This window comes from Cohnella rhizoplanae (genome assembly GCF_948329515.1).
Taxonomy (GTDB): Bacteria; Bacillota; Bacilli; order Paenibacillales; family Paenibacillaceae; genus Cohnella; species Cohnella rhizoplanae.
The window spans coordinates 123,740-354,425 of sequence record NZ_CAOJCN010000002.1 but is presented as its reverse complement, the minus strand read 5'-3'; the positions used below and the strand labels follow the sequence as shown (position 1 = coordinate 354,425).

Annotated in this window: 185 protein-coding genes, 1 pseudogene and 1 riboswitch (1 of these 187 only partly in view); of the genes and pseudogenes, 39 read left to right on the top strand and 147 right to left on the bottom strand. The window is 61.7% G+C overall.

The features are described 5' to 3' along the window. A protein-coding gene (locus PQG80_RS05775) for a WIAG-tail domain (protein WP_271750268.1) crosses the window boundary here: on the bottom strand, positions 1-3,659 show its 5' portion. It extends 1,912 nt beyond the left edge of the window; the window shows 3,659 of its 5,571 coding nt (coding positions 1-3,659); its start codon is at positions 3,657-3,659; its stop codon lies off the left edge, out of view. Between the two features lie 219 nt (positions 3,660-3,878). Here PQG80_RS05775 and PQG80_RS05770 point away from each other — a divergent pair, with 219 nt between their 5' ends. After that, positions 3,879-5,228, top strand: a complete 1,350-nt coding sequence (locus PQG80_RS05770; protein ID WP_271750267.1) for an Nramp family divalent metal transporter — start codon at positions 3,879-3,881, stop codon at positions 5,226-5,228. Positions 5,229-5,268: 40 nt separating this feature from the next. On the opposite strand, the gene PQG80_RS05765 is transcribed toward PQG80_RS05770, so the two are convergent. Further along, positions 5,269-6,429, bottom strand: coding sequence for a glycosyltransferase family 4 protein (locus tag PQG80_RS05765; protein ID WP_271750266.1), 1,161 nt, complete (start codon positions 6,427-6,429; stop codon positions 5,269-5,271). 241 nt (positions 6,430-6,670) lie between these two features. Here PQG80_RS05765 and asd point away from each other — a divergent pair, with 241 nt between their 5' ends. After that, positions 6,671-7,483, top strand: coding sequence for an archaetidylserine decarboxylase (gene asd / locus PQG80_RS05760; protein WP_271750265.1), 813 nt, complete (start codon positions 6,671-6,673; stop codon positions 7,481-7,483). Between the two features lie 74 nt (positions 7,484-7,557). On the opposite strand, the gene PQG80_RS05755 is transcribed toward asd, so the two are convergent. The 12 genes and pseudogenes from PQG80_RS05755 to PQG80_RS05705 form a co-directional block, all read right to left on the bottom strand. Then, a complete protein-coding gene (locus PQG80_RS05755) occupies positions 7,558-8,889 on the bottom strand; it encodes an extracellular solute-binding protein (RefSeq protein WP_271750264.1) in 1,332 nt (443 codons plus the stop codon). Beyond that, positions 8,886-10,544 carry a helix-turn-helix domain-containing protein gene (locus tag PQG80_RS05750; protein ID WP_271750263.1) on the bottom strand — a complete coding sequence of 553 codons (1,659 nt, stop codon included), beginning with the start codon at positions 10,542-10,544 and terminating at the stop codon, positions 8,886-8,888. The genes PQG80_RS05755 and PQG80_RS05750 overlap by 4 nt, the downstream gene beginning before the upstream one ends. Further along, positions 10,534-12,360: a cache domain-containing sensor histidine kinase gene (locus PQG80_RS05745; RefSeq protein WP_271750262.1), complete on the bottom strand. Its 1,827-nt coding sequence runs from the start codon at positions 12,358-12,360 to the stop codon at positions 10,534-10,536. Before PQG80_RS05745 ends, PQG80_RS05750 begins: the two co-directional genes overlap by 11 nt. 111 nt (positions 12,361-12,471) lie before the next feature. Beyond that, on the bottom strand, positions 12,472-13,299 hold the full coding sequence (locus PQG80_RS05740; protein WP_271750261.1) for a carbohydrate ABC transporter permease: 828 nt from the start codon (positions 13,297-13,299) through the stop codon (positions 12,472-12,474). Positions 13,300-13,311: 12 nt separating this feature from the next. Further along, complete coding sequence (locus PQG80_RS05735) at positions 13,312-14,208, bottom strand: carbohydrate ABC transporter permease (protein ID WP_271750260.1); 897 nt, start codon at positions 14,206-14,208, stop codon at positions 13,312-13,314. Between the two features lie 77 nt (positions 14,209-14,285). Further along, entirely contained in the window at positions 14,286-15,665 is a 1,380-nt protein-coding gene (locus PQG80_RS05730; RefSeq protein WP_271750259.1) for an extracellular solute-binding protein, read from the bottom strand. 443 nt (positions 15,666-16,108) lie between these two features. After that, a complete protein-coding gene (locus PQG80_RS05725) occupies positions 16,109-16,783 on the bottom strand; it encodes a hypothetical protein (protein WP_271750258.1) in 675 nt (224 codons plus the stop codon). Between the two features lie 87 nt (positions 16,784-16,870). Beyond that, a pseudogene (locus tag PQG80_RS28885) lies at positions 16,871-17,041 on the bottom strand (transposase); the annotation flags it as partial. A 324-nt stretch (positions 17,042-17,365) separates the two neighbouring features. After that, positions 17,366-20,122: a glycoside hydrolase family 15 protein gene (locus tag PQG80_RS05720; protein ID WP_271750257.1), complete on the bottom strand. Its 2,757-nt coding sequence runs from the start codon at positions 20,120-20,122 to the stop codon at positions 17,366-17,368. Between the two features lie 36 nt (positions 20,123-20,158). Further along, positions 20,159-23,107: a glycoside hydrolase family 66 protein gene (locus tag PQG80_RS05715; protein WP_271750256.1), complete on the bottom strand. Its 2,949-nt coding sequence runs from the start codon at positions 23,105-23,107 to the stop codon at positions 20,159-20,161. A 353-nt stretch (positions 23,108-23,460) separates the two neighbouring features. Then, positions 23,461-24,246 carry a helix-turn-helix domain-containing protein gene (locus PQG80_RS05710; RefSeq protein WP_271750255.1) on the bottom strand — a complete coding sequence of 262 codons (786 nt, stop codon included), beginning with the start codon at positions 24,244-24,246 and terminating at the stop codon, positions 23,461-23,463. Further along, complete coding sequence (locus PQG80_RS05705; protein ID WP_271750254.1) at positions 24,239-25,882, bottom strand: aminotransferase-like domain-containing protein; 1,644 nt, start codon at positions 25,880-25,882, stop codon at positions 24,239-24,241. Before PQG80_RS05705 ends, PQG80_RS05710 begins: the two co-directional genes overlap by 8 nt. A 130-nt stretch (positions 25,883-26,012) precedes the next feature. Between PQG80_RS05705 and PQG80_RS05700 the strand changes: the two genes are divergently transcribed. Beyond that, positions 26,013-26,624 (top strand): pyridoxamine 5'-phosphate oxidase family protein, encoded by a 612-nt coding sequence (locus tag PQG80_RS05700; RefSeq protein WP_271750253.1) that lies wholly within the window; start codon positions 26,013-26,015, stop codon positions 26,622-26,624. Positions 26,625-26,711: 87 nt separating this feature from the next. Here PQG80_RS05700 and PQG80_RS05695 read toward each other — a convergent pair whose 3' ends face one another. Further along, entirely contained in the window at positions 26,712-27,530 is an 819-nt protein-coding gene (locus PQG80_RS05695) for a macrolide 2'-phosphotransferase (RefSeq protein WP_271750252.1), read from the bottom strand. A gap of 495 nt (positions 27,531-28,025) precedes the next feature. Between PQG80_RS05695 and PQG80_RS05690 the strand changes: the two genes are divergently transcribed. Then, positions 28,026-29,339, top strand: coding sequence for an aminotransferase class I/II-fold pyridoxal phosphate-dependent enzyme (locus tag PQG80_RS05690; RefSeq protein WP_271750251.1), 1,314 nt, complete (start codon positions 28,026-28,028; stop codon positions 29,337-29,339). Between the two features lie 74 nt (positions 29,340-29,413). On the opposite strand, the gene PQG80_RS05685 is transcribed toward PQG80_RS05690, so the two are convergent. From PQG80_RS05685 to PQG80_RS05660, 6 genes are all read right to left on the bottom strand, one after another. Further along, entirely contained in the window at positions 29,414-30,964 is a 1,551-nt protein-coding gene (locus tag PQG80_RS05685) for a sensor domain-containing diguanylate cyclase (protein ID WP_271750250.1), read from the bottom strand. A gap of 139 nt (positions 30,965-31,103) precedes the next feature. Next, positions 31,104-32,372: an ABC transporter permease gene (locus PQG80_RS05680; RefSeq protein WP_271750249.1), complete on the bottom strand. Its 1,269-nt coding sequence runs from the start codon at positions 32,370-32,372 to the stop codon at positions 31,104-31,106. Beyond that, positions 32,365-33,150 carry an ABC transporter ATP-binding protein gene (locus tag PQG80_RS05675; RefSeq protein WP_271750248.1) on the bottom strand — a complete coding sequence of 262 codons (786 nt, stop codon included), beginning with the start codon at positions 33,148-33,150 and terminating at the stop codon, positions 32,365-32,367. Before PQG80_RS05675 ends, PQG80_RS05680 begins: the two co-directional genes overlap by 8 nt. Before the next feature lie 175 nt (positions 33,151-33,325). Further along, positions 33,326-35,236, bottom strand: a complete 1,911-nt coding sequence (locus PQG80_RS05670; protein WP_271750247.1) for a DEAD/DEAH box helicase — start codon at positions 35,234-35,236, stop codon at positions 33,326-33,328. Between the two features lie 40 nt (positions 35,237-35,276). Continuing rightward, complete coding sequence (locus PQG80_RS05665) at positions 35,277-36,062, bottom strand: SDR family NAD(P)-dependent oxidoreductase (RefSeq protein ID WP_432432719.1); 786 nt, start codon at positions 36,060-36,062, stop codon at positions 35,277-35,279. Positions 36,063-36,244: 182 nt separating this feature from the next. Then, on the bottom strand, positions 36,245-36,703 hold the full coding sequence (locus tag PQG80_RS05660; RefSeq protein ID WP_271750246.1) for a chemotaxis protein CheX: 459 nt from the start codon (positions 36,701-36,703) through the stop codon (positions 36,245-36,247). Between the two features lie 246 nt (positions 36,704-36,949). Between PQG80_RS05660 and PQG80_RS05655 the strand changes: the two genes are divergently transcribed. Continuing rightward, complete coding sequence (locus tag PQG80_RS05655) at positions 36,950-37,891, top strand: zinc dependent phospholipase C family protein (protein ID WP_271750245.1); 942 nt, start codon at positions 36,950-36,952, stop codon at positions 37,889-37,891. 15 nt (positions 37,892-37,906) lie between these two features. On the opposite strand, the gene PQG80_RS05650 is transcribed toward PQG80_RS05655, so the two are convergent. The 3 genes from PQG80_RS05650 to PQG80_RS05640 form a co-directional block, all read right to left on the bottom strand. Beyond that, on the bottom strand, positions 37,907-39,172 hold the full coding sequence (locus PQG80_RS05650) for an MFS transporter (RefSeq protein ID WP_271750244.1): 1,266 nt from the start codon (positions 39,170-39,172) through the stop codon (positions 37,907-37,909). A gap of 161 nt (positions 39,173-39,333) precedes the next feature. Next, entirely contained in the window at positions 39,334-39,936 is a 603-nt protein-coding gene (locus PQG80_RS05645) for a PadR family transcriptional regulator (RefSeq protein ID WP_271750243.1), read from the bottom strand. Between the two features lie 10 nt (positions 39,937-39,946). Further along, a complete protein-coding gene (locus tag PQG80_RS05640) occupies positions 39,947-41,509 on the bottom strand; it encodes an MDR family MFS transporter (protein WP_271750242.1) in 1,563 nt (520 codons plus the stop codon). 198 nt (positions 41,510-41,707) lie between these two features. Here PQG80_RS05640 and PQG80_RS05635 point away from each other — a divergent pair, with 198 nt between their 5' ends. The 4 genes from PQG80_RS05635 (at position 41,708) to PQG80_RS05620 (ending at position 45,064) form a co-directional block, all read left to right on the top strand. After that, positions 41,708-42,610: a LysR family transcriptional regulator gene (locus PQG80_RS05635; protein WP_271750241.1), complete on the top strand. Its 903-nt coding sequence runs from the start codon at positions 41,708-41,710 to the stop codon at positions 42,608-42,610. A 42-nt stretch (positions 42,611-42,652) separates the two neighbouring features. Beyond that, positions 42,653-43,468, top strand: a complete 816-nt coding sequence (locus tag PQG80_RS05630) for a histidinol-phosphatase (protein ID WP_271750239.1) — start codon at positions 42,653-42,655, stop codon at positions 43,466-43,468. Positions 43,469-43,666: 198 nt separating this feature from the next. Beyond that, a complete protein-coding gene (locus PQG80_RS05625; RefSeq protein WP_271750238.1) occupies positions 43,667-44,644 on the top strand; it encodes an EamA family transporter in 978 nt (325 codons plus the stop codon). A 111-nt stretch (positions 44,645-44,755) separates the two neighbouring features. Further along, the gene (locus PQG80_RS05620) at positions 44,756-45,064 is read left to right on the top strand and encodes a winged helix-turn-helix transcriptional regulator (RefSeq protein ID WP_271750237.1); all 309 of its coding nucleotides are present in this window, start codon (positions 44,756-44,758) and stop codon (positions 45,062-45,064) included. A gap of 73 nt (positions 45,065-45,137) precedes the next feature. Here PQG80_RS05620 and PQG80_RS05615 read toward each other — a convergent pair whose 3' ends face one another. After that, positions 45,138-45,941 carry a sensor domain-containing protein gene (locus tag PQG80_RS05615; protein WP_271750236.1) on the bottom strand — a complete coding sequence of 268 codons (804 nt, stop codon included), beginning with the start codon at positions 45,939-45,941 and terminating at the stop codon, positions 45,138-45,140. A 217-nt stretch (positions 45,942-46,158) separates the two neighbouring features. Between PQG80_RS05615 and PQG80_RS05610 the strand changes: the two genes are divergently transcribed. Next, positions 46,159-47,154 (top strand): M15 family metallopeptidase, encoded by a 996-nt coding sequence (locus tag PQG80_RS05610; protein WP_271750234.1) that lies wholly within the window; start codon positions 46,159-46,161, stop codon positions 47,152-47,154. Positions 47,155-47,566: 412 nt separating this feature from the next. On the opposite strand, the gene odhB is transcribed toward PQG80_RS05610, so the two are convergent. The 5 genes from odhB to PQG80_RS05585 form a co-directional block, all read right to left on the bottom strand. Next, a complete protein-coding gene (gene odhB / locus PQG80_RS05605; RefSeq protein WP_271750233.1) occupies positions 47,567-48,844 on the bottom strand; it encodes a 2-oxoglutarate dehydrogenase complex dihydrolipoyllysine-residue succinyltransferase in 1,278 nt (425 codons plus the stop codon). Positions 48,845-48,850: 6 nt separating this feature from the next. Next, entirely contained in the window at positions 48,851-51,724 is a 2,874-nt protein-coding gene (locus tag PQG80_RS05600; protein ID WP_271750232.1) for a 2-oxoglutarate dehydrogenase E1 component, read from the bottom strand. A 334-nt stretch (positions 51,725-52,058) separates the two neighbouring features. Beyond that, positions 52,059-52,832 (bottom strand): succinate dehydrogenase iron-sulfur subunit, encoded by a 774-nt coding sequence (sdhB, locus tag PQG80_RS05595; RefSeq protein ID WP_271750231.1) that lies wholly within the window; start codon positions 52,830-52,832, stop codon positions 52,059-52,061. 3 nt (positions 52,833-52,835) lie between these two features. Beyond that, the gene (gene sdhA, locus PQG80_RS05590; protein WP_271750230.1) at positions 52,836-54,593 is read right to left on the bottom strand and encodes a succinate dehydrogenase flavoprotein subunit; all 1,758 of its coding nucleotides are present in this window, start codon (positions 54,591-54,593) and stop codon (positions 52,836-52,838) included. 18 nt (positions 54,594-54,611) lie between these two features. After that, a complete protein-coding gene (locus PQG80_RS05585; RefSeq protein ID WP_271750229.1) occupies positions 54,612-55,277 on the bottom strand; it encodes a succinate dehydrogenase cytochrome b558 subunit in 666 nt (221 codons plus the stop codon). A gap of 144 nt (positions 55,278-55,421) precedes the next feature. On the opposite strand from PQG80_RS05585, the gene PQG80_RS05580 reads away from it, so the two are divergent. Together PQG80_RS05580 and PQG80_RS05575 are read left to right on the top strand one after the other, a co-directional pair. Next, entirely contained in the window at positions 55,422-56,330 is a 909-nt protein-coding gene (locus tag PQG80_RS05580) for a LysR family transcriptional regulator (protein ID WP_271750228.1), read from the top strand. A 177-nt stretch (positions 56,331-56,507) separates the two neighbouring features. Continuing rightward, a complete protein-coding gene (locus PQG80_RS05575) occupies positions 56,508-57,146 on the top strand; it encodes a 3D domain-containing protein (RefSeq protein WP_271750227.1) in 639 nt (212 codons plus the stop codon). 108 nt (positions 57,147-57,254) lie between these two features. Here PQG80_RS05575 and PQG80_RS05570 read toward each other — a convergent pair whose 3' ends face one another. The 4 genes from PQG80_RS05570 to PQG80_RS05555 all read right to left on the bottom strand — a co-directional run bounded on the left by PQG80_RS05570 (position 57,255) and on the right by PQG80_RS05555 (position 61,587). Continuing rightward, positions 57,255-58,097: a polysaccharide deacetylase family protein gene (locus PQG80_RS05570; protein WP_271750226.1), complete on the bottom strand. Its 843-nt coding sequence runs from the start codon at positions 58,095-58,097 to the stop codon at positions 57,255-57,257. Positions 58,098-58,193: 96 nt separating this feature from the next. After that, complete coding sequence (locus PQG80_RS05565) at positions 58,194-58,856, bottom strand: potassium channel family protein (RefSeq protein WP_271750225.1); 663 nt, start codon at positions 58,854-58,856, stop codon at positions 58,194-58,196. An 18-nt stretch (positions 58,857-58,874) separates the two neighbouring features. After that, positions 58,875-60,218 (bottom strand): TrkH family potassium uptake protein, encoded by a 1,344-nt coding sequence (locus PQG80_RS05560; RefSeq protein ID WP_271750224.1) that lies wholly within the window; start codon positions 60,216-60,218, stop codon positions 58,875-58,877. A gap of 25 nt (positions 60,219-60,243) precedes the next feature. Further along, complete coding sequence (locus tag PQG80_RS05555) at positions 60,244-61,587, bottom strand: TrkH family potassium uptake protein (RefSeq protein WP_271750223.1); 1,344 nt, start codon at positions 61,585-61,587, stop codon at positions 60,244-60,246. 83 nt (positions 61,588-61,670) lie between these two features. Further along, a riboswitch (cyclic di-AMP (ydaO/yuaA leader) is annotated at positions 61,671-61,815 on the bottom strand. A gap of 273 nt (positions 61,816-62,088) precedes the next feature. Here PQG80_RS05555 and PQG80_RS05550 point away from each other — a divergent pair. Beyond that, positions 62,089-63,765 (top strand): CPBP family glutamic-type intramembrane protease, encoded by a 1,677-nt coding sequence (locus tag PQG80_RS05550; protein ID WP_271750222.1) that lies wholly within the window; start codon positions 62,089-62,091, stop codon positions 63,763-63,765. A gap of 14 nt (positions 63,766-63,779) precedes the next feature. On the opposite strand, the gene PQG80_RS05545 is transcribed toward PQG80_RS05550, so the two are convergent. From PQG80_RS05545 to uvrC, 4 genes are all read right to left on the bottom strand, one after another. Beyond that, positions 63,780-64,370, bottom strand: a complete 591-nt coding sequence (locus PQG80_RS05545) for a hypothetical protein (RefSeq protein WP_271750221.1) — start codon at positions 64,368-64,370, stop codon at positions 63,780-63,782. Positions 64,371-64,429: 59 nt separating this feature from the next. After that, a complete protein-coding gene (locus PQG80_RS05540) occupies positions 64,430-64,597 on the bottom strand; it encodes a hypothetical protein (protein WP_271750220.1) in 168 nt (55 codons plus the stop codon). Between the two features lie 150 nt (positions 64,598-64,747). Beyond that, positions 64,748-65,758 carry an ABC transporter substrate-binding protein gene (locus PQG80_RS05535; RefSeq protein ID WP_271750219.1) on the bottom strand — a complete coding sequence of 337 codons (1,011 nt, stop codon included), beginning with the start codon at positions 65,756-65,758 and terminating at the stop codon, positions 64,748-64,750. Positions 65,759-65,936: 178 nt separating this feature from the next. Further along, on the bottom strand, positions 65,937-67,994 hold the full coding sequence (gene uvrC / locus PQG80_RS05530; RefSeq protein WP_271750218.1) for an excinuclease ABC subunit UvrC: 2,058 nt from the start codon (positions 67,992-67,994) through the stop codon (positions 65,937-65,939). A gap of 167 nt (positions 67,995-68,161) precedes the next feature. On the opposite strand from uvrC, the gene PQG80_RS05525 reads away from it, so the two are divergent. Further along, positions 68,162-68,311 carry a YqzM family protein gene (locus PQG80_RS05525; RefSeq protein ID WP_090110524.1) on the top strand — a complete coding sequence of 50 codons (150 nt, stop codon included), beginning with the start codon at positions 68,162-68,164 and terminating at the stop codon, positions 68,309-68,311. A 179-nt stretch (positions 68,312-68,490) separates the two neighbouring features. Here the strand turns inward: PQG80_RS05525 and PQG80_RS05520 are convergent, their stop codons facing one another. The 20 genes from PQG80_RS05520 to PQG80_RS05425 all read right to left on the bottom strand — a co-directional run bounded on the left by PQG80_RS05520 (position 68,491) and on the right by PQG80_RS05425 (position 93,812). After that, positions 68,491-70,791, bottom strand: coding sequence for a glycoside hydrolase family 66 protein (locus PQG80_RS05520; protein WP_271750217.1), 2,301 nt, complete (start codon positions 70,789-70,791; stop codon positions 68,491-68,493). Positions 70,792-71,126: 335 nt separating this feature from the next. Further along, positions 71,127-72,392: an extracellular solute-binding protein gene (locus PQG80_RS05515; protein ID WP_271750216.1), complete on the bottom strand. Its 1,266-nt coding sequence runs from the start codon at positions 72,390-72,392 to the stop codon at positions 71,127-71,129. Next, complete coding sequence (locus PQG80_RS05510) at positions 72,385-73,923, bottom strand: response regulator (protein ID WP_271750215.1); 1,539 nt, start codon at positions 73,921-73,923, stop codon at positions 72,385-72,387. The genes PQG80_RS05515 and PQG80_RS05510 overlap by 8 nt, the downstream gene beginning before the upstream one ends. Then, positions 73,898-75,742 (bottom strand): cache domain-containing sensor histidine kinase, encoded by a 1,845-nt coding sequence (locus PQG80_RS05505; RefSeq protein ID WP_271750214.1) that lies wholly within the window; start codon positions 75,740-75,742, stop codon positions 73,898-73,900. Before PQG80_RS05505 ends, PQG80_RS05510 begins: the two co-directional genes overlap by 26 nt. Before the next feature lie 216 nt (positions 75,743-75,958). Further along, a complete protein-coding gene (locus PQG80_RS05500) occupies positions 75,959-76,798 on the bottom strand; it encodes a carbohydrate ABC transporter permease (RefSeq protein WP_271750213.1) in 840 nt (279 codons plus the stop codon). A 3-nt stretch (positions 76,799-76,801) separates the two neighbouring features. Next, complete coding sequence (locus tag PQG80_RS05495) at positions 76,802-77,737, bottom strand: carbohydrate ABC transporter permease (protein ID WP_271750212.1); 936 nt, start codon at positions 77,735-77,737, stop codon at positions 76,802-76,804. Between the two features lie 91 nt (positions 77,738-77,828). Then, a complete protein-coding gene (locus tag PQG80_RS05490; protein WP_271750210.1) occupies positions 77,829-79,199 on the bottom strand; it encodes an extracellular solute-binding protein in 1,371 nt (456 codons plus the stop codon). 530 nt (positions 79,200-79,729) lie between these two features. Beyond that, positions 79,730-79,933, bottom strand: a complete 204-nt coding sequence (locus tag PQG80_RS05485) for a YezD family protein (protein WP_271750209.1) — start codon at positions 79,931-79,933, stop codon at positions 79,730-79,732. A gap of 127 nt (positions 79,934-80,060) precedes the next feature. Further along, entirely contained in the window at positions 80,061-80,945 is an 885-nt protein-coding gene (gene cysW / locus PQG80_RS05480) for a sulfate ABC transporter permease subunit CysW (protein WP_271750208.1), read from the bottom strand. Positions 80,946-80,957: 12 nt separating this feature from the next. Continuing rightward, positions 80,958-81,794, bottom strand: a complete 837-nt coding sequence (gene cysT, locus PQG80_RS05475) for a sulfate ABC transporter permease subunit CysT (RefSeq protein WP_271750207.1) — start codon at positions 81,792-81,794, stop codon at positions 80,958-80,960. A gap of 36 nt (positions 81,795-81,830) precedes the next feature. Then, positions 81,831-82,967 (bottom strand): sulfate ABC transporter substrate-binding protein, encoded by a 1,137-nt coding sequence (locus PQG80_RS05470; RefSeq protein WP_271750206.1) that lies wholly within the window; start codon positions 82,965-82,967, stop codon positions 81,831-81,833. A gap of 292 nt (positions 82,968-83,259) precedes the next feature. Then, a complete protein-coding gene (locus tag PQG80_RS05465; RefSeq protein WP_271750205.1) occupies positions 83,260-84,207 on the bottom strand; it encodes an ATP-binding protein in 948 nt (315 codons plus the stop codon). 446 nt (positions 84,208-84,653) lie between these two features. Beyond that, positions 84,654-86,177 carry a DnaD domain protein gene (locus PQG80_RS05460; RefSeq protein ID WP_271750204.1) on the bottom strand — a complete coding sequence of 508 codons (1,524 nt, stop codon included), beginning with the start codon at positions 86,175-86,177 and terminating at the stop codon, positions 84,654-84,656. A gap of 151 nt (positions 86,178-86,328) precedes the next feature. Next, positions 86,329-86,952: a type IV pilus inner membrane component PilO gene (locus PQG80_RS05455; protein WP_271750203.1), complete on the bottom strand. Its 624-nt coding sequence runs from the start codon at positions 86,950-86,952 to the stop codon at positions 86,329-86,331. Next, positions 86,924-88,438, bottom strand: a complete 1,515-nt coding sequence (pilM, locus tag PQG80_RS05450; RefSeq protein ID WP_271750202.1) for a type IV pilus biogenesis protein PilM — start codon at positions 88,436-88,438, stop codon at positions 86,924-86,926. Before pilM ends, PQG80_RS05455 begins: the two co-directional genes overlap by 29 nt. Positions 88,439-88,455: 17 nt before the next feature. Continuing rightward, the gene (locus tag PQG80_RS05445; protein WP_271750201.1) at positions 88,456-89,214 is read right to left on the bottom strand and encodes a prepilin peptidase; all 759 of its coding nucleotides are present in this window, start codon (positions 89,212-89,214) and stop codon (positions 88,456-88,458) included. Positions 89,215-89,287: 73 nt separating this feature from the next. Beyond that, on the bottom strand, positions 89,288-89,764 hold the full coding sequence (locus PQG80_RS05440; RefSeq protein WP_271750200.1) for a prepilin-type N-terminal cleavage/methylation domain-containing protein: 477 nt from the start codon (positions 89,762-89,764) through the stop codon (positions 89,288-89,290). Between the two features lie 100 nt (positions 89,765-89,864). Beyond that, complete coding sequence (locus PQG80_RS05435) at positions 89,865-91,073, bottom strand: type II secretion system F family protein (protein WP_271750199.1); 1,209 nt, start codon at positions 91,071-91,073, stop codon at positions 89,865-89,867. Beyond that, positions 91,073-92,128 carry a type IV pilus twitching motility protein PilT gene (locus tag PQG80_RS05430; protein WP_271750198.1) on the bottom strand — a complete coding sequence of 352 codons (1,056 nt, stop codon included), beginning with the start codon at positions 92,126-92,128 and terminating at the stop codon, positions 91,073-91,075. The genes PQG80_RS05435 and PQG80_RS05430 overlap by 1 nt, the downstream gene beginning before the upstream one ends. Positions 92,129-92,144: 16 nt before the next feature. Continuing rightward, positions 92,145-93,812 (bottom strand): GspE/PulE family protein, encoded by a 1,668-nt coding sequence (locus tag PQG80_RS05425; protein ID WP_271750197.1) that lies wholly within the window; start codon positions 93,810-93,812, stop codon positions 92,145-92,147. Between the two features lie 327 nt (positions 93,813-94,139). On the opposite strand from PQG80_RS05425, the gene PQG80_RS05420 reads away from it, so the two are divergent. Then, positions 94,140-99,518, top strand: a complete 5,379-nt coding sequence (locus tag PQG80_RS05420) for an Ig-like domain-containing protein (protein WP_271750196.1) — start codon at positions 94,140-94,142, stop codon at positions 99,516-99,518. A 68-nt stretch (positions 99,519-99,586) separates the two neighbouring features. Here the strand turns inward: PQG80_RS05420 and PQG80_RS05415 are convergent, their stop codons facing one another. From PQG80_RS05415 to PQG80_RS05405, 3 genes are read right to left on the bottom strand one after another with little or no spacing between them, the layout of a single operon-like run. After that, positions 99,587-101,419, bottom strand: a complete 1,833-nt coding sequence (locus PQG80_RS05415; protein WP_271750195.1) for a hypothetical protein — start codon at positions 101,417-101,419, stop codon at positions 99,587-99,589. Positions 101,420-101,435: 16 nt separating this feature from the next. Continuing rightward, positions 101,436-101,945 (bottom strand): prepilin-type N-terminal cleavage/methylation domain-containing protein, encoded by a 510-nt coding sequence (locus PQG80_RS05410; protein ID WP_271750194.1) that lies wholly within the window; start codon positions 101,943-101,945, stop codon positions 101,436-101,438. Then, a complete protein-coding gene (locus PQG80_RS05405) occupies positions 101,929-102,489 on the bottom strand; it encodes a type IV pilus modification PilV family protein (protein WP_271750193.1) in 561 nt (186 codons plus the stop codon). The genes PQG80_RS05410 and PQG80_RS05405 overlap by 17 nt, the downstream gene beginning before the upstream one ends. 217 nt (positions 102,490-102,706) lie before the next feature. On the opposite strand from PQG80_RS05405, the gene PQG80_RS05400 reads away from it, so the two are divergent. Next, positions 102,707-103,198 (top strand): GAF domain-containing protein, encoded by a 492-nt coding sequence (locus PQG80_RS05400; protein ID WP_271750192.1) that lies wholly within the window; start codon positions 102,707-102,709, stop codon positions 103,196-103,198. 77 nt (positions 103,199-103,275) lie between these two features. Then, a complete protein-coding gene (locus PQG80_RS05395) occupies positions 103,276-105,366 on the top strand; it encodes a class I SAM-dependent methyltransferase (protein ID WP_271750191.1) in 2,091 nt (696 codons plus the stop codon). A gap of 58 nt (positions 105,367-105,424) precedes the next feature. Here PQG80_RS05395 and PQG80_RS05390 read toward each other — a convergent pair whose 3' ends face one another. Both PQG80_RS05390 and PQG80_RS05385 read right to left on the bottom strand, forming a co-directional pair. After that, positions 105,425-105,838 carry a GtrA family protein gene (locus tag PQG80_RS05390; RefSeq protein ID WP_271750190.1) on the bottom strand — a complete coding sequence of 138 codons (414 nt, stop codon included), beginning with the start codon at positions 105,836-105,838 and terminating at the stop codon, positions 105,425-105,427. A gap of 50 nt (positions 105,839-105,888) precedes the next feature. Then, positions 105,889-106,173 (bottom strand): YuiB family protein, encoded by a 285-nt coding sequence (locus tag PQG80_RS05385; RefSeq protein ID WP_217597602.1) that lies wholly within the window; start codon positions 106,171-106,173, stop codon positions 105,889-105,891. Between the two features lie 167 nt (positions 106,174-106,340). Between PQG80_RS05385 and hemQ the strand changes: the two genes are divergently transcribed. Further along, a complete protein-coding gene (gene hemQ / locus PQG80_RS05380) occupies positions 106,341-107,087 on the top strand; it encodes a hydrogen peroxide-dependent heme synthase (protein WP_271750189.1) in 747 nt (248 codons plus the stop codon). A gap of 153 nt (positions 107,088-107,240) precedes the next feature. Here the strand turns inward: hemQ and PQG80_RS05375 are convergent, their stop codons facing one another. From PQG80_RS05375 to PQG80_RS05280, 20 genes are all read right to left on the bottom strand, one after another. Next, positions 107,241-107,837 (bottom strand): YjgB family protein, encoded by a 597-nt coding sequence (locus PQG80_RS05375; protein WP_271750188.1) that lies wholly within the window; start codon positions 107,835-107,837, stop codon positions 107,241-107,243. 321 nt (positions 107,838-108,158) lie between these two features. After that, complete coding sequence (locus PQG80_RS05370; protein ID WP_271750187.1) at positions 108,159-109,487, bottom strand: HAD family hydrolase; 1,329 nt, start codon at positions 109,485-109,487, stop codon at positions 108,159-108,161. Beyond that, positions 109,484-110,293 (bottom strand): 5-deoxy-glucuronate isomerase, encoded by an 810-nt coding sequence (gene iolB, locus PQG80_RS05365; RefSeq protein ID WP_271750186.1) that lies wholly within the window; start codon positions 110,291-110,293, stop codon positions 109,484-109,486. The genes PQG80_RS05370 and iolB overlap by 4 nt, the downstream gene beginning before the upstream one ends. A 5-nt stretch (positions 110,294-110,298) precedes the next feature. Next, complete coding sequence (gene iolG / locus PQG80_RS05360; protein ID WP_271750185.1) at positions 110,299-111,324, bottom strand: inositol 2-dehydrogenase; 1,026 nt, start codon at positions 111,322-111,324, stop codon at positions 110,299-110,301. Between the two features lie 30 nt (positions 111,325-111,354). Further along, positions 111,355-112,800, bottom strand: a complete 1,446-nt coding sequence (locus tag PQG80_RS05355; RefSeq protein WP_271750184.1) for a CoA-acylating methylmalonate-semialdehyde dehydrogenase — start codon at positions 112,798-112,800, stop codon at positions 111,355-111,357. Positions 112,801-112,837: 37 nt separating this feature from the next. After that, entirely contained in the window at positions 112,838-113,878 is a 1,041-nt protein-coding gene (gene iolC, locus PQG80_RS05350) for a 5-dehydro-2-deoxygluconokinase (protein ID WP_432432722.1), read from the bottom strand. 11 nt (positions 113,879-113,889) lie between these two features. Further along, entirely contained in the window at positions 113,890-114,789 is a 900-nt protein-coding gene (iolE, locus tag PQG80_RS05345) for a myo-inosose-2 dehydratase (protein WP_432432721.1), read from the bottom strand. A 34-nt stretch (positions 114,790-114,823) separates the two neighbouring features. Further along, on the bottom strand, positions 114,824-116,689 hold the full coding sequence (gene iolD / locus PQG80_RS05340) for a 3D-(3,5/4)-trihydroxycyclohexane-1,2-dione acylhydrolase (decyclizing) (RefSeq protein WP_271750182.1): 1,866 nt from the start codon (positions 116,687-116,689) through the stop codon (positions 114,824-114,826). 194 nt (positions 116,690-116,883) lie between these two features. After that, positions 116,884-119,004: a DUF5054 domain-containing protein gene (locus PQG80_RS05335; RefSeq protein WP_271750181.1), complete on the bottom strand. Its 2,121-nt coding sequence runs from the start codon at positions 119,002-119,004 to the stop codon at positions 116,884-116,886. 179 nt (positions 119,005-119,183) lie between these two features. Next, entirely contained in the window at positions 119,184-120,200 is a 1,017-nt protein-coding gene (locus PQG80_RS05330) for a LacI family DNA-binding transcriptional regulator (protein WP_271750180.1), read from the bottom strand. A gap of 170 nt (positions 120,201-120,370) precedes the next feature. Further along, on the bottom strand, positions 120,371-122,107 hold the full coding sequence (locus tag PQG80_RS05325) for a right-handed parallel beta-helix repeat-containing protein (protein ID WP_271750495.1): 1,737 nt from the start codon (positions 122,105-122,107) through the stop codon (positions 120,371-120,373). A gap of 118 nt (positions 122,108-122,225) precedes the next feature. Beyond that, positions 122,226-123,893: a type 2 periplasmic-binding domain-containing protein gene (locus PQG80_RS05320; RefSeq protein ID WP_271750179.1), complete on the bottom strand. Its 1,668-nt coding sequence runs from the start codon at positions 123,891-123,893 to the stop codon at positions 122,226-122,228. A 48-nt stretch (positions 123,894-123,941) separates the two neighbouring features. Continuing rightward, positions 123,942-124,874 carry a carbohydrate ABC transporter permease gene (locus PQG80_RS05315; protein WP_271750178.1) on the bottom strand — a complete coding sequence of 311 codons (933 nt, stop codon included), beginning with the start codon at positions 124,872-124,874 and terminating at the stop codon, positions 123,942-123,944. Continuing rightward, positions 124,875-125,783 (bottom strand): ABC transporter permease, encoded by a 909-nt coding sequence (locus PQG80_RS05310; protein ID WP_271750177.1) that lies wholly within the window; start codon positions 125,781-125,783, stop codon positions 124,875-124,877. Between the two features lie 181 nt (positions 125,784-125,964). Beyond that, a complete protein-coding gene (locus PQG80_RS05305; protein WP_271750176.1) occupies positions 125,965-127,392 on the bottom strand; it encodes a response regulator transcription factor in 1,428 nt (475 codons plus the stop codon). Then, positions 127,385-129,175, bottom strand: coding sequence for a sensor histidine kinase (locus PQG80_RS05300; protein WP_271750175.1), 1,791 nt, complete (start codon positions 129,173-129,175; stop codon positions 127,385-127,387). Before PQG80_RS05300 ends, PQG80_RS05305 begins: the two co-directional genes overlap by 8 nt. 145 nt (positions 129,176-129,320) lie before the next feature. Further along, positions 129,321-129,602, bottom strand: a complete 282-nt coding sequence (locus tag PQG80_RS05295) for a hypothetical protein (RefSeq protein ID WP_271750174.1) — start codon at positions 129,600-129,602, stop codon at positions 129,321-129,323. Continuing rightward, positions 129,602-130,795 (bottom strand): NAD(P)/FAD-dependent oxidoreductase, encoded by a 1,194-nt coding sequence (locus PQG80_RS05290; protein WP_271750173.1) that lies wholly within the window; start codon positions 130,793-130,795, stop codon positions 129,602-129,604. The genes PQG80_RS05295 and PQG80_RS05290 overlap by 1 nt, the downstream gene beginning before the upstream one ends. 389 nt (positions 130,796-131,184) lie before the next feature. Beyond that, entirely contained in the window at positions 131,185-131,331 is a 147-nt protein-coding gene (gene sda / locus PQG80_RS05285) for a sporulation histidine kinase inhibitor Sda (protein ID WP_334219807.1), read from the bottom strand. Positions 131,332-131,626: 295 nt separating this feature from the next. Further along, complete coding sequence (locus PQG80_RS05280; protein WP_271750172.1) at positions 131,627-132,298, bottom strand: YheC/YheD family protein; 672 nt, start codon at positions 132,296-132,298, stop codon at positions 131,627-131,629. A gap of 322 nt (positions 132,299-132,620) precedes the next feature. Between PQG80_RS05280 and PQG80_RS05275 the strand changes: the two genes are divergently transcribed. Beyond that, positions 132,621-135,914 carry a DEAD/DEAH box helicase gene (locus PQG80_RS05275; RefSeq protein WP_271750171.1) on the top strand — a complete coding sequence of 1,098 codons (3,294 nt, stop codon included), beginning with the start codon at positions 132,621-132,623 and terminating at the stop codon, positions 135,912-135,914. Between the two features lie 122 nt (positions 135,915-136,036). On the opposite strand, the gene PQG80_RS05270 is transcribed toward PQG80_RS05275, so the two are convergent. Further along, the gene (locus tag PQG80_RS05270) at positions 136,037-136,399 is read right to left on the bottom strand and encodes a HesB/IscA family protein (RefSeq protein WP_271750170.1); all 363 of its coding nucleotides are present in this window, start codon (positions 136,397-136,399) and stop codon (positions 136,037-136,039) included. Between the two features lie 152 nt (positions 136,400-136,551). Here PQG80_RS05270 and PQG80_RS05265 point away from each other — a divergent pair, with 152 nt between their 5' ends. Beyond that, entirely contained in the window at positions 136,552-137,151 is a 600-nt protein-coding gene (locus tag PQG80_RS05265; RefSeq protein WP_271750169.1) for a pentapeptide repeat-containing protein, read from the top strand. Positions 137,152-137,403: 252 nt separating this feature from the next. Here PQG80_RS05265 and PQG80_RS05260 read toward each other — a convergent pair whose 3' ends face one another. Further along, a complete protein-coding gene (locus PQG80_RS05260; protein ID WP_271750168.1) occupies positions 137,404-137,871 on the bottom strand; it encodes a hypothetical protein in 468 nt (155 codons plus the stop codon). 271 nt (positions 137,872-138,142) lie between these two features. Between PQG80_RS05260 and mqnE the strand changes: the two genes are divergently transcribed. Together mqnE and PQG80_RS05250 are read left to right on the top strand one after the other, a co-directional pair. Next, a complete protein-coding gene (gene mqnE, locus PQG80_RS05255) occupies positions 138,143-139,246 on the top strand; it encodes an aminofutalosine synthase MqnE (RefSeq protein WP_271750167.1) in 1,104 nt (367 codons plus the stop codon). 15 nt (positions 139,247-139,261) lie between these two features. Continuing rightward, on the top strand, positions 139,262-140,323 hold the full coding sequence (locus tag PQG80_RS05250; RefSeq protein ID WP_271750166.1) for an NAD(P)/FAD-dependent oxidoreductase: 1,062 nt from the start codon (positions 139,262-139,264) through the stop codon (positions 140,321-140,323). A gap of 34 nt (positions 140,324-140,357) precedes the next feature. Here the strand turns inward: PQG80_RS05250 and PQG80_RS05245 are convergent, their stop codons facing one another. Continuing rightward, positions 140,358-140,624, bottom strand: a complete 267-nt coding sequence (locus PQG80_RS05245; RefSeq protein WP_271750165.1) for a YuzB family protein — start codon at positions 140,622-140,624, stop codon at positions 140,358-140,360. A gap of 82 nt (positions 140,625-140,706) precedes the next feature. On the opposite strand from PQG80_RS05245, the gene PQG80_RS05240 reads away from it, so the two are divergent. After that, positions 140,707-140,955, top strand: a complete 249-nt coding sequence (locus PQG80_RS05240; RefSeq protein WP_090111072.1) for a NifU family protein — start codon at positions 140,707-140,709, stop codon at positions 140,953-140,955. Positions 140,956-141,024: 69 nt separating this feature from the next. On the opposite strand, the gene PQG80_RS05235 is transcribed toward PQG80_RS05240, so the two are convergent. Then, a complete protein-coding gene (locus PQG80_RS05235; RefSeq protein WP_271750493.1) occupies positions 141,025-141,807 on the bottom strand; it encodes an SDR family oxidoreductase in 783 nt (260 codons plus the stop codon). 27 nt (positions 141,808-141,834) lie between these two features. Next, complete coding sequence (locus tag PQG80_RS05230; RefSeq protein WP_271750164.1) at positions 141,835-142,557, bottom strand: Cthe_2314 family HEPN domain-containing protein; 723 nt, start codon at positions 142,555-142,557, stop codon at positions 141,835-141,837. A gap of 243 nt (positions 142,558-142,800) precedes the next feature. Here PQG80_RS05230 and PQG80_RS05225 point away from each other — a divergent pair, with 243 nt between their 5' ends. Beyond that, positions 142,801-144,357: an ABC-F family ATP-binding cassette domain-containing protein gene (locus tag PQG80_RS05225; RefSeq protein WP_271750163.1), complete on the top strand. Its 1,557-nt coding sequence runs from the start codon at positions 142,801-142,803 to the stop codon at positions 144,355-144,357. Positions 144,358-144,775: 418 nt separating this feature from the next. After that, positions 144,776-146,227, top strand: a complete 1,452-nt coding sequence (gene cls / locus PQG80_RS05220) for a cardiolipin synthase (RefSeq protein ID WP_271750162.1) — start codon at positions 144,776-144,778, stop codon at positions 146,225-146,227. Positions 146,228-146,349: 122 nt separating this feature from the next. On the opposite strand, the gene PQG80_RS05215 is transcribed toward cls, so the two are convergent. From PQG80_RS05215 to PQG80_RS05190, 6 genes are all read right to left on the bottom strand, one after another. Next, positions 146,350-147,180: an acyltransferase domain-containing protein gene (locus tag PQG80_RS05215; protein ID WP_271750161.1), complete on the bottom strand. Its 831-nt coding sequence runs from the start codon at positions 147,178-147,180 to the stop codon at positions 146,350-146,352. Positions 147,181-147,308: 128 nt separating this feature from the next. After that, a complete protein-coding gene (locus PQG80_RS05210; RefSeq protein ID WP_271750160.1) occupies positions 147,309-149,942 on the bottom strand; it encodes a glycosyl hydrolase family 98 C-terminal domain-containing protein in 2,634 nt (877 codons plus the stop codon). 24 nt (positions 149,943-149,966) lie between these two features. Further along, entirely contained in the window at positions 149,967-152,462 is a 2,496-nt protein-coding gene (locus PQG80_RS05205; RefSeq protein ID WP_271750159.1) for a glycosyl hydrolase family 98 C-terminal domain-containing protein, read from the bottom strand. 225 nt (positions 152,463-152,687) lie between these two features. Beyond that, positions 152,688-153,482 (bottom strand): carbohydrate ABC transporter permease, encoded by a 795-nt coding sequence (locus tag PQG80_RS05200; RefSeq protein ID WP_271750158.1) that lies wholly within the window; start codon positions 153,480-153,482, stop codon positions 152,688-152,690. A 26-nt stretch (positions 153,483-153,508) separates the two neighbouring features. Then, on the bottom strand, positions 153,509-154,390 hold the full coding sequence (locus PQG80_RS05195; RefSeq protein WP_271750157.1) for a carbohydrate ABC transporter permease: 882 nt from the start codon (positions 154,388-154,390) through the stop codon (positions 153,509-153,511). Between the two features lie 99 nt (positions 154,391-154,489). Beyond that, on the bottom strand, positions 154,490-155,854 hold the full coding sequence (locus PQG80_RS05190) for an ABC transporter substrate-binding protein (RefSeq protein ID WP_271750156.1): 1,365 nt from the start codon (positions 155,852-155,854) through the stop codon (positions 154,490-154,492). 168 nt (positions 155,855-156,022) lie between these two features. Here PQG80_RS05190 and PQG80_RS05185 point away from each other — a divergent pair, with 168 nt between their 5' ends. Next, positions 156,023-157,864, top strand: a complete 1,842-nt coding sequence (locus PQG80_RS05185) for a sensor histidine kinase (protein WP_271750155.1) — start codon at positions 156,023-156,025, stop codon at positions 157,862-157,864. Then, the gene (locus PQG80_RS05180) at positions 157,861-159,450 is read left to right on the top strand and encodes a response regulator transcription factor (RefSeq protein ID WP_271750154.1); all 1,590 of its coding nucleotides are present in this window, start codon (positions 157,861-157,863) and stop codon (positions 159,448-159,450) included. The genes PQG80_RS05185 and PQG80_RS05180 overlap by 4 nt, the downstream gene beginning before the upstream one ends. A gap of 59 nt (positions 159,451-159,509) precedes the next feature. Here PQG80_RS05180 and PQG80_RS05175 read toward each other — a convergent pair whose 3' ends face one another. The 4 genes from PQG80_RS05175 to PQG80_RS05160 all read right to left on the bottom strand — a co-directional run bounded on the left by PQG80_RS05175 (position 159,510) and on the right by PQG80_RS05160 (position 164,549). Then, positions 159,510-161,285 carry a UbiD family decarboxylase gene (locus tag PQG80_RS05175; RefSeq protein ID WP_271750153.1) on the bottom strand — a complete coding sequence of 592 codons (1,776 nt, stop codon included), beginning with the start codon at positions 161,283-161,285 and terminating at the stop codon, positions 159,510-159,512. Between the two features lie 18 nt (positions 161,286-161,303). Beyond that, entirely contained in the window at positions 161,304-162,332 is a 1,029-nt protein-coding gene (locus PQG80_RS05170; RefSeq protein WP_271750152.1) for a COX15/CtaA family protein, read from the bottom strand. Between the two features lie 216 nt (positions 162,333-162,548). Next, on the bottom strand, positions 162,549-162,899 hold the full coding sequence (locus PQG80_RS05165) for a thioredoxin family protein (RefSeq protein WP_271750151.1): 351 nt from the start codon (positions 162,897-162,899) through the stop codon (positions 162,549-162,551). Between the two features lie 114 nt (positions 162,900-163,013). Continuing rightward, entirely contained in the window at positions 163,014-164,549 is a 1,536-nt protein-coding gene (locus PQG80_RS05160) for a stalk domain-containing protein (protein WP_271750150.1), read from the bottom strand. A gap of 401 nt (positions 164,550-164,950) precedes the next feature. Between PQG80_RS05160 and PQG80_RS05155 the strand changes: the two genes are divergently transcribed. Then, positions 164,951-166,063, top strand: a complete 1,113-nt coding sequence (locus PQG80_RS05155) for a DUF2515 family protein (RefSeq protein ID WP_271750149.1) — start codon at positions 164,951-164,953, stop codon at positions 166,061-166,063. Positions 166,064-166,272: 209 nt separating this feature from the next. On the opposite strand, the gene PQG80_RS05150 is transcribed toward PQG80_RS05155, so the two are convergent. The 13 genes from PQG80_RS05150 to PQG80_RS05090 all read right to left on the bottom strand — a co-directional run bounded on the left by PQG80_RS05150 (position 166,273) and on the right by PQG80_RS05090 (position 181,087). Then, positions 166,273-166,686, bottom strand: coding sequence for a VOC family protein (locus PQG80_RS05150; protein ID WP_271750148.1), 414 nt, complete (start codon positions 166,684-166,686; stop codon positions 166,273-166,275). Continuing rightward, entirely contained in the window at positions 166,683-167,513 is an 831-nt protein-coding gene (locus tag PQG80_RS05145; RefSeq protein ID WP_271750147.1) for a GNAT family N-acetyltransferase, read from the bottom strand. The genes PQG80_RS05150 and PQG80_RS05145 overlap by 4 nt, the downstream gene beginning before the upstream one ends. A gap of 154 nt (positions 167,514-167,667) precedes the next feature. Then, positions 167,668-169,335, bottom strand: coding sequence for a putative polysaccharide biosynthesis protein (locus tag PQG80_RS05140; protein WP_271750146.1), 1,668 nt, complete (start codon positions 169,333-169,335; stop codon positions 167,668-167,670). 21 nt (positions 169,336-169,356) lie between these two features. Next, positions 169,357-169,836 carry a DUF456 domain-containing protein gene (locus PQG80_RS05135; RefSeq protein ID WP_271750145.1) on the bottom strand — a complete coding sequence of 160 codons (480 nt, stop codon included), beginning with the start codon at positions 169,834-169,836 and terminating at the stop codon, positions 169,357-169,359. Positions 169,837-169,843: 7 nt separating this feature from the next. Further along, positions 169,844-170,587 carry a Cof-type HAD-IIB family hydrolase gene (locus PQG80_RS05130; RefSeq protein WP_271750144.1) on the bottom strand — a complete coding sequence of 248 codons (744 nt, stop codon included), beginning with the start codon at positions 170,585-170,587 and terminating at the stop codon, positions 169,844-169,846. A gap of 156 nt (positions 170,588-170,743) precedes the next feature. Further along, positions 170,744-172,792 (bottom strand): peptidoglycan D,D-transpeptidase FtsI family protein, encoded by a 2,049-nt coding sequence (locus PQG80_RS05125; protein WP_271750143.1) that lies wholly within the window; start codon positions 172,790-172,792, stop codon positions 170,744-170,746. Positions 172,793-172,903: 111 nt separating this feature from the next. Beyond that, a complete protein-coding gene (locus tag PQG80_RS05120; RefSeq protein WP_271750142.1) occupies positions 172,904-174,016 on the bottom strand; it encodes a TolB-like translocation protein in 1,113 nt (370 codons plus the stop codon). 100 nt (positions 174,017-174,116) lie between these two features. Beyond that, positions 174,117-175,583, bottom strand: coding sequence for a sensor histidine kinase (locus tag PQG80_RS05115; RefSeq protein WP_271750141.1), 1,467 nt, complete (start codon positions 175,581-175,583; stop codon positions 174,117-174,119). After that, the gene (locus tag PQG80_RS05110) at positions 175,567-176,271 is read right to left on the bottom strand and encodes a response regulator transcription factor (RefSeq protein ID WP_271750140.1); all 705 of its coding nucleotides are present in this window, start codon (positions 176,269-176,271) and stop codon (positions 175,567-175,569) included. The genes PQG80_RS05115 and PQG80_RS05110 overlap by 17 nt, the downstream gene beginning before the upstream one ends. A 229-nt stretch (positions 176,272-176,500) precedes the next feature. Next, positions 176,501-178,522: a peptidoglycan D,D-transpeptidase FtsI family protein gene (locus PQG80_RS05105; RefSeq protein WP_271750139.1), complete on the bottom strand. Its 2,022-nt coding sequence runs from the start codon at positions 178,520-178,522 to the stop codon at positions 176,501-176,503. 556 nt (positions 178,523-179,078) lie between these two features. Beyond that, on the bottom strand, positions 179,079-180,200 hold the full coding sequence (locus PQG80_RS05100; protein WP_271750138.1) for a transglutaminase domain-containing protein: 1,122 nt from the start codon (positions 180,198-180,200) through the stop codon (positions 179,079-179,081). Next, positions 180,197-180,643: a hypothetical protein gene (locus PQG80_RS05095; protein WP_271750137.1), complete on the bottom strand. Its 447-nt coding sequence runs from the start codon at positions 180,641-180,643 to the stop codon at positions 180,197-180,199. Before PQG80_RS05095 ends, PQG80_RS05100 begins: the two co-directional genes overlap by 4 nt. A 42-nt stretch (positions 180,644-180,685) precedes the next feature. Next, on the bottom strand, positions 180,686-181,087 hold the full coding sequence (locus PQG80_RS05090) for a hypothetical protein (protein ID WP_271750136.1): 402 nt from the start codon (positions 181,085-181,087) through the stop codon (positions 180,686-180,688). A 113-nt stretch (positions 181,088-181,200) separates the two neighbouring features. On the opposite strand from PQG80_RS05090, the gene PQG80_RS05085 reads away from it, so the two are divergent. Then, the gene (locus PQG80_RS05085) at positions 181,201-182,430 is read left to right on the top strand and encodes an MFS transporter (RefSeq protein WP_271750135.1); all 1,230 of its coding nucleotides are present in this window, start codon (positions 181,201-181,203) and stop codon (positions 182,428-182,430) included. A gap of 428 nt (positions 182,431-182,858) precedes the next feature. Here PQG80_RS05085 and PQG80_RS05080 read toward each other — a convergent pair whose 3' ends face one another. Both PQG80_RS05080 and PQG80_RS05075 read right to left on the bottom strand, forming a co-directional pair. Next, positions 182,859-184,676 carry an ABC transporter ATP-binding protein gene (locus PQG80_RS05080; RefSeq protein WP_271750134.1) on the bottom strand — a complete coding sequence of 606 codons (1,818 nt, stop codon included), beginning with the start codon at positions 184,674-184,676 and terminating at the stop codon, positions 182,859-182,861. Continuing rightward, positions 184,654-186,417, bottom strand: a complete 1,764-nt coding sequence (locus PQG80_RS05075; protein ID WP_271750133.1) for an ABC transporter ATP-binding protein — start codon at positions 186,415-186,417, stop codon at positions 184,654-184,656. The genes PQG80_RS05080 and PQG80_RS05075 overlap by 23 nt, the downstream gene beginning before the upstream one ends. A 192-nt stretch (positions 186,418-186,609) precedes the next feature. Between PQG80_RS05075 and PQG80_RS05070 the strand changes: the two genes are divergently transcribed. Beyond that, positions 186,610-186,969 (top strand): DNA primase, encoded by a 360-nt coding sequence (locus tag PQG80_RS05070; RefSeq protein ID WP_271750131.1) that lies wholly within the window; start codon positions 186,610-186,612, stop codon positions 186,967-186,969. Between the two features lie 106 nt (positions 186,970-187,075). On the opposite strand, the gene PQG80_RS05065 is transcribed toward PQG80_RS05070, so the two are convergent. Both PQG80_RS05065 and cyoE read right to left on the bottom strand, forming a co-directional pair. Next, positions 187,076-187,771, bottom strand: coding sequence for an SCO family protein (locus tag PQG80_RS05065; RefSeq protein WP_271750129.1), 696 nt, complete (start codon positions 187,769-187,771; stop codon positions 187,076-187,078). Between the two features lie 5 nt (positions 187,772-187,776). Next, positions 187,777-188,634, bottom strand: coding sequence for a heme o synthase (gene cyoE, locus PQG80_RS05060; RefSeq protein WP_271750127.1), 858 nt, complete (start codon positions 188,632-188,634; stop codon positions 187,777-187,779). A gap of 475 nt (positions 188,635-189,109) precedes the next feature. Between cyoE and gerQ the strand changes: the two genes are divergently transcribed. Next, positions 189,110-189,499 carry a spore coat protein GerQ gene (gene gerQ, locus PQG80_RS05055; RefSeq protein ID WP_271750492.1) on the top strand — a complete coding sequence of 130 codons (390 nt, stop codon included), beginning with the start codon at positions 189,110-189,112 and terminating at the stop codon, positions 189,497-189,499. Here gerQ and PQG80_RS05050 read toward each other — a convergent pair. Further along, on the bottom strand, positions 189,496-189,795 hold the full coding sequence (locus PQG80_RS05050) for a hypothetical protein (protein WP_271750126.1): 300 nt from the start codon (positions 189,793-189,795) through the stop codon (positions 189,496-189,498). The two genes, gerQ and PQG80_RS05050, sit on opposite strands and share 4 nt — an antisense overlap. Positions 189,796-189,886: 91 nt before the next feature. Between PQG80_RS05050 and PQG80_RS05045 the strand changes: the two genes are divergently transcribed. Further along, the gene (locus PQG80_RS05045; protein WP_271750125.1) at positions 189,887-190,870 is read left to right on the top strand and encodes a metal-dependent hydrolase; all 984 of its coding nucleotides are present in this window, start codon (positions 189,887-189,889) and stop codon (positions 190,868-190,870) included. Positions 190,871-191,064: 194 nt separating this feature from the next. Here PQG80_RS05045 and PQG80_RS05040 read toward each other — a convergent pair whose 3' ends face one another. Next, positions 191,065-191,289 carry an alpha/beta-type small acid-soluble spore protein gene (locus PQG80_RS05040; RefSeq protein WP_271750124.1) on the bottom strand — a complete coding sequence of 75 codons (225 nt, stop codon included), beginning with the start codon at positions 191,287-191,289 and terminating at the stop codon, positions 191,065-191,067. A gap of 102 nt (positions 191,290-191,391) precedes the next feature. Between PQG80_RS05040 and PQG80_RS05035 the strand changes: the two genes are divergently transcribed. Beyond that, positions 191,392-191,577 carry a hypothetical protein gene (locus PQG80_RS05035; RefSeq protein ID WP_271750122.1) on the top strand — a complete coding sequence of 62 codons (186 nt, stop codon included), beginning with the start codon at positions 191,392-191,394 and terminating at the stop codon, positions 191,575-191,577. 56 nt (positions 191,578-191,633) lie between these two features. Here PQG80_RS05035 and trpS read toward each other — a convergent pair whose 3' ends face one another. After that, positions 191,634-192,641 (bottom strand): tryptophan--tRNA ligase, encoded by a 1,008-nt coding sequence (trpS, locus tag PQG80_RS05030; RefSeq protein WP_271750121.1) that lies wholly within the window; start codon positions 192,639-192,641, stop codon positions 191,634-191,636. A 602-nt stretch (positions 192,642-193,243) separates the two neighbouring features. Here trpS and PQG80_RS05025 point away from each other — a divergent pair. Continuing rightward, entirely contained in the window at positions 193,244-194,341 is a 1,098-nt protein-coding gene (locus PQG80_RS05025; RefSeq protein WP_271750120.1) for a permease, read from the top strand. Positions 194,342-194,419: 78 nt separating this feature from the next. On the opposite strand, the gene PQG80_RS05020 is transcribed toward PQG80_RS05025, so the two are convergent. Beyond that, the gene (locus tag PQG80_RS05020) at positions 194,420-194,794 is read right to left on the bottom strand and encodes an O-methyltransferase (RefSeq protein ID WP_271750117.1); all 375 of its coding nucleotides are present in this window, start codon (positions 194,792-194,794) and stop codon (positions 194,420-194,422) included. Positions 194,795-195,408: 614 nt separating this feature from the next. Then, positions 195,409-197,196: a M3 family oligoendopeptidase gene (locus PQG80_RS05015; protein ID WP_271750115.1), complete on the bottom strand. Its 1,788-nt coding sequence runs from the start codon at positions 197,194-197,196 to the stop codon at positions 195,409-195,411. 133 nt (positions 197,197-197,329) lie between these two features. Between PQG80_RS05015 and PQG80_RS05010 the strand changes: the two genes are divergently transcribed. Then, positions 197,330-197,566: a hypothetical protein gene (locus PQG80_RS05010; RefSeq protein WP_271750113.1), complete on the top strand. Its 237-nt coding sequence runs from the start codon at positions 197,330-197,332 to the stop codon at positions 197,564-197,566. An 8-nt stretch (positions 197,567-197,574) separates the two neighbouring features. Here PQG80_RS05010 and PQG80_RS05005 read toward each other — a convergent pair whose 3' ends face one another. The 3 genes from PQG80_RS05005 to PQG80_RS04995 all read right to left on the bottom strand — a co-directional run bounded on the left by PQG80_RS05005 (position 197,575) and on the right by PQG80_RS04995 (position 200,660). Next, the gene (locus PQG80_RS05005) at positions 197,575-198,276 is read right to left on the bottom strand and encodes a DUF2225 domain-containing protein (protein WP_271750112.1); all 702 of its coding nucleotides are present in this window, start codon (positions 198,274-198,276) and stop codon (positions 197,575-197,577) included. Positions 198,277-198,328: 52 nt separating this feature from the next. Further along, entirely contained in the window at positions 198,329-198,706 is a 378-nt protein-coding gene (locus PQG80_RS05000) for a globin domain-containing protein (protein ID WP_271750111.1), read from the bottom strand. A gap of 418 nt (positions 198,707-199,124) precedes the next feature. After that, a complete protein-coding gene (locus PQG80_RS04995; protein ID WP_271750110.1) occupies positions 199,125-200,660 on the bottom strand; it encodes an aminoacyl-histidine dipeptidase in 1,536 nt (511 codons plus the stop codon). 232 nt (positions 200,661-200,892) lie between these two features. Between PQG80_RS04995 and PQG80_RS04990 the strand changes: the two genes are divergently transcribed. Both PQG80_RS04990 and PQG80_RS04985 read left to right on the top strand, forming a co-directional pair. Further along, a complete protein-coding gene (locus PQG80_RS04990; protein ID WP_271750109.1) occupies positions 200,893-202,065 on the top strand; it encodes a nucleoside recognition domain-containing protein in 1,173 nt (390 codons plus the stop codon). Between the two features lie 87 nt (positions 202,066-202,152). Next, entirely contained in the window at positions 202,153-203,013 is an 861-nt protein-coding gene (locus tag PQG80_RS04985) for an NAD kinase (RefSeq protein WP_271750107.1), read from the top strand. A 550-nt stretch (positions 203,014-203,563) separates the two neighbouring features. On the opposite strand, the gene PQG80_RS04980 is transcribed toward PQG80_RS04985, so the two are convergent. After that, positions 203,564-204,724, bottom strand: a complete 1,161-nt coding sequence (locus tag PQG80_RS04980) for a YutD family protein (RefSeq protein ID WP_271750105.1) — start codon at positions 204,722-204,724, stop codon at positions 203,564-203,566. 71 nt (positions 204,725-204,795) lie between these two features. After that, positions 204,796-205,731: a lipoyl synthase gene (gene lipA, locus PQG80_RS04975; protein WP_271750103.1), complete on the bottom strand. Its 936-nt coding sequence runs from the start codon at positions 205,729-205,731 to the stop codon at positions 204,796-204,798. Positions 205,732-205,839: 108 nt separating this feature from the next. Here lipA and PQG80_RS04970 point away from each other — a divergent pair, with 108 nt between their 5' ends. Beyond that, positions 205,840-206,886: a M23 family metallopeptidase gene (locus PQG80_RS04970; protein ID WP_271750102.1), complete on the top strand. Its 1,047-nt coding sequence runs from the start codon at positions 205,840-205,842 to the stop codon at positions 206,884-206,886. A gap of 63 nt (positions 206,887-206,949) precedes the next feature. On the opposite strand, the gene rbsK is transcribed toward PQG80_RS04970, so the two are convergent. The 20 genes from rbsK to PQG80_RS04870 form a co-directional block, all read right to left on the bottom strand. Then, entirely contained in the window at positions 206,950-207,891 is a 942-nt protein-coding gene (gene rbsK, locus PQG80_RS04965) for a ribokinase (RefSeq protein WP_334219806.1), read from the bottom strand. Positions 207,892-208,061: 170 nt separating this feature from the next. Further along, positions 208,062-208,337 (bottom strand): Fe-S cluster assembly protein HesB, encoded by a 276-nt coding sequence (locus PQG80_RS04960; protein WP_271750099.1) that lies wholly within the window; start codon positions 208,335-208,337, stop codon positions 208,062-208,064. Between the two features lie 136 nt (positions 208,338-208,473). Next, the gene (gene yunB / locus PQG80_RS04955) at positions 208,474-209,409 is read right to left on the bottom strand and encodes a sporulation protein YunB (RefSeq protein WP_271750097.1); all 936 of its coding nucleotides are present in this window, start codon (positions 209,407-209,409) and stop codon (positions 208,474-208,476) included. Positions 209,410-209,485: 76 nt separating this feature from the next. Continuing rightward, complete coding sequence (locus tag PQG80_RS04950) at positions 209,486-210,886, bottom strand: ADP-ribosylglycohydrolase family protein (protein WP_271750095.1); 1,401 nt, start codon at positions 210,884-210,886, stop codon at positions 209,486-209,488. A gap of 90 nt (positions 210,887-210,976) precedes the next feature. Next, complete coding sequence (locus tag PQG80_RS04945; protein ID WP_271750093.1) at positions 210,977-211,834, bottom strand: AraC family transcriptional regulator; 858 nt, start codon at positions 211,832-211,834, stop codon at positions 210,977-210,979. A 146-nt stretch (positions 211,835-211,980) separates the two neighbouring features. Continuing rightward, the gene (locus tag PQG80_RS04940) at positions 211,981-212,511 is read right to left on the bottom strand and encodes a YceI family protein (RefSeq protein WP_271750091.1); all 531 of its coding nucleotides are present in this window, start codon (positions 212,509-212,511) and stop codon (positions 211,981-211,983) included. Between the two features lie 250 nt (positions 212,512-212,761). After that, the gene (locus PQG80_RS04935; RefSeq protein WP_271750089.1) at positions 212,762-213,319 is read right to left on the bottom strand and encodes a hypothetical protein; all 558 of its coding nucleotides are present in this window, start codon (positions 213,317-213,319) and stop codon (positions 212,762-212,764) included. A gap of 78 nt (positions 213,320-213,397) precedes the next feature. Next, positions 213,398-214,324 carry an AEC family transporter gene (locus tag PQG80_RS04930; RefSeq protein ID WP_271750088.1) on the bottom strand — a complete coding sequence of 309 codons (927 nt, stop codon included), beginning with the start codon at positions 214,322-214,324 and terminating at the stop codon, positions 213,398-213,400. Then, complete coding sequence (locus tag PQG80_RS04925; RefSeq protein WP_271750086.1) at positions 214,321-215,532, bottom strand: MFS transporter; 1,212 nt, start codon at positions 215,530-215,532, stop codon at positions 214,321-214,323. Before PQG80_RS04925 ends, PQG80_RS04930 begins: the two co-directional genes overlap by 4 nt. A gap of 92 nt (positions 215,533-215,624) precedes the next feature. After that, positions 215,625-216,584 (bottom strand): alpha/beta fold hydrolase, encoded by a 960-nt coding sequence (locus PQG80_RS04920; RefSeq protein ID WP_271750084.1) that lies wholly within the window; start codon positions 216,582-216,584, stop codon positions 215,625-215,627. A 137-nt stretch (positions 216,585-216,721) separates the two neighbouring features. Next, a complete protein-coding gene (locus PQG80_RS04915) occupies positions 216,722-217,381 on the bottom strand; it encodes an MgtC/SapB family protein (RefSeq protein ID WP_271750490.1) in 660 nt (219 codons plus the stop codon). A gap of 156 nt (positions 217,382-217,537) precedes the next feature. Next, positions 217,538-219,172 (bottom strand): chaperonin GroEL, encoded by a 1,635-nt coding sequence (gene groL / locus PQG80_RS04910; protein WP_090110741.1) that lies wholly within the window; start codon positions 219,170-219,172, stop codon positions 217,538-217,540. Between the two features lie 84 nt (positions 219,173-219,256). Further along, on the bottom strand, positions 219,257-219,541 hold the full coding sequence (groES, locus tag PQG80_RS04905) for a co-chaperone GroES (RefSeq protein WP_090110743.1): 285 nt from the start codon (positions 219,539-219,541) through the stop codon (positions 219,257-219,259). Between the two features lie 237 nt (positions 219,542-219,778). After that, the gene (locus PQG80_RS04900; protein ID WP_271750081.1) at positions 219,779-221,056 is read right to left on the bottom strand and encodes a methyl-accepting chemotaxis protein; all 1,278 of its coding nucleotides are present in this window, start codon (positions 221,054-221,056) and stop codon (positions 219,779-219,781) included. Between the two features lie 389 nt (positions 221,057-221,445). Next, on the bottom strand, positions 221,446-222,237 hold the full coding sequence (gene tatC / locus PQG80_RS04895; RefSeq protein WP_271750079.1) for a twin-arginine translocase subunit TatC: 792 nt from the start codon (positions 222,235-222,237) through the stop codon (positions 221,446-221,448). 163 nt (positions 222,238-222,400) lie between these two features. Beyond that, on the bottom strand, positions 222,401-222,628 hold the full coding sequence (tatA, locus tag PQG80_RS04890; protein WP_090110747.1) for a twin-arginine translocase TatA/TatE family subunit: 228 nt from the start codon (positions 222,626-222,628) through the stop codon (positions 222,401-222,403). 109 nt (positions 222,629-222,737) lie between these two features. Continuing rightward, positions 222,738-223,766: a molybdopterin-binding protein gene (locus PQG80_RS04885; protein ID WP_271750078.1), complete on the bottom strand. Its 1,029-nt coding sequence runs from the start codon at positions 223,764-223,766 to the stop codon at positions 222,738-222,740. Next, on the bottom strand, positions 223,766-224,260 hold the full coding sequence (locus PQG80_RS04880) for a MogA/MoaB family molybdenum cofactor biosynthesis protein (protein WP_090111088.1): 495 nt from the start codon (positions 224,258-224,260) through the stop codon (positions 223,766-223,768). Before PQG80_RS04880 ends, PQG80_RS04885 begins: the two co-directional genes overlap by 1 nt. A gap of 59 nt (positions 224,261-224,319) precedes the next feature. Beyond that, the gene (moaC, locus tag PQG80_RS04875; protein WP_271750077.1) at positions 224,320-224,808 is read right to left on the bottom strand and encodes a cyclic pyranopterin monophosphate synthase MoaC; all 489 of its coding nucleotides are present in this window, start codon (positions 224,806-224,808) and stop codon (positions 224,320-224,322) included. Next, positions 224,808-225,443, bottom strand: a complete 636-nt coding sequence (locus PQG80_RS04870) for a 5-formyltetrahydrofolate cyclo-ligase (RefSeq protein ID WP_271750076.1) — start codon at positions 225,441-225,443, stop codon at positions 224,808-224,810. The genes moaC and PQG80_RS04870 overlap by 1 nt, the downstream gene beginning before the upstream one ends. 214 nt (positions 225,444-225,657) lie before the next feature. Here PQG80_RS04870 and PQG80_RS04865 point away from each other — a divergent pair, with 214 nt between their 5' ends. After that, the gene (locus PQG80_RS04865) at positions 225,658-227,595 is read left to right on the top strand and encodes an ABC-F family ATP-binding cassette domain-containing protein (RefSeq protein WP_271750074.1); all 1,938 of its coding nucleotides are present in this window, start codon (positions 225,658-225,660) and stop codon (positions 227,593-227,595) included. Positions 227,596-227,611: 16 nt separating this feature from the next. On the opposite strand, the gene PQG80_RS04860 is transcribed toward PQG80_RS04865, so the two are convergent. Both PQG80_RS04860 and PQG80_RS04855 read right to left on the bottom strand, forming a co-directional pair. Continuing rightward, positions 227,612-228,418 (bottom strand): class I SAM-dependent methyltransferase, encoded by an 807-nt coding sequence (locus PQG80_RS04860; RefSeq protein ID WP_334219808.1) that lies wholly within the window; start codon positions 228,416-228,418, stop codon positions 227,612-227,614. 363 nt (positions 228,419-228,781) lie between these two features. Next, the gene (locus PQG80_RS04855) at positions 228,782-230,413 is read right to left on the bottom strand and encodes a 2-isopropylmalate synthase (RefSeq protein WP_271750070.1); all 1,632 of its coding nucleotides are present in this window, start codon (positions 230,411-230,413) and stop codon (positions 228,782-228,784) included. Between the last annotated feature and the right edge of the window lie 273 nt (positions 230,414-230,686).

Sequence of the window (230,686 nt, the reverse complement as noted above, 5' to 3'; positions counted from 1 at the left end):
CCGCCTTCGGCCAGCGCCTTCGTATCCACGCTGCCCGCCGCCAGCTTGCTCGCGGTGATGCCGCCCTCGGCCAGCGCCTTCGCATCCACGCTGCCTGCCGCCAGCTTGCTCGCGGTGACGCCGCCTTCAGCCAGCGCCTTCGCATCCACGCTGCCCGCCGCCAGCTTGCTCGCGGTGACGCTGCCTTCGGCCAGGACTTTGGCGTCTACGCTGTTCGCAGCCAGCTTGCCGAGCGTGACGCTGCCCCTGGCCAAAGCCGCCGAGCCGACGCTGCCCGCCGCCAACTTGACGGACGTCACGCTGCCTTCTGCCAGCGCTGCCGCGTCCACGCTCTCCGCGGCCAGCTTGCCTAGCGTGACGCTGCCCGCCGCGAGCGATGCGGAGCCGACGCTGCCCGCCGCCAGCTTGGCGGCCGTCACGCTGCCTTCGGCCAGCGCCGCTGCGTCCACGCTGTCCGCCGCGAGCTTGCCGAACGTGACGCTGCCCTTAGCCAGCGCAGCGGAACCTACGCTGCCCGCCGCCAGCTTGGCGGAGGTGACGCTGCCTTGCGCCAGCGCGGTCGCCTCCACGCTGCCGGCTGCAAGCTTCGGGCCGGTCACGCTCCCGTCCGTCAGAGCCGCCGTCTCCACGCTGCCCGCCGCCAGCTTGCCGAGCGTGACCGCGCCGTCCTTTAACTGCTCCGCTCCGACGGAGTCGGCCAGCAGTCTTCCCTGGCCGATCGGCGCGCCCGCAGCCGACAGTGCGGCCAGCAGATTCGGGTCGAGCTGCCCGGGACCGACGATGCCCGCCGCCAGATGCTCGCGGCCGACCGCGCCGTTCACGATATTAGAGGAGGAGACGCTGTCGTCCGCCAGCTTGTCGCCGGTTACCGAGCCTTCCGCCAGCTTCTCCGCGGTTACGATGCCGTCGGAGAGCTTCTCCGAGGTGACCGCCCCGACCGCCAGCTTCTCCGCCGTTACGGCATTGGAGCGAAGATGGTACGCGGTGACCGCAGCTTCCTCGATCCGCTCCGCGTCGATCCGGCTCTCCGCCAGCGCGGCGATCTTGAGCATGTCGGACGACAGGTGGCGCAGGGATACGGCGCCTCTGCCGAGATGGATCCCCTTCACGGCCTCCGGCTGCAGCTGGGCTTCGCCGACGCTCATCGCGTCCAGCTGCGCCCCGCCGACCGAATTCTGGGCCAGCGCTTCGCGCGTGACGCTGCCCGGGGCCAACTTATCGGAAGAGACCGATCCCGCGGCGATAGCCCCCGCGCTCACGCTGCCCGCCGTCAGATGACGGCCCTCCACCGCGCCCGGCGCCAGCTTCACGCCCGTCACGCTCGATTCGGCCAGCTTCTCCGTCGTCACCGAGCCCGCGACGAGCATCTCCGTCCCCACGCTGTCCTGCGTGAGATGATAGCCGGAGACGGCGCCCTCGGACAGCGCGGTCCCGGTGACTGCGCCATAGCGCAGCTGCTCGGCTCCGACCGAGTCCCTCGCCAGCTTGGCATTCCCCACGCTGCCTTCCGCCAGCTGCTCCGCGCCGACTGCGCCGGTCTGGATCGCTTCGGCCCGCACGCTGCCCGCGCTTAGATGCGCCTCGCCGATCGCGCCCTCCGCGAGCTCGCTTGGACCGATCGCTCCTTTGGCGATGGCCGTGCGTACGACGGCGCCAGGCGCGAGCTTCGCCGTCGTGACGCTGCCGTCCGCCAGCTTCGCGGCGGCCACCGACAGATCCGCGAGCTTCTCGCCCGTGACCGACTCCGGCGCCAGCTTAAGCGAAGTCACGGCATGGTCGTTCAGGTGCTGCGCCGAGATCGAATGTATGGCGAGCTGCTGCTCGCCGACCGCGCCGTGCGCCAGCTGGTCGCCGGTGACCGCATTGGCCCGGATGGACGCCGTGTCCACCGCTCCCGGCGCGAGCTGGTCGGCTCCGACGCTGCCCTTGGCAAGATGCTGAGCCCCGACGGCGCCGGGAGCGATATGCCGGCCATATACGGCCTCGTCCGCGAGCTTGCCGGCGCCGACGGCGCCATCCGCGATATGCGGGGCTTCGACGGCGCCCGCGGCCAATTGGTCCGACAGCACGGAGGCCGCTGCCAGATGCGCCGGACCGATGGCGCCTTCGGCGATCTTGTCGCCGGTCACGGCGCCGTCGGCCAGTTGGTCCGTTCCTACCGCGCCGCTCGCCAGACGGTCGGCGCCGACCGCGCCGGCGGCGATATGCCTGCCTTGCAGCGCGCCGCTCGCGACATGTTCGGACAGGATGAGACCCGCCTGCAGATGCTCGGAGCCGATCGCGCCCGCCGCGATTTTAGACCCGTTCACGGCGCTGTCGCGAATCTTGGCGGCGATCACGGCGCCGTCGGCCAGCTTCGCGGTGTCCACGCTCTCGTGCGACAGGTTTTCCGTCTGGACGGCGCCCCGCTTGATCTTGTCGGACGTGATCGACTGCTCCTGCAGCAGCTCCGACGTGATGACCGACAGCGACAGATGCTTCGCCTCGATCGAGCGTTCGGCCAGCTTGTCGCCGCTGATGATCCGGTCCGCCAATTTCTCCGACGTGATGCTGCCGTCCTTCAGCTTGTCGCCCGTTACGGACTTGTCGCGCAGCTTTTGGCCGGAGACGGCGTTTTTCGCCAGATGCTCGCCCGTGATCGTCTCCTGCGCGATCTTCTGCCCGCTGACCGAGCGGTCCGCGAGTTTGATCTGAGAGACGGCATAGTCGGCCAGCTGCGCCGTCGTCACCGCTTCGCTGTCGATATGCACGGAGCGAACGGCGCGCGGCGCGAGCTTGCTCTCGGCGACAGACGCGTCCGCGAGGTCGTCCGTATAGACGAGCGGCTTGGGCTTGCCGGGTACCCGCTGTTCGAGCAGCTTGCCGTAGCGGACCTCGCGGTCTTCGGTCGCGGATTGGGCGACATAGCCGGTGACGAAGGCATTCTGCTGCGCGGTTCCGGCCTCCGGATAACCGTCGCCGGACGCGGCAGAGTTCGTCGGCGCCGCAGGTCCCTCGGATACCGCGGGCCGAGAAGCTTCAATCGGTGCCTGCGGCGCCTGGGGCGGCACGAACGGCGGCGGCGTTGCCGAAGCGCTCGAAGAAGACGATGCGCCAGATGCTGCCCGCGTCGCGGACGGCGCTGGCGGAGCGCCCTCGGGGGCGAGCTCGGTTACCGATACGAATTCCTCCGGATGAAACGCCTGCCGGCTCTCATCCGACGTCGCGTAGAAGCCGTCCTGATCGGACGGGATCAGAGCGGACGGCATGGGAGCGGATGTCTTCGCGCCTTCGACTCTGGGCCGGAGTTTATTGTTGCGCCTTGCCCCCCCGTCGGCATCCCGCTTCAGATAAGGCTGAAAAGCCTCCTTTTTCGGGGCTGGGGCGGCGGATGGTGTGTGGGGAACGGCGACGGATGCCGGTGCCGGAACCGTAGTCGAGGCGGAATCATGGCCGCTTCCCGCCGATGCCGCAGGATCGGCTTGAGACGGCGGCGCCGCCGGACCCTCGGCCTTCGCGTTCTCTTGCAAAACCGCGGGGGCGCTATGCAGTCCGAGCTTATCTTGTTCGCCCGAACGGAGCTCTTCCACCCATGTCAATTCCTGCTGGTTGGGGTTATCTACAAAGTAAAGCGGCTTTCTCGTCTGCCGCTTTTTCTTCCCGGATTTGGACGTCTTCATGTGAGGCTCCTTCCCGAATGTGATCTGCCTCATACTATGCAGGCATCCGGGCGGTTGTCACGACGGCTTGCGCCGGCGCAAAAATCCGGTTTACTTTTTCGGGGATGGGGCGTATATTAGAACCTGACAGATGTTTTGCCCAAGGGCAACTTTATGTCCCATATGCCAAATTTATTACCTTATGCAGATTTATTATTTTATCATCAAGAGGTGATTATCATGAAAGACGAAGCAGCCTTGAACGCCCCGCCATCCGGCGGCTGGCGCCGCGAGGAGGGCATGGCGTCCCTCCCCGAAGTCCACCGGAGTCTTAAGATCCCGCACAAGGGCTCCATCATCCGCAAGTTCCTCGCCTTCGCCGGACCCGGCTACCTCGTCGCGGTCGGCTACATGGATCCGGGAAACTGGGCGACGGACCTCGCCGGCGGCTCCCAGTTCGGCTACGCGCTCCTCTCGGTCATCTTGCTGTCCAACCTAATGGCGATGGTGCTGCAGGCGCTCTCCGGCAAGCTCGGCATCGTCACCGGCAAGGATCTGGCGCAGGCATGCCGCGATCACTACAGCAAACCAGTAGGGGTCGGCCTGTGGGCGCTATGCGAGCTCGCGATCGCGGCATGCGACTTGGCCGAGGTCATCGGCGCGGCGATCGCGCTGAACCTGCTTTTCGGGATTCCGCTTCTTTACGGCGTTATTTTAACCGCATTCGACGTCCTTATCATTTTGTTTCTTCAGAATAAGGGCTTCCGGTACATCGAGGCCTTCGTCATCGCGCTGATCGTGCTTATCGGCGTTTGCTTCGGCATCGAGATGTTCCTGTCCCATCCTTCGGTGAGCGGCATCGCCAAGGGCTTCATCCCGAGCCCCGAGATCATATCCAATCCGACCATGCTCTACATCGGGATCGGCATTCTCGGCGCCACGGTCATGCCGCACAATCTATACCTGCATTCTTCGATCGTCCAGACCCGCGATTACGACCGGACGCCTTCGGGCAAGCGGCAGGCGATCAAGTATGCGACATGGGATTCGTCGATCGCCCTGTTCTTCGCCTTATTCATCAATGCGGCGATCCTGATCATCGCGGCTGCCGCATTCCATACGTCCGGACATTCGGGGGTAGCGGACATCGACGAAGCTTATCACCTGCTCGCGCCGCTGCTCGGTACGGCGGCCGCATCCGTCCTGTTCGGGGTCGCCTTGCTCGCTTCGGGCCAGAACTCCACACTGACCGGCACGCTGGCCGGACAGATCGTCATGGAGGGCTTCCTGAACATCCGGATGAAGCCCTGGCTCCGGCGCCTCATCACGCGCCTCATCGCGATCGTGCCCGCGGTCATCGTGACGGCGCTGTACGGGGAAAAGGGCACGATGGACCTGCTCATCCTGAGCCAAGTCATTCTATCCCTGCAGCTGTCGTTCGCGGTCGTGCCGCTCGTCAAGTTCACGTCGGACCGCGCCAAGATGGGCGAGTTCGCCAACCGCCCTTGGCTCAAGTGGCTCGCTTGGACGATCGCGGCCGTGATCATGGTGCTCAACGCTTACCTGTTGTTCCGCACGTTTTTCGGCTGACGCTTATGAAAAAAGAGCCCCCCGGGGCTCTTTTTTTATCCTAATCCCGCCTAAAGTTCCCTTCCGCCCCTGCCTCCAAGTCCAGCCGCAGCTCGGCCAGCCAGCGCTCCGCCGTATGTCGCCAGGTGAACATGCCCAGCACGCGCTCCCGGCCGTGCATACCCATCCGCTGTCTGAGGTCTTCGTCCTCCAGCAGCAGCGAGATTCGCTCCGGCAATTCCGTCGCCATCCGCCGCGGATCGACCAGATAGCCCGTGGCGCCGTCCTCCACGATCTCGGTTATCCCGCCGACGCGGCAGGCCACGACGGGCAGACCGGAGGCCATGGCTTCCACGTTGACGAGGCCGAACGCTTCGCGGCGCACCGACGGCACGACGGCCACGTCGGCCATGCCGAACCAGGCCGGCATTTGCGTGTGCGGGACGTAAGGCTCGAAGTGCACGTGCCGCCGCCAGGGCCTCGCCATGCGCCGCAGCTTCCGCGAGTAGGCCGACGTCCGGCTCGAACCGTAGAAGGGGGCGCCCACGACGACCACCAGCACGTCCGGATGGCGGCGTACCAGCTGCGGCAGGGCGGCGAGCAGGTGATGGACGCCTTTTAGAGGGATCAGCCGCCCTGCGAACAGCACGATCCGACGGCGCTGCCATCCGCGTTCGCGGCGCATAGCCTCCCGCGCGCCCGTGCCGCCGAACCAGGACGGATCGACGCCCGGATAGACGACGCCGAGCTTTGGCGCGGACCGCGGATCCCTTTTCTCCACGTCGTTCTTCAGGAAAAAGCTGTTCACGAGAACGCGGTCTGCGGCCCCGAGGCAGGCGCGCAGCTCCTTGGGCGAGATCGCCGGGCGGGAAATAAACGTATTCGAGTGCAGATGCAGCCAGACGCGCGCCTCGGGGAATCTTTGCTTGAGCAGCGGGACGAGGCGCGGACGGTTCTCCACCTCGATCAGCTGCGGACGGTAGATTCGCAGTCCCGCGACGACGCCCGCGAGATAAGACCGCTTGCGGGAAGCCCGGACGCGCTCGCACCGCGCGCCGTGCAGCATGCCCCGCCGGGGCAATCCCCGCGCGGTCCGCCCGTAGATGCGCACCTCGAGACTGCCCGCCAGCAACGGCACGAAGTTCTCTACGACGCGCTCCACGGAGCCTCCCCGCGGCGCGGGAACCGGGTAGGCGCCGGGCGTTACGAATGCGGCTCTCATGGGATCACGCCCCTCGTCCATTATTACCGACAGCATACGTGCGGCGGCTATCACTGGACACGGCTAGTACCCGCGGCTGCGGGAATGTAGCCGGTTCGGACAGGCGCCCTTGCCGTCCGACGCTGCCGCGACAGGCGTCAAGTTGAAGTTTGGGCAGCGATATGTCACACTAAGGGACGACTGCGCTCTTACGGAGCGAGGCGATACCATGTAATTTACGAGGCAAAGGAGTGGCCGCACGATGAACCGTTGGCTGCTGCGCGCCATGACGGAGCTGTCTTCGCGCAAATTTATATCCCGCATGACGGGGAGCTTCGCCAAGTCGCCGCTGAGCCGGCGCCTGATTCCCCGATTCGCGGCGCTATACCGGATTCCGATCGAAGAGGCGGAGAAGCCGCTGGCCGAATACGGCTCGTTGAACGAATTTTTTACCCGACGCCTCCTCCCGGGCAGCCGTGCCATCGATCCGGCGCCGGACGCGCTGGTGAGCCCCGTCGACGCGCGCATCGCCGCCTGCGGGCCGATCGAGAACGGGCTGCTCTTGCAGGTCAAGGGACAGGACTATTCGCTGGACGAGCTGCTCAACCGGTCGCCTCGCGCGGGACAGTACCGCGGAGGCTATTACTGGGTGCTGTACCTGAGTCCGACCGACTATCACCGGATCCACGCCCCCTGCGGCGGAGAGATCGTCGAGACCGAGCATATCCCCGGCCGGGTCTATCCCGTGAACGAGCGGGGACTCACCTTGATGCGGCGGGTTCTCTCGCGCAACGAGCGGCTGATCACTTATGTGCGCCACGGCAGCGGAGAGATCGCGGTCGTGAAGGTCGGCGCCCTCAACGTCAGCAGCATCAAGTACGCGGAGCCGCTCCCTCGCATGCTGGAGCGCGGCCAGGAGCTCGCGTACTTCGAGTTCGGGTCCACCGTTGTGCTGCTGACGGAGGACGACACGCTCCTGCCGCTGCCCGGCTTTCAGGCGGGCGACAGCGTCCGCGTCGGACAGCTGCTCGGCACGCTGGTTGCCGACCGGCCCGGGCTTCTGAAGGAAGACTGAACCCAACCCATACTTTGAAAAACAGGCTCCCCGCCATGCCGGGGAGCCTTGTTGGCATCTACGTCTTACGGGTATCAAGGACCGGCGAGTATCGCATCGATCTTCGCCGCGCTCTCCCGGAGCGCTCCGGCCGCGTCCTGCTCGCCGACGAGCACCCGGGTAACCATGCGGGAGAAGACGTCGTCCACCTCGTCCCACTCGGGGACGGGCGGGCGAGGCTCCGCGCGCGCGAGCTGGTCCAGGTAGACGCGGTACACGGGCTTCAGTTTGTTCCGGTCGAAGTCGCGGATCGATGGGATGAGCCCGGTCTCGGCCATCATCTCCTGGACGGGCTCCGACACCATGAATTTCATGAACGTCCACGCCGCGTCCGGATGCCGCGAGCCCTTGAAGAGCACCAGATTTTCGCCGCCGATGATCGAGGTGCCCTCTCTCGCGTCCGAAGGGAACAACGCTGTCGTCATGTCTGCGAGCCGCGCAGCGTTGGACCCGTTAACGTTCGACGTGAAAAACCAGTGCGCCTCGTCGATCATCATAATCTTGCCGTCGAACAGCCCGTCCCAACCTCCCGGTTCGCCGCCGACGACCGAAGGGCTGATCAATCCTTCGTCGTACCAGCCTTTCAGCTTTTCCATGGCCTTCACGCTGCGTTCGCCGTCCAGATAACCGCTGGCGCGTTCGTTGTCCGGACCGAGCAGCTCTCCGCCCAGCGTCCGGAAGTACGGTAGCATTCCCCATGTACTGGAGCAGCATACGCTCACGCCGTATAGTCCCTCGTCCTTCGCCTTGAGCCTGCGCGACGCGGCGATCAGCTGATCGAACGTCTCCGGCGGAGCGTCCAGTCCGGCTTCGGCGAGGAGACGCTTGTCGTAGATGGGTACCATCGTCGTCGCGTCCAGCGGGATGCCGTAATAACGCCCCTCGTAAAGGTTGGTCTGAATGAGCGCGCCAGTGAAGCGGTGCTCGTAATCGGCGAAGTCGGGCATGACCGACAGATCGGTCAGCGCGCCGCTCCGCGCGAACTGGGGCACCCAGATGATGTCCATGCGCATGACGTCCGGCTGCTTGTCGTCGGCGACCGCCGCGACGATATTGTCATTGAGCTGCGACGTATAATTTTGACGTACCGCACGGACGGCGATATCCGGATGCTGCTTCTCGAACATCGGCAGCACGCGCGCCTCGAACACCTTGGTCTCTACGTCGCTGTACGTGTGCCAGTAAGTCAACTCAATCGCCGCGCCGGACGCGGACCTCCCTTGCGTATCGGCGGGATCCGGCGCCAGCGAATAAGAAGCGCAAGCGGCCGTCAGGCATGCGGCGAGCGCCGGCGCGAGTAGAGAAGCGAGCCGACGAAGCCGTAGGCGAAGATATGGGGAGCGGAGATGCGGAGGGCGGAACGTCATGCGCCTTCGCCCCCTTGCTGCGCGCGGCTGCGGTACTCGGCGGGCGTGCAGCCCGCTTCGCGCTTGAACATTTTAAGAAAGTGCTTGGCGCTGTTGAACCCGCACTGCGTCCCGATATCGTGCACCTTCAGCGTCGTCCCCTCCAGCAGATGGCGGGCGTAGTTCACCCGCAGCCGGATGACGTAATCGATAAAGTTAAGCCCTGTACGGCGCTTGAATTGTTCGCTAAAGTAGTTGCGGCTCATATGGACGCTGTCCGCCACCTCCCGCAGCGTGATCTCCGAGCGGAAATGCTCCCTGATATACGTCACGGCCGTCTGGATCGCTCGGGCGCTCCCTGAGTCCTCCATCGGCGGAGCGAGCGGAAGCGCGTCCTGCAGCTCGCGTCCCTGGCGGAATCTCTCCTGCACCTCGGCGATGACCTCGGCGAGCGAACCTGCGCGCAATAGGCGTTCGTAATCGCCCATGAACTGCTCGAGCCGCTCCTCCGCGCGAAGATGGGGACTCGCGGACTGCAGACGCAGCAGGACGTCGCACGCCGCTTTGCGGATCTCGGCCGGCGGCAGCTTCCGGGTCAGCCACAGGTCGAATAGCTGCTGGAGCGTACGCTCGCAGGCGGCATCGTCCGCGTCCGCGAGCCGGCGCGAGAGCGTCTCCCGCAGCGCGGCCGTCCGGTCTCTCGCCTCCCCGGCGGCGGCATCCGCGCCGGGCTTGCCCGTTAGGGTTCCTTCGTAGCAGTGTCCCGCGCCTTGGAAGAACGCGTCTTCAAGCGCGTTCCGCGCCCACCCGTACGCGTCCCTCACCCGGTCCAGCCGGTGAAACGGCGGTCCGGTGCCCGCGGTGAACACGGCTCGGCTGCCCGTAGCGCCGGCCTTCCCTGCGCCGGATCCGTCGCCCTCCGCGTCCCTGACGTCAACCATGCCGCACAACGCGGCAAACGCCTCTCTCACCCGGCGGACAACGGAGACGCCGTCTCCCGGGCGCTCTGCGAGCAGGAGGCTGAGCTCGCGTTCCCCGCTGGCGCACACGATCCCATCCGGCAAGAGCGCTGTCAGCAGCTCGGCCTGGCGCTCGATGCCGGACGCGGCGAGCGAGCCTTCCTCTGCGCGCCAGACGGAGAGCCGGTACGGTCCCGGCAGCTCGCGCTCCAGCGCGGCCAGATCCGCCGGCTGTCCGGCCAGGCAGCGGTGGAGCTCCGTCTCGAAGCCGTGCCGCGTCCTCGACCGCTCCTCCCGGTCGAAGGAAGCGGACCGCTCCGCGAGCGCCCTCTCCTCGTCCAGCTTGGCGCGGCATACGCCGAGCAGGCGCGTCACGTCCTCCGGCTCCATCGTCGGCTTGAGGAGGTAGTCGACGACGGCCTCCAGCCGGACCGCTTCCCTGGCGTATTCGAAGTCGCTGTAGCTGCTGATCAGGATCGCCTTGAGATGAGGCCTGCGCTGCCTGGAGAGCCGGATCAGCTCCAGTCCGTCCATCCGCGGCATCTTGATATCGGTGATCAGCACGTCGATCTCGCGTTCGCCGACGAGCGCCAACGCGGCCTCGCCGTTGCCCGCTTCGCCGGCCAGTTCTATGCCCGCTCCGCTCCAGTCTACGGTCGAGGCCAGACCGTACCGGATGATCGGCTCGTCGTCCACGATCAAGGCTCTATAACGCATCGTCCTTCATCTCCTCCCGCGGCGCCAATATCAACTCGACGACGGTCCCCCGGCCGGCCTCGCTCCGGATCGACAGACCGCTGATCCCGCCATAATACAGCCCGATCGTCTCGCGCACATGCTGAAGCCCGATGCCGAGCATGCCCGGCCTGCCGGGATCGCGATCCGCGCGGGGCAGCGACTCCAGGAGCTCGGCCGGCATCCCGGCGCCGTCGTCTGCGATCGCGATCGCGACGGAAGGCGGCAGATCGCGCCTGCGTACGGTCAGCCGCACCGTGCCCCGGCCATCGCGCGGCGCCAGCCCGTGGAAGATCGCGTTCTCCACGATCGGCTGCAGCAGCAGGCGCGGAATGCGGAAGTCAAGCGCCTCCTCGTCCGCATCGACCTCGAGCGCGATCCCTTCTCCATACCGAAGACGCTGTATGACCATATATTTGCGCAGCAGCGCCAGCTCTTCTCCGATCGTCGTGAAGACGCTCGACTTGCCCATGCTCGATTCCATGAGCTCGACGAGGGCCGCGATGCCCGCATAGGCGCCTTCGCCATTGCCCAGCTTGATCATCCAGCGGATCGAGGACAGCGTGTTGTACAAAAAGTGCGGGTTGATCTGGTGCCTCAGCGCGCGAATCTCCGCTTCTCTTTTTTTCGCGCCGGCCTCGTCCACCTCCGCGATCAGACTCTCGATCTGCTGCGCCATCTGGTTGAACCGCAGGCTCAGCCGTCCGATCTCGTCCCGCGAGGCGATGCGCGAGCGCGCCTTGAAGTTGCTGGCCTCGAGCGACTTCATCTGGCGCGTCAGCTCCTGGAGCGGCCGCGTGATCCGCATCGAGAACAGGAGGCCGACCAGCAGCGCGAGCAGCAGGAACAGCGCGGTATACATCGTGATCTTGCGCTGCAGCGATACGATGTCCCCGACGATCTCGCGGACGGGCACCTGGCCGACCAGCTTCCAGCCGTTCGCCATGGGGACGGATACGACATAGAAGCTCTCTCCGCCCACCTTCGCCTGATATTCCAGGGCTTCGTCTCGCTGCGCGGCGATCGTCCGCGCGAGCGCGCCGTCCGCGAGCAGGCGCCCCCACTCCGCGGCTTCCGGTCCGATCATGACCCGGCCATCCGCGTCCACTACGCGCCAGGCGCCGGTCTTGCCGAGCTGGATGCGCTGCGCGGCGTCCTGGAGCAGCTGGCCGTCCAGATTAACGAGGATGACGCCTGCGATCTCTTTGGTCTTGAGGTCGCGGAACGCATCGACCAGCGTCAGCACCAGGTCCGTGTCGTCTCCGCCGCCGCTGAACGGGTCGTACCCGAGCGGCAGCCAGAATTCATTGGCCGTTCCTCCGACGGCTGTGCTGTACCAGTCGTGACCGGATAGCGTATACCGCTTCACCTTGGAGGGATTGAACATGCCGCTGCCCCAGCTCTCCCCGTTTTCCCGCAGAATATAGATGCCCCGGACGAAGGAGCTTGAATAGATCGTGTTGTTGAGCGTCTGCCCGATCGAATCCTTGATCTCGAACCGGTCGTCGACGGACAGGCTGCCCTCCTTTTCGCGGTTCAGCGCCTCCTGCAGCCGGTTGTTGCGAAAGATCTGCTGGCCCATGTCCGTTCCGACGGTGAGCATGAGGGACAGGTAGTCGGCGGTCTGCTGCGCCCCCTGCTTTGTGGAAGCCCTTACATGATTGCCGATGATGGAGACCGAGGAGCCGTAATACATCGTGCTGATCAGGGTGGCGGACAGCAGAATCAGGCTAAGCACCATCGCGACCAGCTTCGTCGATACCCGCTCGAACAGCAATCCCCTCAGCCATTTGATCATAGACGCTCCCCGTCCCGGCACGCGAGGCCTAGTTCCTAGTTATCGTTATTATAGCACGGGCGTTCCGCAGCGCGGCAGGAGCTTTCGCCGATCGTCGAAGCTTCGCCTAAGCTAATTTTTAATGCTCCCGTCCGACAGGTTGGCCTGTACGAATTGCTTCTGGAAGACGAGGAATACGATGATCGTCGGTATCAGCGCGATGATCGACGCGGCGAAGAACAGGCCGTAGAACGAGACGTATTGCCCGCGGAAAAGCTGCAGCGCGACCGGCAGCGTCCGGTGCGCCTCCGACTTCATGACCGTGAGCGCCACGACGAATTCGTCCCACGTGCCCTGGAACGAAAAAATCGCGAGCGTGCCGAGCGCCGGCAGCGACAACGGGATATAGATCGAACGGAAGATCGTGAACCGGCCGCCGCCGTCGATGACGATGGACTCCTCCAGCTCGCGCGGAATGCGCTCGAAAAATCCCCGCAGGAAAAACGTGCTGCCGACGAGTCCCGAACCGACGTACAGCAGAATCAAGCCGGGAAAGCGGTCCACCAGATGGAGCGCCTTCAAGATCGTGAACTGCGGAATAATATTGATGATCGCCGGCACGAACAGCGTGAAGACGAACAATCGGAACAGCAGCTCCTTGCCGGGAAACGGAAACCGGGCGAAGGCATAAGCCATGCAGGACGATAAGGCCAATGAAAACAGCATCGTGGCGCCCGTCACGAGCAGACTGTTCATGAAATAAAGCTGGAAGTGGTTTTTGCCCCAAGCCTGCGCGAAGTTGTCCAGCGACTTCGTGTCCGTCATCAGCTTGTGGGGACTCGGCAGGCTGTAATTGTCTGTCGTCAGCGACGTCAAGATCATATAAACGAACGGGCCGACGACGACGGCGATCCCGGCGACGAGCAGCAGGTGGATCAGCGTCGTTTTGAGGTTTTTCATCGCGGCATCCCCCTAATATTCGATCCGATCGCGGCCGATCGAACGCTGCTGCGTGTAGGTCAGCGCGAATATAAACACCCCGAGGCATACGCTTATCGCGGAGGCATAGCCGAAGTCGAAGTACTGGAATGCCTGCTTGTACAGGTACGTATTAAGCAGCTGCGTCGTGTCCATCGGTCCCCCCTGCGTAATCGCGTACACCTGTATAAAGGCCTGGATCGCGCCGTTGATCAGGTTAATCAAGACATAAGCGGTCAATGGCCGGACGAGCGGCAGCGTGATTTGCAGGAACGTCGTTGCCGGCTTCGCCCCGTCGATCTCGGCGGCCTCGTAGAGCGATTGCGGAATGGACTGGAGCGCCGCCAGATAGAGCACCATGACCCAGCCGACGCCTTTCCAGATGCTGACGAGCCAGATTACGAGATTAGCTGACCAGGTATTCTGCAGCCAGCCGATCGGCTCGCCGATCAGATGCAGCATATCGACGAGCAAGTAGTTAATAAAGCCCTCATGACCGTCCGCGAACAAAAATCGAAATAGATACGATACGACGATCCATGAGCTGATGACCGGGATATAGTATACGAGGCGCCATACGACCTTCAGGCGCACCGTTTTGACCTGGATCAGCAGCGCCAGCATGACGCCGACGATCCACTGGCCGGGCACCGTCACGAGCGCGAGCAGGATCGAGTTGCGAAGAGCCGTGCCGATCATCGGATCGCCGAATACGCGCCCGAAGTTGCCGAAGCCCGCGGCCTCGCTTGTGTCGGGCTTGATGACGTTGTAGTGGAAGAAGCTAATATACATCCCTTTTACCATCGGATACAGCACGAAGGCGATCGTCAGCGCGAAGCCTACCGCGAGGTAGGGCGATACTTGGGCGTACTGATTCAGCGCTCTGCGCATGGCATGACTTCCTTTCCCTGATCTAAACGGAAACCGGCTCCGCGCGTTGCCGCAGAGCCGGTTGACCTGGCAGCCGCTTATTCGCCGAGCAGCTTGTCGACTTGCGCAGCGGCCTTGTCGAGCGCTTCCTTGGCCCCGGCCTTGCCGCGGAATACCGATTCAAAGGCCGTGCCGATCGCGTCGTTGATCTTGTTGGCGTTCGCGCTCGGCGTACGGGCGTAAGCATTTTCGAGCTGGTCGATATAGGATTTGAGGTACCACACGTCTTCCAGCTCGGGCGACTGCGCGGCTTCCTTGTTGGTCGGGATCTGCCCGGTCTGCTTGGCGAGCAGCAGCTGGATTTCCGTCGACGTCATAAACTGCACGAACTTCCAGGCTGCCTCGGGCTGCTTGGCGCCGTTGAAGATGACGAGGTCCTCGCCGCCGATGACCGAATGGCTCATGCCGTCCGGGCCGGCCGGGATAAGCGCCGGGATCATCTTGTCTTTGGTGTCCGCGTCGCCGATCAGCGAATAGAACCAGGGTCCGTCCGTAATCATCATGTAGGACGCCGCCTTCCCCTTGTCGCCGCGGAGGCCCTCCCACGTTCCCGGCTGACCGCCGAGGATCGGAGGCGCGAGCAATCCCTCCTTGTACCAGCCGTAGATCGTATCGAGCGCCTTCACGCTGGCGTCTCCGTTCAGATAGCCCGTCGCCTTCGTATAGGCGTCGTCCGTGTACTTGCCGCCGAGCGTCCAGAACCAGGCGGAGAAATCCCACACGTTCGTGCCGCCGATCGTAATCCCCGAATATTTGCCCTGCGTCTTGAGATTGCGCGCCAACGCCACGAGCTCGTCGATCGTCTTCGGCGGCTCCGATGCGCCGGCCTTGGTCAGCAGCTCCTTGTTATAGATCGCGACGCGGGTATTCGTATCGAGCGGCACGCCGTAATACTTTCCTTGATACAGATTGGTGTCCACCGTTCCCTTAAACGAGTTGTCCAGAATGTCCTGCGCATCCGGATAGCCCGATATCTCCTGCAGCGCTCCCTGCTTCGCCATGTTGGACACCCATGTATTGTCCATGCGCATCACGTCGGGCGGCGTCCCCCCGGCCGCCGCGGTGAGCACCTGCTGATCCAGGTTCTCCGTCGGCATGCGCGTCGCGTGAATCTTGATGCTCGGATTGGCCTCCTCGAACTTCGGGACCACCTGCTCCAGCAGCACCTTCTCCTCGCCTTCCCCGTAGGCGTGCCAGAACTCCACCGTTACTTGCGGCTGGTCGCTTGGCGCCTCCGAAGGGGATGCCGATGCAGAAGCCGTCGCTTCGGCGCTTGCGCTGGGCGAAACCGAAGCGCTGTCGGCCGGGCTCGGCGAAGCCTCATTGTTTCCATTGCCGTTGGAACCGCACGCCGTCAGCATTGCCGCAGCCAGTGCCGCAAGCGTGATTCCTTTCGTTGCCCGATTGACGAACCCCACTGTGTTTCCCCCTTGAACGCGTTGTGTTTACGCTTTCAATTATGGGTGTTCTTCGCCGTCTCCGACATTTCTCGTAATTCCGATTTGGTGCCTTTTGTTCCGCATTTTATCCCGATTAGGCCTGCTCACTTATGCAGCGGTATCTCATTTTCCGCATGGCCCGGAAAAAAGAACACCGTCGCGCTCGCATGACTCGCAAATACCTACTTAAGCAAGACTTCGCTGCGGGAGGGGCGCCGCGCCGCCACGCAAACTGCTTTTTCACACATTACAACGCTATCCCCTTCGCTCAGGTTAAGGGTTAAATACGAGGCTAACGTAGGATGCCTGCCGAAATCTTAGGAGGCAATGATGAAATAAAAGGGAGAAAACAAGTGAGGGAGTGCATTGTAGGGTTAACGTTGCAGACTCGAAACCTACCTCAATGCTTCACGAGCACCGTTTTATGAAACATGCACGAAACGTGTTTTAAGATTAGCCAGACCGGTCCAGCGAACGGATCGTACGTTACGCCGCTTTCTCACGAGCTCGGGCTGTGTAATCGTACGCGTACGGCCGCATTGCTGCAGCAGTGTATTAAACCCATCCGCGCCCACATTCACGCGGAAGCAATATTCATCCAAATAGGCTTGGAGATGCTTCGGCCCGATGCCGCCGAACGTACGCGCCAGCCAGCGGATAGCCCCTCTCCATGCCGCTCCGAGCTGCGTCACGCCATCTCCGTCCGCGATTTTTACAATCTCGATTTGCCGATTCCCGGTGCGATCCTCCACCACATGCCGCCATAAGAATCCGCCAAATGACGCTATGCCGAACGCGCGACGATTGAACTCGGCCGGGGATAGTCTCTTGATCTTGAGTTCTGCAATCTGTCCGTTATCGGAATTAATAGACGCGCCGGCGACGGCCGGCTGATCCCGGTATTCCAGCGGATCCGAGGGCCGGTTCATCGACGGTCTCGCATAGAAATCCCCGTAGAGCTGCAGATCGCCCTGCAGCGGCCTGGCCTCGTCGCGAACCTGAATCGCATAGCGAAGTTTATGATTAATAAGCCAAGCCGTCTTGTAGGTAACCTCAATAAGTTCCGCCAGCAACATGGACGAGATGCCCGTTTGCATCAGGAAAAGCGCCTGGAACCATTTGACGAGCGGCGTCCGCGTACCTTCTAGAATCGTGCCGGCCGTAAGCGAGGTCTGATGGGCGCACGTACTGCACTCGAACAATCGGCGGCTGCGCGAAGTTAAGCGATAGAAGGATACTCCCTCACAACGCGGACAACGAAATCCGCGAGGCCACTTGGCCCGGAATAACGCAAGCTCGCAATCTTCTTCGATAATAGCGGGTGCCTGTTCGCATAACCGATTCCAAGCGTTCATATCGCATCATAACCTCCGAAAAATAAGAACTAATGTTCTTATTGTACCTTTTTGTTCCAATTAATGCAATCTCGCTTTTCCGGTAGTCGCGTTCATTTAAACCGCAAATACGCCATTACAGAGTTTGACGGAACATGAAGTTCTTGTACCTGTTTGAGAGGGATACCGTATAAACGCGTCCATACATACTGCCTTCCTGTGCGAAGGGGATATCGTTGAAATGTGAAAAACAGTGGTGTACCCCCTGCAGGTAAGGGGAACGGCGAAAAAAACTGCCCCTTGGCAGAAAGAAATCTGCACAAGGGACAGTGAAACAGCCAGTGCTTATTCTACATGGCCGTAGAACCAGGCCTCGCCGGTGGTCATGGCTCGATCGTGCAGAGCCTGCGCGTCGTCATCGGACCAAGCCAGCGTCGAGGGATTTTGCCGCATGAGCACGACGCTCAGGTTGGAGTAGTCTCCCGTCGCGACGGCGCCCGTGCCGGACAGCTCGGACAGCGGGATCACCATCTCGATATCTCCGCTCGCGGTGCTCCACTGCGGCGCGATCACGCCGGTGATGAAGTGGTCGAACGTCCACGCGCCGCCCGACACCTTGAAGGCCGCGTAGTTGTTGCTGTCGCTCCAGCGTCCGACCATGTATTGCGCCGCGTGATCCAGCGCGCCGCCGTAGATGCCGCTGGTCAGCGAGGCGGCCGAGCCGTGCTTGTAGTCCTCGGCGTATACCGCCACGCCGAACCGCGGCGCGGTGTTGAACGCCGAGAGCGTGCCGCTCGCGTTTTTGACGCGGATATACAAGTTGCTTGCGTCGTTGGAGATGTATACGCGCTTGATGTCGGTATCTCCGGATCCGGAGACGCTTGCGTTGTTGTCCAGATAATACGGGACGTTCCCGTATTGGGAGAGGTCGCTGGCCACGGTGCCAGTCACCGTAATCGTTTTGTAGGCGCCTACGTTCGACTGCGGCGGTACGACCCGCAGATCGGCTTGGCCGCCAAAGGCGAGCGCCGTCACGACGAACCAGGCAGCCGTCACCGGCTCGACCATCGTGCTCGGCAGCGGCTTGAGCGTGACGCGGGATACTGATTCCCCCGGCGCCATGTAGCCCGCGCCCATGCGCGATACCATCCACTTGAGCTCTGCCAGCGCCGTCGTCGAATCCCCTCTATACAAGGAGTAGAGAGCGTGATAAGCGGTCATCTGCGGCCATGAGGGCTCATCGCTCAGCGCTTCGTTGCCGGCCGGACTGTAAGGCGACGTGTAATAGAAGTTGTCGCTGTCGTACCTCGCGATTCCGTAGGTATCGTGCTGCAGATGACTGAGCACGGTGGACACGTGGCTGGCCGCGCGCGAGGAATTCGCGTCCACCGTGCCGAAGACGAGCGCCGCCATCGAGGACGCGTCCACCAGCGTATTGGCGCCGCCCGACGTCGTCACGGCCCTGTTAAAGCTGGTGCCGTTCCACATTCCCTTCGGGCTCCAGCTGTCCGATTTGTTGACGTTGCTCCGGATCTTGCTGGCCACGCCATTGTAATCGTCGGCGAGCGCAGGCAGGCTCTTCGCCCTCGCCATGTACTGGGCGGCATCCAATCCCGTGGCGTACAGCGACTGGGTGAACGTATTGTACTCGACCGTTTCCTCCCAGATGCTCGCGTCCGCCGGACCGAAGCCGTACGGATCGGAACCGATCGCGCCGTATACGAAGTCTGCCGACTTGCGGTAGCTGGTCCAAATGTTGTTCAGGAAGGTCGAACTGCCCGTAATCTTGTAGTGCAGATAAGCGCCGATCAGATAAATCCCGATCGAATCGTGCTCGGGCTCCACGAAGCTCACGTAGCTGCTGTCCCATAGATTAAAGGTCGTCTTGAAGCTGCCGTCGCTCTGCTGCCGGTCCCTGAGCCAGTACCAGTACTTTTCGGCTTCAGCCGTGAATCCCGCCTGATCCAGAATCATCGCGGTGACGGCGCTGTCCCTCGCCCATACCTTGTAACCGTACGCGATCGGATTCGTCGCGGCCGGCATCGCGCCGGATACGGGGTTAATCGCGTTCTTGATGACGACGAGCGAACGCTTGTAGGCCTGGTTGATGCCGTCGTCGGCAAAGCTGACCGACTTGCCGCCGCCGAGCCAACTCGCGTAAGCGCTCTGCGTCTGCGTGAACCAATAGGCGGCGGTCTGCGCCCGCGCCGTGTCGACGGCGCTTTGCGCCTGGGTCAGCGTGCTGCGCACGGTCGCCACGAAGGAGAGCGTCACGGAGCCGTGAGCGGGGATCGTGAACGACTTGTTGAACGCGACGCTGATATCGTTGGCCGTAACGCTGGCATTGTTCTTAAGCGTGCCGTTGTTGTCGAACGTATACCAAGGCGCGACCGTGCTGCTGCTCACGTTGGATACGGTATCGTCTCCCGCTTGGTAGCCGGTCATCGTCTGGAAGGCGCCGAGCGCGACGTAATACTGCCCCGAGTTGCTCATGTTCACGAACAGCGCGTTGCGCGTGCTGTCGTAGGAGGCGGTGTTGGTCGCGGGCGTCCCGCCCAGCGTCTTGTTGTTCACGTGAATTTGCTCGAGCAGGTTGTAGTCGACGGAGGAGGCGGCCGGGTTGGTGAACGTATAGGTCGCGACGGTGAAGCTGCCGCTCGGGACCATCGCATAATCCTTGGTCACCGTGACCGGCATGTTGTTCCCGCCGTAATCCAGGTACTTCGTCCGCAGGATGCCGCCGTCGTCGTAATAAGCTTCCGAGTTGAAGTTGTGGATCTGATCGTACTTGACGGCATGCGTCTCGTCGCGGAAAAAGCCGGAATAGTCCTTGATCTGATTGGTGTTGAAGTCGCTGGAGATGCGCATCTCCCCGATCCGCGGACCATACGTTCCCGTATCGTTCTGCGAGAGCTTGCTCGCCATCCAGATGTTCATCGCATCCGACCAGTTGGACATGTACAGGCTCGTCGCCGACTGCGTCGTAGGCGCGGTCGGCGTATCCGCGAACGCAGGTGCCGCCGCCGAGGGCAGCAGCGAACCGAGCAACGCCATCGCCAGCGCCGCGACGCCGCTCTTTCGCCAACGTCTCGTATTTCCCATGATTCAAGCCTCCCTTAGAATTGGATAGCGCCAAGCTTAACTCACGCTAATGGAAAAGTCGGTGCCTTCCCAACGGTCGGTGCCCGTCTCCATGACGCCGTTGGCATTGTCGTCCCATAGATAGGTGAAGTTGACCGTCGTGCCCGTCGAGAACGGTCCGATCGAGTTCTCGTAGCGGCGGCCGGCGTCGGCGGACCCGTTGCTCCACATCGGCGTATCCGTCACGCCGGTCCAGCCGTTCGTCCCCCAATGCAGCCAGCCGAACTGGCCTGTCCGCACCGTGATCCGATATCCCGCCGGCACCGAGGTAATTTGCCTGTCGAACTGCCAGACGTACGTCTTGTCCACGTTCAGGCGGTCGAGATTGATTGCCCCCGGACTCGAAGCGCTCTCCCACGCGACGACGGTGTGAATGCCCGGCTTCAGATGCGCGGTTAGCTCGCCGTCCGCCCAAGTATCCCAGTTCGCGGTCGGCGGAAATTGAACGGTTCCCGCATAAGCGCCGTCGACGTATACGTCGCGCGCCGCAGCCGAACCGCCGTTGGCGTACCGCAGCCGCAGGGAATAATCGTCGTCGGTCGCCGCCTTGACGATAAAGGAAACGCCCTTGCCGCTGCCTCCGCTAAATCCGTCGACGAAGCCGCTGCCCGAGTACCCGGTATGGTTGGTATTCGTCGTGACGCCCGTCTTGATGGCGGTCTCGGCCTCGTACTGGTTGCCCGCCGGCGCCGTAAACGTCCGTTTGACGTAAATCATGTCCCAGTACTGCAAGCTCGGAACGGTGAAGGAGATATAGCTGCCGCTCGCATCGGACCCGGTCGTGAACGACAACTCCGAGGTCATGCCGCCGCCCGTATCCGGCGAAGCGACGTATACGTGGCTGACGGATTCGTCCGGCGAAACGTAAAGCTTGGTCGCCAGATTCGTCAACGTACCCGGAATCGCCGCGCTGTTGCGCCATTGGTTATCGTTGCCCTTGAGGTTAAGTAAGTGGACGATGTCATAGCTGTCGGTTCGCTTGTTGATCGTCCAGATCGTATTGGCCGCGCCGTCTCCGCTCAACGTCTGGCCCGCGACCGAGACGAACTGGTTGCCGGCGTCGTTATTCACGACATCCGGATCGAACAGCAGATTCTCGTACGCGGTAATGAAGGAATAATGGTTGCGCATCGCGTTCTTGAGCGGCTCGCGCATGCTCTTGCTGCGGTTCGGATAATATTCGTGCGGGAGCATCTGGTTGTCGTCTCCGAGCTCGATATGCGTAGCTCCGCTCGCGGCCATCATCGCGTCCGCCAGCCGGACCGACGCCTCCTCGAACGTGCCCAGCGTGAGGCTGTCCAGGTTGATCGCGCCCGTATTCCCCGCGTCGTAGGCGACCTTGACCGTATGGGAGCCCGCCGACAGGTCGACCTGCAGCCAGGCGTCGCTGGCCCAAGTATTCCAGCTCCCCTGATTGTAGAATCCGATGTCCTTGACGAGCGCGCCGTCGACGTAAATATTGCGCGTCGCCATGCTGCCCGAGCTGTTGGCGTAAGCGAACACGAGGGAGTAATGACCTTGCTCGGGCGCGGTCACCGTGAACGTGACGCTGTCTCCTGTGGATGCGAACTGGTCGACGAAGCCGGATCCCGAGTAGCCGGGATGGTCGGTATTCGTGGCTACGCCGGTACGCGAGGCGGACTCGGCTTCGTAGCGCGGGCCGAGATTCTCGCCGTAGTCCATGTACGCGGCGAGTACGACCGCCTTGCCTCCGCTGTTGGCGCGCAGCGAATCGACGTAGTTTTTAAGCTGGCCGTAGCTGTTCGCGTTGTACCAGATCTCGCTGTAATTGAAGTCCGTATTGGCGTTTTTGCTGACCGCGTCCGCCGCCCATCCGCCGACGGCGCCGTCGACGATGTTGAAGGCGAGTTTGTTCTTGGATGCATTATTGGAAGTGAGCGCTGTCTTGGCCGCGTTCAGAAACGGGCTGAACCGCGTGGACAGGTCGATGGAGGTGCCTGCGTAATTGTACACGTTGTTGCGCTGGCCCATCTGATCGACGTGAATGCCGTCAAAGCCGGCCGTATTGACCGCGTCCTTGTACTGGTTCTGAATGTAAGTCTGCCAGCCGGCGTTGGCCGGATCGAACATCCATAGATAAGTCGAACCGTTGCCGAAGTCCACGTTCATCTGGCTCGCATGGGCCGCATCCGAATAGATGCCCCAAGCGGGATCGATACCGTAGCCGCTGTAGCCCTCGCGCGCGGCGTAAACCATGGCGTACGCCATCGCGGCCATGTTCTGGCCATGCACGGCGGAGATCTGATTCTGAATCGTGGACCAGGAGATCGTCCGGTTGAACAGATCCTGCCAGGACGAATCGACCGTGCCGCCGGTCCGCTTGAACAGCGTATCGTGCCGCCACATCCAGTCGTAGAACTGCAGGGCGTTCAGGTGATAGTCCTCCGCCAGCCGATTCACCTTGGCCGCGCTCTGCGCGGAGGTCTCGCCGGACGGGAACTCGGACAGGTATCCGTAACGCGGATAGCGCGTAAAATCCGAGGAGACGTCGATCGCCGTCGTGCCGGTCCCGAAAGCGCCGCAATCCACCTTGACGAAGTAGCCCTTATAATCGGTCGAAGGCGCGGTCCAGTTGAACGTAATCGTCGACGTCGCGCCGGCCGCTACCGTCACGGTCTGGCTCGCCGTGTATGCGGTCGACTCGAGATGGTAGACGGCCAGCGAGGCGGAGCCTGTCCAGCTAGAGGTGCCATGGTTGGTCAGCTGCGCCTTGATCTGGACGGTCGCCCCGGGGTTGTATCGGGCACGGTCGGTAAAGACGCGGTCGACGTTGCCCGTAACCTCGGCATGCGCCACGCCTGCGGGCGCGAACGGCGCGAGCCGCATGAGCGCCGCGCGCGGCGCGCTAGGTACGCTCGGCGAGGCGCAGGCGAGGGCGAACAAAAGAAAGACGAGAGGGGTTGCCAGCATTCTGGCGCGTATCAAGGATACCAACTCCTTCAATGGAATGTCGATCGGACTTGCGACTGCTTGTCTCTTGACGAAGCAAAGCGGCTTGCCCTGTGACGACGCGTGCTCGGATCACCTCCGGGGAAGGAGCGGGTGGCGCGCGGTTCCGGCGACCTTGACGTTGGCATGCTGGGCCTCCCGCGCTTGCATTTCCAGTATAAGGGATCGACAGGTTGCGGCAGAGTCCCCGATATTCCTTTTTGGTATCGTCTTTTCCGGTCTTTTAAAGCGCTTTCTTTATAGGCTAGACCTCGACAATTTCCGCCCATGACCTTGGTAGGAGCGCCGCACAGCGGGCGCATGCCCGGGCCGCTGAGAAAAAAAGAGCCCTACCGGATTTCCGATGGGCTCTTGCCTGTGTATTGCTTGAACTGGCGGCTGAAAAAGAAAATATCCCGGTACCCCAGCGCGTCCGCCACCTCGGTGACATTCATCCCCGCGTGCAGCAGCAGATGCTGCGCCCGCTCGATCCGGGTCTTGATCATATAGGTCTGCACTGAGGAGCCAATCAGCTCCTTGAATTTGACCGAGAAATACCTGGGCGACAAGCCTGCACGCGCAGCCAGGTCGTCGACGCGATGGGTCTCGCCCGGATGCTGCCGAATGTAGTTGGCCACCTCGTGGAGGCTCTCGGTAAGCTGGTTGCTCGCCTTGCGCGGCGCGGGCTCTTCCAGATCGTGGCGCAGCAGGTGAATGATCAGCTGCTTCAGCACAAGCCTCGCTTCCTCCTCGGCCGCGAACGTCTTCACGAGAAACAGCCTGACGTACCTTGCCAGCAGATGCTCGAACTCGAACGTATCCTCCAGAATCCGGTAGGGCTTCGGGATAAGCGTCACGGGAACGTTCACGTCGAAGTGGATATAGGTAAGCACGAGCGGCTTCTGAGGATTATGCGTGGCGCTCGTACGGTCGCCCGGCCTGAAAAGGAAGCAGCTGCCCTTTTCCACGGGAAAGGGCTTGCCGTTCAAGACCACCTCGCCTTCCCCGCTCCATACGTAAAACAAATCGTAATTCGCCAGCGGCTGCTCGCGCTGCTGCCATCTCCAGCCCGGCTCGCATACGATCTTGGCCAGATAAAGCTTAAGCTCGTATGCTTCGGGCGATGCGTCAAGCATGTCCCGTCCCTCCTCTCGCTCCTCCGGTATCTCCGGTCAATCCCAGCTTAGCGGCGGTCTCCCGCATCAGGCGCATCCCCCTCACGATGTCCGACTCGTCCAGATGCGCGAAGCCGAACAGCGCGGTCCGCTCGTCCGGCCTGGGCGCCGCCGCGTAGACCGAACCGTCGCCCCAGCCCGCGCCAGCCCTCCGGCATGCCTCCGCGTACCGGTCGTACTGGTCGGGCGTGCCCGTCCAGGTCGCGAACAGCAGCAGTCCCGCATCCGCGGGGTGCACGTCGAACAGCGGAGCAAGCCGGGACAGTTCCTCGCGAAGCAGCCCTTGCAGCCGGTTAAAAATGCGACGGGTGCGGCGCAGATGCCGGTCGTACTCGCCCTGATTCATCCAGTCCGCCAGCGCCCGCTGCTCCGTCAGCCCCGTCGGGTACGGATCGTAGAGCCGCTTGGCCAGCAAGAACGGCGCACGCAGTGCCGGGGGCAGCACCGCGTATCCGATCCGGACCTCCTGGCGCATCGTCCGGGAGAACGAACCGACGTAGACGACCCGCTCCTGGCGGTCCAGCGCCTTGAGCGGCTCGATCGGCCGCCCCGCCCACCTGAACTCGCTGTCGTAGTCGTCCTCGACGATCCAAGCCCCGCGCCGCTGCGCCCATTCGAGCAGGGCCATCCGGCGCTCGTAGGTGAGCACCCCGCCGGTCGGGAACTGCCGCGTCGGCGTCACGAACAGCACCTCCGCGCGCCAATCCTCCGGCACGATGCCGTGCCGGTCCACCGGCGCCGGGATCAGCGCCGCGCCGCTCGCATGGATCGCGCGCTGCGTGCCGCTGTAGCAGGGATCCTCGGCGACCGCCGCTCTGCCCGGCTCGAGCAGCAGCTGCGCGAGCAGCGCGATCGCTTGCATCGAGCCGCCGGTCACGACGATGTCCTCCGCTTCGCAAGGGATGCCGCGCTCGCGCCGCAGCCGCCCGGCGATCGCGCGCCGCAGCTCCGCGCCGCCGGCCGCCGCTTCCCGGCCCGCAGCTTCGGCAGGCCCGCGGCGGCGCCATTCGGCGGACACCGCGGCCTTCCAGGACATCCAAGGGAACCAGCGCTCGCCCATGCCGCGCGGCGTAAATGAGATCGCTCCGGCATGGCCCTCGCCTTCGGCACCGGCTACGGCACCGACTTCGGCTTCGGTCATTTCGCCCGCGCCATCTCCGCCCGCGCCATCTCCATCCGCGCCGGCCACCCCAGCGCCATTCGCGGCCTCGTTCGCCTGCGTGCCGCGCCGAAGCCGCCTGCCCCAGGCCGACAGCTCCGGCTCGAACGCCTGCGCCCCGCCTGGCGGCTCCGCCCCCGCCTGCGCCTGGTTCGTCGCGCCAGGCAAGAGAACGTCCGCTCGCGTCTCTTCCCCCGCCACGTAAGTGCCCTTTCCGACCGCCGAGCGCACGTAACCTTCGGCGGCGAGCATATCGTACGCGACGCTGACGCTTCCGCGCGACAGCCCGTACAGCGAAGCCAGCGTCCGCGTAGAGGGCAGCTTCGCGCCGGGCGGGAGCTTGCCGTCCACGATGCTGTCGCGGATCGCCTGGTACAACGCCAAATGCTTGACGCCGCACGCCGACAGCCGCGCGTCGTAAGGGACCTGCAAGCTCATGACCATATCCTTTCGTTTCCGTGATGTCTCAATGACTGAATGGACCAATATTTTTAATGTAAATTGGATCTTTTGACTTGTCAATGTTGCTCTTAAAATGAAGCTTACACATAGATGGGAGGCGTAGGGCATGCGCAGAAAAGAATTCGAGATCGAAGACCGCGAGATGTGCGAGGCGTTCCTGAACGAACGGGACGACGGCGTGCTGACGTTCCGGGGCGTCGACGGCTGGCCCAAGGCCGTGCCGCTCAATTATGCGTACGCGTCGGGGGCGGTATACTTTCACGGCAGCAAAAAAGGCGAAAAGATGAGCGGCATCGCGGAAGACGACCGGGCGGAATTCGTCGTGTACGAAGCTCACGCGTTTATTCCTTCCTACTATAGCGATCCGTTGATGGCCTGCCCGGCGACCCTGTACTTCCGCTCGGTCCGGATGAGAGGCCGCGTGAACCAGGTCGACGATCCCGCCGAGAAGGCGGTCGCCCTCTCCGCCTTGATGGCCAAGCTTCAGCCCGAGGGCGGGCATCTGCCGATCGACGCTGGCCACCCGAAGTACGCGTCACAGCTCAAAGGCGTAGCCGTGCTCCGGCTGGACATCGAGGACATGGCGGGCAAGTTCAAGTTCGGTCAGAACCTGTCGGACAAAAAGCGGAGCGAGGTCATCGCGGGACTCGAGTCGCGAGGGCGGCCAGGCGATCCCGGCACTGTAGAGTATATGAAGTCGCACGCCCCGCAAAAGTAAAAAACCGTCAGGCGTTAATAGCCTGACGGTCCTTCGCTCTCCAGTTATCACGCAGGTTTCGCAGACGGCCGCGAGGCGGCCAAGACTCTAGTCCGTATGCCAATGGGCCAGCATGCCCCTGGCCATCTCCATATCGGCCTCTTTGCCCGTCGTAAGCGCGAACTTCGCCACCAGCGCGGGATAAGCGGCCCATTGCTCGGCGATATGACGTTCCATGCGCGGCCATACCCTGCCGCCCGCGCGTTCATATCTGCCGAGCAGCTCCCGCAATCCTTCCGCGCCGAACAGCGCATAGTAGATGACGAAGTCCTTGCCTGGGTCCGCTACCTCCGCTTCCGTCCAGTCGATCAGCCCCGTGACGCGCTGGGTTCCGTCTACCAAGATGTGAGGAGGATGCAGGTCCCCATGGATCATCGACGAATGAGAGGGCCAGTACGTATCGTCGGCGAGCCATGCGTTCCATCTCCGCTTTAGATCATCCGCAATCTCGAAGCTGCCGGCGATCTCGGCTATATTGGAGGCGAACGCTTCGCGGGCCTGCCCTGGCGACTTGACCCGGATGCCTGCATGCGACGCCTCCTCTTGGTCCGTATTGTGCAGCGCGGCCAGGGCGCCCGCGAGCGAATCAAAAAATACGGCCGTCAACGACTGCTGCGCGAACTGCCATGCATAGCCGCCGACCGCGGGATCGACGACCGCGACCGGCTCGCCGCCCAGCAGCGGATACGCGATCAGCTCGCGAGTACAGACCCGCCAATCGGGCACCTCCGCGGGAATCCGTCCTCCTATAAACGACAGGACTTTGCGCTCGTTCTCGGCGCGTTCCCATACATCGGCGCGTCTCGGCTTGCGAAGCACCCAGCGCTCGCCGCGAGCGTCCTCCGCGAAGGCGACCAGAAAGTCCATTCCCGACTCATTTCATCATTGAGATACGACTCCTTTTATGAAAAATAAAAAACACAGACGGTGACGTCTGTGCAGTCGCAATCGGGATCAAGGATTCCGCTCATAGGCAAAGCCGAATAGGGACAGGTAGACAGACAATCACCGGAATTATGGAGAAAGTCGCCGTATCGATCCGGCGGATATGCGCGTATAGACAGAACGATCCCGATTACTCTGCACGAAAACAGAGATAGAAAGCGTTAAAGAGCCGATTAACGGCATTGCTTTCTCAATCGGACGCTGTCCAACACACGCAACCCTCCATTCGGTGGAATACGAGGAGCATATCACGGCATCCATAATATAGCAATCGGTCGCCGCAGATCCTATTACGTATCGTCCTGTCGGATGCCGTTTGGAGTGACGCGTATGGTACGATCGTGTATAATAGCAACTGATGCCCTGCCTGAGAAATTTTCTCACCAGGGAACTCGATCATGTGGAAGGATGACGGCAATGAACCCCCTCGCGCAGCAGCTCAACGACACCATCGCCAAGGAACAGCCCCGATTCGCGGAGATGCTCTCCGGACTCGGCAAGGCCATTTATTTTCCCAAGATAGGCATCCTGAGCCAGTCCGCCGAAGCGAAGCAAAAAGCGAAAACGTACAACGCGACGATCGGAATCGCGACGGAGAACGGGCAGCCGATGCACCTGAAAATGATCCAAGACAAATTGTCCGCCTATAATCCCAAGGACATTTACGAATATGCGCCACCGGCCGGCAAGCCTGAACTTCGGTCCGCATGGCGCGACAAGATGCTGAAGGAGAACCCTTCGCTTCAAGGCAAGACGTTCAGCATGCCGGTCGTTACCAACGCGCTGACGCACGGCCTCAGCATCGTGGCGGACCTGTTCGCCGATGCCGGCGACGCGGTCATCATCCCGGATAAGAATTGGGAGAACTACGAGCTGACCTTCGGCGTTCGCCGCGGAGCCGAGATCGTGGAGTATCCGCTGTATGCCGCGGACGGGCGATTCAACGCCCAAGGGCTGCGCGAGGCGCTGCTCTCCCGCAAGCCGCAAGGCAAAGCCATCGTGCTCCTCAACTTCCCGAACAACCCGACGGGCTACACGCCGAGCCGCGAAGAAGGCGCCGAGATCGTATCCGCGATCAAGGACGCCGCCGAAGCCGGCATCAATGTCGTCGCCGTGACCGACGACGCGTACTTCGCCCTTTTCTTTGAAAATTCGCTGCACGAATCGCTGTTCGGGGCGCTGTGCGGCCTGCACGAGCGCGTGCTGCCGATCAAGATCGACGGCGCCACCAAGGAAGAATACGTATGGGGCTTCCGCGTCGGCTTCATCACCTACGGCGGCGAGTCCGAGAAGGCGCTCGCGGCGCTCGAGCAGAAGACGCTTGGCATCATCCGCGCGACGATCTCGAGCGGTCCGCACCCTTCGCAGACGTTCGTGCTGGACGCGCTGAAGTCCCCTGAATTCGAAGCCCAGAAGGCCGAGAAGTACGCGATCATGAAGGGCCGCGCCAACAAGGTCAAGAGCCTGCTGGACAGCGGCAAGTATAGCGGCGTCTGGTCCTACTACCCGTTCAACTCCGGCTACTTCATGTGCCTGCGTCTCGAAGGCATTCAAGCCGAAGCCGTGCGCCAACGCCTGCTCGACAAGTACGAGGTCGGCACGATCGCGCTAGGCGAGCACGATCTGCGGGTCGCCTTCTCCTGCATCGAGGAGCCGTATCTGGAGGATCTGTTCGACCGGATCTACGCCGCGGTATCCGAACTGAAGGCCGAAGTCGCCGAACAAGTCTAGCCGTTACAACGAAAAAGGCCTTGCCTCCGTTCATGATCGCAAGATCAAGACGGCGGCAAGGCCTTTTTCGATGGTCAGGCGCCCGCTCCGGCCAAGCTCCGCGCGTACACGCTGTATCGGTTGCGCCCGAGCTCCTTGGATTGGTACATCGCCACGTCCGCCGCATGCAGGAGAGCGGTCGTATCGTACCCGTGATCCGGCCAATAGGCGATGCCGATGCTGACCGTGACGGGCGAATCCGGCGAGATCGCGCCCCGGTAACCCGTCAGTCCTGCCAGCAGCGACGCCGCCGTCGCCTCCGGGTCCCACGCGCGCTCTCCCCCCGGCAGCAGAATCGCGAATTCGTCTCCGCCCAATCGGAAGAGCAGCCCGCTCGGCGGCGTGCACTCCCGCAACTTCGCGGCGATCTCTCGCAGCAGCGCGTCTCCGGCCTGATGGCCGTGCCGGTCGTTCACGGCTTTGAACCGGTCCAGATCCAGCAGGAGAAGCGCGCCCTCCGCACCGTTATGTAGCATCGAGGAGATCGACTCCTGGAAATAGAGGCGATTGCCGACGCCCGTCAGGGCATCGTGATACGCCAGATACATGATCTCCTCTTCCGCTTTTTTGCGCCCCGTCTCGTCCTGCAGCACGACGTAATACATCCGTTCTCCCTCGGCCGTCACTTCGTTCAGGTGCACGATCATCCGACGCGACTCGCCCTTCATGTCGACCATGCTCACCTCCAGCAGCGCCGACCCGCTCCCGCCCAGCGGCAGTCGTTCTCCCCGGTCGAGGAACGAGGAGACCGGCTTGCCGATCAGCTCGTCCGGCGGCAGCCCCAGCAGCAGCTTGACGACCGGATTCGCTTCGCGGATCGAACCTTGCGCATCCAGCAGCAGGACGCCGAACGGCGACAGCTCGAACAGCACCCTGTACTTTTCCATGATCGACGGCATGAGACCGTAGTGGAGAATCGCCCTGCGGATGAAAAAGGCAAACATCAGGAGGGCGTACAGAGCGAGCAGCTGCGTGGCGCCCGAATAAGGCTCGTCAGGTCGAATCCATAAAGCCGCGAAGGTCGTGGCCGCGCCTCCGAAGATGCCGAGCCCTGCCTGCACATGCTGCGAGCGTTGCACGGACGCTTCGCCGCGGACGGTCCTCCAGCTGATCGTCCAGATAGCCGCCGCGTACAGCCAGGTCGCAGCCGACAATGCCAGAGATCCCCACAGCATGCCGCTCCCTTCTCTCACGGCGCCCGCCCCGTCCGCGTACGTTCCGTAAACGCCGGGCTGCGACACGACCAGCACGACGAGGACGAGGGGTACCGCCAGCGCGATGTCCAGATAGACGGCGTAGGGGCTGCCCGCCCGGCCGCACAGCTGACGCACGAAGAGCATCATCAGGAAACCGAGGATAAAAGAAGGAACGATCACGAGGCCATTGATGAGCTTCGCCGCATCCGCTTCGGGAAAGACCGAAGCAAGGAAAGAGGTGCCGAACTGAAACGCCATAAACGCGAACATGATCGCAGCCAGACGGTTCAGCCGGTGCCGCGGATTGCGCAGGAACACCTCGGCCGATAGCCAGCCGAGCATCGCACAAGGGATGATGTGCAGGGCGAGGTTCATCAAAAAACCGCCCATGAATCATTCCTCCCACTTGCTTCGTTTTTATATAGCCTGTTCTATCTATCCACATCCAGAAAGGCGGTCTAAAGGATTGGTCTAAAAGTACTATTCGCTCTTCGATGCCTATTTCCTGCTTATCCCAGTAAGCGAATCCTCATAGTTCGTCTTCTTCGTCCTTGGCAGCTACGCGTCTGGGCAGCAGCCAGCCCGTCCAGACGAGCGCGACCGCGAGCGCGATCAGCCACCAGAAGGGCGAAGACGCGAGATAAGGCATCCCCGCATCCAGCCAGAGCAGCGCCGCCGCCGCGAGCCCGGCCATCCGAACCACGGCCGCAGCCGCGCCGCGTCTCCCGTCGGAGGACAGGGGGACGACGGAGGCGTGCTCTGCGAACCGGATGCGTCCGAGCTCGGTAAGCTGTAGGCCGCCGACCGCGAGCGCGACGATGTAAACCATCATGTCGACGGCCAGCGTGCGGGCGAAAAGGGCGACGACGGCCATTAATGCGCTCCAGCGCCAGAAGGCGCCGAACGCCTCGCCGCGCAGGAACGTTTTCGCATATAGGAAGTGCCATGCGTAACGCGGACTGCGCGGCACCCGATCGGCGATCCAGGCAATCCACGCGCGCAAGGCGGCGGGAGGCTCCTCGGTCGGGATGTCCACGAACCAGCCGAGAAAGGAAAGCCAGCGCCTGCGCGCGGCGCCCTCCTCCGCGATCAGCCGGTCCCACGGCAGCCTGTGGCGGGGCGTGAGCCTCGCGGACAGCGAGACGGCGACGGCCGCGAGCAGCATGAAGCCCGCGGCCGGCAGCAGAGGCTGGGTCAGCAGCGCCGCCGCGGCCAGCAACGTCGCCGTCCAGCGGGCGAAGCGCAGGGCGAGACGTGCGGTCGCGGCCGCGGCGCGGCGTTCCTGCCAAGCAGCATATGTATTCCAGACGGCGAGCAGCGAAAAGGCGGCGGCCAGCGCCGCCCACACGCCGGGCTGGGCTGGCGCCGCATCGGCCGTGACCGGCGCCTTGGCATAGAGCGGCGCGAAGACGGCGAACACGGCCAGCGTCCGGAGCGCGCCGTATCCACCCGATCTGCGCAGGGCGGGCCCGAGGCTCTCGGACATCATGCGCGTCTCCGCAGGCAGCAGAAACACGGTGTCGGCCGGCTGCAGATAACTGCGGAGCGGCGTGTAGACGGCTGCGAAGAAAAGGAGCGCGACGCCAACGACGTCCGCGGGCCATGCGGGCGGCATGTCCGACAGCAGCCCGGCGTAACCCGCGAGCAGCGTGATGCCGATCGCAGCCAGCAGCAGCGCGAAGCCGCTCTGCGCCACGTAGCGCAGATAAGGGAACAGCTCGCGACGAAACGCCGCAGACCGTTCGCGCCGCCAGTCCCCGAGGCCCCGGGGTTCTCGGGCGCGTTCCGGATTAGACACGGGGGGCGCCTCCTTCCGTCGCGGCGCCGGCCGCGTCCGCGGCCAGGATCAGCTTCTCGAACGCATCGTCGAGCGTATGGTCGGCGCCGTCCGCGTCCGCCGCTCGTTTCACCCCGCCGGGGGTTCCGCTCGCCAGGATGCGTCCTTGATGGAGGACGACGATCCGGTCCGCATTGCGTTCGAGCGCGGGCAAGATATGCGAGCTGAGCAGAATCGCCGAGCCCGCCGCTCTAGCTTCGTTCAACGCCAGCACCAATGCCCGCGTCGCGAGCGGATCGAGTCCGAGGAACGGCTCGTCGATAATGAGCAAGGGCGGCGAGACGAGCAGCGCGTTCATCAGCATGACCTTCTGCCGCATGCCCTTGGACAGCGTGCCCGGCAGCGCCCCCATGGCATGCCCCATGCGGAACGTCTCGGCGAGCGCCTCCGTCCTGCGGGCCGCCTCGCGGGCGTCCAGTCCGTAAGCCGTCTCCGTCCAGCGCAGATGCTCCGCCACCGTTAGGTTCGGGAATAAGGACGGCTGCTCCGGCACGTAAGCGCAGGAGGATCTGTAGCGATCGCGGTCATCCTCCAGCCTGCGTCCGGCGACCCGCACCTCGCCGGACTGCGGAAGCATCAGGCCAAGGACGTGCTTGATCGCCGTGCTCTTGCCGGCGCCGTTGAGGCCGATGAGTCCCATCATCTCGCCCGGCTGTATGTCGAAGCTGACCTCGTGCAGGACGGGTTTGCGGGAGCTGTAGCCCCCTGTCAGCTTGTCTAACGTTAACGCGGTTGCCATCCGATCGCAACCTCCTCGAATCACGGGTATCTCCTCATTATAACGAAGCCGTGGAGCGCTTGCATCTTCCCCGGTACATGGCGGCCGTACGTCACCGAAGCCCGCAAGCTGCGACCGAAAAGAAGACGATGCGGCTGAGTCTGCCGCATCGTCCTGGCGCCCTGGGGCGAGGCTTCTATTCGGGTTGCGCGTCGTTGTTCGCCCGCTTGTCCTTCAGCCAGCGGGGCGCTCCTTTGTTTTTGCGGTCGCGCTCGCGGTTTTCCTTGGCCTTGGGAGCCGTGCGAGCCGGCTGCGGCTTCTTGTCGACGCCTCTGCCCGCAACGTTCGCGACGCCCGCTGCGGTCTGATCGCGCTTGGCGCCGACCGCCTTTCTGCCCGCGGCTTGCGAGTCCGCCTGCTCGGCGGCCGGCCGCGCGTCCACGCGCTTGGCGCCGGCATCGCGCGGTCCTGCAGCCGCCGCCCTGCCCGCAGAGCCCTGCGGCGTAGCGGAGCGCGCGCCGCCGGCTGCGGAACCCGGCTGCGGCCTCGCGCCCGCCTTCGCGCCGGCTGCTTGCGCAGGCCGGCTACCGCTCAGCATGCGCCGCGGCCCCTTCGCGCCGCCTGCGCCGGCGGCGCTGCCGCCCTGCGCCCCGGAGCGTTCGCCGCCTGCCGGCTCGCGCTTCGCTTCGCCCTGCGTGCCGCCGAGGCGTCCGTGCGCGAGCTGGCGCTCGCGAATCTCGATGCGCAGCTGCTTGCCCAGCTTGTCCATGATGAACAGCTCCTTGGGCGTCACGATCGTGATCGACGTCCCGCTCCGCCCCATCCGCCCGGTGCGTCCCGCGCGGTGAACGTAATGGTCGGCGTCTAGCGCCGGCTCGAACTGCAGCACGAGAGCGAGATCCTGCACGTCCAGTCCGCGCGCGGCTACGTCCGACGCGATCAACAGCTTCGTTTTCCCCTCGCGGAATTTGCGCAGCACCTCGCCCCGCTCGCGTCCCGGCGTATCGCCGTACAGCGCGTCTACCGCGAAGCCTTCGAACCGCAACTTGGCGAGCAGCTCGCCGATCCGCTCGATATCGTTCACGAACAGAAGCGTCGACGCAGGCTTCATCGTGCGTACGATGCGCCGCACCAGGTCGATCTTGTCCCGCGGATCGCTGACCAGGTACAGATGCTCGATCGTCGGAGGCAGCCCGGGCTCCTGCTCCTGCCGGACCGTGGTCTCCCATGGGTCGCGGAGCCACTTGGCCTCCGCGGCGCGCATCGTATCCGAGCGCGTCGCCGATACGAATACCGTCTGCCGGTCCTTGGCGGCGTTCTTGAGCACGAACTCGACGTCGTGCTTACCGCCGAGCGAAAAGACGCGATCGGTCTCGTCCACGACGACATGCCGTACGCCGTGCAGCGGCAGCTTGCGGAGCGAAACGACCTCGCGGACCCGGCCCGGCGTGCCGACGACGATGGCGGGCTTGCCCTTCATGCGGTCGAGTTGGCGCGACAACGCGGCGCCTCCGATTAATGCCACCGTCTTGACGCCCAGCGGCTCGCCGTACTTCTCCGAGACGCGGACGATCTGCATCGCCAGCTCCTGCGTCGGCGCGATAACGATGGCTTGCGTCTCGCGCTTCGCCGGATCGACCAGCTGGAGAAGCGGCAGCAGATAAGCCAGCGTCTTGCCGGAGCCCGTCGGAGACCGCAGCACCCCGTCCCGGCCCGCCAGCAGCTCGGGAATGACGCCGGACTGCACCGAGGTCGGCTCCTGCATTCCGGCTTCAGCGAGCGCGGCAGTCAACTCGGCGCAAAGTCCGAGCGCGGCAAACGTCCGTCTATCGACGTCATCGGCTTCCGTCTCTGCCGCTTCATTGCCAGCACCCGCACCGCCTGTCGCTGCATGGGCTGCCACTTCATTGCCAGCACCCGCATCGGCTGCCGCTGCTGCGCCAGCCGCCGTAGCACTCTCATTCGTCTCCACACTGTCAGTTGTCTCCACACTGCCAGCCGTCTCCGCGCTGTCAGCCGCCGTCACGCCTTCGGCAGCCGCCTCCGTCCGCACCTCGGCCGGCGCACCGTCCCGTTCTTCGCGTCGTTCTATCTGTTCTTCCGACATCGTTCAGTCTCCTTTGCGGCGGCGCCCTCCGGCGCGGCCGTCATTTCTTGTTGAGCAGGCGGGCGGTTGCGCCGGCCGTCCATACCGGGAACAGCTGGATCAGCTTGGCGCCGGCCGCGGACACCCATGGCAGATCGCGCTCGGCCCGGCCCGTCTCCAGCAGACGCACCAACGCCCCGGCCACCTTGTCCGGCTTCATCATAAAGCGCCTGATATTGCGCTTATACGTCCCTTCCGGATCCGCCAGGTCAAAAAAAGGCGTGTCGATCGGCCCCGGATTGAGCGCCGAAATCCGGATTCCGCTGCCGCGCAGCTCCTGCCGCAGCGAATTGGTGAAGCCCAGCACGGCGTGCTTCGAGGCGGCATACGCCGTGGCCTTGGCCGTCCCGATCTTGCCCGCGATCGAGGCGATGTTAACGATATGCCCGGCCCCCGCCTGCTTCATAACCGGATACACGGCCTTGCAGAAGCGCACGGTACCCATATAATTCACATCCATCATCGCTTCGAATCGCGCCAGGTCCGTCTCCTCGAAGGACAGGAATTCCCCGTATCCCGCGTTGTTCACGAGCGCGTCGATGCGTCCGTACCGGTCGAGCGTGCGGGCCACGGCCTCGCGCACCGAAGTCTCGCTCCGCACGTCGCAGCCGATAACCGCATGCTCGCTCCGGATCGTGCCCGATACTTCGGCCAGCTTGTCCGCCGACCGCGCGGCCAGCACGGGCACCGCGCCGCGCTCCGCCAGCATGCGCGCCGCCAGCGCGCCGATCCCGCTCGAGGCGCCGGTCAGGAGCACGATCCGGCCCTGCAGGTCTATGGATGCCATCCGCATTCTCCTTCTACGCCGTCCGGTGGATGCGACGGCCAACGTCGATTATTCATATGAGTCGTCGGGATCAACCCGCAGTCCGCTCGCAAACGTTAAAAAAAGCCCCAGCGGGGCTTCCTTATTGTAGCATACGGAACGGTCCGGCGACATCTCGGCGCCGCCGAACCGGCAGGCATCGATCAGGCGATCAGAACCTGGATCTCCATCTCGCCGATGCCGTCCATGATGAGAGGCACCGCCAGCGCCTTGCGGCTCTGTCCATGGCTGTCGATCATCGAGTGCAGGACGCGCGGAGGCGTAATGTCCACGTGCACGCCCTGGTTGAACAGAATCGTCGATGCGTTGCCGCTGATCATGTTCCCCAGCTCGGAGATCGCGCTCTTGCCCATCTCGTCGATCTCGGTGATGACGAATCCGCCCATCATCGCGGATATGATCTTGAGCGCGACGGATTCGCTCAGGCCGAATACGATGTCTCCGCTCATATGGCCGGTGAGCCCGATCTGAATCCATACGTGATTGTCCACGAAGTGAATATCCTTGACCGCCAACTGGCCGGTGCTGGGCCGAATCTGAACCATTTGCTCGATCACCATGCGTGCCGATTCCAGGAATGGGTTGATATATTCTGCCTTCATTCGCGAGCGATGCCTCCTTGCGAGCCGTTTCTGTACCGCCTGAATCCGTTGCCTGCGCGTCGTTTCGACAAAAATCCGCTTCTCTTGCCTTGTTGCCATCATTATACTTAAATAAGTAGTACAAGTATACTTATTTTCGTTGATTCACGGTACTTTCGAACGATATTAGGTCTTAGGACCCGGTCGAAAATCCGATGAAGAACGACATCTGAAGTCGCATTTCCGCATCATACCGGAGGTTGCATCATGCCTAATATTTGGTCGCACATTCAATTCGGCAGAGAGATCGCGATCGCGCTCGGACTCTCTTACCTGGAACGCCGCGAACTGCGCGTCGCGTTTCAACTGGGCTGTCAAGGCCCCGATTTTTTGTTTTACGATCACTTTCTGCCCTGGCAGCGCTCGCATACGGCGGCCAACCGGCTCGGCAGCCTCCTGCATAACGTCTCCTGCGGACCGTTCATGATCGACCTGTTCGAAGAAACGCGCGATAGACCCTGCGACGCCCAGGCCGAGGCATACGCCGCGGGCTTCCTGCTGCACCACGTGCTGGACCGGCATGCGCATCCTTACGTGTTCAGCCTGTCCGGCTTCGGCAAGTGGAAGCACCAAGCCTTCGAGACCGCCATGGATTCGATCGTCATGTGGCGCCGCGCAGGCATTCATACGGGAAAAACGCCCGTGTCGGGGGAGATCGACACGGGCGGCCGACTCCCCGGAGGAATGGCGGACGTCGTCTATAAGCTGGCCTGTCGGCATTATCCCGGCCTGGCTGGAGAGCTCACTGCGGACAGGCTCGATGCCTCCGTGCGCCAGTTCGTCGCCGCGCAGCGCCTCTTTTTCGATCCGATCGGCTGGAAGAGCAAGTTGACGCTGGGGCTGCTCGCTCCCTTCTCGCCGCCGCGCGCGATCCCGCAATGGGACGTCCTGAACGCCAGGCGCAGCGGCTGGATCGACCCCGTCGACCGGACGCGCGTTCGGCAGGAGAGCGTATACGATCTATGGGATGCCGCCTTCGAAGACGCCAAGCGCACGCTGAGCGCCGGTCTCGGCTGGCTCGGCGTCCGGGACGACCGGGAGGCGGAGCGGGCGAAGGCGAGCTTCGAGGCGCTCGTCGGCAACGTTTCCTACGAGACCGGCCTTCCCTGCGGCAGCGCCTGGATCACCTATGCGGAGCCTGTCATTTGAGCCCTGTCCACAGCGCTACTCAGCAGCCTCGCGCCACCCTTTTTCCAGGTTGACCAGCTTGAGCAGCGCGATCCCGATGACGAAGAAAAGCGCGATCGCGAGCAGCGCCGCGCGGCTCGAGCCGGTGAGGACGCCGACGACGCCGAAAACGAGCGGGCCGCCGAACGAGAAAAAGCGGCTCGTGAAGCTAAGGAAGCCGTTGAACTCGGCGGTGCGCCCCGGCGGGATCAGGCGGCTGTAGATCGCCCGCGAGGTGGATTGCGCGCCGCCCTGGACGAGGCCGACGAGCAGCGCGAGCGCGAAGAAGTGATACTCGTTGGTCATGAGGAAACCCAGCAGCACGATGACCACGTACACCGACAGTGCGCCGTACAACATCTTTTTGCCGCCGATCCGGTCCGCCAGCCTGCCGAACAGCCACGTCGCGGGGAAGCCGACGAACTGCGTCAGCAGAAGCGCGCCGATGAGCGCGTTCTGGTCTAGGCCGATATCCGTGCCGTAGCTCGTCGCCATGACGATGATCGTATTGATGCCGTCGAAAAAAAACCAGTAAGCGACCATGAACTTGAACAGCTCGGGGTAACGCTTCACGCTGCGGAAGGTCTGCCCGAGTCTTGCCAATCCCTCGCGCACGCTGTCCGCGGCCGATGCGCCGGGCAAGCCTTTCGCTTCGCGCACATGCCTGAACAGCGGCAGCGAGAAGAGCACCCACCAGACGCCCACCATGGCGAAGGAAACTTGCGATGCCCCCGCCGAATCCTTGAAGCCGAACGCTTCCCAACCGATGATGAGCGCGAGATTCACCGTCAGCAGCACGCCGCCGCCGAGATAGCCCATCGCGAAGCCTCTCGCGCTGACCCGCTCCCGCATCGGGGGCGATGCTACGTCGTTGAGCAGCGCGTCGTAAAAGGTGCCGCCCATGCCGAACCCGATCATGCCGACGATGACGAGCAGCGAGGCCGCGGGCCAATCGCCTTCGCCGATGAACGCCATGCCGATGCAGGCCGCTGCGCCCAGCAGCGAGAAGAAGCGAAGGAATTTCTTTTTGCCGCCCGAGCGGTCGGCGATCGCGCCGAGCAGCGGCGACAGCACCGCGATGACCAGCGCCGCCGCCGTCTGCGTGAACCCCCAATAAGAGGTCGCCCTGCCGTCCTCGAGGCCCGCCGCGGCCACGCTCGCATAATAGATCGGCATGACCGCCGCCATGATCGTCGTCGCGAACGAGGAGTTCGCCCAGTCGTACATCATCCACGCTCGGATCGCTTTTTGATCGTCCTGCACCGCATCGCCCCCTTACCGGAATTTAGCCTTCTCATCAATTCGACACGGGCGGGGCGCATTTCCTTCGTGCCTTCAAAATTCCCGCCGCGCACCTGCTCCCTACCGGCAAACGAAAAACCCGCCTGAGCGCTCATGGCGCCGAGGCGGGCTTGCATTGAACCTCAATCGGGATGGGGTGGGAATGGCGGACGCGCGACGCGACTCCACTCGCCTGCATCGTCGCGTACTTCATCGTACGCGCCGTTCGCGGCTTCGGCGACGATTAACGACAGCCATTCGCGCTCCGCGCGACCGAACTCCAGCATGCCGCCGATCATCCGCAGCGCGCTGGACGGGATTCGTCTGGCCTTTTCGGCCATCACCCGCTCGAGCGAGGCGATCCGCTCCTCGCAGGCCGCGAGCTGGCGGCCCGCGATCTCCGCCACGCGCGTCTGGTCCGCGTATCGCAAGAAGGGCATCGCCAGCATCATCGGGTGCTGCGGGTAGGCGGGCTGTTCGAGCTGTTCGTACATCAGCCTCTCGAATTCCTGCCGGCCGGACGCGGTGATGCGGTAGATCGTCTTGTCCGGACGGTGTTCGCCCGGCACGGGAACCGTGTGCACCGCCTCGATCCAGCCGCGTTCGCGCAGCTGATCGACCGCATAGTACAGAGAACCGTCGCGCAGTCTAAACGCATAGTTCCAGTTGCGATTCACCATCGTCTGGCGAATCTCGTACGGATGCCGGTCCTTTTCCAGCAGGATGCCGAGGATGAGCAGCTTCATGGACATCGCGTCACCCGCGCTCCGGCGCGCCCTCCGGCTTGGCCGCATTCTCCGCGCCTGGCTTGCCGGCGTTGGACGGCGCCATTCGCGCCTTGCCCATCAGGAGGGCGAACACGAACGCCAGCGCCGGCAGCAGCGCCACCCATTGGAAGGTCGTGATGATCGAATCGCCGAGCTCGTTCAGGAGCTTCTGCAGCACTTCCTGCGGAATCTTCATGACGGCTTGTACCGCAGGATCCAGCAGCGCCTGCCCGCTCTTGATCTGAGCCGCCAGCTCGGGGCTCGCCCCCGGCATCGACAGCACGTCGGACTGGAAGGCGTGCTTCTGGATGGCGCCGAATACGGTGATGCCGAGCGCCGAGCCGATCGTGCGGAAGAACGTGATCAGCGAGGAAGCGGAGCCTTTGTACTGCGGCGGCACGGAACCAAGCGTCGAGATGTTGAGCAGGGAGAACGAAACGCCGATCCCAAGGCCTACGACGATCATGTACAGAGTGATGATGCCGCGTCCCGTCGACAGGTCCATCGCGAAGCCCAGCAGCGCCGCGCCGATCGTGAGCACGATCGACGATACGATCATCGTCGTGCGGAAGCGGAACTTGCCGGCGACCAGTCCGCCGATCTGGCTGCTGATGACGACCGCGATCATCATCGGCGTCAGCACCAGGCTCGTCTGCGTCGCGGTCTTGTGGAAGACGCCCTGGATGAACAGCGGGATATAGGTGGCGCAGGCGATCATGACGCCCCCGTACAGGAAGCTGATCATCATGCTGCTCGTGAACAGCGACTTCTTGAACAGGCCGAGCGCGATGATCGGATCCTTGGCCATGCGCTCCGCGATCAGGAACAGGATGAGCAGCAGTCCGGAAGCGACGAACAGGCCGATCGTCTTGAACGAGTCCCACGCCCAGCCTTCCGAGCCGCCGAGCTCCAGCGCGAACATGAGGAACAGGACGCCCCCGGTCAGCAGAATCGCGCCGAGCCAGTCGATGCTCTGCTTCCGCCGGGCGGCCGACTCATAATACGCGCGGGAGATGAAGTAAAACGAGAGGATGCCGATCGGCACATTGATGTAAAAAATCCAGCGCCAGCTGATATTGTCCGTGATGACGGCCCCGAGTATCGGTCCGAACACGCTGGACATGCCGAATACGGCGCCGAACAGACCCATCATCTTGCCCCGCTTCTCCTGCGGGAACAGATCGAAGATGATGGTGAACACGATCGGCATGAGCGCGCCGCCGCCGATGCCTTGAATCGCGCGGTAGATGATCAGCTGATCCATGTTCTGCGCGGTGCCGCACAGGATGGAGCCTAGCAGGAACAATACGACCCCGAGCAGGAAGTACCGCTTGCGCCCGAACATGTCCGACAGCTTGCCGAAGATGGGCGTCGCGACGACCATGGCGATCATATAGGCGGAATAGACCCAGATAAACTTGTCCAGCCCCCCTAACTGCTGGATGATCGTCTTCATCGCGGTGGATACGATCGTCTGGTCGAGCGCGGCCATGAACAAACCGAGCATGAGCCCCGCGATCGCGAGTTTTACGTTGCTTTTTTTCGCATCCATGGAAGGATAGATCCCTCTTTCTTCATTCGACTAATTGGAGTTCAAATCGATTATACTCAAATTTGAGTAAGTTGCAACAACCATTCGCCGAACTCTTTGCTTACCCATAGGATTCCTTCTATAATAATTGGAGTAAGAAAAACTCTTTATTCGCGCACTCCTGTCGATAAAATATTCAAATAGGATGGAGTGACAGGATTGAATATTAACCAGTTGGAGACGTTGCTGACCATCTCGAAGACGCTCAGCTTCCGCAAAGCCGGCGAAGCGCTGAATTTGACGCAGCCCGCCGTGTCCGCCCAGATTAAAAGTCTGGAGGACGAATTCAAGACGATCCTGGTCGACCGGAATCATCCGGTAACGCTCACCGACCGCGGGCAGGTGTTCCTGGAACACGCCAAGCGGATGCTATCCATCGTCGAGGAGCTCAAGCAGAAGCTGTCCGATCTGGATCAGAATCCGCAGGGACATATCGTGCTAGGCACGACCAGCTCCATCGCGATTCAGATTCTCCCCCGGGTGCTGTCTTATTTCCAGAACCAATACCCGCTCATCAAGACGACGATCCATACGATGCCCTCCTCCCAGGTGCTCACCAGCGTGGAAAACGGCTTCGTAGACATCGGCATCGGCTACCTGGCCGATCGGAGCGCGCATGTCGAGACTTCGGTGCTCTACTACGATACGTTCGAGCTGGTCGTCGCGCCGGGCCATCCGCTCGCGTCCCGCAACCGCGTCACCGTGGGCATGCTGCGAGACGTTCCCCTGATCCAGCTGTCGCCGGACACGCTGGGCCGCCGGTTCGTCGACCGGATCTTCAGGGAGCATCATATCGAGCCGAATCCCGTGATGGTCCTGAGCAGCAGCGAAGAGGTCAAACGAATGGTGGAGCTCAATCTCGGCGCGGCCATCGTGTCCAAGCTGTCGATCGCGAGCGAGCTGCGGCGGGGCACCCTGAAGATGATCGCGGTCGCGGAGCTGGAGGTCAGCCATCCCGTCGGCGTCATCACCAAGTCCGGCCGCTACGTCAGCCACGCGATGAAGCAATTTCTGAACGACTTGAAGGGAATGCCGGAGGATCAATTCACCGGCAGCGAATAAGGATAAATATAGAGGTAAGTCGATCTTGAGGAGGCGGTTCCCTTGGAAAAATTCGATTTGCATACGCATCACGAGCGCTGCGGCCATGCTTCCGGCGTCATCGAGGACTATATCGAAGCGGCGATCTCGGCGGGCATGACGGCGATCGGCATCTCCGACCATTCTCCTTACTTCGCCCGGGAAGAAGACCGGTATCAGCCGGGCATCGCGATGGCGAAGAGCGAGTTCCCGAATTACGTAGCCGAGGTGCTGCGCCTCAAGGATAAATACAAGGACCGGATCGAGGTGCTGCTCGGGGTCGAGTCCGACTACTTCCCCGAGAGCGTCGAGATCTACCGGGCGGCCTATGCGCCCTATCCGTTCGATTATCTGATCGGCTCGGTCCATCAGACCCGCGGCATCAGCATCTTCAACCGCAACCGGTGGCGCCAGCTCGAAAAGTCCGAGCATACCGCCGAGAAGAAGCTGTATTACAAGCTGATCACCGAATCGGCTAACGCCGGCATGTTCCAGGTGCTCGGCCATATCGATGCCATGAAGGCCTATTATCCGGGCTTCTCCGACATACGCGGCGCCGAAGACGACGTCGACCAAGCGCTGAGGGCGGTCGCGGCGCACGACATTGCCCTCGAGATTAATACGAGCGGCAGCACCAAGGACGTCGGCGGCTGGTATCCGTCGGACGCCATCCTCGAGCGGGCGCTGCACTTCGGCGCCGACGTGACGTTCGGCTCGGACGCCCATATCCCCGAGCGGGTCGGCGACGACTGGGAGCAAGTGCGCCGGCGCCTCAAGGAGATCGGATTTGAAAGATGGGTATATTTCCGCCAGAAACGTAAAGTGGTCGTGCCGCTGTAACCGCGGCTTGCGCATAAAAAAAAGAGGCCCGCCACCGCTGGCAGGCCTTCAAGGATATGAAAAAGGGGGTCTTGGTCGTTATTGTAACCGACGTCTGAGACACGCCTGTAACAACTATATTGCAATTGTGTTACAAAGAATAATTCCGTCTCATTCCTCGTTCTTCGTTCTTGACGCTAACGGAAGGAGTACCTCCTTTTGCACTGGTTCCCTCTCGCCGTATTCAGCGCGCTCGCCTTCGGTCTGGCCGGCTTCTTCATGAAGACGAGCCAGATGCGCGGCGGCGCGCTGTCTTCGCTCCTGCTCGGCTTGTACGCCGCGGGCACCGCCGGCTTCTGGCTCCAGGCGCTCATGACGGGCGCTTGGCAGCCGTTCGACGGGCGCTTGTGGCTCGCGGGCGCCGTCATCGGCCTTGGCTCCGCATGGGGCAACCTGCTGTTCATGCGCGCGCTGGCCCATGGACCGGCCAGCCTCGTCTCGCCGCTCGCGAACGCCAATATCCTCATCGTGATGGGGGCCGGGATCGCATGGTTCGGCGAGCCGCTGCGTACGACGGCGCTCGTCGGCGCGGCCTGGCTGCTGGCCGGCATCGCGCTGCTGTCGCTGCGGGGCGGATCGACGCCGGGCGCCACAGGCAGAGCGCCGTCGACCGCCGGTAACCCCGAGATGGCCGGACGGCGCTGGTACCCGCTCGCTTTGGCGGCGATGGGCCTGTTCGTCCTGCGTAACGGCGGGTTGAAGGTGACGGACGGACTTGGGCTGGACAGCGCCTCCGTGCTGTGGGCGGGCTATCTGTTGTCGCTGCTGTGGTTCGCGGCGGACGCATGGATCAAGCGCAGCGGCGCCCGGTCCGGCGCGGGCCGGGACAACGCACCCGGTTCGGACATGGGGATCGGTCCGGACAACGCTGCCGGCGGCCGATCCCTTTCTCATTCCGCCTCCATCCGCACCGGGTTTAGGTGGGGGTTGGCGGCCGGCGTGTTTTCTTACGGCGGCTTGCAGCTGTACTCCGATGCGCTCGCCCGCGGGCCTTCGCATCTAGTCGCGCCCATTTTTGCCGCCAATAGCCTCGTGGTCGTCGTCCTCTCGCTCGTCCTCTACCGCGAACGCCTATCGATTCCCCAATGGGCGGCCCTGTTCTGCTTGCTGGCAGGCTTGATATTAATCCGTATCTGAACGTCGCGAATACACAAACTAACTTATATATAGTAATAAACATTTTTATTGTACCTTCTATTCATTTAGAGACCAATATGATAAAATGGAGGAATGAAAGGGGTGAGCCGCATGGACTACTCCAAAATGTGCCCTAAATACGAGCATGCCGCCGAACTGCTCGGCAAAAAGTGGACGGGTCTCATCGTGCGCGTGCTGATGGGCGGTCCGAAGCGCTTTAAGGATATGAAGGAACAGATACCGGATATGAGCGACAAGATGCTCACCGATCGCATGAAGGAACTGGAGTCGAGCGGGCTCGTGAAGCGTACCGTCTATCCCGAGATGCCGGTGCGCATCGAATACGAACTGACGGACAAGGGCCGGGATCTGGAGGAAGTCATCCTCTCCATCCAGACCTGGGGAGAAAAATGGATGTAGGGCCGTATACGCAAAAAAGAGCAGTCCCGGTGCCGAGATCGTCGGCCAGGGCTGCTCTTTTTTGTTGGCTTGATCAATGCGCCTGCGGGGCTTGCGTATGGCGTGCATCCTCGTCGTACCGGCTGATCGCCGCTTCGGCGCGGGCGAGCCAATCGCCGGCAGCGGCCGGGACGGGTGCTTCAGCCGGATGCGCCGGCGCGATCGGAGCCGCCGGAGCCGTGTCTTCGGGACGTCCGGCGAAAAACTCGAGCCAGGCGGCATAAGCGCGGCCGCATGCCCGAAGCAGCGCCGGAACGAACAGCATCAATACGACCCCGATGCCGGAGACGACGAGCGAGCGCTCAAATGGCGACAGCGGCGGGAGCAGCATGTTCATCGTGGCGTCGTCGTACAGGACGTAGCCGTACAGGTAGTCGCTGACCTTGAATGCCGCAGGGGCCAGCATGACGGCGAAGACGGATAGCGGCACCACGAGCGAGACGACGAACAGCGCGATGCGCAGCGGGAATCCGAGCAGCTGATGCGCGGCCGCGCGATAGCCCTGCGGGTTGCCGAGCGCCCGGAACCATCCTCTCCAGGATGTGCGGGCCGCGCTCGCAGGTTCGCCGCCTGGCGCTTGCTGCAGCGCGGCTCCTGCGGCTTCGGGGATCGGAGCGCCCGCTCTCCAGGCGCTCCAGCGCTGATTTTCCCGCTGCATGCGCAAGGCGCTCCAGGTTAAGGTCGCGGCCAAGATCGGTATGCCGATGCCGACGATCGCCAGGCTCAAGCCGAGCACGACGCCAGTCAGCGTCAATACAAACATAACCACGCCTAGCGGCAGCAGACCGAGCTGCAGCTTCCAGGCACGGATGGCGCTCATGCGCGAATGGGATCTCATAGGGAATAGCCTCGCTTTCAGAACGTTTGCTTTAATTGTAGCAATCGGCCAGGCGACTCGTGAGCGTCTGCGGAAGGGGATGCTTCCCCGACCTTGGACCAGGCCTGTCCCAGTCTCTATATCAGCTGGTATAATCTATGTCCGAATTATGCGGAGTTTGTCGAAACAAATCTAACTCTATGATCGTCTAATCAATAGAATCGGGAGGGATTATGAAATGAAAATAGGCAGATGGCTGATCGCGGGAGCGGTCGTCGCGGTCGTCCTATGGAAAGCGGACGATATCATAGGAACGGATAAACAGCAGAGCGCGGCACCGCCGGCGGCCACAGAGACCGCTGTCGCACCGCCCGCCGAGAGTGCGGTCAGCTCCGATGCCGGCAACGACGCCGGCGAGAGCGCCTCGCCCACGCCTACAGATAGCGCGGAAACGGAAGCGCCCACAGGGGATGCCGAAGCATCGGATACGCCCTCAGCAACGCCCTCGACAACGCCTGAGGCGCCGGCCTCGACACCGGACGCTTCCGACGAAGCCGATAATAGTAACGGGTCCGAGAGCCTGGATGCGCTGCTGCAGCTGAACGCTCCGGACAAAACGGTCAAGGTCGGCAAAAACGGCATCGCCACCGTGACGAATTCAGACAGCATGCTCGTTCTGGTCAACAAAAAGCGCGAGCTCTCTTCCACCTACGCGCCCGACGATCTTGTGAAGCCGAATGTCGCGTTTTCGTTCTCGGGGGATTCGCCCAAGCAGAAGATGAGGAAGACGGCTGCCAAAGCGCTCGAGCAGCTGTTCGCGGGCGCCAAGGAAGACGGCATCACGCTGAAGGCCGTCTCCGGCTACCGCTCCTACGCGACGCAGAAGTCGATCTTCACGCGCAACGCCGACCTCAAGGGCGAAGAAGTCGCCAACCGCACCAGCGCGCGCCCCGGCCAGAGCGAGCATCAGACGGGCCTCGCGATGGACGTCTCCAGCGCCAGCGCGAACTACGAGCTCGAGCCCAAGTTCGGCGACACCAAAGAAGGCAAGTGGCTCGCCGCGCACTGCGCGGAGTATGGCTTCATTATCCGTTTTCTCGAAGGCCAAGAGGACGTTACGGGTTACTCTTACGAGCCGTGGCATGTTCGCTACGTCGGCAAGGAAGCGGCCAAGCAGGTCATGAAGGAAGGCGTCACGCTGGAAGCCTATCTCGAAGCGGCGACCAAAGCCTGAACAGAAGGAACGCTCGCACACGCGGGCGTTCTTTTTTATCGAGTTGTCCCTTAACCGCTATATATTACATACTCTCATTTACACGATATCCCCTTCGCACAGGGACGAACGAATATATCCAGCGAGTTACTTACCCTCCCCTTTATTATTCCATCCCGTTATTTCGGTATCCCCTTTAAACAGGAAAAGGATTAGCCTTGGTTTTATGCGGGGCTATTGAATGTGTTGATCCGTCCTAATTGCGCAATATCATTCTGTCCCTGATCGCCCGCTCCTGATTAAAGGGAATACCGTTAAAATGTCCAAAAAGCAGTATACCAGGGGTTTACTTCCCTTTATTTTCCAATAACGGCAATCCGCACATGAAAAAACCCCGCTTATCGTAAGCGGGGCTAAAAACTTTATTCACTTATCAGCCTTGCAGCAGCAGCGTCTCCGGATCCTCGAGCATTTCTTTCACCGCGACCAGGAAGCGGACGGCTTCGGCGCCGTCGACGATGCGGTGGTCGTAGGAAAGAGCGATGTACATCATCGGGCGGATCGCGATCTCGGTGTTGTTGTTGATCGCGACCGGACGGTGCTGGATCTTGTGCATGCCCAGGATGCCGACTTGCGGCGCGTTCAGGATCGGCGTGGACAGCAGCGAACCGAATACGCCGCCGTTGGTAATCGTGAACGTGCCCCCTTGCAGGTCGGACAGCGCGAGCGAGTTGTTGCGCGCCTTGACGGCCAGATCCGCGATGGAACGCTCGATCTCGGCGAAGCCCAGGCGATCGGCGTCGCGCACGACCGGCACGACAAGGCCTTCCTTCGCCGATACCGCGATGCCGATATCATAGAATTGCTTGGAGATGATATCGTCGCCGTCGATCTCCGCGTTCAGCAGCGGGTACTGCTTCAGCGCGCCAACGACTGCCTTCGTGAAGAAGGACATGAAGCCCAGGTTGACTTCGTTCTTTTCCTTGAACGCGTCCTTGCGGCGCTTGCGGACGTCGAGGATGGCGGTCATGTCGACTTCGTTGAACGTCGTAAGCATCGCGGCCGTGTGCTGCGCTTCGACCAGACGCGTCGCGATCGTCTGACGACGGCGGGACATCTTCTTGCGCTCGTAAGGCTTGGCCGACTGGAAAGCCGGAGCCGACGGCGCCTTGGAAGCCGAGGCGGCCGGAGCGGCAGGCGCTGGGGCGGAAGGCTGTGAGCCCGCTGCCCGCACGTCTTCGGGGTAGATGCGGCCGAGCGGATCGCGCGCCGGCGTCTGGCTCAGATCGATGCCTTGCTCGCGGGCGAGCTTGCGGGCAGCCGGCGTAGCGGACGGCTGACCGGCAGCGGCGGAAGCAGCGGCCGGCGCAGGAGCAGGCGCCGCCGGGGCGGGAGCCGAAGCTGCGGAAGCGGGAGCAGGTGCCGCGATCGGCGCTTGAACATGCGGAGCAGGTGCCGGTGCCGCAGCACCGCCCTCGCCTTCCGCGATGCGGCCGATGACCTGGCCGATCTGTACGGTGTCGCCTTCGTTAAACAAAAGCTCGGTGACGACGCCCGCTTGTTCCGCGCTGATCTCCAGGTTCACTTTGTCGGTCTCGAGTTCGAGCAGCAGATCGCCCGTGCTTACTTTATCGCCTGCTTTGACCGCCCATCGCGAGATGGTGCCTTCGGTAATCGATTCGCCCATTGCCGGTACTAATATATCTGCCACTGCGGCTTACCTCCCCAGATTGTGAGTCAACGTCGGACTCTGCTTCAAAGATTGCGTCAAGATATAGCTCTGCTCATCCGCATGCACGTCCGCGAACCCGGTAGCGGGGCTCGAACGGTCCGGACGGCCGATATACTTGACTTCCGCCCCTGCGGGCGCGGTCTCGCGGATACGCGATTCCATGAAGTTCCAGGCGCCCATGTTGCGCGGTTCTTCTTGGGTCCATACGACTTCCTTGAGCTTCGGGAAGCGGGCGAACACCTGCTTGATCTCCTCGGCCGGGAACGGATAGAGCTGCTCTACGCGGACGATGTGCAGCCAGTCCTTGCCGCCTTCTTTGTCCTTGGACAGCGCGTCCTCAAGATCGATCGCGACCTTGCCGGAGCAGAGCACGATGCGCTCTACGCGGTCCGGCTTGGCGCCGAGACCCGCTTGCTCGACGATCGTCTTGAAGCCGCCCTCGCCGAGCTCCGCGGCCGGCGAAGCGGCGCGCGGGTTGCGAAGCAGGCTCTTCGGCGTCATGATCACGAGCGGCTTGGCTTCGTCCGTGCCGGTGATCGACGCTTGGCGGCGCAGCAGATGGAAATACTGCGCGGCGCTGGACAGGTTCGCTACCGTCCAGTTGTCCTCCGCGGACAACTGCAGGAAGCGCTCGAGGCGGGCGCTGGAGTGCTCCGGACCCTGTCCCTCGTAGCTGTGCGGCAGCAGCATGACCAGACTCGAACGCTCCGACCACTTGGCGCGGCCCGACGAGATGAACTGGTCGATCAGTACCTGTGCCACGTTGGCGAAGTCGCCGAATTGCGCTTCCCAGATAACCATCGTCTCGGGCGAGTAAACGTTGTAGCCGTATTCGAAGCCGAGAACGGCGGATTCGGACAGCGGGCTGTTGTGCAGCGCGAAGGAAGCCTTCGCTTGCGGCAGCGCGTGCATCGGGCAGTACGTATCGCCGGTCTCGACGTCGTGCAGCACCAGGTTGCGCTGCGCGAACGTCGCGGTCTCCGCGTCCTGTCCGGTCATCCGGATGGCGCGGCCGTCGGCGAGGATCGAGGCGAACGCCAGCGTCTCCGCATGGCTCCAGTCGATTCTTTCGCCGTCATTCAAGGCGCCTGCGCGACGCTCCAAGATTTTCTGCAGCTTCGGATACAGCTTGAAGCCTTCGGGCCACTTGAGCAGCTCGGCGTTCAGCTCGCGGAGCTCGGCCAACGCAACGCGCCTAGGGGCGACGATGGCCGTCGCTTGCTGATCGACCGCTTGAGACTGAGGACCCTCGTGATGATCCTCGAGCGTCTTCATCTCCTCATACGCGTCCTTGAATACGGCGAGCACGGCGCTCTTGGCTTCTTCGAACTGCGCATCGGTCAGCTTGCCTTCCTTGACGAGACGGTCCGCATACACGCGGCTGACGCCGGGATGCGCCTTGACCTTCTTGTAGACGGTCGGCTGCGTCGGCTCGGGGTCGAGCGTCTCGTTGTGTCCGTGGCGGCGGAAGCCGATCAGGTCGATCAGGAAGTCCTTCTTGAACTTCTGGCGGTATTCGACCGCCATGCGCGCCACCGCGATCACGGCTTCGGGGTCGTCGGCATTGACGTGAACGATCGGAATCTCGAAGCCCTTGGCCGGATCGCTCGAATATTGGGTCGAACGAGAGTCGACGCTGTCGGTCGTAAAGCCGATCTTGTTGTTCACGATGACGTGAATCGTGCCGCCGATGCCATAGGCGCGCAGCGAGCTCAGATTCATCGTCTCGGTGACGATGCCTTCGCCAGGGAACGCTGCATCGCCGTGCATGACGATCGATGCGGCGACCTCGACCTTTTGCTTCGGATAACCGCGCTCGGTGCGATCGTCCTGCGCGGCGCGGGCGAAGCCCTGCACGACCGGATTCACGTACTCGAGGTGGCTCGGGTTGTTCGCGAGCACGACGCGCGTCTCGCCGCCCCGGGCGTTCTTCATGACATGACGGGCGCCAAGGTGATACTTCACGTCGCCGGTACCGCCGGGTTCGAACGTGAAGGTCCCTTCCGTCGGGGTTTTCTTGCCGCTCGATGCGGAGTGCTGGAACTCTGCGAAAATCTTCGTCAGCGGCTTTTGCAAAATATGCGCGAGCACGTTCAGACGGCCGCGGTGCGCCATGCCGATCGCGATGTCGCTGACGCCTTCGCCCGCGAGATCCTGCACCATGCGGTCGACCAAGGCGATCAGCGCGTCGTTGCCCTCGACGGAGAAGCGCTTGACGCCGATGAACGTCTTCTGCAGAAAGTCTTCGAACAGCTCGGCTTCAAGCAAGCGCTTCAGCAGGTCGGCGCGCTCCGCGGAGCTCAGCTGCTGCGAAGGCACCCGCTGCTCGGCATAGTCGTTGAGCCATCTGCGCTCGTCCTCGTCCGCGACATGGCTGAATTCATAGGCGATCGTCCCGCCGTATACTTCCTTCAGCCTGGAGATCGCCTCGGCGCCGTTGGTTATGCCCGCGGGCGCGCCTTCCCATACGAGATCCGCCGGCAGCGTAGCGAGCTCCGCGAAGGTCAGTCCGTAAGTCTCGGGCTCCAATATCTTGGTCGAAACGACCGGGCCGATGCCCAGCGGATCGATGTTGGCAGCCAGATGCCCATAGGTCCTGACGTTCCACACGAGCTTGCCGGCTAAGACCGCGTTGCGAAGCTGGCGCACGTCCACGGCGACAGCCGCACCCGGCGCCGAAGCGGCTGGGCTCCGGACCGAGCGCGGCGGCTCGCCCCACGCTTTGAATTGTTCGCGGTATTCTTGCGCTACCGATTCCGGATCGCGAAGATACAGTTCATATTGCTCTTCGATGTAGCCAAGGTTCGGGCCGTAGTACTTCGCCCATGGGTTCTGATGGTCTTGCTCGCCATTCGCCATTTGTGTGATCCCTCGGTCTTCTATAAAAGTTAATTATTGAGCTTAGCGGTATTGCTTATCCTCCATGATTATAAAGCATTTGTTTGCGACATTAAAATAATGATTTCCTATCGTTATGATCTCAAATTGAGAACGTTCGTCAAATATGAGCATAACAAAATCAGTATGCCGTACCGACAGGAGAAATATCCCTGTACCCGTACGATAATAGGCGGATGCCTAATCGCCTTGTCCAAAAATTCGTGGCGCTTCCTAAAGCAGAGCAAGCTCAAAAAAAAACCGGAAGCGGCCGACGTTAATCGGCGCATCTTCCGGGTAACCGTGCGAGCTTGGATCAGAAGCTCAGCCAGCGCTTGAACATATGCTTGGTCGTATCGCGATTCATCGCCGCGATCGACGTCGTGAGCGGGATGCCCTTCGGGCAGGAGCGCACGCAGTTCTGCGAGTTGCCGCAGCCCTCGATGCCCTCTTCGCCGTCCATGAGCGCCTCGAGGCGTTCGTGCGCGTTCATCTCGCCCGTCGGATGGGCGTTGAACAGGCGAACCTGTGAGATCGGCGCCGGGCCGATGAAGCTCGAGCGGTCGTTGACGTTGGGGCAAGCCTCGAGGCATACGCCGCACGTCATGCACTTGGACAGCTCGTATGCCCATTGGCGCTTGGTCTCGGCCATGCGCGGGCCCGGTCCGAGATCGTACGTGCCGTCGATCGGGATCCAGGCTTTGACCTTCTTCAGGGCGTTGAACATGCGCTCGCGGTTGATGACCAGGTCACGCACGACCGGGAACGTGGACATCGGCTCGACGCGGACCGGCTGCTCGAGCTTGTCGATCAGCGCGGAGCAAGCCTGGCGAGGCTTGCCGTTGATGATCATCGAGCAGGCGCCGCAGACTTCCTCGAGACAGTTGGACTCCCAGACGACCGGCGTCGTCTTGGCGCCGTCGGCCTTGACGGGATTCCGCTGAATCTCCATCAGCGCGCTGATGACGTTCATGTTCGGACGGTAAGGAATCTCGAATTCCTCTGTATAGGGAGCGGCGTCCGGCTTCTCCTGACGCTTGATAATGAACTTGACGGTGCGCTTGGCGGTAGCGGTAGCAGTCTCTGCCATCGGTTAACCCTCCTTTTTCTTGTTCGAGGAGTAGTCGCGAATCCGCGGCTTGATCAGGGACGTGTCGACGTCCTCGTACGAGATCTGAGGACCCTCCGCCGTCCAGGTTGCCTTGGTCGTCTTCAGGAACTCCTCGTCGTTGCGGTCCGGGAACTCCGGCTTGTAGTGCGCGCCGCGGCTCTCGTTGCGCAGCAGGGCGCCTACCGTCATCGCCTCGGCCAGCTCCAGCATGTTCCACAGCTGGCGCGTGAAGGCGACGCCGGCATTGTTCCAGCGGGCCGTATCGTTGATATTGACCTTGGTATAACGCTGCTTGAGCTCCTTGATCTTGGAGACCGTCTGCTCGAGACGGTCGTTGAAGCGGACGACGGTCATGTTGTTCGTCATCCACTCGCCCAGTTCCTTGTGCAGGACATAAGCGTTCTCGTTGCCGTCCATCTTGAGGATGGACTCGTACTTGTCCGCTTGCTTCGAGCGCTCGCGCTCGAATACGGACTCGGCCACGTCGTCCGCGGACTTCTTGAGGCCCTTGATATACTCTACGGCCTTCGGTCCGGTGACCATGCCGCCGAAGATCGCGGACAGCAGCGAGTTGGCGCCGAGACGGTTCGCGCCGTGGTACTGGTAATCGCATTCGCCGCAGGCGAAAAGCCCCGGCACGTTCGTCATCTGGTTATAGTCGACCCACAGTCCGCCCATCGAATAGTGGACTGCCGGGAAAATCTTCATCGGGATCTTGCGCGGATCGTCGCCCGTGAACTTCTCGTAGATCTCGATGATGCCGCCGAGCTTAACGTCCAGCTCCTTGGGATCCTTGTGCGAGAGGTCGAGGAATACCTTGTTCTCGCCGTCGATGCCGAGCTTCTGGTCGACGCAGACGGAGAAAATCTCCCGGGTCGCGATATCGCGGGGCACGAGGTTGCCGTACGCCGGATATTTTTCCTCCAGGAAGTACCAAGGCTTGCCGTCCTTGTACGTCCAGATGCGCCCGCCTTCGCCGCGCGCGGACTCGCTCATGAGGCGGTTCTTGTCGTCGCCCGGGATGGCCGTCGGATGGATCTGGATGAACTCGCCGTTGGCATAGTGCACGCCCTGCTGATACACAGCGCTAGCGGCCGTGCCCGTATTGATGACCGAGTTGGTCGTCTTGCCGAAAATAATGCCCGGTCCGCCGGTCGCCAGAATGACCGCGTCGCCGCGGAACGTGACCGTATCCATGGAGCGCAGATCCTGCGCCGCGATGCCGCGGCAGACGCCGTCGTCGTCGACCACGACGGACGTGAATTCCCAGTGCTCGTACTTCTGAACGAGACCCGCTACTTCCCATCGGCGAACCTGCTCGTCCAGCGCGTACAGCAGCTGCTGGCCGGTCGTCGCGCCCGCGAACGCCGTGCGGTGGTACTGCGTGCCGCCGAACCGGCGGAAGTCGAGCAGACCCTCCGGCGTGCGGCTGAACATGACGCCCATCCGGTCCATCAGGTGAATGATGCCCGGCGCGGCTTCGCACATGGCTTTGACCGGCGGTTGGTTCGCCAGGAAGTCGCCGCCGTATACCGTATCGTCAAAGTGCTCCCAGGGGGAGTCGCCTTCGCCCTTCGTATTAACCGCTCCGTTGATGCCGCCTTGGGCGCATACGGAGTGGGACCGCTTGACCGGCACGAGCGAGAACAGATCGACCCGCATGCCGGCTTCCGCCGCCTTGACCGTCGCCATCAGACCCGCGAGTCCGCCGCCGACGACAATGATTTTCTGATTAGCCATTGCTGATTCTCCCTCCGATCAACCTAACAAACCGACGACGGCCGTCTGTGCCGCCGCGAACTCGTCGCTGCGGAACGCGAACAGCGACAGCAGGAACAGCGCAGCCACGATCGCGAAGATGCCCATGCAGATCCTAGAGGATACCCGCTGCGCGCGCGGACCAACCGTAATTCCCCAAGCCACGAGAAAAGCCCACAGGCCGTTGGCGAAGTGGAAGACGGCGGCGAGGACCGCGATAAAGTAAATCGCGAAGTAGACGGGCTGGGTCACGATATCGTGCATATGCTGACCGATCTCTTCGTTGGTCGTGTTGCCGAGCGCGACCTGAACGCGCGTCTGCCAGATATGCCAGGCGACGAACACGAACGTGATGACGCCGGTGATCCGCTGCAGCGCGAACGCCCAGTTGCGACCGTAGCTGTACCGGCCCGTGTTGTAATTCGAAGTAAAGGCCAAGTACAGTCCGTAGACGCCGTGGAACAGAATCGGCAGCCAGATAACGAACAGCTCCAGGAAAAAGATGAGCGGCAGGTCATGCAAGCCCTTGACGCTGTCTACGAAGCCCTCCTTGCCGTGCTCGAACGCGGAGTAGTTCGTCAGGGCATGTTCAATAATGAACAGGCCGAGCGGAATCACACCCAAGAGCGAATGAATCTTGCGCGCGTAAAACGAGTTTCCTTTCATATCGGTGAGCGTTCTCCTTTCGATCCGTGCGTTGTCACGAATTCTTCACGGTTTATAGCGTACTCCATTTTCGCTTATAATGGAACTGCTTATTTATTATTAAAACTTATGACGAATCGGCATAAGGGCGGAGGTTTCATCCACATGCTGGAAGATATGAGAGTTTTCGCAACTGTCGTCGAGCAAAGCAGCTTGAATCGGGCGGCAGAAAGACTAAACGTGACGCAGCCCGCGCTCTCCCGCAGAATCGCCCGCCTCGAGCGCGAGCTAGGGGTCGATCTGTTCCGCCGCATCGGCAAGCGCCTCGAGCTGACCCCTGCGGGCCAGTTCACCTACGAGTTCGCGCTCGAGCTGCGCAGGTTCCACGGCGACTACCTCCAGCGGCTCAACGCCTTCAAGACGGCGGAAGCGCCGGTGGCCACGATCGGCGCGAGCCTCACGACGCTGCAGACGACGCTGCCCGAGCTGATCACCGCCATGACGGAGAAGCATCCGAACCTCGAGATCAAGGCGGTCACCGGGAAAACGCACGAGATCGCGACGCTGGTCAAGGAACGCAAGGTCGACTTCGGTCTCGTGGCCTCCTCGGTCGAAGACGATCCGGCGATCACGAGCACGCCGCTGTTCGACGACACGGTCGTGCTGGTGCTGCCGCGCTCGCACTTCATCGTCGAACGCACGCAGCTGTCGATGAGCGATCTGAACGGGCTGCCGATGATCTTGTTCGCGCCGGGCACTTGGTACCGCAATCTGACCGACGAGCTGTTCCGGCAATACAGCGTGAAGCCCGACGTGCGAATGGAGATCGACTCGTTCGAGGCGATCGTGCGCCTGCTCGGCGCGAGCCGCGCGGGCACGATGCTGCCGAAGTCCTACCTGCGCCCGCAGATGCTGAGCGACAACGACCTGTACATCGTGCGCATCCGCGAGCTGGAGGAGTTCAAGCGCACGACTTCGCTCATCTATGGCGATCTCGCTTGGCTCGCGCCGTCTACGCGCTATTTAATCGAAGAGACGATCGCTTTGTTCGGAAGAGGCAGCCGGCAGAGCTGATTCCATTTTTCATTTTTCTCATGATCGGCTGCGATTGCCCGCCGCTCCGCCGATCTCGTATGAGAGAGCCGCTCAGATATCCTGAAGTACCCAGCGGAGGCGCCCATTACCACTTAACCCGATTCGAGGGATCGTGCTACGCTAATCGCACGATATCGAACCGGAGGGTGAATACATATGCGTTATCGCTTGGGAATACGGGCCGCCGCCCTGGCGCTGGGCGCTGCGCTGGCGTTGCCCGCGGCAGCTTCTTTTGCCGCCACGTCCTATACCGCCACGGACAAGGACACGTTCTGGACGCTGTCCAAAAAGTTCGGCGTACCGCTGCAGAAACTGATCAGCTTCAATCCGAACGTAGATGCGAAAAACATTTACGCAGGCCTCAAACTCTCGATCCCGGCGCCTGCGGCGGCTAATGCGGCCGCCAAGTCCGCGCAACCCGCCGCGGCCTCCCCGTCCGCCAAGCTCGTCAAGACGACCTCGGGCGATAAGCTGCCCTACGCCACGGCCATTCAAATGAAGGCCACCGCATACTCCGCGTCGCTCGAAGAAAATGCCTGGGGACCCGTCGACTACTTCGGCAATCCGCTTAAGCTGGGCACGATAGCCGTCGATCCGAAGGTGATACCGCTCGGCACCAAGGTGTACATTACGGGCTACAGCTTCGACGGACTGCCCGCGGGCGGCATGTACGCCGTCGCTACCGATGCCGGGAGCGCCATCAAGGGCAACCGGATCGACATCTTCGTCCCCGGAACCCGGGACAAGGTCAGCAAGTTCGGCTATCAATACGTTAACCTGTACGTGCTGAAATAGTCCGGATGCGCCCGAGACCGCAATCGCCTTCCCGAGAAGGAGATTGCGGTCTTTTTTCGCATGGCGGCCGGCGCAAGCCGAATGCCAGATTCCGCGATCCTCCGCCCGTTAACCCGGCTTCCGCTTGCGCTCTGGGATATGCAGCAGCTCGGGCACCGTCACCAGCTCGTAGCCTTTGGCGCGCAGCTGGTCGATCAACCGCGGCAGGGCATTCACCGTCCCGTACAGGTTCTGCCCGGCGCCCCCGCCCGCGTGCATCAATATGATCGAGCCCGGGCGCAGACCCTTGACGGCGTTGCGGAGCACGACGCCCGCCGGAATCTGGCGCCAGTCCTGGGAATCGACGTCCCAATTGACGACGATGTACCCCCGGGATCTGGCCCATTCGAGCTGAGCCGGCCGGATGTCGCCGTAGGGCGGGCGGATCATGGCGGGCTCGAAGCCAGCCGTCGCCCGGATCGTCTCCCCGGTGCGCTCGATCTCCCGCTCGACCTGCCCCAGGCTCAGCTTGGGCAGCTCGGGATGCGAATAGGTGTGATTGCCGACGGCATGGCCCTCGCTCACGATCCTTCTCATCAAAGCGGGGTGCTTGGCCGCGCGGCTCCCGACGACAAAGAAGGTGGCGCGGACCCGCTTGCGCTTCAGTACGTTCAGCACGAGCGGCGTATATCGCGGGTCCGGCACGTCGTCGAAGGTGAGCGCCACGCGCCTGCCGCCCGAAGCTACGGCGCGCAGTACGAACACGCCCCTGTAACGGCGCTGCAGGTCCGCCCAGCTCACGGGCGCCGCCGATGCCATATGCCCTCTCGCCGCTGACGCGGTCATCGCCGCGCGCTGTTCCCGAGCCGCGCTCGCTCCGTCCGCCCTCCCCGGCACGAGAGCCGTCCCGGCGAGCATCAGGCCTGCCGCGATCGCGGTCAGCCACCGCTTCCAACCGTGTCGATGCTGCATGATCTCCATTCACTCCTGTCGCTATGCGGCGCTGCCGTTAGCGTGAGCGAAGGAGGTCCATATCATACCTTTCCCGCCTTTTTCGGCCGAACGAATTTACTGGCCTAGCGCTTCCTGGAACGCTTCGATCTGCTCGTTCGTGCCGATCACGACCATAACGTCTCCCTCGGACAGCGTGTCCGTGGCCGTCGGCGCCACGATCATCCCCTTGCGGTTGTTCAGCGCCACGATGCTGCAGCCGTACCTCCCGCGGGGATTGGTCTCCTCGATCGACTTGCCGGCCAGGCAAGCCGGCACGCCAAGTTCCGCGATCGTATACTTATCCGACAGCTCGATGTAGTCGAGCAAGTTGGGCGACACGAGCTGATGCGCCACCCGGATGCCCATATCCCGCTCCGGATAGATGATACGGTCTACGTCCATCCGCTCGAGCACGCGCCCGTGCAGCTCGGAGACCGCCTTGGCGACGACCTTCTTGACGCCCAGCTCCTTGAGGAGGATCGCCGCGAGGATGCTCGCCTGAACGTCGTCCCCGATCGCGACGACGCCGCAGTCGAAGTTGCGCGCGCCGATCGAACGCAGCGTATCCTCGTCCGTCGCGTCCGCGATGACCGTATGGGTCAGGATGCGGCTCATCTCCTGCACCTTCTCCTCGTCCCGGTCGACGCCCAGCACCTCGTAGCCGAGCTCGATCAGTTCCTTGCCGATGCTGGCTCCGAACCTTCCCAGGCCGATGATCACGAATTGATTCATTTTCATAGTGGCACATCGCTTTCGTTATCCAATGATGATCTTGCCTTCCGCTTCTCTGTAAAGCACCTTGTCCCGCTTCGGCACGAGCGCGTATCCGAGGGTGAGCGGCCCGAGCCGCCCCGCGAACATCATCAGCATGATGACGATCTTGCCGAACAGGGTCAAGTCCGTCGTGAGCCCCATCGTCAATCCGACCGTGCCGAAGGCGGACACCACCTCGAAGAGGATCATGAGGAAATGGTGGTCCTCCGTCGTCGACAGGATCATCGTCGCCGCGAGCACCAGCGCGAGCGCGAGCAAGGTCAGCGTCAACGCCTTGTAGACGCGCTCCTGCGCGAGCCTGTACCTGAACATGACGACGTCCTCCCGTCCACGGATGATCGCCCATACCGCGCCCAGCAGCGCAGCGAACGTCGTCGTCTTGATGCCGCCCCCGGTCGAGCCCGGCGATGCGCCGATGAACATCAGAAGGATGATGAAAAACTGCGTCGCCTGGCGCAAGGCCGTCAAGTCCAAGGTGTTGACGCCGGCTGTGCGCGGACTGACCGACTGCATGAACGCGGACAAGATCTTAGTACCCGTATCGAGCGGCCCCATCGTGCCGGGATTCGAATACTCGAACGCGAATACGACGATCGCGCCGAACAGGATCAGCGACCCCGACATCGACAGCACGACCTTGGAGTGCAACGATAGTCTGCGTCCGCTGCGCCAGTCGGTCAAGTCGGACAGCACCACGAACCCGAGACCGCCCGTAACGATGAGCGCCATCGCGACTAGATTAACCCAGGGATCGTCCACGTAGCCGGTCAAGCTCCGGAAGCTTCCCATCAGGTCGAACCCCGCATTGTTGAAAAACGAGACCGAGTGAAAGATCCCGTAGTATATCGCTCTCTCCGGGCTCATATCTCTAAGAAAGCGAATCGAAAAGAGAAGGGCTCCCGCCGCCTCGACCGACAGCGCATACAGGACGACGCGGCGGACGAGCCTGACGATCCCCTCGATGCTGCTCTGGTTGAGCGCCTCCTGCAGGATCAACCGTTCCTTGAGCGAGATGCGCCGCTTCAGGAAGATCGCGAACAGGGTGGCCATCGACATGAAACCCAGTCCGCCGATCTGGATCATCGCCAGGATGACGATCTCCCCGAACATGGAGTAGTGGTCGCCCGTGTCGACGACGACCAGCCCGGTGACGCAGGTGGCGGAGGTCGCCGTGAAGAGCGCGTCGATATAACGGGTCTGCTCGCCGTCGCTCGCCGCGAACGGCAGATGCAGCAGGAAGGAGCCGAGCGCGATGATGAAGGCGAAGCCGAGCGCCAGCGTCCGCGGGGGAGAGGCGACCAGCCATGCGAATATTTTTTTGCGCAAATCCCTCTCCTCCTTCGCTCTCGTGCTACCCGATAATGACGCGGCCCTCGGCATGGCGGTACAAAGTGCGTCCTGACTTGGAGCCCAGCGCGTACGTCATGGTCAGCGGCCCGAGTCGCCCGATGAACATGAGGACGATGATGAGGATCTGACCGAAGGCCGACAGGTCGTCGGTCAGCCCGGCCGATAAACCCACCGTCGCGTAGGCGGACATGACTTCGAAGAGAATGACCAGGAACGCCTGCTTCTCGGTAATCGAGAGGATCATGACGGACGCGATGACGATGGCCAGCGACAGCATCGTCACGGTGATCGCGCGGTTCACCTTGGCCCGCTCGATGCGCAGGCCGAGCAGCACGACGTCGGTACGGCCGCGGAGCATGGCCCATACGGCGGCCGCGAGCACCGCGAACGCGGTCGTCTTGATGCCGCCGCCGGTAGAGCCCGGCGAAGCGCCGACGAACATGAGCAGCACCATCGCGAACTGCGTGGCGTCCCGCAGAGACCCGATGTCGACGGTGCTGACGCCTGCGGAGCGGGTCGATACGGATTGGAGCGCGGCGGCGAGCAGCTTTTCCCCGAAGGAAAGAGGACCTAGCGTCGTCTCGTTCGTGTACTCGAAGATCAGGATCGTGACCGTGCCCAGCACGATGAGAAAGGCCGACACCCACAGCACGACCTTGGAGTGATAGGACAGCTTGCGGCGCGTCCGAAGCTCGACCAGATCGGACAGTACGACGAAGCCGACGCCGCCGAGCACGATGAGCGCGATCGCGAGCACGTTCATATAGGGGTCTCCGACGTAGCCTGCCATGCTCCGGAAGTTGCCGAACAGGTCGAAGCCCCCGTTGTTAAAGAAAGAAACGCTGTGGAATACGCCATAATAAAGCGCCTGCCGGAAATGCATCTCGTGCATGAACCGGAAGGTAAAGAGCAGCGCGCCGACCGCCTCGATGCAGAGCGCATAGATCAGGACGCGCTTGACCAGCCGCACGATCCCTTCGAGACTGCCCTGGTTCATCGCTTCCTGCAGCACGAGACGGTCCTTGAGCGAGAGACGGCGTCCGGCGAAAAAGGCGAACAGCGTACCCATCGTCATGAAGCCGAGTCCGCCCAGCTGCACGAGCGCCAGGATGACCCAGCGGCCGAAGACGGAGAAGTATCCGATCGTATCGAGCCGCATCAGGCCCGTCACGCAGGTCGCGGAGCTGGAAACGAAAAACGCCTCGAGCCACGGCGTCGGTTCCCCGGACACGGTGGAGATCGGCAGCCGCAGCAGCAGCGCTCCGATCGAGATGATGACGGCGAAGCCGATCGTCAGCACGCGTGGCGGGGAAGCGTATAACCATCCGATGATGTTTCTGAACACAGCACGTTTCACCTCGCGTCGGCAAAAAACGGTCAAAATGCGCGCAAAAAAAGACACTGGAGCTCCAGTGCCTTGGCGCACGGCGATCCTGTCTGACAGCCTACGAGGTTAGCTGACGGGTTCGGGCCAGAACAGGCAGCCCTATCCGGCGCTTCGCGCGCGGAATTCACCCCGGAATGCTTAAGTGGTTCCCCCGTTTTCTTTGCGGAAATTCGGCTGGGTAGTATGATGGAGATGCAAGGTCCCGTTTTCCATAAAAAACATTACACCGCATTATAGTCTGTCCTATAGGTACGCACAACAGCAGAAATGCGAAATATCGCCTTGTATGAGGATATACGGACGTTATTAGACCATGTAACAGCTTTTTTACGGGGTTTCTAACTCTTTCTCTTGTTTTGGCTCCAATTCCGATCGATACTAAGCGGAAGGACCAGATATAACGGTTAAATCGACGATGTATACGCTTTTTCAGATTAATACGGAATCGGAGTGGATAATTTGAGATCATCCAAATGGACGGTCGCCGCGGGAATCGGCCTTCTTATTTTCCTTTTCATGCAAGTATTGCCTGCGATCGCGCCGGCTATAAGAGGCGATGCCGCCTCGATCAGCCGCGGAGAGGCGAAGCGCATTGCGTTCGCGTACGCCGCGGACCATTGGGGGACGGATCCGGGAAAAGGGTCGGACGCGTCGATCACGCATGTTGGGGACGACCGGATGGCCGCTTACATGACCAAGCACAAGCTGTCCGACGAATACGACCGCGACTGGGACGCGCGCTATCCGACGGACGTCTACGCGGTGGATCTGCATGCGGCCGACGGGAGCGTGGACCGCGTATCCGTCCACATGGAGACGGGCGAGGTCGTCGGCTGGGCGCGCGTCGGCGCTGCCTCGGGCGGCGTCGACAAGGCTGCCGCCCGCGATGTCGAGGCGTTGACCGCCGAAGCGCTCTCCTGGCTCAAGACGCAGCTCGGCTTCGACGCAGGAGCCTGGGAGCCGGTCGGAAGCTTGACGGAGGGCGGCTCCGTCATCCTGCAGAGCCGCAAGTCCGGGCTGTCGGACGCGCATCTGCAGCTGCTCGTGAAGCCCGGCAAAGTGTTGCTGTACCGGTACGCGCTGCCCGCCGCGTTCACCGACGAGATCGCGCATCAGCGCAAGATCGCCGACAAGCTGTCCATGACGGGCTTCCTGCTGCCCCAGATCGTCATGTTCGTGCTCGCCGTCATCTACGCCGCCGCGTGCAGAGGGTGGACTTCGTTTAAGCGAGGGTTGTTCCTCAGCGCCGCCTTTTTCCTCATGTACGCAGGGTTCATGTTCAACCTGCGTCCCGGACTGCGCGCCTCGTCCGCGGACATGAACGCGATCGCTTCCGATAGCGGCGCGACCGCCATGCTCATCGTAAACGTCGTTATTCTCTTCATCCAGGCGCTCCTCACCTACTTCGCGGCGGTCGGCGGCGACGGCTTGTGGCGCGCGATGGGCCGCTCCCTGTGGCCGCGCTGGCAGGATGCCGATTACGGAAGTCAGGTCAAGACGGCCATGAAGCAGGGATATATGCTCGCCGTCATCCTGCTCGGCGCGCAGACCGTCATTTTGACCGGGCTCGGGCTGCTGCTCGGGAGTTATTACGGCTCCGACCCCAGCCAGTCCGTCTACAATATGTATTATCCGTGGCTGCTGCCCTTGCTGGCTTGGTGCGCCGGCATTTCCGAGGAGATCCAGACCCGGTTTTTCGGCATCGGCCTCGTGCGCAAGTGGCTCGACGCGCTGCGGAGGTCCAAGCCGGCGGGCGGAACGGGCGGCTCGAATGCAGCCTCCGGCACCGGGGGCTCCCGGCTGGTTACGGTGATCGCGGTGCTGCCCGCGACGGCCGTATGGGCCTTCGGCCATGTCGGCTATGCCGTATACCCGTGGCAGACCCGCTTCATCGAGCTCATGATCGTAGGCGCCTTGTTCGCCTGGTTCATGCTTCGCTTCGGCCTCTTGGCCGTCATCTTCGCCCACGTCGTACTCGATTCGGCCCTCATGGCCGTCCAACTGCTGTCCGACGGGCTGTCCTCCGACAATATCGCGGGTATCGTCAGCGTGTTCCTGCCTGCGGCCATCGCGATGCTGATCGCCTGGCTGCACGGACGCCGGCGCCGGGGCGGCAGCCTAGGCACGACGGCGTAGGTGCGACAGGGCCTCTAAGGTTGTATGCTCAGTCTGGTCTTGACGATCTTGCGTCTCTCCAGGCGAATATGCAAAATAAAATCCGCAAGCAGCAAAGGCGCTGCCGCAGCGAAAAATAGACCCCATTTTTTGAGCGCCGATACGAGGACGCGGATAAAGTCGCTCATCACCGCGAACCTTACCTGCCCCTGCAGGTCCGCCTCATTGCTGATCAGCGTAATGCCGTACGCCTCTTTTTGCTCAACCGAAAAACGATAGATCGGCTCGCCTTTCATGCGCTTGGCGATATAGACATCGGACGTGTCTTCGGCCAAATCCAAAGACGACCGTCCGTCGTCTACCATGACGGTCACCAGATCGAGCATCCCGCCGTTCTGGTGATTTGACATGAGCGCGAGCGGTCCGCTTTTGTTTGTAGCCTCGTTATATTCATAAAAAATTTTATATTCGCCCGGCTGCAGATGAACGATGGTTTTGGCGTTGAGAGCGACATAATCGCGGTCGTGAAAATTCGTGAAGAAGGCGTAAGCGCTCGTCAAAAAACCGGCGAAGAGAATGCAGCCGGCGAGAATCAGCGGGGCGAATTGGCGAGAAAAAGCGAACATGCGAGTACTCCTCAGTCAACGTTTTGTACCTTCTAACGAACTTGCAAATCCCCGGCCGGCTAACGCTGCATTCGCAGCCTGGTCTCCGCGAGCTTCCGCTTCTCGATCCGCGAATATACGATGAACCCTGCGACCAGAAACGGTACGGCGGCCGCGAACGAGAATCCCAGCTTCCTCAGCGAAGATAGAAGGCCCGGCGTAAAGTCGCCCATGAGCGTAAATCGCACGTTGCCTCTATAGTTGGTAGTATAAACCATTTAGCTTTGGCGTGGAGCGTTTTACCATTACATACCGAATTCTAAACATAAAAGGCAGCCGCAAGGAGGTGTGAACTCTCCCATGCGTCTGCCTTTCGCATTCATATATCCGGGTACCGATCAACCCGCGGAGCCGTTCAAGCGCTGCAGCTCGTCCAGCAGCATCGTTCTCGTGATCGGATCGTCGAAGTTCCATTGGCTGTCCATCGCATGCACCTGCCCGTTTTTGACGGCAGGCAGCGACTTCCACAGGCTGCTGGTGAACAGCGCCTCCGCTTGCGCCTTCGTCTCCTCTTCTTCGTCTTTCAAAATGTATAGTTCATCGCCGATATAGTCCGACATGACCTCGACCGAGATCTCGGCGAATCGCTCGTCGCTGTCGATCAGCGTTTGGACTTTGGCCGGCGGCGCATAACCGAGCGCATCGTACAAGGAGACGGACAGCCCTTGGTGACCCATGACGTACATGAGCTTGCCCATCATCAGCAGCACGGTGGCCGACCGTCCTTGCTTGCCGGACTGAGCGAGCAGATCCTTCGTCCGCTTCACTTTCTCATCGTAGGCCGTCAGATACGCATCGGCTTCCGCTTCCTTGCCGAGCACGCCGGCAATCTCGCGCATCCGGTCGAAGCCGCCGTTTTCGCCGATCGCCACGGTCGGCGCGATTTTCTCGAGCGGAGGCAGACGCTGCTCGTCCCAGTCGTTATAGATGATCAGATCCGGATTCTGCGCCGTTACTTTCTCCAGATTAGCGGGATAGCCGACGTCCGCGATGTCTTGAAGCTGATTGCCGTAGGCCACCTGGGTGCCAATGACGCTCAAGCTGGCGCCGACGGGGCGTACGCCGAGGGCCAGCAGGTCTCCAGGATCGCTGCCCACATAGACGATCCGCTTCGGCTCGGCGGGAATCTCGACCTTGCGGCCTTTGGCGTCCGTCACTGTGCGGGCGGCGGCGCCGGAGGAGGCAGGAGAGCCCGCCGGCGATGCGGACGGCGTGGCAGCCTCCCCGGCAGGAAGCGAAGAAGCGGACCCGCTTGACGATGGGTTCACAGTGGCATTATTGCTGCATGCGCCGGTAAAGACAATGAGGAGCAGCAGCCCAAAGTACAGAAACTTTCTATAAGCGTGCAATTCGTTGACCTCCGATATGTAACGATAATGATAATCGTTATCAATATAATATGATGCACCGTTTACGTCAACGCTTTTTTTCACGAGTCTCGCGCCGCACCTTCAGGCCTGCGCGCAAAAAAAGGGATGAAGCAGAAAAATGCCTCTGCGTTCATCCCATGGATCCTTTATGACTGCATTAAATGATAGGAGCGGGGGGCTCGACGGTTTCTCCGCCCTCCTCCTCGTTCAGCGCCGCCAGGATGCGCGCCGCTAGCGCATCGCCGATGGATACGGCCTTGAAGTCGGCGACGGATGCCTCGCGGATCGCCTTGAGGGAGCCGAAATGCTTGAGCAGCTGCTTGCGCCGCTTCTCGCCGATCCCCGGAATGGCGTCGAGCCTGGAGGCGATCATCGACTTGCCCCGCTTCTCGCGGTGGAAGGTGATCGCGAAGCGGTGCACCTCGTCCTGAATACGCTGCAGGAGGTAGAACTCCTGGCTGTCGCGCGGCAGCGGCACGACCTCGGCCGGATCGCCGACCAGCAGCTGAGCGGTGCGGTGCTTGGCGTCCTTGGCCAGACCGCACACCGGCACGAACAGACCCAACTCGTTCTGGAGCACGTCGATCGCCGCGCCGATCTGGCCGCGGCCGCCGTCAATGACGATCAAGTCGGGCAGCGTTAGCCCTTCCTTGAGCACGCGCTCGTAGCGTCTGCGCACGACCTCGCGCATCGTCTCGTAGTCGTCCGGCCCCGTAACGGTGCGCACGTTGTACTTGCGGTATTCCTTGCGGTCGGGCTTGCCGTCGGTGAAGACGACCATCGCGGAGACCGGCGACGCGCCCTGCATATTGGAGTTGTCGAAGGCCTCGATGCGGTGCGCAGACTGAATCCCCAGCCACTCCGCCAGTCCCTCGGACGCCTTGACGCTGCGCTCCTGATCGCGTTCGATCATGCGGAACTTCTCTTCGAGCGCCACCTTGGCATTGTCGGCGGCCATCGCGACGAGGTGGCGCTTGGAGCCGCGCTTGGGCACGGATACCTTGATCCGCAGCCAGCCGCGCAGCGACTCGCCCAATTCGCCGCCCGACTCGTCGTCGGCCGCTGCGCCGGCTGAAGCGGCTGCCCCCGCGCCGGCTGCTGGCTCCCCGGCTTCCGACTCGTCGGCCGCTGCCGCGACCCGCTCGATGAGCGCGTCGTTCAGCTTGCCGCCGGAGCCGACGCCGCCCGCGGTCATGGCGGCAGCCGCGGACGGGATCTCCTCGGCTTCCGTGGCCTCGTCCGGCGCGACGGGCAGGAGCACCTCGCGCGGCAGCGCCGGGTTTTCCGAGTAATACTGGGCAACATAGGTCATGAAGTCCTCGTAGGCTTCTCCATAGTAAGGGAACACCGATACGTGGCGCTGGATCATTTTGCCCTGCCGCATGTAGAGAATTTGCACGCACATCCAGCCTTTGTCCACGGCATAGCCGAAGACGTCGCGGTCCTTGGCGTCGGTCATCGTGATCTTCTGCTTTTCCATGAGCGATTCGATCGCCTGGATCTGGTCGCGGTATTCTCGCGCGCGCTCGAATTCGAGATTGCCGGCCGCCGCCTCCATCTTGCGCTGCAGCTCCCGCTTGATGTCGCCGTGACCGCCGTTCAGGAACCGAGACACCTCCGAGATCATGCGGTCGTACTCGGACGGCTCGACCGGATGCTCGCACGGCGCGACGCACTGTCCGAGATGATAGTACAGGCAGACTTTGTCCGGCAGCGTATTGCACTTGCGGAGCGGGTACAGCCGGTCGAGCAGCTTCTTGGTCTCCTGTGCGGCGAAGGCGTTGGGGTAGGGTCCGAAGTAACGTCCCTTGTCCTTGAGCACCCTGCGCACGACTTCGAGCTTCGGATGCTTCTCGCTCGTGATCTTGATATACGGGAAGGACTTGTCGTCCTTGAGCAGTACGTTGTACCGGGGCATGTGCTCCTTGATCAGGTTGCACTCGAGAATGAGCGCCTCCATGTTGCTACCGGTCACGATATATTCGAAATCGCGGATCTCGCTCACGAGCCGCTGCGTCTTGGCGTTGTGGCTGCCGATGAAGTAGGAGCGGACCCGGTTTTTCAACACCTTGGCCTTGCCGACGTAAATGATGACGCCCTCCGCGTTTTTCATCAAATAACAGCCCGGCTGGTCAGGCAGCAGCGCGAGCTTGTTGCGTATATGTCCGTCCGCCTGCTCGCGGCTCGGCAGGGGCGGGTTGGATTGGACGTCCATGTTGACTATAGCCTCCCGAAATAGATGAGTTCGGATGGACCGGATCGCCCGATGCGATCATGTGATCCCGTATTTTCTATTGTACCACAGAAGAAAAGAGTTGCTTTACAAGCGTTTGCGAAGTTGGGTATACTAACGGTAATGACTTGTTTCAGGAGGATTTCCCCATGGACAATTATGTACAAGATCCGCGCCAGCACGTGAACGAAGAGCCACGCGACGACCTGCAGGATCTCGTATTCGGCTTCGGCGGCATGTTCGGCTTCATGTTCCTCGTGTTCCTGATCGCCGTGATCATCAAGCAAGTAATTTCCTGAACGCCATTCCCAGATCGCGAGCAAAGCACCCGTTCCTAGTGGAACCGGGTGTTTTTTAATGTTTTACGATATGCCGAAACGAAAAAAGAAACACCGCAAGCATGGCTGCATCGCCACGCTTGAAGTGTTTCTTCGTTCGATCCCGTTCCTGCCGCGAACAATCGTCTTGGCCCGCCGCCCTAATTTTTGACGAGCGTGACGTCGTCGATCTGCATGGAGGTCGATCCGGGAGAGTTCACGTAAAATCCGATATCGAGCTGCCCGTTGCTGACCGTCACGGTCGACGTATAATATCGCCACGTCCCGTCTACGACCATATTCGTATATACGTCCCCGCTTCCGTTGTTCGTCGCTTCCATCCTGCACAACGTCGGCGCGCCTCCGTAGGCGGTCGCCTTAACCCAGGCCCCGAGCGTGTAGGAGCCGTTCGCAAGGCCCGTCTTTATCTGATGGACGCTCTGCTGATAGGCGGCCGTATGCCAGAAATACAGCTTGAAGCCGCCGCTGTGCGCATCGTTCGCGTCTACGCCGTACCTCGCCGTCTGACCGCTCGGATGCCATTCCGTCCAGCCGCCGATATTGCCCGTTTCGAAGCCCGGATTCGTTAGCGGGACGTCCTGATTGCTGCTGCTCTTCTTGATATATACCATGTCCCAGTATTGCAGGGTCGGGATGGTGAACTGCACATAAGCGCCGCCCGTGTCGGAGCCCGTCGTGAAGTTCAGCTGAAACGTCTTCCCGTTCTCGTAATCGGGAGAAGCGAAGTTGACGCTGTTCACCGCGCCGGAGCCGTAGTAGTACTTGACGCTTACGTTCGATTGCGCGGTCGGCGCCGGCTTGTTGGCGTCCGAATCGCGAATGTCGGTATTGGCGATCCCGAGCTGGTTGACCATCTGAATGACGTCGTAGCCGTTGCCCGCCTTGGTGAACGTCCATACCTTGTTGGCGTCGGACGTCGTGCTCGAAGCCAGACCGTTCAGCGAGACGGCATTCGTGGTGTTGGTCAATCCGTCGCGCAGCAGGTTCTCATAAGCTACGGCAAAGTCGTAATAGTTCAGGAGCCGCTTCTTCAGGTCGTCGGTCATGATCAGATGGTGGTTCGGGAAATATTCGTGGTCGAGCATCTTCAGGTCGTCGCCAAGCTCCAGATGCTGGGCGCCCATGGCGAAAAATCCGGCGTCGGCGAGCAGAATGCCCGGTGTGTTGAAGTAGCCGGGATTCGCGTCGGTAAAGTTGCTCTGGTAGTTGTAATTCATATACAGCGGGAAAACGGATGCCTTGCCGCCGCTGTCGCCGGTCTGGAAGTCGAGCACGGTCTTGACGTTCGAGAAGGTCCGCGCGCCCCACAGCTCCGTGTACATCAGATCGACATTGCTCTGGGCCGTCGGTATTCTGCCGTATTCATCGACGTTGTTGAACACGATCGTCTTGCCGAGCGCGGCCTTGGCCGCGTTCAAGAACGGCTTGAAGGTGTTTTGGAACGAGACCGCGTTGCCCGCATAGTCGTACTTCGTTCCCGGATTGCCGAGCTGGTCCACGTGCCAGCCGTCGAAGGCGAAGGCGTCGAACACCTGCTGCTCCTTGCCGATGATATAATTCTGCCAGCCCGTGTCCGCCGGGTTAAAGGTCCACAGGCGGGACGTCGCCCAACCGGCAGGCAGAGGTACCGAAGCCTGCGTACCGTGGGCATTGTCGTTGAACAACCCCCACTGATTGCTGACGCCCGAACCGTCCTCGCCATAACCGTCTACGGCGCCGTTGATCAGGTTGTAATTCATGGCCGACATATTGCTGTTGTGGGAAGCATTGATATAGTCGACCACCGTCTGCTTGTAAATGGTGCGATTGGCGATATCCGGCCAGGAAGCGTCCGGATTCGTGGTGCTGCCTTTGACCGGAAGGTGATGCTTCCACTGCCAGTCGTAGAACTGGAGCGCATTGATATGATAATCCTTGAGCATGTCTACGGTCGCATTGGAAGTGCCTGTGGTCTGGCTGGGAAAGATCGACAGAAAGCCGTAGCGCGGGAATTTGGTCCAGTTGGAGGACACGTCCACTGCGGTATTGAGGTTGTCGAGAATCGTTCCCGCCGAATCCTTCGCCCATGCTTCGACGGCATAGCCCTGGAAGTCGGTGGACGGCGGCGTCCAGGTGTACGTAAGCGAGGTGGAGCCGCCCGAAGCGAGCGAGAACGTCTTCACCTGGGACGTGCCGGGAAGCTCGTTTTCCAGGTGCTTGAAGTACAAGGTTACCGTGCCGTTGTTGACGGCGGCCCCCGTCGAATTGGCCAGCTTGACGGTGATGGTAACCGCGTTGCCTGGGTTGTACCTCGCCTTGTCCGTGCTCACCTTGGCAATAAGGCTGCCTGCCGTGTAGGCGTGAGCCCGCTCCGGATGGATGCTGCCGATGGATAGCGTCGCGAGGACCAGCGCCAGAACCAACCATGCCGTCAGCGACCTTCGTGCCGTCTTTGCCTTCATGAACATCAAAACCTCCTTCGGTATGTGAACTGCGATAAAACGCTTTCATGGGCCAGTCTATCACTTCCTCTGCGAAAATGCGGTGGACTGGATTCTTCTCTAGCGTGTACTATATTACGGTCTGTCGCGTACGCTTGCGGCCAACGAAAAAGCGAGCCCGTGGGCCCGCCTTTTGGCTCTATTTAGAGTCTCTTTGCCTCGGTTGGCCGCGCGTTCTCGCGATGTAGTTCTATATAGAGTCTCTCTGCCTCGGCTGGCCATTCGATCGCACAAGTAGCTCTTTATAAGTCTTTTCGCTACGAGTCACCCTGACTTTCCGCCAATCCGCTTGTTTTTCACTTAGCTTGGATGGCCGCGTCGATCGCCGCAGCCGCCTGGTTCAGCCCTTCGGTAACGGTCAGCTTTTTCATTACGATCTTCATCATGTAATTGGCGAACAGTTCTTCGATTTCATTATCGGCGGGGATCGGCGGACGGAGCATGGCGTTTTTGACCCCCTGCATCGTGGCCGCCACATACGGATTGCCGTTAAAGGCCGCAGTCGTCCCCGCCTCGATATTCGTCGGCAGCTGACCGGCCTTGAACATCATCTGCTGCGCCTCCTTGCCCGTCATCCATTTCGTAAACGTCCAGGCCGCCTTCAGATGCTGCGTATCCTTGAGGATCACAAGGTTTTCGCCGCCGATGACCGACCGGCCCGGGAACGGCGTCACTACCGTATCGTTGTCCAGATCGTACGTGTTCTCCTTGGACGTGGAGAGCACGGAGTAGAACCACGGCCCGTCGTCGACCATCAGCATGCTGCCCTGCAGCACCGCATCCCACCGGTCTCCGCGGCCCAGTATCAGGTTGCGTGCGAACACGCCCTCATCCGTCAGCGCGACGATCCGCGTCATCGCCGCGATGCTCGCCGGACTGTTTAAATAGCCGCTTGCCCGCGTATAGGCCGAATCCGTCAATTGACCGCCCATCCCGTAAAAGTAGGGCAGCAGCGACCAGAGCGACAGGCCGTCGAGCCCGAGCGGAAGTCCGCTCCTGCGGGCGGCCCGCACCAGTTCGTCCACCGTCTGTGGCGGATCGATGCCGAGCCGCTGCAGCTGCCGGCGGTTGTAGATCGCCACGCGCGTATTGACGTCGAGCGGGAGGCCGTAATACCGGTCTCCGAATTTGTTCGTGTCCATCGTGACGGACTGCAACCGGCTTGCGGCCGCTGCGAAGTCCGGCAGGTCGCCGACCGGATACAGCACGCCAAGGCTCGACATCTCGGGCACCCAGGTGATGTCCATCCGCACCAGATCGGGCGTTTTCCCCGACGACGCCCGGGCGATGATCGTCGACTTCAGCTCCAAGCTGTAAGGCTGGCGGACCGGCGTCACTTGAATGCCGGGGTATGCCTTTTCGAATGCGGGGATCGCTTCGTTTTCGAAAATTCGGGTCTCCTCGTCGCTGTACGTATGCCAGATGACGATCTCCTCCCGGACCGGAGGCGCCGCCTCGTCCGGCAGCGGTCCGTCGATGAACTGCGTGGCGCCGCAGCCTGCCAGGAGCGACAGGAGCAGTACGAGCTGCACGAAAGCCAGAGAGGCCCGTCGCCTAGTCATGCGACTCCCTCCCCAAGACGGCCGTTCCGCCGTCCCGGTAGTCCGCGGGCGTGCTGCCCGTCATCTTTTTGAACAGCTTGCTAAAGTACTTCACATCGTTGAAGCCCGTCAGCTCGGCGACTTCGTAGACTTTGGCCGACCGGTTGCGAAGCAGCTCCTTCGCCTTCGCGATGCGCAGCTGGATGATATAGTCAATGAAGTTGAGCTCGGTCTGCTTTTTGAACAGCACGCTGAAATAGTTGCGGCTGATGTGAACGTGATCGGCCACCATCTGCAGCGTTAACTCCTGCGTGTAATGCTCGCGGATATAAGCCATCGCCTTGTGGACGACGTTCTGGCTTACGCTTGCCCGCTCCGCCTGCGGCAGCTGCTCGCCGTCCCGCATCCCGTTCTCGAGCAGCTCGCCCAGCTCCGGGAGCGTTTCCGCCTTCATGATCTGCTGATAGTACGCGAGCATCAGGGCCGGCTCGAGCCGGCGGACAAACAAGCGGGAGAACAGATCGCTGGCCTCCTGCTTCACCCGCATCATGTCGTATTTCATCCGCTCCCACTTGCGCAGCCAATCGGATACGCGCTGTCCCGCCTCGTCCGGCGGTAAGGCGGCAAGCGCCTGCCTGCCGTCCTCCGCTCCTGCCTCCGTCTCTGTCCCATCCCCGGCATGAATGCCGGCAGCGCCCTCGAAAAACCGGCGGGCGTACACCTGACGGGTCCGTTCGCAGCTCGCGGACCAGTGCCCCGGCTCTTCCCGCTCGAAATAACCGACCGACAGCGTCACGGCGCCCTCGCGTTCCAGATCGCCCTTTAATGCCGCGACGCGCCCCGCGCCCCCATGCCGGCGGTCGAGCAGCAGGAGCAGCTCCCCTTCGCCGGACACGAAGCCGATCCCGTCCGGGCAGCGCCGGTAGAAAACCTCCTTCAGATCGTCCATCAACAGGCCGACGTGCAGCTGGCCGAATTGCTGCAGCAGGTCGTCCAGCCGATCGATCGCAGCGCGAACGAGCAGATAGCCCGCAGCGAAGCGCGCGGCGAATTCGCGCTCCAGCTCCTCCTGCTCCTGGGCGAGCAGACGTCTCATGTCCTGCTCCAGCTGCCGCCGGCTCAGCAGATCCTCGCCCTTCCGGTACAGATCGAGCTTGAGCGCGGTCTCGGTCTCCTCGCGGATGGCCTCGACGCACCCGCCGATGACCCGGTTGAGCTCCTCGGGCTCCATCGTCGCCTTCAGAATATAATCCTTGGCGCCGAGCACGATCCCTTGGCGGACATAATCGAAATCATTGTAGCTGCTGATCAGAATGACCTTGGTCGACGGGTGCAGCGCCCTTGCCTGCCGGGTCAGCTCCAGCCCGTCCATCAGCGGCATTTTGATATCCGTAATCAAAATGTCCGCCGGCGCTTCCCGAAGCGCGTTCAGCGCTTCCGCCCCGTTCGCGTATTCGCCGGCGAAGCGAAGCGAGAGCCGCTCCCACTCGATCGACGCCTTGATCCCGAGTCGAATGATCGGCTCGTCATCGACGATCATCACGTTCAACATCCGCTGCCGCCTCCCCTTCCGCCTGCTGTTCCGTATCCTGCTGTTGTGGTTTGTTGAGGGTGACGGCTATGACGGTCCCCTGACCCTCGACGCTCTGAATGACCATTCTCGAGCCCGGCGGATAATACAGCTCGATGCACTCTCGCACATGCCGCAGACCGATACCCGTCTCGGTGCCGTTGTTGTCCGGCGCGGCGGGCATCGTCACTTGGGCGAGCTGCGCAGGGGACATGCCGCAGCCGTCGTCCGTAATCCGGATCGCGATGCACGCGCCTGCATCCTCCGCTTCGATGCGGATCGTGCCGCCGCGATTCTTGGATACAAAGCCGTGGAATACGGCGTTCTCGACGAGCGGCTGGATCAGCATGCGCGGGATCTCAAAGTCCGCGACGCCCGGTTCGATCCGAAGCTCCAGCTTGAACGCAAGACTGTAGCGCAGCTCGAGAATCGCGAGGAATTTCGTGATGATCCCGATTTCCTCTTCAAGCTTGACCATATGGCCTTTCTTGCCCATATTAGCCTCGAGCAGGCTGGTAAACGCCGACAGTCCCTCGTAAGCGCGATCGTTGTCGCCCAGCTTGATGAGCCACTTGATCGTGCTGAGCGTGTTGAACATGAAATGCGGATGGATCCGGTGCATGACCGCGCGCATCTCGGCCCGCTGCTTTTTCTGCTGCTCCTCGCGGACCTGGCTCATTAGCCGGTCGAGCCTGCCGAGCATCCGGTTGAACTGGTTGCTCATCTGCCCGATCTCGTCGCTCGACCGGATCGCCGTTCTGGCCGATAAATCGCCTTCGCCGACGCGCTTCATATGCGCCGTCAGCCGGCCGATCGGGTTCGTAATGCGCCGGGCGAAAAACAAGCCGATGACCATCGCCAACAGGCCGAAGCCGCAGCTCCAGACGAAGACGGACCGCTGCAGCGATTCCAGCTGCCCGGTCACCTCCTTCAGCGGAACGACGCCGACGATCCGCCAGCCGTTGGACAATGGCTGCTTGACGCCGTAGTAACGGGTGCCGGCCTGCGCGTATTCGAATTCCTGATCCGGCTGCGCCAGCGCCTCGCCGAGCGCGCCGATCTCCACGGGGTTGCCGATCGCTTCCCGGTTGCTATCGATCATCACCCGCCCCTGCTGGTCCGTGACGAAGAAGCGGCCCGTCTTGCCGAGCCGGATCTGGCTGATCTTGTCGAGCACGGCCTCGCCGTCGATATTGATGACGACGTAGCCGATGTTGCGCATCGTCCCGAAGTCCTTGAGCACGCGAGCGGCCGGGATAACGAGCGCCGTATTGTCGCCTGCGCCGCTGAACTTGTCGTTCTGCAAGGTCGTCCAAGCCAGCCTGCCGTCCAGCCGCTCCGCTTCCCGGATCCAGCCGAAGCTTCGGATGTCATAGCGGTCGACCTTGGCCTGATTAAAAATGCCGCTCCCCCAGCTCGTCCCCTCCGCCTCCAAAATGTAGATGATCTTGACGAAGGAACTGGCATAGATGATCGTATTTAAATAATTATTGATGTACGTTTTGTTATCCACCTTGACGTTGTCCGGCGTCTTGGGCGTCTCCTGCATCACTTTTTCCTGAATGGCCACCTGGCTGTACACCAGGTCCGACGTATCGCTGCCGACATTGAGGATGTTCGAGAGCGAATCGGCCGCCTGCTGCGCGACCTGGATCGAGGATTGCCTGACGTTCTCTTTAACGATGGCGGAGGACGTCCGGTAAAAAAAGACACCGAGGAAGAACGTCGGCAGGATGATGACGGCAAGCAGCACCGCGACCAGCCGCGTTGCGATGCGATTCGCGATTTTGAAACGGAACAAGACGCCGTCACCTGCTTTCTGAAGCCCTTTCATTCCTCATTGTAAACCTTTCCACGCGGCGAATGAAGGTTGAATAAATTCCGAAATCGGAAAATAGTTCACCATCGCGTGCGCGTCTCGGCGCAGAGATCCAGCGGCATGCAATAAAAAACCTCCCGCCCGGCAGCATCCGGTCGGAAGGCTTCTCTCGCGTTCGGTCCGTCGCGCGGGCTTGACTCAGCCCTTGACTGCGCCTGCCGCGATTCCTTTGATGATGAAGCGCTGGAACGTCAGGAACAAAGCGATGATCGGCAGCATGGAAATAATCGACGCGGCGAAGACGAGTCCGTACTCCGTCGTATGCGTGCCCTGCAGCATCCGGATGGCGACCGGCAGCGTCCACTTTTCCGGATCGCTCATGAAGGTCAGCGCGCCGAGGAACTCGCCCCAGTTGCCGTTGAACAGCATGATGACCGACGTGGCGACGGCCGGCAGGGAGATATGGATCGCCACCCGGCTGAAGAAGGTCCAGCGGTTGCCGCCGTCGATGACGACCGCCTCCTCCAGCTCCTTCGGGATGTCGTCGAAGAACCCTTTGTACAGGAACATGTGGAAAGGAATGGCTCCCGCGATGTAGAGCAGCGTCAATCCGCTATAGGTGTTCAACAGATGAAGGTTTTTCAGCAGCAAATACTGCGGGATGATAAACGTGATGCCCGGAATCATCATCGTGCCGATGAACATGCCGAATATCATCTTGCGGCCCGGAAAGCGGTAGCGCGACAAGGCGAACGCCAGCATGCAGGCGACCAGCGTGCCTCCAACAGTAGCCGCGATCGAGATCAGAAAGCTGTTTTTAAAATAATGGCCGAAGTTGCCGCTCGTCCAGGCTTCCTTGTAATTGGCGAATGTCAGGTCGGACGGCAGAAGCTGCGGCGGATAGGACATGGCGAACTGGAACGGCTTGAGCGAGACGACGATCATGTTCCAGAACGGCAGGATGGTAATGACGGCAAAACCGATCAGAACGAAGTAACGAAGGGCTTTCATGATGAAATTCCGTTTTCGAAGACCCATGGCTTAACCCTCCGTTCCGCTGTTTTTGGGGAGCACCTTGAACTGAATGACGCTGATCATGATGATGACGGCCGCCATAATGTAGGAGAGCGCAGCCGAATAGCCGAAGTTGAGCTCGCTGAACGCCTTGTTGTAAATCATGCTGAGCGGCACGTCGTAATCGGACGGCGCGGCGCCGGTGAACAGCAGGAATACTTGATCGAATACGTTGAAAGCGCCGATCGATAGCAGCACGATAACGAACACGGTCGTATTGCGCAGTCCCGGGATCGTAATGTACCGGAATTGCTGCCACTTGCTGGCCCCGTCGAGGCCGGACGCCTCGTACAGATCGGTCGGAATGGACTGGAGCCCCGCCAGAAAAATGAGCATGGCCCAGCCGATGCCCTTCCAGCCCCCCATCGCGAACACGGAGACGAGCGTGCGGGTCGGACTGCCCAGCCAGTCGATGCCTTCGCTGATGAGATGCGTCTTGAGCAGCAGGTAATTGATGAGACCGTAATCCTTGTTGAACATGTACAAGTAGATCTGAATAACGACGATCCAGGTGACGAGCACCGGGATGTAGAACAGCGCCCTGAAAAAGCCGCGGCCCCGGATCGGACGGTCCAGCACGATGGCCAGCAGCAGGCCGAACACGACCTGGATCGGGATCGAGACGACGAAGTTGAGCAGCGCGTTCTTGAACGCGATGCCCACGTTCGGATCGGCGAGGACCGTACGGTAGTTGCGCAGGCCGACGAACGGGCTGGCGCCGATCAGCTGCCAGTCTGAGAAGCTCCTGATGAACGAATAGATGATCGGGTAGACCGAGAAGGTCAGGAACAGGACGATCGCCGGCAGGGCGAACAGGTAGATGCCGTAATGCCGGCGGAGCCAGCCTCTCCTTTTGGGTTTCCCGACGGCGGCATTGGACTCCAAACCTAGCGAATTTTGCAAGCGACGACCCCTCCTTTGCGAAATGAAGACACATCACCCCGCGCACCATGAACAGCGCTTGGGATGATGTGCACGTGGTCAGCGGGCTCTGTTAAGGCTGCGCGAGGACGGCGTCGGACTGCTTCGCCGCTTCGTCAAGCGCTTCCTGTGTCGTCGACTTGCCCAGCATCACCTTGGACACGGCGTCGGAGAAGAACTTGTCGATCTGCGAGTAAGCCGGCGTGGACGGACGGCCCTGCGCCGTTTTCAGCTGCTCCAGGAAAGGCGCGAAGTATGTGATCGCCTTGATATCCGGGTTGTCCGCCAGGCTTGCGACGACCGGCATCTGACCGACCTTCGCCATGGCCACCTGCGCTTCGTCGGAGAGCATGAACTTCTCGAATTCATAGGCAGCCGCCTGATGATCGGCATCGGACGTATTAAACATAACGAAGTTTTCGCCGCCGACTACGCCGATCGAGCCGCCTTCGCCGGCCGGATACGGGGCCGCTTCGAACTTGAAGTTCGGATACTGTTTCTTCAGCACGTCGAAGGCCCAGGGACCGTCGTCGATCATCGCATACTTGCCCTTGGCGAGACCGTCGGTACCGCCCAGATCGCCGTTGTGGAAGCCGGTTACCTTGCCTTCCTTGCCGAGCTGCGCCAGCTTCTCGATCGCGGCGACGGTTTTCTCGCCGTTCATGTAGCCGGTCGCCTTCGTCAGGTCTTCGTTCAGAATCTGGCCGCCGTTGCTCCACACCCATGGACCGAGCCACCACAGGTCGACGCCGAACTGGTAGCCGAACGTCGCGCTGCTGCCTTTGCCGCCGGACAGCTTGCCGAGCGCATCCACGAACTCGTCCATCGTTTTCGGCGGCGCCTCGATGCCCGCCTTGCTCAGCATATCCGGGTTATACAGCAGAACCTTCGTATTCGTATCGAGCGGAATGCCGTACGTCTTGCCTTTGTAAACGTTCGTGGACAGCGGGCCCGGGAAAACCTTGCTCTTCAGCTCGTCAAAGCCGTCCAGTCCGTCCTGCTCGACGAGCGTGCCGAGCTTGGCCAGCTGCGGCGTCATGACGATGTCGATCCGGGCCGCGTCCGGCAGCTGCGCGCCGGCGGCGGATACGAGCAGCTTCTGATTGAAGCTTTCCGTCGGCATCGGCACGTTTTTGACCTTGATGTTTGGATGCGCTTTCTCGAACGCCGGAATGACAACTTCCTGCAGCTGCTTCGTCTCGGTCGACGTCTGATTGTACGTATTCCAGAAGGTGATCTCGATCTTCTTGCCGCTGGCCGCAGGCGCTGCGCTCGAAGCCGCGCTGGAGGCCGTGCTCGATGCGCTGGCGGGAGCGTCGCCCGAAGCGGAGCCGGAAGCCGCGTTGTTCGCGTTCCCGTTGTTGTTGCCGCCGCAGCCGGTCAGTCCGATTGCGCTTGCAAGAACGAGCGTGGTCGCCGTCGTATACACTTTGGTTTTTTTCATGTCTTTTAAGATCCCCTCTCGGTTGACGGATGATGGAGAGACGGGGCTTGCGCCGGCGCCGCCGCCGGATCGCAATCGCATCGCCTCTGTGCTTCACCATTATCTCTGTCGACAGGCGGATCAGTAACCGCTTACATTACGATGTACGCCGTACATTATTCAGAAGTCGCCGCCTTGCTTCCATGCCGTCGAGGGGGAAAATCTACAGAAATCCGGCTTCGTTGCTGAACTTAATGCCCCCTGTCCTTCGGCCCGGTCGGCGAAAGGCGCACGGGGCACGGCGGCACCGCGTCCCGCTTCGCGCTTGCGAACCGTCCGAATAAACGAGTACCCACGGCTGCCGCTAATCGGCGCAGCCGTGGGTAACAAACGACAAGCGGGACGAAAGCAGAGGTTTGCTCTGCAATCGTCCCGCTTGCTTGATCGGTGTGCCAGCGCCTCTCCGGAGGCACCTGGGTGCAATCGATACAGCCTCGGCTCGCCATTCGGGGCTTCGCTCGCCTGCCCCGAACCTCGCCGCCGTCACGCCGCTACTTCGCGGCCGTTCCGCCCTGCGGCACATCGCGCGCGCCGCGGCGCTCCGTTACTTCGTCGAAGCGGCGTCGCTCGGTGCGCTCGATCTGCACGATGCGTCCGTCGTGCACCACAATTTGCACGTTGCCGTATTGCAGCCCTTCCACGGCTTCCGTAATGCGCTGAATCCAGCTTTCATTCAACTCCAACGCTTTTGCCATATGGACGCCTCCTCTTCGTGTTTACGCAATAGATGACTGGAAAATCCTTTATACGATAGGCTGCCTTCGCATCCTACCTTGTCGTTCCGACGCCATTCGCCTCTCCGCAGCCGCCAACCGACCCGGCTCAGTGCGTGCGGCTGGTCGCCATCTTGTGCTCGATGATTCCTTTGACGACCAGCGTAATGATGGCCAGCAGCATGAGCAGCGACGCGACGGCGAAGGACGCGGTGTATTGGTACTCGTTGTACAGGATCTCGATATGCAGCGGCAGCGTGTTCGTCTCGCCGCGGATATGGCCGGAGACGACCGATACGGCGCCGAATTCGCCCATGGCCCGCGCATTGCACAGAATGACGCCGTACAGCAAGCCCCACTTGATATTCGGCAAGGTGACCTTGAAGAACACCCGCCAGCCCTTGGCGCCCAGGCTGACCGCAGCTTCCTCGTCCTGCACGCCCTGCGTCTCCATGAGCGGGATCAACTCGCGCGCGACGAACGGGAAGGTGACGAACATCGTCGCCAGGATGATGCCGGGCGTCGCGAACACGACCTTGTAATCGTGCTCCATCATCCAAGGACCGATGAGCCCCTGCGCGCCGAAGAGCAGGATGTACACCATGCCCGAGATGACCGGCGATACGGCGAACGGCAGGTCGATCAGCGTGATGAGGAGGTTTTTGCCGCGAAACGTGAACTTCGTGATCGCCCAAGCCGCCGCCGCTCCGAACAGCGTGTTGAGCGGCACGGCGACGAGCGCGACGGTGAGCGTCAGTCTCAGCGCCGAGATGGCGTCTGGGTCGGAGATCGCATCGGCGTAAGTCTCCCAGCCTTTGCGGAACGCCTGAACGATGACCGTGAGCATGGGCAGCACGACGACGAGTCCGACGAAGATGAGCGCAATCGAGATCAGCAGAATGCGGACGCCGCGCGATTCGTTCAGATGCTTGGGACGGACGTCCGCAGGCTGCGGCTTAGGAGATACGGCAGCAATCGGTACGGTTCCTGACATCGCGATCCCCCCTTAACTCGTACGCAAACGGCGGTTGGTCCACCGTTGCAGCGTATTGATGAGCAGCAGGAGCGCGAACGAGATGATCAGCAGCACCAGCGCGATCGCCGTCGCCTGGCTGTATTCGAACTGTTCGAGCTTCGTGATGATGAGCAGCGGCGTAATCTCGGTTTTCATCGGCATGTTGCCGGAGATGAAGACGACCGAGCCGTACTCGCCGATCCCTCGGGAGAAGGCCAGCGCGAAGCCGGTGATGAGCGGCGGGATCAGATCGGGCAGCAGCACCTTGCGGAACGTCCGCCAGCGGTGCGCGCCAAGGAGAGCGGCCGCCTCCTCCATGTCGTTCTCCAGCTCGTGGAGCACCGGCTGTACCGTCCGCACGACGAACGGCAGGCCGATGAAGACGAGCGCCACCGTGATGCCGAGCGGCGTATACGCGACCTTGATGCCGAGCGGATCCAGCAGCGAACCGATCCAGCCGTTGGGCGCGTAGATCGACGTGAGCGCGATGCCCGCTACCGCGGTCGGCAGCGCGAAGGGCATATCGATGAGGCCGTCGACGATTTTTTTACCCGGGAAACGATAGCGTACCAGCACCCAGGCCACGAGCAGGCCGAACACGACATTGACCAGCGCGGCGAACAGCGCGGTGAGCAAGCTGACCCTGTACGAGGCAAGCACCCGCTCGCTCGTCACGGTATGCCAGAACTGCGGCAGCGTGAGACCGGACGTCTTCACGACCAAGGCGGCCAGCGGGATCAACACGATCAAGCTCAAGTACAGAATGGAATAGCCTAACGTAATCCGGAATCCAGGCAATACGCGTCTTTCTTTAACCTGGGAAGCCATTGCGATCGTCCTTCCTCGTTGTCGGGTTAGGAGATGTTATCCTTTGGTATATACCTCGTCGAACGTGCCTCCGTCCGCGAAGTGTTTTTTCTGCGCCTCGGTCCAGCCGCCGAAGTCCTTGTCGATCGTGAGCAGGTTAAGCGTCGGGAATTGATCCTTGTACTTGTCGGCAACTTCCTGGAGACGCGGGCGATAGAAGTTTTGCGCGGCGATCTCCTGGCCTTCCGGCGTGTAGAGGTATTTCAGATAAGCTTCGGCAACTTCGCGGGTACCGCGCTTGTCGGCGTTCTTGTCGACGACGGCGACGGGCGGCTCGGCCAGAATGCTGAGCGAAGGCGTCACGATCTCGAATTCATCGCCGTATTCTTTCTTGGCCAGGTAAGCTTCGTTCTCCCAGGCGAGCAGGACATCGCCGATCTTGCGCTCGACGAACGTCGTCGTGGAGCCGCGGGCGCCGGTATCGAGCACGGGCACGTTGGCGAACAGCTTCTTCAGGAAATCCTTGGTCTTAGCTTCGTCGTTGCCGTCCTGCTGCTGCGCGTAGCCCCAGGCCGCGAGATAATTCCAGCGAGCGCCGCCGGACGTCTTGGGATTCGGCGTGATGACCTGGATGCCGTCCTTGACCAGATCGCCCCAGTCCTTGATGCCCTTCGGATTGCCCTTGCGCACGAGGAAGACGATCGTCGACGTATAAGGCGAGCTGTTCGATTCGAACGACTGCTGCCAGTCTTTCTTGATCAGGCCGCTCTCCGTGAGCGAATCGATGTCGTAAGCCAGCGCGAGCGTCACGACGTCGGCTTCGAGACCGTCCAATACCTTGCGCGCCTGCGCGCCGGAGCCGCCGTGCGACTGGTTGATCTTGACCGTCTGGCCGGTTTCTTTCTTCCAATAATCCACGAAGCTCTTGTTGAACGCTTCGTACAGCTCGCGCGTCGGGTCGTAGGATACGTTGAGAAGTTCGATGGACTTGGGCTCGGCGGCCGTCGTGCCGGATGGCTCGGAAGAAGCCGAACCCGCGGGCGAGGCGGACGAAGACGCAGATGCGGATGCGGATGCGCTGCTAGAGCTAGAGGCGTTCTTGCCGTTGTTGTTCGAACCGCACGCGGACAGTACCGCGACGAACAAGGCAATTACGGTGAACAGTACGATTCTTTTGGACGATTTCAATTTCATTTTTCTCCATCCCCCTCCGGATGACCGGTAATAATTCATATAATTCCTACCAAATCAATTGGTTTTTCAAATCATAGCAGTCGGGTGGGTTTAGTGTCAATAAGTTATATTTAAATCGCTTATAAGATTTATTGATAGATGAGCGACAAAACAAAAAATAATCGAACGACGAATGGAAAAGTTTTGATTGACATCGCTGGACGGAATTTATCCGCACAAAAAACCTCGCGGCATGGCCGCGAGGCTCCCTTCGTCAACTTCTTATGGATGGAACGCGTACGATACCAAACCTCTAACCGCGTTGATTGCGGCCCCGCACGTGCACGATGTCCACGAACGGACGGATGCGGTCCATCAGGCGCTGTCCCTTGTGCAGCTCTTCGCCTTCCTTGTGCGTGAAGCTAAAGTGGCGCTCGAGCGACTCCAGGTCGTGATTGGAGGTGTAAAAGGTCGGCTTGCGGTTCATGCGGTGGTTGAGGATGGCTCCGATCACGTGATCGCGGACCCATGGGCTCAGGTTCTCGGCGCCGATATCGTCGAAGACGAGCAGGTCGGTTTCCTTCATGAGCGACATCGTTTCCTTGAGCTTCTGCGGCTCCATCATGAGGGCCTTGGCATCCTCCACGAAGTCGGGCATATAGACGATGACGCCCGTCTTGCCTTCCTTGGCCAGCTTGTGCAGCAGGTACGCGGCCATGTACGTCTTGCCGGTGCCGAAGCTGCCCATCAGGTACAAGCCTTTCTTTTGCAGGCCGTCGGTCCGCGTCCGGTTCACGTAAGCCAGCAGCTGCAGCACCGCGTCCTCGCGCTCGCCGTCCAGGTCCAGCATCTGCTCGGCCTCGTAGCTGTCGGCGTCGATATCCACGTTGCTGGAGAGACTCGTGATCCGGCGCCGGACCTGCTCTTGATGCTCATGGGCCAACCATCTCGCGCATGGCGTCTTGTGGTCGAATACCTGCCACTTGCCGTTCTGCTCCGCGCAGGTGATCGACGTGTAATGCCCCTGCATGTCGTTGGGACAACGCTCGAGCCCCGGACAGTTCTTGCAGGTCCGGTCCTCCTTGGAATATTGGTACAGTTTGTTCAAGTTGATGCGGAGGGTTCGTTCCTCCACGCCGGGGTAACGGTGACGCAGCTGCATCACCAGCGGATCCGCGAGCACCCGATGCGTCAGACTGTCCAGGTCGCCGATTCTCGGCGCGGCCTTCCAGCTTCGCAGCGCTTCTCCTAGCGATTCCATCGCGCTTTCCCCTTTCTATGGCAAGTTAATTCTATGTGAGTGTACAAATAACGGCAGCCGCTCGTTCGGGCAAATAAGACGTTGGCGCATCGGTATAATGCCGGGCAGGCGCTTGTTCGGGCAAATAAGACGTTGGCGCATCGCTATAATGTCGGGCAAGCGCTCGTTCGGGCAAATAAGACGATGGCGCATCGTTATTTTGCCGGGCAGGCGCTCGTTCGGGCAAATAAGACGATGGCGCATCGTTATTTTGCCGGGCAGGCGCTCGTTCGGGCAAATAAGACGATGGCGCATTGCTATTTTGCCGGGCAGGCGCTCGTTCGGGCAAATAAGACGTTGGCGCATCGTTATTTTGCCGATTGGGCGATCATTCCGGCACATAAGACGATGGCGCATCGTTATTTTGTCGTGTTGGCGCTCGTTCGGGCCGAGGCCGGCCCGCCGGATCAGCTCTTGTCCAGCTGCCGGGCGAGGTCGCGGAGCTTCTGCCGTTCCTCGGCGGACAGCGCCTTGGCCGGCCCTTTGTCCTCGACGACCGGCATGGACGGCTTGCGCGCGCCCGAGGCCCCCGCGCGGCTGCGGCCTGACCCGGACTTGCCTTTGCCGGCCTGGGCCGGATCGAGCTCGCCCCTGCGCCTGCGCTCGAGCGTCTCGTTCAGCTTCTCCTGCTCGCGCACGTACCGGACGGCTTTGTCATAAGAATCGATGCCCTTGGCAAGCATATTCGCAGCGACCGAATCGATGAAGCTCGCCGTCAGGCGCTGCGCGTGATTCGTGCCCAGTACATAATGAATCAGCACGTTGATGACCGCCTCGGGCAGCTTGTAGTTCATATCGATGCGCTCGAAGATACGCGCGAATACATCGGGCACGGAGCCCGGGAAAAACCGCTCCAGAAACCGCGTGTACGGCTCCACCATGAGCAGGCGGCCGTACTCGTCCTGGGCGATCTGCTGGCTGAGCCGATCGGGCACGTCGAACGGCGGCACGGCGCGCAGCGCCTCGTCCATCGCAGCCGCGGCTGCCTCTTCGTCCGGTCCGCCGGCTGCCGGCGGTTCCCCGATCCGGGACAGATAGCGCTCGCGCTCTTCGCCGCGCTTGCGCCCTTGCCGGTAGATTAGATTCGCCCGCGACTGCAGCTCGTCCCAGTGCAGCGTCCCGTCCGGCAGGAAGACGCCGTCCTCATCCAGCAGGCGGCTGACCTCCGGCAGCTCGAGATCGAACTTGTAAGCCAAGAAGTTGATCTGCGCCATCGACTCCGGCGCGCGGTTCAGCCGCTCGACGAACGTCCGGTTGGACGAGCCGCGCGGAAAACGCAGCAGCAGCTCGCTATGGCGCACCCGATCCGGCTGGGAACTGCCGACTGCCTCGCGCGCGGGCGCCGTCTGCGACAGCGACTGCTCGAGCTCCGGATCGACCTGCGACGAGTTGATGCGGAACAGCTCGTAAAACGGCACCGTGATCTCCTCGCGGTTGAGAAACCGCGCGAGTCCGCCGGGCCGTCGCGGCGCCAGCGATTCGCGAAGCTCCATGAGCGCCGGCTTGCCGATGCGATCCCGCAGCAGCAGCGACAGATGGAGATTGGCGAAGAACTCGCCGGGCGCCAGCGGCCGCTGCAGCATGTATTCGTAGAGCGTCTCGTCCGCGGCGGGATCGTGCTGCCTGAACGACTGCATGAGACCGACGGCCTCCAGCTTCGAGGCGCTCTCGACGAGCGACTGCCGTCCAGCCGCGTTGGGCTCCAAGCCGAGCCCGAGGAACAGCCTGCGCTGCGCCTCTGGCTGCGAGTAACCCGTCTCGTCGTCGCCGAGATGATGATAGAGCAACAGATATAATCCGATTGAGAGCGCGCCCACCATCGGTTGATAGAGTTCGGCCAGCACCCTCCGCTCGAGACTGCATAGCGAGAAGTTTCGCCAGGCGGTATAGCGGTGGTGCTCCGTAAATTCAAGTTTGTTCGACACGCGCATACCGTATTCGACAACCTTTTTTCATAGAGTGTCTCTCTATTGTAGCATATCCTTCGGTTCCGCTGTGGATGGAAATCGGCTCCGGGCAAACGAAAAAGGACGAAGCGAAGCATCGCTCCGCCACGTCCCGGAATGACGGCGCAGGCGCCGGCTATTCTTTGTAAGGCAGCAATTCCTCGTCTACCAGATCGCGATACGAAGGATCGAAGTAGGCGGTAAAATTCACGTTCAGCGTCATCGACTTGCCCATATCGGCTTGCGCCGGCTTCGCGATCGCGAAGTTGTCTACCGACACGAGGCGAGGGAGCTTCTGCAGGGCGCCGATCCACTGGAGCAGACGATCGTACGTGCCTTCGATGGCGACGGCGGTCTTGAGCTCGCCGACCGACGCGTACGGCGACTGCTCCCCGCCTAACATACCTTGGAGCTGGTTCGTGTCCGACTGGCTGAAGGTCGCGTTCAGCAGCGCCACGCCGGTCGCCTGGCTGACGCTTTTCAGATCGAGCAGCATCTGCTCGGTATTGTCGGACAGCGGGAGCGCCTGCTGGACGGAGGCGTCCGAGTACTGCGAGTCGGCGCGGTCTCCCTCGGCCGCCTTGTCGGCCAGCAGCTCCGCCTGACTGCGGAGACGGGCAATATCGTCGTTCTGGTCCGACAGCCGGCTGTTCAGCGGCATCTGCGCGTACACCACGAACAGCAGCAGGAGCAGGAACAACAGGACGACGCCGATCAGGCCCAGCGTGCGTTTATTGAGCTGCGTCTGCAGTCCCGTCATTGCCTTCTCCTCCTTCCGGCTTCTTCAGTTCGAGCGCGTAGATGGCCGTCTTCGACCCGCCTGCGGCAGGCCCGTCGGCGGCAGGACTCTGAGCGACCGACTGCAGCTGGGCCGACGCCGCGAACGACATGCGCTTGAGATCGAACAGGTAGCGGGACGCGCCGTCGTAATCCGCCGTCTGCATGGTCAGGCCGAGCTGGCCCAGGCTGCTGTAGCTCACGCTCTGAAGCCTGCTGCCGCGGGGCAGCTTGCTTTCCAGCTCCGCGAGGATCGCGACCGCGTCCCGGCGGTTGTCGCTGATCTTCTCGATGACCTCGAGCGGGTTGGCCTGTCCGGATTGCTGGCTGTTCTGCGCGGCGAGTCCGCTCTGCAGCAGCGAGATCTGGTCGTTCAGCTGCGCGATCGTCGTCTCGCCGGACCGCAGTTCGGATTTGTGGTCGAAATAAAAATAGAAGACGGCCCCGACTGCCAGCACCCACACGGCCAGCGAAGCGGCGATGAGCACCGGGTACAAGCGCGCTTCGCGGTCGATGCGGGGCATGAGGTTGATCCGATGCTTGTCCTGGTGCCATAGCGCGAGACCGACCGCGACGCGATTGTCGTCCGCGCTGTAGGTATACTGCGTCGCGTAGGTATCGAAGGAGAACGCCCGGACGCTCACTTCCGGCTGCGATTGCTGCAGCCCCGCGAGCAGCTGGTTCCGGCCTTGGTCCGAACCGACGATCAGCGCCTCGGTGATTCGGGCGTTGCCTTCATGGATGCTGAACTGATAGAAGTTAAGCATCCGCGCGATCTCGGCCGTCACCTCGGACAGCTGGCTCTCGCTCAGTGCGCCGTCTGGCGCTTCGCCTTGTCCGTAGAGCGCGATCGTCTTTTGGAATACGGGATGTCCGCCATGGAACATATAGATCTCGAGCGCGCTCGCGTCCAGGTTGACGAGCATCGTCTCCTCGAACTTCTCGTCCTGCAGCTCCCGGATCGCTCGCGCCAGCGCCGTCGCCGCGAGCTCGATGCCGGAGACTCGCAGCCCCGCTTCCTGCACGACATCCGTATAAGCCTGAATCAACTGTCTGGACGCCGCGAATACCAGCACCTGCGTACTCTCCTCGTCCGCGCCGAGCTTGATATAATCGTGCACCGGATCCTCGAACGGCAGGTGGAGCGTCGTCTCGACCTCGAGCGACACCAGTCCGGCCAGATCGCGGTCGCTCGTGCTCTGGATACGCAGACGGCGGACGATCACGTGCGAGGTGGGAAAAGCGAGCGTCACGGATTGCCCGTTGAGCTTCTCCGTCTTCACCCACTCCGACAGAAGGCTGCGCGCTTCCGTATAATCCGCGATCCGGTCCTCTTCGAACAGACCGGGCGGCAGGGGCAGCACCTTGACGCTCTCGATTTCCCAGCTTTTCTTTTTTCTAAGCTTAACGAGTCTTGCCCCGGACGGATCCAGGGTCAGGCCGACAGTCTTGGCGCCTGATCCGAACATTGCTAGTCACGCCCCGTTCAGGTGAATAAAGATAAATAAAAGTCGATGAGAACCGCGCCGTATCCGTAAGCGAAGCATGCGCCCAGCGCCAGAAACGGTCCGAACGGCACCGGCTGCTTGCGCTTCACGACGCCCGCCGCCAGCAGCGCGCCGCCGACGAGCGTACCGGCCAGACAGGCCGCTACGAGCGCCACGACCGTGCACGGCAGCCCGACGACGAAGCCGAGCAGCGCGAACAGCTTCACGTCCCCGAGCCCCATCCCGCCTCGCGAGACGATGACGATCAGCAGCAGGATACCGCCGCCCGCTGCCGCCCCCAGCAGATGGCTCCACCAGGCGATACCGTCCGGGAGCAGGAGACACGCGGCCGCGAGCAGCGGCGCGAAGAAAAGCAGCACCTTGTTCGGGATGAGCATCGTCGCCAGATCCGATACGGTCACGATCACGCAGAGGCTGACGAGTAGCAGTCCGACGAGCGTGGCAGGGCTCCACCCGAAGGTGGCGAACGCCCAGACGAACAGCAGTCCCGTCGCGGCCTCGCCGAGCGGATAGAGCGGCGATACGGGCGCCTCGCAGTGGCGGCAGCGCCCGCGCGACAGGAGCCAGCTCGCGATCGGGACGAGATCGCGGCCCTTGAGCCGCGTTCCGCATCGCGGGCATCGCGACGGCGGCGATACGATCGATTCGCCCGCCGGCACGCGCAGCGCCACGACGTTATAGAACGAGCCCAGCACCGCGCCGAGCGCGAACAGGTAGATGTATATAAGAATCGTCATGTTGGCGATAGTCGCTTTCGAAGTTAGTTAGAGAAAAGGAACCGGTGGGGCCGGTTCCTGAAGATCAAGAGTATTATTGTGTCGAAGTCACAGATGAAACTTCAGTAGAATCATAGGATTTTACAACAGCTTTATCACTTGTCTTATCTACGAGTTCAACCTTCTCTAAAGCCCCAGTAGTAGAAAATTGAATAATTGTCTTATCTGTATCTAGAGCTTTTTTAGTGCTAGGCAATACAATAGGATTATCCAAGTAGCCTTTGGATTGAATTTCCGAAAGCTTTATAGCCCCCCCTGTGCCATCTGCACCTTTTTTGGGGTTTGTACCATTTAGTTCAGAAGTAATGTATAACTTCCCGGCATCATAAATTTGCCTTGCAGTAGCTACATCCGAATCCTTCTTCGACTTGTCAATAATATTCCCGATCAAAGGAATCGCGATCGCCGCAATAACCGCCAGAATAACGATTACCGCCAAAAGCTCGATCAGCGTAAACCCCTTTTGATCTTCCTTTGCCTTGCCGAGACGCTTCATGACCGCTGTTCTCATTCCAATCCCTCCGATTTCCACTCATTTTTTCAAATCTATATGTGCTAGCGCCCGATGACGCAGGGACAACCTTTTTTTACCTTCTTGCTCACGCCTTCAATCAGCCCATCTCCCCGTACAGCGTGAACATCGGCAGCATGATCGCCGCCACGATGGTCCCGACGAGCGCCGCGAGGAAGACGATGAGCAGCGGTTCGAGCAGCGACTTGAGCCGGTCGACGGTATTCTCGACGTCCATCTCGTAGAAGTCGGCGATCTTCTCCAGCATCTGATCGAGCGCGCCGGTCTCTTCGCCGATGGCGATCATCTGCGTGACCATCGGGGGAAATACCCACGATTGCTTGAGCGGCTCGGACAACGGATTGCCCTGGCGTAGCGAATCCGCGGACTTGCGGATGTAGCCGCCGATGACCTTGTTGTTCACGAGCTCTTCGACGATCTGCAGCGATTGGAGCACGGGCACCGAGCTCGCGTACAGCGAGGACAGCGTACGGGTCAACTGCGCGATCGCGCCCTTCTGGGCAAGCTTGCCGAAGATCGGCACCTTCAGCTTGCCGTAGTCGATCCAGTATCGTCCCTTGTCCGATCGCCTGGCGACCTGATAGCCTGCGACGACCGCGACCGCGCCGAGCAGCCACAGGTACCACTGGTGCTCGATCGACTTGCTGAGCGCGAGCACCATGAGCGTGATGCCCGGCAGCTGGGCGTCCATCGACTCGAACATGGAGACGAACTGCGGCACGACCGCCTTCAGTAGATACACGACGGCCCCGATCGCCAATACGCCGACGACAAGCGGATAGGTCATGGCCGACTTGATCTTTTCCCGGGTCACATGCTGTTTCTCCAGGAACTTCGCGAGCCGCTCCAGCGTGCCTTCGATATCGCCGGTCTCTTCGCCTGCGCGAATCATGCTGAGGAAGATCGCCGGGAAGATCTTCTTGTGCTCGCCGGCCGATTGCGAGAACGACACCCCGCGCAGCAGTCCAGTATGCACGTCCACCAAAGCTTTCTTGAGCGGCTTGCTCTCCGTCTGCTCGGCCAGGATTGCGGTCGCATCGACGATGCTGACGCCGGCGCGCATGAGCGTGGCGAACTGCCGGCAATAAATGATGAAGTGCTGGTGCTTGACCGGATTGCCGATGTAGATGTCCGCATTAAGAAAAGTCGTCTTCTGCTCGTTCAGCGACAGGACGACGAGGTTGCGCTTGCGCAGCTCGTCCATCGCGGCCGACTTGCTGGAGGCCGATAGCTTGCCCTTGATCTGACGTCCGGTCTGGCTGCGGACCTGATAGAGAAAATCCGCCATCAGACGCCACCAGCCTCGGCGAGATAAGCCCTCGCGTAAGCCGGCTCCACGGCGCCTGCCTGGAGCAGCTCCTTGATCGAATGCTCCAGCGTATGCATGCCGAGCTGCCTGCCGGTCTGCATGACGCTCTTAATCTGATGGATCTTCTCCGTGCGGATCAGGTTGGCCACCGCCGGCGTATTGACGAGAATCTCGGTCGCGCAGGCCCGGCCCCGGTTCTGCGTCCGCGGCAGCAGGCGCTGCGAGATGACGGCCACGAGCACCGCCGCGAGCTGGGCGCGGATCTGCCCTTGCTGGTGGCCCGGGAAGGCGTCGATAATCCGGTCGATCGTCTGCGGCGCATCGGTCGTATGCAGCGTCGCGAATACGAGGTGACCGGTCTCGGCGGCCGTTACCGCAGCCGAGATCGTCTCCAGGTCGCGCATCTCGCCCACCAGGATGACGTCCGGATCCTGCCGGAGCGCGGCGCGAAGGCCATTGGCGAAGCTCTTGGTGTCGCTGCCGACCTCGCGCTGGTCGATGATGGACGAGCCGTGGCCGTGCAGGTACTCGATCGGATCCTCCAGCGTGACAATGTGCTTTTTCTCATGCGTGTTGATATGCTTGATCATCGCCGCCAGCGTCGAGGACTTGCCGGAGCCGGTCGGACCGGTGACCAGGATCAGTCCCTGCGGCTTGGCCGCCAGCGCGCTCAGAATGTGCGGCAGCTGCAGCTGCTCCAGCGTCGGGATCAGCGCGGGGATCGTCCGCACCGCAATGCTGACCTTGCCCCGCTGTCGGTAGGCGTTCACCCGGAAGCGGGACAATCCCTCGAGTTCATAGGAAAAATCCAGCTCGCCCGCGCGCTCGAACCGCTCCGCCTGCTCTCCGTCGATGAGCGACATGGCCATGCGCGAAGCATCGGCAGCCGTCACCTTGTCCTCGCCGACGGGCTGCAGCTTGCCGTTCACCCGCAGGATCGGGGGCGAATCGACCGAGATATGCAGGTCGGACGCGCCGGCCTCGTGCGCCGCGCGCAGCAGCTCCACCATCCTGCTTTTCGGATCAACTGTCATCGTTCATTCCCTCCCGCTAGTAGGCGACGGTCTCGCGTATCACTTCCTGGAGCGTCGTGATGCCGCCCAGCACCTTGGCGAATCCGTCGTCCATCAGGCCGATCATGCCCTGCTCCGCCGCCGCGGCCCGCAGCTCCTCGACGGTCGCGTTCTCCGTGACCATCCGACGCAGCCCGTCGTTCATGATCAGCACTTCGTGAATCGCGACGCGCCCGCGATAGCCCGTTTTGTTGCAGTTGCCGCAGCCCTTGCCTACATAGAGCTTGTCCGCCGACAGGCCGCGTCCCTTGAGCAGCATCGCTTCTTGCTCGGTGGGCTCTTGCGCGCTCTTGCACTCCGGGCAGATGCGCCGCACGAGGCGCTGCGCAACGACCCCGATGAGCGACGAAGCGACGAGATAGGGCTCCACGCCCATGTCGCGCAGGCGGGTCACCGTGCTGATCGCGTCATTCGTGTGCAGCGTGGACAACACGAGGTGTCCCGTGAGCGAAGCCCGGATGGCGATCTCCGCCGTCTCCGTGTCCCGGATCTCCCCCACCATGACGATGTTCGGATCTTGGCGCAGGATGGACCGGAGTCCGGCTGCGAACGTCAGGCCGATCGTCGGGTTGACGTGAACCTGGTTGATCCCCTCGAGCTGATACTCGACCGGGTCCTCGACCGTGATGATGTTCGCCGACTCCTGGTTCAGATGATTTAGCGCTGAATAGAGCGTCGTCGTTTTGCCGCTGCCGGTCGGCCCGGTGATCAGCAGGATCCCGTAGGGACGTTCGATCATTTCCCGGAAAATATGCAGATTATGCTTGCCGAAGCCGAGCAGGTCGATCGCCTTGACGCCCGTGCTGAGATCCAGCAGCCGGAGCACGATCTTCTCCCCGTGGATCGTCGGAAGCGAGGAGACCCGGATGTCGATCGTACGATTGTCGAATGCCATCTTCATGCGGCCGTCCTGCGGCAGGCGCCGCTCGGCGATGTTCAGCTTGGCCATGATCTTGAGGCGCGCGGTGATGAAGCCCTGCATCTGCTTGGGAATCATCCGCTCCGTCCGCAGCACGCCGTCCAGGCGGTAGCGGATCGACACGCCCGCCTCGCCGGGATCGACGTGGATATCCGACACTCGCAGCTGCATCGCCTGTTGAATCATCTGATTCACCAGCCGCACGACAGGTGAATCTTCATTAGTGATCTCTGTCTCGCGGATCTCTTCTTGCGTCGTCGGGAGCTCGCCCAGGATCTGGCTCATCGAGTCCTGCAGGCCGTAATGGCGGGCAATCGCGCGGTTCAGCTCGTCCCGGCTCGTGATGGCGGGCTCGATGCGGAAGCCCGTGCTCATGCGCAGCTCCTCGATCGCGAAGTAATCCAGCGGATCCGCCATCGCGACGAGCAGCTTGCCGCCTTCCTTATGGATCGGGATCGCTTGATAGCGCCTCGCCAGCGCCTCGGGGATGATCTGCGTGATGGACGGTTCGATCTGGTACTTGAAGAGGCTGACGTGGGGAATGCCGAGCTGGAACTCCAGCACTTCGATCAGCTGCTGCTCGTTGATGTAGCCCTGCGTAATGAGCAGGTCGCCGAGCTTCTGCTTCGTCTTGCGCTGCTCCTGCAGCGCTTCCTGAAGCTGCGCCTCGGAGATGATCCGACTCTCGACGAGCAAATCTCCCAATCGCTTTTTGACGATCGCCAATCCGGTCCCCTCTTCCGCTAGTAATATAGTCCTACATTTTCTATGCAAAAGGTTGTGGAATTTCCAGTTATAGAAATGATACCATCCGACAATTTTCCAAGTTTTTTCTCAGAAGGATTATATATCGCCGCACAAACAAAAGACAAGGTGCTTTTTGTGGCATTATTCGCCATTTTTTATCGAACGAATTGTTCAGTATTTTTTCAGAAAGATATGGTAAAATCGATTCGGAAAGATCTAGGTCTCTTAACCTAATTACGTCTTCATTCTACTAAATATGTCTTTTATCTCTTATAGGTCATTTATATACTGCTAGGGGGAAAATAAATGTCGCGGATTCGGAGAGCGCTCAGCCTGTTACTTGCGTTAACGCTGGCCATCGGATTGGTACCCGCCAACGGCGTGGATACGCAGCAAGCCAGCGCCTCGTCGTACAAGCTGGTCACGCTGAAGGGAACGACGAACGGATCGAACGTCACGCTGAACAGCAACAATAATAAGCTCATGGTCGGCAACGGAACCCCGGCCGTATTCGTCATGACGGACTGGGGCGACGGTTCCGTGTCTTTCCGCGCCCAGAGCAACGGCATGCTCGTCAGCGCGAGCGGGACGTCGGACCTGACGGCAAGCGCGACGGCGGTCCGGATCACCGAGACGTTCAATAAGACGGACGCCGGCAACGGCACGGTCGCGCTAATGTCCCTGGCGAGCGGCAAGTACTGGAGCGCAACCGGCAACAACACGATTCAGGCTAGCAGCGACAGCTACAATACGGTCTCCCAGAAGCTGATCATTACCGACGTGACGCCTCAGTCCGGCCCCAATCCGGAGATTCGCGTGCTCGAGATCACGGACGACGGCACCTCCGAGCTGCTCCCGCTGCTAGGCGCGAACGCCAACCCGATCGTCAAGATCGACTCGGTGCGCATGAAGCAGTTCGTCGCGCAGCGGGACGAGCTCGACGGCCGTTACGACGCGATCTACATCGGCAAAGGCGCCTATAACGCCACGCTCGTCTCGACCTCGGGACAGAACCACGATACGAAAAGCATCATGAACGACATCACGAACTTAAAAATGAACGAGATCAAAGACTACTATATCGACCGCGGACTGCCGGTCGTCGTCTACAGCCAGGCGACCGGCGCGAACGCAGGCATCGGCGCGCTCTATCAGAACAAGGCGGGCATCCTCAAGGACGCGTTGGACGACTATGCCGTCTCCCTCACTTCGTCCGCTTATCCATTCGTCCCCGCCTCCAGGAAGAGCAACGTCATCTTCGTCGGTCCCTCGGACATGACGACGAACGCTTTTCTGACGAAGACGAACCTCATCTCCCGTGCCGCCGAGCGCCCCCGTCTCGTGCTGACCGGCAAGCCGATCGACTATACGGACAATCAGGACAAGATTTATGTCGCCGGCGATACGCTCACGTATACGTTTAACGTCGCGAATATCCCCAATATCTCGCAGCGCAGCCTGGTCGCCAACTTGTATATCGGCATCGACAGCGTACTCAAGTTCGACTCCAACAACCTGATCGCCTCGCAGTCGGTGACGGCCGTGAACGGCAATACGCTGACTTTCCGCCTCCCCAAGGGCTATTCGGGCGTGCACTATTGGAAGCTTGAGATTGTCGACCAAGGGACGCATATGAAGGACATACAGAGCGGCGTGCTCCGGTTCCGGGACGAGCTGACCAAGATCAACGTGCTGCAGGTCCTGCCTTCGAGCGGCGATGCCAGCAGCCTGCTCAAGGAAAGCAACATGAAGCAGTCCTACCTGACGACGCCAGACTACGCGATCACGATCAAGACGATGCCGATCTCCACCTTCAACGATACCGGCTATCTGAGCCTGAACGGCCATTATGACATGCTCATTTTCGGATTCGTCGACTCCTACAACAGCAACGCGCCGATCAGCCAGACGGCGGCCAATGCAGTCAACGCGTTCATCGCCACCGGCCAGAGCGTCATGTTCACGCACGACACCGTCTTCCAGGGCAGTTCGAACTGGATCAGCTACTTCCAGACGTCGACGGGCCAGCTCAGCCCGATGACGAACATGGGACTTAATGCGCCTCAGACGTCTACGACGACCAAAAAGGTTAACGAAGGCCTGCTGACGCGCTTTCCGTTCAACATCAGCAGCGTCATCACCAAGGTCAACACGACGCACGACCAGTACTTCGGTCTCAAGCTGGAGGATCCCAAGCTGATCCCTTGGTACAACATCACCGGGGGCACGCGCGACGACGACGACAGCTGGAATCACTATTACACCTATTCGTACGGCAACGTTACCTATTCGGGGACGGGCCATACGAATACCAGCTTCCCCGATTGGGAGCAGCGGCTGTTCGTCAATACGATGTATCGGGCGTTCATCGGGTCCAACCACGCGCCGACGCTGACCGTCGACTCGCCTACGAACACGGCCGCGACGGGGAAGATCATACCGTCCTACAACAAGGTGCTGCTTAGCTACACGCCGCAGGATTACGACGTCATCGACCGCAGGCTGTCTACGTCGGTTACTTTTAAATATCGCAGACTCCCTGCCGATGCGTGGACCGAGAGAGAGGTCAAGGCCTATACGGAAAAGGAAACGGGCGTCATCATCACCGAGTCTTACGACAATCCGCTGCCCGAAGGCGGCGATCTGATCGTCACGATATCAGCCAAGGACAAGAGCGGCGCTACGGTCCGGCAGGAAATCACGACAAAAGTCGTGAAGGTCACCGCGAACGTCGACTTGAACCGCACGCTCTCCGCCCATGTCGTGAACAACCAGATCGAGAAAAACGTGCCATATACGATGACTTACAAAATTACGCCGAAAAGCATCCCCTATCAGAACGGGATCGATCCTGCCGACCTGGTCATCAAAAACTTTAAACTGGACGAAAAGCTGCCCGCGAATCTCGAGCTCCTGCCCGGCGACGTATCGTCGCTCGTCCAGCAGCCGACGATTACCGGCACGCTCGCAGCGGGCTACCGGCTGAAAGGCGGACTGCCGGATATCCCTTACAGGCGCTCGGGCAATCAATTCGTGGCCGACCCGGTGAGCTTCGAGGTCAAGGTCACGCCCAGAGCGAACGGCAACTATATCGTTCAGGATTCGAACCTGACCTTCACGGACTTCTACGTCAACGGGTCCACCGTCACCAAGGACATCGAGCGCGCCTTGCAGTTCCAGCCTTATGCGATCCAAGCGGTGACGAAAATGACGAGCTTGAGCCTGAAGGACGCAACCATCGCCAAAGGAGACACCTCCATCCTCACCCCGGTCATCGGGCCGGAAGATACGACGAACAAGACGCTCGAATGGACGTCCGACCGTCCGGACCTGGTTACGGTCAATGGTCAAGGCATCATCGAAGGCAAAGCAGAAGGCGTCGCCCGCGTCATGGCGAAGGCGACCGACGGCAGCGGACTCGTCGCCGTAGCCAACGTGACGGTCGTCGTGCCGGGGATCAATATCGTCGGACCGGCGACCGTCAACGTGGACGATACGATCAATCTCGAAGCCAAGCTCGTGCTCGCCAACGAGGAGCTGACGAGCTTGAACTGGACGATCGCTTCTTCGCGGAACGACGCGGCGGACCTCGGCAACGGAACGAATGAACTGAAAAAGACGCTGACAGGCGTGAACCGGGGGTCGGTGGAGATCAAGGTCGTCGCCGTAACCTCCAAGTCCAAAACGTACGAAAAAGTGGTGACCGTCACCGTGCTGCAGCCGATCGAGCTTAAGCTGCCGGAGACGATCCATATCGGCGTCGGCGAGGAGTACAAACAGAATCTCTGGTCGCAATACCTCACCGTATCGCCCGCCGAAAAGAGAAACGATCTTCAAGCCTATACGGTGTGGACCAGCGATAATCCGGAGATCTTACAATTTTCCGAAGGCGGCTCGATCGCCATCGGCCAGCGTACCGGCACGACGACGATCAGGGCCAAGTACCGGAAAAATCCGAAGTCGGATTATGTGGAGGCTGCCGCGCGCGTGACGGTCGTCAGTCTGCCCGGTCAAGACCATATTACCGTTGAGAAAGGTAAGACGGGCGTGGATCTCCGTGCTCTAATCCATCCCGAACCGGCCGCGCTCGGCAGCGAGATTCTGGGTAAGCTGGCGTGGAGGGACGATACCGCGTCTAATTACGCTTCGGTAGGCTCCACAGGCACGCTGTCGGCGCCGAACGCCGGTATCGAGAACGTAACGGCGACCTATCGCTATCAGCCCGGCGATCCCGTGGCTGCCGTCAAGACGATCATGGTCAAGGTGGTCGACCTTGGAGCGCCGGCGAGCTTCACGATCGGCGCAGGGATGACGTTCAACCCTGCCGACCTGCTGTCGATCCAGCCAAGCGCGCTCATCGCGGAAATTCAGAGCGGGCTTGCCTGGACGGACGATCCGGCCTCGGACACGCTGACCTACAATTCGCAAACGAAGGAATACACGGCCAATCGCGGAGGCACCGAGACGCTGACCGTTACTTATCGCCCGACCGACGGGCAGCCGATCACACGGACGATCGAGGTCCGCGTCGAGCAGATTAGCCTCTCGGGCGCTACGGTCACGCTGGCGCCCGGCGATACGTTCGACCTCTACGGCAAACTCGCCATACAGCCCGACGCCGCGAAGCCACTGATCGAGCCCGCGCTCGTCTGGTCGGAGACCGACGGCAACGGCACGGTCAGCCTGACGGGAGACGGCGGCGTGATCCGGGCGGATGCGCCGGGCATCGAGGCTGTCACGGTGCGTTATCGTAACGCGCTGAACCAGGAGTTCACAGCCACGATGACCGTGCAGGTCGTGAAGCTGGCGTTCACCGCCAGCCCCAAGATGGGCGTGGACTCGACCAAGGATATGCTCGCGCTGCTGGATATCCAGCCCGCGGAGCTTCGTCAATCGGTGATCGACCGGTTGATCTGGAAGGACGAGAGCGGCAATCCTAGCCTGGACCTGAGCGCGAGCGGCTTGGCGACGGGGCGGAACCCGAATCCGGGACCGGAGAAGGTGACCGTATCCGTGCCGGCCGACGGCACGCTTCCGATCGAAGCCGTCACCATCGTTACGGTATTGAAGGTCTACCTCGGCGAGGATATGAATCTCACCCTGCCCAAGTACAACGCGGAAGTACCTGACAAGGGGATCCAGGATCTCGCGACCTATCTGAACGATCAGCCGGCGTGGGTCAAGGAAGGACTGCAGTGGTCGATCGCGGACAACGGTTCGACGCTAACCCCAGCGGGACAAGTGACAGCTACCAAGCCGGGCGTGGCCCATGTCCAGGTGAGCTACAGCGATCCGGATACCGGCGTCAAGTCCGAGCCCCGTATTTTTACGGTCGATATCATCGATCTCAATATCGTCCGTACGATTACGCTGGATACGGACACGAACGGCTACAGTATTTTCTCGGGCGATAAGGGACAGTTATCGATCTTGCCGGCGATCCTGATCCCCAAAGTCAAATCAGGGCTATCCTGGACCGACGCTCCCGGAGACGCGGTGACGCTCTCCGGATCGATCGGCAAGACGGCAGGCGACGGTACGCTGTCCACCGGATCCGCCGCCGGGAGCGAGAAGCTCACGATCACCTACACGCCCACGGACGGCAGCGAGCCCATCTCGACGCAGGTCGAGATCCGCGTGGTGAATCCTACGCCGCCCGCCTCTAGTTTCGACGACCGTTATTAATCAAAGGTAGAGTAAAAGCGCCCGATCCATTGACGGATCGGGCGCTTTTACTGCATATAGACGTCGGGTCAGTCGGCAAAGCGCTTGGGCCCGACCGTCAGATTAATCTGCTGTACGCGCGGCAGGCCGATCTTCTGATCGACGTACACGTCGCTGTTGTACTCGACGATGAACCGCGAGAAGCCGCGATCCGCATCCTCGTTGGCATTCATCACCGGATCGAAGCTGAGCGAGTTGCCGGACGCGCTCGTATTGCCGAGCACCGCGTTAATCGTGATATCGTCCTTGGCGAACAGTCCGCCTTTGATCCAGAACGCCGATCCGACGCCGTACAACGTGGCTTTCTTATCCGTATAGAGAAACGCTTCGAGCACGCCGGGATCCTGCGCGCTAGCGACGCCAGGGTATGCGTTGGATATCGTATTGAACGGATCCACCCGGTTGATAAGGAGATCGCCTTCGGAGATCAGTACGAGCTCCTTGCCATTCAATCCGGAGATCGTGGCATCCTCGATCGTGGCGCTGCCAAGCGCGATCACGGTCGCGTCCATCCGCACGTTCCCCTTGATCCGCAGGTCGCCGGTGACGAGGATATTGCCCCGCACGTCGATCGGACTGCCCGTGCGCGACGCGTCGATCGTCAGGTCTCCTTCCACGATGAACCAGTTCGTCTTGCGGAGCTCGCCGATCATATCGAGGTCGTTTTTGGCGTCCTCGGTATACGCCAAGGAGGCATAAGGCGCGCCGTCGATCATTAGGGAAGCTCGGCTTCCATTCTCCATCCGGTAGATGACCGAATTGGCCAACGTTCCATTCAAGGAAGAGATGATCTTGTTTTTCTGGTCGTTGTATGCGGCCTTCTCGTCCGGCGTCGCGTCCGCGGCAGGCGCGGTCGGTTCGTCCAACGCCAGAAACGAAGCGGAGCTTATCGTGCGCGCCTGCTCGACGATCGCCTCAGGCGTCATGCCACCCGAGACCGATAGCAGCGACCGGCTGATCCCGGCTGCCTCGGCTACCTTGTCGTAGAAGGACTCCTTGACGTTCACGGTGACGAATTTGTTCTGATCCTTTAATTTAATGTCGTCGGCCGTTATGCCGAAGTACTTTTCAACCTTGTCGCCGCCGCCTGGCTTGTCCGGATCCACATCGTCATATCGGCCTTGGCAGGGCCGCTGCTCGCACGCCTGAATGCTCGCCCCGTTGCCTAGCGTGCCAGGCTGAACATAGACCGAGCCGCCTATGCGTGGAAATACCGTGGGTTCATTCAGATCCGGCACGGTTGCAGCCAGATGGTAACGGTAATCCGCTTCGTTTTTCACCCACAGCTTTTTGCCGGCATACAGGTTCCCTCTAATATAAGAGGCCCCGTTCAGGTAAACGTTGCCCTCAGAGCCCATGGCGTACTTGAGAAAATCGGGATACGAATCGAGGACGATATCCTGCGCCAGCATCCGCTTGACGCCGTCCACGACCGCTTCGGCTTCGATCGTAATGGTATATTCCTTGGAGCTGATATTGAACTGGTTTTTAACCTTGCCTTCCTTATCCACGCTGATGGAGTGAATGCTGCCGATCGCGGATTGGCCGACGTCGCCGCTCGTCGTCTTGCCCTTCAGCTCGGTCAGCTTGCCCTCGATCTCGTCTAGCTTACCTCTAAGCTCATCGATGGAGATGTCCTGGTTGCGCTCGTCCTCCAGATAGTCCAACACTTCGGACGCCGCCTCGTTCAGCGCCATTTCCGCCAGGTGCAGGCCTTGGACGTCCTTCTCCCGTGTCTCCGAGCGCTGTGCGCCGCCCAGCATGGCGCCCATAATCGCGAAGCCGAGCATCGTGAACAGCAGGATCATGAAGACGACGAGGAGCAGCGCGGAGCCCCTTTCCTCTTGCAAGCGAATTCGCATGATATCCCCCTTTCTCCTAGAATCCGAACCGGCTCTGCAGCTTCAGGCGCTGATCGCGCCCGTCGTACGTCTGGCTCAGCTCGAGATTGATCTCGATCAGACCGGCCGTGCAGGCGCTGGCCTCGTCGCTTGCCGTGCAGGTCACGGCGATCGAAGAGGAATCCAGCACGTCGGAGCGGATCTCTAGCTTGTCCCCGCTAATATACATGGCGCGATCCTTAAGCTCGATGTAATCCTCGTTGCCCCCGATCTCTGCGGCCTTTTTGCTGAGTTTCAGACCGTCAATCGACTGAGACACGCTCTCCGGCGCAAAGTCGTACAGCTCCGTAATGACGGACGACATGAGCAGGTCGCCTTCGTCGCGCAGCGAGTTCTCGATCGTGATGCGATGGTACGTGCCGAGTCCGAAGTGGATGATCCCATAGATGGCGAGCATGACGATGGAGAATACGGAGACCGTCGCGATCAGCTCGACGAGCGTGAGTCCCCGTTCCTCGTGGAGGAGGCGCTTAGCGTATTTTCTCATCGGTGATGTAGCCCTCCACTTCCGCCGAGCCGCGCGCGTCGTCCGGCCCTCTCGAGATGTCCCAAGCGCTGACCTTGATCGGCAATAAATAATCGGCTAAATTCGCTTTGTCCTTGTTCGTCTCCCAGAAATCGTCCTGGAATTCGACCGCTATGCGATATTGCCGGCCGTTCACCGTCGGGTTCAGCGCTTCCCACATGTTCGGCGTCTTGTTGAACAGCTCGGCCTTGGCGCCGTCGGCGCCGCAGGTCACGATGTTCAGCTTCTCGCATCCTTCGGGCGACAGCGTCGGCTGACTCGCAAAGTAGGTTTTGTAGGTCTGGTAGTTCACCTTTTCCATAAAAAACAATCCGTAGCGCGCCAGATTCACCGCCACGGTCTTGTTCTGATTTCCCTTCGCATAGGTCATCGCCTGTATGAAAAACGCCGTCATCGCCAAGGAGACGACCGACAGGATCACGATCGCCGCCAATACCTCGAGCAGCGAGAAGCCGTCTTCCCCGCCTCTCCAGCCGCGCCGCGGCTTCCGGAGCCAAGTTCTCAAAATATACTACCTACTTCCTATATAAATAGCTACTTTCTACCTAATTTACTCTCTTATTTTAACATATGGCGTCTCTCAATTATATGAGAGAAAGGGACGATTCGCGAAAGAAAAACAGGATTCGACGCTCATCCTTCCACCTCCGCCCTCTCATCTCGGCCATTGGTTAACGCCGCCGCGATCCGATATAATCGGATTCAGAAAGGATGATCCGAAGATGACCTTCAACCCGCAAGCGTACGCCGGCACGAGAGCGGAAAACGAAAACCTGCTGCTGACGCAGCTGAAGCACTTAATCGAAGACGAGCCCTACCGCATCGCCAATCTGGCCAACGCGTCCGCGCTGCTCGGCGGCTACCTGGCGGACATCAACTGGGTCGGCTTCTACCTGATAGACGCGGAGAGCGGCGGGCTCGTGCTCGGCCCGTTCCAGGGCCAACCTGCCTGCGTACGCATCCCGCTGGGCAAGGGCGTATGCGGCACGTCCGCCGAGCGGCGCGAGACGCTGCGCGTGCCGGACGTGCATGCGTTCCCCGGGCATATCGCCTGCGACGCGGCGTCTCGATCGGAGATCGTCGTACCGCTCTACGATGGCGCAGGCGCGCTGATCGGCGTGCTCGACATCGACAGTCCGCTGCCGGACCGATTCTCCGAGGACGATCAGGACTTCCTCGAGCGCTTCAACGAAATGCTGGCGCGCTATCTCTAAGCGACTGCGCATATCGCCTATGCCCATATAGTACCTACCGGACTCAAACGCCGAATCACGATGCAGGAGGGATATCCATGCTGAAGTCACTAGAGGCCATCGAACGCTACCGCCATACCCCCTCCGCCGAGGAGGCGCTGTCCGCAGCGCCTCCGTGGCTGAAGCTGCTGGCCTCCGCGGAGGCGCCCGTCGTCAATCTCGAACGGTTCGCGTCGCTCCGCGAGATGGCATTGTCCAATCCGGTGCTCGACTACGTGGAGCGGAGCCTGCGGCTGCTGGACGCGCTGCCGGTCTCCTACTGGATCAAGGAGCTGGCCGAGGAGACGCTGGTCTGGTGCGAGACGGCCAAGGGCGGCACCTACCGCGAGCGGCTCGGCTGGCAGGCGCAGGGCATCAACTTCCGCGTGCACAATATCGGCTCCGCCCAGCTGTACGAGCGATACCGGACAGCCGGCGGGCCGGCGAGCGAGCGCTCGCAGCTCGTCCGCGCGCTCGTGGAGACGCACGGCCTCGTCGGGCAGGAGCTCCGCGGCGAAGTCCCGCCCCAGGATCACGATCCGCTGGCGCGCGCGCTGGAGCGGTCGCTCGACTCCATAGAGGAGCGGGAGCGCCTGCTGACCGCGCTGAACTACTGCATCATCGCGGCGGTATCCCCGGCGCTCTGGGCGGAGGTCGAGCCCCTGGTCGCGCCGGTCGTCCGCAGGATCGCCGCGGGCAACCCGGCGGGCGACGCGCCGCTCCCGCTCCGCGAGCGCCTGCGCCGGCTGCGGACCCAGTCGATCCGCCGGGGCGAGGACTTCGCGGGCGGACTCGACGCCCTCGATGCGCGTCACGGTCTGCTGGCGGCGCTGCGGCCGCTCGCGCCCAAGACGTTCTGGTACGTCGAGTCCGCGCTGGAGGACTTCTCGCTGGAGCAATTCCTCAAGGTATTCGCGATCGTCGCCCGCGACGCCTCGCTGCCGGACGTCAAGCACGTCAGCTTCGAGAACGTCATGAACGCGATGTACTACGACTACAAGGGCAGCAAAAAAATCAACGTCTACAAGAAGCGAATCATCGAAAAGTATCTGGGCGAGCTGGACTGGGACCGCATCCTGGCGGGCGACGTCCGGCACGACAATCCGCATCTCCGCCACCGCCTCGTCCGCAAGGAAGGTCTGCCGGACACGCTGTTTTTCGAGTTCGAGTTCTCGGCGGCCGCGGACAAGCTGATCGATTTTTGCGTCGAGGCCGAGAAGTCGTCGCTCTACGAGAAGGCGGTGCTCCTGCTGTTCGACCTGTTCGGGCTGCGGCGCGACGCCTACGACCGTTTCCACAACGAGGAGACCTACCTGGCGGACATGAACAGCACGGCTGATTATAAAAAGGTTATTCTGGACTACGTCGTCGGGGAAAAGGCGCTGGACATCGGGCCCGGCGGCGGCGTGCTGCTGGACCTGCTGGAGGAGCGGCTGCCGCATGTCAAGGCCGTCGGCATCGACATTTCGCAGAGCGTCATCGAAGCCCTGACTCGCAAGAAGCACGCGGAAGCCCGCGGCTGGGAGGTGCTCCAGGGGGATGCGCTGGCGCTCAAGGACTACGTGGAGCCCGGCAGCGTGGACACCGTCATCTTCTCGTCGATTCTGCACGAGCTGTATTCCTACATCCCTTATAACGGCACGCGCTTCAACCGGGACACGGTGGCCGCGGCGCTCCGAAGCGCGTTCGACGTGCTCGCGCCCGGCGGGCGCATCATCATCCGAGACGGCATCATGACCGAGCCCGACGCGCGGCGCGTGATCCGCTTCCTGCAGCCGGACGGGCTGCCGTGGCTGGAACGGTACAGCCGGGACTTCGCCGGACGCAAGATCGTCTACGAACGGCTAAGCGACCATGAGGTCGTCCTGCCCGTCAACGACGCCATGGAGTTTCTATATACGTATACGTGGGGCGAGGAAGCCTACGTGCATGAGGTGCAGGAGCAGTTCGGCTACTTTACGCCAAGCGAGTACGAACGGTTCATCCGGGACGCGTTGGGCGAAAAAGCAGAGATCGTCGCGCTGCGCCACTACCTTCAGGAAGGCTATACGGAGGCGCTCGCGGACAAGGTCGCGGTGTTCGACGAAGAAGGCCGCGCGGCCCCCCTGCCGGACAGTACCTGCTTCATCGTCGTCGAACGACGCGCATAACCAAAAAAATCCGGCGCGAACGCCACTGGCGCTCCGTCGGATTTTTCGTCTTGTCCCTTTAATTTTCCCGCCCGAGCTCCGCCTGCCTGAACACCCACAGCTTGCTCCCGGCGTAGTTGACGGCGAGCGACGCGGCGACGGACACGAGCTTCGCGACGATCGGCGACAGATCCAGCCCTCTCTCCGCGCCGAGCAGCACGCCGGTCGCGCACAGGAAGGACAGGGCGTTGACGGCCCCGAACTTGAGCAGCTCCCGGGCGCTGCCGCGCTCCCGCATGCCGAACGTCCAGCGCCGGTTCCACCAATAGCTGTTGAGGAAGGCGAGGAAATAGGAGACGCACTGGGCCGGCAGAGACGGCCAGCTCAAGGCGTAGACGAGCGCCGCGAACAGGGCGATGTCGATGCCGGTATTCAGCACGCCTATGGCCGCGAACTTGGAGACGCGTTTAATTTCCAGGCTGTCGATTCTCATGGCTCGTCCCTCGTTTCCCCGATCCCGCGCGCGGTTCCCTTTATCCCCGATCAGAACATCTTGTAGCCGCCGCGCCGCAGCGCGCGGATCGCCCAACCGCTCGTCAGGGCGCCGCCGATGCCCGCGAGGAACGGCAGCGTGAATACGCCGATGAACGCGAGCACGCTGAGCTCCGGATTCCAGAAGTGCCACACGCCCAGCGGCAGCACGACGATCACATATATCCAAGTCGGCAGCCAGGTCGTCTTGATCAGCATGTTCAGGATGAAGCCGATGCCGAAGAACAGGACGAAGAACAGCAGCGTGCCGAGAATCTCTTGCAGAATCTCTCTCATTATTCGCTTTAAGCCTCCCGGTCGTATGTGTGCTCTATTAGTTTACAAGATCGGTTTGACGGCAGTCAACGCGCGGATGCGGCGTCGTTTGCCCGAGGGAACGAATATAGGCTAAAATGTAAAAAGCCATGTCGGACAAGGCACGACGAGAAGGAGAGTTGAACCCAATGAGTGAAGCCGCACAAACGCTGGACGGCTGGTACGCGCTGCACGACTTCCGCACGATCGATTGGACAGCCTGGAAGGCCGCGACCCCCGAGGAACGGGAGACGGCTCGGCAGGAGCTGCTGAGCCTGATCGCGGACTGGCGGGCGACCGAGGAACGCAAGGAAGGCAGTCTCGCCGTCTACGCGGTGGTCGGCCAGAAGGCCGACTTCATGTTCATGCACCTGCGCGAGACGCTGGAGGAGCTGAACGCCGTCGAGAACGCGTTCAACCGCTCGGCCTTCGCCAAGTTCGCGAAGCCCGAATATTCGTACGTGAGCATCGTGGAGCTGAGCAGCTACCTCGCCCCCGCGGGCTCCGATCCGATGCAGATCCCGGAGGTCGCCGCGCGCCTCAAGCCGATCCTGCCCCAGTCCAAGCATATCTGCTTCTATCCGATGAACAAGCGCCGCCTGCTCGGCGACAACTGGTATTCGCTCTCGATGGACGAGCGCAAGACGCTGATGCGCAGCCACGGCATGATCGGCCGCAACTACGCGGGCAAGGTCAAGCAGATCATCACCGGCTCGATCGGATTCGACGACTGGGAGTGGGGCGTCACGCTGTTCGCCGACGAGGCGCTTCAGTTCAAGAAGCTCGTCTACGAGATGAGATTCGACGAGGTCAGCGCGCGCTACGGCGAATTCGGCTCGTTCTACGTAGGCAACCTGCTCACGCCGGACGGATTCGCGGATCTGCTGCGGGTGTGACCGTCCCCTGATAGATTAAATAAAGCGCAACTCCATGCGGCCCGCCGGCCTTGTGGGGTTGCGCTTCTTCGATGATGAATGATCATCGAACGCCTACTGAACGCCAATAAATAAGCGACCCGGCGAGGGTCGCTTATTGGATTCAATACTTATTTAATCGTTTTTCTTTACGAGGTTAATATGATCTAGGTCCAAGCCGCTTTTGTTATTAAAAATGAACTCCAACTGGTATTTGCCCCGGACATAAGTGACTTTCTTTTGAACGGTTTTGCCTGCTTTAATCAAGACGGACTCGTTCGGTGTGCCCCAGTGCTGGAACAGCATGCGAGCGGATATGCCGCCAAGGTTCGTCTCACGCTCGACGTTCGTGCCGAAGTAGCGCATTTCGCGTATTTTACCCAGCTTGTAATTGATCGCATAACCGGGATGACCCATTTCAGCATGATACACATCGAACCCATCGGCATCTTTGGCCGGCGATTCGGCTTCGCCGATCGCTTTGATGACCGTATCATGCGTGGTCGAGCCGATCGTGAAGCTATGGAAATTCGGGAACTGACCTTGGAGAGCCGGCTTGTAGAAGCTCATCAGCGTCTGGAAAGCCTTCATATGCGCGTCCACGGGAGCAGCGGCAGGAGCGGCAGCCGCAGCTGCTGCGTAGGTAGGGATGCCTCCGGCAACGGATAAGGCCAGCATTCCCGCCGTGACCGTTGCAACCGCCGTTTTCTTCGCAGATGTATATAAATTCATAAAAATTTCCTCCTCGTAGTGAAGCGGCTCGCGACCGCTCCATGAAATGTGCTGCACCTTAATCGACGTATTCTGCGATATTATGTTGCAACGAATCGCATTTACAATATTTAGCGACCGACGGCGGAGACGTCGTGACGCACTTGGCTGTAGGGAAAATTCCTGGGCGAAGTGTTTCCTATTATCACGTTTTTTACTATCCGATTCCTTTTGATAAGAACAGCGACCGCTCAAGGACGGCTTCCTCGTCCTTGAGCGGTCGCTGTTCTTATTCCCGGGTTCCTTCTGAACCGACTTTTTGCTCCAGTCCGCTTAGACCGCTCACTTGCCGATTCTCGCGACGAGGCTCCGCATCCGAATGGGAATCTCCTCGCGCAGCGCGTCCCAGAGGACGAACGCGTCCGCCGGCCATGCCCAAGGGAAATAGTCGAAGCTCGGCCGGAAGCCGAAGCCTCGCAGATGTCGCTCCGCGTCCGCGTCCGCGTCGGCGGACGCCCCCGCCCTGAACTCGCCGGCGAACATGGCCGGCTCCAGCAGGCCGCCCGTCCCGGCATCCTCCATGCAGCAGGACGCGAGGTCCGGGAGCAGATGCAGCGCTTCCTCGCTCGGCGACATCGCGTGCTTGCCCGGCTGCACGTACAGCCGCGCGCGCGAGCCGCCTTCCAGATTGCCGCGATCCCGTGTGAGCCCGACCAGCCATCTGCCGTGGAAGCTCGCCTCGCAGGAGACGACCTCTCCGCCATGGCCCACGTAGATCCACACATGCTCCAGATCGTACAGATGCTGAATATCGTAATCCCAATAGATCGTATATTCGATGACGCAGGCATGCTTGCCCGCATCCAGCCGGATCTGCCGGTCGAACGAGGGCGATCGCCCGTCCTCGCGGAACACGGTGATGCCGGCCCGGATCGGCCGGAACGGCTCGCGCCGGTCCAGCAGCAAAATCGGCGCGTAGCGCGCCGCGAGCGTCTGCCAAGCCATGTCCGCCGGATTCCCGTCCACCGGCGGCAGCGGCTGCTCCGACAGCGCTAGTTCCGGCCGCTCGGGCGAAGCGGCCTCGGGCTGCATCGGCAAGCCCGCGTCCGTCGACTCGCCCGGTCGCGCAGCGAGCCCCGCGGTCAGGCGCGCGTCCAGCTTTTCCGCGAGCTCTACCAGCTCCAGCGGCTCTCCGATCGTATAGTCCGGCCGTTCGCTCTCGTCGGTCGGGACGCGCGGATAGCGGGGCGTCCACCCGATGTGCACGCTTGCGATGCCGAGCGCGTTGGCGCCCTTGATGTCCCGGCTCAGATTGTTGCCGACCATCGCGACGCGGCCGCAGTCGTCCTCCCGGAGCTCGAGCGCGCCTAGCGCTGCCTTGAACATGCGGGCGCTCGGCTTGAGCGCCTTGATGTTCTCCGAATAGATCATCGCGTCGAAATCGTCGTACAGCCCGTGCTGTCTGTACACGTTCTTGAACGACTGGGCGTCGCCGTCCGCGACGAGCGCCAGCGTGAAGCCCCGCTCGCGCAGCGTCTTCACCATGACGTCCGCCCCGGGAATCAGGTCGGCGCTGACGACGATCCCGTCCGCGTCCCGAACCTCGGTCGATTCGTCCACGATCGTATCCCCGCTGTCCAGGAAAATGACCAGCCGTCTCCGTTCGCTCATGCCTTCTTCACGATCCAGGCATGGTCGGGATCGTTATAGAACCGCCACACGCGCTCGGGGCCGGCCATGACGTTGAGGTAGTACACCTCGTAGCCCGGCGGCGCAGACACCGGATGATAGCCTTTAGGCACCAGCACCGCCTGGCCGTCTCCCACGGCGAGCGTCTCGTCGAGCGAGCGGTCGTCCGTGTAGACGCGCTGCACGGCGAAGCCTTGCTCCGGCTTGACGCGGTAGTAATAGGTCTCCTCGAGCAGCGATTCGTCCGGCAGCGCGTCGCGGTCGTGCTTGTGCGGCGGATAGCTGGACCAATGGCCTTGGGGCGTGAACACCTCGACCACGAGGAGGCTGTCGGCCGGCTCGGACTCGGGCAATATATTGTGAATATACCGCTGCGTGACGCCGCTCCCCCGCACCTCCGCGCCGACGTCGGACGGCGCGATCAGCCGCGAGGCGCGCCCTTCCCGGCCTGGTGCCGCGCACAGGGCCAGCTCGAGCGGCGTGAGCGCCTCGACCGCAAAGCGGTTGCCCGCGGGCACGTACACGGAATACGGCGGCGTACCTTCGAATACGTCCATTCGCCCGCCGATGTCCGTCCATTCTCCGTCCGCCGTGGCGACGCTCGCCCGGCCCGACAGCAGGACCAGGCAGTACTCCTTATCCTCCGTCTCCCGGCTCAGCGCCGCCCCCGGCTCCAGCCGGTACGCCTCGAAGCCGACGTAGCTCCAGCCCGCCGATGCCGGAGTTACCGACAGCAGGCGGCCGTCCGCGTCCGGAGAGGCGGCTGGACGCACGATTAATTCGGACATCCCGTTCACATCCCTTCCCGAAGGCTGTCCAGGTCGGACAGCTTCACGCTGCGATTGTATCGGCTCGACAGCTTCGCCGCCAGCGCGATCCGCTCGGCCCGGTAAGCGTCTTCGCCGCTCACCGGCACAGGCGTCCCGGCCAGCAGGCAGGCGACGAACTGCCGGGTCTCGTCGATATAGGCGCCGTTGTAGCGCTCGAGGAAAAAGTGCAGCGGCTTGTCGCTCCGCACGCCCTCTCCCGTCGTCAGCACCGCGGTATTCGGAAAATCGTTGGAAGCCACCGCGCTCCCCCCGGACCCGAACACCTCCGCGCGCTGGTCGTAGCCGTACGCCGCCCGCCGGCTGCAGTCGATGACGCCAAGCGCGCCCCCCGCGAAGCGCATCGTGACGATCGCCGTGTCGACGTCGCCGTGCTTCGCGAATACCGGGTCCACGAGTACGGCGCCCTGCGCGAATACTTCCTCGACCTCGCGGCCCGACAGATATCGCGCCATGTCGAAGTCGTGGATCATCATGTCCATGTAGATGCCGCCCGACACCTTAATATAGTCGGCCGGCGGCGGCGAAGGGTCCCGGGAGGTAATCCGGATCATCTCCGGCTCCCCGACAGCTCCTGCCAGCACATGCTCGCGCACGCGCTTGAAGTTGTGGTCGAACCTGCGGTTGAAGCCGACCTGCAGCTGGACGCCCGCGCGGCGGACGGCTTCGAGGGCCTCCTCCGTGGCGGACAGGTCCATGCTGACGGGCTTCTCGCAGAATATATGCTTGCCGCGCTCCGCCACCCGCTTGATCAGCGGGACGTGCGTGTCGGTGGAGGAACAGATGAATACCGCGTCGATCGCGGGATCGTCCAGAAGGGCGTCGCCGTCCGCCATCGCGATCCCCCGGGCCGACGCCCATTCGCGGAGCTCGTCGCCCGCGTACGGATCGCTGATCGCCACCAGGGCCGCCTGCGGATCGCGGAGCAGATTGTCCGCATGTATACGGCCGATCCGGCCCATGCCGATGATGCCGATGTTGATTTTTCTCATGCCGCATCGCCTTTCGTCAGAGGGAATGGATTACCACCGCGCCGTGACCATCTTCTTGCGGGTGTAGAACTCGACGCCGTCGCCGCCGTTGGCGTGCAGATCGCCGTAGAACGACTTCTTGAAGCCGGAGAAGGGGAAAAACGCCATCGGCGCCGGCACGCCCAGATTGACGCCCAGCATGCCCGCGTCGATCGTCTCGCGGAACTGACGGACGCTCGAGCCGTTCGACGTGAACAGGCAGGCGCCGTTCGCCAACTCCGACGCGTTGGCGATGCCGATCGCCTCCTCCAGCGTGTCCGCCCGCATGACGGACAGCACCGGCGCGAAGATCTCGTCCCGCCAGATCGCCATGTCCGTGCCCACCCGGTCGAAGATCGTCGGTCCGACGAAGTACCCTTCGCCGCCAGCCGCCTCGTCCAGGCGGCCGTCCCGCACCAGCTCCGCGCCCTCGCGCTCGCCGGCCTCGATATACCCGACCGTCCGCGCCTTGTGGGAGTCGCGGATGACCGGCCCGAGGAATACGCCCGGCTGCGAGCCGTCGCCGATCGTGAGACGATCGGCCGCCTCGCGCAGCCGCCGCACGAGCTCGTCGCCGATGCCGCCGACCGCGACGACGACGGCGCAGGCCATGCAGCGCTCGCCTGCGGAGCCGAACGCCGCGCTCACGATCTCCTTGACCGCGAGGTCCAGGTCCGCGTCGGGCAGGACGATCGAGTGGTTCTTGGCGCCCGCGAGCGCCTGCACGCGCTTGCCGTGCGCGGCGCCGGTCTTGTAGACGTACTCGGCCACCGGCTGCGAGCCCACGAAGGAGATCGCGCGAATGCCGGGATGCTCCAGGATGCCGTTCACCACGTCGCGCGCGCCGTGCACGAGATTAAGGACGCCGGCAGGCAAGCCGGCTTCGCTGAACAGCTCCGCGAGTCGGTTCGCCAGCAGCGGCGTGCGCTCCGACGGCTTGAGCACGAATGCGTTGCCGCAGGCGATGGCCAGCGGGAACATCCAGCAGGGTACCATCATCGGGAAGTTGAACGGCGTGATCCCGCCGACGACGCCGATCGGATACCGGTACATGCCCGATTCGAGATTCGTCGCGATATCGGGCAGCTGCTTGCCCATCATGAGGGACGGGGCGCCCGCCGCGAACTCGACGCACTCGATGCCGCGCAGCACCTCGCCGTGCGCCTCTGCGTAGCTCTTGCCGTTCTCGAGCGTCACGAGCCGGGCGAGCTCCTCCCAGTGCTCGACCAGCAGCTGCTGATACTTGAACAGGATGCGCGCGCGCTTGGGCACGGGCGTCCGGCTCCACTCCTGGAAGGCGGCCTCCGCCGCGCGGACCGCGCGGTCGACGTCCTCCCGCGAGGACAGCGGGACGTGGGCCAGCACCTCTCCGTTCGCGGGATTGACGACCGCTTCGGTTCCTTCGCCGAGGGCTTCGACCCATTCGCCCGCGATCCAGTTTTTCAACGTATTTGCCATGTGTGATTCCTCTCCTCCGTGTCTGGTAGATTGCCGGTCAATTCGGTACGATCTCTCCGCGCTCGCAGCTGGCGATGTAATCCTCGACCTGCCGCACCGTCGGCATCGCGTCGGAGCAGCTGTGACTCGAGACGACGATGCTCGCCGCGGCGCTGCCGAACGACATGCTGCGGTCGACCGCCCAGCCGGACAGCAGCCCGTACAGGAAGCCCGCCGCATAAGAATCTCCGGCGCCGAACGTCTTGACGACCTTGGCCGGATACGAGACGGCCCGGTGCTCCCCGCCGTCCCGGGTGTACGCGACGGAGCCGGCCTTGCCGTGCTTGACGATCACGATGCCGGCCGCGTGACCGAACCACTTGGACGCCGTGAACGCGTCGCTGCGGTCCGGATTATGCTCGAAGCGCTCCATGCTGTCGAATTCCTCGCGCGTGCCGACGATGACGTCGCTTTTCTCGGCGGCCAGATTGTAGTAGACGGCCGTCTCCTCGGGGGACTTCCAAGTATAAGGGCGGTAATCGATGTCGAAGGCGACGGCGGTGCCGTGCCTGCGCGCATAAGTGAGCGCGAGCAGCGCCGCCTCGCGGGACGGACTGGCGGCGAGCGCCGTGCCGGACAGGAGCAGCAGCCGGCTGCGCGCGATCAGCTCCTCGCTGACCTCGGACGGGGAGAGCAGCAGGTCCGCGACGTTGTCCCGGTACATCAGGATGCTGCAGTCGGACGGGCTCTTGATCTCGGTAAAGGCGAGTCCCGTCACCGCGCCCGTACGGTCGGTCGACACGCCCCGCGTATCGATGCCGTCCCGACGCAGATAGCCTTCGATGAAGCGGCCCATCTGGTCGTCGGCGAGCTTGCCGATGAAGGCGGTCCGCAGTCCCAGCCGGCTCGCGCCGATCGCGATGTTCGCCGGGGAGCCGCCGACGTACTTGGTGAAGGTAAGCGTCTCTTCCATCGGGCGGTTGATCTCGTTCGCGTTGAGATCGATGCACAGGCGCCCGAGGGCGACGAGATCGAAGTCGCGCCCCTCCGGTAGCTTCAGGCCGCCAGACGGTACGCCCGTAGTTGCGTTTTGGCCCATCGGTTCCATGCTCATCCCCGTTCCTCCTTCTCCTGCGCCTCGATCAGCGACTTCAGATAAACGAGCGCGCGCTCCGCGTATTCGCGCGCCGGATGCGCCGCGGGATCCTGCTCGCCCTCGAGCATCGCCCAGCCGTCGTATCCGCGCGTCCGCAGCTCCCGTACGATCGGACCGAAGTCGATGCCGCCGTCGCCCGGCACGGTGAACACGCCCCTGCGGATGCAGGTGACGAAGTCCACGCCTTCCGCGCGCGCCTTCTCCAGCTCGCCGAGCCGCACGTCCTTCAGATGAATGTAGGCGATGCGGTCGTAGTGCTTGCGCAGCAGCGCGAGCGGATCCGCCCCGCCGTACAGCGCATGCCCCGTATCGTAGAGCAGGTATACGGACTCGGGATCGGTCATGTCCATCAGCCTGTCGATCTCCTCCGCGGACTCGATCGCGGTGCCGCCGTGGTGGTGATAAGTCAGCTTGAGACCGAGTCCGCGCGCGATCCGCCCGGCCTCGTTCAGCCCTTCGGCCAGATGGCGCCAGCCGTCCTCGTCCAGCCGCAGCACCTCGCGCTCGTTCGGCGTGCGCCGCGGATCGAAGTGCAGCGAGCCGCCGACCTCGCAGGTGCTGATCACCGTGCTGCCCATGTCCCGCAGGAACTCGGCGTGCTTCCGGTAATCCGCCAGCTCCCGCTCGCGGTAGGCCGGATCGCTCAGCAGCACCGACTTCCACCGGGAGACGAGCCGGATGCTCCGCGCGCCCAGCATCTCGCGCAGCCGCTCGGGGTCCTCCGGGAACTTGCGGCCCATCTCGGTGCCGCCGAGCCCCAGCGCCGCGATATCGTCCAGAATCTGCTCGCAGGTCGTATCGTCGCCGTGCTCCCTCACGTCCTCGCCGACCCAGTTGATCGGATGAATGCCCATTTTCCACGGAAAGTCGCTCAATGAAAGTCCCCTCCTAATAAGGTTTGGCCTCGCCGATCTTCTGCTTCATGGCCGCGTGGGCCGCCAGCACCCGCTCGCCCTCGGATACTTCCGGGACGCCCACGTTCCACCACGACTCGTAGCCGTCGGTGTTGGTGCCGGGCAGCACGGAGATCTCGACCAGCGTCGTGACCTTCTCCTCCCGGGCCCGCAGCAGCGCCTCGCGCAGCGTGTCGGCCGAGTCGGCCTTGTAGGCGGCCGCCCCCAGACTGCGGGCGTGCGCCGCGAAGTCGATCGGCATATACGCGCCCGTATAGCGCGAGGAGGAAGCGTCGCGGTAGCGGAATTCGTTGCCGAAGCCGTCGCTGCCGTGGCCGCGCTGCAGATTGTGGATGCATTGGAAGCCGTGGTTATCGAACAGCAGAATTGTAAACTTGCGTCCCTCCTGGAGGCTGGTGACCAGCTCCGAGTGCAGCATCAGATAGCTGCCGTCGCCGACGAACGCGTACACCTCGCGGTCCGGCGCGGCCAGCGCAGCGCCGAAGGCGCCGCTGACCTCGTAGCCCATGCACGAGAAGCCGTACTCGAGATGGTAGCCGTCCGGCGTGCCGGTCCGCCACAGCCGCTGCAGGTCCCCCGGCAGGCTGCCCGCGGCGCATACGATGACCGCTTCGTCCCCGAGCGCTTCGTTAACGACGCCGAGCGCGCGCGTCTGCGTCAGGCCGTCCTCGCGCTCCAGCGCGTACAGCCGGTCGACCTCGGCATTCCACAGCGCGCGGATGTCCGCGATCTCGTCCTCGCCGTACGCCGTGCGGTAGCCGAGCGCATCCAGCCGCTCCCGCAGCGTCTCGAGCGCCGCCTTGGCGTCGCCGACCCATGCCGCGCCCTCCAGCTTGGCCGCATCCATGCCGTTCACGTTAATGTTGAGGAAAGCCGCGTCCTCGCGGGCGAAGACCGACTTGGAGGCCGTCGTGAAGTCGGAATAACGCGTACCGATGCCGATGACGAGGTCGGCCGCCTTGGCCAGCCGGTTCGCGGCGAGCCCGCCGGTCACGCCGATGCCGCCCACGTTCAGCGGGTGGCTCCACGGCAGCGCCCCGCGTCCCGCCTGCGTCTCGGCGACCGGGATGCCGAAGGCCTCGGCGAACGCCGCGAGCGCCTCGGACGCGCCCGAATAGCGGACGCCTCCGCCGGCCACGATCAGCGGGCGCTTCGCCGCGGCCGCGAGGCGCACGGCGCGCTCTACGGCCTCGGGGGCGGGCAGGGGACGATCCCGGTAGTGAACGCGCTTCGCGAAGAAGGAGGCCGGGTAATCGTAGGCCTCGGCCTGCACGTCCTGCGGCAGCGCGAGCGTCACGGTGCCGGTCTCGGCCGGATCGGTCAGCACGCGCATGGCGTTCAGCGCCGCGCTCATCAGCTGCTCCGGCCGGACGATCCGGTCCCAGTAGCGGCTGACCGGCTTGAAGCAATCGGTAGCGGACAAGGTGTAGTCGCCGGGCGCCTCGATCTGCTGCAGCACCGGATCGGGCTGGCGGGTCGCGAAGTTGTCGCCCGGCAGGAGCAGCAGCGGGATCCGGTTGACGGTCGCGGTGCCCGCCGCCGTCACCATGTTCAGCGCGCCCGGCCCGATCGAGGAGGTGCAGGCGTAGATTTGCTTGCGGTTTTTCTGCTTGGCGTACGCGGCCGCGGCATGGGCCATGCCCTGCTCGTTCTTGCCCTGCACGTAGGTCAGGCTGCCGGGGCTCCGCTCCAGCGCCTCCCCGATGCCCGTCACGTTGCCGTGGCCGAAGATGCCCATGACGCCCGCCACGAACTTCGTCTCCGCGCCGTCCTCGCTGATGTACTGCGCGTCCAGGAATCGGAGCAGCGCCTGCGCCGTCGTCAGTCGGATCGTTTCCATATGCATAAGTCCTCCTATCGCCCTATTAAGATTAAGCGCTTAATCCAAGCCGCGGAGAAAACCGCCGTCCAGCGGATTTCTCATTCCTCATCGCCTGCTGTGTTCTTCGTCGCCTTGCTGCGTTCTTCGTCGCCTTACTGCGTTCTTCATCGCCTTGCTGGCTTCACCCATCAACTTGCATTGCCCGGCATCGCTTAGATCCGGTTCGACCTCAGCTTCAGCCGATAGCGGAACTTCCCGTCTTCTCCGTACCACATCGGGAAGTTGGTGCCCCAGATGTTGTTATGCAGGTTAAAATGCCAGCCGCCCTCAAGCGGCGCGAACGTGCCGTCGAAGCGAAGCAGCCGCCGCTGGCCCGGCGCGGCCAGCGCGGCGTCGAGGGTCGCGATGTCGGCCTCGCCGTCCGCCCCCCGGTAGCTCACGCCCGTCCCTACGGCGTGCAGGTTGCGGTTGCCGCCCTGCACGACCTGCAGCGGGGACACCGCGCTGCCCAGCTTATCCATCGTCCAACGGTTGGGATTGCCGACATTCAGACTGCAGCCGAGCCAGCTCGCCTCGGGCAGCCGGTTCGCATCCTTGCCGAACCATTGCAGCGTCAGGCCGATCTCGCCCTCCGCGCCCGCGTCCAAGACGTATGCCAGCTCCAGCTCGCGGGGAGCGCCGTACAGCCGCCAAGACGCCTCGGGCATGCGCAGTCGAACCACGTAAGTCTCCCCTTCGGCATCTGCCGCATGCTTGATGTCGACCAGCGCCGGCCGGTATGTCTTGTGGCTCGGAAGGGGGCGGACGAACTCGATGCCGGGCTTGCCGAAGTCGACGTCGGCCCATGGATGCGTGACCGGCAGGTTCTGCATGTAGGTTCTAAAATAATGGCCGTAGCTGTCCGTGCCGAACGTCTCGTAGACAAAAGCCCCGATGCCGCCGCCATCCGCGACCCACTGCTTGCCGGCGCGATCCGCGAGATGCGCGATCGAGCCGTCCTCGGCGAACGCGAGCTCGAAGCCTCCGCTGCTGTACAGCTCATGCGAGCGCCGCTCGGCGAAGCCCGCCGTATCCGTCCGCCGCGGCTCGAGCTCGGCGAGCGCCGCCTGCGCTTCGCCGCGCAGCGCCGCCGGCAGGGCGGCGACAGCCCGCTCCGCGTATGCCCGCTGTTCCGCCCAGGATCGCTCGATCATCGCGTACGACCGCACGCTCTGCTCGCCCTCGAACAGCCCCGCCGAGTGCCGGTCGAATTCGTCCATGGCGAATGCGCCGATGTAGCCGAACTTGGCGGGCTGATCGTGCGGATCGACCTCGTCGCGACGGCGCGCCTCCGTGAAATCTCCCTTGGCATAGTGGCGGAAGTCCGGCAGCCACTTCTTCACGTCGAGCCCCCACGTATGCTCCGCGGTGAGCAGCAGCGCCTCGCTCAGGTCGCGGCCGGCGGCCTCGTCCTCCCGCAGCCGTCCCTGCGCGACCCACTCGCCGCGCAGCCGCTGCAGCGCGCGCAGCCTGGCCAGCTTCAGCGGATCGGTGCCCGCGCCGTGAATCCAGGTGTCCCCGATCTCCTCTCGGAGGACCGGCAGACCGCCCTTGACCGATTCCAGCCGCAGCGCGAAGGCATCCATCGTCGATGCCAGCACCTGCGCGCCCGGGTAGCGCCGCTCGATGTCCCGGAACTGCAGGCGGATCTCCTCCGCGTCCGGCGGTCCGCAGTTGTCGCCCGTATGGGCGAACAGCAGAACGTCGCCGAGCCCTTCGACCTCCACCGCTTCGCCGTAATTGCCGGCATAGTTGACGATGATCTCCGATCCGTCCTCGGCCTGCCAGCGGAAAAGGCGCGGCACGTCGGGGCGCTTGGAGGCCGGATTCACGCCCAGATGCAGGTAACGCAGTCCCGCCCGCGCCATGAGCGGCACCATGCCGATCGTATGTCCGGGGACGTCCGTCATCTTGGCCGCGACGGTCTCCTTGCCGAACCTCGCGTCGAGCTCCCGGCCGATCGCGAGTCCCGCCTCGAACAGCCCGGCGTCCATCAGTTCGGTATGCGTCGTGAACGGCAAGCCGTGCCACGCGATATGGCCGGCCGCGATCGCGCGCTCCATGCGCGCCTTCTCCGCTGGCCCCGCCTCGTCCAGGTAACGGCGGATCAGCCACGAGCCGGTCGTCCATACGAAGCGCTCGGCGCCTCCCTCGGCCGCGAGCCGCTCGGCGAGCTCGATCGCCTTCGGTATATAGTCGTCCATGTACTGCCGGATGACGCGCTCCGCCAGATGGGTGAACCCGATATCCAGATGCGTTTTGAAAATGACGTGCACGCGTTCGATTGGCGTCACCGCCGCATTCCCCCTGCAACCGTTTTATTCATCTATACTTTAATCGAAAACGAGAATAAGGTAAAGCGCTTAACCCAAAAATAAAAATAAATTTATGCGCCCTTGAAAAGCTCGAAAAGGCATCCAAATACGGATGCCTGCAAGGGGTGTATTTTGTCGATGACGACCTGCGTTTACCGTCAAGCCTCTGCCGCCGGCGCGGCCGTCGACTCGCGCACGATGAGCTCCGGCTGGATGACGATCCGCCGCGGGAGCGGGCCGGCGTCTTCCAGCCCGTCTCCGATGAGCAGCCCGAAGGCCAGCTTCACCATCTGCTCGATCGGTTGGGCGATCGTCGTGAGCAGCGGATTCGTCGCCGTCGACAGCAGCGTGTTGTCGTAACCGACGACGGACAGGAGGCCGGGAACCGGGACGCCGGCTTCCCTGGCCGCCTGCAGGGCGCCCACCGCGAGCAGCTCGTTGCTGCAGAACAGCGCCGTGGGCCGATCGACGCGCCTCAGCAGCCCTAGCGTAGCCCGCTTGCCCCCCTCGATGCTCGAGGCGCATGGCAGGATATCGCCGTCTTCAAGGCGGACGCCCGCCTCGAACAAGGAGAAGCGGAAGCCCCGTACCCGCTCCTGGCTGCTGCTTACCTTCAGATCCTCGGCCAGCACCGCCATCCTGCGGTGGCCGAGCGAGAGCAGATGCTCGGCGGCGAGCGTCGCGCCCCGGAAGTCGTCGGTGGCCACGCCGCTGACCGGCAGCCCTTGCACCTCGCGCGCGATCGTGACGGCCGGCAGCGGCTTCTCCGCGAGCTGCGCCAGGATATCGGCGCCGCCACCGGTGCCGATGAGGATGCCGTCGACGCTCTTCTGCTCCAGCAGCCGGATATAAGCCAGGACGCGGCCGTCCTGATTGTCCGTGCTGCACGTAATGACGCTGTACCCCGACGAGTGCGCGATATCCTCGACCGCCCGCGCGATCTCCGCGAAGAAGGGGTTGGCGACGTCCGGAATGAGCAGTCCGAGCGTATAAGTCTTTTTGCCCGTCAGCGCAGACGCGATGACGCTCGGCTGATAGTTGAGCCGATCCATCACCTTTAAGATTTCTTCGCGCTTCTTTTTGCCGATCTTGCCTTTGCCGTTGATGGCGTTGGAGACGGAGGCGATCGATACGCCAGCCTCTCTCGCGACATCGTATATCGTAGTCGGTTTCATAGACGCAGCCCCACTTCAATCGAATCAGAAAAGCGCGCGCGGGCGCACGCCTCGGGGCTATTATCCGATGATTGGACCGGCAATGCAAGCGCCGGCATCGACGCGACCGGCAGTTTGCGTCTCGCAAAAGCATTCTTAGGCACATTGTATACGCGGCGTTTCGCCGTTACCTATTTCGCAATAAAACGATTTTCCCTCACCTCGGTGCCGGCGCAACCGGTCACCCGAATCGTATCCTCCAACGCGCCGAAGCCCACCGGCACCGCCGCCGCCTGAATCTCGTTGCCGATAAAGGACACGTCCGCCGCCCCCTTCGCCTCCAGCACGACGGCGTCCCGCGTCTCGAAGCGGTTGCCGAAGATCCGGATATGGCGATGCACGGGCCGCTCCGCATCCGGTATGGTTACCGCAGGCGCAATTGCGATCACCGGGAACTCGGCGTCGCCGCATTCAATGAACAGATTGTCCCGTATCGTGAGATCGCGCACGGGCCCCGACTCGAACCAGGAGGAGGCGTCCCCTTCGACCAGGATCGCGCTCATCCGCATCCGCTCGAACGTATTGCCTTCGATCACGGCTCTGCGGCGCGTCGTGATCAGAATGCCGCGCGTCGGAATTCGGGCGAAGCGGTTGCCCGCGATGCGGACCTCCGGCGTCCACGTCGCGTTCTCGACGACGTCCTCCGGTCCGATGTCAGCCGGCGCAGGCTCGGCCAGCGTCAGTCTAATCGTACGATCGTCGATCCGCTCCGCGCGGTGGACCCTGCCGACCCCGAAGGCCGCCAACGAACGGCTGCGCGCGAACTCGATCTCGTCGCCGGGCCGGAATGCCTCGAAGCCGTAGCTCTGGGGATGCATGAACCGTACCTCGACCGCGTTCGGCGCAGGTCTGCCTACCATCCGCAGATAGGTGCCGTGAATGTTGATCGCGTCGTCGTGGGCGCCGGCGAACCGGCTGTCCGAGACCTCGATCCGGCCGCGGCAGCCCATCAGATGGATGCAGTCGGCGAAGGCCGCGGCCGTCCTGCCCGATTCCGGACGCGGCGCCAGCTCCATCCGCGCGAAGGTGAGATTCTCGCTGTATTGACCGACGATGCCGAGCCCGTGCATGAAATGCATGCCGACCCCGTCCATGACGACATCGCGGCTGTTCAGCAGGAAGGCGCCGACCTGGTCGCGGATACCGTCGCGGCATTGCAGGACATAGCCGGGCATCATCCCGGCCAGCGTCCCCGCCGAAGATTCCGCATCGTCGAAGCGCAGCCGCACCTGGCGCGGTCCGATCGCCTCCGCCGAGGACGCCGACTCGATCAGATTGTCGATACGCCAGGTCGTATCGAGCGCCGGATCGTAGACCTGCATCGGCCCTTGATGGAACCGCCAGCCCTCCCCGATCCAATACAGCTTGCCATCCTCCATGATGCATCGGGAATCAGGATGCACCTCGAGCTCCAGCCATCCGTCGCCGACGCCGGTCACCTTCGCCTCCGTCACCGTCGGCACCGCGTAGTCCATGCGGACATTTCGGATCGCGACCCGTGCGCAGCCGTCAAGCGCGAGCATGGTCTGCTTCCCATGGAAGACGAACAGCGCGCCCTGACCGTCCAGCGTCAGATCCCGCACGCCTTTCATATAAATTCCGATCGTCTTCGTGATATCCGGGTTCTCCGACTCGCTGGCCGTATTCGTTATAAAATAAGGCACGCGAGCGGCGTTCTCCGCATTGAAATCGTATCGGCCCGGCCCGCAGGTCAACAGCGCCGGTCCGTCCGCTCCCGCGGCCGCCTCGAGCGCCCGCCGCATCGCCGCCGCCGTATCCTCGCCCGAATCCGGCCGCGCGCCGAAGTCCTCGAGCCTCCACGTAACACGCCCCGTATCCGCCCGCTCCATGTCCGGCCCCTTATTCATCTCGCTCAACCTCGCTCACTCCGCTTCCATACGTCGCTCTCTCTAGCCGCTTGCCGGCTTACATGCGCAAGCAAGGAAATGCCCGCCCGGGTATCCGGCAGGCATTCCCTCGACCGCTTTACTTGCCTTGCTTCGCCATTTCCGCCGTCACTTCCGAGATCGCCTGCTGCAGCCCCTTGCCGTCGTAGCCCTTGACGATGTCGTGCCACATCTGGACCGGATCGTCCTTGCTCAGGATCACGCGGGTGAAGTCGTCGTCGAAGTTGATGGCCGACAGCTTATCCTTGGCCGGCGTCGACATCGTGAAGATCTCGAACGCCGTCGGGATCGGCTTGGCATTCGTCATCTGCCAATTCAGCTCGTCCTGGACGAACTGCACGACGTCGTCGCCCTTGGCGGCTCTGTTGATCGGGGAATCCTCGATCGCGCTCGCATTGCGCCACATCGCCAGCTGCGAGATGATGTCCATCGACGGATATTCCTTCTTCAGATCGATGAACGCATCGCCGTCCTTGGGACGCGTGATCGTGTATTGGTCGCCGCTCTTGGTGAAGTCCTTGCCCTCGATGCCGTAGTCGAACAGCTCCTTGCCCGCCGGAGAGAGCAGCCAGTCGTAGATGCGCAGGATGCGGTCGAGCTTCTTGTCGTCGACGTCGGCGTTAATCATCGTCTCGGACCACCACGAATTGGTCGTATGGCGATAGACCGTACCGTCCGCCGCCGGCCACAGATGAAGAATTTTCACGTGATCGAAGAAGTTCTGGCCCGGATTGTTCTTTTCCCACTCCGCCCGGATCCCGGTCGCGCCGCCCACCGAGTCGACGTTAAACGCCAGCGCGCCCGCTTTGTTCTGATAAAATTTTTGGTTGGCCTCGCCGGCCTTTTCGACCGCGAAGTCCTTGTCGAGCGCGCCGTCCGCATACAGCTTGCGGGCTTGCGCGACGACATTGTCCATCTGCTTGGACGCGTAGAACGGGATCCACTTGCCGTCCTCCTGCAGCCAGCTCTGATTGCCGAACTGCGGGAAGGTCGGGACGAAGACCGATTTGAAATAGCCGAGCGTGTTCATGACGATGCCGGCCGTGTCCTGTTTGTTGTTGCCGTCCGGGTCCTTGGTCGCGAACGCGGTCAGCATCGCTTCGAACTCGTCGAACGTTTTCGGATCCTGGATGCCCAGCTTCTCCATCCAATCCTTGCGGACGTAGATCGCGCGGTCGACCGCCCACATGTCGGTGTTGGGATACGTCATCCGCGGAATGGCGTAGAGCTTGCCGTCGCGGTAGATGCCCTGCACCTCCGGCGCCTTGGCGACCTTCTCGACGTTGGGATAAGCGCCGAGGTCGTCCGGCAGCGCATGGACGAGACCCTGCTTGACCCACTCGTTATAGGTGGCGGGGTTGTCGTTCGTGATGCTGTTGGTGATGATGTCGGGCAGCTGCCCGGCGGCGGCCCATACCTGGGCTTTCTCCTTATAGTTGTCCCAGCCGATATCCATCGGCTTCAAGGCGACGTTGAAGTCCTTCTCGAGCTTCTGCAGGATCTCGTCATGCTTCTCGAAGCCGACGCCGATGCCCCACCACGAGACGGACAGGTCCAGATGCTCCGCATACGGATCGGCATCCACGGCAGGCGAAGCCGAGGCGGACGACGACGCATCGGCGGAAGCCGCGGCCGGCGCGGAGGCCGAAGCCTGCTCATTGTTCGAATTGTTGCCGCATCCCGCGAGCACGGAAGCCAGCATGACGGCGGATAGCCCGGCAGAACCCAGAAGCTTCGCTTTTTTCATGTTTGTTGTCCCCTTCGATATTTTTATAATAAAAGCTTGTCGCTCTTACTACCCCTTGATCGAGCCGATCAGCACGCCCTTGGCGAAGTATCGCTGCATGAACGGGTACAGGCAGACGATCGGCAGCGCGCTCACGACGAGCACCGCCATCTTGAGCATCTCCGGGTACAGGCCCGAATCCTGGAAACGGACGCTGGTCGTGATGCCGGACAGCACCTGCGCATAATTCGTGAGCAGCTCGCGCAGCAGCGCCTGCAGCGGCAGCAGGTTCACGTCGGTCATGAACAGCACGCCGTACCACCATTCGTTCCAGCGATCGACCGCGTAGAAGAGGGCGATCGTGGCGATCATCGGCTTGGAGACGGGAAGCGCGATCTTGTAGAACACCTGGATGTCGTTCGCCCCGTCGATCTTCGCGGACTCCTCGAGACCGGCCGGCAGCGTGCGGAAGAACGCGATGCAGATCATCAGGTAAAACGTATTGACCGCCACCGGCAGCACCATGACCAGCAGGTTGTTGATAAGATGCAGGTTTTTCATCGTCAGGTAGAAGGGGATGAGGCCGCCGTTGAAGAACATCGTGAAGAGGATGCCCGACATGACGATTCGCCGTCCCGGATACCCTTTCTTAGATAGCACGTAGGCGCCCGTCAGCGTGACGATCAGGTTCACCGAGGTGCCGACGACCGTCACGAACAGCGTGACGAGGAACGCCTTCAGGAAGCGCGGCTCCTGGAAGATGTAGCTGTAAGCCGTCGTCTTGAACGTCGTGGGGATCAGATAGACGACCTGCTTGGAGACCGCCGCCGAATCGCTGAACGACATGATCAGGACGTTGTAAAACGGGAAGAGCGTACATACGGTCAGCAGAATCAGGATGGCGTGGATGGCGATGTCCGCCCAGCTTCGCTTCCTGCGCCTGCCGGCGGCGGACGCCGTCTCGGGCCCGGAGCGTCCCGCGCTTGTCGTCTGCGTCTCCATCTATACCAGCCCCTCTCCGCCGAGTCTTTTGACCATGTAGTTGGCGCCGTACAGCAGCGCGAAGTTGAGTACCGCCTTGAACAATCCTACCGCCGTCGTCACCCCGAAGCTCGAGCCGTCCGAGAACGCCGCCCGGTACACGTAGGTGTCGATAATATCTCCCGTCGCATACACGCCGGGATTGTACAGATTGAAGATCTGGTCGAACCCGCCGTTCATCGCGTTGCCTACGGCCAGGATCAGCAGGATTGCCGCCGTGCCGCGGATCGACGGCCAGGTGATCGCCCGCAGTTGCTGCCAGCGTCCGGCGCCGTCGACGCGAGCGGCCTCGTAGAGCTCCGGATTGATGCCCGCGATGGCGGCCAGGTAGATAATCGCGCTCCAGCCTACCTCCTTCCAGATATTGGACAGGAAGACGATCGGCCGGAACAATCCCGGGTCGGTCATAAAGGTCTGCTTGTCGAAGCCCAGCGCCGCGACGATCTGGTTCAGCACGCCGTCGTTGCTCAGAAAGTTGAACATAATGCCGCTCACGATGACCCACGAGATGAAGTGCGGGAACGTGTAGACGGTCTGGTAAAACTTCTTCAGCTTCTGCCGGACCACCTCGTTGATCAAGAGCGCGAGGGCGATGGCCGCCGGAAATTCCAGCGCGATCCGTCCGACGCTGATGATGATCGTGTTGCGGAACGCCCGCCAAAACTCGCTCTGCTTCACCAATTCCTCGAAGTTGCTCATGCCGATCCACGGACTGCGCAGGATCCCTTCCCGGATGTGGTATTCCTTGAATGCCAGCAGAACGCCGTACATCGGGAAGTATTGAAACAGCGCGTAGAACAATACCGTCGGAAGGAGCAGGATGTACAAATAGCGGTTTTTGTAGATTTCCTTCCCTAATCTCTTTTCCATTGCGTACCTCCCGTAAGCGCTGCCATTGCTCCGGCCTTTATTATCTCGCTCCGGCGACGCGGGGGGTATGCACGGGATTTATGGTTTTGCATTGAATTTGGAAGCGCTCGCAGGAAAAGAAAAAACCTTCGGCGAAGGTTTTCTAAAAATCGTCCATAGATTCGCTAAAAATCGTGCATGGTCAAAAGGGCTGGACGGTCGACTCCCTGTATTGGGACGGCGTCTGGCCGGTGAGCTTCTTGAATAGCCTGGTGAAGTAAAAGTAATCTTGGTAGCCGATCTTGGCGGCGATCTCCTGTACGGAATCCCCGGTCTCCCGGAGCAGCTCGCAGGCATTGCCGATGCGCAGTCTGGCGACGTAGGCCGTGAACGTCTCGTCCACTTCTTTTTTGAACAGCTGGCTGATATAGCTGGGATTCATAAAAAACTGCTCGGACAGCCCCTGCAGCGACAGATCCTCCCGGTAATTCAGGGTCACGTATTGCAAGATCGCGTTAAACGTCTGGTTGCGCGTCTCCGGCACCGGCGCGTCGCTCTGCCTGAGGTATCGCGTCGAGACGGCCGCCAGGCCCGCCAGCATGGCATGCACGTCGGCGAACGCCTGGACGAGCTGCTCGTAACTGTACAGCGCCGTCTCGGTCCGCCCCAGCTTGAACAGATAAGAATTCGTCATGTTGTACACCTGGAAGGCGTGCCGGATCGACAAGCCTCCCTCCCTGAACAGCGATCCGATGCGGTCGAAGGCGGCGAACAGCGCCTGGCCGTTTTTGTCCTCGACGGCCTTGCCGACGTCCAGCATGCAGGCGTTAAGCGCCTCCTCCTGTCCGGGTCCGGTCTCGTAGACGCCGCTGCGCCCCGCGACGAAGCGCTGATGCGCGGCGATATCCGCATCCGCGATCGCCTCCCGGATGGCGCGCCAGTCGGACACCGGACGACCGATGCCGATGCCGGTCACGCCGTCCGGCATCCCGGCCTCCCAATCCGCGCGGGCGGCCTTCACTTCCTGGACGCCGGCCAGGTAGGCGGTCTTGGTCGCCCCTGTCTTCAGACGGAAGACGGCGCCCGCGAGTCCCGGAGGCTCCCCGCCCCCGATCGCGACGACCGGCACGACGCCGGCGGCGATCCGCTCCATGAGCCCGCGCTCCCGCAGCTCCCCGAGCAATCTGTCCGCCACCTCGGGATCCGGTTCGTCAAGAAGGCGCAGCAGCGTCTCGGCGGGAACCGCGCCGCGGGCCTCGCCGAGCTTGGCCGCCAGCTTGACGAGCACGCCCGCGATCTCGAGCTCGTCGAACGGCTTCAGGCAATAGGCGACCGCGCCGTAGGCCAGCGCCTTCTGGGCGTACGCGAACTCCGCGTAGCCGCTGACGACCACGAACTGGATCGGCTCCGGGAGGTTCCGGCCCCTGCGGATGAGCTCCAGCCCGTTCATCTCCGGCATGCGGATGTCGGTGAATACCACTTCCGGCCGCAGCCGGCCTATCGTCGCCAGCGCCTCTTCGCCGCTGGCGGCTTGTCCGACCACGCGGAAGCCGTAGCGCTCCCATTCGACCAGATCCTTCAGACTCTCCACGACCCAGCTCTCGTCGTCGACGAGCAGCACCTTAAGCATCGTTATCCCTCCTCTCGCGGGCGAACCGCAGGCGTATGTGCGTCCCTCCGTCCGGCGAGCTGTCGATCGACAGACCGGACAGCGGGCCGAACGTCAACGCCAGACGGTTGTTCACGTTGACCAAGCCGATGCTGCGGCGCCCGTCCGCATCCTCCGGGCTCCGCGCGGGATCCAGCAGCATGCGCCGCAGCGCCTCCAGACGCTCCGGCGGCATCCCGACGCCGTCGTCCCGCACGTCGACGATCAGGTCGCCCGCCTCGTCGATCCTGCCCACGATCTCCAGCGCGCAGTGCCGCAGCGTCGGCTCGACGCCGTGGTAGATCGCGTTCTCCACGAGCGGCTGCAGGATCATCTTGGGCACGACGCGGCCTTCCGCCTCCCGCGCGATCCGGTAACGCACCGTGAACCGGTCCGCGAACCGGATCTGCTGGATGCGCACGTACGCCTCGACGATCCGGACCTCCTCCGACAGCGGCACGGCATCCGCGCCCTTAATGCTGTACCGGAAGATGCTGGACAGCGCGCGCGTCATCGTCTTGATCTTGTCCTGGCCGCTCACGGCCGCGATGCCGGTGATCGCCTCGAGCGTATTGTACAGAAAATGGGGATTGATCTGGCTGCGGAGAAAAGCGAGCTCCGACTTTTTGCGCTCCAGCTCGGTGCCGTACAGCCTGGCGTTCGTCTCCAGCAGACGCTGCGTCAGATGCTCGATCTCGTCCAGCATGCCGTTGAACGCCGAAGCCATGATGCTGACCTCCAGGTAGCCCTTGAGCGAGATGCGCTTCCTGAACTTCAGATCGTCGCCGCTGCCCGCCGTCGTCATGAAAAAAATCATCTTTTTAAGAGGACGCAAGATGTTGTTGATGATGAACATGAAAGGCACGGCCAGCACGAGCAGCCCGATCGAGAGAATGATCAGCTCTTGCTTACGGATATCGAGCAGCTCGCGCAGCAGCGCGTCCTTGGGCGCGGCGCTTAAGATGCTGGCATCGACGCCCGGCAGGCTCTCGGTCTGAACGACGTACTGCTTGCCCTGCCACTTCAGGGATTGAATGCCGTTCCTCGGCAGCCTGTCCGTCAGATCGGCGAGCTGGCTGCCGGTCTCCCGATCCGTATTGCTGGCGATGATCTTGTACGAACGGTCGAGCAGATAGATCTGCGTATGGGTCTGCTTGAGCGTATAATCCTGCTCCCCCGCGAGGGACGCGGGATCGACGATGAAGTAGAGCGTACCGACTCTCGTGTTGAAAAGCTCGCCTTGCTGCACGTAGTAGATCGTCGTGGCGAACACCAGCCCCTGGCCCGAGCCGTACAGCGTGCCGAATTGGCGCATGTCCACGTAATAGGCGTTGGACTTGTCGGGCAGTTCGCCGTTCAGCTCCGCGGCGTAACGGCTGCCGCCGTTGATGTCGATCGCGGCGCCGTTGTCGCCGGAGACGACGATGTCGAGGATTCCGTCCTTGAGCTCGCGCTGGCTGGTGAGCAGCCGGCTGATCTCCTTGAACATCTCGTACCGTCTCAGCTCGTTCTGCTCCACCAGGAAGCTCTGGACGTCGGCATTATACGAGATCGTCTGCATCAGCCTGAAAAGAACGTCTCCGTTGGAAGCGACGTTCTTCTTGATCTCCGCGATCGTCTGCTTGACGTATTCTTCATGATTGCGGGTGATCATCCCGGACATGGTCGCGTACGTATGCAGGATGATCACCAATAGGACGAGAATGGCCGATCCGGCCAGAATCAAGAGCTGCGAGCGGATCGACAGTCTTCTCAAGAAGGCCATGCGGTCTCATCTCCCCGATAGCATGACTGCAAGTACGGCTTATTATCAGCGCCGCGGTCCCGCTTCGTCAAGCGGCCTGCGAACGCAGAGCAGGCCGGCTCCGAAATGAATCGGAACCGGCCTGCCCATGCGGCGCCCTGCGCGCCTAGTCGTCTTCGTCGTCCATCGCCGCGCGCATCTGCGCTTCCCACTCGGCGCGGCGCCGTTCTTCCAGATATTCCTGCGTCATCCGGTCGCGCTCGCGGCCTTTTTCTTTGAGCCGCTCGATGCCCGGCTGGATGAGCAGGTCGACTTCGGCCTGCACCACCGCCGACAGATCGTATCGCTGCTGCGTCTCGAGGTACCCGCCGACGTCCATCAGCGCGTTGTACCGGTCCAGCTCGTCCCGCGTCAGCAGCCCGCGCACCTGCACGCTGCAGTGGCGCATTAGAGGAACTTGCCCTTGCGGAGCACGAGCGGGATGCCGCCGATGATGAACAGGTATCTCAAGTCGATCGCCTTCTTGAGCCAAGCGGCCATGCGGCCCTTGTACTTCTTGCCGAACGCCATCCCGATCGCCTCGCCCTTGCCGAGCGACGCGACGGTGCCCTTGTTGCTGAACGAGAAAGGCTTCAGCGACTGGTTGCGGATCGAGGCGACGAGATTATGCGCGCAATTCACGCCCTGCTGCATCGCGATCTGGGCCGTCGGCGGATACGGACGTCCCTCCGGGTTGAACATGAGCGAGTTGTCGCCGAGCACGTATATGTTCTCGTGGCCCGGCGCGCGGAGATGCTCGTCGACCTTGACCCGTCCGCGCATCGTCTCGAAGCCGGCTTCCTCGATGAGCCGGTTGCCGCGGACGCCGCCGGACCAGATGACGGTCTGCGACTTGATCTCCTCGCCCTCGCCGACGATGACGCCGTCGGCCGTGCATTCCTTGATCGCGGTGCCGATGCGGAAGGTGACGCCCTTCTTGCGGAGCACCTCCATCGCGTATTCGACCAGCTCGGGATCGAAGCCCGGCAGCGCGCTTGGCGCCGCCTCGACGTTGATGATCTTGACCAGCGAGCGGTCCACGTCGAACTGCTTGCACAGATCCGGCACGCGGTCCGCCAGCTCGCCGATGAACTCGATCCCGGTGAAGCCGGCTCCGCCCACGACGAACGTCAGATAGTCCGTGCGGTGCGGCTCGCGCTTGTAGCGGGCGAATTGATATTCGATATGCTCGCGGATGAGCCGGACCGAGTTGATGCTGCGGATCGTGAACGCGTTCTCCGCCATGCCCGGTATGCCGAACGTCTCGGACTCGCCGCCGAGCGCTATGATCAGATAATCGTAGGATAACGTGCCGTCCTCCAGGATGACCTTGCGGTCCTGCGGGCGGATCTGGACGACCGTCGACTTAACGAAGTCGATCTTGAACTCGTCGATGAGCTTGGAGATGCTCACGCGCGCGTTGTCCGGATGGTCGGTCCCGGCAGCAGGCATATGGAGATGGGTCGTAATATAGTGATAATCGTGTTTATTGACGAGCGTCACGTCAGCTTCATTATAATTAAGCTCTTTTTGGAGCCGCAGCGACGTCAGGACGCCGCCGTACCCCGCGCCTAGGATGACGATTTTGGGTATACTGCTCATGGGATCCCATCCAATCCAGTTTGGTGTTCAACATGTGAAAAAATCCACAATGAAGATAGGCATATTTGTCTCTTTGCCTCAAAAGAATCATATCGGCTTTACCCTTTCATTTCAAGGTTCATTGTTACAAAATCGTTTGGACTTCTCCACAAATTTACCCTGTTGCAGCTGGGTTTATCCCGTATCCGGCGGAACGCGGCGGCCGGGAGATTCGAGCCCGCGCCATGAAGTTCGGACATCCCGGTTCTAAACGCGCGCCCCGGCTCATTAATAATAAAAAGGCATCCGTCGCCTCTCGACCCTGGAGGGCCGAATAAGCGCGGATGCCTGTACTGGCGGATCACGCGGATGACTTCTATAAGATGGTATCGGCGACGGGCGGCATCGTTCTACTTCGCCAGCCGTTCTTCCTTGACCGGCAATTGCCTGCGACGGATCTCTGCTTGCAGCAAATAAACGAATTCCCTCTCCAGCTTTAAGCGGACGGCATGTTGGTAAGCTTCGAGCAGCAGCTCATCCGACAGTAACGGCAACATGACCTACACCCTTTCTTAGGCAGGCTATCTTGCTAGAACTCCCGCTTGGCGAGCTCTTTGTGATGGCATCATAGCATGCCCTTCGATCGACGGACAAGCACGCGGCTATCCACACCGCTCTGTGTACAAGATGTGATTAATTTGTTGAAAAATCCCGTCTTTCCTAGTCGAGCGGGTTGTATAATGTGGATGGAATTATCCACAGGTTTTCGCGCACCTTTTTCATAAAAATAATTCATAGCGAAATTTGCGTTGATAGTTTCCAACAATAGGGAGCTGCGTTCCGTCCGGTTCGTCATTGGGGACGCGTATTGACCTCCAGCATCCAGATCCGCCCGCCCCGGTCGATGGCGTAATCGTAGCCAAGCTGCCCGATCCCGGGGAACCGGCTCTCCAGCAGCGCCGTGGACGTGCGCGTCAGATGACGCATATGGCTCTTCTTGGCGGCAACCATCCGCGGCGACAGCGATCTCGCGATGCCTTGGCCCGCGGTGATCCGCGTGCCCCCTCTGCACAGATTGGTGACGAACAGACCCGGGCGCGCCACGCGGCCGACCATCGCCCGAATCTGCCATCCGGCCGCCGTCTTCACGTGCTTGACCCGGTAATCGACCGGTCTGCCGCCGATCGTAGCCAGCCGGATCCCTTGCTGGATCAGATAAGCGCGGCGCCCCTTCAGCCTTCGGATATATCCGCACAGACCCGCGAACGTCCCGAACGTCCTGATCCTGCTCTTCGCGTGAAGCTGGTAACCCCTTCCGATTCGCGTCGCCTTGAGGACGCCATGCCCGCCCGCGCCGCGGACCGGCTTGAGCACCACCATGCCATAGCGTTCCAACATCGATTTTAGATTGCCCGCGCTGTAAATTCTCGTAGGCGGAATATGACGCGCCACATAGCCGTTGGCCAAGAGCGCCTTCGTTTTGAGCCATTTGCTCGCCAGCATGCGTCCGGCATTCTGATGCATGCGCCAGTCCTCCTTAGGATGCGGTATATAACCAGCATACTCGGACATTCGCGCAGTCTCTTGGATGAATGGACCCGGCAAGCCGCCCTTTTGTAGGGATGGCGGATGGTCGTCCAACTCCATCTTTTACCCACAAGAATCTGTGCATAAAACACCCCATTTCTGTGGACAAACTTGTGAAAAGCTGACCCGCCGCTGTGGATATATGGGATAACTTTATTCACAGGGTCCGACGCCGTTCGACAGACATCCCTGAATGGCGGCTTTTCTGGTATCATGATGAGGATGACCTGCCGTCAGGCAGCGAAGAGGAGCAATGCCGATGTCCGGTCCCTTCACGCGCCATACCGTGAGGTCGCTCTGCGGCCGAATCGCGTACGAGAGCGGCATGGCTTATGCCCGCGCGGGCAAAGTGACGTTCGCCGGATTCGACGACGAGGCCGGCGCCTACCAAGCGTTCGTTCAAGGGGGCGCCAAGGCGCCTTACGAAGCGACGATTCAGATTACGGCAGCGGGAGACATCGCGGCATCTTGCACATGTCCGTCTCTCGCTTCCTACGGAAAATATTGCAACCATATCGCGGCCGCTCTTCTGCGGATTATAGAGTTCCGGCTGACGGACGGCGCGCCCGGTATCCCTTCGGCGAGCGGAGGAGTTCCCATATCTGCAGGCCAGGACGGCAGCGGCGACGGGCTGGCCGCCCGGATGATCGGGCTCTTCCAGGACAAGCCCGCCCTTCGGAGCGGCGCCCGGCGTCGGTTCGAGACCCGCGAGCAGCTATCCGTCGGATTCCTCTGCGCGCCGCTCGACGAGGGCCGCGCGTACGCGCTCGGCATCGAGGCGCGCGTCGGCACCAAGTCGGGACGCGCCTATCCGGTTAGGCAGATCGGGCGATGGCTGGACAGCGTCGAACGCGGCGAATCCCATATGCTCGCCAAGGCTTTTACGTACGATCCGGAGCTGCACTGCTTCTCGGAGGCGGACGACGAGATCCTCCGCGCGCTGATCCGCGTCAACCGGGGGGATCACGTGCGCGTGCGGTCTCCTTCGGGCCTCGGCGCCTCGGGCGCGCGGAACGAACGGACGCTCGCCATTCCGCCGGAGGAATGGGAGGCGCTCGCCTCGCTGCTCCGCCGCGCGGAAGACGTGTCCCTGCAGGCCGGGGAGCGGCTGCTCGACGGCCTGCCCGCTGCCGCGGGGCCGCTGCCCGTCCGCTACGAGGTGGATGACGATCCGGAGGGTGCGGACGGCGGCTGCCAGCTCGAAGTCCGGGGACTGGAGGCGGTCACCGTGCTCGAGGCGTACGGGCTCGTGCTGACGGAGGAAGGTCTCGTCCCGGTCCCGCGGACCGCCTGCGCGCAGCTCGCCCAGCTCCAACACCTGCTGCCCGCCGGCGCGGTGCCGCGGCGCGTGCGCATTCCGCGCGAGCAGACGGACGACTTCATGGAGCGCGTCGTGCCGGGTCTGATGCGGATCGGCAGCGTACGGATCGCTGAGGCCGTGACCGACAAGATCGTCCGTGAGCCACTCGCGGCCAAGCTGTATCTGGACCGCGTGCGCGACCGTCTGCTGGCCGGGCTCGAATTCCACTACGGCCCCATCATGCTGAACCCGCTGGAGGCCGCCGCGTCCAAGCGGGCGGACGGCGGTCCGATCCTGGTCCGGGACGGGGAGCGGGAGCGGCGGATCCTCGAGCTGATGGACGACAGCGCCTTCGTCCGCACCGAAGCCGGCTACGTCATGGGCGGCGACGAAGAAGGCGAGTTCGAATTCCTGTACCGGGTGCTCCCGCTGCTCGAGCCGCTGCTCAGCGTCTACGCGACGTCGGCCGTCCGCATCCGCCTTCTCCCCGAGCCTGTCGCCGTGAAGGTATCGGCCGATACGGACGAGCGAACCGACTGGCTCGAATTCAAGTTCGACATCTCGGGCATCCCCGAGGCCGAGATCAAGTCCCTTCTGCAGGCGCTCCAGGAGAAACGGACGTACTACCGCGTGGCGGGCGGCGCCTTCGTGCCGCTCGGCGGCCAGGACTTCGCGGAGGTGAACCGGCTGCTCGCGGCGACCGGCATGCTGCCCTCGGAGCTCAAGGACGGCAAGCTGCGGATGCCGCTCGTCCGGGGCCTGCACCTGCTTGAAGGCGACGGCGGTGCAGTGAAGCAGGGACGCGAGCTAAGACGGCTGCTCGACAACCTCCGGCATCCGGACCAGTCCGAATTCGACGTGCCCGAGGCGCTCTCGGGGACGCTCCGCGACTACCAATTGTACGGTTACAGGTGGATGCGGATGCTCGCGCACTACAGCTTCGGCGGCATCCTGGCGGATGACATGGGACTTGGCAAGACGGTGCAGAGCATCGCCTTCGTCGCGTCGATGCTCCCCGTCATCCGCGAACGCGGGCACCCGGCGCTGATCGTCTGCCCCGCCTCGCTCATGTACAACTGGCTGAGCGAGCTGCGCAAGTTCGCGCCCGACATTCGCGCCCGCATCGTAGACGGCGTCAGGAGCGAACGGGCGGAAGCGCTGGCGGAGCCCGCCCGCTACGACGCGGTAATCGTGTCTTATCCGCTGCTTCGCAAGGATGTCCAGCTTTACGCGACGATGGACTTCCATACGCTGATCCTCGACGAGGCGCAGGCGGTCAAGAACGAGACCACCCAGACGGCCCAGGCCGTGAAGCGGATCGCCGCGGAGCACCGCTTCGCCTTGACGGGCACGCCGATCGAGAATGCGCTGGACGAGCTCCGTTCGATCGCGGGCGCCGTCTTTCCGGGACTATTCCCCGGCAGGCGCGCCTTCTCGGAGCTGTCGCGGGAGGAAGTGGCGGATCGCATCCGCCCGTTCGTGCTGCGCCGCCTGAAGTCGGACGTGCTGCGCGAGCTGCCGGAGAAGATCGAGACGGTCATCGCCTCCGAGTTGCTGCCGGCGCAGAAGAAGCTGTATACAGCCTATCTGGCCAAGCTGCGGACCGAGACGCTGAAGCATCTGGACAGGGACACCTTCCATCGCAACCGGATTCAGATCCTCGCGGGCATCACGCGGCTCCGCCAGCTCTGCTGCCATCCGGCATTGTTCGTCGAGGATTACGCCGGGGGTTCCGCCAAGCTCGACCAGCTGCTGGAGCTGCTCGAGGACTGCCGCAGCGCAGGCCGGCGCGCGCTCGTCTTTTCCCAGTTCACGTCCATGCTGGCCATGATCCGCCGGGAGCTCGGCGCGCGCGGCATGTCGCACTTCTACCTCGACGGGGATACGCCGGCGTCGGAGCGGGTCGCGCTGTGCGACAGGTTCAACGCCGGGGAGCGCGAGCTGTTCCTGGCTTCGCTCAAGGCGGGCGGCACGGGCCTTAATCTGACGGGGGCGGACACGGTCATCCTGTACGACCTCTGGTGGAATCCCGCGGTAGAACAGCAGGCCGCGGACCGCGTGCACCGGATCGGCCAGCAGCGCGCCGTTCAGGTCATCCGCCTGGTGGCCCAGGGCACCGTGGAGGACAAGATGGCCGAGCTGCAGCAGCGCAAGCGCCATCTTATCGACGAGGTCATCCGTCCCGGCCAGGAGGCGCTCTCGGCGCTCGGCGAGCAAGATATTCGGGAGCTGCTGGCGATCGGGCAGGAGTAGCGCGGACCTGGTATGTCGTCCGTCCAATCTCGCCGAACAACAAAAAAGCCTCCGAAAACCGCAGCGTGCGGTTCCGGAGGCTTCCTTATGAAGAAATGTGCGATCCGATTAAAAACTTGCAATCAGCATTCGCCGGCCGCAGCGGGCTTGCCTGCGTCGGTCGCGGTGCGGAAGCTCGAGCCGCAGCCGCAGGTCGCGGTCGCGTTCGGATTAAAGATCGTGAAGCCGCCGCCGAGTCCCGACTCTTTCCAGTCGATCTCGAGGCCGTTCAGGTACTTCGCGCTGTCCTGGTCGACGACCACCTTCAGGTTGTGAATGTCGAGCACGCGGTCGTCCTCGTGCTGCTCGTCGTCGAAGCCCATTCCGTATGAGAAGCCCGTGCAGCCGCCCTCTTGCACGCCGACGCGCAGGAACAATCCTTGATTTCCCTCTTCTGCGAGCATTTCCTGTATCTTCTGTCCGGCCGCCTCCGTGATCTGGATCATGTACGGTCCCTCCTGACGTATAAAAAACGGTAATCGATCTGAATACAGTATACTCCTCTCAGGCGATTCGCTCAAGGGGATCGCGCCCATCCGGTCTTCGGCGGCTATGGTATACTCAGGTAAAAAACGCAAACGCGCGGAGCGGGAGACTGATGGCGATGTTCACCGAGGACGAATACTACGACGAGACGTTTAACGATCTCCATTTGGCGAATGAAGAGCTGTCGTCCGTACGCTTCTACGACTGCACCTTCAGGAACTGCGACTTTAGCGAGGCCGAGCTGATCGGGTGCAAGTTCTCAGGCTGCGCCTTCGAGAGCTGCAATCTGAACTTCATCAAAGTGACGGACAGCCAGTTCAGCGGCTCCTCGTTCGTGAAGTCCAAGGTTCTCGGCGTCAACTGGAGCGATGCGGATTGGCCGAGGACCGCGGGCCGCGGCTTGCTTAGCTTTAACCAATGCGCGGTCAGCCACTCCACCTTTATCGGACTCCGGCTGCCGGGCTGCGCGATAACGGACTGCGTGGCCAAAAACGCGGACTTCCGCGAAGCCGACCTTACCGGCGTGAGCTTCGCCGGCACGGATCTCAGCGAGAGCCTGTTCGGCGACACGGTCCTCGTAGGCGCGGACTTCTCCAGAGCGACGGGCTACGCGATCAATCCGACTCAGAACCGGATTCAGCAGGCGAAGTTCGCCCTGCCCGAGGCGACGTCGCTGCTGTATCATATGGGCATCGAGATCGTAGAGGATTGAGCGTAACGCAGTTCAGCCGGATGAGTGGAAGTTGCCGCGTGGAGCGACAGTGCACAAATTTTGTGCATGAAGCGCGGTATAGCGCGGCTGGGGTGGAAACCGGACGCGGTGGTGCACATCTTTTGTGCATGAAGCGCGGCGTAGCGCGGCTGGGATGGAAACCGGACGCGATGGTGCACATCTTTTGTGCATGAGGCGCGGGCGTATGGTTCGGCACGAAGACGCGTTCCACTCCATAAAAAAAACGGGCGCTCACGCACCCGGTTCTTCGTCCTTCCACTCGGCCATCGCGGCCGCAGGCATCTGAATCGCCTTGAGTTCGATTCGGCAGCGGAAGCTGCCCGTCTCGTTGCTGAGGAAGTCGGCCAGCCTGCGGAACACCATCGCGAGCTCCGGTCCGGAGGACTCGGTGTCGATGCCGTAGCGGAACTGGTCCGCCGGCAGACCCTTGGCCCGCCGTTCGTCTCCCTGCAGGGCGTCGGAGTCCCTCGTACGCTTCCACTCCTTGGTCGGCTCGAACTTATCCGTCCTGCGCACGAGTTGTTCGTATATCTGATGCTTGCGTAGCCACATATAATATTGGATGGGGTTATTCAGCCCCCAAGCCTGCGTCAGGTCCTTGATCGTATAGGTTGCGCGATATTGTTGCAGCGTTGCGATCATGTCGGATTGCTCAAGCTGCTCCAATTCCTGAAGCGGCAGAACATCGGGTTTCGTCATTCTTATTGGCTCCCTTTTATTCGATTGATCTTCTCTAACAGTACCATAATTTGTTTATTATTCAAGGTCATTCCCACTTTTCGGATGAAATATACGTGCCCGATTTATATTGCCCTCCACGCGGAGGAGGCTTATAATGCTAATAGCGTGTTCAATGCCATATTTTTTTGGTTTTCTTATGTACCTTTTTTCACAAAGTCTGCCGACAAGCCGCCCTCGCTTGCCGGGCGCAGGCTTATCCCATTTCATCCGGAGGAGGTCATGTTTAACCATGACACTCGTAACGACGCATCCCGACCAGCGCATGGCGGAGATCGCGGACAAGGTTCGTTCCGGCGTCAGGCTGTCCCATGAAGACGGCGTGCACCTGTATCGGTCCGAAGACCTGCTCACCATCGGCCAGCTGGCCAACGAAGTCAACCAGAAAAAGAACGGCAAGAAGGTTTATTTTACCGAGACGATGAGCCTCTACTTCACCAACGTATGCGAATCCCACTGCGCCTTCTGCAGCTTCCGCAAGGATCAGGGCGAGGAAGGCTCCTACACGCTGACGCCGGAGGAGATGTTCGCCTACGTCGATCAGCATATCACCCCGACGGCCAGAGAATTCCACATCGTCGGCGGACATAACCCGCATGTGCCCTTCGAATACTACGTAGAATCGATCCGCGCGCTCAAGGAGCGTTACCCGCAGGTGACGATCAAGGCTTATACGGCGGCGGAGATCGACTTTTATTCCAGAATCTCGGGACTCTCGTACCGCGACGTGCTGAAGCGCCTGATGGACGTCGGCCTCGAGTCGCTGACGGGCGGCGGCGCGGAGATTCTGTCCGACCAATACCGGGACAAGATGCGCGTCGAAAAAGCAGGCATTACCGAGTACCTCGAGGTCCACCGTACCGCGCATCTGCTCGGCATGAAGACGCCGACGACGATGCTCTACGGCCCGGTCGAATCGGTCGAGGAGCGCGTGCAGCACTTGATCCAGCTGCGCGAGCTGCAGGACGAGACCGGCGGCTTCCAGGTATTCATCCCGCTGTCGATGCAGCCGACGAGCCCCAAGGCGGGCATCCGCCGCCGCAATTCGGCCTTCGACGATCTCAAGGCGATCGCGATCGGACGGCTCATGCTCGACAATTTCCAGCACGTCAAGGCTTACTTCATTAATATCGGCACCCAGCTCACGCAGGTCGCCCTCACGATGGGCGCCTCCGACGCGCACGGCACGATCGTGAAGGAGCGCATCAGCCACGCAGCCGGCGCGCTCACGCCGGCAGGCATCACGAGGGAGGACCTCGTTTGGCTGATTAAGGGAGCGGGTAGAATCCCCGTAGAGCGCGACACGCTGTACAACGAAGTCAAGGTCTACGAATAAAAGGAGTCGTTTCATGTGAGCAATATCGTCATTCTCGGCGGCGGCTACGGCGGCCTGACGCTGGTGAACGAACTGATCGAGGATAAGCTTCCCTCGGACGTCCGGATCCAGCTGGTCGACCGGATGCCCTTCCAGGGATTAAAGACTGAATATTATGCGCTGGCGGCGGGCACCTCGTCGGATCTGGACATTCGCGTCGAATATCCCAAGCATCATCAGCTGGAGATCGTTTACGGCGAAGTGACAGGCATCTCGCCCGCGGATCGCAGCATTACGTTCGCCGGCCGCGATCCGCTGAGCTACGACTATCTCGTGCTCGCGCTCGGATGCACGGACGCCTATCACGGCATCCCCGGCGCCGCGGAGTTCGCCTGCAGCATCCAGTCGCTCGCGGGCACGCGCAGAACGTACCAGATGCTCAATAATACCGCCCCTTACGGGCAAGTCTCGATCATCGGCGGGGGCTTGAGCGGCGTGGAGGTGGCGGCCGAGCTGCGCGAGAGCCGTCCGGACCTCAACATCCGGATCGTGGACCGCGGGCCGAGCGTCATGTCCGGCTTCCCGGGCAAGCTCCAATCGTTCGTGGCCGATTGGTTCCGCGAGCACAATGTCGAGATGCTGTCCCATATCACGACGACGAGCATCGGCGAAGGCGTCATCCATACGGCGACGGGCGACATCGCCTCCGACGTCACGGTGTGGACGGCCGGCATCCAGCCCGTCGAGCTCATCCAGCGGCTCGAATACGCCAAGGACAACGCCGGCCGGCTCGTGGTGAACGAATACCACGAGATGCCGGACGCGCCAAACGTCTTCGTCATCGGCGATTGCTCGAGCCAGCCCTTCTCGCCTAGCGCGCAGCTCGCGCAGGCGCAGGGCAAGCAGGTCGCGCACGTGCTCTCTGCGAGAGTGCACGGCAAGGGCATCCACCTGCCCAAGATCAAGCTGCGCGGCACGCTGGGCTCGCTCGGCAAGAAGTCCGGCTTCGGCATCATGGGGCATACGCCGATCATGGGCCGCGTCCCGCGCATGCTGAAGAGCGGCGTGCTCTGGAAGAGCCGCCGCCACTTCGGCTAAGCATCGGTCCGCGCCGGACGCCGCCGGACGATCCTCACAGATCGTCCAGCAGCTTGTCGAGCGCCTTGCGGTGCTCGTCCTGGTCTTCCAGCGCCTCGAGGATCGCATCGTACAGCGCCTCCGCCGTCTCGGCGACGACCGTCTCGCCGTTCACCATTACGTACGGCGACAGGTAGCACTCGCCGCAGTTGCCGAGACAGCCGTATTCGATCGTCTCGAGGTCCGGCAGCAGATTCAGCTTATCGATGAGCCGGTCGGTGCCATGGTGGGCATTGCTGACGCAAAATTCTACGATGTTCACCGCTATTCTCCTTTCTGGGAGACATCCATTTTAATTGCGCGCAATTTGTATTATAATAAACGGAAGAAGGGAGTGGATGATTGTGAGTGACAACGTTCAAGAAGCTACGAAGTACGACGAGGTGCTCGAAGTACTCGACAAGTTGCGCCCGTTCCTGCAGCGCGACGGCGGCGACGTCGAACTGGTCGACGTAGAGGACGGCATCGTCAAGCTTCGCCTGATGGGCGCTTGCGGCAGCTGCCCGAGCTCCACGATCACGCTGAAGGCCGGCATCGAGCGCGCTCTGCTCGAGGAAGTCGAAGGCATCGAGGAAGTCGTTCAAGTATTCTAATATTCCCCCAGCGGGAATGTTCGAAGCCCAGCCCGTCCGGCGAGAGCCGGCGGCGCGGGGCTTCTTTGTTTATTCGTCCTTGGCGCGGCGCACGTTGCTCTTGATCGGGTCCAGGCCGCCGGAGACGTCGATCGTGTTGCCGGTGACGAAGTCGGACTCGGGCAGGCACAGGAACCCGATGACGCGCGCGACGTCCTCCCCCGTGCCGGGCCGGCCGCGGGGCGATTCCTCGTCCAGCACGCCGGCCGCGTCAACGATGCTCTTCTCCTTGAAGCTGCCCCGGATGTCGCCCGGGCAGATCATGTTCACCGTGATGCCGCTCGCGGCTTCCTCGACTGCCAGCGTCTTGGTGAAGGAGACGAGCCCGACCTTGGCCGCCGCGTAGACGGCGCGGTGCGGCCAGGATCTCGCCTCCGCCGCGTGTCCGAAGCCGAAGTGGATGATGCGCCCCCAGCCCCGCTCGCGCATGCCGGGCAGCACTTGGAGATCCATGTGCATCGTTCCGACCAGATTGCCGTTCATCAGGAAGTCGATCTCCTCGGCCGTATAGTCGGCGAACAGCTTGCGCTTGCGGATGAACGGCCCCGCGCTGTTGACGAGGATGTCGACGCCGCCGAGCCGCGCCTCCGTCGTCCGTACGAGCCGCTCCGCATCCTCGGCCTTGGCGATGTCGGCCTGCACGGCGACGGCGCGCCTGCCCAGCGCCTCGATCTCCTCGCAGACGCGCAGCGCCTCGTCGCGGCTGTTCATGTAGTTTACGGCCACGTCGCAGCCGAGTCCGGCCAGCTCGAGCGCCGTGCGTCTGCCGAGCCCCTTGGCGCTGCCCGTGACCAGCGCCGTCCTGCCTGCCAGCTTCAACGTCTCCACCGCCATCGCTCCTTAGGCCTGATGCGCCTTTTTCTTCGCCTTCTTGCCCATATAATCGAACACGAGCGCGAGCGCGAGATACACCAGCTCCCAGCCCTCGCTGAGGTCGTCCATGTTCTCGTCGATATTCTCCAGGTGCGGCTGCTCGCGCTTCACGTTCAGCACCTGCAGCAGGTCGTCCTGGAGCTCCGCGTTCATCTGATGGATCTCCATGTTGCGCCGTCTGCGCAAGCGGCTCATCGTCTCGCGCCGGGGCTCGTACAAGGCTTCGAGCTTCTCGGACAGCTCGTGGCACAGCTGGTTCTGCCGCATATTGCGCAGCACCGTGAAGAAGGAGAAGTGATTCTCGATCCGATTCTCCGTGTCCAGCTCCAAGTATTCGTTCATCAGCGTGCCGAGCTTGTCGAGTACCGAGAACAGGCGGATGAAGGCGTTTTTGTCGAAATAGATATGATTGTAATAGTTCAGGCGATCCTCCGGCGTCATCTCCTCGAAGGAGGTCACGTTAAGCATCTTGCCGAACCTGAGCGCCGCGTACCGGCTCGACTCCAATTCGTCCAGCGAACGAAGCAGCCCCTCGGTCCAGATCTGATACTTGCGGATCCGCGCCGCCTCGACCGAATCCCCTTCTCCCTGCTCCTGCATCAGCAGCGCGAAGCGCTCCATCGCGTCGATCGTATTCCGAAGCGGTCCTCCCCAATCGTAAGGGGGTTCGCCAAACAAAGCTCGCAGCATAGGTCAAGTCCTCCAAACGGGACGGCTCTAAAAATCGCGCCGATCGCCGTCCTTCCATTGTACCGCATGTGCGAACGCGCGCTCAAGATGGGCCAAGACGCGCGAAGGGACTCGAATCCCGCAAAGCGTGACGACCGGCCGCATAATTTAGGCATTTGGTCTTCCTTTTATCGCGGATCGCGGACTATAATGTAGGTTGGCGCTGCCCGTGCGGCGCGATTACCGATATAAAGGGGAATTCCCATGAGCATATTGAACGTGCAGAATCTAAGCCATGGCTTCGGCGACCGTGCGATTTTCAACGACGTATCCTTCCGCCTCCTGAAGGGCGAGCATGTCGGACTCGTCGGCGCGAACGGCGAAGGCAAGTCGACCTTCATGAACATCGTGATGGGTAAGCTGGAGCCCGATGCGGGCAAGATCGAATGGGCGCGCAAGGTACGCGTAGGCTATCTCGATCAGCACTCGGTGCTGGCCAAGGGGATGACGATCCGCGACGCGCTGAAGACGGCTTTTCAATACCTGAACGACCTCGAAGCCGAGATGAACGGCATGTACGAGCGCATGGGCGACGTAGAGCCCGACGAGCTCGAGCGCCTGCTGGAGGAGGTCGGCGAGATTCAGGATATTCTGAACACGAACGACTTCTACCTCATCGACGCCAAGGTGGAGGAGATCGCGCGCGGCCTCGGATTGACCGACATCGGTCTCGAGCGGGACGTGAACGACCTGAGCGGGGGTCAGCGCACCAAGGTGCTGCTCGCCAAGCTGCTGCTCGAGAAGCCCGACATCCTGCTGCTGGACGAGCCGACCAACTACCTCGACGAACAGCATATCGAGTGGCTGAAGCGCTATTTGCAGGAATACGAGAACGCCTTTATTCTCATCTCGCACGATATTCCGTTCCTGAACAGCGTCATCAACCTGATCTACCATATGGAAAACCAGCAGCTCAGCCGGTATGTCGGCGACTATGACAACTTCCTCGCCCTGCACGAGGCGAAGAAGTCGCAGCTGGAGTCGGCCTACAAGCGTCAGCAGCAGGAGATCTCGGACCTCAAGGACTTCGTCGCGCGGAACAAGGCGCGCGTGTCGACGCGCAACATGGCGATGTCGCGGCAAAAGAAGCTCGACGCGATGGACGTCATCGAGCTGGCCAAGGAGAAGCCGAAGCCGGAATTCAACTTCAAGGAAGCGCGGACGCCCAGCCGTCTCATCTTCGAGGCCAAGGGCCTCGTCATCGGCTACGACGAACCGCTCAGCCGCCCGGTCGACCTGCTCATGGAGCGCGGCCAGAAGATCGCGCTCGTCGGCGCGAACGGTATCGGCAAGACGACGCTGCTGCGCAGCCTGCTCGGCGAGATCCCTTCGCTCGCGGGCACCGTCGAGCGCGGCGAGAACCAGTTCGTCGGCTACTTCGAGCAGGAGATCAAGGGCGGCGCGGACGACACCTGCATCGAGTCGGTATGGCGCGAATTCCCGTCGATGACCCAGTTCGAGGTGCGCGCGGCGCTGGCCAAGTGCGGCCTGACGACCAAGCACATCGAGAGCCGCATCTCCGTGCTGAGCGGCGGCGAGAAAGCCAAGGTGCGGCTGTGCAAGCTCATCAACCGAGAGTCCAACCTGCTCGTACTCGACGAGCCCACCAACCACTTGGACGTCGACGCCAAGGAAGAGCTGAAGCGCGCGCTTAAGGCTTACAAGGGCAGCATTCTGCTCATCAGCCACGAGCCGGACTTCTACCGCGAGGTGGCGACCGACGTCTGGAACGGCGAGGCGTGGACGACGAAGGTGATCTGATGCTTAAAGCCCTGGGGGCGCAATCGCCTTCACTACAAGAGGCGATGCGCCGCCCGCGCACGGTGTGAGGCGTATCGCCTTCACTACGAGAGGCGATGCGCAGCCTGCGCACGGTGTGAGGCGTATCGCCTTCTCTACGAGAGGCGATGCGCAGCCCGCGCACGGTGTGAGGCGTATCGCCTTCACTACGAGAGGCGATGCGCAGCCGCGGCACGGTGTGAGGCGTATCGCCTTCACCACGAGAGGCGATGCGCAGCCCGCGCACGGTGTGAGGCGTATCGCCTTCACCACGAGAGGCGATGCGCAGCCCGCGCACGGTGTGAGGCGTATCGCCTTCACTATGAGAGGCGATGCGCCTCTTCGTCGCGCTTTCCCCCCGGTCGCTTGCCATTCATTCTTTTCAGAAAGGAGGGTTCCCGTGAGCGTCACGTCGATTCTGCTTGGCCTTCTGCTGCTGCTCAATATGGTGTTCGCCGTATTCGTCGTCTTCCAGGGCCGCAGGGACATCGGCTCCACCTGGGCTTGGCTGCTGGTGCTGTACTTTATTCCGATCCTCGGGTTCATTATGTATTTGTTCCTCGCGCAGGACTACCGGAGAGTGAAGCTGTTCAAATGGGGCGACCTGGACAAGATCGGTATCCGCAACTTGTCGCAGTCGCAGCTCGATTCGCTCGGCTCGCCGGATACGACGCGGTCGCTCGGGGACATTGCCGCGCGGCATGCCGACCTCATCCATCTGCATCTGAAAGGGAGCCGGGCGCTCTGGAGCCGGGACAACGCGGTGGATATCCTGACGGACGGCCGCGCCAAATTCGACCGGCTGCTGGCGGATATCGCTTCGGCGAAGGAGAGCGTTCATTTTCAGACCTACATCTTCCGCTGCGACGAGCTCGGCATGGCCGTGCTGGCTGCGCTGACCGCCAAGGCGAAGCAAGGCGTGAAGGTCCGTCTGCTGTACGACGAGCTTGGCTCCAGAAGGCTGAGCAGGCGGATGCTGCGGCCGTTGATCGAGGCCGGAGGCGAAGCCGCGGCCTTCTTCCCCTCCCGCTTCCGCTTCGTCAATCTGCGGATGAACTACCGCAATCACCGCAAGCTGGTCATCCTGGACGGCCGGATCGGTTATATCGGCGGCTTCAACGTCGGCGACGAGTACCTGGGCCTCGATCCGAAGTTCGGCTACTGGCGCGATACCCATCTGCGGATCATGGGATCGGCCGTGCACGGCATTCAGACGCGCTTCATTCTCGATTGGAACCAGGCCGCGCGCAAGCACGACATCACCTACGCGCCGGAGCTGTTCCCCGAGGAACCGGCGGCTGGACAGGTCGGCATGCAGATCGTCGCGAGCGGTCCGAACTCCAAGCTCGAGCACATCAAGCAGGGCTACATCAAGATGATCGCCTCCGCGAAGCACTCGATCTACCTGCAGAGCCCGTACTTCATCCCGGACCCGAGCATGCTCGAGGCGCTGCGGATCGCGGTCCTCTCCGGCGTCCACGTCCACATCATGATCCCGGACAAGCCCGATCATATGTTCATCTACTGGGCGACGCTATACAATATCGGAGAGCTGCTGGAGACCGGGGTGAACGTGTACTTGTACAAAAACGGATTTATCCACGCCAAGACGCTTGTCGTGGACCAGGAGATCGCTTCGGTCGGCACCGCCAACACCGACGTCCGGAGCTTCAAGCTGAACTTCGAGGTCAATGCGTTCCTCTACGACGCGGACGTCTCCTCCCGTCTCGTCGAAGCATTCAAGCAGGATATCGCGGTCTCCGAGCTGCTGACGCTCGAGAAATACCGCAGCCGGCCGCTGCGGATCAAGTTCAAGGAAGCGATCTCGAGGCTGCTGTCGCCTATTCTGTGATGCGCGTATCATGCGCAAATAACCGCACAAGGATTGTGCGGTTAGAGGCGGCCACGGAGCGGCGAAGCTTATAGGTGCGAGACCGCCCGGATCGCCAGGACCGCCCGATCGTCACATACTGCCTAAAGCCCCGCTTCGCCCGCCGCATAGATCCCCGCCCCCGCGCCCAGCTTGCCGCCGGCCGCCAGATACGCCTTGGCCCGGCGCTGCAGGCCGGTGAAGGCTTCGTATGCCATGGGATCGTCCTGCAGCCTGCCGATGCCGAAGATCCGTTCCTCCGCTTGCCTCTCGGCGTCGTCGACCTCGTAGATCTCGAACATCCGCTGGAACTGCATAATGTTCGATTCCGGGTCCAGCACTTGGCCGAGGCCGGGATACAGCAGCCAGGAGTGGCAGACAAATATCGGCGGCACGCCTCTGAAAAAGGCGCGCGCGCGCGCGAAGGACGCCTCTGCCGCTTGCCGTTCCAGCGGTTCGCCCGCAGGTATATGTACGTTCAGCACGAGGTCGCCTTTCGCATACTTGCGCCCCCCGGCGACCAGCTCGCGGTCCAGCGCGATCGGCTGGAACTGCAGCCGCCCGAGCCGGAACAGTGCGAGCCTTACGTGCTCCTGCAGCCAGCCCGATTCCTCGATGCCGTACGTCCCGTATTGCCGCTTGCACTCCTCGCTCCAGATCCGGATGTCGGAGAAGGTGTCGAAATAGACCTCTTCCGGAATTCCCCTGACGCGATAAGCCTCGTAAGCGTCCGTCGCCAGCTTCGCGAACAGGTACAGAAGCTGCTCCCTGCCATTCTCCCGCTCCCGCACGGATGCGAGCGCGGCTGCGCGGTCCCGCAGGAACGCCGCGCGGAACGCGCCATAGAAGCCGTCCTCAGTCTCGTCGTAGCGCCGCACGAGCGCCGTCGCCTCGGCGTCCAGCCCGATCGCATCGCATAAAGACGCGATATTCATCGATATTCCCCCTGACAATTCCGCAGGATGACCCGTCAGACGCCCCGGGAGAGCCTCCCGGAGCGTCTGACGGCGACATGCCTGTCCGAAATCCCTCTGCCGCTGTGCTTATTCTTCAGTCGCGCGGCCTAGTAACCGTACACCTCCGCCTCGACATAGTGGTTGTACGCGTTAGCCGTGCTGCCGTTCGAATACAGTCTGACGTACCGCGCATACACCGGGCTGAACGAGATGCTCTTGCCGCCGCTCGTCTCCGCGTACTCGGCATCCGTGCCGGCTCCGAATCCCGCGCTGTTATTGGCGTCGTTGTTGAAGACGGTCGTGACGCCGGCCTGGAACGCAGGATCGTTAGACACGCGTACGATTACGTCGCGATAGGTCCTCGCATCTCCATAATAATGCCAAAGCTTGATATTGTTAAGACTGCGCACGGAAGACAGATCCAGCTGCACCCACTGCAGGCCGCCGCTCGGCGTGCTGTCCGAATAACTCGCCGTCGCCTTGTTCCCGTCCGTCAGACGCGATGCGTCCAGGAACGTCGCGGATGCCGTCGGCGTCTTGCCCAGTGCGCGGTTCGCGATGCCGGAGCTTAGCGTCCCGTTCACCTTGATATCGCGGATATGCACGCCGGGGTTGTTCGAATTATACAGCATGTTCACCCGAATATAGCGTGCGGCGATGCCATAATTGTAGGACTCCCCGCTCGCGGTCGCGACGCTGCTGCTCGTCTTCGACGCGATCTCCTTCCAGTTGGTCCCATCGACGCTCGCCTGAATCGTGTACCGGTAGTATCTCGTGCCGTCGTAGTAGGTCGTTAGATTGACGTTGTAAATATCGTATACGTTCTGCAGATCGACCTGCCACCAGCTCGGATAATTGCCCCCGTCCCAGAAGCTGAGCGGATCCGCATCGTTCCCTGCAGCGGCCGAATAGCCGGACGCCGTGAACTGCGCGGTTGCGGGCTTGTTCAAGGCGACGTTGTCGGAGGGCCTGAGATGCGCCGTATTGCTGCCGGCAGCCTGGATCGTCACGTCCACCGCGCCGTTATGCGTGATCGAGAGCGTATAGATCTTGCTTGCGGCATTCCAATTTTCCGTGGAGGTATATCCCGTATACCCGTTGTACCCGACGATGGACACGACCGGCTTGCTGGCGCCGGTATGACCGTTGACCTGGATCGTCGTCGTCCGCAGATCGGATTCGTCCGGAGCGGGCTGGTAGGACGTCTTCACCCAGTTTTGGAAGTCGCTATTGCTCCAGTTCCCCTGCGTCCAGACGGCGTCTTTCTTTGCGTTGTAATTGCCGATCCGGAAGTTCAGCGTGCCGCTTTGCTCCTTGAGAACGGCATACGTCTGGGGCGGCATCGTCAGCTTGACCGTGTCGACCGTGTTGACGCGGGGGTACAGGACCGCCGACTGTGCCTGATTCGTATTTTCCAGATTGTTCTCGATGAACCATTTATCATTGAGAAAGTTCTGAGCCATCGCGTCTCCCGTCGCATCCGCCGGATAGCGCGCATTAAAGTAGCTCAGCTTGTCTGCCGCCGTCGGGAATTGCGAGGCATATTGCGAGGTGCTCAGCACGTCGGGAAAATAGCTTCGCTCCGTCGCGTTCGTGCCCCCGATCAGCAGCGGAACGATATAATACCGCCCCGTCGTTCGCAGCCAATCCCGGTTCGTGCCGTCCGCGTATAAGTTCGCGTAGTAATTGTCGTTGATCTGATCGTTGTCGCTGAGCCAAGCGACCTTGATCTTGGACCGAACCTGCGCGCGGGACGGAATCAGGCCGTCGCTAATGATTTTCCGCATCGTCGGGATAATTTCCTTTTGGAATGCGGGCGTCGTGCTCCCGTCGTGGAAACTCGTGTACGTATAATGCTCGAAGTTCGCGAACACGGTGGAACCGGACGCCGCGGACTGAAGCATGACCATCGAGAGCTGCGCCTCGGGATAGGTCACGACCGCTTTGTAGCCGTTCGCGCCGCGGGGACCGGGCTCCGGCTGGTACAAGCCCGCCCTGCCGGTCTCCCACCACGTCCATGAGTCGGGGTTGACCCCCCAGTTGCCCGCGAGCCCGCTCGTCCACAGCCCGTTCGCGATCGCCTCGGTCTCGTGGTACCTCGAGTTCGTCGTTTGCTTCGCGATCGGGACGTAGTTGTCCGGATGCGCCCGCATCGCGGCGAGCATGGATGCGGACGAATGGGCCGACAGCATGCCATTTCCGCCGTTTGTGTATTCGATGTTGAACAGGTAACCGCCGTAATCGGCGGACAGATTGATCATACTGGCCAGGTTGCCGTAGTTGGTGCCGTGCTGCTCGGCGAACAGCGGTCCGACGAACGACGGGTGGTTCTGATACAGGCTCTCCACGAATGCCAGATCGACCGACGAGCCGGTCCATCCGTTGCCGACCTGGGCGTTGGCCTTGATGCCGAGCTGGTCGCAGATCGTTAGCTGCGCGTCGATCCACGTCCTCGCGGCCGTGTCGGCGATCGGCTCGTAATAGAGGCTCAGCACGACATAGGGACGCAGATCGGACGGAACGGAGTTGAAAATATTCTGCACCGTGGACTGCGGCTGATTGTTGGCGACCGTGAGCATGAAAACGGGGTTCGTATTGGAAATGGGACGGCGCAGCGGCGCGTCGGCGCTCGCCGTCTGCGCATGCCGGAAGGCAAGCGGCAGCAGCAGCGCGACGAGCAGCAGGAAGGCCGTCCAGCGCCTGGCGGAGCCGTATCTGCGAGTGTCCATGGCATTATTCATGTTTATCCTCCTTTTCTTGGCCGATCACGGCACGATCTCGATCTTGTCGATGCCGGGCGTATACGCCGTATCGTTATACAGCTTGATTGCGTTTGCGCCGGCATTCAAATTGACGTCAAGGGAAACGACCGGAGCTACGGCCGTCCATGAACTTCCGCTGGCATTGACCGATTGTCCAGCCCCGCCGTTCACGCTCGCGTACAGCGTTCGCGTGCCCGATACAATGCCGTATATATTGAGCCGGTAACTCCCCGCGGTCGGCACGCTTGCGCTGAGCGTGACATAATTCGCTGCGCCGTTGCCTACGTTGCCGACGACCTTACCGCCTGAAGCCGCGGCGATGTTCATGAGGACGGCAGTGCCGCTTAGCGTGCCGCTCTCCGCCTCGATGCCCGGGATCGCGCTTGCCGACGGCGATAAGACAACCTTGTCCAGCGAGGGGGCCCAGGCCGTATTGTTGTAGAATTTGATCGTGTTCCTGCCTGCGTCCAGATAAATATCGATCGGTACGGACGCAGCCGGCTGCGTCCAGGAGCTGCCGCTGACGGCGAGCTGGCGTCCGACCCGTCCGTTCACGCTGATCATGTAGTTGCGCGTGCCCGATACGATCGAGGTTACGTCCATTCGGTAGTATCCTGGCTGATCGACATAGGCCTGCAGCGTCACGGCGCTGGTCGCACTATTGCCCAGTTCCCCGACGTACTTGCCGCCGGAGGCGGTCGCCATGCTGCAGCTGCACGCTGTACCCGCCAGCGTCCCGCTCTCTCCCTCGATCGCCACCGGCGGATTCGCCGTGCCGGCGCCCGCCTGATTGGCGCCGATGACGATGTCGACCGGACCGTTATGCTGCACGGTCAGCGTGAATTCCTTGTTCGCGGCATCCCACTGCTGCGTATACGAATAGCCGTTGTCTCCGGTAATCGTGAGTTGCGGGCTTCCTCCGTCGTAAGCGCCGTTCACCTTGATGACGCTGGTCCGCAGCGTATCGTCATTCGGATTTACGCTGTACGTGTTGTAGATATAGTCGTTGACGCCTGCTTTGCTCCAGGATGTGCCGTTGTAGATCGCGCTTTTGTCGACGCGATAATTGTTCAGATGCACCTTGAACTGCGTCGCGCTCTCCGTGACGACCGCATAGGTGTGCGGATTGGCGCCGATATAGAAGTAGGTGCTCGGATTCGTTTTCGGCATGAGCTTGGAGCTCTGATAGACGTCGGTGTTCTCGCTGCTGTTCATCCAGTACCACGTGCTGCCATTCCGGGAGGCGAATGTGTTCGAGGCGTACGTCTCCGACGGATACAGCGACTGGAAGTACGCCTCGTCCTTGGGCGTCGTCGACGTATTCTCGAAGTTCGCCAGCTCCGCGGCGTTCGCGTTCGTCGGCAGCAGCGGGATGATGCCATAGCGGCCCGTCTTCATATAAATGCCGGAGTAGTTCGACATGTACGGCACGGACCAAGCCGGCTTGCCGACGTAGGCGAATTTATTTTTGGCGAGCACCTCGGCCCGCGTCGGGATATGAATGCTGCCGTTTATGACCTTGTCGAGGAAAGGAAGGGCGGCATGTACGTAGCCCGGCGTGAGGCGTCCTTGGTTGGAGGTCGAATACCATCCCGCCTCCGACTTGAAGACGGTGCCTCCCTCGCTCGCGACGCGGATCAAGTCTTGCACGTACATCGCTTCGGGGTAGGTGAATATCTGCTTCCAGTCGCCGTTGGCGCCGTTCCATCCGCCGAAGAGCTGGCCGTACCCCGCCAACTGCCAGTGCCACCAGTCCGAGCTGATTCCCCAGTTGCCGGCGAGGCCGGATAGGAACAAGCCGAGGCTGAGGCCTTCGGTGCTGTTGTCCGTATACGATTGCTTGTATATCATCGAGAAGTTGTCCTTGTGGGCGCGCATGGCGGCGATCAGATTCGAATTGTTCTGAATCCAGTCGAGGAGCGTGCCGTTCGCGCTGAAGATGTTCGTATCCGACCAGACGAACAGTCCGCCGTAATTCGCCGCCATATTCAGCAGGTCTGCGACGTACTGGGAGTGGTCGCCCTCGGTCTGGCCATAAAAGGGAATCGAATTATACAGCTCGGCGGCATTGAAGCCGATGAGGGACGTATAGTTCTGCATGAGAGATTCGAACCAGCTGACCGGAATCGCCAAGCTTTTTTTCGTCTCGCCGTTGATGGCCTGCACCATGCAGGACATCTGGCCTGCCTGGCATTCATCCAGCCGGGCGGTGATCCAATTCTTTACCGTAGCTGTATTGTTCAGGGAATTCTCGGCGATCAGCAAGATCGTGGAGTACGGCTTCTGGTTCGCGGGGATCGAATTCCACAGCTGCGGAAGATTCGAGGAATCCGAGTAGTAGAAGCCGATCATGTTGAGCGGATGCGTGTTGTTGACGACCCGCCGGAGCGCCGGGTCCGCGTGCGCTTGCGGGACGTGAGGCCAGGCGGCGCCGGCCCACAGGACCAGCAGGACCAGCATTTGAAACGCCAAGCTTCTCGGGTTACGGACGATTTTCATTTTCTTCATCTCCTTTTGATCTTGATCACGCCTTTGTTTTCCCGCTTGCTTGAACTCACCTCCTTTCAGAATGCATAAATGAAGCGCTTACATATATCTGACATCCGAACGCCATCGCGGCTGCCTTCACATGCGAGCAGATTGCACATGGCATTCTGCTCGCATGCATCGAAGCCGCTGCCGCTGCGGATCGTACGCGACGGCGCTCCGGCGCAGCGAATTCAATCAGCCCTTGACCGCGCCGGCCGTCATGCCCGAGATGATATATTTCTGGCCGGCCAGATAAATGACTAGTACCGGAAGCAGCGCGACTGCGATATACGCGCATACCAGTCCGTAGTTGTACGTGTAAAGCTGCTGGAAGTTGAACACGCCCATCGGCATGGTCCACATGGCGGTCTTGGGTACGAGGAACAGGACGTTGCCGAAGTCGTTCCAGATCGCGGTGAATGTCAGAACGACATTCGTCGAGACGACGGGCATCAGCAACGGGAAAATAATGCGGAAAAACATGCGCATCGGCCCGCAGCCGTCTACGACGGCAGCTTCGTCCATCTCTTTGGGGATGCCCTGTACGAAGCTGTAGTAGATCAGGATGGTGAAGGGGATTTGTCCGGCTAAATCGACCATGATCAGACCCGAGAAGTTGTTGCCCATATGCAGCGTTTGAAGCAGCTTAATCGCGGGAATGAAGGAGAATGGAGCTACCATGCCCGCGAGCAAAAATTGATAGGCGAATCTCGTGAAAGCCGTACGGCGGCGCTGGATGATGAATGCGGAAAACGCGCACAGCAGCACTGTCAGCAGCGTTACGGTCACGGATACGAACATTCCGTTGGAAAAGCCGCGCCAGATGTCGCCCTGCTCGAAAACGGTTAAGTAGTTTTCGAAGCGCAGTTGATCGGGCAGCGCGAAATTCATGATCTTCGATTGCTGCTCGTCCTTAAGCGAAGTAATCAATATCAGCGCGAAAGGAATGGCATAGATCAGAAAGACGATCAAGGCGGCTAAGTATGTCAATGATTTGAACATCCTGGAAGCTGCGCTCACGATGCAGACTCCCTTCGGTTCGAGAAGTAGCTGATTATCATGGCCGCCGTCGTGATCACGATGAATTGAAGTACGCTGATCGCAGCGGGATAACCGATCGATCCCGCCGACATCGATTTGACGAGGAAGGTCGACATGACTTCAGTGGCGTGTCCAGGACCGCCGCGGGTCATCGCGTAGATGATATCGAAGGCTTTGAGGCCCGAGATGATCGAGAGCAGGAAGCTCAGATTGAGCGTGCCGGCGATGCTGGGCAGCGTGATATGGAAGAATCTCGCCAGCGGCGTAGCGCCGTCGATCTCCGCGCATTCGATCAGTTCCTTCTGCACGGACTGGAGCGCGGCGAGGATGAGCAGCATCGACCAGCCGACGCCCACCCATATATCAACGGCGATGACCGAGTACATCGCCAGCTCGAAGCTCCCCAGCCAGTCCCGGGTGAGCGCGCTGAGTCCGATCCCGCTCAGCAAGTTGTTCAGGAAGCCGTCGTAGCTCAAGATATAATTGAAAATAATCGCGATCATAATCGTGCCGAACATGATCGGCACGTAGATCATCGCCCGCAAAAAGTGATTGCCTCTAAACTTTCTATTAAGCAGAAGCGCCAGGAGCAGCCCGATGGCCGTCTTGCCCAGCGCGTCGAGAATGGCGAATTTAAATTGGTTCCAGATGCTGACGAAAAACGCGCCGCCGTCGCTGAACAACAACCTGTAATTCTCCAGGCCTACGAAGCGTATGCCCGAGGTCTTGATGCTCGCGTCGGTCAGCGAATACAGAAGGCCGAGCAAGGCGGGGGACAAATAGAACACCGTAAAAATCAGTAAGATCGGGATTAGATAATAGACCGGGTAATACGTTTTTTTATAGGCGTGATGCATGAGGCTTCCTCCATCCCTCTCGCTTGGAAGGGCGCCTGCCGGTTTTACGGCAGGCGCCGTTTCTTTTTCTCTGGCTGCGTCCGTTCGCGTTCGATTCGCTTAGAAGCCGGGAATTTTCGCGATCTTGGCGTTCTTCCGGAACATGTCATCGTTCTTCTTTACGAACTCTTCGGCCGTGATCTTGCCGGCCAGCAGCTCGGAATAGGCAGCGACCATATCGTCATAAGGCAGCGGGACGATATAAGCTTCGTCGCCGTGACGGGACAGCTTGCCCGAGTTGACGATATTCTGAATCTCTTTCAACGACTCCGGCATCTTGTCGGATACGTCGACGTCCTTGAACGCGCTGACTCCCGGCGAGATCTCGAGGTAAGACTGCACCTGCGCCTGGTCGGACAGGAAACGGAGCAGATCCTTGGATGCTTCGGCATGCTTGCTGTTCTTGGCGATGTAAACCTGCGTAGCGCCGGTGAGCGCAATCGTCTGGCTGCCGTCCGTATTAGGCAGCGGGAAAAATCCGATCTCTGCGGCCGGGTCGATCTTGAGCAGCTCCGGCACGACGAAAGCGCCCTGGAAGATGATCGCCGCATCGCCTTTGACAAGCATTTGTTGCTGTTTTTCGTAGGTGGCCGTCAGCAGATCCTTGTTCAGGTAGCCTTTCTTCGACCATTCCTCGACTTGCTTGTACTGTTCGAGAAAGCCCGGGATGTCCTTCCAGCCGATTTGGTTGTTGTTCAGCTTGTCCCAGATGGTCGGGTCCTCTCCGCCGATGACGCCGTTCACGCCATTGCGGTGCTGCAGCATCGTCCAGCCGTCCTTGGCCGCGAAGTAAATCGGCGTCTTGTCGGCTGTCTTGATCTTCTCGAGCGTTTGGTTCAGCTCGTCCAACGTCTTCGGAGGCGTCAACCCCAGGTCGGCGAATACTTTTTTGTTATAAAAGGCTCCCCACGAACTCAGCGCCATCGGAGAAGGAAAGCCGTAGATCTTGCCGTCCGCGTACTTCATGGAAGCAAGGGCGATATCGTTGAGCCTGGATTCGAACGGTTCGCCCGAGATCTCGAGCAGTTGGTTCGGTACGTCATACTTGGCGTAAGCGCCGAAGAAGATATCGATGTCCCCGCCGCCCGACAGCTTGGCCTTGACCAGGTTGTCGTATTGATCGTCCTGAATCGCTTGGATGTCGACCTTGTTGCCCGTCTGGGCCTCCCACTTGGCGATGAGGTCCTTGATTCCGCCGTAGTTCAGCTGGCTGGCCGCGGCGATATAGCTGACCGTCACCGGATCCGGCTTGGCAGTAGGCTCGGACGAAGCCGTCGCCGATGCCAACGCCGAGGCCGTTGCCGACGCTGTAGCTTCGGACGACGCGCTAGCGCCTTCGTTATTGTTCGAGCCGCAAGCTGCCAGCGCGAGCATCAGCGCGCTGGCGGCCGCGATGGCCCCTGACTTTCGAATTGCAGAATTCATGCGAATCCCCCTCTGATCGTTCGGTTCCGATGTACGTTCGCAACCGTTGAATTAACTGTAACCGGATTCAACCGGGCAGAAAATGAAGATTTATGACTGGTTGCTTTATACTTTTATGATTATAATCACTGTGCGGCCGTCTGAGCGCCAGCGAACGGAGGCGTCCTCGTGTTCAGAAGACTGGGATTCCAGAACAAGCTGATTCTGACGATCATGATCGTCTTTTTCCTGATCCTGCTGTCGTCCATCAGCTATCTGTATGCCTATATGAGATCGACGCTCGTACGGACCGAGCTTGCGGGTCTCGCTCCGACGACGCAGAAAATATCCGACCAGGTCGATACGCTGTACAAGCAAATCGACTATGCGGCGCTCGGCTTCACGAACAATCAGGACAATCTGAACGTCATGGTCGAGCTGAGCGGCTCGAGTCCCGATAATACGCTCGAGAATTACATATCGCAGGCCAATCTCGCCCACAATCTGAATGCCATCTATAATGTGGTCAGCGATCTCTACCGGGTGATCGTATTCGTGCCGGATAAAAACATATACTTCTCTTACTTCCGCAACGAGCATCTGCAGCGCGATATTCCTTCCGTGTATTCGGATCCCGCGTCCCTGTCCGCGCTGTTCGGCAGGGACAAGCTGTTCGCGGCGCTCCCGCCGCACGCCGATCCGTGGTCCACGGAACCCGGCGACGTCATCTCCGTCGTACGCAAGTTCAGTACGCCCTACTTCACCGACTTCGGGATGGTCGAGATCCAGCTGCCCTACGCCAGCATCGCGGAGATCGCTGCCATCGACCGCGAGCAGACGGGCAAGCAGGTGCTGATCTTCGATGCAGAGGGTTCGCAGATCTACCCTGCGCTTGCCGGAGCGGATGACCGCCGTGCCGAGTTGACCGGCGCCATAACCGACAGGCTGCGCACGGGAACCGACCCCGCGGAGGAGTTGCGGCTAGATGGACGGCCGACCTTGGTCAGCACCTACAAGTCGGCATACCTAGGGTGGACGACCGTCGTCGTCGACGACGGTCTGTCGCTCAGCCGCAATCTGGCCCGCTACCGCACGCTGTTGTTCGTTGTCGGTTTGTTCACCTTTCTCGGCGTCCTGATCGTCTACTACCTGGTGCTTCGCCTCCTGACGAAGCCGCTAAGGAAGCTCACGCGGACCGTGAGGTCGGTATCCCTCGACAATCTGTCGTTCCAGCAAGCGTATCCGGAGCGGTACGAATACGATGAATTAATCTTGCTCAACCGCTCGTTCGAGAATATGGTAGGGAAGCTCAAGCAGTCTATTAACACGGAATACGAGTCTCGGATCCGGGAGGCCGAGGCCAACTATCTGGCGCTGCAGGCGCAGATCAATCCGCATTTCCTCTTTAACACGCTGAACGTCATCGCCGTCCATTGCGAGGAATCCGACGCGCTGATCGCCGCCGACATGTGCTGCCGTCTCGCGGAGATGATGCGCTACAGCGCTTCCTCCGCGGACGCGGACGTCCCGCTGGCGGACGAGCTTCAATATTCCGCCCTTTTCCTGGACTTGATGAGGCTTCATTACGACGATAGTTTGTTCTATGATATGGACGTGCCAGCGGCGATGGGATCGCTGCGCATTCCCAAGCTCTCGCTGCAGCCCTTCGTCGAGAATGCGATCGATCACGGCTTCGACAAGCGGCTCCCGCCTTGGCATATCCGGATCTCCGGCAGGTACGGGGCGCCGGACGACTGGGAGCTCGCCATCGAGGACGACGGAGCGGGCTTCGAGCCCGCTGCCTTGGCGGAGCTGGAGAGCAAACTGTACGAATACCGCTCGAACCTGACGAACGGCAAGCTGATTACGAACCTGCGAATATCCGGTCTCGGCATCCTGAACACATTCGTACGGCTCGTTATTCATTTTGGAGACGAATTCTATTTTCAAGCGTCCAACCGCGGGGATGGCGGCAGCCGGATCTGCTTCGGGGTAGGCAAGCCTAATCACGAGGAGGACAGATCGTCATGATTCAAGTGGTCGTCGCGGAGGACAAGCATCCGATCCTGCGCAGCATCGTGCGGAAGATCGAGGGGTTCGCTCCCGACGTCGTCGTCGCGGGAGAGGCCGCGGATGGCCTATCCGCGCTGGCGATGTGCCGCAGAGTTCGCCCGCAGATCGTATTCACGGATATCCGGATGCCCGGCATGGACGGCCTGCGGCTGATCTCCGAGCTCAAAGAAATACTGCCCGGCACGGTATTCGTCATCATCAGCGGCTACGGCGAATTCGAGTACGCGCGCGAGGCGATCCGGCTCGGCGCTAACGACTTTCTGCTAAAACCGGTGACGCAGCCTGCGATCGACGCGATCTTGAGCAAGGTCGTCCCCAAGCTTCGCGCGGCGCATATCGAATCGGAGAGGAGACGGTGGGGCGATCTGTTGAGAGGTCGCCCCGCGAGACAGGCGGCCGCATACGACCATCAGCGCCAATGGTCGCTGATGGTCGTATGCGCGGGGTCGCTGTCCAGGCTGCTGCCGCGCAGTTCCAAGTCCGGCTCCGCGACGCAGCCCGATCGCGGGCAGGAAGAGTTGGACGACTTGGACGCGCTGCTCGCCCGGTTACTGGCCGGCAATGTCGCGGCCAGGGCGTTGGATGGCGAGGGCATGGACGAGACCATCATCGTATTCGGCAGTACGACAGGCGATCCGATCCCGTACCGTTCCGTCTATGAGGCGCTGTTGTCTCGTTATGAGGGAACCGCATGCCGCCTCGCGGTCTCGGTCCATCCGCGCGTCGAATATCCCGAGGCGCTGCGGTCAGCCTACTTGTCTGCGCGAGCGGCGCTCGACAGGCATGCCGAATTCGGACGCTCGAGCCTCATCATCTTGGACGAGGATACCTCGCCGTACGCGTCCCTCGCCCCCTACAAAATCTACGACAAACACAAGCTGGCCGCTTACCTGAAGTCGGGCCGTAAAGATGCGTTTATGCAAGCGGTCGAGGATTGTCTTCGGCGCTGCGAGACTCAGCGATACACGCAGAGCATGGTGGAGGCGAGCCTCTCCCGCCTCGCGTACGATGTCCGGCAGACTGCGCCGGCCGAAGGGATTGCGGACGCCGAGCTAAAGTGGGAGCTGGACGAGATCTTCGCCTCGTCGGTCGATTATCCGTCTCTTTTCCGGCATCTAACCGCCCTCTTCGAGAACTTCTTCCCTTCGGCGTCCGACGCCGCGCTGTCCGACGGCTCGATCGGGCAGCTCATTGACAAAGCGGAGGCCTACTTCATAAACCATCTGTCCGAAGAAATCACGGTGGCCGACGCGGCCGATTTCGTCAATCTCAACGTCTCTTTTCTAAGCAGGGAATTCAAAAAAGCCAAAGGCCTCTCGCCGATCGAATACCTGACGCAGCTTCGCATCGATCTGGCCAAGCGGCTCATCGAAGATCCCTCCGACCTCAAGTTCCGGGAGATCGCGGCGATGGCAGGATATCCGAACCAATACTACTTCAGCAAGGTATTCAAGCAGGCGACCGGACTTACGCCTACTGAATTCAAGAGCTTGCGCATCGGGCGCTCGCCTGCCGAAGCGATCCAGGACGATACGAAGAAATAATCAAATAAACGAAGCAAGGACGCAGCGAATGTCGCTGCGTCCTTGCTTCGTAGAACCCGTTAAAGCTTGCGAATCCCGTACTCGCGCCAGCGGTCGTCCACCAGCTTCACGATGTCCTCGCGCGGGAACAGCTCGTCCGGATACCCCGGCTTCATGCGCGCGTCGATGACGATCGGCAGTCCGTAGCCGATGTGGTGGCGGCTCGCGATCGTCTTGGCGTACATGTCGTGCGCCGGATTGAACCGCGTGAACACGGTCCACAGGAACTGGCGCTCCGAGGCCGCGATACTCGCGTCGTCCGCCAGAACGATAAGCGGCCACTGCCAGTCGCCGCTCCCGGATAAGGTCTCGGCCAGCCGCTCGGCCAGCTCCGGCGCGCGCTCGAAGGCGTCCCCGCTCACGACGAGGCAGCCGGGGCCGAACACGCGGATGTCCGCGATGCCGGGCAAGTCGCCGCCCGTATATTCGCGCGGCAGCTCGCGGATCGGATCGCCGACGCCCAGCATGACGGCTTTGGAGCCGTGATTGAGTCTGCGTCCGGTATAGTCCAGCGTGTCGTGCGACGTATTGTCGAACACGAACAGGTCCTTGAGTGGATCGAAGCGCTCCAGCACGGCGGTCAGCAGCTCTCCGAAATGCTCCAGCTCGACCGGACGGTCCGTCAGCATGAGGAACTTGGTCAGCGACAGCTGGCCCTGCCCGAGGATGCTGAAGGCGGTGCCGAGCGCCTCGCGCGAATAGCTCTCGCGGACGACGGCGGACGCCAGCGCGTGGAAACCCGTCTCGGCGTACGTCCATAGGCTGCGGATGCCCGGCATGACCATGGGGAACGCGGGCGACAGCAGCCGCTGCAGGAACTCGCCCAGGTAATAGTCCTCCTGGCGCGGCTTGCCGACGATGGTCGCGGGGTAGATCGCGTCCTTGCGGTGCCAGACATGGTCGACGTTGAACACGGGAAAATCGTGCGTAAGCGAATAATAGCCGAAGTGGTCGCCGAACGGTCCCTCGGGACGGCGCAGATGCGGCGGCACGCTGCCCTTGATGGCGAACTCTGCCTCTGCCGGGATGCGGTGCCCGCCGAGCGGGTCCTCGGCCATCGGCAGCTTGCCGCCCAGGATGAGCGAGGTGAGCAGCAGCTCCGGCAGCCCTTCGGGCGCCGGCGCGATCGCCGAGGCGATGAGCGCGGGCGGGCCGCCGAGGAATACGGACACGGGCAAAGCGCGGTTCAACTGCTCCGCCTCGTGATAGTGGAAGCCGCCGCCCTTGTGGATCTGCCAGTGCATGCCGGTCGTCGAATCGTCGTACACCTGCATCCGGTACATGCCTAGATTGTGCTTCTTGCCGTGCGCGGGGGATTCGGTGTAGACGAGCGGCAGCGTGATGAACGGACCCCCGTCCTCCTGCCAGCAGGTGAGCGCAGGCAGCCCTGCCAGCGGCCGCTCGCGCTTGGATACGCCGAGTACGGGCGCGGCGTCCTGCGATACCTTCTTCATGCCGACCTTCATCAGGTCGAGCAGCATGTCCTTCTCCCGCCAGAGCGCGGGCAGCGTCGGCGGCATGAGCGTATCCATCGCGCCGATCAGACGGTTCACCAGCTGCTCGGGGCGCGGTCCGAAGGCACGGTCGACGCGGCGGCTTGTGCCGAACAGGTTGGTGACGACCGGGAACGCGGCGCCTTTGACATTCGTGAACAGCAAAGCCGGGCCCTCTGCATCGATGACCCGGCGGTGTATCTCGGCAATCTCCAGCACGGGGTCGACCGGCGTCTCGATGACGGCCAGGTCGCCCTCCTGCCTCAGCATTTCCAGAAATGGACGAAGCGAAGAAAAAGTCATATGATTCCTCCAGTGGCGTCAGCGTCGGGATAGCTGCCACGCGCGGATCGCCCATAGGCACAGCGCGCTGAACAAGATGGATATGATGATGGTATGCAACAAGCTGGTAAAGACATAGACGTCGTGATGCTCGAGGGTTGCGGTGAGCAGCCAGCCGCTGAGGCTCTGCAGCAGGACGAGGGCAAGCGATACGTAGCCGATCCGGCTCAGCTCCTCGCGTCCGCCGGTGCGGCGCCGGACGAGCAGGACGATCGCGGCGATGAACAGGAACAGCAGGATCGCGCCGACCCTGTGCAGGAACACGATGCCGGTCGCGCCGTTCAGCTCCGGCACGACTTCGCCGTTGCAGAGCGGCCAGCCGATACAGCCGCCCGCCGAGTCGGTGTGGCGTACGTAAGCGCCCAGGTACACGACGCCGTAACAGTAGATGATAATGGCGAGTATCCATCCGAACAGACCCGAGGGCGCGATGCGTCCGCCGAGGCTTGTCCGGTCGGCCGGTCGCGCAGGCGCGGCGGGCTTGCGCTGCTGCGCGGACCCGAGCGACGCCGGGGACGGCACTTCCTTCGCCGGAATCGGCCACTGCCCCGCATCGCCCGTGCGGAGCGCGCGATCCCAGCGTCTAGCCCAGGCGTATAGCAGCCAGGTACTGGTGAAGGCGACCATCGAGATGCCGAAGTGAATGGCGAGGACGGCGTCGGACGTAGGCATGATGACGGCCAACATCCCGAGCACGGCCTGGAAAATCGTAAAGAGCAAAGCGGCGCCCGCGTACAGGCGGGCTTCGCTGCTCGCCGGCTTCAATCGCATCGTGAGCAGGAACACGGCGAAGACCAGCAAGCCCTCGAGACCGCTCACCGCGCGGTGGGTGTATTCAACGATCGATTCGACCGTGTAGGCGGGAATGAACTTCCCGTGGCACAGCGGCCAGTCCGTGCCGCAGCCGCGGCCCGATTCCGTATTGGTGACGACGACGCCGGCGATGAGCACGAGCAGCATGCCGATGCAGCTCCACAAGGCCAGCAGCCTGTAAGCTCTAGCAGTCATATTTCATCCCTGATTTCTATAATGAAGTAGTCGGCTTCGGCCCGATTTCATTATACCCGAGCGTCCGCGGTCAATGCTATGTTCAAAGTGTGAACGGACCGCAGCATTGTGAAGAGTGTCACAAAGGTGTCTAAAATGACCCTTTTCCGGCGCATAAAAACAGCCCCCGAACCGGGCTCTCGCACGGACTCGGGGGCTGCTTGCCGGACGCTTCGATCAGGCCTTCGGCGCGATCTCCGCGGATACCGCGACCGCGCGGTCGAGGAATTGCTCGATCTCCTCGCGCGACTTGCGGAGCTTGCTCACGAAGCGGACCAGCTCCCGGCCTTCGCGGAAAGCGATGAAGCTCGGGATGCCCAGGATATTCAGCTCGCTGCACAGGTCAGGCATATCGTCGCGGTCGATCTCGATGAAGCGGAGCCGGTCGGCATAGGACGCTTCGAGATCGGGCATGAACGGATTGATAAAGTGACAGTCCGGGCACCACGTGGTCTTGAACACCGCCACGGTCAATTCATACGCGCCGACGCGTTCCCGGAAGTCGGATTCGTTCGTTATTTTCTCCATGCCTCATGTCCCCCTTGGCGGGCGCCGTGTCGGCGTCCGGTTCGTTAACGGTCATTATACGCCCGTTCGCGCCGACGTACAACCGGCTGCCGCCAAGGGCTCTGTCGCGCATCGTTACAGATCCCGCTCCACGTCCATCAGCTGCTCGCCGTCATAACCCTCGCTCAGCGTATACGTCGCATGCAGCAGTCCGAGCAGGTCGTCCGCGCTCATGTAGGATACGCCTCCGAGCCGTGCGACGGGCGCTTGCAGCTGCACCTTCTCGCCATTGACGAGCGCTTGGTCGGATCCGAGGGTGAGCACGAATTCCTGGACTGTCGGCTCGTCGTAGAACCGGATCTGCTTGGTCTTCGCTTCGAACGTGATCGGGTTGCCCAGTTGACGCATCGTCTCCTTGACCGGCACGTACAGGTTGCCGTCGTCGTCGCTCGCGAACGGCACGCCCCAATCGGAGCTCAGCGTAAACGACTGATCGTCGATCTCCATGTCGTTCTTCAAGACGTCGTATACGACCGAATTCACGCTCAGCTGATTCAGGAGCTTGCGCGGGTTCAGGTTCGCCAGTTCCTCGACCGTCATGGCGTTCGCCGGCGCTGCGACCTCGCCGAGACCGACGTCCTCGTTGATGTTCCAGAGCTCCTGGGAGGTCCGGATGACCACGCCCTTGAGCGGCAGGTCTTCTTCCGTGAACAAGCCTTCGCCCAGCGCGATCTCGACGTCGGACTTGCGGATGTGAAGGGACTTGTCGGCATACAGGTCGGCCTTGAAGGTCAGCGACTCGTTAAACGTCTCCTGCCAGTCTTCTTCCCGGCTCGCTTCATCGTATTCGTCGCGGAGCTCCTTGACGCCGTCAAGCAGTTCCTGCGCGGCCTGCGTCACTTCCTCCTGCGTCCAATCCGTATCCTCCGGCGCGATGCCGAGCGCTTCCTTGAGCTCCGGCGGCAGGTCCGACGCCCAAGCGGCGAGCCGTTCGAGCAGGCTCCTCACGCCTTGGCCGTCCGAGAGCAGCGAATCCAGGAATACGGGGATGAGCTCGCCCAGTTCCTTGCCGTTCAACTCCGCGTGAACCTTCATCAGATCGGTCGGCGTGCCGTTGATCGGCAGCTGGACCGCTTCGGCTTGAATGCGCGGCGGGTTCGGCAGGTGTCCGACCACGTAGGACCCCACCTGCTTCAGCGCGTCTCTGAACGCTTCCTCCGCGATCTTGGACGTCATATCGCCGAGCCCGGGGACCATCATGTCCTCGCCGGGCATGAGGCCCTCACCGAATTCTCCGGCATCGATCAGGAGCGGGCGCTTCGCGCCTTCTACCGTCAGCAGGACCGTCGTCGGGTCGATCTGCAGCGCGAACGGAATATCCCCTTTGCCCAGGGACAGCTTGCCGCTCGCCTTTACGTTGCCTTTGTCGTCCGATTGCGCCTGATCGAGCTGCAGCTTCACCTTGCTGAACAGTTTGACCAGTCTCTGCGTCTCCGCGTCTTCCTCGGCGAGCGCGTCTTCGTCCCAATTCAGCTCGATCTCGAAGGATCCGCTGCCCGCGGACGACCGGACATCGAGCTGCTTCGTCAGCACCTCGTTCAAATTCACGCCGCCCACGGCTTGACAGCCGACGAGTACGGCGATCAGCATGGCAACCAATGCCAGTCCCAAGCCGCGCGACCTCTTTTTCCCCACTACGCCAATCCCTCCCGATGTTCGCATGACATCCAATGATATCCAATTAACTGATACCCAGTTATGGATAGTTCGACGCGTCATATGGAAATCCTTCCAAGTAGACCGATTCATCGAAATGGAGAGAGGGGGCGAAGGCGATCGAAGACACGACGGGCGCCTACCGACAAAAGCGGGGAAAAACCGACAGGCCGGCGTGGACTAAAATAAGCGCAGGCCTGATTAGAGGCGCCGCCCTCAAGGGGTCGGCGCTGCTCGAATCCGCCCGGCTCGCGCGTCCCCGGAGGTCCCTGAGGCTGCCGAAGGGGATCGCCGCCTGGGCGGAATCCGAGCTGAACGGGGAGATTACCAGGGGCTGGCGCGGAGCGTCGTCCGACTTGGACGCATCCAACGCCGCGCTCGTCGCGTGCGTCCGCGAGGAGACAGACGCTCGCAATCGCAACAACGTGACGCGCACGGCGGCTTACTGGGAGCTGTATAAGGCCTATCCGGAGCTGCATTGGGCGCTGCTCGCGCACCTGGTGTCGCGCAACGGCGGGTGGAACATGACCGACTTGCAGGGCGCCTGGCTGCCCAAGCTGCTGACGCAGCGGGACAGGGCGACCCTGTTCGGCATGCTCGAATCGTGCAACGCGTTAATCTTCCGCGACGCCTATCCCCAGCTTCGGCTGTATGCGGAGAGCCGGCGAATCGGCCGCAGCCGTTTCTCGCTGCTGCCCGCCTTCGGCGTCTCGGCGTTCATGATGCCGTTCTGGGAGCGCTTCTGGATCGAGCGGGATCCCGCTCCGCTGACGGTCGCGCTTATCGTGAACGAGCAGCACGTGATCGAGCGGCGCATCGTGCAGGATCCGGCCTACAAGGACACGGTGCTGAGATCGGCGGCGTTCAAAGGGATGAGACCGCTGCAGCTGCAGCAGGTGATCGTGCCGCTCGGCGGCGCGGCCGCCAGTAGCGGCTCCGGGCACGGCGCGGTCGACGGGGCGGCGCATGGGGCTGAAGGTGGGGTGACGCATGGTCCGCATCTTGCGGGCCGCGTGCTCGAATCGTTCGCGAACGTGGACGAGCGCATCGCCTTCGGCAAGTGCCTCTATGCCATGCTGTTCGCCTATCCCAAGGTGCTTGACGGCGCGCTTGCCTTCGCCGAGCGGGTCAGACACACCGGCTCGCGGGCCGACTATTGGCCTGGCCGGTTTACGCCATGGGGTGCGACAGCGGATCCGGGGGAAATGGAAGGGAAAGAATCAGCGGCCCGCGGCGGCGCCGAACGCCTCTGGTACAGCCCCGAGCTCTCCGACGCCTGGCCCGACCGGCCGCTCGGCTGCGTGCATGAAGGAGATTGGCTGACCGATCTCGACGTCCTCAAGCACTTCAGGTCCTTGCGCGCGCCGATCGTCTTCGCCATGACGCATGAGCATGTCTTCGGCCAACGCAAACTGGAGGCGGCGGCGCTGGCGCTGGAGAGTATGAGGCAGGAATCGCAGACAAGGTGAAGGCCGCGAATGTACCTCCATCGCCTAACTCGGCCCGGTAGACGCACATAGGCTTCAATGCGCGTTTATGTCACCTAACTCGGGCCACTAAGCCGCTCATTTTGCCTCCATTGTGCGCCTCCGTTGCGCGATACTGCCGCATAACTCGACGCATGCCGAAGTTCTGCAGCCCCGTTAGACGGCGCATGCATGTTCATGCCTCCGCGTGTCTAGCTCTTACAGATCATCAGCTTGTTGCCGTCAGGGTCCTTGAACACGAACCAATGTCCGTTCTCGATATCCGTGACCCGCTCCGCCCCGAGCGCGTCTACGTACGCCATCGAGCCCTCGAGGTCCGCCGTCGGCAGCATGAGCGCCGGCGTCCCGATCGCCGGTGCCCCGCCCGGCTCGGCGCCTCCCCACCGCGGCATCGTATCGAGTACGATGTCGGTCCCGTCCAGCGGCAGCACGCAGAGATGGCCGAACAAGATCTCGCATTCGCGCTCCTCGTATCCGAGCAGGCGGCAGTACCAGGACCTCGACCGCTCGATGTCTTTCACCGGGATAAACACGCTCGCCACCCTGCGCATAATCGGATTCGCAGGAGCCGGTCGCTCTTCCGACGTATTCGCGTTCATCGTCATTCTCCTCTTCCTCCCTGTCCGAATCGGATGTCCAAGATCGATCCCATCTCGGTAAAACCGACTTTGCGATACGCGCGGCTCGCGATCGGGTTCGCGGCGTTGGTATACAGCATCGGCGTCAGACGCTCCCGCAGCAGCATGGCGCTGAGTTCGGCGACCAGCGCGCCCGCGAATCCCCGGTTGCGACGCTCAGGCGGCGTGTACACGGCATTGATGCGTCCGTGGCGGGACGAACGGTGAGCGATGTTCGCGATGGAGACGACGGCGCCGTCCGTTTCCCACAGGTACAGATTGCCCGTGCCGATCGCGCCTGACGCGGCTTGCAATTGGCTGTCCGTATCGGCGGATACGCCGTGCGCGTCCCGTGCGAACCCCGCGAAGAAAGCGGCTATCGTGCGCAGATCGCGTTCGTCCGCCGGCCGTAACGCTCCGCTCACGCCCTCGGGCTTGTTCACCGCGAGACAGTGGTACGCGTCTAATGTCATATAGGGATGACAGCCGGTTCCTCTGTCCGTTGCATAAGCTGCTGCGAACGCCTCCGCCACCCCCGGCTTCGCCGTAACCCCTGGCAATAGGGGAACGTCCTTCAAACGCTCAATTAACGCGCCGATCGCGTCTTCGCGATACGCGGACGATGCCCCCGGCGAGACCCATAGCCAGCCGTTGTACCCGGGCGTCTGGACGAACAGCATGCGGCCGTCCTCTGCCTTCCACCCCAACGCTTCGTTCGAATCGAGTACGCGATAGACGAGATTGTAAGGCACTTCGTCTTGTCGGAAGGCGTCCAGCAGAACGGCGTCGTTGACCGTCAGACGTTCAAGCTTCATAGGCAAAGCCCCCTTAGATTATGCTGACTTCTTGCCCTGTTTCTGCGCTGTAACCATAAATTATCAAATGGAACTCCTGGAAAATCAAGTATAATTTATCAAAGTACACGGAAAAGACCCCATCCATTCGGACGGGGCCTTCCCGATATACTTGTTATACCGCGCTACGCGCGCGCCTGCCGCGCGCAAAGCGCAGGAACGGGCGCAGCACCCGCCGGATGCGTGCCGGATACGACTCCAGGTCTTCCGCGCGAAGCACGCCGAACGCGGTCAGCAGCACCGGATACACGGCGCAGATCAGCAGGCCGAGGGCGCCCGTGGTGAGCAGATACGGCCACTTGCCGCCGAGCGGCGCCGTCAGGTGCAGCACGGCGTACACGAGCAAGCCGCCCGCCGCGGAGAGCAGCAGCACCGTAGCGGCGAAGCCCGTCCAGCGGTCGCCCAGCGCGCGCACGCCGGCCCGCTTGCGGATCGACATCATGTTCGTCATCGTGGCGAACATGAAGCAGAGCGTCGTCGCGGACACCAACCCGTACACGCCGAAGAGAGGCGTCAAGATCAGCGTCAGCACCAGCTTGACGAGGATCCCCACGAGCGTATGCTTCATCGCGAGTCGCTGCTGGCCCAGCCCGAACAGAATGGAGTTCGAGGTCATCATCGTAATCTGGAAAATCGTGCCCCCCGCCAGCATGCCGACGATGAGGCTCGCGTCCGGATTCGGAAATAACAACCCGTTGATCGCATGGGCGCCGACCGTCATTAACAGCACGATCGGCATGCCGGAGAAAATCCCGATCCTGAGCGCCAAGGTCGCCTGACCGGTCACCCGCTCTCTGTCGCCGGACGCAAAGGCAGCGGAGAGCACGGGCAGGATCGACTGACTGAGCGCGATCGCGAGCACCGGCGGGATGCCGGCGATGGCCTGGGCGTTGTTGGTCAGATCCGCGAGCCAGTTCAGCGTCTTCGCCTCGCCAAATCGCCATTCGCTGAGCCGCGTAAGCAGCGATTGGTCGATGATATAGATCGCCTGGACGGTCATCGCCGTCACCAGAATGGGGATGGAAATGCGAAAAATGGCGCGGTAAATATCGCGATTCGAACGAAGTACCGGAGGTCCGCCGGCACGTGACCCGGTGGCAAACGTCTTTTCCGTCCGATTCAGTTCGCCCGTGCGCTCATCGCTTTTCCTGAGCTTGACGGCATAGTAAAGCATGACGGCGAACGCGCCGACGCTGCCGACGACGCTGCCGAGCGCCCCGCCGGCCGCCATTTTTTCATTGCCGTAGCCCCAGCCGTGCATCGCGAATACGATTCCGATCGCCGTCACGACGCGGGCGATCTGCTCTACGACTTGAGATACGCCGCCCGCCATCATCATTTGACGGCCTTGGAAGTAGCCTCGCATCATCGCGATTATGGGAAACAGCAGCAGCGATGGCGCAATCGCCCGAATGGCAAGCGTCGCATGCTCCGTGCCGGCCAGCCATGTGTAGACCGGCGCCAGCAGCAGCAGGCCGATCGTGAGCGTGATGCCGGCAATCGCGCCAAATCGGAGCGCCGCCCGGAAAATACGCCTGACCTCGTTTCCCCGCCCGAGTTCGACGCGCTCCGAGACCATCTTGCTGACCGCGCTCGGGATGCCCGCGGTCGCAAAGACAAGCAGCAACAGATATACATTGTTCGAGACCCCGAAGGCGCTGATGCCGACCTCGTCCATGACCTCCGAGAGCGGCACGCGCTGGAAGATTCCGATCACGCGCGCGACCAAGGCCGCCGCCGTCAGAATAAGCGTGCCTTTGATGAGCGAATCCTTTTTAACCATGTACGGGTATCATTCCTATCGCTAGATTAGCCAGATGAAGAAGATGACGATCATCGCCACCTGGAAGACGATCTTCGCCACCGTGCTGGTGAACAAGCCTACGAGCGAGCCCCAGCCGACGAGCAGCGCCTTCTTCATATTCGATCCGCTCACGAGCTCGCCGAGGAAGGCGCCGGCGAACGGGCCGATGATCAGGCCGAAGGCCGGAATGACGAACGGACCGATGATGACGCCGATGGTGCTGCCCCAGACGCTTGCCTTCGATCCGCCGAAGCGCTTGACGCCCCAGGCATTCACCACGTAGTCCGCTATGAACAGAATGATGACGATGATCGTCTGGAAACTCCAGAACCACCAGCCGAACGGCTCGAACGAGAAAAACCAGCCGTAGACGAAGAAGGCGAAGTAGATCGCCAGCGCTCCCGGGAGAATCGGATAGACGGCACCCGCGAGACCGACCGCGAACAACGCGATGACAAGCACCCAGCCCAGAATATCCATTCGGAGATCACGCCTTTAAAATATAGTTTTGAATCACTTGCGCCACGCCGTGCTCGTTGTTCGTGCCCGTCACCGCGTCGGCTTCCGCCTTGACGGCGTCCTGCGCATTGCCCATCGCGACGCCAAGACCCGCTGCGCGGATGGCCGCCAGGTCGTTCAGACTGTCGCCGACGGCTACGGCCTCGGAGATGTCGCAGCCGATCATGCGGCATACCTCTTCGATCGCCGTCGCCTTGGTCACGCCCTTCGGATTCACCTCGATGTTGAACGGCGACGAGTTGGTGAGCTCGAGGCCTTCCCACGTCAGCAGCTCTTCCCACAGCTTGGCGACGACCGACGCGTCTTCGTCGTAGTAGCCGAACTTGAGCCACGTGCGCGAATACGTATCGTCTACCCATTGTTCCCTGTTGTAGATACCGTCGGTCGCATACGCCCAGAACCACGCGACCGGCAGCCGCTCCGCGAGCATGTGCAGCTTCATGATCTTGTCCGTATCCAGAGAGACGCGCCTGTGGATGCTGTGCGGCTTGGACCAGACCTCGCCGCCGTTGACCGTGATCATCGGCGAGTCCAGCCCGAGCTGCTCCACGATCGGCAGCGCCGTCGGGAATCCCCGGCCGGTCGATGCGATGACCGTCACGCCGGCTTCCGTCGCCTTGCGGATCCATTCCTTGTTGGTATCGCTGATCTCTTGCCTGTCGTTCAGCAGCGTCCCGTCCAGATCGAGCGCCAGCAGCTTGTACTTGACCACCTAGCCTACCACTCCTTCTGATGTCGGCCGCAGCCTGCTTGCAATCTAAGTCATTCTAACATAATAAGGGGGTAAAAAACGACAAGCCCCGTCCCGCCGCTTCGCTGCGGCTGAACGGGGCGCGGCGGGCGGCATCCCGCCCGCTAGGTCGGTCAATCAAGGCTGCTGCGTCATGTCGATCGCCGCGTTCGTCCCGAGCGGCGGTCTCGGACCCGCGTCCGTCAGGCCGACCTCGGCGTCGTAGGCGTCGAAGATCTTGCGCGCGATCGGCGCGGCGCCCCAGCCGCCGTAACCGCCGTCCGGCACGATGACCGCGACCGCGAGCTTCGGCTTATCCTGCGGGGCGAAGGCGATGAAGACCGCGTTCTCCACGAATTTGCGCTTGCCGACACCCTGCTGCTGGGACGTGCCGGTCTTGCGGTAAAAGTCGTAGCGCACGTTCTCGAAGCCCTGCACGCTGACCTGCGCCATGCCGTTCTCGATCGTGCTCCAGTATGAATCCGGCAGCTTGACCTCGTTCAGCACCTCCGGCTTCGTCGTCGTCACGACGTTGCCCTCCGCATCCGTCGTATGATCGACGAGCAGCGGCTTCATCCGCTTGCCGTGGCTCGCGAGCGTCGCCGCATATTGCGCGAGCTGCAGCGCCGTGTACTTGCCCTGCTGTCCGAAGGAAGCGTAGATCATCGCGGACTGGTAGCTGTCCCGCGTCGCGCTCGTGAAGTAATCCACGATGCCCGGGGATTCCTTCGGCAGTCCGCTGCCGGTTTTCACGCCGAGACCGAACTGCTTCATGTGCTGGTCCCAGATATCGACGCTTTTTTTGCCTTTGCGCAGATAGAGCTCGTTGCCCACCATCTTCGCCATGAACGCGTTCGAGGACTTGGCGATCGCCTTGGTCGGCGTGAGCGAGCCGTTGTAGGCACGGCCCGCATTCTGTACTTCCGCTTGGCCGTCGCGTCCGAACTGGAAATAGCCCGGATCCGTCCAACTGGACGAAGGCGTGATGACCTTTTCCATCAGTCCGGTCAGGATCGTCAGCGGCTTCTGCGTCGAACCCAGCGGTACGAGAGAGGTCGGATGCTGCGAGCGTTCCTTGGGATCGGCGTACGGCGGAAATACCTCCCGGATCGCGCCGTTGCCCATCGCCGGCGTGATGGCGTCCAGTTCCTCTTGGCTGACGCCGCCCTGCCAGATGTTCGTGTCATAGTCCGGCATGCTCGCCATCGCCACCACCTTGCCCGTGGCCACCTCGATCGCGACCGCGTACCCCGTCGTCGGCTGCGCGTCCTTGAGCGTCTTGACCGTCGAGGCGCGGGTCGCCGCGATCTGGTCGAGGATGGCCTGCTGCGCGGTAAGCTGGACGTTGCGGTTGATCGTGAGGAACAGGTTCTGTCCCTTGACCGGCTTGGTCAGCTTCATGTCGCCGACGATCCGGCTCATGCTGTCGATCTGGTAGGACTTGTAGCCGTTCTGGCCGCGCAGCTCCTTCTGGTACATGAGCTCGATGCCGTCGTAGCCGACATCCTCCGTGTCCAGATACTTCAGCACGGGGTCCGATTGGTCTTCGTTAATTTTTTTGTAAAAGTCGAGATTCTCCTTGGCGCCCTTCATCTTGGCCATATAGCCCACCAGCTGGGCCGCGACCCGATCGGGGCTGTACTGGCGGATGCTCTCCTCGACGATCTCGATGTCCGGATACTCGTCGCGGTGCTCGCTGAGATAGGCGATCTCTTCCTTGGTCAGTCCCGACTTGATCCGGCGCTGCTGGAACGGCAGATGCGTCCTGCCCTTGACGTCCATCGCCTTCACGACGTCTTCCGCGGTCAGCGGTTTCGCCGTCTTGTCGCCGAATTGTCCGAACAGCTGCACGAGCTTGGCCGCGAGCGCCTCCGCCGTGTCCTGCTTCATGCCCGTCTTCAGCGTAAAGTAGAGCGACTGGGTCGAGATCGAATACGCGATCGGCAGTCCCTTGGAATCGTAAATGTTGCCGCGGATCGGCGGGATGGATACGCCCTTCGTGATCAGGCTCGTCTGGCGCTCCTTGAGGCTCGGGCCCTCTACGAACTGGAGATAAGCGAGCCGGACGATCAGCATGGAAAACAGGAGAAAGGTGAGCATGAAAAAAACGTTGAGCCTGATGCTGAAGTGGCGGCGGTTGCGGAATTCCTTTTTTTTCTGCTCTTCTGTCTTGACTTGGGCGTTCATCTCGAAGCTTCCCTCCCGGCTCGGACTCCCTCCTATTCTAGCACAAATAGAGTCGCGGAGCAGGGGCGGACGACCTGCTCCGGAATGCCCCGGCGGGCGAAAATGACCTCTCTACTTAACCCCCAGCGTCAGACGCACGATGCTGCTGTCGAACTCGCTGCCGTCCCATACGGCATAAGCCAGCGCTTGGCCGGAAGGACTCCACGCCGTCTGCGCGTTCTCGACGTCCACCGCGATCCGCGTAGCCTTGTCGGTCAGCAGGTCGTAAACATACAGGCCATTCCCGCTCGTTCCGCCCGCAGCCCCCTTTAGGCTATAAGCGATCAGCCGCTGGTCCGGCGACCAGGAGACGCCGCCGAGTTCCGTGCCTTGGGCTATGACTTTGGGATGAGCGCCGTCGGCGTCGTACATCGTCAATGTCTTTTGGGAATCGTTATACTGCAGCGCCAGCATCTGATTGCCGTCCGGAGAAGGCAGCAGCGTCGATACGCGCGCAAGATTCAAAGCGGTCCGCTTGTTCGTGGCCAGATCCAGCATGTGCAGCGATTCGTCCGCGTTGGCGTTGTAGTAGATCTTGCCCTTCATCTGGCGGACGATGATCAAGCCTTCTGCGGGAAGGCCTTTTACCGCCTCGATCTGCCCGTCCGGGCTCGCCGTGTAGGCCCCGCCGCCGTAGGCGGCGCCGATTGCCTTGCCGTCGTCGGTCCAGTGCGCGCTCATCGCGCCCGCGGTCGGACCTCCGGCGATGGCGAACGACTTCATCGTCTCCAGGTTCAGTACATGATACGCGGGGTCGCCCAGCGAGTATTCGCTGTAGAGCAGATGCTTGCGATCGGGAGACAGCTCGCCGTCTCCTAAGAACGCGTCTTTCCGTTCGACGAGCGGCTCGAAGGCCTTGGTACCGAGATGGTACCGGTACAGGCTGCGCGGATAGGCATCCGACAGCTCCGCCAAGCTCATCTTGCCTAACGCTTCATTGGCTTTGATCGCTACCGCCGTCTCGTCGTCGAGCCAATCGGTAATCGCGACGTGCTCGTGAGGTTCGATCGCGTCTATGGAGATATCGAGCGCGCCCGTCTCCCGGCCGGCACTGTCGATCACCGTTATCGTCTTGCCCGGCTCCTTGATGACCTCCCGGTTGCCGGCCTCCTGGTCGCTGCATGCGGCGAGCGCCATCAGCAGCGCCGGAACGACGACCGCGTTTTTGATTCGATTTGCCTTCATTTGAATCGCCTCCTTGCCATACAATTTACCAACCGATTGTTGATAAAGTACGGCCGGATATTTCGAAATTGTAAACAAAGTTATCGAATTTGATCACAGTTTAAGAGCTTCCGCCGCCCCAAGCCGGATACGCGATTCTGAAGGTCGTCCCCTCCGCATCCGATCGCACGAGCGCGATGGAGCCCCCCTGCGTTTCGGCATACCTTTTAGCCAGCGCGAGTCCCAGTCCGGCCCCGCCGCTTTCCCGGGACCGGTTCTTGTCCACCGTATAAAAAGGCTCGAATATTTTATGCGCGACGGCTGGCGGAATGCCGATGCCCGTATCGGCGATCTCGATGACGACCTGCCCGTCCCGCTCCTCGCATTTGACGCCGATGCGCCCCTTGGGCTTGTTGTACTTGATGGCGTTGTCCAGCAGATTCACCAGCACGATCGTGAAGCTATCGCCGTCGGCTATCGCCGTCGCCTCCGACAGATCCGTTTCCATACGGAGGCCGAATTTGTCCATCTTGCCCTTCAGGCTGCCAAGCACCGACCGGATCGCATGACGCACATCCACCTTTTCCTTATTGAACTCAAAGTCGTATTTCTCCAGCGCGGACAACTGCAGCACCTTTTCGACCATCTCGTACAAGCGCTGCGTATCGCCCTCGATATTCGTCTTGGCCGTTCGCAGCAGCGCCTCGTCGTCCGGATACATGTCCATCAGGTCTAGATAAGCTTTGATCGACGTTAACGGCGTTTTGAATTCGTGCGTGACGTTGCCGATGAACTGCTTCTGTTGCCGGTCCAGCCGGGACAGCTTGTCGACCGCCAGCTTCAGCTTCTCGCGTTCCTCGTCCTTGTCCCGGATCGTGCGCCGGATGCGTTCGCTCATCATGCGGATCCCTTCGCCGAGCTCGCCGATCTCGTCCTTCCGCCTGAGACGGATCGTGTCATAGCTGCCCTCCCTGATCCGGTTCACCGCGCGGTTCAGCTTGATGATGCCGCCGGAGAGAGAATTAAAATAGATATAAGCCAAAATAAAACTGAGAAAAAACGTGCCTGCGCCGATATATACAAAAAGCCTCTTGATCTGATCGTAAAAAACGGCATTCCCGGCCAGATCGTAATAGAACTGTACGACCCCTACCTGCTCGTCGCCGACGCGCAGGGGAGCCAGGTAATATAACGCGTTTCCTTCGACCAAGTAAGCCGTCTTATCGTCCAGCGCGAATGCCAGCGTTCGGCGGATGCCGTCCGACAGCGTGCCGGAACGGTTTTTAAACAGCGCCTTGCCTGCCAGGTCGTACAGCTCGACGGTCTGTCCGCTGATCCATTCCAGCTGTCCGGCAAATTCCTCTCCCTTGGACGAGAGATACGTCTCGGGCACCTTGATCGACCCGGTCATCAGCGACTGGAGCAAGTATAGGTTCGCCGTAGAAGCTTGCTGGGCCAGATACTGTTCGACCTGCGCGCGCTGGTTTTTCTGAATCCCCTGCAGCACGAGCAGACTCATGACGATGACCGTCAACAGCAGCAGCGCGGCCAGAAAGACGCTCGTTTTGATTTTAATGCTGATTCTCAAAGCCCCCGCCTCCCGCGGCTTTATAACCGATCCCGTGCACGGTCTGGATCAATTCGCTAAACGCGGCGCCAAGCTTCTTTCTCAGCCGCTGTACGTGGATATCCACGGTCCGCGTACCGCCTGCAAAGTCCATTCCCCACACCAGGTCCAATAGCTGCTCCCGCGTGAATACTTGACCGGGCCGGGCGGCCAGCTGCGCGAGCAGATCGAATTCCTTGGGCGTCAGGTCCATCTGCCGCCCGCCGGCCGTCGCCCGCCGTTTACCGATATGCAGCGCGACGCCCCCCAGTTCGATCTGCACGGGCTCCTCTTTTTCTCCGGCCGCCTGCATCCTTCGCAGCAGCGACTTCAATCGCGCCAGCAGCTCCCGCATGTCGAACGGCTTGGTCATATAGTCGTCCGCGCCCAGCTCCAGCCCGAGTACCTTGTTGACGATATCTTCCTTGGCCGTCAGCATGATGACGCCGATCCGCCCTTTACTTTGCAGCTTCTTGAGAATATCGTAGCCGTCCAGGCCGGGCAGCATCACGTCCAGGATCATGGCGTCGGGGGCGAATAAGCTAAGTCTTGCAAGCGCCTCGCCGCCGTCATGGACCACTTCGACCTCATAGCCCTCCCTGCGGAGGGCATAGGCGATCGCCTCGGCGATTTTACGCTCGTCCTCGATCACCATCACTTTTTCGCGCATCGACCGATTCCTCCGTTCCGCATCTGCTGCGCCGCAGCCCATTGGGCGCGTTTGGCATTAAACGATCATTCGTTTTCGCCAAATATCGTATTGTAGTTGGGCGTCATTGTAAAGGAAAGCCATATAAAAAGCCCCGCCCGACGGCCGGTTCTCGCGAGAGGCGCCGGTCGGCGGGCGGAGCTATTCGTTCCTGCGATTTGCATTTGCTTGAACCAAGACGGCTCCCGAATCAATTCCCCGTCGCCGTCTTATCCGTCTTCGCCGGCCCCGCATCCGTCAAGCCTACAGCCGCGTCGTACGCGTCGAAGATCTTGCGCGCGATCGGCGCCGCGCCCCAGCCGCCGTAGCCGCCCTCGGGCACGACGACCGCGACCGCGAGCTTGGGATCGTTCGCCGGCGCGTAGGCGATGAACACCGCGTTCTCGACGCGGCCGCCGCCGACGTCCTGCTCAGACGTGCCGGTCTTGCGCCGGAACGAATACTTGAAGTCTTCGAAGCCCTGCACCTTGACCTGCGACATCCCGGTCTCGATCGTCTGCCAGTAGCTCGACGGGAAGTCGATCCGATTGAGCGCCTGGGCCTTGTAGTTCTGCACGATGTTGCCGTCCGTGTCCTCGATGCGCTCGACGAACTGCGGCTTGAGGCGCGTGCCCCGGCTCGCGAGCGTCGTCGCGTACTGCGCCAGCTGCAGCGCGGTGTAGCGGCCCTGCTGCCCGAACGACGCGTAGATGAGCGCAGACTGGGCGCTGCCGCGCTTGGACTCGATATAATAGTTGACCGAGCCTTTGGACTCGCCGGGCAACCCGCTCTGGGTCTTCACGCCGAGCCCGAATTCCTTCATGTACTTGTCCCAGACGTCCAGGCCCTTGGTGCCGTCCCGCATATAGAGCCTGTTGCCCACCATGCCCGCCATGTAGGCATTGGAGGAGTGGGCGATCGCCGAGGAAGGCGTCAACGTGCCGTTCGCCGCGCTGCCCGCGTTGCGGACCCTCGTCTCGTGGCCTTCGCGTCCGAACTCGAAGTAGCCCGGATCGGGAAACGTCGAGCCCGTGGTGATCAAGCCTTCGTTCAGGCCGAGCAGGATCGTGAGCGGCTTCTGCGTGGAGCCCAGATTCACGAGCGAGGACGGATGCTTCTTGCGTTCCTTCTCGTCCTCATAAGGCGCCTGGACCTCGCGGATCGCGCCGTTGCTCAGGTAGAACTGGAACTGCTCGTAATTCTTTGCGCTGATGCCGCCCTGCCACATGTTCGCGTCGTAGTCTGGCATGCTCGCCATCGCGACCACCTTGCCCGTCTTGACCTCCATCGCCACCGCGTATCCCGTCTTGGCGTTGGGAGCGCGCTCCTGCTTGTTGTTCGACGTGCGGATCTTCTGGAGATGCTCGGTGATCGCGGTCTGGGTCGCCAGCTGCACGTCCTTGTTGATCGTCAGGAACAGATTGTCTCCCTTGACGGGCTTGGTCAGCTCCATCGGGCCGATGATCTGACTCTGATTATTGACCGGATACGACTTGAGGCCGTTGCGCCCGCGCAGCTCGGTCTGATACATGAGCTCGAGACCGTCGAAGCCGACATCCTCCGTATCCAGGTACTTAAGCGTGGGATCGTCCTGCTCGTCGTTGATATCTTTGTAAAAATCGAGCGAAGTCGCGCCCGACAGCTGCTTCATATAGCCGACGAGCTGGGTGGCCACGCGATCCTTGCTGTATTGGCGTATGCTCTCTTCGACGATGTCGACGCCCTCGAACTGGTCGCGATGCTCGCTGAAGTAGGCGATCTCTTTCTCCGTCAGCCCCGACTTGATCCGCCGCTGCTGGAAGGGATAGTGAACCTTGCCCCCGAAGTCCATGTCTTCGAAAATCTCCGCCGCCGTGAGCGGCTCCTCCGCGGGATCCCCATACTGCTTGAACACCGCCTCGATGCGCGAGGCCAGCGCGAGTCCGGCATCCTTTTTGGTGCCCGGCTCCAGCGTAAAGTAGAGCGACTGCGTCGACGTAGAGTACGCGATCGGAAATCCCGTCGCGTCGTAAATGTTGCCGCGGATCGGCGGGATCGACACGTTTTTGGTCGCCATCTGGTGCTCCTGCTGCTTCAGGCTCGGCCCGTCGACGAACTGCAGGTAAGCAAGCCGAATGATCAGGACCGAGAACAATCCGAATACGGTGAAAAAGAAAAAGTTCAGACGAATGCTGAAGTGGCGGCGGTTGCGGAGCTCTCTCCGCACCGCCTCTTCCGTCAGCTTGTCGCTCATAAGGCAGATCCTCCTGTGATGCTAAGCGCGTTTTAACCACTATCCACTCGCAAACTAACGTACTCGGCGCTATAGCGGAACTTTTTTCCGCTATCCGCCCGCAAACCCTGTTACTCGGCGCCATAGCGGAACTTTTTTCCGCTATCCGCCCACAAACCCTGTTACTCGGCGCCATAGCGGAACTTTTTTCCGCTATCCGCCCGCAAACCCTCTTACTCGTCGCCATAGCGGAACTTTTTTCCGCTATCCGCCCGCAAACCCTGTTACTCGGCGCCATAGCGGAACTTTTTCCGCTATCCGCCCGCAAACCCTGTTACTCGGCGCCATAGCGGAACTTTTTTCCGCTATCCGCCCACTAACCCTGTTACTCGGCGTCATAGCGGAACTTTATTCCGCTATCCGCCCGCAAACCCTGTTACTCGGCGCCATAGCGGAACTTATTTCCGCTATCCGTCCGCAAACCCTGTTACTCGGCGCCATAGCGGAACTTTTTTCCGCTATCCGCCCACAAACCCTGTTACTCGGCGTCATAGCGGAACTTTATTCCGCTATCCGCTCAAGCGGAGCGGATATGCGTGTCGTCGAAGCGCGGCGGATTGAACCAGTCGCCCGTACGGGCCCAGGTCGAGTCGAGCGGGATCCACGCGCCGCGGTCGCCGAGCAGCACCTCGTTCCAGGCGTGCGGCCCATATCCGCCTTGGCCGTCGTAGCCTTGCCCCGTCACCACCCGCACGTTCAGGCCGACCGACCGCGCCATGGCCGCGTACAGCCGCGCGTAGTCGATGCACACGCCCTCGCGCGTGCGGAACGTGTCCTCCGGCGACTGCTCGCGCCACTCCCCGCGCTGCTCGTAGGCTTCGGCCTTCCCGTTGTCGTAGGCGACGCGGGTGCCTACCCACTCGTACAGCGCCCGCGCCTTGGCCTCGTCGCCGTCCGCGCCAGCGGTCACTTCCTTGGCAGCGCTCACGATGTCGGTCGGCAGATCCGCGTCGATGATGTCGTAGCGCTTCTGCCACAGCTTATCCATCTCGCCCTGCATCGAGGCGGCCAGCACCGGCAGCCGCTCCGTCAGCAGATCGCCGGCGGCGGGCTTGATGATCTGCGCGGCGGCTTCGCGATAGAGCCCGGATTGCTCGATGTACTGGGCGAACACGCTCTGCGGCGACAGCGCGCAGTAGGCGAACAGGACGGCGGTCACGAGGATCGCCCGTCCGCCGCCCAGCGCGGCGCCGATCAGGCCGCCTACGGTCCGGCTCACGGGGCCCCCGCCCGGCACAAGAACAAAAGGCGCGGCGCCCACGCGAATGAGCAGCGAGGAAACCGTGCCGAGCAGAGAGCGAAGCAGCAGGTAGGCAATCAGAAACAGTACGGCAAAGCGCAGCAGCGGGAGATCCCGCACGCCGGAAAAAGCGGTGTAGCCGAGCTGGCGCCACGTCGAAGCGTCGGCAGCGGGCATGGCCCAGCTGCGCGCCTCGAGCCAGCGCTGAACGGCGGGCGACGCCGCCGACGCGCACCACGCGGCCGCCCCCATCGCGAGCAGCGTCAGTATCGCGCCCGACAGGAACAGGAACAGCTGCTTGGCGGAGCCCTTGGCGCCCCGCCGCATGCCTTGGAGCAGCGACACCGCGACGAGCGCCAGCAGCGCTAGGGTGACGAAGTTCCCGTCGAGCCAGCTCATTTCGATGCTTGGAGCGCCGTCGTCACGAAGTCGCGAACGGGCCCTTCCATTTTCCACGTACCGAGAGACACGCTCCGGAACTTCACGTCCACCTCGCCCGAATTCGGCGTGCCCGTCAATTCCAGATTCGGAGATTTGACGAGATAGGTGCCGTCCGGGTTCAACGTATACGTCGCGTTCTTGGCCTCGTCGGCCATCGCCTTGGCCGCTTCGTCCTTCACGGCCGACGTGGCCGTCTCTACGACTTGCCCGCCGATCTCCTTCAGATCATTCACCGTATAGCCGCCGTAGACGACGACGCCGACGATGACCGCCGCGGCGAGCACCCACTTCAGCACGGTTTTCACCACGTTCAATATGACCAGCAGCGCGACGACCGCGATCAGGATCAGCACCCAGTGATCGGTGACGAACTGTTTCCAGGCTTCGGGCTCGAAGCTCATAAGGATCTCCTCCATAGCTATAAATCTGTACTCTATTATACTTTACAGATTTGCCCCGCGTAAAACCCCGGACTTAGGACCGGAATTTAAATTCCTGCTCGCCGCGACGGCGCCGATCCAGTAAGCGGCGTCGACGCCCCCGGTCAGCACCGCATCCGTGACCGCCCAGCGCATCATCATTCCCGGAAGGAAGCAGGTCGCGAAGCCGATCGGCAGATACAGCCGTCCGAATAGCGAATTGCGCATCGTATAAGCCTGCACGAACGCTAGCGCGCTGATGAACAACCCGCACACAAGATAGACTGCCAGCAAATAGAATATGCTCGCGAGGCGGTCGCCATGCGAAAAGTAAACAAGCGCTTCCCTCCGGCTCAGCGCGATGCCCGCGGCCATCAGCGCCAGCAAGCTTCCGGCGGCGCGCAGCAAATACACTTTCAAGCCCATTTTTGGCGCGAGGTTCCGCGATCCCGGTCATATCCTCGGCCAAGCCGGCGTACAAGTAGATTAACGTTTTAGGCGCCTGTCCGGCGTCTTTGGGAAAATGGAGGCGAACGCCGGTGAGAATGGCGATCTGGCTGTACTTGTTTTTATTCGTCGCTTTCTTCGATCTGCACGCCCAGTACCCGATGCTCACCCCTTTCGCCGTCTCCCTCGGCGCCGCGCCCTCGTTCATCGGGCTCGTGATGGGCATGTACTCGCTCACGCACCTGCCGGGCAATCTGATGGCCGGGTATGGCGTCGACCGGTTCGGGAGCCGCTTTTTTATCTCGGCAAGCCTGGTCGGCGCGGGCGTGCTGCTCCTGCTGCAATCTAGGGTGACGGATCCTTGGCATCTGCTCTACGTCCGTTCGGTAAGCGGGTTCGTGCTGGCCTTCCTGTCGCCTGCGTGTCTGTCGCTCCTCGCGAAGCTGGCGCGGGATCAGGTCCATCGCGGCAAGCTGATGGCGGGCAACGGGCTCGTCCATACGATCGCGTCCGTCGTATCTCCTGCCGCCGGCGCCTACCTCGCCGCCAAGGTCGGCTTCGCGCAGTCGTTCGCCATTCTCGGCTGGGGCCTGCTCGCCACCGGCTTGCTGTCGCTCTGGTTCGTGCGCGATCCCCGGCAAGCCGGCACGCAGGACGCGGACGGCTTAGCCGGAGAAGCCGCGCTGGCCGCCGGGCACGCCGCTTCCCCCGCGCCCGCGCCGGAAGCTGCCGACACGTCCGAGCCGCCCGTCGCGAGGGGACGGTTCCCTTGGGCCGTGTTCCTGCTGCCGGTCGCTATGGCGTTCGCGCAGGGCATTCTCTCCTTCGAGCTGCCGCTGCGGGCGATCGGGGCGGAAGACGGCGGCGTGCTGACCACCGGCATCCTATTCTCCGTCGTAAGCCTGGGCGCGCTCGCCACGCTGGGCTTGCTGTTCTTGCAGCGGTACCTGCCATATTCGCGCTGCATCGTCGGGGTGCTGCTGCTGGCGCTGGCGTACTACGGGCTCGCTTCGGACTGGCCGTTTCCGATGATGGCGCTGCTCTTCGTCGTCGGCATGGCCAAGGGCGTCATCTTCCCCGCGATGACTTCGTTCCTGCTGCAGCTAAGCGGTCCGGCCCGCTACGGCAGGACGTTCTCGCTCATGGCGATCGCGTCTTCGATCGGCGCATTTCTGGGCCCCGTCGCTGCAGGCGCCCTGCGTGGACATCTATCCCCCTTCTTCCTCTCCTTCGCCATCCTGATGCTGGCTCTCATCGCGCTCGCCCCCAAGCCCGCTTACAAGCAGGGCTGGCATCCCCAGCCGGCAGCGCCGCACGCTTGACGATCGCGGGGACGAGATCGGGGCAGACGCGCGGTCGATGACCGCGAACCCAAACAGACCGCATCCGGATTTCGGATACGGTCTGTTTTTATGCGTTGGACGGAAACGATTAGCGTCACACGGCAGGACGCCCTACACTTCTAAGGCAGACGGTTGTTATCGCAATGCGATGATAAGGATGCGCCGCATCCTTATTCCGCGCAGATTCTGGCGCAATGCCCATATAGCGCTGCGCCACATCCCTATTCCGCCCGGATCCTGGCGCAGCGCCCATATAACGATACGCCGCATTCTTATTCCGCGCAGCCCTCGGCGCGAACTGCAAATAGCGATGCGCCGCATCCCTATTCCGCGATGTCCCTCATCGCTCTTTAAACCCGCGCCGCCGCCCGCCTGTCATTCCGCTTGCGCTATATTCGCCCAAGCCTTTACCCCGTCCCCCGCTCCTCCTTGCCCTGGGAATGCAGGTACAGCTCCTCGTAGTAGCCGTGCTGCTCGAGCAGCTCCGCGTGGCTGCCCGCCTCCACGATGCGGCCGCCGCTCATGACGATGATGCGGTTCGCCCGCATGACGGTCGACAGCCGGTGCGCGATGACGAGCGTCGTCCGCTCCCGCGACACGACCCGAAGCGCGCGCTGGATCAGGTGCTCGGTGTAGGAGTCCAGATTGGCGGTCGCTTCGTCGAGGATGAGGATCTTCGGCTTGAACACGATGATCCGCGCGAACGAGATGAGCTGCCGCTCGCCCGCGGACAGCCCGCTTCCCCGCTCCGACAGCATCGTGTCGTAGCCGTCCTTGAGCCGGCCGATGAGATCGTCCGCCCCGACGAACCGGCAGGCGCGGATGACCTCCTCGCGCGTGACCGCTTCGTCGAACATGCGGATGTTGTCGACGATGCTGCCCGAGTACAGGTACGGCTCCTGCTGCACGAGCCCGACCAGCCGGTGCAGCGACGTCTGCGGGAGCGATCGGATGTCCGTGCCGTCGATCCGGATATCCCCCTCCCATACGTCGTAGAATCGGCACAGCAGGCTGATCAGCGAGCTCTTGCCGGCGCCGGTCGTGCCGACGATGCCGATCATCTCGCCCGGCGCGATATGCAGATCGAGGTCGTGCAGGACGGGCACGCCTTGCTGGTAACCGAACCGGACATGGTTGAAGTCGATCCGTCCGGTTACCTGATCATGCGCCAGCAGCCGCGTCTCCTCCGCGTCCTCGATCTCCGGCTTGACGGCGAACAGGCTCCAGATGCGGCCGACCGAGACCGTCGTCGACTGCAGCGTGTTCCACTGCGACGTGATCGTGCTGATCGGTTGGAAGAATTGGCGGATGTACGTGATGAACGCGTACAGAACGCCGAATTCGATCGCGCTGTTGAACACCGCTACGCCGCCCAGCCAGGTGACGAGCGCGATGGACAGACTGCCCAGAATGTCGAACGACCGGTTGAACAGCACGTTGGTGCGGATCTCGCGCAGGTTGGCCTTCAGGTACGTCCGATTGTTGTCGGTGAACCGGTTCTGCTGCTCCCGCTCCTGATGGAACGCCTGGATCAGGTTCATCCCCGCCAGATTCTCGGCCGCGAACGCGATCAGGCGCGACAGCGCCGCGCGGGAGATCTGGTACGTCTTTCTCATATAACTCCGGAACCCGATCGCGATGAGCGCGATGACGGGCAGCAGAATCAGGCAGTACAGCGTGAGCCGGACGTCGAGCTGGAACATGATCGCGATGATAAAAATAAGCGTCAGACCGTCGCGCACGAGGGAGAGCAGCACCTGCGAGAAAAACTGGTTCAGCGTCTCCGTGTCGCTCGACACGTTGGTGATCAGACTGCCGCTCGGCATCCGGTCGAAAAACGACATCGACTGCTTGCCGATATGCGCGAACAGGTCCTTGCGGATGCGGCCGATAATGTTCTGGCCCAGATATTGAAGCAGATTGTTCTGCAGATAAGTAAATAGAAAGCCGGACAGCGCAAGTCCCAGATAGATCGCGGAAATCGTGAGCAGCGCCCCGTAATCGTCCCGGCCCTTCAGGATATTGTCGTCGATGGCGACCTTGACCAGATACGGCTGCGCAAGATCGGCCGCGATGGCGAGCACGGTGCAGCAGAAGACGAGCAGAAAACGAAGCCTGTACGGCCGGACGTAGCCGAACAAGGCGCGGAAGGCGGCCTTCTGGTCGGCGGGCGCACGGTTTTGCGTTTGCGCGGCCTTCTGGTCAGCGGGCTGTCGGTTCTGCATCCTCGCGGCCTCCCTCCTCCTGAATGGCGTGCAATGTCGCGTACAAGCCGGCTTGAGCCAGCAGTTCGAGGTGCGTGCCCCGCTGCACGATGCGTCCTTCGTCCATGACGACGATCTCGTCGGCGTGCTTCAGCGCGCTGATCCGATGGGCGATGATGATCGTCGTCTTGCCCTTGCGGGCCTTGCGGATGCCGTCGATGATCCGCTTCTCCGTGACCGCGTCGACGGCGCTGACGCTGTCGTCCATGATGAGCACCGGCGCGTCCTTGATGAGGCCGCGGGCGAGTCCCGTACGCTGGCGCTGACCGCCCGAGAGCGTGACGCCCCGCTCGCCCAGCCTCGTGTCGAAGCTCTCCGGCAGCTCGGCGATGGAGCCGTAGATCTGCGCCTGCTTGGCCGCCTTTTCCACCGTGGGCAGCTCCGTATCCCGCTTGTAAAAGGCGATATTGTCCCGGATCGTCGTGCTGAACAGGAATCCTTCCTGGGGCACGTAGGCGATCTGATCCCGCAGGCTCTCGAGCGTGAGCTCCCGGATGTCCGCTCCCGCGACGCGGATCGTGCCCGGCGGCGGGTCGTACGCGCGCAGCAGCAGCTTGACGAGCGTCGTCTTGCCGCTGCCGGTCTTGCCCAGTATGCCGAGCGTGCGGCCCGGCGCGATATCGAGGCTGATATCGCGCAGGGAAGGGCGTTCGGCGTCCGGATACGCGAAGCTCAGATGGCGGATGGCGATAGGCGCCCGGTCGAGACTGCGGTGCCGCGCGCCGTCCGTCTCACGGATATCGGGCTCTACCGCCATCAGGTCGCCGATCCGCTCGAGCGACGCGCGCGAGCGCTGCATGGTGTTGATGACGTTGCCGATCTGCTGCAGCGGCGCGACCATCATCCGGATATACAAGGTGAGCTCGACGAAGTTGCCCAGCGTGATGGTATGCCGCATCGTCAGATACCCGCCGTAGGCGATCGTCACGATCATGGAGATGGCGCCGAGGAAAGGAATGATCGCCTGGAACAACGAGGAGACGCGCACGAGACGCAGCTGATTGTCGCGGATGCGGTCGACCGTCTCTCCGAACCGCCGGTTCATCGTCTCCTCGGCGGCGAACTTCTTGGTGACGCGGATGCCGCCGAACTGCTCCTCCGCGGACTCCGTCATTTTGCCGAGCGAGTCCTGCACGTTCAAGGAGCGCTTGCGGATGACCGGACCGAACCGCGTTACGATCCACGGAATGAGCAGCAGCGGCAGCACGCAGACGAGGACAAGATACAGCGGAATATCGCTGAGCGTCATCATGACCATCGCCGACAAGATCAGGATCGTCGCGTTGGTCGTCTGGTTGATGCCCATGGAGATCGATTCCCGGACGGCGGTGACGTCGTTCATCACGTAGCTGAGCAGCTTGCCGACGCCGTTTTTCGAGTAGAAGCGCTCGCTCAGCGTCGTGAAGTGCGCGAACAGCTTTTTGCGCATATCGAATTCGTACAACCTCCCGAGCCGCATGACAACATACTGACCGGCGCCGGCCAGCACGCCGAACCCGACCCCGACCGCCAGCAGTCCCAGGCTGTAATCGACGATGGCGTCGTGAGACAATCTCCCTTGCTGCAGCCGATCCGTGAAGCTCCCGAGCAGGCGGGGATAGTAGGACTGGATCGCGTTGCCGGCCGAGATGAGCAGAATCGCGAGGCCGTAGACGCGCCACTTCGACTTGATATAATCCCTGAGCATCCGCTTAGGCTTCAACCTGCATCACTTCCCGGTATGAGATGGTCCTGCGTATAGGCCTTATTCTAAAACTTTTTGAGAGCGGTCTCAAACGCGCCTCCGATTTCATCTCCGCTTAGGATGCCCGGGCCTTGTGGTACAATAAAGCAAACATGGACGGCGGGGACCGGCCTCGAGCCGGTTCCTCGCGATTCGAGGAGGCGCGGGCACTTGGACATCGCCATCATCGTCGAAGGAAAAAACGATCGAAGCCGGCTTGCGCGCGTGCTGGTCCCCGAAGTGCCGATCCACTGCACCTTCGGCACGCTCGGCACGAGCCGCATCGAGGCGCTGCGCAAGGCAATCGGCCGTCGTCACGTGTACCTCTATATGGATAATGATTCGTCCGGGCGGCGTATTCGCGGCGTTCTGCGCGACGTGTTCCCGGATGCCGACCATATCTACACGAGGCGCGGCTACGCCGGCGTCGAGGGCACGCCCGAGGAATATCTGATCCAGCAGCTGGAGAAGGCAGGTCTGGAGGACTTTATCCTGTATCCGGCTCCCGAGACCGACGGGTGGACAGAATAGAAGTCCGCTTACTCTGCGCGCGACTAGCCTTGACCGGAGCTATCGCTAGATGTAAAAACACCCCTTGGCGCCGCCGACGGCGTGCCAAAGGGTGTTTTTTGTCGAACTACAGGAGCTTCTTGACCTTCTCGTATACGTCCTCGGCGGTCGCCGAATTCGGAATGCCGGACGATTCGGGGAGAATCTGCTCGCGCATGCGTCCCTTCTTGTCGACGAGGACGATCAGATTGGCGTGGGAGAAAAACCCGTCCGCGTCCTTGACCGCGAGCAGCCCGTACTTGGACGCGAGGTCCGCCGTCTCGGCCTCGTCGCCGCGCAGGAACTTCCAGCCCGCGTAGTCCGCTTCGAACTTGTCTCCGAATGCGCGCAGCACCTCGGGCGTATCGCGAACCGGATCGATCGTGATCGAGACGATGTCGACGTTTTTCCCGAACTGGCCCTCTTCCTGGAACTTCTTCTGAACCTGCGAGAGCATGAACGTCGTAGGCGGGCAGACGTCGGGGCAGTTGGAAAAGAAGAAGTACACCAGCCGCACCTTGCCGTCCAGCGAGCTCATGCTCACTTCTTTGCCGTCGATGTCCTGATAAGTAAAGTCGGGCGCGGCTCCCAGATCGGGCAGCTTGTCCGCCTGCTGCTGGCGGATGAGCAACCAAGCGATCAATACGAGCAGCAGCGCGAACAGCGCCAGGGAAAAGCCGTAGCGCACGTACCAGGGCTTGACCGGCGGCTTGGGGGTCAGAGGAACTCCCCCGGAGGGTTGGGCGCCGCCAGGCGTGCCGGCGCTCTCGAACTCTTGAGACATCTACGTTACACTCCGTTCGTATCGAGTATCATGACGAGGAACATGATCATCAGGTAGTTGACCGAGAATAGAAAATCCGTCTTGGCCCACTTCTCCGTATCCTTCGCGACGAGGCCCGAGATGGCATGGATGAGCCAGGCCCCGACGATGACGACCGACAGCACGAGATAGTAGATGCCGACGTAATCGTACGTGTACATCAGGATCGAAGCGACCAGTAGCAGCACGATGTACGGTATCATTTGCCACTTGGTGCGCATGATCCCCTTCACGACCGGCAGTACGGGGAAACCCGCGGCGCGGTATTCCTCTACGCGGCGGATCGTGAGCGACCAGAAGTGCGGCGGCTGCCAGAGGAACAGCAAGGCGAACAGGATCCATGCGCCCGCATCTACCTCGCCCGTCACGGCGCAGTATCCGATCACGGGGGGCATGGCGCCCGAGATCCCGCCGATCGACGTGCTCCAAGTGGAGGTGCGCTTGAGCCATACCGTGTAGACGACGCCGTACACGAACATGCCCAGCAGTCCCAGCCAGCCGCAGAGCGGGTTGACGAGCAGGAACAGCGTGCCTAAGCCCAGAATCCCGAGCACGATCGAATAACCGAGCACGAAGCCTGGCGTCAGTCTTCCTTGCGGAAGCGCGCGGTCGCTCGTACGCGACATCTTCGTATCGAAGTCTCTGTCCCAGTAATTATTGAAGACGCAAGCCGCGGCCATCGTCAGCGTCGTCCCGATCAGCATCCAGAGCAGGTCCACCCACTCGATATGCCATCTCGAAGCGACCCAGAACCCGCCAAATGCCGCTACGAGGTTAAGACGGATGATGCGCGGCTTGGTCAGGGCCACAAGATCTTTGAACACGGTGTGCCTCCTTCAAACATAAAAAGCCGCAAGCGGCTGAATCGTTTATCTATTTCCTTCTATTAGATGATAACCAAATATGCACACCTTGACAATGTTCGCGCGCCGCTGTTCATCAAATCGCCACCTGCGCGCCACCCGCCGGACATCGGACCGCCCTCAAAGCGTCAAAATGCGCGCGTCCGTACTGTCACACTTCGCCCATGGGCGCAATACAATGTACGGAGACATTCGCCCAAGCGACCGGCAGGCCTTCAGTGAAATCAAAGCAACGCAACAAAGGCCGATTCAAGTCGCACTGTTTTTTACGTACCGCTGCTATCGGAATGCCCGCTCGTCTATTAACTTCACCCGCGCCCAAGGCGCCCCCCATTAAAAGGAGGATTTTCTCTTGCTCAATCGAATGGCCTGGCCACAAGGAAGCATGCCGCAAATGCCGATGAACGCCATGAACGCCCAGCCGGGCACCGGCGCGATGCCTGCCATGCCCTCCGGTATGGTCGCGATGCCGAACGGATCGATGCCGATGGGCGCCATGCCAAGCGGCATGCCCATCACGAATACCGCAGCGACGTTCATCCCCGTACCGGGCCGCGAGGAGTCGTACGTCGAGAACATCCTGCGCATGAACCTCGGCAAAGTCGCCACCATCTACATGACTTATGAAAACAACAGCGAGTGGAACGCCAAAATATTCAAAGGCGTCCTCGAAGCCGCCGGACGCGACCATATCATCATCAGCGACCCGGCGACCGGCATGCGGTTCCTGCTGCTCACGCTGAACCTGGATTACATCACGTTCGACGAGCCGCTCGTGTATAACCTGCCCTTCGGCCAGGGCGTCAATCCGGGCATGCGGCGCTAATCGGCGCCCGGATCCCGGAGCAGCGGAGCAAAGGTCCATACGCGGATCCCTTCCCGTCCGCCTTTTACCCAAGCCTCCATCTCCGTCCATGAACGCCCTTCGAGGCGTTCTTTTTTCATGGCCGACGCTTCCCGCTCGTCCTTGGGCCTTCTGAGCTCCACAAAGACGCCGGGCTGCTCGCGATTCTCCGCCAGCTCGGCGCCGCGCCATCTCGACGGCGCCTCCCGAACCCAATCCAAGAACCGGTCGCGGCTGGCGGCCGGAACGCTGTATTCGCAAAACAGGATCAAGGACATCGCCGCTTCTCCCCTCATATTTAAAACGTGGCGCGCCCATACTACCGATGCAGCGATATGCGGCTAAACTGCCACAAAGGAGGTATATGGCATGGATTCCGGGACGCATCTGGCGTTCGGGCTCGGACTGGGCGGACTCGCCTTGATCGATCCCGTTATCGCCTCCGAGCCTTACGGCCCCCTCGCCGCCTTCATCGGGACGATCGCGGGCTCCCAAGCACCGGACATGGATACGCTGCTCAAGCTTAAGAGCAATGCCGATTATATCAAAAATCACCGCGGGCTGTCCCATTCTTTTCCGGCCGTCGCCTGCTGGACCGTCCTGATCACGCTCGCGCTGTCGCTCGCCTTTCCAGGCGTATCCTGGTGGCATCTCGGTCTGTGGGTGCTGCTTGCGGTGCTTGTCCACGTACTGAGCGACCTGTTCAATTCATACGGCACGCAAGCGTTCAGGCCTGTCACGCGCAAGTGGGTCGCCTGGAACGTCATCCACATTTTCGATCCGTTCATCTTCGGCGCCCATCTCGCCGCACTTCTCGTTTGGGTGATCGGTTGGGCCAGGCCGAACGTCGTGTTCCCCGCGTTGTACGGGCTCCTCGCCCTATATTATGCCTGGCGCAGCGCGGTTTACCGCAGGCTGTGCGCGCGCATCCCCTCCTGCGATCCGGAGCGGCGGGAAGGCGATCAATACACGCTGCTGCCTACGGTGAACCTGCGCCGGTGGAACCTCGTGCGCCAATCGGCGGACTGCACGTTCGCTATCGGGGAATGGGACCACGGCGCGGTGCATTGGATCGAGCATACGAAGTGCGATATTCACCCGGCCGTGGAAGCTTCCAAAAAGAACAAAGACGTGCAAGCGCTGCTCGCCGTTACGCCCTTCCCCTGCGCGCACGTCAAAGAGCAGGCCTGGGGTTACGAGGTCCGGTGGATCGATATCCGATACCGGCACCGCAAGCAATATCCCTTTGTGGCGACGGTCATGATGGACGCTTCTTACAAAGCGATCCAGTCCTATGTCGGGTGGATGAGCGACGAACGGTTGGAAAAGCGGCTGCGCATGAACGCCTACTGACCCTCAGCCGAGCGGGATGACCTTGGCCGGCAAATGCGTTTCGTAAAAACCATGCGCCAAGACGGCAACTGCCGTCTTTTTCCGTGCGTCCGGACGGACTTTTTTTGCATCCGACGGTTGACCTCGGAGTCGGATAAGCGCACAATAATAAAAGCCCGAGGGTTCTCCTCGGGCTTTCGGTGAGCTAACGGATGTTAGCGGCTGCCACCGGAAAGTTGTTGCTCGGCCATTTGAACCAGCTTCTTGGTGATATAACCGCCAAGGGAGCCAGCGTCGCGGGACGTAACGTTACCGTAATAGCCGTCCGAAGGGATTTGCACGCCCAGGGATTGAGCGGCTTCCATCTTCATGTTTTCCAGGGCTTGACGAGCTTGCGGGACCAGAACTTGATTACGGGAACCGGAGCTATTGCTTGCCATGATTGAAATTTCTCCTTTCGTCCTGCTGAGTAGTGTTGGTTGCAAGCTTGCGTTGTTATTATGCTATGCTCGAAGAAAACTATACTCGGGGGTGAACACATTTTGAACAAACCTTTGGGACTCTTGTTCGCGGTCGTATCGATGCTGCTTCTGCTCGGCACCGCCATCGCGATCGACTATAACGGCTGGCTCGCTTCGGGCCTTGCGGTACTGTCCTTGGCCTTCATCGGCTGGGGCTTCGCCCTCAAGTCCAAGATCGCCAGGCGCCGGGAAATTCAACAGCGTTAAAAATCGAGGAAGGCCCGCATACCCCCGAAGGGACTATGCAGGCCTTTTTTGGTTTCCTATCTTAGCGGCGGCAGGAAGCCCATCGCTTCTTTGACCTCCGACAGCGTCTTCGCCGCGACCGCGCTGGCCCGGTCGGCGCCTTCCTTGAGGATGCGGTGAATCTCTCCCGAAGACCGGATCTCCGCGTAGCGCCGCTGCAGCGGCTCGAGCACGCCCACGACCTGCTCCGCGAGATCCTTTTTAAAGTCCCCATAACCTCTGCCCTCGTACCGGTTCTGAATCTCCTCGATGGACTCTCCCGAGCAGTTGGCGTAGATGCTGAGAAGGTTGCTGATCTCCGGCTTGTTCTGCGGATCGTAGACGACCTCGCGGCCGAGATCGGTCTTGGCGCGCGACAGCTTCTTACGGATGACGTCCGGCGGATCGAGCAGCGCGATATAGCTTCCCGCGTTCGGGTTGCTCTTGCTCATCTTCTTGGTGGCGTCGTCGAGCGACATGATCCGGGCGCCAACCTTGGGGATGTACGGCTCCGGCACGACGAGCGTCTCGCCGAAGCGATGGTTGAAGCGGCCCGCCAGGTCCCTCGTCAGCTCCAGATGCTGCTTCTGATCGTCGCCCACCGGCACCAGGTCGGCCTTGTAGAGGAGGATATCCGCGACCATCAGCGGAGGATAAACGAACAGCCCGACCCCTACCGCTTCCTTGCCGGCTGACTTGTCCTTGAACTGCGTCATGCGCTCCAGCTCGCCCATGTAAGACAAGGTCATCATCATCCATCCGAGCTCGGCATGCTCGTGCACGTGGGACTGGACGAATACCGCCGCTTTGGCCGGATCGATGCCCGCAGCCAGATAGAGCGCGGCTACAGATTCGGTGTTCTCGCGCAGCGCTGCCGGCTCCTGCGGCACGCTGATCGCGTGCAGATCGACGATCATGAAGTAGCTGTCGCATTCATGCTGCAGCGACACGTAATTTTTCATCGCGCCGATGTAGTTGCCCAGCGTCAGCTGTCCGCTCGGCTGAATGCCGGAGAGGACGCGCTTTAATCCTTTTGCCTCGCTCATGGTACATGACTCCTTCTTGAATCCGGATTGTGCCGGATGGACCGGCAAGCTGTGTATCAACGCAAAAAGACCCCTCCGTCGAAAGGGACGAAGAGGTCGTGGTGCCACCCTTAATTCGCTCGGGCTGCTGCAAGGCCGGTGAAGGGGCATGCGTCAAGCTCGAACCTTAAGTTCCGGTAACGGGGAACGGTCGGACTGGATGGGAGGCATCCCGCGCGGGCTCATTGCCGTATGCGTAAATACTCGTTTCCCAGTCGGCTCCGAGATCCATTCGGCCTAGGAGGAACGCCGGTTCGCAGCAATCACCGGCTCTCTGAAGTTCCTTGCCTCGCTTACTCGTTCTCATCATTGCCTCGTATGTTATCGTTCATTATACCCCTGAAGCGTGCATTGTCAACCCGTCTATTCGCCTACGATTCTGCCGCTGCTTTCCAAATTTCAGCTCATGAGCGGGACAAGGCCCGCATACAAGTAATGTTGGATGCAGTGCAGCGGGTCCCTTATTCCGGATATCCGCGACCGATCTGAAGGGGAGTGACCTCGCGATGTCTCTCAACGCCCTGCGATGCGCGACATGGGCTGCCGCGGCTGGATGTTTATACATGGTGTGGAAATTAAATCCGGATTGGCCGTCCGTCTTCTTCCGTTCCTTTGCGGCCATCCTGCTCGACGCGTTCCCGTTTCTCCTGCTCGGCGCCTTGGCGTCAGCCGCGCTCGAAACCTTCGTCAGCGACAAGCTCGTCCAAGCCGCCGCGCCAAAGAGCCGGATCGGCGGCCTGTTGTTCGGCAGCCTGCTCGGGCTGGCGCTCCCGCTGTGCGAGTGCGGCATGATCCCCGTCGCGCGCCGTCTAATCCGCAAGGGTCTGCCTGCGTACATCGGGATCGTTTACATCATCGCCGGTCCCGTCGTCAATCCCATCGTATTCGCGTCTACCGTAGCGGCATTCTCCGGCGATCCCGCGATGGCGGTGGCTCGCCTTCTACTCGCCCTAGCGACCGCGCTCGCGGCGGGAACGGCGCTGCTGCTGTTCATGCGTCGAAGCCCGCTGCGGGAGACCGATGCCGCGCGAGGCAGCGGACATGTGGGGCATGAGCATGGGCATGAGCATACGCACGAGCACGGGCATGAGCATGGGTACGGGCATGAGCAAGGGCACGGGCATGGTGGGCACGGGCATGGGCACGGGCATGGTGGGCATGAGCAAGGGCACGGGCATGGTGGGCACGGGCATGGGCACGGGCATGAGCACGGCCATGATGGAGTCCGTCCTCGCCGAGGCCGATTGGCGTCTGCCGCAACCTCCATTGCTTCCCATGCCATGTTCGATATGCGCGATATGGGCAAGTATCTGTTGATCGGGGCCGCATTGACTGCGCTCGTGCAGACCGTGCTTCGCCCCCAGACGCTGGAGGCCGCTTCCGGCCACAGCCTGTTATCCCATCTTTTCCTTATGGGATTTGCCTTTCTGCTCTCCCTTTGCTCGACATCCGACGCCTTCGTTGCTGCGTCGCTTGCCGGCTTATTCCACCCGGGGGCGATCTTAGCCTTCCTCGTCTTCGGCCCGATGCTCGATCTCAAAGGCTTGATCGTCATGCTTTCCGTTTTTCGCAAAGGCTTCGTCATTCGGTTTGCGCTGCTTCTCTTTGCGCTCGTACTGGCCGGATCGATCGCCGCCGAGCGTCTGGGTTGGTTACAGTGAGTTCCCGCCGCTAGAAATCCACACACACATGAAGAGACGGTCGCCATGGCGACCGTCTCTTTTTCCATATATTCTCAACTATTGCTCGCTCGATTTGTCCCGTTTGCCCATCCGCTTGTTATTCAAGTGGAATAAGACATTGGCCATGTTGTAGTTCGATTCCACCGTCGCGCTTAAGTATAACTTGCCTTGCTTCAACACAAAATCGTATGTAACCTCTCCATGCGTCCAGCTCGATTTGCGCTTGATCGATTCAACAGCCGCCCTACGAAGCTCGCTAATCTTCTCTGCCGTTAGACCTTCGGGCTTCTTGTCTCCCGTCATGCGCCGCTCCGCAAGATCGACCGGCAGATGGCGAATGCCGAATTTTCCGACGATATCGTTGCGCACTTGGAGGACGATCGTCCCAGCCGACATCCCCTTCAATTCGCCTTCCATTTGCTGAAAGGCCATGTCTACTTGCCTCGCAAGCGGGACTTCCAACTCAAACGACATAATTCTCCTCCTTTAGTTTGGGAGTTCCTCCCCATGTTCGCCAGTAATTTCTACCCCTGACTTAAGAATCATTATAAGTACGAATATTAGATATTTCAACTACAAAACTAGAAAATTCGACTAAATCATTCATTTTTTTCTCTTAAAAGAAAAAGAAAGAAATATTACTCCTATATTATGGATTTAAAGATTGGTATATGGTTTTTTTGGCGATCTCACCTGCCTCTTCGCGAATTCGCCATCGCCTTCACTACGAGAGGCGATCAGCCCTTGCCGCCTCGCGAATTCGCCATCGCCTTCACTACAAGAGGCGATCAGCCTTAACCGCCTCGCGAATCCGCCATCGCCTTCACTACATGAGGCGTTCGACCTCAGCCACCTCGCATAACCGCAATCGCCTTCACTACAAGAGGCGATCAGCTCCTGCCGCCTCGCGAATCCGCCATCGCCTTCACTACGTTAGGCCTTTGCCCATCATCACCTTCAGAAAACATAAAGAACCGTACGAAAATGCGTACGGTTCTCCCGTTTAGCTCATACGTATAGGGCCTTTAGCGCAGCCTAATCCCTGATCAGCGCGCGCACAGCGCTTCGAACGCCGCGACGTCGTCCGTTGCGCGCTTGACGGCCGCCTGCCAGAATTCCGGCTTGTCTAGCGCCACGCCGAGGTGCCGTCGGCCGAGCTCCTCGACCGTCATGAGGCCGGTGTCCCGCAACAGCCGATCGTAGCGCGCGTGGAAGCCCGGACCCTCGGCTTCGGCCACGGCAGCGATGCCCGTGCTGAACAAGAACCCGAAGGTGTACGGGAAGTTGTAGAACGGCACGTCGGTCGCGTAAAAGTGCAGCTTGGCCGCCCAGAAGTGCGGGTGCCACGACGACAGCGCGTCGCCGAACGCCTCCTTCTGCGCCGCCACCATCAATTCGTTCAGCGCCTCGACATCGAGCATCCCGCTCTTGCGGGCTTCGTAGAATCTCGTCTCGAACAGGAACCGCGCATGGATGTTGTGGCAGAACGCCGACGCCCGCTGCAGCCGCTCGTCAAGCAGCGATAGCCTCGCCTCGTCGCTGTCCGCCGCGCGCAGCAGCGCGTCGCTCACGAGCCCCTCCGCGAACGTGGACGCCGTCTCGGCGACGTTCATCGCGTAGTTCCGGCCGAATGGCTGGAGGCCGTCGACGCACACGTCATGATACGCGTGTCCGAGCTCGTGGGCCAGCGTCGAGACGTTGTCGGCCGTACCGGAATAAGTCATGAAGATCCGGGTCTCCCCGGTCAGCGGAAAATCGGTGCAAAAGCCGCCAGGTCGTTTGCCCGCGCGATCTTCGGCCTCGATCCAGCGCCCTGCAAAGGCGCGCTCGGCAAGCCGCGCTTGCTCCTGGGAGAACCCGCCGAACGCGTCCTTGATCAGCGCCGCGGCCGCGTCGTAGGCGATCGCTCCGCCTTCCGCGCCGACCGGCGCCGAGACGTCGTGCCAATCCAGCCGCTCCTTGCCGAGCAAGCGCGCCTTCGCCGCCATATAGCGTTTGAAAGGCTCCATGCCCGAAGCCACGCCTTCCCACATCGCGTCCAGCGTGTCGCGGCTCATCCGATTGATCAGCAGCGGCTCCTTGAGCGGGTCCTGCCAGCCGCGCGCCTGGTACAGCTTCAGCCGGAAGCCTGCGATCCGGTTGAGGGAGTCCGCAGCCAGCGACGCCTGACCGGCCCAAGCCTCCTCCCACTTGGCGCCCATCTCGTCGCGAACCCGCTGGTTCGGGTGGAGCAGCTTGTTGAACGCTTGGCCCGCGGACAGCTTCTTGACTTGACCGTCTTCCTCCCATGGAATCGCGATGCGGCTGACGATCGTCTGGTAATTCTCGCCCCAGCCGTGGTAGCCGTCCACGGCGAGCTCGCCGGCAAGCGACTCGAGCGCAGGCGGCAGCTTCTCCTTGACGAAGTCGCGCCGCTCGCGGATGACGAACGCGATCTCGGAGACTGGCTCGGTCGCGATCCACGCCTCCAGGTCGGCCTCAGGTACTCGGGCGAGCGCGGCATCGTACAGATCGAGCGACTGGCCGAGCTTGGCGGACAACGATTGAAGCTTCTCCGTCCAGGCCGTCGCCTTGCGATCGTCCATATCCTGCGCGGACAGGCAGCCGACATAGGAAAACGCCTCGCGGAGCCTCGCCGTCAGATCTTGGAGCCCAGACGTCCAGTCGGTCAACCTCGCTTCGTCGGGGACGCCGTCCCCCGCACTTTGAAGCTCCGCCAGCACGGCTCCCGTGTCGCGCTCGAGCGCGGCCGCGAACGCGGCAAATTCCGGGGATTCGGAACCCCCGGAGAAAATTTTGTCCAGATCCCATACCTGGGAGTAGCTGTCCGTCATATTCGATCCCGTCCTCTCACGCGTTACCCGGCGATATCGGCGGACCGATCCTTCGCCGGCACCCGGACATTGTCAGCCCGTTCCAACTATTGTATCGTTAATGGACACGGTTTAGCTAGAGAGGAGAGAAATCATGATTCCATTTCGCAACAGCTTGCCCTATGACATCCAGATGAACGAAGTGTACGCCTCGGAATGCCCGTTCTGCGGCGAATCTCATGTACGGCTGCCGCTAAAGACCGCCGAGCTCGAACAACTGCGCGGCGGCCTGATGAAGCGCTTGGTCGTGATGCCCTGCTGCCGGTCGCGGCTCCAGCTTGTGGACGCGGACAGCGATTATCTACTGTCGAACAAGCCGCTCCGCGCCTGACCCGGCATTCAGCTTCCGATCCGCTGCATCTCCTCTGGGAGCTCCGCGCCCCTGCCGGACATCTCGTCGCGGACGGCCTGCCAGGCTTCGCGCGATGCGCGGATCATGGCTGCATCCATGATGCTCTTGTCGTGAATGACCCGGCCGAACCAGCGGACCGCTTCGTGATATTGCCCGAGCCTGCGGTTCAGCTCTCCAATCAGGAATAGCAGACGGGCGTTGTTCATCAGCTCCCGCTCCGATTGGTACGTCTTGACGTACGCCTCGAGCGCATACTGCAGGAATCTGCGTTCCTGCTCCGCATTGCCCTCATAACGATACAGCCATGCGATGTGATGCAGGATGCCCGCAACGACGCGATCCTTCTCCTTGATGATCTGTCCGGACAGCAGCGCCAGCTTGTAACAGGCCAGGGCATCCTCGCCGCTGCGCTCTCCGCCGTAATCATGCATCCGCCACTGCTTGCCGACACGCTCAAGATAGGCGCTCCGCTGCCATTCCACCAGACGCGGGCTCGAATTCTCCGTCGAGGCGAATCCGCAATAGGGACAGACGCGCACGACATAATAATCGGGATTCACCGACTGAAAGTAAGAACAAAAATCCGTATCTGAACGAATCGCGCGCTTAAGGCTCGGTCTTACCCGGGAGGTTACGAACTCGGCTTCGCAGCATACGCATGCAACCTTGGTCTGGTATAGGGGTTCCATCCCGATTCCTCCATGTGGGACGCGTCCCGGCGAACGCGCGCGAGACGGCCCTTTACTCTTCGGTGTTCACAAAATGGTGCGCAGGGCCGGACAGCCGCTCCAGCACGAAAGCCTTGAGCTCCTCGGACAGCTCCGTCTCGTCCAGCGACCGCCGCATGCAATCGAGCCATGCCTCGGCTCTCGCGGGCGTGATCGGGAACGGCAGATGCCTGCCCCGCATCATCGGATGCCCATAGGCGTTGGAATACAGACTAGGCCCCCCGAAAAACTGGGTCAAGAACATGTACTGCTTGTCCATAACGGGCATGATGTCTTCCGGAAATAACGGGCCCAGCAGCGGATGCTGCAGCACCTTGGGATAGAAACCTTCCACCATCTTGCGTACGGTGGCCGCTCCGCCGATCGCTTCGTACAGACTGCCGTAGTTCATTGGTTGCAATCTCCTCCCGATGCATGTGTAGGTATCGGGACTTACTACCTGAAGTCCCTTCATTATAGCACAAAGACGCACGACTTCTATCCTAATTTTACCGAACCCGAACAAAACAAAAATCGCCCTCGACGGGCGATCGGATGAAGTAAGAAACGGTTCTGTCCGCGGTTAAACGTCTTCCTCGGGACCGACCAGCGACTCCCGAATGACGTATACGAAGGCACACATGAGAAGACCTGCCACAATTCCTGCCATGTTCATCACTCCCATTCGCAAAATCGAAAGCTTGGTTCTATTGTACCACACGAATGTAACAGCGGCATTACTTTTTTGCAACCGCTTACAATTATTTTTCTGGTCGACAAAAAACCGGCCCCGTCAGGACCGGTCTCGTCGAAATTCATGCGCTAGCCATTCAAACTTTCAGCTCACGGAGTACCTGAAGCAGATACCGCCACGTCCGCTCGACCGAGGATATGCTGAACCGCTCGTCCGGCGTATGAATGGCGTATAGATCGGGTCCGTAGGACACGGCGTCCAGGCCGGGGATTTTGTCCGCGAGAATGCCGCACTCGATGCCCGCATGCACCGCCTTCACGTCCATCGGCTTGCCGTGCTCCCGCAGATAGACGTCGCGGAAAATATCCCGCAGCTGTGAGTCCATCCGGTACGGCCACCCGGGATAATAGTCGCTCGCCTCGAAGGCGCAATCGAGCGCGCTGGCGAGCGCCTCCATCCGGGTTACGACCGCGTCGAGTTCGGACCGGAGCGAGCTTCTCGCCGCGCTCTCGAAGCGAACGCCGTCGGCCGTCATCGCGACCACGCCGACGTTGGTCGACGTGCGCGGCAGTCCCGGGATCGCTTTGTCCATCCGCAGGACGCCGTTCGGGAGGAGGAGCAGCGAGTCGACCAGCGCGCGCTTGGAGGTCTCCGAAAAAACGCGCGGCCCCGCCTCTGCCCCCGTACCTGCCGACACCGTCTCCTGCTCTGCATGCGAAGCGGATAAATCGACTCGTCGCTCGCCCGCTTCGAACGTGACGCGTACCTGCGGATCCGCGACCGCATACTCCGTTCTGAATCTTGCCTCCCACGCCCGCACCGCTGTCTCCGCTTGGTCCCAATAAACTTCTTGAACGTATAAGCAAGCCTCTGCTTCCCGCGGAATCGCATTGGAGGCCAGCCCGCCCCGCACGCTCGCAACGGCATAGGGCAGCTCCTTGCGTAGTCCGTCCAGAATACGGCCGAGCAGCTCGCACGCATTGGCGCGCTCATGGACGATATCGTCGCCCGAGTGGCCGCCGGCGAGACCGGAGACGCGCAGCCGTCCGGGCAATCCCACGCCCGCCCCCTCCGCCCAGGCGACCGGCACGGTATGGTACGCCCGTACGCCCCCCGCGCTGCTCACATATAGAATGCCTTCGCGGTCGGAGTCGAGATTGATCATCCGCCTGCCGCGCAGCAGGCCGGGATCGAGCTTCCGCGCGCCTTTCATCGATGTCTCTTCTTCCGTCGTCAGGAGAATCTCGAGCGGCGGATGCTCGGCGTCCCCGGCCGCCAGCAGCGCCATCGCGAAGGCGACGGCCAGCCCGTCGTCCCCGCCGAGCGTGGTGCCTTCGGCAGACATGAAGTCGCCTTCCAGGCGCAGCCGGATCGGGTCCTTGAGAAAGTCGTGCGCAACGCCCTCGTTTTTCTCGCCCACCATATCCAGATGACCCTGTACGATGACCGTCGGCGCGTCCTCGTATCCCGGCGATGCCGGCTTGCGGATCACGAGATTCCACGATTCGTCCTGCACCGCTTCGTAACCGCGTTCTCTCGCGAAGGCGGCCACATAGTCGCTCGCCGCCCGTTCGTGCCCGGAGCTGCGGGGAATCGCGGACAATGCCTCGAAGTAGGGTATGACCGGACAATCTCCCTGATATAGCCTGGACTCGGCGTTCGCGCTGTTCATCGTTAAGCCTCCTTGCGATCGATGTTAAAAAGGGGCTGACCCGCGTTTCTGCACAGGCAGCCTCCGGGACTTGTCTACGCTGCAAAATATATAGCAGCGGCCGCCAATTAGCAACCTCGCGCTTTCATCGGCCTCGCATCTACGATTCGAGCGCCCTCCCTGAAATTTTCCGCGGGAACGGCGCATATAATCGGACAAGAGGGCAGCTTGGTCCATGGAAGGGATGTGCGTTGTGTCCTACTTTATCTTGTCGCGCAAAGGAAGCGCCGGCTTTCTCCGGAGGCTGACGCGGCTCGCCGCGGCAGCGGGCGCCGGCGCATGCTTGTTGCTGATCGGCCTGCTCGCGCTCCTCATGCCCGGCGTCGCGCTCGAAGCTTCGCTTAAAGGCTTATCCGTATGGTGGGAAGTGCTGTTCCCTGCCCTATTTCCGTTTTTTGTGCTGTCCGAGGTGCTGCTCGGCTTCGGGATCGTCCATCTGGCCGCTACGCTTCTCGATCCGCTCATGAGGCCGCTGTTCCGCATTCCAGGAGCCGGCGGCTTCGTGCTGGCGCTGAGCTTCGGGGCTGGGTATCCGATCGGCGCGCGCCTCACGTCCCAGCTTATGGAGCAGAAGCTGCTCAGCCGCGGCGAGGGCGAACGTCTCGTGGCCATGACGACGACCAGCGATCCGATCTTCCTGATCGGGGCGGTCAGCCTCGGCTTCTTCGGACGGCTTGACATCGTGCCGGTGCTCGCTACCGCGCACTATGGCGGCGCCATGCTGCTCGGTCTGCTGCTGCGCTGGCGCAAGGACGGGCCTGACGCGGAGCATGCGAGGGCAGCCGCATCGATCGCGGTCAAGCGAGCGGCCGTCTCCTCGCCGGGCTCGGGCATGGACTTCGTGGGCATGGGCCGGATCAAGCGGGCGCTCAAGGCCATGCACGACGCGCGGATCGCGGACGGAAGGCCTTTCGGCATCGTGCTGAATCAGGCCGTTAAGTCCTCGCTCGCCCTCATGATCGTCGTCGGCGGGCTGGTCGTCTGCTTCTCGGCTACGCTTCAGCTGCTCCTGCACAGCGGCCTGCTGCTGCCGTTCAAGCATGCGATCGCCCTGCTGCTGCAGGCCTTCGGATTCGAGCCCGGCCTTGCCAACGCGTACGTGCAGGGCACGTTCGAGGTGACGCTGGGCAATGCCTCGGCGGCAGCCGGAACGGGGCAAGGCGGCATCCCCGCCGCTCTGATCGACCGCGTCGCCGCGGCGGCGTTCGTGCTCTCCTGGGCCGGCTTGTCCGTGCATGCGCAGGTCGCGGGGCTGATGGGGCGCACCGGCTGGCGGTACGGCCCGTTCCTGCGAGCCCGGCTGCTGCACGCCGGACTGAGCGTCGCCCTTGTCTACCTGCTCTGGCCCTGGCTCTACGCCGCTTAATCGGCCTTGCATTGTCTTAAGCGCCGATTTTGTTTATCATCAATCTCATATAACGACAGAGCGCTTAAGCTGGGAAGGAGCATTACATTGAAGTATGCGCTGCTCGACCGGGGCGATTCGCTGTCCCGCGAACTCGCGGAGGAATTCCACAAGCTCGCGCGCGAGCGCGGACTGACGTCCAACCCCGGCAGTCCGGATCTGATCGTCTCCATCGGAGGCGACGGCACGCTGCTGCAGGCTTTTCATTCTTATAAGGACCGCGTCGAGGACGTGGCCTTCGTCGGCGTGCACACGGGACACCTGGGGTTCTACGCCGATTGGAAAAAAACCGAGCTGGAGGAACTGGTGACCCTGATCGCGACCTCGGAGCCGCAGAAGGTGAGCTACCCGCTGCTCAACGTCCAGGTCGTCACCGATACGGAGACCAAGTCCTACTTGGCGCTGAACGAGTTCACGCTCAAGCGGCCGGGCGGCACCCTGGTCGCCCAGCTTAACATTAACGACGAGCCCTTCGAGATGTTCCGCGGCGACGGCATCGTCGTCTCCACGCCCTCGGGCAGCACCGGTTACAACAAGAGCGTGCACGGCGCCATTCTCCATCCGTCGCTCGAGGCGCTGCAGATCGCCGAGCTGGCGTCGATTAACAACCGCATCTATCGGACGCTCGGATCCTCGGTCGTGCTCCCGAAGCATCATCACTGCGATATCGTCACCGATCCGTCGGACGACCTCTCGCTGCTCGTCGACCACCTGACGTTGCGGTTCCAAGGCGTCCGTTCGATCATCTGCACGGTCGCCGAGGAGAAGATTCACTTCGCGCGCTACCGGCCGCACCCCTTCTGGAACCGCGTACGCAACGCGTTCATCGGCTCCCCCAAGGAGATCACGAGCCAGAACTTTCCGCGGAAAAAGTTTACCGGCCTCGACGATACGGGCGAGGACAAGTGAAGCAGCTTGGGCGGGAATATGAGGTATGACGCGATTGTAGCGGAAAGCGATAGCTCGGAGTAGGACGAGTTAGCTTGGTTTTCGAGGTAACTCGGGCGGCAGCGGTCCGGTCGGGCGCGAGTTAGCTTGGTTTTCGAGGTAACTCCGGCTGCGGAGATTCGGTCGCGCGCGAGTTAGCTTGATTTTCGAGGTAACTCCGGCTGCGGAGGACGGTTGGGGGCGAGTTAGCTTGATTTTCGAGGTAACTCCGGCTGCGGCGGTCCGGTCGGGCGCGAGTTAGCTTGGTTTTCGAGGTAACTCCGGCTGCGGAGGTCCGCGTTGGTTTTCGAGGCAACTCAGGCTGCGGAGGTCCGGCCGGGTTCGAGTTAGCTTGGTTTTCGAGGTAACTCGGGCTGCGGAGGTCCGGCCGGGCGCGAGTAGCTTTGTTTTCGAGGTAACTCCGGCTGCAATGGTCCGAGCGGAAGCGAGGTCCTTGCAGCTCAATTAGCGCACGCAAAAAGCCGTCAGCGCGCCGATCATTCGTCGCGCTGACGGCTTTATTGTCATTCGCTCACTCGCCCGCCGGGGTGCCCCGGTCGGGTCTGCCGCCGCCTTCGGGTCGCGGGCCGCCGCCGCCGCTCGGGCGGGAGAACCCGCCGGGCCGCTCGCTTCGCTCGGGACGCTGCGCGTGGTCGGGCCTCGGACCGTGCTCCGGCCGCGGACCGCCGCCGCCTTCCTGGCGCGGGCGTCCCTGAGACTGGCCTGTCGGCTGCTGGCCGGGTCCGGGCGCGGACGATCTCGGCGGATAATTCCCGCCGCCTTGGCCTCCGCCCTGCTGGCTGCCGCCCTGCGGTCCGCGGCGCCGGTTCTTGTTCTGCCACTTGCCCGGCGCGCCGCTGCTGCGATGTCCGCCCGACTGGCCGCCACCGCGGTAGCCGCCGCCTTCGCCGCCCGTCTGCGGCGCACGCTCGCCGCCGTCCCTGGCGCTATTGCGAGGCTCCTGCTTGTTGTAGCCTCCGCCTTGGGTCCTGCGCTCGTAACCGCTGCCTTGGGAGCCGCGGTAGCCGCCGCCCTGCTTCCGGTCGCGGCCCTCGCCGCCACGGTCCTGACGGGCGCCCTCGTAGGAGCCCCCGCGCCCGTACGTCTCCTCGCGCGCGCTCGTGGCCGCGGTCTGCGCCGCCGCCGCGCGCCGCTCGGCGCCTTCGGATACGGCGCGCGCGACTGCGGACGGGCTCGTCCCCGGCACACGGCCGCCCGGCCGTTCCTTGAGCGGCCACCGCATGAGCATGCCGCCGGCCGCCGGCAACGAGATCGCCGCCGCGGGCGCAGGAGCGGCCGGCTCGATCTCTTGACCCTCCTGGCCCTCTCCCGCCTCGTCCGTCACAGCGTCTGCCGCAGCAGGCGTGGCGGCAGGCAGCTCCTCGAGCCGGATGCCGGTGCCTTCGGGAACCGCTGCGGGATCGAGCTTCTCGATGACGAAGTACGCGCAGCCGAAGTTGCAGTACTCGTGTATATACTCGTAAAGGTGCGAGATGACCGATTCCTTCGGCGCCTTGGGCTGCGGCTCGCGGAAAAAACCGCGCAGCCGCAGCTGATTGTAGCCCCAATCGCCGACGATATAATCGTACCGCTCCAGCACCTCGCTGAATCTTTCCCGGAACGCTTCGGGATTCCATCCGTTCTTGTGGTCGTGAACAACGGAATAAGCGTTGTTCCCGGTCAGGTAGATCACGCAAGGCTCTCCTTCCGTCTCCGTCGCGGCCCCAGGGCTGCGCGCGGCAAAGTATTCATGGCCGGCAGGCGTTAGCTGCCTCCGCCCGCTGCAGCCGCGGTCGCCGCTTCGGCAGGCGCCTGCGCGGAAGACGCGGTCGCCGCCGCGGACTTCACCTGCGAATGGGCATGATAGGAACTGCGCACCATCGGTCCCGATTCCACGTGGGAGAAGCCGCGCGCCATGCCTTCGGCCTTGAGCTGCTTGAATTCGTCAGGGTGCACGTAGCGCGCGATCGGCATGTGCGCCGCAGACGGCTGCAGGTATTGGCCGAGCGTCAGAATATCGACGTCGTGCGCCCGCAGATCGTCCATGGCCGCCAGCACTTCTTCGTAAGTCTCGCCTACGCCCAGCATGATGCTGGACTTGGTCGGGATATTCGGCGCCAGTTCCTTGGCCCTGCGCAGCAGCTCGAGCGAACGCGGATACTTGGCCTTCGCGCGCACGCGGTTCGACATCCGCGCGACCGTCTCGATGTTGTGGTTCAGGATGTCCGGCTTGGCGTCCATCACGATGCGCAGCGACTCGAGGTCTCCCTGGAAATCCGGAATGAGCACTTCGACGCTGCACAAGGGAAGCTTGCGGCGGATGGCCTTGATCGTGGCGGCGAAGATCGAGGCTCCGCCGTCCTTGAGGTCGTCCCGCGCCACCGAGGTGACGACGCAGTGCTGCAGGTTCATCTGCTCCGCGGCTTCGGCCACCCGTTCCGGCTCCTGCAGGTCGAGCTCCGTCGGCAGTCCCGTCTTTACCGCGCAGAAGCGGCATGCTCTCGTGCAAATATCGCCTAGTATCATAAAGGTTGCCGTGCGGTTCGCCCAGCATTCGTATATATTGGGACACCGTGCTTCTTCGCAGACCGTGTGAAGCGTCTTGGTCCTCATCATCTGCTTGATTTCCTGGTAATTGTCGCCGGTCGTCAGCTTAATGCGCAGCCAGTCGGGCTTGGGCGTCTTCACGCCGTTCTTCATGCCATTCCCCCGCTTTCTGTCCTTTATTATAGCATGATTCACATAAAAACCAACGTTCTGCAAAGGCTACGGATACTGGGGAAAGGAGAGATGATTCGAGGTGGCTTTATGCTAAAACGGTTAACACGGCAGGCCCGCAAGCTCCGGCACCCGCTCCGGATCGCCCTCGCGGCTTCTGCGCTGGCCTGGGCTTGGACCCCGCCGGCGCAAGGCCAGGAGATCGGCGCCGACGAGACGGCGCGCCGCGAGCTCTACGACCGGGTGGCGGCCATCACGGGACTGACCTGGCAGAAGGTCGCCGCCATCGACCAATACGAGCGAACGATGTCCCGACTGCGGCCCAAGGAGCGCCCGCTCGGCGCACAAGCGATCAGCGGCGCGTACGTCGCGCCGGAGCGGTGGGCGGGCGAGCTGAATCCGAACGCGGAGGACCGACTGCCCCTTTCGATCGGCTTTTTTGGCGGCATCGGGCGGGACGGATCGGGCGACGGACAGGCCGACCGGCACAACGACGTGGACCGCCTGTACACCGTGGTGCGGCAGACGATGCTCCAAGGCCCCGGTGCCGACAACATGGCGATCGGACTGTGGGAATACTACCAGAATCCGAGGGCCGTCCAAAGGGTGCAGCAGTTCGATAAGCTTTACGCCGCCTTCGGGACGCTGAATCTGTCGAAGCACGCATTTCCGCTGCCGCTGAACAGCGTCTACTCCTATCGCAGCACGTGGGGCAACCGCCGGGGCTGGGGCGGCGTGCGCGTCCATGAAGGAACGGACATCTTCGCGGGCCAAGGGGTGCCCGTGCGCAGCACCTGCTACGGCGTCGTGGAAGTAAAAGGCTGGAATAAATTCGGAGGCTGGCGGATCGGCATCCGGGACATCGACAATCTCTATCATTATTACGCGCATCTGTCGGGCTTCGATAAAAGCATCCATACGGGCGATGTCGTCGAGCCGGGCCGCGTGATCGGATGGGTCGGCAGCTCGGGGTACGGAAGGCCCGGCACGCAGGGCAAGTTCCCGCCGCATCTGCATTACGGCGTCTACCGCGATCGCGGTCTGGTGGAATGGGCGTTCGACCCCTATCCGATGCTGCACAGCTGGGAGCGGGCCGAGCGCCGGGCGGTTCGAAGCCGCGGCAAGGGGGGCGGATGATCCGCCCCTCTATTTATCTGAGGAAAAGGTTATGACCCTGCGAAGAGCCGCCGGCTCGCTGCATCATTCCCGTTCCTGCAGGAACCGGTCGATCTCTTCCTTGGACGGAATCGAGCTCTGCGCGCCGTGGCGCGTGACGGAGATCGCCGCAGCCGCGGACGCGTAGCGCAGCGCATCCGCCAGCGGCCTGCCGGCGGCGATGGCCGCCGCATAGGCGCCGATAAAGGTGTCGCCCGCGGCGGTCGTATCCGCCGGCGCGACCTTGAACGCCGGCACGCGGAGCGCCGCGCCGTCCCGGTCGAGCGCGAGCGCGCCCTGCGCGCCCAGCGTTACGATCACGCGGCGCACGCCCGCCGCCTGCAGCGCCCGCGCGGCGCGTTCGGCGGCGTCCACGCCGTCCACGGCCAGGCCGCTGACGACTTGAGCCTCGGTCTCGTTCACGACCAGCGTGTCGACGAGCGGCAGCGCCTCCTCCGGGATCTTGGCCGCAGGAGCGGGATTGTAGCAAGCGCTGACGCCCAGCTCGGCACAGCGCTTCAGCGCGTGCAGGTTGACTTCGGGCGGCACCTCGTTTTGCAGAAGCGCGATCGATGCGCCCGCGAGCGCGTCGTCCATCACGTCGGCCGGCGTCAGCTTGCCGTTGCTGCCGGCCGAGAGGATGATCGTATTTTCCCCGCTGCCCGACACGGTGATGAACGCGAGGCCGGAAGAGCCCTCCTTGACCGACACGGACGTCGCGTCCACGCCGCGCGAGCGCAGCGATTCGATCAGCACGCTGCCGAACGCGTCTTCGCCCACTGCGCCGACCATGATCGCGCCGCTCCCCGCCAATGCCGCGGCGACGGCCTGATTCGCCCCTTTGCCTCCGGGCTGGTACGAGGTCCCGCTGCCGTGGATCGTCTCCCCGGGCTGCGGGAATTCCTGTACCCGATTTACGATATCCATATTTATGCTGCCTATAATCGCGATTTTGCTCAAGTCTTCAACCTCCGGCCAATTTCTCATCTATGTTTGTCATTTTCCGGGACGCCCGGACGTTTGTCAATTCCGTACGCGTCCAAGTCCCATCGTGCGGGCCGGGCCGGCCATGCAGACAAAAAGACCGTTTCCGCGGTCGTGCGAAACGACCGGGAGACGGTTCTTTCTGCTGCTAAAAACGCCGCGCATTCCTGCGTCTAATCGACCTTGAAGGCGATGCCGCCGGCGTCGCGGTCGATCGTGAGCGTGCCGTGCTCGATGAACCAGACATCCTTGCTCTCCATATAGAAGTGAAGGCCTTCCTCGTCCGCCTCCGCGGCCGGATCCACGGGATCGTCAAGCATAATGCCGAAGCCGTAGGGTTCGTTGCCTCCGCTGATGTATCGGACGTAGATGCGGACGTTGTCGCCCCGCCGGTATTCCCATTCCTCCAGGAAGCAGGCCGCGGCCGCCCGAGAGATGCGAAGCTCCATGTATCCGACCTCCATTCGCTCGATGCATGCTGCTTGTATTATAACAGCCGGGATTCGGAGGGGACAAGGCCGGCCGCCGCGCTTAGGGCTGCCCGGGCGCCTACAGCTGCGACTGCGGCTATGACTGCGGCTGAGACTACGGCTGTGACTGCGGCTGAGACTGCGGCTGAGTCTGCGGCTCCGGCAAGCTCAGCATGGGCGCCTGCGTTGCGCCGCTGCCGACAGGATTGCCGCTGCCGTCGTAATAGTAGACGGGCGTATCCCCGGCCACCATCACGTAGGAGAGCGGGATGTCCGTCTCGATCCGGTTGGGCTCCCTGTCGAACGGGATGACGATCGCGATGTCGGTCGTGACGTGGATATAGACCTCGACGAGCACGTTGTTGATGCCGGCGTTCGACTGCCGGGTCCGCACCTCCGCCTGGACCGTGCTGATCGGATGCAGCCGGACGGCGACGCTCGGCCCGAGAGAGGACAGGAACGGGCTGTTCACGGCATGCCCGATCGGGATGCGCTCATGGAGCGACTCCTGCCGCTTCAGCTCCTGCTCGACGACGGAGATCGTCTGCGCCGTGATGCGCATCTGCTCCTTGTAGTCGATCTCGATGCCCGTCGTCTTGCCCTCGGCATTGGTCTTCCAATGAATCATCTTGCTGCCGTCCGCGCCGGCGGCGATATTCTCGGTGATCGAAGCGTTGATCGCCTGTACGGCCATCTCCGTAATCCGCTGTTTGGCCAAGAACATGAGCGGTTCTCTTAGATAGCGGTCGAGATACACGAACGATTGAACGGCCGCCAGCAGCGCGACCGCGAGGAGCACGAGAAAAAAGGAACGGCGGGACAACCGCGGTTTTCGCCGAGCGTAGGCGCCGCCGGTTCGGGACCTGAGCGGGCGCGCGCCGGACGGGACCGGCGATCCGCGCCTGGACGGCCTGGCCACGAACCGGCTGCTCCTGCCGTAGCCGGACATCCCCGTCGTCCTGAAGCCCGTGCTGCGCCAGGCGCTCCGGGACGGCTGCTTCAGACGCCAGTTCGTACCGAGCCGCGGCCAACGACCCCATTTTCTGCGCATCCGGGCTGTCACTCCCTTCCATCAGCATGCGGAGTTCGGACGAACTCACTTCATGCTTATGTCGGGACCGCGCAATTTAGATCGGCTGGTTCGATTGCTCCCGGATCCGCAGGAACACTTGGTAGCTCCGCTCCGCGCAGGCGGAGATCGAGATCGGGTCGAACCCGGTCAGATCCGCGTAAAAGGTATCGTTCAGCGGTTCGATCCAGGAAGCGGGCAGCGCCTGGGCGCCCAGGCTGGCTCCGAGGATGGACCCGACCGTGGCGCCGTTGCAATCGGTATCCCAGCCGCCGAGCACCGCGGTCGTAATCCCTTTCTCAAAGTCCCCGCCCGAAAAGATCAACGAAGCCGCGACCAGGGCCGCATTGTTGTTGGTATGGACCGGATCGTAATGCTTGAACGCTTCCCAGATCCGATCGACGAGCTCGACTTGATCGCGGGCGGACCTGGCGATGTCCACGGCCTGTACGATGTCGCGCGCGAGCCGGGAGGTACGAGGAATCTCCCGCAGCCCCGCCTCGACGATACGTTCCGGATCGGACTCCGTGAACGCGGCCGCGATCATCGCGGCGACGAACATTTCTCCGTAGATGCCGTTCTTCACATGGGAAAAGGAAGCGTCCCGCCAGGCCAGCTCCGCGGCTAGCTCGGGATTGCCGGCGGCGCCGTAAGCGAAGCCGTCGGCCCGGATCTGAGCGCCGATCCATTCGCGGTAAGGGTTCAGATGCTCTCTCACCCACGCCTGACGCGTCGCCCAGTCCGCCGGCTTTTCCGAGTTCATATGCGACGTGACCTGCGCGAAGTTCAGATAGGCCTGCGTCTCCGCCGTGCATACCTGCTGATAGGTGAGGCGGGAATGCCACAGCTTGCCGATATCCCAAGCGTCCCAGTCCAGCCCCTTCTCCTCGAGCATCAGCAGCCCCAGCACGGTGTAGCGCACGTCGTCGTCGCTCTCCATGAACCGGATCTGCTCGCGCGTACTCCTCATGCACCACGACGACAGGTAGAGGTCATCGGATGCCGCCCGGGAGCGCTCCGGCGTGTAGCCCCGGATCGGCCAGGCATCGGCTCCCTCGAACCAGAGCTGTACGTTGCGCCAGCCCGGATTGCCCGCCGAACCGCTCATCATCGGCCACGACTCCAGCGGTTTGCCGAGCGCGCAGCCGCTCAGCCTGCCCGACCATGCGCCGAGGAATTTGTCCCGCCACTGCGCTTCGGTCAACGACCCGGAGATCTCCGCCGGACGGCGTTGTTCCGGGCGCAGCGCCCGGATCTCCGCCAGATCGGAAGGCTCTATGAACGGAAAATCAGGCGACGGCTCAAGTGCCCGAAGCTCCCCGTAGAGCGCCATGAGCTTCGGTTCGTCGTCTCCGCAAGCAGACCACCGTTGTTCGTAACCCTCTACGTTGCAGCCTTCTTCACCCCGTTGAATGATTTCCCTGCGAATCAACCCGCTCAATTTTTCCCATCCCGCCATTTGCCGCACCCCTTCGATTTCATGATCCTGCTTCTATCACCATAACGCGCGCGGGCGCGGCTTTCATCTCGTTTTGGACGGGCGGGATTCTTAAAAACGGCTATATTCATTCCTATGCTTGTCCCGGAACCGCTGTGGACTGAGCCCGACCAGCTGCTTGAACGACCGGTAAAAGGGAGCTGCGCTCTCGAAGCCGCAGGCCAAATACACGTCCGTCACCGAGCGGTCGCCCGTGGCGAGCAGACGCTTCGCTTCCTGTATGCGCACGAACGTCAGGTATTCCTTGAAGCGCTTGCCTACCGCGCTGACGAATAGATGGCGCGCGCGCGATTCGCTAAGCGATAGCAGCTCCGCCGCCTCGCGCAGGTCGAACGGCTCCCTGAACCGGGCCGCGATCGCATCCAGGGCGGGACGCAGCCGCTCGAGGGCGTCGTGGCGTTCCCGCCATTGGTCGCGTCCGAACCTCCCTTCTCCCGCCCGGTGCAGCCAGACGCCCAGTGTTAGCATCGATGCGCGCAGGAGCGAGCCGTAGGCGGTGGGCTTCGCTTCATATTCCGCTAGCATGTTCTCGAACAGCGGCCTGGGCCATCCGGGCATCGCAGGCTGCCGCGCTCGCCATTCGTCCTCGCTCCAGGCAGCCGCGCGGACGAACGGGCGCAGCAGATACCGGTCGTCCGGCGCGAACAACGACTCGCTGAAATAAACGAACGCGAAGCTGCACCCTTCTTCCGCCGCCATGCCGATATGAGGCTCGTAGGGCGGAAACAGGAGCAGCGAACCTGCCGCTACCTGCACCGTCTCCTCTCCGATAAAAAACAGGCCGCGGCCTGCCAGGCAATATCCGATCTCGTAAAAGGAATGCCAGTGCTGTTCGGTCCGGACCTTCTTCAGTCCGTACTCGAACAGATGCAGCGGGACGGCCGCGTCGAAGCTGAACATTTCCAGCATGTCGATTGCTCCCTCGTTCGCGTCGATAGGGGTCCGGCGCTCTAGGGCTATTATATAACGGACAACGAAGTCGCGAACGCCCGCAAATAAAGAAAACGGCGGAGCCGAGGCCCCGCCGTTACTCATATAGCCGAGATAAGTGCTGCTTAAGCCTTGACGGCTTCCAGCTCGAGCGAGATCGCGACGTCGTCGCCCAGCATGACGCCGCCCGTTTCCAGAGCCGCATTGTACGTCAGGCCGTAGTCGCTGCGCTTGATCTTGCCCTTCGCGCTGAAGCCCGCGCGTTGGTTGCCCCACGGATCCTTCGAAGCGCCTTCGTACGTCACTTCGAACGTTTCTTGCTTAGTAACGCCATGCAGCGTAACGTCGCCAGTGACGTCATATTCGCCAGCGCCGGTCTTGACGATGTTCGTCGCTTTGAAGATCAGCTTCGGGTGATTCTCCACGTCGAAGAAGTCAGCGTTGCGCAGATGCGCGTCGCGGTCAGCGTTGCGCGTGTCGATGCTCGACAGGTCGATCGACAGCTCGATGTCGGCCGTCGTCAGATCTTCCGCATCCGCGTTAACGCTCGCTTCGAACGCGTGGAACGTACCCTTTACCTTCGAGATCATCAAGTGGCGGATCGAGAAATCGATCGAGCTGTGCGTTGCGTCAATACCCCATGCGGATTTTGCCATTTTATTTTCCTCCTCATATTTAACTAACATTTTTGAACATGCTTTATTTAGTTAAGTAACATATCCTAAATATAGAGTAATAGCGGGCGGCTGTCAACTGTGTATTTATAAATTACACTTAGTCGGATTGACGCCCCATTCTCCCGCCAGCCATCCCTCTAAGCGCAAAGGAAAAAGCCGCTCCCGCAATTGGCGAGAACGGACTTCACCTATCGCCGCTAATGGCATAACGGAAATTCATCCAGCCGGCTTATACGGTGCCCTCGGCGTGCAGGCCGAAGTAAAAAGAGATGGTACCCTGCGGCCACGTCGCGGTAACCACGTACAGCTGGTCTCCGTCTCCGGCAGCCGCGCGAAGCTTGCCGTCTTGAAGTTCCAATGCTTCGTCCGGCCGCTCCTGCCCGGGGAACGACACAATGACATGAACTTGGTCGGGCGAATCTCCCGACCACGCGAGTGCGATCTCGTCGCCTGCGCTCACCTGCGGCACGATCTTCACGTCCTCGATTCTCGGCGGCATCGCCGCGTCCGCGCATACGCCGAAGCCTTTGGCTGGTTCTGACCAACAGTAGCTGCCCTTTTGCGCTGCGAGGGTCTCGCCTCCGGCCTTCACCTCGAGTCGCGGCACCTCATCGGGCTCCTTGAATATCTCCGCGGAAGGCGACGGCAACTGCGCCGCCGAAGCGGACGCCGCAGGCGCAACGGTTGGCGCGCCGATGCGCCCGGGCGCCTCGAAGGTCGTGCGTTCTCCGCAGCCCTGCATCACGAGCAGCACGCCCATTATCCAGCCGATCGCATATTTGCCCAAGCCGCAACGCCTCCGATCTCCAGCCTCATCTATCATCCAGACGCTTCCAGATCAGGAATAGTTGCACGACGATGCGCCTTAAATTCCGAGCATCGCGATGACGGCCGCGACCGACACCGTGCTCGCTGCCGTCGAGGCGAATACCGTCTGAGAGGCGAACTCGGGCTCGTTGTCGAACTCGACGGCGAGCAGCACGCTGCTGAGCGAGGTCGGTACCGACGACGATACGATCAGCGCCGCCGCCAGCAGGCCGTCAATGCCGATGGCCTCGCAAGCGCCCCAAGCCAGCAGCGGGCCGGCCGCCAGGCGCAGCGCGAGCGACAAGCCGATATCGGACAGCAGACGGCGGCTGATGCGCCAGGTCATGCTGCCGAGCTGGATGCCGAGGGTGATCAGCGCCGTGCCGATGAACGCGTTCGACAGATAATCGAGGGAAGTTACGGCCGAGTCGGGCAGCGGCACCGCGAAATAGCGCATCAGCAGCGCCACCGGAATCACGTAGATTACGGGCATGGAGAGAATGACGCGTCTAATCTGCGCCCAGTCCGACTTGTGCGCATTGACGCTGTAGACGCCGTATGTATTGGGGAGAAGCGATTGCATCATCATGATCAGCACCTGCACGGACAATGTATAAGGATCGTTGTGGAACGCCAGTTGATTAAGCGGTATCCCGTAGTTCGCGCTGTTGTAGAAAAGCACGCTGCACCGCATCGCGCTGCGCATCGAGGGGCCGTACCCGCGAAGGCGGACGACCGCCTCGGCGAGCGCGTATTGGAGCAGCATGAACAGGGCGAAGAAGGCCATGACCGTACCGAACAGGGAGAGCGAGATGGCCGTATTGTACAGCAGCTTAAACATGATGGCGGGAGAAAACAAATAAAAGTTCAGCTTGGATAGCGTGCGGATATCCAGCTTGAAGCTGCGTTCGAGCACGATGCCCAGCGCGATCAGGATCGAGATCGGGAGGACGTTGTTCACCAGAATATGCAGGAAAACGGTCATGCGGCGCCCTCCCCGGCCGCCGGCTCAGGACGGTCAAGATGCCGCTTGCGGAACAGCAGGACGGCCGAGCACAACAGCATTACCCCGTTAAGCACGAACACCCAGCGGATCGGGATCCAGCCGGCGAGCAGGCCGCCGAGCACCGGTCCGAGCATCGTGGCGAGCTGCGTGGACGACTGGCTGAGGCTGAACGCCCGCCCGCGGAATTCCGGTGCCGTGACGCGCACGATCATGGCGTTAAGCGCCGGGTAGACGCCCGCGAAGAACAGGCCGTACACGAAGCGGAGCGCGCCGAACTCGGCGTAGTGTCCGACGAAGTATTGAAGCAGATTGCCGATGCCGCCGCCCGCGAGTCCGATGACCAACACCTTGATGAAGCCGATCCGCTGGCCGATCTTGCCCCACTGGGGCGCCGCGATCAGCGTCGCGATGCCGACGGCCGAGAAGACGATGCCCGCCTGGAGCGAAGCGTCGGCCTGCTCACCGCCCAGCTCCGTCATATAAATCGTCAGCAGCGGCTCGAGGATCATGACGGAGAAGGTGCTGAGGCCGACGAGCAGGAGCAGCGTGATGAACGTGCGGTTGTGAATCGCCTGCGACAGATCCTCGCGAATGCGGGGCCGCTTCGCCGAGCGGTTGAACTTATCCTCCTTGACGAAGAAGCTCGCGATCAACGCCGAGACCAGCACGACGGCCGCCGAAAACAAAAAAGCCTCCCGGTTGCTCGTCAGGTGGCTGACGACGCCTCCGACGAGCGGCCCGATGATGCTTCCGCTGGCGCCGGCCGTCGCCATGACGCCGAGCGCATATCCCGTTTTCTCCTCCGGCGTATTCGTGGCGACCAGCGCGATCGAAGCCGGCACGTAGCCCGCGAGCAGCCCCTGGCACACTCGGACGATCAGGAACACATACGGATCCTCCACGAAATAGGTCACCAGGTAAAGCGCCGCCAGGCTGTAGCCGGAGCGAATCAGCATCGGCCTGCGCCCGTATTTGTCGGCAAGCGACCCCCAGTAAGGGGCGATCAGCGCGCTTGCGAGAAAGGTAACGCCGAACGCGAACCCCGACCACTGATTGACGTGATGCGCCACGCCCAGGTCGTTTTTCAGGAACAAAGGGATGAACGGTATGGCGGCCGAGTAAGCCATGCTGCAGAAGAATACGCCGGTCCAGAGTACGTACAGATTCCTTTTCCATGAAACGTTCAAAGCCATTCACTTCCTCGGGTGAAATAACAAAAGCAGACCCCCCCGCGCTGGGGGGAGTCCGTACTGTAAGGAGTATAACACGATATACCGGATTAGTCCCGCATAAAGAACTGCATCGTCTTGTCCGTGGAGCCCGGCAGGCCTTCGTGTCCGAAATCGGGGTAGATCACGACTTCCTTCTTCGCCGTCATCTTGTTGTAAGCTGCGAACTGCGTCGACGGCGGGCAGACCGAATCCATAAGCCCCACGAACATAAGCACCTCGCCTTGAATGCGGTCGGCCAAGTATTGAAGATCGATATAGCCCAGCTTCGTGAACACCTCATCCTCCCGCTCGTGCGTCGGGTCGAAGCGGCGGAAGTAGTCGCGCAGTTCCGCGTAGGCGTCCTTGGCCAGGTCCATCTCCCATACGCGCTTGTAATCGGACAGGAACGGGAAGACAGGGGCGAGCTTCGAGATGCGGGGCTCGAGCGCCGCGCAGGCGATCGTGAGCGCGCCGCCCTGCGAGCCGCCGGCCGCGTAAACGCGGGACGGATCGACCTCGGGCAGGCCGAGCGCGATGCCGGCGAGCTGCGCCGTATCCAGGTAAATATGGCGGAACAGCAGATTGTCGGAATCATCGTCCAATCCGCGGATGATATGGCCATGCAGCGTATTGCCCTTTACGCCGCCTACGTCTTCGGACTCGCCGCCTTGACCGCGCGCGTCCATCGCCAGCACCGAATAGCCGAGCGAAGCGTAGGCCAGCTTGTCGTTCCAATCGCCCGCGCTGCCCGAATAGCCATGGAACAGCACGACGGCAGGATGCGGCTCCTGCACGTTTTTCGGACGCAGGTACTTGGCATGGATGCGGGCGCCCCTGACGCCGGTGTAATAGAGATCGAAGCACTCCACCTGCGGCGTCTGAAACTCGCTCGGAACCAGCTCGACCTGCGGATCGGTCGCCTTCAGCTCGGCTAAAGCGCGCTCCCAGTACTCGTCGAAGTCTGCTGGGCGCGGGTTGCGTCCCCGGTACTCTTTTAACTGCTCTAATGGCATGTCAAGCGCAGGCACAATGATCTTCCCCTTTGGCGATTGGTATTACGGGATGGCATTCCCGGCTCCGTCCGTATTGAAGCGTCTTCATTGTACCATAGACTGGAAAAACTGTCCCTTTGCATTTCTTGCGTTTTTTGCGCACTTTTATGGCTTTATTGCCAATCGATATGGCGGACTGGTCTGAGCCCGTGAAGCGCCGGGATCAAATTTTCCTTGTCGCAGGAGGCCGGCAGCTTGAGCGACAGATCTACGGCGATCTCCCCTTTGTCGTCGCGGTTCGTCTCGATCGCGATCACCGACACCTGCAGCTCCTTTAACCTGCCGAGCAGGTCGTCCATCGCCCCTTCGCGATCCTCCAGCCGAACGCCGACATGCTCGGCCGCCGCCTGGCCGATCCGGCCGATGGTGCGATGCAGCAGCGTCTGCCCCAGAACGATCAGCAACACCGTGCCGACGCCGACGATGTACAGGCCCGCACCGATCGCCATGCCCATGCCCGCCGTCGACCAGACGCCGGCCGCCGTCGTCAGTCCTTTCACCGTTTGTTTCTGTAAAATAATCATGCCCGCTCCGAGAAACCCGACGCCGCTGACGACCAGCGACGCGATGCGGGACGGATCGAGCGATACGTTCTCCCAGTCGCTCTGATCCCGGAAGCCGTACTTGGACAGCACCATCATCAGCGCCGCGCCCATCCCGACGATAAAGTGCGTCTTGATGCCCGCTTCCTTCATCCTGCTCTTGCGTTCGTAGCCGATGATCGCCCCGCACAACCCCGCGGCCGCGATTCGGAGCAGCCATTCCCATTCCATCCGGATCACGCTCGCTTTCCTTGTAAAATAGCGCTCATAACCGTTGTATTACCCCGATCCGACCGGCCTGTTTCATTTCAACGCAAAAAACGAACGCAAAAAACCGGACTCCTCGCGGAGTCCGGCTGTCTTGCGTTATATTCGCGGGGGCGATGATTAGAATCCGCCCATGCCGCCCATGTCGCCCATGCCGCCTGGCATGCCGGCAGGTCCTTTGTCCTTCTCCGGCTTGTCGGTGATGACCGCTTCGGTCGTCAGGAACAGGCCGGCGACGGACGCCGCGTTCTGAAGCGCGGAGCGTGTCACCTTCACCGGATCGATGATGCCGGCTTCGAACATGTTGACCCACTCGCCGGTGGCGGCATTGTAGCCGACGCCGACTTCTTCCTTCTTCAGACGCTCGACGATAACGGAGCCTTCTTGGCCTGCGTTAGCGGCGATCGTACGGATCGGCTCTTCGAGCGAGCGCAGGATGATGTTGACGCCCGTCTTCTCGTCGCCTTCGGCGTTAACGGCCGCAACAGCGTTGTATACGTTAACCAGCGCGGTACCGCCGCCGGATACGATGCCTTCTTCGACGGCTGCGCGGGTCGCGTTCAGCGCGTCCTCGATGCGGAGCTTGCGCTCCTTCAGTTCGGTCTCGGTAGCCGCGCCGACCTTGATGACGGCTACGCCGCCGGCCAGCTTCGCCAGACGCTCTTGGAGCTTCTCGCGGTCGAAGTCGGAGGTCGTCTCTTCGATCTGGGCGCGGATTTGGTTGACGCGCGCCTTGATGTCGTTGGAGTCGCCTGCACCGTCGACGATGATCGTGTTTTCCTTGTTGACGCGAATCTGACGGGCGGAGCCCAGTTGGTTCACGTTCGTGGACTTCAGCTCGAGGCCGAGCTCTTCGGTGATCACTTGACCGCCGGTCAGAGCCGCGATGTCTTGCAGCATCGCCTTGCGGCGGTCGCCGAAGCCAGGCGCCTTGACGGCTACGCAAGTGAACGTGCCGCGCAGACGGTTGACGATCAGCGTCGCTTGCGCTTCGCCTTCGACGTCCTCGGCGATGATCAGCAGCTGCTTGCCGGATTGTACGACCTTCTCGAGGACAGGCAGGATCTCTTGGATGTTGGAGATCTTCTTATCCGTGATCAGGATGTACGGATTGTCCAGCACGGCTTCCATCTTGTCCGTGTCGGTGATCATATAAGGGGATACATAACCGCGGTCGAACTGCATGCCTTCGACGACGTCCAGCTCGGTCAGGAAGCCCTTGGATTCTTCGACGGTGATGACGCCGTCCTTGCCGACCTTCTCCATCGCCTCGGCGATCAGCTTGCCGACTTCTTCGTCGGCGGCGGAGATCGACGCGACTTGCGCGATGTCGTTGCTGCCTTCGACTTGCTTGGAGATCGCCTTCAGCTGCTCGACGGCGGCGCGTACGGCCTTGTCGATGCCCTTGCGGACGACCATCGGGTTAGCGCCGGCCGTGACGTTCTTCAGGCCCTCGCGGATGATGGCTTGCGCCAGGACGGTAGCGGTCGTCGTGCCGTCGCCGGCAACGTCGTTCGTCTTCGTGGCGACTTCCTTAACGAGCTGCGCGCCCGCGTTCTCGAACGCGTCTTCAAGCTCGATTTCCTTGGCGATCGTCACGCCGTCGTTCGTGATCAGCGGGGAGCCGAACTTCTTCTCGAGCACGACGTTGCGACCCTTCGGTCCAAGCGTTACCTTAACGGCGTTGGCCAGTGCGTCCACACCGCGGAGCATCGCGCGGCGCGCGTCTTCGCTAAACTTGATTTCCTTAGCCATTCTTCAATAACCCTCCTCGATTTTGGTTCCCTTGGCAGGATAGGTAGTGCTTGCGATTGCTTATGTCAGCGGTTGTCCGCCGGCTTAGCCGACGATCGCGTGAATGTCGCTTTCTTTCATAATCAAATACTCTTTGCCTTCGTACTTGATCTCGGTTCCCGCATATTTGGAGAACAGAACGCGATCGCCTACGCTGACTTCCAGCGCGATGCGCGCGCCGTCTTTGCCGACTGCGCCGGCGCCTACCGCGATAATGGTGCCTTCTTGCGGCTTTTCCTTGGCCGTATCCGGCAGAACGATACCGCTCAGCGTCTTTTCTTCCTTGGCGCTTGCTTCGACAAGCACGCGATCACCCAAAGGTTTGATCATGAAAATAGCCTCCTTTTGTACTCCGTTACGGAGAAGTTTGCGAAGTTTAGCACTCAATCGTGTTAAGTGCTAATAACCAATTCCTATAATACTGATTTTGGATAACCATTTCAAGTCCCTGCGACCGAAAAAAATAAACGCGGGACCGCATGATGTGCGGCGCCGCGCCTTTCGACAACGTTCTGTCCGATTCGCAAAAAAGTCCGGCGCCCGGCCCGCGGCCCTGCGCATGCTCCGTTACGTTCTAAAATTGCCGACCAGCGTCTTCAGCCTGGCCGCCATCGTGCTGAGCCTCTCCGCCGTGCGGGCCATCTCTTCGGTCGAGGACAGCTGCTGCTGGCTCATCGCGGTCACTTGCTCGGTGAAGGAAGCATTCTCTTCCGTAATGCGCGTGATGTCGGAGATCGACTGCTGGACGGACTGGCTTCCTGCCGACATCTGCTCGACTGCCGCGGCCACGTCGACGATATTGACGCTCAGCTTGCCGACCTCTCCCACGATCTCGCGGAACGCGGACTCCGCGTTCTGCATGCCCGTCACCGCCCCGAATACTTGCTCGGCGCTCTGCTCGAACATCCCGGCAACCTTGGTGATGTCGCCCGACATCGCCTCGAGCGTCGTCGCGATCTGCACGGCGGACTGCTGCGTCTGATCCGCGAGCTTGCGAATCTCGCCTGCGACGACCGCGAACCCGCGGCCGTGCTCTCCAGCGCGCGCGGCCTCGATCGCCGCGTTCAGCGCAAGCAAGTTGGTTTGGCTCGAGATCTCGGAGATATAACCGATTACTTCAATGACCTTCTCCGACTTATGGTTGAGTCCGCGGACCGTGTCCTGCAGCGACCGGAACGCCGACTCGACCTGCACGATATCGCTCGCGGTCGACTGCAGCAGGTTGGAGCCGCCTTCCGCGCGGTCCCGCGTGAGCTGCGCCGCATCGGACACGCCCGTCGTCGTAGAAGCCACCTGGGTCAATCCGCCGATCGTCTGCGTCATGACGGCAGAGATCTGCTGCGACTGCGTCACTTGCGTCTCGGAGCCGGCAGCTACCCGCTCCACGGCTCGCGATACCTCGCTGCTCACTCTCGCGTTCTCGTCCGCGCCCGTCTTCAGTTGAATCGCCGACGCCGCGAGCTCCGCCGTGCTCTCGCGCAGCTCCTTCATCATCTTCTGGAGACCGTCCAGCATGGCGTTCGCGGCCACGGCGAGATCGCCGACCTCATCCTTGGCGTAGACCGGAATGCGCTGCGTGAGATCCCCGCCGGATCCGGCTATATTCTTGAGCGTGCCCGTCACGCCGCCGATCGCATGGAGGAGCTTGCGCGACACCGTCATCAAGGCGACGCCCCCGCCTACCAGGAGCACGGCGTAGATCGCGACCACTTCAATTAATAAAGCAGTATGCCCGCTGAATGCCGATGCGGCTGCCAGTAAAATAAATGACAGCGCCAACAGTACGACCATCGCGATGTAACCGATCAAAAACTTCGTTTGCAAGCTGACTCCCGAATTGCGCATGCTCGACCCCTCCGAATGAATGTAACGTGCCCTACCCATATGTAAGCACTTTCAAACACCACAGACACATTTTAGCATAAGTTTCTTTTGGATAATATCGGAATATGTCGAATTTATGAAAGGATTTTAATTTTTTGTCGGCGGGTGGACCGCGCGCCCCAGGGTTGTCGGTTCTCTCGTACTAGGGACTGCTTTGCCGCGTTTTAACGATATCCCGTTCGCTCAGGAAATAAGGCCGCTGCCATGCAGTCCTTAAATAAAAAAGACCTAGTCAACTCGTCGCAAACTTATGATCCGAAATCCATATAGGAGGCGTAGCTTCCAACAAAAAAAGCGCCTGCCGCCTTGGCCCGTTTCGGCCATGCACGGCAAACGCTTCTGCATCAAGTTCAATCCTCGTCGTCCAGCGCCGCCTCGCGTTCGGCGGCACGCCGGACGCGCTTGCGGTGGGCGCTAGCGGAGAGCAGCACGCTGACCTCATAGAGAAGGATAAGCGGCACGGCCACCAGAAGATCCGAGATGACGTCCGGCGGCGTCACGACGACGCCGACCACGACCATAACGAACCAGGCCAGCTTCCTCAGCTTGCGCAGCAACGACGGGCTCAGAATGCCGATCCGCGTCAGGAACAGAATCACGATCGGCAGCTCGAACAGGAGAGACATCGGCACCAGGATATTGAACAGGAAGCTAAAATACTGATTGGCTCCGTAAACTTGCTTCAGCCCTAGATTCGCCGTTACCTTTTCGGTGAACGCATAAGCCATCGGGAAGATGACGTAATAGGCGAAGGCCAATCCGGCCAGGAACATGAAGAGCGCTCCGGGTATGTATCGCAGCGTCGCCCGCTGCTCTTTTCTGCCGAGCGCAGGCTTGACGAACGCCCATAATTGGTACAGCGTGAACGGAATGGCGACGACGAACGAGATGATGAAGGCGAACTTCATATACAGACTGATCGCGTCCCACGGAGAAAAGGCGCTGAGATCGACCTCGCCCGACGGCGCCGCATCGAGCAGATAATCGAACAGCGGCTCCGCGCCGAACAGCCCCCCGACCAGCGCGAGGACAAGCACGATGATGATGTAAATGACCCTTTTGCGCAATTCTCCGATATGCTCCAAGAGGGGCATGCCGTCCAGTTCCCTAATATCGGTCCTTGCGCCCGAGCGCTCCGCCATATGCGACCTCCGCCCTACCGGGCACAAAAAATCAGGACGGCTCCCGTAAATCAAGCCGCCCTCCGTATTCATTAAAACGCACGCGTACGGCTACCGAGCGAGTATCTATGCTGCGTTCAAATGCAGCAGGGACCGCTGTCGGCACGCCACCGCCATCGAACCCTTACTCGGGCAGACGACGTTCGGCCTTCAGCGGCTCCGCTTCCGGAGCGGCGGCGACTTCGCGGCGTGCAGGACGCTCGCTGTCGTCCATCAAGTCGTTCGCGCCCTTCTTGAATTCGCGCAGCGTACGACCGAAAGCCTTGCCCAGCTCGGGCAGCTTGTTCGGTCCGAACAGCAGCAAGGCGATTAGGATCAGCAGGATCAAGCCTGATGCGCCAATACCTCCCATGGTTATCCCTCCCGTATCTCGGATGTCTAGAAGTACTAAAACCAAAAACCGGTCAAATGGAAAACGGCCGCTTGCCGTCAGGCAGCAATAGGTCCGAATCGATCCAGCATTAACGATGCAGCCCGCCGTAACCCATAGCGGCGATCTCCTGCCTCGTGATGCGCTCGCCTGCGAGCGCCCTCGGGAGCAGCACGTCGAACGAGGTATACGGATCGTGCATGACGCAGCCCGGCAGCCCGAAGATCGGAACGCCCTTCAAATAACCGAAAAGCAGCATCGATCCGGGAAGCATCGGCGTCCCGTAGCTGACGATATCCGTGCCGGCGTCGGCGATGGCGCCAGGCGTCCTGTCGTCGGGATCGACCGACATGCCGCCGGATACCAATATCATATCATACCGCTGTTCCAGGAAGTAGTACAGATGGTTGACAATTGTTTGTCGGTCGTCCGGCGCGAACCGCTGCTCCGCCAGTTCAGAGCCCATCGCCTCCAGCTTCGACCGGACCGCCGGACCGAACTTGTCCGCGATGCGCCCCGTGTACACTTCCGTCCCCGTGGAGAGCAACCCGGCGCGCATCCGGCGCAGCGGCTTGACTGCCACGGGATCCGCTCCGCCATGCTCCGCCTTGTACCGGGCGACGATCTCTTCCGCCGCCGCGATCTTGGACTCGGGCACGACCAGCGGTATCGCCCTAGAGGCGGCGAGCGGCTCGCCGGCCTGCACGAATCGGCCCCCTACGATCGTAGCGAGCGCGATCTCGCCGAGCGCATTGATCTCGTCGACGACCTCGCGGGCGATGACGGCAAGTCCCGGAGCCGCCGCCTTGAGCGTGACCTTGCCCTCGTGCGGCTCGCCGTAGAGGATCCCGGTCCCGCCCAGCGCGGCCGCGAGGCGAAGCGCGGCGTCGTCCTCGTGAAGATCGCCCGGCGCGAGCTCGATGACGTACAGATGCTCCTTGCCGATATCCTTGAGCTTCGGGATGTCGTCCGCGGTGACGCGATGGCCCTTGCTGAACAGCCTGCCCTTGAAGGCGCCCGGCAGGATCTGCGTCAGATCGTGCGCCAGCGCGAGTCCTACGGCATCCTCTACCTTCACCTCGCGCAGCACGGTCCGCTGCGGCTTGGATGGGCCGCTCATCAGTAGTCTCTGTCCTTCCCGATGCCGGAGACGAGCAGCAGGGCGTCGGGCAGCTGATCCATGATCGCCATCAGCATATCGTTGACGCCCTTGGGGTCGCCCGGCAGATTAACGATGAGCGAGCGTCCGCGGATCGCAATGACGCCGCGATAGAGCATATAATGCCTGCTGCGCTGCATCACCGCCGCCCGCATCGCCTCGGTCATGCCCGGCACCGTGCGCTCGGACACCATAAGCGTCGCCTCGGGCGTGACGTCGCGCAAGCCGAGGCTCGTCCCGCCGGTCGTCAGCACCAGGTCGGCCTGAAAGTAGTCGCACATCTCGATGAGCGCCGCCCGAAGCTCGTCCTGTTCGTCGGGCACGACGCGATAGTCGACGATCTCCCCGCCGAGTTCCTCCTCGACCAGCTCCCGGATCACCTGCGCGCTCGTATCCTCGCGTTCGCCCCGGGAGCCTTTGTCGCTGGCCGTCAGCAGCGCTACTTTCCAAATCATGCCCATCCCCCCGATTCGCGTCTCCTCAAACTTCGCACGGCGGCATCGGCTCGATTAGCCTAACCTTCCGCCCTGTAATCCCCGCTCTTGCCGCCCGTCTTGCTCTGCAGGAGCGTGGGCCCGATCACCATGTCCTTCTGCAGCGCCTTGCACATATCGTAGACCGTCAGCGCGGCCGCCGACACGGCCGTCAGCGCCTCCATCTCGACGCCGGTCTTGCCGGTCGTCTTGACCTCGGCCGCGATCGTCAGCGTGTCGTCTCCGCTGGTGCCGAACGTTACGTTCACGCCCGTCAACGGCAGCGGATGGCACATCGGGATCCAATCGGAAGTCCGCTTGGCCGCTTGGACGGCAGCCACCTGCGCGACCGCGAGCACGTCGCCCTTCTCCACCGTACGATCCAATATCCGCGACAGCGTCGAAGGCGCCATCGTGATGCGGCTCTCGGCCACGGCCGTCCGCGCCGTCACCGCCTTGTCCGATATGTCCACCATGACGGCGCGGCCCTGCTCGTTAAAATGCGTCAATCTTCCTTCGCCGTCTGTCATCAAGGTCCCTCCTCCGCAAACCAGATCAAACCTTCCTCCGTCGCCACGCCATGGAGCGCGAGGTCGTGCGCTTCCTTGGGCAAGGCGGCGTCGGATAACTGCAGCGCGTACGCAAAGCCGATCCAGTACGGCAGGCGTCCCGGTCCGATCGCCTCGGCCAGCCGGTCGTAGTAGCCGCCGCCGTAACCAAGACGGCCGCCCTGGCGGTCGAAGGCCATGCCCGGCACCAGCACCGCGTCGGGACGCTCGCCAGCCGCCAGCGGCGCGGTGCGCAACGGGTCCGGGCTCGGCACGCCGTACGGCCCCGGGCGCCAGTCGGCCGGCGCAGCCACGGTCCGCAGCTCCATCCCGCCGCCGTCCTCGCGGATGCGGGGAGCGACTGCGCGGTGACCGCCGGCGACGCACCACTCCAGCACCGCCGAGGGATCCGCCTCCGAGCGGAACGCGCCGTACACGGCCACGGTCAACGGCCGTCCGAGCGCCAGATACAGCGGCTCCAGCGCTTGCGCCACGACGACGCCGCATAGCATGCGCGAGCGCGCCTCTCGCTCTTGCGGCGCCAGCGCGTCCCGCCTGGCCGCCATCGCCTTGCGCAGCGCGGGCTTCGCCGCGCCGCGGGATTCCTTCGCGTTCATGGCCCATCCCTCGTCCAAACCATTCATATTCATAGATAGCAACAGTGTATCATTTTTCAGTACGGTTCGCCAAAGAGGTTTTTCACAGAAATTCCTCCGCCGATTCCCTTGCCGGCACCGCCCCAGCCGCCCCCTAGCCGCACCAGTTTGGACGTCCATCGGGTTTTGCGATAAACTTGATTCAACTATAAGAACTCGTACGGAGGGAATCCTCTTGCTTTTACAGGCATCCGGCATCGTCAAGCATTACGGCGTCACCCCAATCCTCGAAGGCGTCTCGCTGCAGATCGGCGAACGCGACCGCATCGGCCTCGTGGGCGTGAACGGCGCAGGCAAATCTACCTTTCTTAAAATTCTGGCGGGAGAGCTCGATTCCGACCGGGGCTCGGTGTCCAAGCCTCGCGAGCTGAAGATCGGTTATCTGGCGCAGAACAGCGGGCTCGCCCCGCAGCTGACCATCCAGGAAGTCATGAACGACGCGTTCGGTCCGCTGCTCGAACAGGAACGGGCGCTCGGACGGCTCGAAGCGCGCATCGCCGACCCGTCGGAGCAAGCCGACGCGGCCCGTTACGAAGCGCTGCTCGCCCAGTACGCGGACGCGAACGACCGGTTCCGCGAGGCCGGCGGCTTCGAGATGAACAACCGCATCCGGGCCGTGCTCCACGGCATGGGCTTCGGCGGCTTTTCGCGCGATACGGTCGTCTCCTCGCTGAGCGGCGGACAGCGGACGCGCCTCGCGCTGGCCAGGCTTCTCGTCGTCCAGCCCGAGCTGCTGCTGCTCGACGAACCGACGAACCACTTGGACATCGACACGCTGACTTGGCTGGAACAATATTTGCGCACGTATTCGGGCGCGATGGTCATCGTTTCGCACGACCGTTATTTTCTCGACGCGACCGTCTCTTCTATAGTAGAGATCGAACGCCATGCGGCGACGAGATACACCGGCAATTACACGCGATTCATGGAACTCAAGGCGGCGGACTTCGCTCAGCAGGTCAAGCTGTACGAGCAGCAGCGCAAGGAGATCCAGCGGATGGAAGACTTCATCCAGAAAAACATCGTGCGCGCCACGACCACGCGCCGCGCGCAGAGCCGGCGGAACGCGCTGGAGCGCATCGAGCGGCTCGAGCGGCCGGGCACGCTGAAGCAGGCGAGCTTCTCCTTCGCGGCCGAACGGCGCACGGGCAAGGACGTGCTCCAGGTGTACGACGCGTCGGCTGCGCCCGGAGAGGGTATCAGCCCGCTGTTCCGCCATGTGGGCTTCGAGGCCAAGCGAGGCGAGCGCATCGCGCTGCTCGGCCCCAACGGGGTCGGCAAGACGACGCTGCTGCGCGCGCTGGTCGGCCAGCTCCCGCTCGCGGCAGGCACGATACGCTGGGGGACCGGCGTGCAGCTCGGTTATTACGATCAGGAGCAGCGCGGCCTCAATCCCGCCAACACGGTGCTGGAGGAGGTCTGGAGCCAATATCCGACGCTGCCCGAAGCGGAGATCCGCACGGTGCTCGGCAACTTCCTGTTCAGCGGCGAGGACGTGCGCAAGACGGTCGGATCGCTTAGCGGCGGGGAAAAGGCGCGCGTCGCCCTCTCCAAGCTCATGCTGATGAAGGCCAACGTGCTCGTGCTCGACGAACCGACGAATCATCTGGACTTATGGAGCCGCGAAGTACTCGAGGGCGCCCTCGAGGAGTATGACGGGACGCTGCTCTTCGTGTCGCATGACCGCTATTTCCTCAACAGGCTTGCGGATCGCGTCGTTGAACTCGGCCCCGACGGCGCCGCGCATTTCCTGGGAAATTATGACGAAATGGTCGCGAAAAAGCGCGAATTGGAAGAGTGGGCCGCCGCCGCCGCCGCGTCCGTAGGCGCCAATTCCTCAGGCGGAGCTGCCCAAGCCGCGCAGACGTCCGTGACCGACTACGAGGCGGACAAACAGGCCAAGCGGGAGGAACGTGCCAAGCAGCGCAAGCGCGAGCAGGCCGAAGCGGACATCTCGAGGCTGGAAGCGGAGATCGCCGCCCTCGAAGAAGAAATGGCGCTGCCGGAGGTTTGCACGGACTTCGTCCGGCTGCGCGAGGTGCAAGGAAAGTTAGAGGAAAGACAGCAGGCGCTCGAGGTCGCTTTTGCGTTATGGGAATCGTTGATGGAATAAGATCCGCGACGCGAGGTCAGTCTTGCGGTACCCTGCCGACGTAGAGCAAGTGAGGCGACCCGCCGAGGAACGAGGGGTTCTCGGACAGGTCCACCAGGAGCCGGACGATGCGCCGGAATTCGGCTTCGCCGCCGGAGCGCCATGCGTCCAGCCGATCGGGCGTCATCCCGCCGACGCTCTCGGAGGCGATCAGCTTGACCGTCTCGAAGCCCATCCCTTCCATAAACGGTACGATCTCCGCGAGCGGGAACGCATAGGCGCCCGTAAACCTCCCTTCGTCCCGATGGTTAAAAACGCCCGTATCCAGGAATTCGCGTATACCCGCATGCGTGTCGCAAGGCGGCCAGCTCGCAGGGTCGAGCAAATACGTCGCCGCCTGCCTCTCCCTGGACATAAAAGCAACGAATACGACGCCGCCCGCCTTCGTCACCCGACGGAGCTCCCGGGCGGCTTTTTCGCGCTGCCCCGCACCTTGGAGGTGATACATGGGTCCCATCATCAGCGTCGCATCGAATGACGCGTCCGCGAACCGGCCCAGCTCCTGCGCGTCCGCGACATGGCAGCCCTCTACCCGGTCGCGCCATTCCAATGCGCTTATGCGCTGCTTCGCATCCTCGATCAAACGGGCCGACAGATCCGTCAGCGTGACTTGATACCCGGCCTGGGCAAGCGCCATCGCGTATTTCCCGGAGCCCGCCCCGTTGTCGAGTATGGTTCCATGCGGGGGAAGATGGCTTCGGATTACTTGCATGTTGATGATGAACTCGAGCGGTTCGCGTTCCAGCCTGCCCCATTCGTCGAATCGGTCGTAATACTTCAGCATGTCGCTCAACCGGATCCCTCCTTTCACAAAAATGCCTTAATTACGATATCCACAGCTTTATCCACTGCTTGTGTATGAGCTCCTGGTTAGAAACATTAAATTTTTCTCAGTAAAAAGGCTTTATAGCGCGCGTTCTATGATGGTGTCCGAGCAGCGATTCACTGGCTGACCGCGTTATCCCCATAATCCCCAGTTTCAAAGCTAAGGGTTTGAAAATATAATCCACGCTTTCAAAATTACACTGCGTTTACTCTCCCAACACATTTCGATAGCTTATCCCCAGTATGCACAGGGGCTGTGGATAACTTTGCCCACATCCCCTGCGCCGCTAATTGGGATCCGCAACCATTGACACAACGCGGATCAGGCGCCAGACTCCATCCGCTCCTCCGAGCCGGCTGCCATGATCGCGCTGTTGCAAGCCGCGACGTAAGCGCGGGCCGCCGCCAGTATAATATCGCGATGAATGGCCGTTCCCCGGAACCGTCTGCCCGCATGCTGCACGGTCACGACGGCTTCTCCGGCGGCATCCTCGCCCGACGACAACGAGTGCAGCTCCAGATCCTCGAACGCCGCGCCGGCGGGCATCGCTTCGCGAATACAGCCGATGACGCTCTCAAGCGGCCCTTGGCCCGCTCCCGTGTACGTGCGCTCGCTGCCGTCTTCGGTCCGTCGGATCGTCACCGAGGCGATCCGCATCCGGTTCGTACCCGCCAGCACCTGCAGGTCGACGAGCGCATACGGTTCGATCTGGGTCTGCGTCGATTCGCCGACCAGCTGGAGCAGGACGTCGTCGGTAACGATCTTGGTCTCGTCCGCCTTAACCTTGAAGCGCGCGTACACGTCCTCGAGCTCCTGGTCCGCCAGGCTGATTCCGTATTCGGCCGCGCGATGCTTGATCGCATGCCGTCCCGAATGCTTGCCCAGGATGATCATGCTGCGCGGGATGCCCATCGCTTCCGGATCCATAATCTCGTACGTATTGCGGTTTTTCAGCAGGCCGTCCTGATGGATCCCCGACTCGTGCTGGAAGGCGTTGCGGCCCACGATCGGCTTGTTGAAGGAGATCGGAAAGTGCATCGCGCGGCTGACCATCCGCGACGTCTCGAAGATCTCGGAGGACCGGATCCCCGTCTCCGCGCCAAGGGATTCGCCCCGCGTCTCGATCGCCATCACCAGCTCCTCCAGCGCGCAATTGCCGGCCCGTTCGCCGACGCCGTTGACGCTGACCTCGACGTGCGTGGCGCCGTGGCGGATCGCGGCCAGGCTGTTGGCAAGCGCCAATCCGAGGTCGTTGTGGCAGTGCGCGCTGTATGCGACCTTATCGCCGCCCCGCACATGCTGCTTGACCGCGCTGAACAGCGGGCCGAACTCCTCCGGCATCGCGTAGCCCATCGTGTCCGGGATGTTGATGATCGTGGCGCCTTCGTCGATCGCGGCTTCGATGATCCGATACAGGAATTCCCTGTCGGCACGGGATGCATCCATCGGAGAAAACTCGAGCGCCTCGACGAATTGCTTGCCATAAGCGATCATCTCGCGCACCTGCTTCACCACCTCGTCCTGCGTCTTGCGCAGTTGGAAGTCGAGATGAATCTGCGACGAGGAGATGAACAGGTGCAAGCGTCTCAGCGCTGCGTCCTCCGTGGCCGCCACTGCCGCGTCGATATCTCCTCGAACGCACCGGGCGAAGCCGCAGATTTCCGTCTGCTGCAGCTCCCGCGAGATCTGGCGGATCGCCTCGAACTCGCCGGGGCTCGAGACGGCGAAGCCCGGCTCGATCGTATCCACCCCCAGGCGGGCGAGCTGCCGGGCGATGACGATCTTCTGCTCCGGCCGCAGGGATGCGCCCGGCGCCTGCTCGCCGTCTCGCAGCGTGGTATCGAAAATGCGGATTCTTTTTTTAGAGACCGCTACTTCGGCGTTTTCGTTCACGGCGGATTGGGCGGACGGGGAAACTGCATTCATCGCTTGCTTGTCATTATCATTCGACATGGTAAAACCTCCATTTTTGTGTGAATATTCAGAATCATCAGAATTAAGTTGTTGCAGCGGGTGAAGCCCTGCCTCCTGGCACGGTGCCTCCCCGGGCATGCCATTTCCCTTCCGATCGGCGTTGTCTTGGAAAAACGCAAAAAGCCCGTCGTCTCCCCTGTCAGAAGAGACGACGGGCTTCGTAGCCGCCGCGGTACCACTCTCATTGGAGCGTCGTCTGACACTCCCTCTCGATGCGCCGTCCGACAGCTTCTTCAGGAAGAAGCTGTCGGA

Bases quoted from the DNA above. Each gene is read 5' to 3' on its own strand.
- PQG80_RS05770 (WP_271750267.1), top strand. From the start codon at position 3,879: ATGAAAGACGAAGCAGCCTTGAACGCCCCGCCATCCGGCGGCTGGCGC.
- PQG80_RS05765 (WP_271750266.1), bottom strand. From the start codon at position 6,429: ATGAGAGCCGCATTCGTAACGCCCGGCGCCTACCCGGTTCCCGCGCCG.
- asd (WP_271750265.1), top strand. From the start codon at position 6,671: ATGAACCGTTGGCTGCTGCGCGCCATGACGGAGCTGTCTTCGCGCAAA.
- PQG80_RS05755 (WP_271750264.1), bottom strand. From the start codon at position 8,889: ATGACGTTCCGCCCTCCGCATCTCCGCTCCCCATATCTTCGCCTACGG.
- PQG80_RS05750 (WP_271750263.1), bottom strand. From the start codon at position 10,544: ATGCGTTATAGAGCCTTGATCGTGGACGACGAGCCGATCATCCGGTAC.
- PQG80_RS05745 (WP_271750262.1), bottom strand. From the start codon at position 12,360: ATGATCAAATGGCTGAGGGGATTGCTGTTCGAGCGGGTATCGACGAAG.
- PQG80_RS05740 (WP_271750261.1), bottom strand. From the start codon at position 13,299: ATGAAAAACCTCAAAACGACGCTGATCCACCTGCTGCTCGTCGCCGGG.
- PQG80_RS05735 (WP_271750260.1), bottom strand. From the start codon at position 14,208: ATGCGCAGAGCGCTGAATCAGTACGCCCAAGTATCGCCCTACCTCGCG.
- PQG80_RS05725 (WP_271750258.1), bottom strand. From the start codon at position 16,783: ATGCAAACGGGCATCTCGTCCATGTTGCTGGCGGAACTTATTGAGGTT.
- PQG80_RS05720 (WP_271750257.1), bottom strand. From the start codon at position 20,122: ATGGGAAATACGAGACGTTGGCGAAAGAGCGGCGTCGCGGCGCTGGCG.
- PQG80_RS05710 (WP_271750255.1), bottom strand. From the start codon at position 24,246: ATGCTTGACGCATCGCCCGAAGCATACGAGCTTAAGCTTTATCTGGCC.
- PQG80_RS05705 (WP_271750254.1), bottom strand. From the start codon at position 25,882: ATGAGCTTGCAGGTCCCTTACGACGCGCGGCTGTCGGCGTGCGGCGTC.
- PQG80_RS05700 (WP_271750253.1), top strand. From the start codon at position 26,013: ATGCGCAGAAAAGAATTCGAGATCGAAGACCGCGAGATGTGCGAGGCG.
- PQG80_RS05695 (WP_271750252.1), bottom strand. From the start codon at position 27,530: ATGGACTTTCTGGTCGCCTTCGCGGAGGACGCTCGCGGCGAGCGCTGG.
- PQG80_RS05690 (WP_271750251.1), top strand. From the start codon at position 28,026: ATGAACCCCCTCGCGCAGCAGCTCAACGACACCATCGCCAAGGAACAG.
- PQG80_RS05685 (WP_271750250.1), bottom strand. From the start codon at position 30,964: ATGGGCGGTTTTTTGATGAACCTCGCCCTGCACATCATCCCTTGTGCG.
- PQG80_RS05675 (WP_271750248.1), bottom strand. From the start codon at position 33,150: ATGGCAACCGCGTTAACGTTAGACAAGCTGACAGGGGGCTACAGCTCC.
- PQG80_RS05670 (WP_271750247.1), bottom strand. From the start codon at position 35,236: ATGTCGGAAGAACAGATAGAACGACGCGAAGAACGGGACGGTGCGCCG.
- PQG80_RS05665 (WP_432432719.1), bottom strand. From the start codon at position 36,062: ATGGCATCCATAGACCTGCAGGGCCGGATCGTGCTCCTGACCGGCGCC.
- PQG80_RS05660 (WP_271750246.1), bottom strand. From the start codon at position 36,703: ATGAAGGCAGAATATATCAACCCATTCCTGGAATCGGCACGCATGGTG.
- PQG80_RS05655 (WP_271750245.1), top strand. From the start codon at position 36,950: ATGCCTAATATTTGGTCGCACATTCAATTCGGCAGAGAGATCGCGATC.
- PQG80_RS05645 (WP_271750243.1), bottom strand. From the start codon at position 39,936: ATGAAGCTGCTCATCCTCGGCATCCTGCTGGAAAAGGACCGGCATCCG.
- PQG80_RS05640 (WP_271750242.1), bottom strand. From the start codon at position 41,509: ATGGATGCGAAAAAAAGCAACGTAAAACTCGCGATCGCGGGGCTCATG.
- PQG80_RS05620 (WP_271750237.1), top strand. From the start codon at position 44,756: ATGGACTACTCCAAAATGTGCCCTAAATACGAGCATGCCGCCGAACTG.
- PQG80_RS05615 (WP_271750236.1), bottom strand. From the start codon at position 45,941: ATGAGATCCCATTCGCGCATGAGCGCCATCCGTGCCTGGAAGCTGCAG.
- PQG80_RS05610 (WP_271750234.1), top strand. From the start codon at position 46,159: ATGAAAATAGGCAGATGGCTGATCGCGGGAGCGGTCGTCGCGGTCGTC.
- PQG80_RS05600 (WP_271750232.1), bottom strand. From the start codon at position 51,724: ATGGCGAATGGCGAGCAAGACCATCAGAACCCATGGGCGAAGTACTAC.
- sdhB (WP_271750231.1), bottom strand. From the start codon at position 52,832: ATGGCAGAGACTGCTACCGCTACCGCCAAGCGCACCGTCAAGTTCATT.
- sdhA (WP_271750230.1), bottom strand. From the start codon at position 54,593: ATGGCTAATCAGAAAATCATTGTCGTCGGCGGCGGACTCGCGGGTCTG.
- PQG80_RS05585 (WP_271750229.1), bottom strand. From the start codon at position 55,277: ATGAAAGGAAACTCGTTTTACGCGCGCAAGATTCATTCGCTCTTGGGT.
- PQG80_RS05580 (WP_271750228.1), top strand. From the start codon at position 55,422: ATGCTGGAAGATATGAGAGTTTTCGCAACTGTCGTCGAGCAAAGCAGC.
- PQG80_RS05575 (WP_271750227.1), top strand. From the start codon at position 56,508: ATGCGTTATCGCTTGGGAATACGGGCCGCCGCCCTGGCGCTGGGCGCT.
- PQG80_RS05570 (WP_271750226.1), bottom strand. From the start codon at position 58,097: ATGCAGCATCGACACGGTTGGAAGCGGTGGCTGACCGCGATCGCGGCA.
- PQG80_RS05565 (WP_271750225.1), bottom strand. From the start codon at position 58,856: ATGAAAATGAATCAATTCGTGATCATCGGCCTGGGAAGGTTCGGAGCC.
- PQG80_RS05545 (WP_271750221.1), bottom strand. From the start codon at position 64,370: ATGTTCGCTTTTTCTCGCCAATTCGCCCCGCTGATTCTCGCCGGCTGC.
- uvrC (WP_271750218.1), bottom strand. From the start codon at position 67,994: ATGGACGTCCAATCCAACCCGCCCCTGCCGAGCCGCGAGCAGGCGGAC.
- PQG80_RS05525 (WP_090110524.1), top strand. From the start codon at position 68,162: ATGGACAATTATGTACAAGATCCGCGCCAGCACGTGAACGAAGAGCCA.
- PQG80_RS05520 (WP_271750217.1), bottom strand. From the start codon at position 70,791: ATGAAGGCAAAGACGGCACGAAGGTCGCTGACGGCATGGTTGGTTCTG.
- PQG80_RS05515 (WP_271750216.1), bottom strand. From the start codon at position 72,392: ATGACTAGGCGACGGGCCTCTCTGGCTTTCGTGCAGCTCGTACTGCTC.
- PQG80_RS05510 (WP_271750215.1), bottom strand. From the start codon at position 73,923: ATGTTGAACGTGATGATCGTCGATGACGAGCCGATCATTCGACTCGGG.
- PQG80_RS05500 (WP_271750213.1), bottom strand. From the start codon at position 76,798: ATGGGTCTTCGAAAACGGAATTTCATCATGAAAGCCCTTCGTTACTTC.
- PQG80_RS05490 (WP_271750210.1), bottom strand. From the start codon at position 79,199: ATGAAAAAAACCAAAGTGTATACGACGGCGACCACGCTCGTTCTTGCA.
- PQG80_RS05485 (WP_271750209.1), bottom strand. From the start codon at position 79,933: ATGGCAAAAGCGTTGGAGTTGAATGAAAGCTGGATTCAGCGCATTACG.
- cysW (WP_271750208.1), bottom strand. From the start codon at position 80,945: ATGTCAGGAACCGTACCGATTGCTGCCGTATCTCCTAAGCCGCAGCCT.
- cysT (WP_271750207.1), bottom strand. From the start codon at position 81,794: ATGGCTTCCCAGGTTAAAGAAAGACGCGTATTGCCTGGATTCCGGATT.
- PQG80_RS05470 (WP_271750206.1), bottom strand. From the start codon at position 82,967: ATGAAATTGAAATCGTCCAAAAGAATCGTACTGTTCACCGTAATTGCC.
- PQG80_RS05465 (WP_271750205.1), bottom strand. From the start codon at position 84,207: ATGGAATCGCTAGGAGAAGCGCTGCGAAGCTGGAAGGCCGCGCCGAGA.
- PQG80_RS05460 (WP_271750204.1), bottom strand. From the start codon at position 86,177: ATGCGCGTGTCGAACAAACTTGAATTTACGGAGCACCACCGCTATACC.
- PQG80_RS05455 (WP_271750203.1), bottom strand. From the start codon at position 86,952: ATGACGGGACTGCAGACGCAGCTCAATAAACGCACGCTGGGCCTGATC.
- pilM (WP_271750202.1), bottom strand. From the start codon at position 88,438: ATGTTCGGATCAGGCGCCAAGACTGTCGGCCTGACCCTGGATCCGTCC.
- PQG80_RS05445 (WP_271750201.1), bottom strand. From the start codon at position 89,214: ATGACGATTCTTATATACATCTACCTGTTCGCGCTCGGCGCGGTGCTG.
- PQG80_RS05440 (WP_271750200.1), bottom strand. From the start codon at position 89,764: ATGAGAACAGCGGTCATGAAGCGTCTCGGCAAGGCAAAGGAAGATCAA.
- PQG80_RS05435 (WP_271750199.1), bottom strand. From the start codon at position 91,073: ATGGCGGATTTTCTCTATCAGGTCCGCAGCCAGACCGGACGTCAGATC.
- PQG80_RS05430 (WP_271750198.1), bottom strand. From the start codon at position 92,128: ATGACAGTTGATCCGAAAAGCAGGATGGTGGAGCTGCTGCGCGCGGCG.
- PQG80_RS05420 (WP_271750196.1), top strand. From the start codon at position 94,140: ATGTCGCGGATTCGGAGAGCGCTCAGCCTGTTACTTGCGTTAACGCTG.
- PQG80_RS05415 (WP_271750195.1), bottom strand. From the start codon at position 101,419: ATGCGAATTCGCTTGCAAGAGGAAAGGGGCTCCGCGCTGCTCCTCGTC.
- PQG80_RS05410 (WP_271750194.1), bottom strand. From the start codon at position 101,945: ATGAGAAAATACGCTAAGCGCCTCCTCCACGAGGAACGGGGACTCACG.
- PQG80_RS05400 (WP_271750192.1), top strand. From the start codon at position 102,707: ATGACCTTCAACCCGCAAGCGTACGCCGGCACGAGAGCGGAAAACGAA.
- PQG80_RS05395 (WP_271750191.1), top strand. From the start codon at position 103,276: ATGCTGAAGTCACTAGAGGCCATCGAACGCTACCGCCATACCCCCTCC.
- PQG80_RS05390 (WP_271750190.1), bottom strand. From the start codon at position 105,838: ATGAGAATCGACAGCCTGGAAATTAAACGCGTCTCCAAGTTCGCGGCC.
- PQG80_RS05385 (WP_217597602.1), bottom strand. From the start codon at position 106,173: ATGAGAGAGATTCTGCAAGAGATTCTCGGCACGCTGCTGTTCTTCGTC.
- hemQ (WP_271750189.1), top strand. From the start codon at position 106,341: ATGAGTGAAGCCGCACAAACGCTGGACGGCTGGTACGCGCTGCACGAC.
- PQG80_RS05375 (WP_271750188.1), bottom strand. From the start codon at position 107,837: ATGAATTTATATACATCTGCGAAGAAAACGGCGGTTGCAACGGTCACG.
- PQG80_RS05370 (WP_271750187.1), bottom strand. From the start codon at position 109,487: ATGAGCGAACGGAGACGGCTGGTCATTTTCCTGGACAGCGGGGATACG.
- iolB (WP_271750186.1), bottom strand. From the start codon at position 110,293: ATGTCCGAATTAATCGTGCGTCCAGCCGCCTCTCCGGACGCGGACGGC.
- iolG (WP_271750185.1), bottom strand. From the start codon at position 111,324: ATGAGAAAAATCAACATCGGCATCATCGGCATGGGCCGGATCGGCCGT.
- PQG80_RS05355 (WP_271750184.1), bottom strand. From the start codon at position 112,800: ATGGCAAATACGTTGAAAAACTGGATCGCGGGCGAATGGGTCGAAGCC.
- iolC (WP_432432722.1), bottom strand. From the start codon at position 113,878: ATGGGCCAAAACGCAACTACGGGCGTACCGTCTGGCGGCCTGAAGCTA.
- iolE (WP_432432721.1), bottom strand. From the start codon at position 114,789: ATGGGCATTCATCCGATCAACTGGGTCGGCGAGGACGTGAGGGAGCAC.
- iolD (WP_271750182.1), bottom strand. From the start codon at position 116,689: ATGGAAACGATCCGACTGACGACGGCGCAGGCGCTGCTCCGATTCCTG.
- PQG80_RS05330 (WP_271750180.1), bottom strand. From the start codon at position 120,200: ATGAAACCGACTACGATATACGATGTCGCGAGAGAGGCTGGCGTATCG.
- PQG80_RS05325 (WP_271750495.1), bottom strand. From the start codon at position 122,107: ATGAATAAGGGGCCGGACATGGAGCGGGCGGATACGGGGCGTGTTACG.
- PQG80_RS05320 (WP_271750179.1), bottom strand. From the start codon at position 123,893: ATGAAAAAAGCGAAGCTTCTGGGTTCTGCCGGGCTATCCGCCGTCATG.
- PQG80_RS05315 (WP_271750178.1), bottom strand. From the start codon at position 124,874: ATGGAGACGCAGACGACAAGCGCGGGACGCTCCGGGCCCGAGACGGCG.
- PQG80_RS05310 (WP_271750177.1), bottom strand. From the start codon at position 125,783: ATGGAAAAGAGATTAGGGAAGGAAATCTACAAAAACCGCTATTTGTAC.
- PQG80_RS05305 (WP_271750176.1), bottom strand. From the start codon at position 127,392: ATGCTTAAGGTGCTGCTCGTCGACGACGAGAGCTGGGTCGTGGAGAGT.
- PQG80_RS05300 (WP_271750175.1), bottom strand. From the start codon at position 129,175: ATGGCCTTCTTGAGAAGACTGTCGATCCGCTCGCAGCTCTTGATTCTG.
- PQG80_RS05295 (WP_271750174.1), bottom strand. From the start codon at position 129,602: ATGCGCCACTGCAGCGTGCAGGTGCGCGGGCTGCTGACGCGGGACGAG.
- PQG80_RS05290 (WP_271750173.1), bottom strand. From the start codon at position 130,795: ATGAGCAGTATACCCAAAATCGTCATCCTAGGCGCGGGGTACGGCGGC.
- sda (WP_334219807.1), bottom strand. From the start codon at position 131,331: ATGTTGCCGTTACTGTCGGATGAGCTGCTGCTCGAAGCTTACCAACAT.
- PQG80_RS05280 (WP_271750172.1), bottom strand. From the start codon at position 132,298: ATGCATCAGAATGCCGGACGCATGCTGGCGAGCAAATGGCTCAAAACG.
- PQG80_RS05275 (WP_271750171.1), top strand. From the start codon at position 132,621: ATGTCCGGTCCCTTCACGCGCCATACCGTGAGGTCGCTCTGCGGCCGA.
- PQG80_RS05270 (WP_271750170.1), bottom strand. From the start codon at position 136,399: ATGATCCAGATCACGGAGGCGGCCGGACAGAAGATACAGGAAATGCTC.
- PQG80_RS05265 (WP_271750169.1), top strand. From the start codon at position 136,552: ATGGCGATGTTCACCGAGGACGAATACTACGACGAGACGTTTAACGAT.
- PQG80_RS05260 (WP_271750168.1), bottom strand. From the start codon at position 137,871: ATGACGAAACCCGATGTTCTGCCGCTTCAGGAATTGGAGCAGCTTGAG.
- mqnE (WP_271750167.1), top strand. From the start codon at position 138,143: ATGACACTCGTAACGACGCATCCCGACCAGCGCATGGCGGAGATCGCG.
- PQG80_RS05230 (WP_271750164.1), bottom strand. From the start codon at position 142,557: ATGCTGCGAGCTTTGTTTGGCGAACCCCCTTACGATTGGGGAGGACCG.
- PQG80_RS05225 (WP_271750163.1), top strand. From the start codon at position 142,801: ATGAGCATATTGAACGTGCAGAATCTAAGCCATGGCTTCGGCGACCGT.
- PQG80_RS05215 (WP_271750161.1), bottom strand. From the start codon at position 147,180: ATGAATATCGCGTCTTTATGCGATGCGATCGGGCTGGACGCCGAGGCG.
- PQG80_RS05210 (WP_271750160.1), bottom strand. From the start codon at position 149,942: ATGAATAATGCCATGGACACTCGCAGATACGGCTCCGCCAGGCGCTGG.
- PQG80_RS05205 (WP_271750159.1), bottom strand. From the start codon at position 152,462: ATGAAAATCGTCCGTAACCCGAGAAGCTTGGCGTTTCAAATGCTGGTC.
- PQG80_RS05195 (WP_271750157.1), bottom strand. From the start codon at position 154,390: ATGCATCACGCCTATAAAAAAACGTATTACCCGGTCTATTATCTAATC.
- PQG80_RS05190 (WP_271750156.1), bottom strand. From the start codon at position 155,854: ATGAATTCTGCAATTCGAAAGTCAGGGGCCATCGCGGCCGCCAGCGCG.
- PQG80_RS05180 (WP_271750154.1), top strand. From the start codon at position 157,861: ATGATTCAAGTGGTCGTCGCGGAGGACAAGCATCCGATCCTGCGCAGC.
- PQG80_RS05175 (WP_271750153.1), bottom strand. From the start codon at position 161,285: ATGACTTTTTCTTCGCTTCGTCCATTTCTGGAAATGCTGAGGCAGGAG.
- PQG80_RS05170 (WP_271750152.1), bottom strand. From the start codon at position 162,332: ATGACTGCTAGAGCTTACAGGCTGCTGGCCTTGTGGAGCTGCATCGGC.
- PQG80_RS05165 (WP_271750151.1), bottom strand. From the start codon at position 162,899: ATGGAGAAAATAACGAACGAATCCGACTTCCGGGAACGCGTCGGCGCG.
- PQG80_RS05150 (WP_271750148.1), bottom strand. From the start codon at position 166,686: ATGACGATGAACGCGAATACGTCGGAAGAGCGACCGGCTCCTGCGAAT.
- PQG80_RS05145 (WP_271750147.1), bottom strand. From the start codon at position 167,513: ATGAAGCTTGAACGTCTGACGGTCAACGACGCCGTTCTGCTGGACGCC.
- PQG80_RS05140 (WP_271750146.1), bottom strand. From the start codon at position 169,335: ATGGTTAAAAAGGATTCGCTCATCAAAGGCACGCTTATTCTGACGGCG.
- PQG80_RS05135 (WP_271750145.1), bottom strand. From the start codon at position 169,836: ATGGATATTCTGGGCTGGGTGCTTGTCATCGCGTTGTTCGCGGTCGGT.
- PQG80_RS05125 (WP_271750143.1), bottom strand. From the start codon at position 172,792: ATGAACGCCCAAGTCAAGACAGAAGAGCAGAAAAAAAAGGAATTCCGC.
- PQG80_RS05120 (WP_271750142.1), bottom strand. From the start codon at position 174,016: ATGAAGGCAAATCGAATCAAAAACGCGGTCGTCGTTCCGGCGCTGCTG.
- PQG80_RS05110 (WP_271750140.1), bottom strand. From the start codon at position 176,271: ATGCGCGAAAAAGTGATGGTGATCGAGGACGAGCGTAAAATCGCCGAG.
- PQG80_RS05105 (WP_271750139.1), bottom strand. From the start codon at position 178,522: ATGAGCGACAAGCTGACGGAAGAGGCGGTGCGGAGAGAGCTCCGCAAC.
- PQG80_RS05100 (WP_271750138.1), bottom strand. From the start codon at position 180,200: ATGAGCTGGCTCGACGGGAACTTCGTCACCCTAGCGCTGCTGGCGCTC.
- PQG80_RS05095 (WP_271750137.1), bottom strand. From the start codon at position 180,643: ATGAGCTTCGAGCCCGAAGCCTGGAAACAGTTCGTCACCGATCACTGG.
- PQG80_RS05090 (WP_271750136.1), bottom strand. From the start codon at position 181,087: ATGGGCTTGAAAGTGTATTTGCTGCGCGCCGCCGGAAGCTTGCTGGCG.
- PQG80_RS05080 (WP_271750134.1), bottom strand. From the start codon at position 184,676: ATGCAGAACCGACAGCCCGCTGACCAGAAGGCCGCGCAAACGCAAAAC.
- PQG80_RS05065 (WP_271750129.1), bottom strand. From the start codon at position 187,771: ATGTCTCAAGAGTTCGAGAGCGCCGGCACGCCTGGCGGCGCCCAACCC.
- gerQ (WP_271750492.1), top strand. From the start codon at position 189,110: ATGCCTGCCATGCCCTCCGGTATGGTCGCGATGCCGAACGGATCGATG.
- PQG80_RS05050 (WP_271750126.1), bottom strand. From the start codon at position 189,795: ATGTCCTTGATCCTGTTTTGCGAATACAGCGTTCCGGCCGCCAGCCGC.
- PQG80_RS05045 (WP_271750125.1), top strand. From the start codon at position 189,887: ATGGATTCCGGGACGCATCTGGCGTTCGGGCTCGGACTGGGCGGACTC.
- PQG80_RS05040 (WP_271750124.1), bottom strand. From the start codon at position 191,289: ATGGCAAGCAATAGCTCCGGTTCCCGTAATCAAGTTCTGGTCCCGCAA.
- trpS (WP_271750121.1), bottom strand. From the start codon at position 192,641: ATGAGCGAGGCAAAAGGATTAAAGCGCGTCCTCTCCGGCATTCAGCCG.
- PQG80_RS05025 (WP_271750120.1), top strand. From the start codon at position 193,244: ATGGTGTGGAAATTAAATCCGGATTGGCCGTCCGTCTTCTTCCGTTCC.
- PQG80_RS05020 (WP_271750117.1), bottom strand. From the start codon at position 194,794: ATGGCCTTTCAGCAAATGGAAGGCGAATTGAAGGGGATGTCGGCTGGG.
- PQG80_RS05015 (WP_271750115.1), bottom strand. From the start codon at position 197,196: ATGACGGACAGCTACTCCCAGGTATGGGATCTGGACAAAATTTTCTCC.
- PQG80_RS05010 (WP_271750113.1), top strand. From the start codon at position 197,330: ATGATTCCATTTCGCAACAGCTTGCCCTATGACATCCAGATGAACGAA.
- PQG80_RS05005 (WP_271750112.1), bottom strand. From the start codon at position 198,276: ATGGAACCCCTATACCAGACCAAGGTTGCATGCGTATGCTGCGAAGCC.
- PQG80_RS05000 (WP_271750111.1), bottom strand. From the start codon at position 198,706: ATGAACTACGGCAGTCTGTACGAAGCGATCGGCGGAGCGGCCACCGTA.
- PQG80_RS04995 (WP_271750110.1), bottom strand. From the start codon at position 200,660: ATGAACAGCGCGAACGCCGAGTCCAGGCTATATCAGGGAGATTGTCCG.
- lipA (WP_271750103.1), bottom strand. From the start codon at position 205,731: ATGAAGAACGGCGTGAAGACGCCCAAGCCCGACTGGCTGCGCATTAAG.
- PQG80_RS04970 (WP_271750102.1), top strand. From the start codon at position 205,840: ATGCTAAAACGGTTAACACGGCAGGCCCGCAAGCTCCGGCACCCGCTC.
- rbsK (WP_334219806.1), bottom strand. From the start codon at position 207,891: ATGAGAAATTGGCCGGAGGTTGAAGACTTGAGCAAAATCGCGATTATA.
- PQG80_RS04960 (WP_271750099.1), bottom strand. From the start codon at position 208,337: ATGGAGCTTCGCATCTCTCGGGCGGCCGCGGCCTGCTTCCTGGAGGAA.
- yunB (WP_271750097.1), bottom strand. From the start codon at position 209,409: ATGCGCAGAAAATGGGGTCGTTGGCCGCGGCTCGGTACGAACTGGCGT.
- PQG80_RS04950 (WP_271750095.1), bottom strand. From the start codon at position 210,886: ATGGCGGGATGGGAAAAATTGAGCGGGTTGATTCGCAGGGAAATCATT.
- PQG80_RS04945 (WP_271750093.1), bottom strand. From the start codon at position 211,834: ATGCTGGAAATGTTCAGCTTCGACGCGGCCGTCCCGCTGCATCTGTTC.
- PQG80_RS04940 (WP_271750091.1), bottom strand. From the start codon at position 212,511: ATGGCAAAATCCGCATGGGGTATTGACGCAACGCACAGCTCGATCGAT.
- PQG80_RS04930 (WP_271750088.1), bottom strand. From the start codon at position 214,324: ATGACCGTTTTCCTGCATATTCTGGTGAACAACGTCCTCCCGATCTCG.
- PQG80_RS04915 (WP_271750490.1), bottom strand. From the start codon at position 217,381: ATGGAATGGGAATGGCTGCTCCGAATCGCGGCCGCGGGGTTGTGCGGG.
- groL (WP_090110741.1), bottom strand. From the start codon at position 219,172: ATGGCTAAGGAAATCAAGTTTAGCGAAGACGCGCGCCGCGCGATGCTC.
- groES (WP_090110743.1), bottom strand. From the start codon at position 219,541: ATGATCAAACCTTTGGGTGATCGCGTGCTTGTCGAAGCAAGCGCCAAG.
- PQG80_RS04900 (WP_271750081.1), bottom strand. From the start codon at position 221,056: ATGCGCAATTCGGGAGTCAGCTTGCAAACGAAGTTTTTGATCGGTTAC.
- tatC (WP_271750079.1), bottom strand. From the start codon at position 222,237: ATGGCGGAGCGCTCGGGCGCAAGGACCGATATTAGGGAACTGGACGGC.
- tatA (WP_090110747.1), bottom strand. From the start codon at position 222,628: ATGGGAGGTATTGGCGCATCAGGCTTGATCCTGCTGATCCTAATCGCC.
- PQG80_RS04885 (WP_271750078.1), bottom strand. From the start codon at position 223,766: ATGAGCGGCCCATCCAAGCCGCAGCGGACCGTGCTGCGCGAGGTGAAG.
- PQG80_RS04880 (WP_090111088.1), bottom strand. From the start codon at position 224,260: ATGATTTGGAAAGTAGCGCTGCTGACGGCCAGCGACAAAGGCTCCCGG.
- moaC (WP_271750077.1), bottom strand. From the start codon at position 224,808: ATGACAGACGGCGAAGGAAGATTGACGCATTTTAACGAGCAGGGCCGC.
- PQG80_RS04870 (WP_271750076.1), bottom strand. From the start codon at position 225,443: ATGAACGCGAAGGAATCCCGCGGCGCGGCGAAGCCCGCGCTGCGCAAG.
- PQG80_RS04860 (WP_334219808.1), bottom strand. From the start codon at position 228,418: ATGCTGAAGTATTACGACCGATTCGACGAATGGGGCAGGCTGGAACGC.
- PQG80_RS04855 (WP_271750070.1), bottom strand. From the start codon at position 230,413: ATGTCGAATGATAATGACAAGCAAGCGATGAATGCAGTTTCCCCGTCC.